This window comes from Cognatiluteimonas lumbrici, assembly GCF_006476065.1.
Lineage (GTDB): Bacteria > Pseudomonadota > Gammaproteobacteria > Xanthomonadales > Xanthomonadaceae > Cognatiluteimonas > Cognatiluteimonas lumbrici.
The window spans coordinates 2,131,776-2,342,113 of the sequence record NZ_ML636798.1 but is presented as its reverse complement, the minus strand read 5'-3'; the positions used below and the strand labels follow the sequence as shown (position 1 = coordinate 2,342,113).

General features: G+C 71.2%; 198 protein-coding genes, 4 tRNA genes and 4 pseudogenes (1 of these 206 only partly in view). 93 read left to right on the top strand and 113 right to left on the bottom strand.

Annotation, left to right across the window (positions count from 1 at the left end; genetic code table 11):
• The 12 genes from E4F25_RS11335 to E4F25_RS11280 all read right to left on the bottom strand — a co-directional run.
• Positions 1 to 637, bottom strand: a 637-nt coding sequence (locus E4F25_RS11335; RefSeq protein WP_140910230.1) for a GTP-binding protein, incomplete at its 3' end; no start/stop codon positions are given.
• Between the two features lie 27 nt (positions 638 to 664).
• Positions 665 to 740 (bottom strand) — tRNA-Thr (locus tag E4F25_RS11330).
• 52 nt (positions 741 to 792) lie between these two features.
• Positions 793 to 866, bottom strand: a tRNA-Gly gene (locus tag E4F25_RS11325).
• 39 nt (positions 867 to 905) lie between these two features.
• Positions 906 to 991: transfer RNA gene (locus E4F25_RS11320), tRNA-Tyr, on the bottom strand.
• Positions 992 to 1,083: 92 nt separating this feature from the next.
• Positions 1,084 to 2,175: a redox-regulated ATPase YchF gene (gene ychF, locus E4F25_RS11315; RefSeq protein WP_140910229.1), complete on the bottom strand. Its 1,092-nt coding sequence runs from the start codon at positions 2,173 to 2,175 to the stop codon at positions 1,084 to 1,086.
• Positions 2,175 to 2,756, bottom strand: a complete 582-nt coding sequence (gene pth, locus E4F25_RS11310) for an aminoacyl-tRNA hydrolase (protein WP_140910228.1) — start codon at positions 2,754 to 2,756, stop codon at positions 2,175 to 2,177. Before pth ends, ychF begins: the two co-directional genes overlap by 1 nt.
• Positions 2,757 to 2,804: 48 nt before the next feature.
• On the bottom strand, positions 2,805 to 3,494 hold the full coding sequence (locus E4F25_RS11305; RefSeq protein ID WP_140910227.1) for a 50S ribosomal protein L25/general stress protein Ctc: 690 nt from the start codon (positions 3,492 to 3,494) through the stop codon (positions 2,805 to 2,807).
• Between the two features lie 78 nt (positions 3,495 to 3,572).
• Entirely contained in the window at positions 3,573 to 4,532 is a 960-nt protein-coding gene (locus tag E4F25_RS11300; protein WP_140910436.1) for a ribose-phosphate diphosphokinase, read from the bottom strand.
• Between the two features lie 45 nt (positions 4,533 to 4,577).
• Positions 4,578 to 4,654: transfer RNA gene (locus E4F25_RS11295), tRNA-Gln, on the bottom strand.
• Positions 4,632 to 5,549 (bottom strand): 4-(cytidine 5'-diphospho)-2-C-methyl-D-erythritol kinase, encoded by a 918-nt coding sequence (gene ispE / locus E4F25_RS11290; protein ID WP_140910226.1) that lies wholly within the window; start codon positions 5,547 to 5,549, stop codon positions 4,632 to 4,634. The genes E4F25_RS11295 and ispE overlap by 23 nt, the downstream gene beginning before the upstream one ends.
• Positions 5,546 to 6,175 (bottom strand): lipoprotein insertase outer membrane protein LolB, encoded by a 630-nt coding sequence (gene lolB, locus E4F25_RS11285; RefSeq protein WP_140910225.1) that lies wholly within the window; start codon positions 6,173 to 6,175, stop codon positions 5,546 to 5,548. Before lolB ends, ispE begins: the two co-directional genes overlap by 4 nt.
• Positions 6,172 to 7,860, bottom strand: a complete 1,689-nt coding sequence (locus E4F25_RS11280) for a tetratricopeptide repeat protein (protein WP_140910224.1) — start codon at positions 7,858 to 7,860, stop codon at positions 6,172 to 6,174. Before E4F25_RS11280 ends, lolB begins: the two co-directional genes overlap by 4 nt.
• A gap of 137 nt (positions 7,861 to 7,997) precedes the next feature.
• Here E4F25_RS11280 and hemA point away from each other — a divergent pair, with 137 nt between their 5' ends.
• Positions 7,998 to 9,314, top strand: a complete 1,317-nt coding sequence (hemA, locus tag E4F25_RS11275) for a glutamyl-tRNA reductase (protein ID WP_140910223.1) — start codon at positions 7,998 to 8,000, stop codon at positions 9,312 to 9,314.
• Complete coding sequence (prfA, locus tag E4F25_RS11270; protein ID WP_140910222.1) at positions 9,304 to 10,386, top strand: peptide chain release factor 1; 1,083 nt, start codon at positions 9,304 to 9,306, stop codon at positions 10,384 to 10,386. The genes hemA and prfA overlap by 11 nt, the downstream gene beginning before the upstream one ends.
• A 4-nt stretch (positions 10,387 to 10,390) precedes the next feature.
• Here the strand turns inward: prfA and E4F25_RS11265 are convergent, their stop codons facing one another.
• Together E4F25_RS11265 and E4F25_RS11260 are read right to left on the bottom strand one after the other, a co-directional pair.
• Positions 10,391 to 10,951, bottom strand: coding sequence for a TlpA family protein disulfide reductase (locus tag E4F25_RS11265; protein ID WP_140910221.1), 561 nt, complete (start codon positions 10,949 to 10,951; stop codon positions 10,391 to 10,393).
• Positions 10,948 to 12,225 carry a YihY family inner membrane protein gene (locus E4F25_RS11260; RefSeq protein ID WP_140910435.1) on the bottom strand — a complete coding sequence of 426 codons (1,278 nt, stop codon included), beginning with the start codon at positions 12,223 to 12,225 and terminating at the stop codon, positions 10,948 to 10,950. Before E4F25_RS11260 ends, E4F25_RS11265 begins: the two co-directional genes overlap by 4 nt.
• Positions 12,226 to 12,289: 64 nt before the next feature.
• Between E4F25_RS11260 and wrbA the strand changes: the two genes are divergently transcribed.
• From wrbA to E4F25_RS11240, 4 genes are read left to right on the top strand one after another with little or no spacing between them, the layout of a single operon-like run.
• Positions 12,290 to 12,883 (top strand): NAD(P)H:quinone oxidoreductase, encoded by a 594-nt coding sequence (wrbA, locus tag E4F25_RS11255; protein WP_140910220.1) that lies wholly within the window; start codon positions 12,290 to 12,292, stop codon positions 12,881 to 12,883.
• Positions 12,880 to 13,227 carry a DUF2069 domain-containing protein gene (locus E4F25_RS11250; protein ID WP_140910219.1) on the top strand — a complete coding sequence of 116 codons (348 nt, stop codon included), beginning with the start codon at positions 12,880 to 12,882 and terminating at the stop codon, positions 13,225 to 13,227. The genes wrbA and E4F25_RS11250 overlap by 4 nt, the downstream gene beginning before the upstream one ends.
• 5 nt (positions 13,228 to 13,232) lie before the next feature.
• A complete protein-coding gene (locus E4F25_RS11245) occupies positions 13,233 to 13,721 on the top strand; it encodes an asparaginase domain-containing protein (protein WP_140910218.1) in 489 nt (162 codons plus the stop codon).
• Between the two features lies 1 nt (position 13,722).
• Entirely contained in the window at positions 13,723 to 14,061 is a 339-nt protein-coding gene (locus E4F25_RS11240; protein ID WP_140910217.1) for a DUF488 domain-containing protein, read from the top strand.
• A gap of 11 nt (positions 14,062 to 14,072) precedes the next feature.
• Here the strand turns inward: E4F25_RS11240 and sufT are convergent, their stop codons facing one another.
• Positions 14,073 to 14,624 carry a putative Fe-S cluster assembly protein SufT gene (gene sufT / locus E4F25_RS11235; protein ID WP_140910216.1) on the bottom strand — a complete coding sequence of 184 codons (552 nt, stop codon included), beginning with the start codon at positions 14,622 to 14,624 and terminating at the stop codon, positions 14,073 to 14,075.
• Positions 14,625 to 14,643: 19 nt separating this feature from the next.
• Here sufT and E4F25_RS11230 point away from each other — a divergent pair, with 19 nt between their 5' ends.
• Positions 14,644 to 15,066 carry a hypothetical protein gene (locus tag E4F25_RS11230; RefSeq protein WP_140910215.1) on the top strand — a complete coding sequence of 141 codons (423 nt, stop codon included), beginning with the start codon at positions 14,644 to 14,646 and terminating at the stop codon, positions 15,064 to 15,066.
• Here E4F25_RS11230 and pdxR read toward each other — a convergent pair.
• Complete coding sequence (pdxR, locus tag E4F25_RS11225) at positions 14,989 to 16,527, bottom strand: MocR-like pyridoxine biosynthesis transcription factor PdxR (protein ID WP_140910214.1); 1,539 nt, start codon at positions 16,525 to 16,527, stop codon at positions 14,989 to 14,991. The genes E4F25_RS11230 and pdxR overlap by 78 nt on opposite strands.
• A 219-nt stretch (positions 16,528 to 16,746) precedes the next feature.
• Here pdxR and E4F25_RS11220 point away from each other — a divergent pair, with 219 nt between their 5' ends.
• The 3 genes from E4F25_RS11220 to E4F25_RS11210 all read left to right on the top strand — a co-directional run bounded on the left by E4F25_RS11220 (position 16,747) and on the right by E4F25_RS11210 (position 21,020).
• Positions 16,747 to 17,172, top strand: coding sequence for a hypothetical protein (locus E4F25_RS11220; protein ID WP_140910213.1), 426 nt, complete (start codon positions 16,747 to 16,749; stop codon positions 17,170 to 17,172).
• Positions 17,173 to 17,374: 202 nt separating this feature from the next.
• Entirely contained in the window at positions 17,375 to 20,422 is a 3,048-nt protein-coding gene (locus E4F25_RS11215; RefSeq protein ID WP_140910212.1) for a TonB-dependent receptor, read from the top strand.
• Between the two features lie 91 nt (positions 20,423 to 20,513).
• Positions 20,514 to 21,020 (top strand): hypothetical protein, encoded by a 507-nt coding sequence (locus E4F25_RS11210; protein WP_140910211.1) that lies wholly within the window; start codon positions 20,514 to 20,516, stop codon positions 21,018 to 21,020.
• Here the strand turns inward: E4F25_RS11210 and E4F25_RS11205 are convergent.
• Both E4F25_RS11205 and E4F25_RS11200 read right to left on the bottom strand, forming a co-directional pair.
• Complete coding sequence (locus tag E4F25_RS11205) at positions 20,986 to 22,386, bottom strand: NAD(P)(+) transhydrogenase (Re/Si-specific) subunit beta (RefSeq protein ID WP_140910210.1); 1,401 nt, start codon at positions 22,384 to 22,386, stop codon at positions 20,986 to 20,988. The two genes, E4F25_RS11210 and E4F25_RS11205, sit on opposite strands and share 35 nt — an antisense overlap.
• Positions 22,383 to 22,697: an NAD(P) transhydrogenase subunit alpha part 2 gene (locus E4F25_RS11200; protein ID WP_246069867.1), complete on the bottom strand. Its 315-nt coding sequence runs from the start codon at positions 22,695 to 22,697 to the stop codon at positions 22,383 to 22,385. Before E4F25_RS11200 ends, E4F25_RS11205 begins: the two co-directional genes overlap by 4 nt.
• 97 nt (positions 22,698 to 22,794) lie before the next feature.
• Here E4F25_RS11200 and E4F25_RS11195 point away from each other — a divergent pair, with 97 nt between their 5' ends.
• From E4F25_RS11195 to E4F25_RS11185, 3 genes are read left to right on the top strand one after another with little or no spacing between them, the layout of a single operon-like run.
• Positions 22,795 to 23,367, top strand: a complete 573-nt coding sequence (locus E4F25_RS11195) for an RNA polymerase sigma factor (RefSeq protein ID WP_140910209.1) — start codon at positions 22,795 to 22,797, stop codon at positions 23,365 to 23,367.
• Positions 23,364 to 23,732: a hypothetical protein gene (locus tag E4F25_RS11190; RefSeq protein WP_140910208.1), complete on the top strand. Its 369-nt coding sequence runs from the start codon at positions 23,364 to 23,366 to the stop codon at positions 23,730 to 23,732. The genes E4F25_RS11195 and E4F25_RS11190 overlap by 4 nt, the downstream gene beginning before the upstream one ends.
• A gap of 14 nt (positions 23,733 to 23,746) precedes the next feature.
• Positions 23,747 to 24,190 (top strand): DUF3106 domain-containing protein, encoded by a 444-nt coding sequence (locus tag E4F25_RS11185; RefSeq protein WP_140910207.1) that lies wholly within the window; start codon positions 23,747 to 23,749, stop codon positions 24,188 to 24,190.
• Here the strand turns inward: E4F25_RS11185 and E4F25_RS11180 are convergent.
• Both E4F25_RS11180 and E4F25_RS11175 read right to left on the bottom strand, forming a co-directional pair.
• On the bottom strand, positions 24,187 to 25,269 hold the full coding sequence (locus tag E4F25_RS11180; RefSeq protein WP_140910206.1) for an NAD(P) transhydrogenase subunit alpha: 1,083 nt from the start codon (positions 25,267 to 25,269) through the stop codon (positions 24,187 to 24,189). The genes E4F25_RS11185 and E4F25_RS11180 overlap by 4 nt on opposite strands.
• Before the next feature lie 74 nt (positions 25,270 to 25,343).
• The gene (locus E4F25_RS11175) at positions 25,344 to 27,623 is read right to left on the bottom strand and encodes a DUF1631 family protein (RefSeq protein WP_181168270.1); all 2,280 of its coding nucleotides are present in this window, start codon (positions 27,621 to 27,623) and stop codon (positions 25,344 to 25,346) included.
• Between the two features lie 156 nt (positions 27,624 to 27,779).
• On the opposite strand from E4F25_RS11175, the gene E4F25_RS11170 reads away from it, so the two are divergent.
• From E4F25_RS11170 to E4F25_RS11160, 3 genes are read left to right on the top strand one after another with little or no spacing between them, the layout of a single operon-like run.
• Positions 27,780 to 28,349 (top strand): nitroreductase family protein, encoded by a 570-nt coding sequence (locus tag E4F25_RS11170; protein ID WP_140910204.1) that lies wholly within the window; start codon positions 27,780 to 27,782, stop codon positions 28,347 to 28,349.
• Complete coding sequence (locus E4F25_RS11165) at positions 28,346 to 29,266, top strand: 5'-3' exonuclease (RefSeq protein WP_140910203.1); 921 nt, start codon at positions 28,346 to 28,348, stop codon at positions 29,264 to 29,266. The genes E4F25_RS11170 and E4F25_RS11165 overlap by 4 nt, the downstream gene beginning before the upstream one ends.
• Positions 29,263 to 29,832, top strand: a complete 570-nt coding sequence (locus E4F25_RS11160; protein WP_140910202.1) for an NUDIX hydrolase — start codon at positions 29,263 to 29,265, stop codon at positions 29,830 to 29,832. Before E4F25_RS11165 ends, E4F25_RS11160 begins: the two co-directional genes overlap by 4 nt.
• A 9-nt stretch (positions 29,833 to 29,841) precedes the next feature.
• On the opposite strand, the gene pip is transcribed toward E4F25_RS11160, so the two are convergent.
• The 4 genes from pip to E4F25_RS11140 form a co-directional block, all read right to left on the bottom strand.
• Entirely contained in the window at positions 29,842 to 30,786 is a 945-nt protein-coding gene (pip, locus tag E4F25_RS11155; protein WP_140910201.1) for a prolyl aminopeptidase, read from the bottom strand.
• A 31-nt stretch (positions 30,787 to 30,817) separates the two neighbouring features.
• Positions 30,818 to 31,639, bottom strand: coding sequence for a peptide chain release factor N(5)-glutamine methyltransferase (prmC, locus tag E4F25_RS11150; protein WP_181168269.1), 822 nt, complete (start codon positions 31,637 to 31,639; stop codon positions 30,818 to 30,820).
• Positions 31,636 to 34,320 (bottom strand): M1 family metallopeptidase, encoded by a 2,685-nt coding sequence (locus tag E4F25_RS11145; protein WP_181168268.1) that lies wholly within the window; start codon positions 34,318 to 34,320, stop codon positions 31,636 to 31,638. Before E4F25_RS11145 ends, prmC begins: the two co-directional genes overlap by 4 nt.
• Positions 34,321 to 34,387: 67 nt before the next feature.
• A complete protein-coding gene (locus tag E4F25_RS11140) occupies positions 34,388 to 34,582 on the bottom strand; it encodes a hypothetical protein (protein WP_140910199.1) in 195 nt (64 codons plus the stop codon).
• A gap of 116 nt (positions 34,583 to 34,698) precedes the next feature.
• On the opposite strand from E4F25_RS11140, the gene E4F25_RS11135 reads away from it, so the two are divergent.
• Together E4F25_RS11135 and E4F25_RS11130 are read left to right on the top strand one after the other, a co-directional pair.
• Positions 34,699 to 39,114, top strand: coding sequence for a DEAD/DEAH box helicase (locus tag E4F25_RS11135; protein WP_140910198.1), 4,416 nt, complete (start codon positions 34,699 to 34,701; stop codon positions 39,112 to 39,114).
• A pseudogene (locus E4F25_RS11130) lies at positions 39,059 to 39,715 on the top strand (UdgX family uracil-DNA binding protein); the annotation flags it as partial. The gene E4F25_RS11135 and the pseudogene E4F25_RS11130, both read left to right, overlap by 56 nt.
• Before the next feature lie 38 nt (positions 39,716 to 39,753).
• On the opposite strand, the gene E4F25_RS11125 reads toward E4F25_RS11130, so the two are convergent.
• Positions 39,754 to 40,116 carry a hypothetical protein gene (locus E4F25_RS11125; protein WP_140910196.1) on the bottom strand — a complete coding sequence of 121 codons (363 nt, stop codon included), beginning with the start codon at positions 40,114 to 40,116 and terminating at the stop codon, positions 39,754 to 39,756.
• Between the two features lie 228 nt (positions 40,117 to 40,344).
• Between E4F25_RS11125 and ahpC the strand changes: the two genes are divergently transcribed.
• The 7 genes from ahpC to E4F25_RS11090 all read left to right on the top strand — a co-directional run bounded on the left by ahpC (position 40,345) and on the right by E4F25_RS11090 (position 47,267).
• Complete coding sequence (ahpC, locus tag E4F25_RS11120; protein WP_140910195.1) at positions 40,345 to 40,908, top strand: alkyl hydroperoxide reductase subunit C; 564 nt, start codon at positions 40,345 to 40,347, stop codon at positions 40,906 to 40,908.
• Between the two features lie 108 nt (positions 40,909 to 41,016).
• Positions 41,017 to 42,600 (top strand): alkyl hydroperoxide reductase subunit F, encoded by a 1,584-nt coding sequence (gene ahpF / locus E4F25_RS11115; RefSeq protein ID WP_140910194.1) that lies wholly within the window; start codon positions 41,017 to 41,019, stop codon positions 42,598 to 42,600.
• Between the two features lie 20 nt (positions 42,601 to 42,620).
• Positions 42,621 to 43,562, top strand: a complete 942-nt coding sequence (oxyR, locus tag E4F25_RS11110; RefSeq protein WP_140910193.1) for a DNA-binding transcriptional regulator OxyR — start codon at positions 42,621 to 42,623, stop codon at positions 43,560 to 43,562.
• Positions 43,563 to 43,647: 85 nt separating this feature from the next.
• Entirely contained in the window at positions 43,648 to 44,067 is a 420-nt protein-coding gene (rnk, locus tag E4F25_RS11105) for a nucleoside diphosphate kinase regulator (protein ID WP_140910192.1), read from the top strand.
• Positions 44,068 to 44,074: 7 nt separating this feature from the next.
• The gene (locus E4F25_RS11100; RefSeq protein WP_407062816.1) at positions 44,075 to 45,835 is read left to right on the top strand and encodes a glutamine--tRNA ligase/YqeY domain fusion protein; all 1,761 of its coding nucleotides are present in this window, start codon (positions 44,075 to 44,077) and stop codon (positions 45,833 to 45,835) included.
• A gap of 11 nt (positions 45,836 to 45,846) precedes the next feature.
• Complete coding sequence (locus E4F25_RS11095) at positions 45,847 to 46,407, top strand: nucleoside deaminase (RefSeq protein WP_140910431.1); 561 nt, start codon at positions 45,847 to 45,849, stop codon at positions 46,405 to 46,407.
• 86 nt (positions 46,408 to 46,493) lie between these two features.
• The gene (locus E4F25_RS11090) at positions 46,494 to 47,267 is read left to right on the top strand and encodes an EF-hand domain-containing protein (protein ID WP_140910191.1); all 774 of its coding nucleotides are present in this window, start codon (positions 46,494 to 46,496) and stop codon (positions 47,265 to 47,267) included.
• 4 nt (positions 47,268 to 47,271) lie between these two features.
• Here E4F25_RS11090 and E4F25_RS11085 read toward each other — a convergent pair whose 3' ends face one another.
• Positions 47,272 to 48,450: a UbiH/UbiF family hydroxylase gene (locus E4F25_RS11085; RefSeq protein WP_140910190.1), complete on the bottom strand. Its 1,179-nt coding sequence runs from the start codon at positions 48,448 to 48,450 to the stop codon at positions 47,272 to 47,274.
• Positions 48,447 to 49,715 carry a 2-octaprenyl-6-methoxyphenyl hydroxylase gene (gene ubiH / locus E4F25_RS11080; protein ID WP_140910189.1) on the bottom strand — a complete coding sequence of 423 codons (1,269 nt, stop codon included), beginning with the start codon at positions 49,713 to 49,715 and terminating at the stop codon, positions 48,447 to 48,449. The genes E4F25_RS11085 and ubiH overlap by 4 nt, the downstream gene beginning before the upstream one ends.
• Positions 49,716 to 49,763: 48 nt before the next feature.
• On the opposite strand from ubiH, the gene E4F25_RS11075 reads away from it, so the two are divergent.
• From E4F25_RS11075 to E4F25_RS11045, 7 genes and pseudogenes are all read left to right on the top strand, one after another.
• Positions 49,764 to 50,333, top strand: coding sequence for a DUF6580 family putative transport protein (locus tag E4F25_RS11075; protein WP_140910188.1), 570 nt, complete (start codon positions 49,764 to 49,766; stop codon positions 50,331 to 50,333).
• Positions 50,334 to 50,340: 7 nt separating this feature from the next.
• Positions 50,341 to 50,907 (top strand): cob(I)yrinic acid a,c-diamide adenosyltransferase, encoded by a 567-nt coding sequence (locus E4F25_RS11070; protein WP_140910187.1) that lies wholly within the window; start codon positions 50,341 to 50,343, stop codon positions 50,905 to 50,907.
• Between the two features lie 70 nt (positions 50,908 to 50,977).
• On the top strand, positions 50,978 to 53,341 hold the full coding sequence (gene lptD, locus E4F25_RS11065) for an LPS assembly protein LptD (RefSeq protein WP_140910186.1): 2,364 nt from the start codon (positions 50,978 to 50,980) through the stop codon (positions 53,339 to 53,341).
• Positions 53,338 to 54,645, top strand: a complete 1,308-nt coding sequence (locus E4F25_RS11060) for a peptidylprolyl isomerase (protein ID WP_140910185.1) — start codon at positions 53,338 to 53,340, stop codon at positions 54,643 to 54,645. The genes lptD and E4F25_RS11060 overlap by 4 nt, the downstream gene beginning before the upstream one ends.
• A gap of 1 nt (position 54,646) precedes the next feature.
• Positions 54,647 to 55,621, top strand: a complete 975-nt coding sequence (gene pdxA / locus E4F25_RS11055) for a 4-hydroxythreonine-4-phosphate dehydrogenase PdxA (protein ID WP_140910184.1) — start codon at positions 54,647 to 54,649, stop codon at positions 55,619 to 55,621.
• Entirely contained in the window at positions 55,618 to 56,457 is an 840-nt protein-coding gene (gene rsmA / locus E4F25_RS11050) for a 16S rRNA (adenine(1518)-N(6)/adenine(1519)-N(6))-dimethyltransferase RsmA (protein WP_140910183.1), read from the top strand. Before pdxA ends, rsmA begins: the two co-directional genes overlap by 4 nt.
• 50 nt (positions 56,458 to 56,507) lie before the next feature.
• Positions 56,508 to 57,332: pseudogene (locus tag E4F25_RS11045) on the top strand (symmetrical bis(5'-nucleosyl)-tetraphosphatase); the annotation flags it as partial.
• Positions 57,333 to 57,502: 170 nt separating this feature from the next.
• Here the strand turns inward: E4F25_RS11045 and E4F25_RS11040 are convergent.
• From E4F25_RS11040 to nudE, 17 genes and pseudogenes are all read right to left on the bottom strand, one after another.
• Entirely contained in the window at positions 57,503 to 57,985 is a 483-nt protein-coding gene (locus E4F25_RS11040) for a dihydrofolate reductase (RefSeq protein ID WP_140910430.1), read from the bottom strand.
• A 5-nt stretch (positions 57,986 to 57,990) separates the two neighbouring features.
• Complete coding sequence (locus E4F25_RS11035) at positions 57,991 to 58,785, bottom strand: thymidylate synthase (RefSeq protein WP_140910181.1); 795 nt, start codon at positions 58,783 to 58,785, stop codon at positions 57,991 to 57,993.
• Between the two features lies 1 nt (position 58,786).
• The gene (lgt, locus tag E4F25_RS11030; RefSeq protein WP_140910180.1) at positions 58,787 to 59,698 is read right to left on the bottom strand and encodes a prolipoprotein diacylglyceryl transferase; all 912 of its coding nucleotides are present in this window, start codon (positions 59,696 to 59,698) and stop codon (positions 58,787 to 58,789) included.
• 37 nt (positions 59,699 to 59,735) lie between these two features.
• Positions 59,736 to 60,230, bottom strand: coding sequence for a TPM domain-containing protein (locus tag E4F25_RS11025; protein WP_140910179.1), 495 nt, complete (start codon positions 60,228 to 60,230; stop codon positions 59,736 to 59,738).
• 10 nt (positions 60,231 to 60,240) lie between these two features.
• Complete coding sequence (locus E4F25_RS11020; protein ID WP_140910178.1) at positions 60,241 to 61,161, bottom strand: TPM domain-containing protein; 921 nt, start codon at positions 61,159 to 61,161, stop codon at positions 60,241 to 60,243.
• Entirely contained in the window at positions 61,158 to 61,751 is a 594-nt protein-coding gene (locus E4F25_RS11015; RefSeq protein WP_140910177.1) for a LemA family protein, read from the bottom strand. Before E4F25_RS11015 ends, E4F25_RS11020 begins: the two co-directional genes overlap by 4 nt.
• An 89-nt stretch (positions 61,752 to 61,840) precedes the next feature.
• On the bottom strand, positions 61,841 to 62,584 hold the full coding sequence (locus E4F25_RS11010; protein ID WP_140910176.1) for a TerC family protein: 744 nt from the start codon (positions 62,582 to 62,584) through the stop codon (positions 61,841 to 61,843).
• A gap of 49 nt (positions 62,585 to 62,633) precedes the next feature.
• Complete coding sequence (locus E4F25_RS11005; protein WP_140910175.1) at positions 62,634 to 63,017, bottom strand: diacylglycerol kinase; 384 nt, start codon at positions 63,015 to 63,017, stop codon at positions 62,634 to 62,636.
• Positions 63,018 to 63,075: 58 nt separating this feature from the next.
• On the bottom strand, positions 63,076 to 63,459 hold the full coding sequence (locus tag E4F25_RS11700) for an ABC transporter permease (RefSeq protein WP_407062833.1): 384 nt from the start codon (positions 63,457 to 63,459) through the stop codon (positions 63,076 to 63,078).
• 117 nt (positions 63,460 to 63,576) lie between these two features.
• Positions 63,577 to 64,257 (bottom strand): annotated as a pseudogene (locus E4F25_RS11695) (ABC transporter permease); the annotation flags it as partial.
• Positions 64,258 to 64,307: 50 nt separating this feature from the next.
• Positions 64,308 to 65,045, bottom strand: a complete 738-nt coding sequence (locus E4F25_RS10995) for an ABC transporter ATP-binding protein (protein ID WP_140910173.1) — start codon at positions 65,043 to 65,045, stop codon at positions 64,308 to 64,310.
• The gene (locus E4F25_RS10990) at positions 65,042 to 66,547 is read right to left on the bottom strand and encodes an efflux RND transporter periplasmic adaptor subunit (RefSeq protein WP_140910172.1); all 1,506 of its coding nucleotides are present in this window, start codon (positions 66,545 to 66,547) and stop codon (positions 65,042 to 65,044) included. The genes E4F25_RS10995 and E4F25_RS10990 overlap by 4 nt, the downstream gene beginning before the upstream one ends.
• Before the next feature lie 61 nt (positions 66,548 to 66,608).
• Positions 66,609 to 67,886 (bottom strand): sensor histidine kinase, encoded by a 1,278-nt coding sequence (locus E4F25_RS10985; protein WP_140910171.1) that lies wholly within the window; start codon positions 67,884 to 67,886, stop codon positions 66,609 to 66,611.
• A gap of 19 nt (positions 67,887 to 67,905) precedes the next feature.
• Positions 67,906 to 68,622, bottom strand: a complete 717-nt coding sequence (locus E4F25_RS10980) for a response regulator transcription factor (RefSeq protein ID WP_140910170.1) — start codon at positions 68,620 to 68,622, stop codon at positions 67,906 to 67,908.
• 103 nt (positions 68,623 to 68,725) lie between these two features.
• Positions 68,726 to 69,544: pseudogene (gene mazG / locus E4F25_RS10975) on the bottom strand (nucleoside triphosphate pyrophosphohydrolase); the annotation flags it as partial.
• Positions 69,545 to 69,557: 13 nt separating this feature from the next.
• A complete protein-coding gene (gene cysQ, locus E4F25_RS10970) occupies positions 69,558 to 70,379 on the bottom strand; it encodes a 3'(2'),5'-bisphosphate nucleotidase CysQ (RefSeq protein WP_140910168.1) in 822 nt (273 codons plus the stop codon).
• The gene (gene nudE, locus E4F25_RS10965; RefSeq protein WP_140910167.1) at positions 70,366 to 70,917 is read right to left on the bottom strand and encodes an ADP compounds hydrolase NudE; all 552 of its coding nucleotides are present in this window, start codon (positions 70,915 to 70,917) and stop codon (positions 70,366 to 70,368) included. The genes cysQ and nudE overlap by 14 nt, the downstream gene beginning before the upstream one ends.
• A gap of 47 nt (positions 70,918 to 70,964) precedes the next feature.
• On the opposite strand from nudE, the gene bioA reads away from it, so the two are divergent.
• Both bioA and E4F25_RS10955 read left to right on the top strand, forming a co-directional pair.
• On the top strand, positions 70,965 to 72,371 hold the full coding sequence (bioA, locus tag E4F25_RS10960; protein ID WP_246069864.1) for an adenosylmethionine--8-amino-7-oxononanoate transaminase: 1,407 nt from the start codon (positions 70,965 to 70,967) through the stop codon (positions 72,369 to 72,371).
• Positions 72,362 to 73,090, top strand: a complete 729-nt coding sequence (locus tag E4F25_RS10955; RefSeq protein WP_140910165.1) for a 16S rRNA (uracil(1498)-N(3))-methyltransferase — start codon at positions 72,362 to 72,364, stop codon at positions 73,088 to 73,090. The genes bioA and E4F25_RS10955 overlap by 10 nt, the downstream gene beginning before the upstream one ends.
• Positions 73,091 to 73,110: 20 nt before the next feature.
• Here the strand turns inward: E4F25_RS10955 and E4F25_RS10950 are convergent, their stop codons facing one another.
• From E4F25_RS10950 to pilG, 7 genes are read right to left on the bottom strand one after another with little or no spacing between them, the layout of a single operon-like run.
• A complete protein-coding gene (locus E4F25_RS10950; RefSeq protein WP_140910164.1) occupies positions 73,111 to 73,575 on the bottom strand; it encodes a chemotaxis protein CheW in 465 nt (154 codons plus the stop codon).
• Positions 73,576 to 73,585: 10 nt separating this feature from the next.
• Positions 73,586 to 74,866 (bottom strand): chemotaxis protein CheB, encoded by a 1,281-nt coding sequence (locus E4F25_RS10945; RefSeq protein ID WP_140910163.1) that lies wholly within the window; start codon positions 74,864 to 74,866, stop codon positions 73,586 to 73,588.
• Positions 74,859 to 80,795 (bottom strand): Hpt domain-containing protein, encoded by a 5,937-nt coding sequence (locus tag E4F25_RS10940; RefSeq protein ID WP_140910162.1) that lies wholly within the window; start codon positions 80,793 to 80,795, stop codon positions 74,859 to 74,861. Before E4F25_RS10940 ends, E4F25_RS10945 begins: the two co-directional genes overlap by 8 nt.
• Before the next feature lie 28 nt (positions 80,796 to 80,823).
• On the bottom strand, positions 80,824 to 82,839 hold the full coding sequence (locus E4F25_RS10935; protein WP_140910161.1) for a methyl-accepting chemotaxis protein: 2,016 nt from the start codon (positions 82,837 to 82,839) through the stop codon (positions 80,824 to 80,826).
• A 32-nt stretch (positions 82,840 to 82,871) separates the two neighbouring features.
• Positions 82,872 to 83,402, bottom strand: a complete 531-nt coding sequence (locus tag E4F25_RS10930) for a chemotaxis protein CheW (RefSeq protein ID WP_140910429.1) — start codon at positions 83,400 to 83,402, stop codon at positions 82,872 to 82,874.
• A gap of 8 nt (positions 83,403 to 83,410) precedes the next feature.
• The gene (locus E4F25_RS10925; protein WP_140910160.1) at positions 83,411 to 83,776 is read right to left on the bottom strand and encodes a response regulator; all 366 of its coding nucleotides are present in this window, start codon (positions 83,774 to 83,776) and stop codon (positions 83,411 to 83,413) included.
• A gap of 19 nt (positions 83,777 to 83,795) precedes the next feature.
• On the bottom strand, positions 83,796 to 84,197 hold the full coding sequence (pilG, locus tag E4F25_RS10920; RefSeq protein WP_140910159.1) for a twitching motility response regulator PilG: 402 nt from the start codon (positions 84,195 to 84,197) through the stop codon (positions 83,796 to 83,798).
• A 178-nt stretch (positions 84,198 to 84,375) separates the two neighbouring features.
• Here pilG and gshB point away from each other — a divergent pair, with 178 nt between their 5' ends.
• The 3 genes from gshB to tsaB are packed head-to-tail and all read left to right on the top strand — an operon-like array spanning position 84,376 to position 86,881.
• Entirely contained in the window at positions 84,376 to 85,326 is a 951-nt protein-coding gene (gshB, locus tag E4F25_RS10915; RefSeq protein ID WP_140910158.1) for a glutathione synthase, read from the top strand.
• A complete protein-coding gene (locus E4F25_RS10910) occupies positions 85,323 to 86,198 on the top strand; it encodes an energy transducer TonB (RefSeq protein ID WP_140910157.1) in 876 nt (291 codons plus the stop codon). The genes gshB and E4F25_RS10910 overlap by 4 nt, the downstream gene beginning before the upstream one ends.
• Positions 86,195 to 86,881, top strand: coding sequence for a tRNA (adenosine(37)-N6)-threonylcarbamoyltransferase complex dimerization subunit type 1 TsaB (gene tsaB / locus E4F25_RS10905; protein ID WP_140910156.1), 687 nt, complete (start codon positions 86,195 to 86,197; stop codon positions 86,879 to 86,881). The genes E4F25_RS10910 and tsaB overlap by 4 nt, the downstream gene beginning before the upstream one ends.
• Here the strand turns inward: tsaB and E4F25_RS10900 are convergent.
• Entirely contained in the window at positions 86,844 to 88,799 is a 1,956-nt protein-coding gene (locus E4F25_RS10900; protein WP_140910155.1) for a DNA repair helicase YoaA, read from the bottom strand. The genes tsaB and E4F25_RS10900 overlap by 38 nt on opposite strands.
• Before the next feature lie 28 nt (positions 88,800 to 88,827).
• Entirely contained in the window at positions 88,828 to 91,281 is a 2,454-nt protein-coding gene (gene mrcB / locus E4F25_RS10895) for a penicillin-binding protein 1B (RefSeq protein ID WP_140910154.1), read from the bottom strand.
• A gap of 139 nt (positions 91,282 to 91,420) precedes the next feature.
• Here mrcB and E4F25_RS10890 point away from each other — a divergent pair, with 139 nt between their 5' ends.
• On the top strand, positions 91,421 to 93,514 hold the full coding sequence (locus E4F25_RS10890; RefSeq protein WP_140910153.1) for a glycosyltransferase: 2,094 nt from the start codon (positions 91,421 to 91,423) through the stop codon (positions 93,512 to 93,514).
• Positions 93,515 to 93,525: 11 nt separating this feature from the next.
• Here E4F25_RS10890 and E4F25_RS10885 read toward each other — a convergent pair whose 3' ends face one another.
• From E4F25_RS10885 to E4F25_RS10870, 4 genes are read right to left on the bottom strand one after another with little or no spacing between them, the layout of a single operon-like run.
• Positions 93,526 to 94,170: a rhomboid family intramembrane serine protease gene (locus E4F25_RS10885; RefSeq protein WP_140910152.1), complete on the bottom strand. Its 645-nt coding sequence runs from the start codon at positions 94,168 to 94,170 to the stop codon at positions 93,526 to 93,528.
• Positions 94,171 to 94,204: 34 nt separating this feature from the next.
• Positions 94,205 to 94,543 (bottom strand): MGMT family protein, encoded by a 339-nt coding sequence (locus E4F25_RS10880; protein WP_140910151.1) that lies wholly within the window; start codon positions 94,541 to 94,543, stop codon positions 94,205 to 94,207.
• Between the two features lie 37 nt (positions 94,544 to 94,580).
• Positions 94,581 to 95,699: an inorganic phosphate transporter gene (locus tag E4F25_RS10875; protein WP_140910428.1), complete on the bottom strand. Its 1,119-nt coding sequence runs from the start codon at positions 95,697 to 95,699 to the stop codon at positions 94,581 to 94,583.
• A 19-nt stretch (positions 95,700 to 95,718) separates the two neighbouring features.
• Positions 95,719 to 96,345, bottom strand: a complete 627-nt coding sequence (locus E4F25_RS10870) for a DUF47 domain-containing protein (protein WP_140910150.1) — start codon at positions 96,343 to 96,345, stop codon at positions 95,719 to 95,721.
• A gap of 116 nt (positions 96,346 to 96,461) precedes the next feature.
• Here E4F25_RS10870 and E4F25_RS10865 point away from each other — a divergent pair, with 116 nt between their 5' ends.
• Together E4F25_RS10865 and E4F25_RS10860 are read left to right on the top strand one after the other, a co-directional pair.
• Complete coding sequence (locus tag E4F25_RS10865) at positions 96,462 to 97,784, top strand: hemolysin family protein (protein WP_140910149.1); 1,323 nt, start codon at positions 96,462 to 96,464, stop codon at positions 97,782 to 97,784.
• Complete coding sequence (locus tag E4F25_RS10860; protein WP_246069862.1) at positions 97,777 to 98,382, top strand: exopolysaccharide biosynthesis protein; 606 nt, start codon at positions 97,777 to 97,779, stop codon at positions 98,380 to 98,382. The genes E4F25_RS10865 and E4F25_RS10860 overlap by 8 nt, the downstream gene beginning before the upstream one ends.
• 278 nt (positions 98,383 to 98,660) lie before the next feature.
• On the opposite strand, the gene E4F25_RS10855 is transcribed toward E4F25_RS10860, so the two are convergent.
• The 11 genes from E4F25_RS10855 to grxD form a co-directional block, all read right to left on the bottom strand.
• Positions 98,661 to 99,092, bottom strand: a complete 432-nt coding sequence (locus tag E4F25_RS10855) for a type IV pilin protein (RefSeq protein WP_140910147.1) — start codon at positions 99,090 to 99,092, stop codon at positions 98,661 to 98,663.
• A 2-nt stretch (positions 99,093 to 99,094) separates the two neighbouring features.
• Positions 99,095 to 102,718 (bottom strand): pilus assembly protein, encoded by a 3,624-nt coding sequence (locus tag E4F25_RS10850; RefSeq protein WP_246069861.1) that lies wholly within the window; start codon positions 102,716 to 102,718, stop codon positions 99,095 to 99,097.
• Between the two features lie 12 nt (positions 102,719 to 102,730).
• Positions 102,731 to 103,294 carry a pilus assembly PilX family protein gene (locus E4F25_RS10845; protein ID WP_140910146.1) on the bottom strand — a complete coding sequence of 188 codons (564 nt, stop codon included), beginning with the start codon at positions 103,292 to 103,294 and terminating at the stop codon, positions 102,731 to 102,733.
• A complete protein-coding gene (locus E4F25_RS10840; protein WP_140910145.1) occupies positions 103,291 to 104,355 on the bottom strand; it encodes a prepilin-type N-terminal cleavage/methylation domain-containing protein in 1,065 nt (354 codons plus the stop codon). Before E4F25_RS10840 ends, E4F25_RS10845 begins: the two co-directional genes overlap by 4 nt.
• A gap of 8 nt (positions 104,356 to 104,363) precedes the next feature.
• A complete protein-coding gene (gene pilV, locus E4F25_RS10835) occupies positions 104,364 to 104,849 on the bottom strand; it encodes a type IV pilus modification protein PilV (RefSeq protein ID WP_140910144.1) in 486 nt (161 codons plus the stop codon).
• Positions 104,849 to 105,460, bottom strand: a complete 612-nt coding sequence (locus tag E4F25_RS10830; protein WP_140910426.1) for a GspH/FimT family pseudopilin — start codon at positions 105,458 to 105,460, stop codon at positions 104,849 to 104,851. The genes pilV and E4F25_RS10830 overlap by 1 nt, the downstream gene beginning before the upstream one ends.
• Before the next feature lie 156 nt (positions 105,461 to 105,616).
• Entirely contained in the window at positions 105,617 to 107,002 is a 1,386-nt protein-coding gene (gene ppnN, locus E4F25_RS10825; protein WP_140910143.1) for a nucleotide 5'-monophosphate nucleosidase PpnN, read from the bottom strand.
• 83 nt (positions 107,003 to 107,085) lie between these two features.
• Positions 107,086 to 110,283: a TonB-dependent receptor gene (locus E4F25_RS10820; protein ID WP_140910142.1), complete on the bottom strand. Its 3,198-nt coding sequence runs from the start codon at positions 110,281 to 110,283 to the stop codon at positions 107,086 to 107,088.
• Between the two features lie 126 nt (positions 110,284 to 110,409).
• Positions 110,410 to 111,006, bottom strand: coding sequence for a YhgN family NAAT transporter (locus E4F25_RS10815; RefSeq protein ID WP_140910141.1), 597 nt, complete (start codon positions 111,004 to 111,006; stop codon positions 110,410 to 110,412).
• Positions 111,003 to 111,752, bottom strand: coding sequence for an SDR family NAD(P)-dependent oxidoreductase (locus E4F25_RS10810; RefSeq protein ID WP_246069859.1), 750 nt, complete (start codon positions 111,750 to 111,752; stop codon positions 111,003 to 111,005). The genes E4F25_RS10815 and E4F25_RS10810 overlap by 4 nt, the downstream gene beginning before the upstream one ends.
• Positions 111,749 to 112,069 carry a Grx4 family monothiol glutaredoxin gene (gene grxD, locus E4F25_RS10805; protein ID WP_140910140.1) on the bottom strand — a complete coding sequence of 107 codons (321 nt, stop codon included), beginning with the start codon at positions 112,067 to 112,069 and terminating at the stop codon, positions 111,749 to 111,751. The genes E4F25_RS10810 and grxD overlap by 4 nt, the downstream gene beginning before the upstream one ends.
• A gap of 109 nt (positions 112,070 to 112,178) precedes the next feature.
• On the opposite strand from grxD, the gene E4F25_RS10800 reads away from it, so the two are divergent.
• Positions 112,179 to 112,757 carry a superoxide dismutase gene (locus E4F25_RS10800; RefSeq protein ID WP_140910139.1) on the top strand — a complete coding sequence of 193 codons (579 nt, stop codon included), beginning with the start codon at positions 112,179 to 112,181 and terminating at the stop codon, positions 112,755 to 112,757.
• Positions 112,758 to 112,815: 58 nt separating this feature from the next.
• On the opposite strand, the gene E4F25_RS10795 is transcribed toward E4F25_RS10800, so the two are convergent.
• Together E4F25_RS10795 and purE are read right to left on the bottom strand one after the other, a co-directional pair.
• On the bottom strand, positions 112,816 to 113,970 hold the full coding sequence (locus E4F25_RS10795) for a 5-(carboxyamino)imidazole ribonucleotide synthase (protein WP_140910138.1): 1,155 nt from the start codon (positions 113,968 to 113,970) through the stop codon (positions 112,816 to 112,818).
• Positions 113,970 to 114,461: a 5-(carboxyamino)imidazole ribonucleotide mutase gene (gene purE, locus E4F25_RS10790; protein ID WP_140910137.1), complete on the bottom strand. Its 492-nt coding sequence runs from the start codon at positions 114,459 to 114,461 to the stop codon at positions 113,970 to 113,972. The genes E4F25_RS10795 and purE overlap by 1 nt, the downstream gene beginning before the upstream one ends.
• A 64-nt stretch (positions 114,462 to 114,525) precedes the next feature.
• On the opposite strand from purE, the gene E4F25_RS10785 reads away from it, so the two are divergent.
• Genes E4F25_RS10785 through E4F25_RS10775 form a run of 3 tightly spaced genes read left to right on the top strand, consistent with a single transcriptional unit; the run spans position 114,526 to position 115,977 of the window.
• A complete protein-coding gene (locus tag E4F25_RS10785) occupies positions 114,526 to 114,795 on the top strand; it encodes a Trm112 family protein (protein ID WP_140910136.1) in 270 nt (89 codons plus the stop codon).
• Entirely contained in the window at positions 114,792 to 115,661 is an 870-nt protein-coding gene (gene nadC / locus E4F25_RS10780; protein ID WP_140910135.1) for a carboxylating nicotinate-nucleotide diphosphorylase, read from the top strand. Before E4F25_RS10785 ends, nadC begins: the two co-directional genes overlap by 4 nt.
• 1 nt (position 115,662) lies before the next feature.
• Entirely contained in the window at positions 115,663 to 115,977 is a 315-nt protein-coding gene (locus E4F25_RS10775; RefSeq protein ID WP_140910134.1) for a DUF3301 domain-containing protein, read from the top strand.
• On the opposite strand, the gene E4F25_RS10770 is transcribed toward E4F25_RS10775, so the two are convergent.
• The 6 genes from E4F25_RS10770 to E4F25_RS10745 form a co-directional block, all read right to left on the bottom strand.
• Positions 115,970 to 116,425 carry a ClpXP protease specificity-enhancing factor gene (locus tag E4F25_RS10770; protein WP_140910133.1) on the bottom strand — a complete coding sequence of 152 codons (456 nt, stop codon included), beginning with the start codon at positions 116,423 to 116,425 and terminating at the stop codon, positions 115,970 to 115,972. The two genes, E4F25_RS10775 and E4F25_RS10770, sit on opposite strands and share 8 nt — an antisense overlap.
• Positions 116,426 to 116,435: 10 nt before the next feature.
• Positions 116,436 to 117,071 carry a glutathione S-transferase N-terminal domain-containing protein gene (locus E4F25_RS10765; protein WP_140910424.1) on the bottom strand — a complete coding sequence of 212 codons (636 nt, stop codon included), beginning with the start codon at positions 117,069 to 117,071 and terminating at the stop codon, positions 116,436 to 116,438.
• 107 nt (positions 117,072 to 117,178) lie between these two features.
• Positions 117,179 to 117,919 carry a cytochrome c1 gene (locus E4F25_RS10760; protein WP_140910132.1) on the bottom strand — a complete coding sequence of 247 codons (741 nt, stop codon included), beginning with the start codon at positions 117,917 to 117,919 and terminating at the stop codon, positions 117,179 to 117,181.
• Positions 117,912 to 119,183: a cytochrome b gene (locus E4F25_RS10755; protein WP_140910131.1), complete on the bottom strand. Its 1,272-nt coding sequence runs from the start codon at positions 119,181 to 119,183 to the stop codon at positions 117,912 to 117,914. The genes E4F25_RS10760 and E4F25_RS10755 overlap by 8 nt, the downstream gene beginning before the upstream one ends.
• Before the next feature lie 3 nt (positions 119,184 to 119,186).
• Positions 119,187 to 119,801 carry a ubiquinol-cytochrome c reductase iron-sulfur subunit gene (petA, locus tag E4F25_RS10750; RefSeq protein ID WP_140910130.1) on the bottom strand — a complete coding sequence of 205 codons (615 nt, stop codon included), beginning with the start codon at positions 119,799 to 119,801 and terminating at the stop codon, positions 119,187 to 119,189.
• A 101-nt stretch (positions 119,802 to 119,902) separates the two neighbouring features.
• Positions 119,903 to 120,691: a lytic transglycosylase domain-containing protein gene (locus E4F25_RS10745; protein WP_140910129.1), complete on the bottom strand. Its 789-nt coding sequence runs from the start codon at positions 120,689 to 120,691 to the stop codon at positions 119,903 to 119,905.
• Positions 120,692 to 120,870: 179 nt separating this feature from the next.
• Between E4F25_RS10745 and miaB the strand changes: the two genes are divergently transcribed.
• Together miaB and E4F25_RS11490 are read left to right on the top strand one after the other, a co-directional pair.
• The gene (gene miaB / locus E4F25_RS10740; RefSeq protein WP_140910128.1) at positions 120,871 to 122,286 is read left to right on the top strand and encodes a tRNA (N6-isopentenyl adenosine(37)-C2)-methylthiotransferase MiaB; all 1,416 of its coding nucleotides are present in this window, start codon (positions 120,871 to 120,873) and stop codon (positions 122,284 to 122,286) included.
• Between the two features lie 17 nt (positions 122,287 to 122,303).
• Complete coding sequence (locus E4F25_RS11490) at positions 122,304 to 122,444, top strand: hypothetical protein (RefSeq protein WP_181168267.1); 141 nt, start codon at positions 122,304 to 122,306, stop codon at positions 122,442 to 122,444.
• An 18-nt stretch (positions 122,445 to 122,462) separates the two neighbouring features.
• Here E4F25_RS11490 and E4F25_RS10735 read toward each other — a convergent pair whose 3' ends face one another.
• The 4 genes from E4F25_RS10735 to E4F25_RS10720 are packed head-to-tail and all read right to left on the bottom strand — an operon-like array spanning position 122,463 to position 127,128.
• Positions 122,463 to 123,572: an ABC transporter permease gene (locus E4F25_RS10735; RefSeq protein ID WP_140910127.1), complete on the bottom strand. Its 1,110-nt coding sequence runs from the start codon at positions 123,570 to 123,572 to the stop codon at positions 122,463 to 122,465.
• Entirely contained in the window at positions 123,569 to 124,483 is a 915-nt protein-coding gene (locus tag E4F25_RS10730) for an ABC transporter ATP-binding protein (RefSeq protein WP_140910423.1), read from the bottom strand. Before E4F25_RS10730 ends, E4F25_RS10735 begins: the two co-directional genes overlap by 4 nt.
• Positions 124,484 to 124,497: 14 nt before the next feature.
• Complete coding sequence (locus E4F25_RS10725; RefSeq protein WP_140910126.1) at positions 124,498 to 125,454, bottom strand: HlyD family secretion protein; 957 nt, start codon at positions 125,452 to 125,454, stop codon at positions 124,498 to 124,500.
• Complete coding sequence (locus E4F25_RS10720; RefSeq protein ID WP_140910125.1) at positions 125,455 to 127,128, bottom strand: amidohydrolase; 1,674 nt, start codon at positions 127,126 to 127,128, stop codon at positions 125,455 to 125,457.
• A gap of 101 nt (positions 127,129 to 127,229) precedes the next feature.
• On the opposite strand from E4F25_RS10720, the gene E4F25_RS10715 reads away from it, so the two are divergent.
• Both E4F25_RS10715 and ybeY read left to right on the top strand, forming a co-directional pair.
• Positions 127,230 to 128,210 (top strand): PhoH family protein, encoded by a 981-nt coding sequence (locus E4F25_RS10715; RefSeq protein ID WP_140910124.1) that lies wholly within the window; start codon positions 127,230 to 127,232, stop codon positions 128,208 to 128,210.
• A complete protein-coding gene (ybeY, locus tag E4F25_RS10710; RefSeq protein WP_140910123.1) occupies positions 128,207 to 128,689 on the top strand; it encodes an rRNA maturation RNase YbeY in 483 nt (160 codons plus the stop codon). The genes E4F25_RS10715 and ybeY overlap by 4 nt, the downstream gene beginning before the upstream one ends.
• A 68-nt stretch (positions 128,690 to 128,757) precedes the next feature.
• Here ybeY and E4F25_RS10705 read toward each other — a convergent pair whose 3' ends face one another.
• The 5 genes from E4F25_RS10705 to E4F25_RS10685 all read right to left on the bottom strand — a co-directional run bounded on the left by E4F25_RS10705 (position 128,758) and on the right by E4F25_RS10685 (position 133,871).
• Positions 128,758 to 129,993, bottom strand: a complete 1,236-nt coding sequence (locus E4F25_RS10705) for an HlyD family secretion protein (RefSeq protein ID WP_140910122.1) — start codon at positions 129,991 to 129,993, stop codon at positions 128,758 to 128,760.
• Positions 129,994 to 129,995: 2 nt separating this feature from the next.
• Entirely contained in the window at positions 129,996 to 132,122 is a 2,127-nt protein-coding gene (locus E4F25_RS10700; protein WP_140910121.1) for a peptidase domain-containing ABC transporter, read from the bottom strand.
• 193 nt (positions 132,123 to 132,315) lie between these two features.
• Complete coding sequence (locus E4F25_RS10695; RefSeq protein ID WP_140910120.1) at positions 132,316 to 132,633, bottom strand: hypothetical protein; 318 nt, start codon at positions 132,631 to 132,633, stop codon at positions 132,316 to 132,318.
• Between the two features lie 63 nt (positions 132,634 to 132,696).
• Complete coding sequence (locus E4F25_RS10690; protein ID WP_140910119.1) at positions 132,697 to 133,599, bottom strand: M23 family metallopeptidase; 903 nt, start codon at positions 133,597 to 133,599, stop codon at positions 132,697 to 132,699.
• 59 nt (positions 133,600 to 133,658) lie between these two features.
• Positions 133,659 to 133,871 carry a class IIb bacteriocin, lactobin A/cerein 7B family gene (locus E4F25_RS10685; RefSeq protein ID WP_140910118.1) on the bottom strand — a complete coding sequence of 71 codons (213 nt, stop codon included), beginning with the start codon at positions 133,869 to 133,871 and terminating at the stop codon, positions 133,659 to 133,661.
• Between the two features lie 267 nt (positions 133,872 to 134,138).
• Here E4F25_RS10685 and E4F25_RS10680 point away from each other — a divergent pair, with 267 nt between their 5' ends.
• Positions 134,139 to 134,996: an HlyC/CorC family transporter gene (locus tag E4F25_RS10680; RefSeq protein WP_140910117.1), complete on the top strand. Its 858-nt coding sequence runs from the start codon at positions 134,139 to 134,141 to the stop codon at positions 134,994 to 134,996.
• 19 nt (positions 134,997 to 135,015) lie between these two features.
• Entirely contained in the window at positions 135,016 to 136,161 is a 1,146-nt protein-coding gene (locus tag E4F25_RS10675) for a lipoprotein N-acyltransferase Lnb domain-containing protein (protein WP_246069858.1), read from the top strand.
• On the opposite strand, the gene E4F25_RS10670 is transcribed toward E4F25_RS10675, so the two are convergent.
• The 4 genes from E4F25_RS10670 to E4F25_RS10655 form a co-directional block, all read right to left on the bottom strand.
• The gene (locus E4F25_RS10670) at positions 136,162 to 137,331 is read right to left on the bottom strand and encodes a hypothetical protein (protein WP_140910115.1); all 1,170 of its coding nucleotides are present in this window, start codon (positions 137,329 to 137,331) and stop codon (positions 136,162 to 136,164) included. It abuts the gene before it with no gap.
• A 92-nt stretch (positions 137,332 to 137,423) separates the two neighbouring features.
• Complete coding sequence (locus E4F25_RS10665) at positions 137,424 to 138,668, bottom strand: DUF819 family protein (protein ID WP_140910114.1); 1,245 nt, start codon at positions 138,666 to 138,668, stop codon at positions 137,424 to 137,426.
• Between the two features lie 3 nt (positions 138,669 to 138,671).
• On the bottom strand, positions 138,672 to 140,729 hold the full coding sequence (locus E4F25_RS10660; protein WP_140910113.1) for a S9 family peptidase: 2,058 nt from the start codon (positions 140,727 to 140,729) through the stop codon (positions 138,672 to 138,674).
• Between the two features lie 11 nt (positions 140,730 to 140,740).
• Positions 140,741 to 142,717 (bottom strand): OPT family oligopeptide transporter, encoded by a 1,977-nt coding sequence (locus E4F25_RS10655; protein WP_140910112.1) that lies wholly within the window; start codon positions 142,715 to 142,717, stop codon positions 140,741 to 140,743.
• Positions 142,718 to 142,775: 58 nt separating this feature from the next.
• Here E4F25_RS10655 and E4F25_RS10650 point away from each other — a divergent pair, with 58 nt between their 5' ends.
• On the top strand, positions 142,776 to 144,473 hold the full coding sequence (locus tag E4F25_RS10650) for a peptide MFS transporter (RefSeq protein WP_140910111.1): 1,698 nt from the start codon (positions 142,776 to 142,778) through the stop codon (positions 144,471 to 144,473).
• Here the strand turns inward: E4F25_RS10650 and rfbD are convergent.
• From rfbD to ssb, 5 genes are read right to left on the bottom strand one after another with little or no spacing between them, the layout of a single operon-like run.
• The gene (gene rfbD / locus E4F25_RS10645; protein ID WP_140910110.1) at positions 144,466 to 145,368 is read right to left on the bottom strand and encodes a dTDP-4-dehydrorhamnose reductase; all 903 of its coding nucleotides are present in this window, start codon (positions 145,366 to 145,368) and stop codon (positions 144,466 to 144,468) included. The two genes, E4F25_RS10650 and rfbD, sit on opposite strands and share 8 nt — an antisense overlap.
• An 8-nt stretch (positions 145,369 to 145,376) precedes the next feature.
• Entirely contained in the window at positions 145,377 to 145,934 is a 558-nt protein-coding gene (gene rfbC / locus E4F25_RS10640; protein ID WP_140910109.1) for a dTDP-4-dehydrorhamnose 3,5-epimerase, read from the bottom strand.
• On the bottom strand, positions 145,931 to 146,821 hold the full coding sequence (gene rfbA, locus E4F25_RS10635) for a glucose-1-phosphate thymidylyltransferase RfbA (protein ID WP_140910108.1): 891 nt from the start codon (positions 146,819 to 146,821) through the stop codon (positions 145,931 to 145,933). The genes rfbC and rfbA overlap by 4 nt, the downstream gene beginning before the upstream one ends.
• Positions 146,818 to 147,873 (bottom strand): dTDP-glucose 4,6-dehydratase, encoded by a 1,056-nt coding sequence (gene rfbB / locus E4F25_RS10630; RefSeq protein WP_140910107.1) that lies wholly within the window; start codon positions 147,871 to 147,873, stop codon positions 146,818 to 146,820. The genes rfbA and rfbB overlap by 4 nt, the downstream gene beginning before the upstream one ends.
• Positions 147,874 to 147,887: 14 nt before the next feature.
• Entirely contained in the window at positions 147,888 to 148,358 is a 471-nt protein-coding gene (gene ssb / locus E4F25_RS10625) for a single-stranded DNA-binding protein (protein ID WP_140910106.1), read from the bottom strand.
• A gap of 158 nt (positions 148,359 to 148,516) precedes the next feature.
• On the opposite strand from ssb, the gene E4F25_RS10620 reads away from it, so the two are divergent.
• Positions 148,517 to 149,566 carry a polyprenyl synthetase family protein gene (locus tag E4F25_RS10620; RefSeq protein ID WP_140910105.1) on the top strand — a complete coding sequence of 350 codons (1,050 nt, stop codon included), beginning with the start codon at positions 148,517 to 148,519 and terminating at the stop codon, positions 149,564 to 149,566.
• On the opposite strand, the gene E4F25_RS10615 is transcribed toward E4F25_RS10620, so the two are convergent.
• Genes E4F25_RS10615 through E4F25_RS10600 form a run of 4 tightly spaced genes read right to left on the bottom strand, consistent with a single transcriptional unit; the run spans position 149,550 to position 155,717 of the window.
• Positions 149,550 to 150,344 (bottom strand): dienelactone hydrolase family protein, encoded by a 795-nt coding sequence (locus tag E4F25_RS10615; protein WP_140910104.1) that lies wholly within the window; start codon positions 150,342 to 150,344, stop codon positions 149,550 to 149,552. The two genes, E4F25_RS10620 and E4F25_RS10615, sit on opposite strands and share 17 nt — an antisense overlap.
• 37 nt (positions 150,345 to 150,381) lie before the next feature.
• Positions 150,382 to 151,788, bottom strand: a complete 1,407-nt coding sequence (murD, locus tag E4F25_RS10610; RefSeq protein ID WP_140910103.1) for a UDP-N-acetylmuramoyl-L-alanine--D-glutamate ligase — start codon at positions 151,786 to 151,788, stop codon at positions 150,382 to 150,384.
• Complete coding sequence (gene murL, locus E4F25_RS10605) at positions 151,769 to 153,142, bottom strand: UDP-N-acetyl-alpha-D-muramoyl-L-alanyl-L-glutamate epimerase (RefSeq protein WP_140910102.1); 1,374 nt, start codon at positions 153,140 to 153,142, stop codon at positions 151,769 to 151,771. The genes murD and murL overlap by 20 nt, the downstream gene beginning before the upstream one ends.
• Positions 153,135 to 155,717 (bottom strand): bifunctional aspartate kinase/diaminopimelate decarboxylase, encoded by a 2,583-nt coding sequence (locus tag E4F25_RS10600; RefSeq protein ID WP_140910101.1) that lies wholly within the window; start codon positions 155,715 to 155,717, stop codon positions 153,135 to 153,137. Before E4F25_RS10600 ends, murL begins: the two co-directional genes overlap by 8 nt.
• A gap of 77 nt (positions 155,718 to 155,794) precedes the next feature.
• On the opposite strand from E4F25_RS10600, the gene E4F25_RS10595 reads away from it, so the two are divergent.
• Positions 155,795 to 156,679: a PhzF family phenazine biosynthesis protein gene (locus E4F25_RS10595; protein WP_140910100.1), complete on the top strand. Its 885-nt coding sequence runs from the start codon at positions 155,795 to 155,797 to the stop codon at positions 156,677 to 156,679.
• 3 nt (positions 156,680 to 156,682) lie between these two features.
• Here the strand turns inward: E4F25_RS10595 and E4F25_RS10590 are convergent, their stop codons facing one another.
• Together E4F25_RS10590 and E4F25_RS10585 are read right to left on the bottom strand one after the other, a co-directional pair.
• Complete coding sequence (locus tag E4F25_RS10590; protein WP_140910099.1) at positions 156,683 to 157,372, bottom strand: glycine zipper 2TM domain-containing protein; 690 nt, start codon at positions 157,370 to 157,372, stop codon at positions 156,683 to 156,685.
• Between the two features lie 76 nt (positions 157,373 to 157,448).
• Complete coding sequence (locus tag E4F25_RS10585; protein ID WP_140910098.1) at positions 157,449 to 157,886, bottom strand: OsmC family protein; 438 nt, start codon at positions 157,884 to 157,886, stop codon at positions 157,449 to 157,451.
• 131 nt (positions 157,887 to 158,017) lie between these two features.
• Here E4F25_RS10585 and fusA point away from each other — a divergent pair, with 131 nt between their 5' ends.
• From fusA to E4F25_RS10565, 4 genes are all read left to right on the top strand, one after another.
• Positions 158,018 to 160,072, top strand: a complete 2,055-nt coding sequence (gene fusA, locus E4F25_RS10580) for an elongation factor G (protein WP_140910097.1) — start codon at positions 158,018 to 158,020, stop codon at positions 160,070 to 160,072.
• Positions 160,073 to 160,241: 169 nt separating this feature from the next.
• Complete coding sequence (locus E4F25_RS10575; protein ID WP_140910096.1) at positions 160,242 to 160,622, top strand: HU family DNA-binding protein; 381 nt, start codon at positions 160,242 to 160,244, stop codon at positions 160,620 to 160,622.
• 121 nt (positions 160,623 to 160,743) lie between these two features.
• A complete protein-coding gene (locus tag E4F25_RS10570) occupies positions 160,744 to 161,310 on the top strand; it encodes a YceB family lipoprotein (protein ID WP_140910095.1) in 567 nt (188 codons plus the stop codon).
• A 14-nt stretch (positions 161,311 to 161,324) separates the two neighbouring features.
• Entirely contained in the window at positions 161,325 to 162,062 is a 738-nt protein-coding gene (locus E4F25_RS10565) for a hypothetical protein (RefSeq protein WP_140910094.1), read from the top strand.
• Between the two features lie 16 nt (positions 162,063 to 162,078).
• Here the strand turns inward: E4F25_RS10565 and E4F25_RS10560 are convergent, their stop codons facing one another.
• On the bottom strand, positions 162,079 to 165,975 hold the full coding sequence (locus tag E4F25_RS10560) for an autotransporter domain-containing protein (protein ID WP_220433210.1): 3,897 nt from the start codon (positions 165,973 to 165,975) through the stop codon (positions 162,079 to 162,081).
• Positions 165,976 to 166,164: 189 nt separating this feature from the next.
• Between E4F25_RS10560 and E4F25_RS10555 the strand changes: the two genes are divergently transcribed.
• Positions 166,165 to 168,801, top strand: a complete 2,637-nt coding sequence (locus tag E4F25_RS10555; RefSeq protein ID WP_140910092.1) for a helix-turn-helix transcriptional regulator — start codon at positions 166,165 to 166,167, stop codon at positions 168,799 to 168,801.
• Positions 168,802 to 168,805: 4 nt separating this feature from the next.
• Here E4F25_RS10555 and E4F25_RS10550 read toward each other — a convergent pair whose 3' ends face one another.
• Both E4F25_RS10550 and E4F25_RS10545 read right to left on the bottom strand, forming a co-directional pair.
• Positions 168,806 to 171,031 carry a DUF5916 domain-containing protein gene (locus E4F25_RS10550; protein ID WP_140910091.1) on the bottom strand — a complete coding sequence of 742 codons (2,226 nt, stop codon included), beginning with the start codon at positions 171,029 to 171,031 and terminating at the stop codon, positions 168,806 to 168,808.
• A gap of 81 nt (positions 171,032 to 171,112) precedes the next feature.
• Entirely contained in the window at positions 171,113 to 171,577 is a 465-nt protein-coding gene (locus tag E4F25_RS10545; protein WP_140910090.1) for an SET domain-containing protein, read from the bottom strand.
• Between the two features lie 139 nt (positions 171,578 to 171,716).
• On the opposite strand from E4F25_RS10545, the gene E4F25_RS10540 reads away from it, so the two are divergent.
• Genes E4F25_RS10540 through E4F25_RS10510 form a run of 7 tightly spaced genes read left to right on the top strand, consistent with a single transcriptional unit; the run spans position 171,717 to position 177,797 of the window.
• Positions 171,717 to 172,169 carry an SUF system Fe-S cluster assembly regulator gene (locus tag E4F25_RS10540; RefSeq protein WP_140910089.1) on the top strand — a complete coding sequence of 151 codons (453 nt, stop codon included), beginning with the start codon at positions 171,717 to 171,719 and terminating at the stop codon, positions 172,167 to 172,169.
• A 14-nt stretch (positions 172,170 to 172,183) separates the two neighbouring features.
• Positions 172,184 to 173,632: a Fe-S cluster assembly protein SufB gene (gene sufB, locus E4F25_RS10535; protein WP_140910088.1), complete on the top strand. Its 1,449-nt coding sequence runs from the start codon at positions 172,184 to 172,186 to the stop codon at positions 173,630 to 173,632.
• 9 nt (positions 173,633 to 173,641) lie between these two features.
• A complete protein-coding gene (sufC, locus tag E4F25_RS10530; protein ID WP_140910087.1) occupies positions 173,642 to 174,406 on the top strand; it encodes a Fe-S cluster assembly ATPase SufC in 765 nt (254 codons plus the stop codon).
• Complete coding sequence (sufD, locus tag E4F25_RS10525; RefSeq protein WP_140910086.1) at positions 174,406 to 175,677, top strand: Fe-S cluster assembly protein SufD; 1,272 nt, start codon at positions 174,406 to 174,408, stop codon at positions 175,675 to 175,677. The genes sufC and sufD overlap by 1 nt, the downstream gene beginning before the upstream one ends.
• Positions 175,674 to 176,915 carry a cysteine desulfurase gene (locus tag E4F25_RS10520; RefSeq protein WP_140910085.1) on the top strand — a complete coding sequence of 414 codons (1,242 nt, stop codon included), beginning with the start codon at positions 175,674 to 175,676 and terminating at the stop codon, positions 176,913 to 176,915. Before sufD ends, E4F25_RS10520 begins: the two co-directional genes overlap by 4 nt.
• Before the next feature lie 28 nt (positions 176,916 to 176,943).
• Positions 176,944 to 177,471, top strand: coding sequence for a GNAT family N-acetyltransferase (locus tag E4F25_RS10515; RefSeq protein ID WP_407062815.1), 528 nt, complete (start codon positions 176,944 to 176,946; stop codon positions 177,469 to 177,471).
• 2 nt (positions 177,472 to 177,473) lie between these two features.
• Complete coding sequence (locus E4F25_RS10510) at positions 177,474 to 177,797, top strand: non-heme iron oxygenase ferredoxin subunit (protein ID WP_140910083.1); 324 nt, start codon at positions 177,474 to 177,476, stop codon at positions 177,795 to 177,797.
• On the opposite strand, the gene E4F25_RS10505 is transcribed toward E4F25_RS10510, so the two are convergent.
• The gene (locus tag E4F25_RS10505; RefSeq protein WP_140910082.1) at positions 177,794 to 178,384 is read right to left on the bottom strand and encodes a HutD/Ves family protein; all 591 of its coding nucleotides are present in this window, start codon (positions 178,382 to 178,384) and stop codon (positions 177,794 to 177,796) included. The two genes, E4F25_RS10510 and E4F25_RS10505, sit on opposite strands and share 4 nt — an antisense overlap.
• A 165-nt stretch (positions 178,385 to 178,549) precedes the next feature.
• Positions 178,550 to 178,879 (bottom strand): ComEA family DNA-binding protein, encoded by a 330-nt coding sequence (locus E4F25_RS10500; RefSeq protein ID WP_140910081.1) that lies wholly within the window; start codon positions 178,877 to 178,879, stop codon positions 178,550 to 178,552.
• A gap of 222 nt (positions 178,880 to 179,101) precedes the next feature.
• On the opposite strand from E4F25_RS10500, the gene E4F25_RS10495 reads away from it, so the two are divergent.
• From E4F25_RS10495 to E4F25_RS10470, 6 genes are read left to right on the top strand one after another with little or no spacing between them, the layout of a single operon-like run.
• Positions 179,102 to 180,544 carry a M20 family metallopeptidase gene (locus E4F25_RS10495; RefSeq protein WP_140910422.1) on the top strand — a complete coding sequence of 481 codons (1,443 nt, stop codon included), beginning with the start codon at positions 179,102 to 179,104 and terminating at the stop codon, positions 180,542 to 180,544.
• 20 nt (positions 180,545 to 180,564) lie between these two features.
• The gene (locus E4F25_RS10490) at positions 180,565 to 181,578 is read left to right on the top strand and encodes an aminoglycoside phosphotransferase family protein (protein WP_140910080.1); all 1,014 of its coding nucleotides are present in this window, start codon (positions 180,565 to 180,567) and stop codon (positions 181,576 to 181,578) included.
• Positions 181,575 to 182,279, top strand: coding sequence for an N-acetylmuramate alpha-1-phosphate uridylyltransferase MurU (gene murU / locus E4F25_RS10485; RefSeq protein ID WP_140910079.1), 705 nt, complete (start codon positions 181,575 to 181,577; stop codon positions 182,277 to 182,279). Before E4F25_RS10490 ends, murU begins: the two co-directional genes overlap by 4 nt.
• Positions 182,280 to 182,323: 44 nt before the next feature.
• Positions 182,324 to 182,860 (top strand): RNA polymerase sigma factor, encoded by a 537-nt coding sequence (locus E4F25_RS10480; RefSeq protein WP_140910078.1) that lies wholly within the window; start codon positions 182,324 to 182,326, stop codon positions 182,858 to 182,860.
• Positions 182,857 to 183,204, top strand: coding sequence for a hypothetical protein (locus E4F25_RS10475; protein ID WP_140910077.1), 348 nt, complete (start codon positions 182,857 to 182,859; stop codon positions 183,202 to 183,204). Before E4F25_RS10480 ends, E4F25_RS10475 begins: the two co-directional genes overlap by 4 nt.
• Positions 183,201 to 183,956: a PDZ domain-containing protein gene (locus tag E4F25_RS10470; protein WP_140910076.1), complete on the top strand. Its 756-nt coding sequence runs from the start codon at positions 183,201 to 183,203 to the stop codon at positions 183,954 to 183,956. Before E4F25_RS10475 ends, E4F25_RS10470 begins: the two co-directional genes overlap by 4 nt.
• Positions 183,957 to 183,965: 9 nt before the next feature.
• Here E4F25_RS10470 and hda read toward each other — a convergent pair whose 3' ends face one another.
• From hda to E4F25_RS10455, 3 genes are read right to left on the bottom strand one after another with little or no spacing between them, the layout of a single operon-like run.
• Positions 183,966 to 184,664 carry a DnaA regulatory inactivator Hda gene (gene hda, locus E4F25_RS10465; protein ID WP_140910075.1) on the bottom strand — a complete coding sequence of 233 codons (699 nt, stop codon included), beginning with the start codon at positions 184,662 to 184,664 and terminating at the stop codon, positions 183,966 to 183,968.
• On the bottom strand, positions 184,661 to 185,821 hold the full coding sequence (locus E4F25_RS10460) for an AI-2E family transporter (protein ID WP_140910074.1): 1,161 nt from the start codon (positions 185,819 to 185,821) through the stop codon (positions 184,661 to 184,663). Before E4F25_RS10460 ends, hda begins: the two co-directional genes overlap by 4 nt.
• Positions 185,822 to 185,824: 3 nt before the next feature.
• Complete coding sequence (locus E4F25_RS10455; protein ID WP_140910073.1) at positions 185,825 to 186,904, bottom strand: DUF2066 domain-containing protein; 1,080 nt, start codon at positions 186,902 to 186,904, stop codon at positions 185,825 to 185,827.
• Between the two features lie 87 nt (positions 186,905 to 186,991).
• On the opposite strand from E4F25_RS10455, the gene purM reads away from it, so the two are divergent.
• Genes purM through E4F25_RS10430 form a run of 5 tightly spaced genes read left to right on the top strand, consistent with a single transcriptional unit; the run spans position 186,992 to position 190,910 of the window.
• Complete coding sequence (gene purM, locus E4F25_RS10450; RefSeq protein WP_140910072.1) at positions 186,992 to 188,038, top strand: phosphoribosylformylglycinamidine cyclo-ligase; 1,047 nt, start codon at positions 186,992 to 186,994, stop codon at positions 188,036 to 188,038.
• A 7-nt stretch (positions 188,039 to 188,045) separates the two neighbouring features.
• Positions 188,046 to 188,741 carry a phosphoribosylglycinamide formyltransferase gene (purN, locus tag E4F25_RS10445; protein WP_140910071.1) on the top strand — a complete coding sequence of 232 codons (696 nt, stop codon included), beginning with the start codon at positions 188,046 to 188,048 and terminating at the stop codon, positions 188,739 to 188,741.
• A complete protein-coding gene (locus E4F25_RS10440; RefSeq protein WP_181168264.1) occupies positions 188,738 to 189,514 on the top strand; it encodes a DUF3108 domain-containing protein in 777 nt (258 codons plus the stop codon). The genes purN and E4F25_RS10440 overlap by 4 nt, the downstream gene beginning before the upstream one ends.
• Positions 189,511 to 190,224, top strand: coding sequence for a DUF3108 domain-containing protein (locus tag E4F25_RS10435; protein WP_140910069.1), 714 nt, complete (start codon positions 189,511 to 189,513; stop codon positions 190,222 to 190,224). Before E4F25_RS10440 ends, E4F25_RS10435 begins: the two co-directional genes overlap by 4 nt.
• 14 nt (positions 190,225 to 190,238) lie before the next feature.
• Entirely contained in the window at positions 190,239 to 190,910 is a 672-nt protein-coding gene (locus E4F25_RS10430; RefSeq protein WP_140910068.1) for a DUF3108 domain-containing protein, read from the top strand.
• A 12-nt stretch (positions 190,911 to 190,922) separates the two neighbouring features.
• Here the strand turns inward: E4F25_RS10430 and murA are convergent, their stop codons facing one another.
• Together murA and E4F25_RS10420 are read right to left on the bottom strand one after the other, a co-directional pair.
• Positions 190,923 to 192,176, bottom strand: a complete 1,254-nt coding sequence (gene murA, locus E4F25_RS10425) for a UDP-N-acetylglucosamine 1-carboxyvinyltransferase (protein ID WP_140910067.1) — start codon at positions 192,174 to 192,176, stop codon at positions 190,923 to 190,925.
• Between the two features lie 2 nt (positions 192,177 to 192,178).
• The gene (locus E4F25_RS10420; RefSeq protein WP_140910066.1) at positions 192,179 to 192,412 is read right to left on the bottom strand and encodes a BolA family protein; all 234 of its coding nucleotides are present in this window, start codon (positions 192,410 to 192,412) and stop codon (positions 192,179 to 192,181) included.
• A 65-nt stretch (positions 192,413 to 192,477) separates the two neighbouring features.
• On the opposite strand from E4F25_RS10420, the gene E4F25_RS10415 reads away from it, so the two are divergent.
• The 15 genes from E4F25_RS10415 (at position 192,478) to mgtE (ending at position 205,868) form a co-directional block, all read left to right on the top strand.
• Complete coding sequence (locus E4F25_RS10415; RefSeq protein WP_140910065.1) at positions 192,478 to 193,470, top strand: KpsF/GutQ family sugar-phosphate isomerase; 993 nt, start codon at positions 192,478 to 192,480, stop codon at positions 193,468 to 193,470.
• A gap of 4 nt (positions 193,471 to 193,474) precedes the next feature.
• Positions 193,475 to 194,011 (top strand): KdsC family phosphatase, encoded by a 537-nt coding sequence (locus E4F25_RS10410; RefSeq protein WP_140910064.1) that lies wholly within the window; start codon positions 193,475 to 193,477, stop codon positions 194,009 to 194,011.
• Positions 194,008 to 194,556 (top strand): LPS export ABC transporter periplasmic protein LptC, encoded by a 549-nt coding sequence (gene lptC, locus E4F25_RS10405; protein WP_181168263.1) that lies wholly within the window; start codon positions 194,008 to 194,010, stop codon positions 194,554 to 194,556. The genes E4F25_RS10410 and lptC overlap by 4 nt, the downstream gene beginning before the upstream one ends.
• Positions 194,557 to 194,605: 49 nt before the next feature.
• The gene (gene lptA, locus E4F25_RS10400; protein WP_246069857.1) at positions 194,606 to 195,112 is read left to right on the top strand and encodes a lipopolysaccharide transport periplasmic protein LptA; all 507 of its coding nucleotides are present in this window, start codon (positions 194,606 to 194,608) and stop codon (positions 195,110 to 195,112) included.
• Complete coding sequence (gene lptB / locus E4F25_RS10395; RefSeq protein ID WP_140910061.1) at positions 195,113 to 195,832, top strand: LPS export ABC transporter ATP-binding protein; 720 nt, start codon at positions 195,113 to 195,115, stop codon at positions 195,830 to 195,832.
• Positions 195,833 to 197,230: an RNA polymerase factor sigma-54 gene (locus E4F25_RS10390; RefSeq protein WP_140910060.1), complete on the top strand. Its 1,398-nt coding sequence runs from the start codon at positions 195,833 to 195,835 to the stop codon at positions 197,228 to 197,230.
• Positions 197,231 to 197,329: 99 nt separating this feature from the next.
• A complete protein-coding gene (gene hpf, locus E4F25_RS10385) occupies positions 197,330 to 197,659 on the top strand; it encodes a ribosome hibernation-promoting factor, HPF/YfiA family (RefSeq protein ID WP_140910059.1) in 330 nt (109 codons plus the stop codon).
• 43 nt (positions 197,660 to 197,702) lie between these two features.
• The gene (locus E4F25_RS10380) at positions 197,703 to 198,152 is read left to right on the top strand and encodes a PTS sugar transporter subunit IIA (protein ID WP_140910058.1); all 450 of its coding nucleotides are present in this window, start codon (positions 197,703 to 197,705) and stop codon (positions 198,150 to 198,152) included.
• Between the two features lie 9 nt (positions 198,153 to 198,161).
• Positions 198,162 to 199,109: an HPr(Ser) kinase/phosphatase gene (hprK, locus tag E4F25_RS10375; RefSeq protein WP_140910057.1), complete on the top strand. Its 948-nt coding sequence runs from the start codon at positions 198,162 to 198,164 to the stop codon at positions 199,107 to 199,109.
• A complete protein-coding gene (gene rapZ, locus E4F25_RS10370) occupies positions 199,106 to 199,978 on the top strand; it encodes an RNase adapter RapZ (protein ID WP_140910056.1) in 873 nt (290 codons plus the stop codon). Before hprK ends, rapZ begins: the two co-directional genes overlap by 4 nt.
• A 55-nt stretch (positions 199,979 to 200,033) precedes the next feature.
• On the top strand, positions 200,034 to 202,028 hold the full coding sequence (locus E4F25_RS10365) for a S1 family peptidase (protein WP_246069856.1): 1,995 nt from the start codon (positions 200,034 to 200,036) through the stop codon (positions 202,026 to 202,028).
• 2 nt (positions 202,029 to 202,030) lie between these two features.
• The gene (locus E4F25_RS10360) at positions 202,031 to 202,420 is read left to right on the top strand and encodes a PTS sugar transporter subunit IIA (RefSeq protein WP_140910055.1); all 390 of its coding nucleotides are present in this window, start codon (positions 202,031 to 202,033) and stop codon (positions 202,418 to 202,420) included.
• Positions 202,421 to 202,432: 12 nt separating this feature from the next.
• On the top strand, positions 202,433 to 202,702 hold the full coding sequence (locus E4F25_RS10355) for an HPr family phosphocarrier protein (protein ID WP_140910054.1): 270 nt from the start codon (positions 202,433 to 202,435) through the stop codon (positions 202,700 to 202,702).
• Positions 202,702 to 204,444, top strand: coding sequence for a phosphoenolpyruvate--protein phosphotransferase (gene ptsP / locus E4F25_RS10350; protein WP_140910053.1), 1,743 nt, complete (start codon positions 202,702 to 202,704; stop codon positions 204,442 to 204,444). Before E4F25_RS10355 ends, ptsP begins: the two co-directional genes overlap by 1 nt.
• Positions 204,445 to 204,506: 62 nt before the next feature.
• Positions 204,507 to 205,868 carry a magnesium transporter gene (mgtE, locus tag E4F25_RS10345; RefSeq protein ID WP_140910052.1) on the top strand — a complete coding sequence of 454 codons (1,362 nt, stop codon included), beginning with the start codon at positions 204,507 to 204,509 and terminating at the stop codon, positions 205,866 to 205,868.
• On the opposite strand, the gene E4F25_RS10340 is transcribed toward mgtE, so the two are convergent.
• Genes E4F25_RS10340 through E4F25_RS10330 form a run of 3 tightly spaced genes read right to left on the bottom strand, consistent with a single transcriptional unit; the run spans position 205,865 to position 207,874 of the window.
• The gene (locus tag E4F25_RS10340) at positions 205,865 to 206,818 is read right to left on the bottom strand and encodes an aspartate carbamoyltransferase catalytic subunit (protein WP_140910051.1); all 954 of its coding nucleotides are present in this window, start codon (positions 206,816 to 206,818) and stop codon (positions 205,865 to 205,867) included. The genes mgtE and E4F25_RS10340 overlap by 4 nt on opposite strands.
• On the bottom strand, positions 206,815 to 207,318 hold the full coding sequence (gene ruvX, locus E4F25_RS10335) for a Holliday junction resolvase RuvX (RefSeq protein ID WP_140910050.1): 504 nt from the start codon (positions 207,316 to 207,318) through the stop codon (positions 206,815 to 206,817). The genes E4F25_RS10340 and ruvX overlap by 4 nt, the downstream gene beginning before the upstream one ends.
• Positions 207,311 to 207,874, bottom strand: a complete 564-nt coding sequence (locus tag E4F25_RS10330) for a YqgE/AlgH family protein (protein ID WP_140910049.1) — start codon at positions 207,872 to 207,874, stop codon at positions 207,311 to 207,313. The genes ruvX and E4F25_RS10330 overlap by 8 nt, the downstream gene beginning before the upstream one ends.
• Positions 207,875 to 207,927: 53 nt before the next feature.
• On the opposite strand from E4F25_RS10330, the gene E4F25_RS10325 reads away from it, so the two are divergent.
• Entirely contained in the window at positions 207,928 to 209,646 is a 1,719-nt protein-coding gene (locus tag E4F25_RS10325) for a dipeptidyl-peptidase 3 family protein (RefSeq protein WP_140910048.1), read from the top strand.
• A gap of 88 nt (positions 209,647 to 209,734) precedes the next feature.
• Positions 209,735 to 210,338 carry the 5' portion of a DUF72 domain-containing protein gene (locus E4F25_RS10320; protein WP_140910047.1) on the top strand. Its footprint extends 293 nt past the window's final position, so only the first 604 of its 897 coding nucleotides appear in the window; it begins with the start codon at positions 209,735 to 209,737; its stop codon lies off the right edge, out of view.

Genomic DNA, 210,338 nt, shown 5'->3' with positions numbered 1-210,338 from the left:
AGGTCTTGTCCACGTCGCGCTCCGGCTCCGGGATCCAGGTGTCCAGCGCCTCCACCAGCTGCAGGATCGACGGCACGCCGATCTCCGACTGGTCGCCTTCCAGCGCCTTGAGCGCCGAACCCTTCACAACCGGGGTGTCGTCGCCCGGGAACTCGTACTTGGAGAGCAGCTCGCGCACCTCCATCTCCACCAGCTCCATCAGCTCGGCGTCGTCCACCATGTCCGCCTTGTTCAGGTAGACCACGATGTACGGCACGCCCACCTGGCGGGCCAGCAGGATGTGCTCGCGCGTCTGCGGCATCGGGCCGTCCGCCGCCGAGCACACCAGGATCGCACCGTCCATCTGCGCCGCACCCGTGATCATGTTCTTCACGTAGTCGGCGTGGCCCGGGCAGTCCACGTGCGCGTAATGGCGGGTCGGGGACTCGTACTCCACGTGCGAGGTCGAGATCGTGATCCCGCGCGCCTTCTCCTCCGGCGCCATGTCGATCTGGTCGTAGGCCTTGAACTCGCCGCCGAAACGCTCCGCGCCGATCTTCGTCAGCGCCGCCGTCAGCGTCGTCTTGCCGTGGTCAACGTGACCGATCGTGCCCACGTTCACGTGGGGCTTGGTGCGCTCGAACTTACCCTTTGCCATGGCTGCTGTCTCGCTGGACGTTGTGTGTGGTGCTCACGAATGGAATCGAACCATCGACCTCCTCCTTACCAAGGAGGTGCTCTACCGACTGAGCTACGTGAGCGTGGAACCTGGTTGTCTTGTCACTGGGTGGTGGCCGACCGCGTGGAGCGCAATGGAGCGGGAGACGGGAATCGAACCCGCACCATCAGCTTGGAAGGCTGAGGTTCTACCATTGAACTACTCCCGCGACGGGCACCGCTGAAGCTTGCTGGACACTGCTCGAACTTGGTGGAGGGAGGTGGATTCGAACCACCGAAGGCGTAAGCCAGCAGATTTACAGTCTGCCCCCGTTGGCCGCTTGGGTATCCCTCCGGTCGTCCGTGCCGTGATCCGGTGAAAACAGCCCGCGATTTTGACCCGTACAGCGCGTGCTGTCAACGCATCCGGCGTCCCGGGACGCCCGTTCAGACGTTGAAGCGGAAGTGCAGCACGTCGCCCTCGCGGACCCGGTACTCCTTGCCCTCCAGGCGCAGGCGGCCGGCCTCTCGGGCCCCGGCCTCGCCGCGGTACTTCACGAAGTCCTCGTAGCCGATGGTCTCGGCGCGGATGAAGCCCTTCTCGAAATCCGTATGGATGACGGCGGCGGCCTGCGGGGCGGTCGCGCCGGCCTTCACGGTCCAGGCCCGGACCTCCTTCACGCCGGCGGTGAAGTAGGTCTGCAGGCCCAGCAGGGCGTAGGCGGCGCGGATCACCCGGTTCAGGCCGGGCTCGTCCAGGCCCAGGTCGGCCAGGAACTCGTCGCGGTCGGCCTCCTCGAGCTGGCTGAGCTCCTCCTCGATCGCGGCCGAGACCGGCACCACCTCGGCGCCTTCGGTCTCGGCCCGGGCGCGCACCGCATCCAGGTGCGGATTGCCCTCGAAGCCGTCCTCGAGCACGTTGGCCACGTACATCACCGGCTTCAGGGTCAGCAGGAACAGCTCGCGGACCAGCGCCTGCTCCTCCTCGTCCAGGGCCACGGTGCGCGCGGCCCGGCCCTCGTCCAGCGCCGCGCGCAACCGCTGCAGGACCTCGATCCGGGCCTTCGCGTCCTTGTCGCCGCTCTTGGCCACCCGCTCGTAGCGGGCGATGGCCTTGTCCACCGATTCCAGGTCGGCAAGCGCCAGCTCGGTGTCGATGGTCTCGATGTCGGCGATCGGATCCACCCGGTTGGACACGTGGATCACGTCCGGGTGCTCGAAGCAGCGGACCACGTGGCAGATCGCGTCCACCTCGCGGATGTGGGCCAGGAACTTGTTGCCCAGGCCCTCGCCGCTGGCGGCGCCCGCGACCAGCCCGGCGATGTCCACGAACTCGACCGCGGTCGGCACCACCCGCTCCGGCTTCACGATGTCCGCCAGCGCGTTCAGGCGCGGATCCGGCACCGGCACCACGCCCACGTTGGGCTCGATGGTGCAGAACGGGAAGTTGGCCGCGGCGATGCCCGCCTTGGTCAGCGCGTTGAACAGGGTCGACTTGCCGACGTTCGGCAGGCCGACGATGCCGCATTTGATGCCCATTACTGTCTGTCCGTGTGGAGGCGCTTCATGGCCTCGTTGAAGTCGCCGGCGACGGCCAGCGGCAGGACGTCGAGCGCGTCGTCGACGGCGCGCAGGATCGCGGCCTCGTCGTCGCGGTTCGGGCGCCCCAGCACCCAGGGGGTGACCCGGTCCTTGTGGCCCGGGTGGCCGATGCCGATGCGCAGGCGGTGGAAGCGGCCGTGGCCGAGCAGGCGTATGGTGTCGCGCAGGCCGTTCTGGCCGCCGTGGCCGCCATCGAACTTGAGCCGCGCGGTGCCGGGCGGCAGGTCGAGCTCGTCGTGCGCCAGCAGCGCCTCCTCCGGCTCGATCTTCCAGAAGCGCAGCGCCGCCAGCACCGACTTGCCCGACAGGTTCATGTAGGTGGCCGGCTTCAGCAGCCGCACCTGCTGTCCGCCGAGCTGCACCTGGCAGGCCTCGCCGAACAGTTTCGATTCCACGCCGAAGCGCGCGCCCTCGCGCTGCGCCAGGGCGTCAACAAACCAGAACCCGGCGTTGTGCCGGGTCCCGAGGTGTTCCGGACCGGGATTGCCCAGCCCGACGATGAGTCGCAGTCCTGCCATCTCGAAGGCATGCCGGCCCGCCGCCATGGGCGGGCCGGCACGCGGCGATCACTCGCCCTTGGCCTCGCCTTCGGCCTCGCCCTCGCCGGCGGCGGGAGCAGCGGCGGCGGCATCGGTCGCGCCCTCGGCGGCCTCGTCGGTGGTCTCCTCGGCCTCGACCCGCGCCATGCGGGCGGCGACCACGGCGACGTCGTGGTCCGGGCCCAGCTTCAGCTGCGGCAGTTCCACGCCCTGGGGCAGCTTCAGCTGCGACAGGTGGATGGTGTCGCCCGGCTTCAGGTCGGCCAGGTCCACCTCGATGTTGCCCGGCAGGTCCTTCGGCAGGCAGCTCACTTCGACCTGGGTCAGCTCGTGCATGATCACCACGCCCGCGGTCTTGCCCGCCGGCGAGGTCTCGCCGTTGACGAAGCGCAGCGGCACCGAGGTGCGCAGCTGCTCGTTGGCGTCCACGCGCTGGAAGTCGATGTGCATGATCAGCTGCTTGCACGGGTGGCGCTGGAGGTCGCGCAGCAGCACGTTCTCGACCTTGCCGTCGATGTCCAGGCCGAGGATCGACGAGTAGAACCACTCGTTCTGGCTCGCGACCCAGGTCTTCTCGTGGTCGAGCTGGATGTTCACGGGGGCGGACTTGCCGCCGTAGACGACGGCAGGCACCTGGCCCGCACGACGCAGGCGGCGGCTCGCACCTTTCCCCTCGTCCTTGCGGCCGGTGGCCTGGATGGTGTTCTGGTTTGCCATTTCAATTGCTCACTTTGCTTGCGTTGGCCGCCTTGCGGCGGTGATGCGGCCCACCCGCGACCAGGCGGGCCATGTGTGTCAGTCCACGTACAGCGAACTGACGGATTCCCCGAAGGCGATCCTGCGGATCGTCTCGGCCAGCAGTTCCGCCACGCTGAGCTGGCGGATCTTGCCGCAGGCCTCGGCGGCGGACGACAGCGGGATGGTGTCGGTCACCACCAGCTCGTCCAGCGCGGCCTTCGATACGTTGTCGATCGCGGCGCCCGAGAGCACCGGATGCGTGCAGTACGCCACCACCCGGGTGGCGCCCTGCCCCTTCAGCGCGGCCGCCGCGGCGCACAGGGTGCCGGCGGTGTCCACGATGTCGTCCACCAGCACGCAGGTCTTGCCGGCGACGTCGCCGATGATGTTCATCACCGTGGCGACGTTGGCCTTGGGACGGCGCTTGTCGATGATCGCCAGGTCGGCGTCGTCGAGGCGCTTGGCGATGGCGCGGGCGCGGACCACGCCGCCCACGTCCGGCGACACCACCACCATGTCCCTGGTGCCGTAGTGCCGCCAGATGTCGGCCAGCAGCAGCGGCGAGGAGTACACGTTGTCGACCGGGATGTCGAAGAAGCCCTGGATCTGCTCGGCGTGCAGGTCCACCGTCAGCACCCGGTCGGTGTGCACGGTCGAGAACATCTGCGCCGCCACCTTGGCCGTGATCGGCACCCGCGCCGAGCGCGGGCGGCGGTCCTGCCTGGCGTAGCCGAAGTACGGCACCACAGCGGTGACGCTGGCCACCGATGCGCGCTTGAGCGCGTCGATCAGCACCAGCAGCTCGACCAGGTTCTCCGCGCTCGGCGCGCAGGTCGGCTGGATCACGAACACGTCCTGGCCGCGGACGTTCTCCTCGATCTCGACCTGCACCTCGCCGTCGGAGAAGCGCCCGACCAGCGCCTTGCCGGGACGCACGCCGAGCTCCCTGCACACCGCCTGTGCCAGCGGACGGTTGGCGTTGCCAGCGAAAACCAGCAAGTTCCTGTCGTCCTGCACCGTCATCTCGTCCCGCGCTCCGAATTCGTGTTGCAGGGTCGTGGTTGGCAGGGGCGGCAGGATTCGAACCTGCGAATGCCAGGATCAAAACCTGGTGCCTTAGGCCTCTTGGCGACGCCCCTGCAGGCGGTACGCATCCAGCGCAACGTGCAACGGCGACCGCGTCGCTCCCTCCGCGATCCACGCCTGCAATCCCGCCGGCGCGCGCCCCTGCAACGATTCCCGTTGCACCTGGGACAGCGCAGCCTGCGCGGAAGCGCGATCGCCGAACTCGACGAAGCAGCCGCTGCCGGTCCCGGTCAACCGTGGCGTGCCGACCCGCGCCAGCACCTCGAACACGGCCTCCACGGCCGGTTCGCGGCGGCGCAGCACCGGCTCGAACGCATTGCCGAGCGGAGCACCAGAAGCGAAGTCGGCTATTGTCGCGGGCGCGGCATCCCGCGTCAATTCAGGCGCTTGGAACAATTCCGCGGTGGAAACGTGGATCGCGGGGGCGGCCAGCAGGTACCACGCCGGCGGCAGCGTCACGGGGGTGAGCCGCTCACCGACCCCCTCCGCCCAGGCATTGTCGCCGCGCACGAACACCGGCACGTCCGCGCCCAGGCCCAGCCCGAGGGCCGCCAGCCGCTCGATGCCCAGGCCGGTGCCCCAGAGGGCGTCGAGCGCGACCAGGGTGGTCGCAGCGTCGGACGAGCCGCCACCGAAGCCGCCCCCGGCGGGAATGCGCTTTTCGACGAAGATGTCGGCGCCCAAGCGCAAATTGGTCTCTTTTCTCAGCAGATCGGCGGCGCGTACCGCGAGATCCGCGGTCGCATCGATGCCTGCCGGCAGGTCGCCATGGCGCACGATCCTGCCGTCGCCGCGCACCCGCAGCCGCAGCTCGTCGCCCCAGTCCAGGATCCGGAACACCGTCTGCAGCAGGTGGTAGCCGTCCTCGCGCCGGCCCGGGATGCGCAGGAACAGGTTCAGCTTGGCCGGCGCCGGCCAGTGGGACCACGCCTCGCCGCCGGCGCTCATGGCGCCGGCAGCGTCCAGGCGTCCACCACCAGGCGGACGCGGGCCTCGCCGCGCTCGGCCTCGATCCGCCCCGGGAGTTCGGTGCCCAGGCCAGGTTGCGGGGTCCAGTTCCCGAATTCCAGGCGCCAGCCATCCTGCTGCATGCGGGCCAGCCGGCCGTCGGCCCCGAATTCCAGGGTGGCCGGCCCCGCGGCCGGATCGCGCGCGCCGCGCACCCAGGACGCCAGCGAGCCGACCGGAATCTCCCAGCCGGTGGCCGCGCGCAGCAGCAGGGAAGCGTCGGGCCCGACCCGGGTGCCGCCTTCCAGCCCCTCCAGCCGCGCCCCCCCGGGCCCGGTTTCCAGGCGCCAGCTCTGGCGAGTGATCGGCGCCGCCAGCGCGACCTCGCTCCAGACGTCGCGCTGGCGCCAGTCGATGCGGCCGCTGCCGCCGCGGCCGTCGTTGGTCAGCGCGATGCGACCGGACAGCGCCCAGTCCGCCACGCCCGCCAGCACCCGCTCGCGCGCGGCCTGGTGCTGCAGCGCGGCCGCGTGTTGTTCCGGCGGCAACTCGGCCACGGGAAGCGTGGTGGCGCAACCGGCCAGCAACGACAGGCAGGCGACGATGCCGGCGAGGCGCAGGGTCATGGCGTGTCCTCCACCGGAAGCGCGCCGGTGCGTTCGAGCGCGCGCCGAAGCGCGCGGTTGTCGGGATCCAGCTCCAGGGCTTCGCGGAAATAGCGCCGGGCCTCCTCGCGCTCGCCCCCGGTCCACAGCACCTCGGCCACGTGCGCGGCGATCTCCGCGTCCTTTTGCAGCGAGTACGCGCGCCGCAATTGCACCAAAGCCTCGTCGTGGCGCCCCAGCCGGTACAGGACCCAGCCGTAGCTGTCGATGATCGCCGGGTTGTCCGGCTCGGCCACGCGCGCGCGGTCGATCAGCTCCAGCGCCTCCCGGTAACGCGTGGTGCGGTCCGCCAGGGTGTAGCCGAGGGCGTTCAGGGTGGCGACGTTGTCCGGCTCGGCCACCAGGATGCGGCGGAAGTCGGCTTCCGCGCGCGCGATGTCGTCGCGGCGCTCCCAGGCCAGCGCGCGCGCGTACAGCAGCGCCGGATCGTCCGGGAACGCGGCCAGGCCCCGGGCAAGGGCATCGAGTTCGCCGGTGCCGTCGCCGCTTGCCTGCCGCAGCTCCGCCTCCAGCAGCCAGGCGTCGCGGCGCACGCCGTCGGGCGCATCCGGGTCCGACTGCAGCGCCCGCAGCGCCGCGAAGGCCTCGTCCGGGCGACCGAGTTCCTGCAGCACGCTGGCGGTGCGCAGGCGCGCCGGCCACCGCTCCGTGCCGCCCGGGACGCTGCGGTACCAGCGCAACGCATCCTCGTGGCGCTCCAGGAATTCGGCGACCTGGCCCAACAGCAGGCGCCGGTCCGGGTCGGGGTGCGACGCCGGGCCCTGCTGCAGTTCCTGGTACAGCGCGGTGAGGCCATCGCGGTCACCGGCCTGGGCGAGCAGCGACGCGCGCAGGCGATGGGTGCGCTCGTCCTGCGGGCCGCGCGCGAGCACTGCCGCCGCCCTGGTGAAGTCGCCGAGCGCCTCGTAGCCGGCGGCGATCGCCAGGCGCAGTTCTTCGTCGGTACCGGCACGCGGCTCCAGCCGCGCCAGGATTTCGCGCGCGCCGGCCGCGTCGCCGCTCTCGCGCAGCTGGCTCGCGTGCAGCAGCGCCACGCGCGGCTCGTCGGGGAAGCGGGCGATGACCGCCTCGACGATGCGTTCCGCCAGGGCCTGCCGGTCCAGGCGCTGCGCGAGGCCGCCGAACGCCAGCCACGCCTGCAGGCGGTCCGGGATCCATCCGCCCTCGACGGCTTCGCCCAGCAGGCGCGAGGCCAGGTCCGGATCCTTGCCGCCCCCGCCGAGGGCCGCCAGCGCGTACCGCCAGGCGCCGGGGTCGGGATCGCGCAGCAGCGACTGCAGGCCGCGCCGCGCCGCCGCCAGGTCCTGGTCGCGCAACGCCAGGGTGAGTTCCGCGCCCCGCAGCGCGAGCGCCCCCGGGTCGCCCGCGCGCCACAGCCGCAATGCCTGGCGCGCGGTCTCGTCTTCGTCCGCGAGCAGTGCGATGCGCGCGGCCCGTTCGGCCAGGGCGGCATCCCCGCCCACGGCGCGCGCGGCCTCGAGGTACCAGCGCGCGGCATCGTCGAGCTTGCCCGACTGCAACGCGAACTCGCCCGCCAGCGTGGCTTCGATCGCGCCGGCCGGGGCGTTGTCGCGCGCCGCGACCGGCGCGGCGACGCAGGCCGCCACGCAGAACAACGCGCCGGCGAGGCGCGCGCGGGTGCGCATGCTGGAGGGAGGCTGGCTAGCTGGGCCGGTGGTCGCGGGCATCGAAAGCGGCCGGGCCGTAAAATGGCGGCCCTCGGTGCATCGGAAGCTTAACGCACGCCTTCGCACCGGCCGTCCACGCCGCCTGCATCCCAGCCATGACCCTCCTCGCCATCGGCATCAACCACCAGACCGCGCCCGTCGAGCTGCGCGAGCGGGTGGCGTTCGCCGAACACGCGCTCCCCAACGCGCTGGCCGCCCTGCGCGGGCAGCCTGGCGTGCGCGAGGTGGTGCTGCTGTCCACCTGCAACCGGACCGAGCTGTACGCCGCCACCGAAGGCGACGGCAAGGCACTCGACGCCTGGCTGGCCTCGCACCCGGCCGACGATCCGGCGGTACGCCACGACCTGGGCGCCTACCTGTACCGGCACGAAGGCCCCGCCGCCGTCCGGCACCTGTTCCGGGTCGCGACCGGGCTCGACTCGCTGGTGCTCGGCGAGCCGCAGATCCTGGGCCAGGTGAAGCAGGCCTGGGCCACCGCGCGCGGCGCCGGCACCCTCGGCGGGCAGCTCGACCGGCTGTTCCAGCAGGCCTTCGTGACCGCCAAGCGCGCGCGCACGGACACCCGGATCGGCGCCAACCCGGTCTCGGTCGCCTCCACCGCGGTGCACCTGGCTCAATCCTCGTTCGCGCGCCTCCAGGACTCGGTGGTGCTGCTGGTAGGCGCAGGCGAGACCATCGAACTGGTCGCCCGGCACCTGGCACAGGCCAAGGTGAAGCGGCTGCTGGTCGCCAATCGCACGCTCGCGCACGCACAGGCACTGGCCAGCCGGCACGGCGGCGTCGCGCTGCCGCTGGACGAACTAGAGCGCCACCTGGCCGAGGCCGACATCGTGTTCTCCGCGACCGCGAGCCGCGAGCCCGTGATCGTGCGCGCGCAGGTCGAGGCCGCGCTGGCACGGCGCCGGCGCCGTCCGATGCTGCTGATGGACCTGGCGGTGCCGCGCGACATCGAGCCCGGCGTCGCCGGCCTGCCCGATGCCTTCCTCTATACGATCGACGACCTCGAGCGCGTGGTCGAGGAGAACCGCGCCAGCCGGCGCGAGGCCGCAGAGGCCGCCGAAGCGATCGTCGAACTGCACGTCTCGCGCTACGTCGAACAGTCCGCGGCCAGCACCCGGGTGGCGCCGGTGAAACGCCTGCGCGCGCACGGCGAGCAGGCCCGCGACGCGGCGCTGGCCAAGGCGCGCCAGCAGCTCGCCGCCGGGCACGACCCCGACGAAGTGCTGGAACTGCTCGCGCACACCCTGACCAACCGCCTGCTGCACGCGCCCACCGTGGCCCTGCGCCAGGCGGCGCTCGACGGCGACCACGCGCTGGCACTGGCGAGCGAGAAGCTGTTCCCCGCGGAACCCACCGCCGAACCGGCGACGGACGACGACGCATCGGGCACACTGCCGTCCGATGCAACCTAGCCTGCGCCGCAAACTGGAAGCGCTCGCCGAGCGCCGCGAGGAACTCGAGCGCCTGCTCGCCGACCCCGGCGTGATCGGCGACGCCGACCGCTTCCGCGCGCTGTCGCGCGAATTCGCGCAGCTCGAGCCAGTCGCGGTGGCGTTGGCCGCCGAGGCGCGCGCGCGCAGCGACCTCGCCGCGGCCGAGGCGATGCGCAAGGATCCCGAGCTGGCCGAACTCGCCGAGGAAGAGATCGCCACCGCGAGCGAGCGCCTCGCCGAGCTCGAGACCGAACTCATGGCGCAGCTCGTGCCGAAGGACCCGCGCGACGAAGGCAACCTCTACCTCGAAGTGCGCGCCGGCACCGGCGGCGACGAGGCCGCGATCTTCGCCGGCGACCTGTTCCGCATGTACAGCCGCTATGCCGAGCGCCAGGGCTGGCGGGTCGAGGTCGAGTCGGCCAACCCGGGCGAGCACGGCGGCTACAAGGAGATCGTCGCGCGCATCGAGGGGCGCGGTGCCTATTCCCGGCTGAAGTTCGAGTCGGGCACCCACCGCGTGCAGCGCGTGCCGGCAACCGAATCGCAGGGTCGCATCCACACCTCGGCGGCCACCGTCGCGATCATTGCCGAGGACACCAGCGACGTCGCGATCGAGCTCAACCCCGCCGACCTGCGCGTGGACACCTTCCGTTCCTCGGGCGCCGGCGGCCAGCACGTCAACAAGACCGACTCCGCGATCCGCATCACCCACCTGCCCTCCGGCGTGGTGGTCGAATCGCAGACCGAGCGCAGCCAGCACGCCAACCGCGACAAGGCGATGAAGCGGCTCAAGGCGATGCTGGTCGAGGCCGAGATCGAGAAGCGCGCCGCGGCCCAGGCCGCCGACCGCAAGCTGCAGGTGGGCAGCGGCGACCGCAGCCAGCGCATCCGCACCTACAACTACCCGCAGGGCCGGATCACCGACCACCGCGTCGAGGGGCTGACCCTCTACGACCTGCCGGCGGTGCTGGAGGGCAACCTGGACGCGCTGGTCGAACGGCTAGCGCGCGAGCACCAGGCCGACGAACTCGCGCGGCTCGGCCGCGAGTGACTGTTCAGGCGGCGACTTCCGGGCCGCCCGCCTCCGCGATGGCCGCGTCGATCTCGGCGGCGGTGACCGGGCCGAGGAACTGCTTCGCGAGCTTGCCGTCCGGACCGATCAGGTAGGTCACCGGCAGCCCGCGCGGCGCCGGGAAGTCGGCCGGCGGGTCGTACACGTCCACGATCGCGACCGGGTACACCACCGGCCGCTTCTCGAGGAACGCGCGCAGCGCCTCCGGCTCGATCTCCTCGTAGGCCAGGCCGACCACCTCCACGTGCTCGCGCATCGCGTCCAGCGCCGACAGCTCCGGCATCTCCTCCAGGCAGGGGCGGCACCAGGTGGCCCAGTAGTTGACCACCACCCACTTGCCGCGGTGCCCGGCAAGGTCGTAGGTCGTTCCGTCGAGCGTCCGTACCCGCAGCTCGGGTTCGTCCTTCGGCGTGTCCCTGGCAGGCGCGGCCTGCACCGGCTCGGGCGCCGGGGCCGGCTCCGGCGACGGCACCTCCGCCTCGCGCTGGCAGGCGGCCAGCAGCAACAGCAGGCAGGCGGGAAGCAGGATGCGGAACGCGGTCATGTCGGATCCTTTGGCAAGTCGTCGTAGACGTTGGACACGCGGCGACGGAGTAGGTCGCGCAGCGGCAGGCGCAGTTCGTCCAGCTCGGCGATCACCTGCTGGCCGAGCAGGTCGTCGCGGCACGGCAGGTGCGCCTCGGCCACCGGGATGCGCAGTTGGCAGGCCTCGTACAGGTCGGCCATGGTGAGGTCGTCGAGGTCGCGCGAGAGCAGCCACTCGCCGGACTCGGCCCGGGTCACCAGCCCGATCTCGCCGAGCTGGCCGAGGAAGCCCTGGATCAGCTCGTCGGTGAGCGGCGGCTCGAGCCGCTGGATGTCGTCGCTGTGCAGGCCCTTGCCCTGGCGCCTGTATTCGAGGAAGCGCCCGAGCAGCCGCAGCAGGCCGTAGATCTCGAAGCCCTCCGGCAGCCGCATCGCAGCCGGCTGGTAGCGGAACGCGGACATGGAGGCCGCCAGCGACGCGCCGAGCAGGATGGAGACCCAGCCCAGGTAGATCCAGAGCAGGAAGATCGGCACGAACGCGAGCGGCCCGTAGATCTTCTGGTAGGCGCCGAAGCTGCCGATGTAGGCGCCGATGCCCCACTTCACCAGCTCGAACAGCAGCACCGAGAGAACTGCGCCGGCGACCGCGTGGCGCCACTTGATGGTCCGGTGCGGTACCACCCGGAAGATGGTGGCGAAGGCCAGCAGCTCGATCGCCATCGGCGCGATGCGCAGGATCGCGTCCTCCAGCAGCCGCCCCGGCACGGTGCTGAACACCGACAGCGCGAAGAACCGGGTGGACAGCGCCAGGCTGGCCGCCGCGACCAGCGTGCCCAGGGTGAGCACGGTCCAGTAAACCAGGATGCGGCCCAGCTTCGGGCGCGCGGTCCTGACCCGCCAGATGCGGTTGAAGGCGCCCTCGATGCCGTTCAGCGTGATCATCAGCGACAGCACCAGCGCGATCACGCCGGCGGTGGTCAGCTTGCCGATGTTGGCCGTGAACACGTCGACGTACTGGCTGATCTGGCGCGCCGCGCTGGGCACGAAGTGGGTGAACACGTAGCCGGTGAGGGTGTCGCTCCAGTCCTCGAACGCCGGGAACGCGGACAGGATCCCGAACACCACCATGGACAGCGGCACCAGCGCGAACACGGTGGTGTAGGCGAGCGCGCCGGCGGCCTCGAACAGGCGGTCGTCGAGGAACCGCCGCCACAGGAACAGGAAGAACGACCGCACGCGGGCACGATCGCGCACGTGCTCGCTCCAGCGGTAGATCGAGTCGAGCGGCTCCATCGGCCGAAGGGTACCCGATGCCCGGTCCACGGTAAGCTTGCGTGCCTCCAGCAACGCGACCGCCATGCCCGAGATCCTGGTCCTCTACTACAGCCGCGGCGGCTCGGTCGCCCGGCTCGCGCGCCACGTCGCGCGCGGCGTCGGCGAAGTGGACGGCATGGCCGCGCGCCTGCGCACCGTGCCGCCGGTGGCCGCCGCCACCACCGAGGCCGCGCCGCCCGTCCCCGACGAGGGAGCGCCCTACGTCGCGCGCGAGGACCTGGCCGAGTGCGCCGGGCTGCTGCTCGGCAGCCCGACCCGCTTCGGCAACATGGCCGCGCCGCTCAAGCACTTCATCGACGGGCTCGGCGCCGAATGGGCCAGCGGCACCCTGGTCGGCAAGCCCGCGGCCGTGTTCACCTCCACCAGCACCATGCACGGCGGCCAGGAGTCGACCCTGCTGACGATGATGCTGCCCTTGCTGCACCACGGCTGCGTGATCGCCGGCATCCCGTTCACGGAACCGGGGCTCAACACCACGCGTAGCGGCGGCACCCCCTACGGCGCGAGCCATGTCGCCGGCCTGCGCGACGACCCGGAGACCACCGACGAGGAGGCGAAGCTGGCACGCGCGCTCGGGCGCCGGGTCGCGGAACTGGCGGCGAGGCTGGGCTCGTGACACCGGCACGCCGGATCGTGCGGCTCGCGCTGATCGCCCTGGTGGTGCTGTTCGCGAGCTGGTTCGGCATCGAAGGCGACCGGGTGGCGCTGCTGGTGTTCGCGCTGCCGCCCCTGCTGCTGGCGTGGTGGCTGCCGCGCGCGCCGGCGCTGGCTGGCTTCTGGGCCGGCGTGCTGGCGCTGGCCTGGTTCTCGCACGGGATCATGGTGGCCTGGTCGCGGCCGCCGGAACGCTGGCCCGCGCTGGCCGAGGTCGCGCTGGCGCTGGTGGTGGTGCTCGCCGCCAGCGTGCCGGGGCTCCGCGCCCGTTTCGCCCGCGGCGGGAAGCCCGGGCGCGTACCATAGGCGGCATGCAGGAACTGCTCATCGTCACCACCGGCGGCACCATCGACAAGGTCTACTTCGACGACAAGTCGGACTACCAGGTCGGGGAACCGCAGATCGGCCGGATCCTCGAGGAGCTCGGGGTCGCGTTCCGCTTCCGGGTGATCCCGGTGCTGCGCAAGGACTCGCTGCACATCGACGACGCCGACCGCGAGCTGGTGCGCGCCACCATCGCCGCGCAGGACGCGCGCCACGTGCTGGTGACCCACGGCACCGACAGCATGGTCGAGACCGCGAAGGTGCTGTCCAGCCTTCCCGACCGCACCATCGTGCTGACCGGTGCACTCAACCCCGCGCGCTTCCGCGGCTCCGACGCCGAGTTCAACATCGGCACCGCGGTCGGCGCGGTGCAATCGCTGCCCGCGGGCGTGTACATCGCCATGAACGGTCGCATCTGGGACCCGGCGAAGGTGCGCAAGAACGTGGAGGCGAACCGGTTCGAGGCGGCCGGCTGAGATGCCCACGCCACGGCTGAAGCGGGTCTACGACGCGCCGGCCGAGGACGACGGGCTGCGCGTGCTGGTGGACCGGCTGTGGCCGCGCGGGCTGTCGAAGGACAAGGCGAAGGTGGACCTGTGGCTCAAGGACGTCGCCCCGAGCGACGCGCTGCGCCGCGAATTCCATGCGCGCCCGGAGCGCTGGGAGGCCTTCCGCGCGGCCTATCGCGACGAGCTCGAGGGCAACCCGGCGCTCGACGAACTGCGCGAACTGGCGGCGAAGCAGCGGGTGACGCTGCTGTTCGGCGCCCGCGACGAAGCCCACAACAACGCGGTGGTGCTCAAGGACCTGCTCTAGCGCGGGGGCGCTCAGAACATCCCCGTCTCCAGGCGCGCGGCGTCGGACATCATCGACTGGTTCCACGGCGGATCGAACACCAGCTCGACGTCGGTCTCGGCCACGGTCGGGATCATCTCCAGCTTGCTGCGCACGTCGTCCACCAGGATGTCGCCCATGCCGCAACCCGGCGCGGTCAGGGTCATGCGCACGGTGACCACGCGCTGGCCGTCGTCGCGGTGGTCGACGCTGGCCTCGTAGACCAGGCCGAGGTCGACGATGTTGATCGGGATTTCAGGGTCGAAGCAGGTACGCAACTGCTTCCAGACCAGCTGCTCCACGTCCTCGTCGCCGGCGTCCTCGGGCAGCTCGAGCGGTTCCGCGGGCTCCTTGCCGATCGCGTCCGCGTCCTGGCCCGCGATCCGGAACAAGTTGCCCTCCACGAACACCGTGAAGCTGCCGCCGAGCGCCTGGGTGATGTAGCCGACCGAGCCCGCGGGCAGGGTCACCTTCTCGCCCTGCGGCACCAGCACGGCGGGGCAATCGCGCTCGAAGCGCACCGGTTCGCTGCTGCGTGAGTACATGTCGCCTATTCTACGCGCCATGGACTCCCCCGCCGCGCGCCATGCGCGCCCTTCGCGCTGGCTCGCGCCGGCCCTGCTCGCCCTCGGCTGCGCCGGTTGCGCCGCCGCGTGGATCCTCCTCGGCGTGGCCAGCGGCCGCCAGTGCAGCTGGATGGCGGTCGTGGCGGGGATCGACGCCGCGCTGCTGTTGCGACTCGCCGCCATGCCGCGCGGGCCTGCGCGCATGGTGGTCGCGATGCTCGGCACCGCCGCCACCATCGTGCTCGCGAACTGGGGCATCGCCGCGACCGAGCTCGGCCGCTCGATCGGCGTGCTCCCCTGGGCCTCCGCGATAAAACTCGGACCGGACCACGCCTGGACGGTGCTATCGCTGGCGAATACGTCCGCGGACCTGGCGTGGCTGGCGGCGGGCGTGGTGCTCGCCGCGGTGCTGTCGCGCTAGCGCCGCGACCGGGGCGGGCCCCTCGCGCTCGAACTCCTCCAGGCAGCGACCGAACAACGGCAGGGCTTCGCGCAACTCGGCCACGGACAGGCTGGCGAATCCGAACAGCAACCCGCAGCGGTCCGGCGGCGCGTGGTAGTGCGGCAGGATGGAATGCAGGCCCAGGCCGTGCCGCAGGCCGATGGCCAGCAGGCGCTCGACGTCGGCCGCGCCGTGCCCTTCCACCCATGCCGCGACGTGCATGCCTGCCCGGGAATCGGCAATCCGCACGCGCCCCCTCCCGTAGTGGCGCAGCCCTTGCATCAGCACCTCGCGTCGCTCCGCCAGGATGCGCGTGCTGCGGCGCAGGTGGCGTTCGAACCCGCCACTGGCGATGAAGCTGGCCATCGCTGCCTGCTCGATCGCGCTGCTGCCGAAGTCGAGCGACCACTTGGCCGTCACGAAGTCCTCGCGCAAGGCGCGGGGCACGACCATGTATCCCAGTCGCAGCGATGGAAAGACCGTCTTCGAGAAGCTGCCGATGTAGATCACCCGGTCTCCCCGGTCGAGCGAGCGCAGGGCCGCCAGCGGCCGGCCGTCGTAGCGGAATTCCCCGTCGTAGTCGTCCTCCACCACCCACGCATCGTGCCTGCGGGCGTAGGCGAACAGCTCCATCCTGCGCGCCAGCGACAGCACGGAGCCCCCCGGGAACTGGTGGGACGGAGTGACGAAGACCAGGCGCGGCGAACGCTCCGGCAGCAGGTCGCAACGCAGGCCCTCGACGTCGGTCGGGACCGGCGAGATCCGCGCGCCGTGGAGCTGCAGCAACTCGCGCACCGCGAAATACTGGGGCTCCTCGACCACGGCATGGTCGCCCTCGTCGGCCAGCACCCGCAGGCACAGCGAGATCGCCTGCTGCGTGCCGGAAACGACCACCACGTCGGCCGGGTCCACCACCAGGCCGCGGCGCCGCGCGAGGTAGTCGCCGATCGCCTCGCGCAATGCCGGCAATCCCTGCGTGGGTGGATAGTTCGGGGACGTGTACGCGGCCGCGCGTGCCAGCTCCCTCGCCCACATGCTCGCCACCGCCGGATTCACGATGGGCAAGCCGTACTGGAAGCAGTAGCGCGCCCCTTCCGGGGCCCGCCCCGGCAGGTTGCCATGGTCGTGGACCAGGCGCCCGCGCCGCGCGAATGCGGACTGCGGCGGCAGCGTCGTCGAAGTCGGGCGCTGCACCTGCGTGGCGTGCAGGGGCGGGGTGACATAGCTGCCCGATCCGATCCGTGCGGAGACGAAGCCCTCCGCGCGGAGCTGCTCGTAGGCCGTCAGCACCGTGTTGCGCGACACGCCCAACTCGGCGGCGAGCGCCCTGGACGGCGGCAGGCGCGCGCCCTCTCCGTAGCGGCCGTCCAGGATGGCGCCCTTGAGCGCCCGGGTCAGTTGCGCGTGGAGCGGACCGTTGCCGTCCAATGCCAGGTACATGGTGGCCCCCGCCTTGAATTGGCCCCATTCCAGCCCAGGGAATTGGGCCTTGCGAGGACCAAATCATCGCGCTTCGATGGGGCCAATGACAATGCCGTCTTAACGCGGGCCAGGACGAACAGAATGCACGGCTTTCCCCTCGCGATGCTCCGGTCCACTCCCGCCAGGCGCCGGCAGGCCCTTCCCTTCCCCTGGGCCATTGCCACTGCCGGCGTCCTGGTGGGAGGCCTCGACTTCACCGCCTGCAGCCTGTTCTGGGCGGCACGGGGCGTCCCGCCGGAGCGCATCGCCCGGAGCCTGGCGGAGTTGCTGGTGGGCATGGAGGCGTACTCGCCCGGCGCCGGCATGGTCGTCCTCGGCCTGGCGGTACAGGCACTTGTCGGCGTGTGCCTGGTGCTCGGGTACATGCTCGCGGCCAAGAAGATCCCGCGGCTGCTGGAACGGCCCCTGCGCTACGGGATGGCCTACGGCGCCGTCGCGCTGGCGGTCTTCGAACTCGCGGTGGTGCCGCTCAGTGCCGCCGCCTCCCGCACGATGGACGGCGAGTGGCAACTCGTGCTCCTCGCGGTCTACATGATCGTGCTGGGCATGCCCGCCGCGGTGCTGGCGAAGCGGCTGCTGGCAGCGCGGGCGCGCCGACGTTAGCCGCGCCGCGGGGCGGGGCGCCCCTCTTTGGCTCCGTCCTGCCGCGACCGATTGGCTCTCGCGGCCCGCGACCGACGCCCCTAGCGTGGACCAGGCGGGCAGGCTCTGTCCTGCAGTCGTCGCCTTCCATCACTAGGGGAACCACACCGTGCCAACACAGTCGCGCCAACTTCGCCGTAACGCCATCTTCCTTGCCCTGGCGATGGGCCTCGCCCCCGCGGCCCACGCCCAGTCGAACACCGCCGGCGCCGTCACCGGCGCGGCCGATCCGGGCGACGTCATCACCATCAGCAACCCGGCAACGGGCTTCAGCCGCACGGTCACCGTGGGCGCGGACGGCAACTTCCGCTTCCCGGCGCTGCCGACCGGCGAGTACCAGATCAGCGAGAACGGCGGAACGCCGCGCGCGGTCCGCGTCAACGTGGGCATCGCGGCGAACGTCGACTTCAGCAGCGCGGCGACCACGCTGAGCACGGTGACGGTCGTCGGCTCGAACGTGGTCAACCCGATCGACGTGTCGTCGGTCGAGTCCACCACGATCCTGACCGCCGAGCAGATCAACCGGATCCCGGTGGCGCGCAACACCACCGCGGTGGCACTGCTGGCCCCGGGCACCGTGCGCGGTGATGCCGCGTTCGGCAACCTGGCGTCGTTCGGCGGCGCGTCGGTGGCCGAGAACCAGTACTACATCAACGGCTTCAACGTCACCAACACTTTCCGCAACCTCAATTTCGGCGCGATCCCGTTCGAGGGCGTGGCCGAGCAGCAGGTCAAGACCGGTGGCTACGGCGCCGAGTTCGGCCGTTCGCTGGGCGGCGTGGTCAACCAGATCACCAAGCGCGGTACCAACGAGTTCACGGCCGGCGGCAACATCTACTGGGAGCCCAAGTCGCTGCGCGAGGACGTCAAGAACACGTACTACTCGAACCCGCTCACGCCCGATGACTTCGGCAACCTGCGCCAGGACAACTCGGCCGATACGCAGGACAGCTGGACCGCGAACGTGTGGGCCGGCGGCGCCCTGGTCAAGGACCGCCTGTTCTACTACGGCCTGATCTCCTACAGCCGCACGGACAACGAGACCTGGGGCAGCGTCCAGTCCACGATCAACACCTCGGCGCGCAACACGGCCCCGAACTGGCTGCTGAAACTCGACTGGAACATCAACGACAACAACATCCTCGAGTTCACCACGTTCTCGGACGAGAGCGAGACGGTGACCCGGAACTACCGCAACACCCCGGGCGAGCTCGACCGCTTCGACTACTCGGGTGACAACGTCGCCAAGTCGGGCGGCGAGAACTACATCCTCAAGTACACCGGCTACCTGACCGACAGCTTCACCCTGTCGGCGCTGGCCGGCCGCAGCGAATTCTCGCGCTCCACCTACGTGACCGACGCGCAGGGCAACGTCGGCTTCTACGACGGTACCTTCACCGTGCCGACCCCGGGCGTCGCCCCGAGCGACAACTGCTCGGTGGTGATCGACTCGCGTCCTGCCTACCGCACCGACGCCAGCGGCATCTACAGCGGCTGCTCGATCAGCAACGGCATCCTGCAGGACATCAACTCGTCCGACGAGCGCCAGCAGTTCCGCCTGGACGGCGAGTGGCTGCTGGGCAACCACCTGCTGCGCTTCGGCTACGACGCGGACGAGTACGAGTCGCGTGCCGGCGGCGCGCGCGAGGGCGGCTACCAGTGGACCTACCTGACCAGCAACGGGCCGGACGCCACGCCCAACACCGGCGACGAGTTCGACGTGGCCCGCCTGCAGTACACCAGCCAGGGCGCGACGGTGAAGGTCAAGCAGCACGCCTACTACATCGAGGACAGCTGGAACGTCACCGACAACTTCGTCGCCTACCTGGGCGCGCGCTGGGATACGTTCGAGAACATCAACGGCCAGGGCGAGACCTACGTCAAGATCAACGACCAGTTCGGCCCGCGCCTGGGCTTCAGCTGGGACGTGAACGGTGATTCGAGCTTCAAGGTGTTCGGTAACGCCGGCCGCTACGCCCTGCCGCTGACCCCGTCGGTGGCCGTGCGCGGTGCCTCGGCCTCGCTGTTCACCCGCGAGGACTTCCGCCCGGCCGACGGCGAGAGCTTCTTCATCATCGACCCGGAAACAGGTGCGCCGCTGAACGCGGTGTCGCGCGGCAACTTCCGCTTCATCAACGCCGAGACCGGCGAGCCGAAGGTCGCCGCCACCATCGCGTCGAAGAACCTCAAGCCGATGTACCAGGACGAGTACATCCTGGGCTTCCAGAAGCAGATCAACGAGCACCTGTCGGTCGGTACCCGCGGCATCTTCCGCGACCTGAAGGCCGCGATCGACGACAACTGCGACTACGGCCCGGTGCTCAACTCGCCCGATTCGCCGTTCACCTTCGATCCGGACATCGGCTTCTGGGTGGACGAGAACGGTGAGTACCCGGCGCTGCCGTTCGTGGACCCGCTGAACACCGGCTTCCCGTACTGCCGCATGTTCAACCCGGGTGAGGACGCGATCTTCGTCACCGACTTCTACGGCGACGGCAACCTGACCGAGGTGCACGTGGACGGCAGCCTGCTGTCGCCCAAGGCCAAGCGCACCTACAGCGCGCTCGAGTTCTTCTTCGACGGCCGCTGGGATCGCATGTTCATGCAGGGCTCCTACACCTACGCCAAGTCCAAGGGCAACACCGAGGGCGGCGTGAAGTCGGACATCGGCCAGAACGACACCAACGTCACCCAGGACTTCGACTACTACGAGCTCACGGTCGATACCTACGGCTACCTGCCCAACGACCGCCGCCACAGCCTCAAGCTGTTCGGCGCGTACGAGGTCACCGACGAGTGGACCCTCGGCGGCAACCTGCTGGTGCAGTCGGGCCGTCCGCTGAACTGCCTGGGCGTGCTGGACACCGATCCGGGCGAGGACTACGCGCCGCATCCGTACGGCTCCTCGTTCATGCGCTGCAGCCCGAGCGGCGACGCCACCACGGACGACTCGGTGGCGGTGCCCCGCGGCACCAAGGGCCGGCTGCCGTGGACCACGCAGATCGACCTGAGCGCGTCCTACCGGCCGATGTGGATGGAAGGCCTGCAGTTCAAGGTGGATGTGTTCAACATCCTGAACTCGCAGAAGGTCACCTCCGTCGTCGAGACCGCGGAAGTCGCGGCGACCGGTGCCGCCTCCAACACCTACCTGCTGCCGGCGTCCTTCCAGCAGCCGCGGTCGGTGCGCTTCATGGTCCAGTACGACTTCTGAGGACACGCGCAACAAGAGTGCAAACCGTTAACCCCGGATGCCCGCGGCGGGTCGCGCAAGCCCGTCGCGGGCCTTTTTTACCGACGCCACCATGCAGACTTCCTCCACCACGCATCGGACATGGATCGCAATTGCCGGCGGCGGGCTGGCCATCGGCACCCTCGACCTCGCCTTCGCGACGCTGTACTGGATGCGCCACGACATCGCCCCGGTACGGATCCTGCAGAGCATCGCCACGGGTTGGCTCGGCGATGCCGCGTACGCGGGTGGAAGCGCCAGCGCCTGGCTCGGAGCCGTGTCCCACTACCTCATCGCCACGACCTTCGTCGCCGCGTACCACGCGGCGGCCCGCCACCTCCCCCGCCTGCTCGACCACCCTTTGCGCTACGGGATCGCGTACGGCGCCTGGCTGTACATCGCCATGAACTTCATCGTGCTGCCCTTGTCCGCCGCGGGATCTCCCGGCTTCGGAAACAGGGCCTGGGTCGCCTCCAGCATCCTCGCCCACCTGGTGTTCGGGGTGATGAGCGCACTGTCCGCGCGCCTTGCGGCCGGCCGCGGGATCAGTGGCCGCCGTCGAGCGCCTTCAGCTCGCTGACCAGCGCACCGGCCATCTCCGCCCCGTCGCCGTACAGCATGCGGGTGTTGTCGGCGTAGAACAGCGCGTTCTCGATCCCGGCGAAGCCGGTGCCCTTGCCGCGCTTGATCACCACGGTGTTCCTGGATGCGGCCACGTCCAGGATCGGCATGCCGAAGATCGGCGAGGACGGATCGGTCTTCGCCACCGGGTTGACCACGTCGTTGGCGCCGATCACCAGCGACACGTCGGTGTTCGGGAACTCGGGGTTGATGTCGTCCATGTCGGCGATCAGGTCGTAGGGAACCCCGGCCTCGGCCAGCAGCACGTTCATGTGCCCGGGCATGCGCCCGGCGACCGGGTGGATCGCGAACCGGACCTTGACCCCGCGCTCGATCAGCCGCTGCGCGAGCTCCCAGATCTTGTGCTGGGCCTGGGCGACCGCCATGCCGTAGCCGGGGACGATCACCACCCGGTCGGCGTAGGCCATCATCGCCGCCACGTCGGCCGCCTCGATCGGCTTCTGGCTGCCGGCGATGCCCTCGCCCGCGGCGGCGCCGCCACCGCCGAAGTTCGAGAACAGCACGTTGCGCAGCGGCCGGTTCATGGCCCTGGCCATCAGCCGGGTCAGCAGCATGCCGGCGGCGCCCACCATCATGCCGGCGACCACCAGCGCCTCGTTGCCGAGCACGTAGCCCTCGAAGGCCACCGCCAGGCCGGTGAGGGCGTTGTACAGCGAGATCACCACCGGCATGTCGGCGCCGCCGATCGGCAGCGTCATCAGCACGCCCAGCAGCAGCGCCGCGAGGAAGAAGGCGATGATCGCCGGCACGCCGAGCTGCCAGGCCACCACCGCGCCGAGCACGACGGTTCCCGCGAACAGCAGCGCGTTGAGGGCCTGCTGCCCCGGGAACACGTAGCGCTTGTCCATGCGTCCGTCGAGCTTGGCCCAGGCGACCACGGACCCGGACAGCGACACCGCGCCGATCAGCGCTCCGACCACGCCGAGCACCAGCGTCAGCCGCGGCGGCGACGCGCCCGCAAGCGAGAAGCGCAACAGCTCGACCGCGCCGATCGCGGCCGCGGAGCCGCCACCCATGCCGTTGAACAGCGCCACCATCTGCGGCATGTCGGTGATCGCCACCTTCCTGCCCCAGGCCCAGGTGGAAGCGACGCCCAGCACCAGCGCCAGCAGGATCAGGCCAAGGTTCTGCAGTCCCGGCAGCAGCAGGGTGGCCAGCGTCGCCAGCACCATGCCGGCACCGGCCCACTGGATGCCCGAGCGCGCGGTGCGCGGCGAGGCCATGCGTTGCAGGCCGAGCAGGAACAGGGTGGCGGCGATGAAATAGCTGGCGCTGGCCAGCCACTGCAGTTGCGCCGCGGTCACGCGCCGTCCCCGGGCTTGCGGCTGGACTTGAACATCTCGAGCATGCGCTCGGTGACCACGTAGCCGCCGGCGGCGTTGCCCGCGCCAAGCAGCACCGCGACGAAGCCGATGGCCTTCTCGAGCGTGGTGTCGGCGTGGCCGAGCACGACCATGGCGCCGACCAGCACGATGCCGTGGATGAAGTTGGAGCCGGACATCAGCGGCGTGTGCAGGATCACCGGCACCCGCGAGATGATCACGTGCCCGGCGATCGCCGCGAGCATGAATACGTACAGGGCGACGAAGCCCTGCGCCACCACCGCATCGCCCATTCGCAGCCTCCCCGGCATCGGTTCGACGCCCCGATCATACGTGGTGCCGGCGGCAGGCGGCTGTCAACCGACGCCGGGCCCGTGCGTTTCCGGTCGTATGCTGCAGGCCGTGACCAGCGACGCCGCCAAGGCCCTGCCCGCGATTCCGCAGGGCGCGGCACCGGGTACCCGGGACCTCGAGGCCTTCCTGGACGCGGTCGGTCCGCGCGCGTTCCGGTTCGCCGAGGCCTCGCTGCGCCACCGCGAGGACGCGCTCGACGCGGTCCAGGACGCCATGTTGCGGATGCTCCGCTACGAGGATCGCCCTGCGGAGGAATGGTCGCCTCTGTTCTGGCGGGTGCTGCGCAGCCGGATCGTGGACACGCAGCGGCGGCGCGGCTTCCGCCTGCGCTGGCTGGCGCCCGCCGACGCCGACGGCCGCGAGCCGGACTGGGCGGACGACGGTCCCGACCCGGCACGCCGGCACGAGGGCCGCGAGGCCTGGACCCGGCTGGCCGCGGCGCTCGAACGCCTGCCGCGACGACAGCGCGAGGCCTTCACGTTGCGGGTGCTGGAGGAACTGGATGTCGCCGACACCGCCCTGGCCATGGGCTGCAGCGAGGGCTCCGTGAAGACGCACCTGTCGCGCGCCCGCCAGGCGCTGCAGCGGGAACTGGAGGATTGGACATGACACACCGGGAAGACGCTTTCGACGCCCGTGTCCGCGAGGCGCACCGCGCTGCATTGCACGCGCTGTCGCCGGCCGTGCGGGCGCAGCTGCGGCGGCGCACGCGCCTGGCGCTAGCCGGGGAGGCCGCCGCAAGCGGCGCCCCCGCGACCGCCCCGCGCTGGGGCTGGATCGCCGCGCCGGCGATGGCGCTGGCGCTCGCATTCGCCCTGCCCTGGCCCGGCGCCGAGGACACCGCGCCATCCGCCCCGGTGGCGGTCGCGCCGGCACCGGAAATGGAATTGGCCGCACCGCTGGAGCAGGACCCCGATTTCTACCTGTGGCTGGCCTCCGCCGACGCCGTGGCGCTGGCAGCCGATCGCCCCTGACCGAGGACACCCCCATGAAGCACGCCACCCTTGCCCTTTCCCTGCTCCTGCTCGCCGGCGGCGCCCTCCCGCTCGCCAGCGCCCAGGACAAGCCCGCCACCACGGCCGCGACCGAACTGCCGGCCTGGGAGCAGCTCACCGACGCGCAACGCACGCTGTTGGTGGCGCCGCTGCGCGAGCGCTGGAACAGCCGCCCGGCCGACCGCGCGCGCATGCTGGCGCATGCCCAGCGCTGGCAGGAGATGACCCCGGAACAGCGGCAGCGCGCCCGCCACGGCATGCACCGCTGGGAGAAGATGGACCCGGAGCACCGCGAGCAGATGCGCGCGCTGTTCTCGAAGATGCGCGACATGGACCGCGAGGAGCGCAAGGCATTGCGCGCGCAGTGGCGCGCGATGTCCCCGGAACAGCGCAAGGCCTGGGTCGAGCAGAACGCGCCGGGGTCCGACGAGGACTAGGCCCAGCGGGTCGCGGCGACGAGCTCGTCGTCGCCGTCGACCACCAGCGCGCCGTCCTGCAGCAGCAGGGCGGCGAAGTTGTACAGGTTGCGCGCGTACATCTCGCTGGCGTGGACGGCACCCGTGGATGCCAACCCGAGCGGGCCGGCGACCGTGACCCCGTCCAGCTCCACGGTCTCGCCGGGACGCGTCGCCTCGCAGTTGCCGCCGGACTCGGCCGCCAGGTCCACGACCACGCTGCCCGGGCGCATACCCTGCAGCATCGCGCCGGTGAGGATCCTCGGCGCCGGGCGTCCCGGCACCGCGGCCGTGCAGACCACCACGTCCACGCCGCGCAGGTGCTCGCCGAGGCGCCGTTGCTGCTCCGCCCGTTCCTCGTCGCTGAGCGCGCGCGCGTAGCCGCCCTCGCCGGCGGCGGTCACCCCCAGGTCCAGGAAGCGCCCGCCGAGCGACTCGATCTGCTCCCGTGTCTCCGGGCGCACGTCGAAGCCCTCGACCTGCGCGCCCAGCCGCTTCGCGGTGGCGATCGCCTGCAAGCCGGCCACGCCGGCGCCGACCACCAGCACCTTCGATGGCCGGATCGTGCCGGCGGCCGTGGTCAGCATCGGGAAGAAGCGCGGCGCCAGCCATGCGGCCAGCAGCACTGCCTTGTAGCCGGCCATGCCCGCCTGCGAGCTGAGCACGTCCATCGCCTGAGCCCGCGTCGTGCGCGGCAGGCGCTCCAGCGGGAAGGCCGCGATGCCGCGCGCGCGCAGTGCCTCGGCGCGCGCCGGGTCCGCGTCTGGGTGCAGCACGCCGACCAGCGCCGCGCCCTCGGCCATGGCCAGGATCGTCGCCGGGGCCGGAGGCTGCACGCACAGCACGATGTCCGCCTGCGACAGCGCCGCCGCCGGATCGCCCACCAGTTCCGCCCCGGCTTCGGCATAGGCCGCGTCGGCGAACGACGCGCCCTCGCCCAGCCCGCGCTGCACGCGCACGGCTGCGCCCATGGCGATGAACTTCCTGCAGGTTTCCGGCGTCAGCGCGACGCGGCGCTCGCCCGGTGCGGTTTCCCGCGCGACTCCGATCACTGCTGCCATGCAACGCTCCCGCCGGCCGATGCCCGCATCCTAGCGAATGCGGGCCGGCGGCGTGGGCAGGCGAAGGCGCGGGCTCAGGCCGCGCGCGCGGCGGCGCGGCCGAGCTTCTGCCGCACCAGGCGCATGGCTTCGTCGAACGGCAGCTCGTCGGCTTCCGCGAACAGGTGCCCGCTGCGCACCAGCGCCGCGAGCTGCTCGGGCGAGGCCACCAGCTGGCGCACGCCCCGCCGGTTGACCAGCAACAGGCGCGAGGTCAGCGGGCTGATCCAGGCGACCTTCACCGAGCCCTCGACGCCGCGGTCGTCCGACAGCCGCATCCAGTCCCCCGGCCGCAGCGCGCGCATGCGCTCCGCGACCGCCGGGTCGTAGTCGAGCTGGTCGGTGCCGCCGACGATGCGCAGCAGCGGCGAGTCGTCCTGGTCCCGGGGCGGGGCCTTGGGCAGTTGCGGGGCCTCGCGCGGCACGTCCGGGAACGCCAGCGTGCGCGCCAGTCCGGCCATCCATTCGCCCGCGACCTGCTCGTCGAGGCCGGAGCTCGAAAGGCACTCGACCAGCCCGTCGTGAAGGGCCAGCACGCGATCGGCGATGTCGGAACCGCCGCCGCGGGCCGCGAGCTCGTCCACCGCGACCAGTTCGCTGGCCAGGTCGAGCACGCGCTGGTGGCGTTCGGACTCCTCGCCGTCGCGCAGCAACACCTGCACGAGGTGGTGCTGCCAGTGGCGCTCGAGGAAGTGCGCCACCGTCGGCGTCAGCACGCGGCCTTCCAGATGCCCGGCCAGCGCGGACGCCGCGCGGGTGCGCGCATCCACCAGCCGCTCGCGCCCATGCACGGTCTCGGCGGCGCGACGCTCGACCACCTCCGCACGCCGCTGCTGCTGCTGCAACAGGTCCTGCAGTTCGTTGGCGGCGACCTCGAAGATCGCCAGGTCCTCGTTGAACTCCGACACGATGCGCTCGACCACCGCGCGCGAACGCTGCAGCAGCTCGCGCTCCTGCGGGGACGCGCCGTCGTTGCCCTCGCAGCCCTGCGCCAGGGTGTCGAGCAACTTGCGCGCCGGGTGGTCCGGACGCACGAACAGGTTCTCGTCGGTGAGCGCGACCTTGACGTAGGACATCACCAGCCGGGTGAACATGCGCCGTGCCTCCTGCAGCAGGGCGTGGCTGTTGATGAGCGACTCGAACAGCAGGCCGGTCATGTCCACGGCGTCTTCCTGCTGCGGGTCCAGGCAGGTCTGGTCCGGGTCCAGGCCCAGGCGCCGGGCGCCTTCGCGCAGTTCCTCGCGGATCGCCTCGTGCAGGCCGCACTTGCCGGCCAGCGCTGCCTCGAAGTTGCGCGTGCCGTCGCCCTGCAGCAGCGACGCCACGCTGACCAGTTCCTCCACCCGCAGCGGGCGGCGGCCGTCGAGGCGGCGCTCGGGCGCCAGCCCGGAAGGCACGGTCTGCTCGCCGAGCATGCCCTCGCGCCACAGGCGCAGCATGTCGCGCAGCTGCTGGTGCTGCACGCGGGCGCTGGCGGCGACGCGGAACACGTCCGGGTTGGCGGGGCCGCCCGTGCCGGAGGATGCCGGGGCCGGTTCCGGCGTCGCCGGGAACGCCCCGGTGGGCGAGAGCAGCGACTGCGCCGGCTGGCGCGGCTCGACCTGCGACAGGATGCGTTCCAGCGGATCGGTGGCAGGGGCCGCCGCCGGCTGGCGCGGCACCGTCGGCACCGGCGCCGCGGCCGGCTGCTCGCGGCGCGGATCGGCGTGGAAGCCATTGGCGGCCAGCTGGGTGTTGAGGCGGCCGTACAGCTCGCCCAGGACCTTGGCCAGTTCCTGCTCGTACTGGCGGAACAGCAGCGGCTGCAGGGTCGGCGAGATCTCGGCGTCGCCGAAGGTCTGGACGAAGGCGTCGGCGAGCAGGTTGGCGCCGACCGGATTGCCGCCGCGCGGCTTGCCCAGGCACGCCGCAAGCGAATCGAAGCGCAGGCCGAGCATCTCCAGCGGTCGCTGGTAGCGGCGCGAGATGGATTCGGCCAGGCGCTGGCCGGCGAGGTGGAAGTCGAGTTCGTTCTCGCGCACCAGCCCAAGCGGCGCCGCCGGCTTGCCCGGGCTCGCGCGTCCGCAGAAATCGTCGAAGCTGCGTCCGATCAGCTCGCGGTAGCGCATGACGTAGCCGGACCCGCGCTGGCGCAGCGCCAGCACCGTCATCAGGTCCTTGCGGTGCGCGGCGTCGCCGCCGACGCGGAGGCTGTCGTGCAGTTGCTCTTCGATCGGCCGGTACAGGCCGGACGGAACCGCGCCGAGTTGCTCGACGCAGATGCGCTTGAGCTCCTCGAGCAGGCGTGCCGGGTCGGCCGTTCCGTGTGCCGCCATTTCGGGATGCTGGACTGACATTGCTGTGCCCCACCGTGGCTCCATGCCACGGCAAAAAGAAAGTCGGCCCCTGTAAAGCCGAGCATAATGAGGGGAATGCGCGAGTCCATTCATATCACGCGGATGTGTGACGTGCATCGCATTCGGAGTGCCCCCATGAACGCCTTCTTCACATCGCTGAACTCGCGCAGCTCCATCCCGGCGCGCCTGCTCGGCGAACCCGGGCCCGACGAGGCCACCCTGCAACGCATGCTCGAGGCCGCGGTCCGCGTCCCCGACCACGGCCGCCGCGTGCCGTGGCGCTTCATCCGCATCGCGGGAGATGCCCGCGACGCACTCGGCGAAACGCTGGTACGACGAGCGCTCGAACGCGACCCGCAGGCCTCGCAGGCGACGCTCGACAAGGACCGCGGGCGCTTCGGCTCGCCGCTGGTGATCGCGGTCGTCGCCCGCCTCGGCGAGGACCCGAAGATTCCCGAGGCCGAACGCTTCGCTTCGGCGGCTTGCGTCTGCTTCGCGCTGCTGCAGGCGGCCCAGGGCAGCGGCTTCGGCGCGCAATGGCTGACCGGCTGGCCGGCCTACGACGAACACGTGCTGCGGCTGCTCGGACTCGGCGCGGACGAGCGCATTGCCGGCTTCATCCATGTCGGCACTCCGCAGGCCGAGGCACCGCAGCGCGAACGGCCGGACCCGCGGCAACTGCTCACCGACTGGAGACCGGCATGAACGCGGCCACCGGGCACCGCCCCACGCTCTACCTGGTGGACGCGAGCATGTACGTGTTCCGCGCCTGGCATTCGATGCCGGACGAGTTCCACGATGCCGAGGGTTGGCCGACCAACGCGGTGCACGGCTTCGCGCGGTTCCTGCTGGAGCTCCTCGACCGCGCCCGCCCGCAGCACATCGCGGTGGCCTTCGACGAGGCCCTGGACAGCTGCTTCCGCAACACCCTCTACCCGGCCTACAAGGCCAACCGCGAGCCGGCGCCGGAAGCGCTCAAGCGGCAGTTCGTGCACTGCAGGGACCTGTGCGTCGCGCTGGGCCTGGTGGTGCTGTCCCACCGCCAGTACGAGGCCGACGACCTGATCGGCAGCGCCCTGCGCCACGCACGCCGGCACGGGCACCGCGGCGTGATCGTGTCCGCGGACAAGGACCTGTCGCAGCTGCTCGAGGACGGCGACGAGCAATGGGACTTCGCGCGGGGCCAGCGCTGGGGCGCCGACGGCGTCCGCGAGCGCCAGGGCGTGCACGCGCACCAGGTCGCCGACTACCTCGCCCTGTGCGGCGATGCCGTCGACAACATCCCCGGCGTGCCCGGCATCGGTGCCAAGACCGCGGCGGCCCTGCTCGCGCACTTCGAAAGCCTGGATGCACTGCTCGAGCGGGTCGAGGAGATACCGTTCCTGCGCTTCCGGGGCGCTGCATCGGTCGCGGCCAAGCTGCGCGCCAACGGCGAGCAGGCGCGGCTCTTCCGCCAGCTGACCACGATCGCCTGCGACGCGCCCCTGGACCACGACCGCGACTTCGCCCGCGGCGACGCCGATGCCGCCGGATTGCAGGCGCTCTGCGACGCGCTCCGTTTCGGGCCGATGACCCGACGCCGCCTGCACGAGGCCGCCGGCCTCGAATTCGTGCCCGCATGAGCCACCGCCTCGACCTCGACCGGCTGCCGCCGGCGGAAACCATCCACGAAGGCGAGTGGCTGCGGCTGGTGCGCCGCGGCCATTGGGAATATGCCGAGCGCACCCATGGCGACGGCATGGCGGTGATCATCGCCGCGCTCACTCCGGACGACCGGGTGCTGTTCGTGGAGCAGCCGCGGATCCCGATCGCCGCGCGCAGCATCGAGATGCCGGCAGGACTGGTGGGCGACCAGGACGGCGAGGACACGCTCGAGGAAGCGGCGCGCCGCGAACTGGTCGAGGAAACCGGCTGGGAACCGGCACGGGTCGAGGTGCTGACCATCGGCCCGACCTCGTCGGGCATGAGCAACGAGCGGGTCGCCTTCGTGCGCGCCAGCGGGTTGACGAAAGTCGGCCCGGGAGGGGGCGACGACAGCGAGGACATCGTCGTCCACGAAGTGCCGCGCGCGGAAGCCGCGGCCTGGCTGGTCGCCAGGCAGGCCGAAGGCTATGAACTGGACCCGAAACTGTGGGCGGGGCTGTGGATGCTTGAGCGCAATCCGGATGGCAGCCCCTACCACGGCTGAGCGGGTGGATCAGGCGGCGAAGCGGTCGGTCGCCTCCACCAGCGCGTGCACGTGCTCTTCCTCGAACGCCGAGTGCCCTGATCCCGGGTTGATCACCAGCTCGGCCTTCGGCCAGGCCTTGTGCAGGTCCCAGGCGTTCTGCACCGGGCAGACGACGTCGTAGCGGCCGTGCACGATGATGCCGGGGATGTCGGCGATGCGGTGCGCGTCGCGCAGCAGCTGGTCCTCGACCTCGAAGAAGCCGCCGTTGACGAAGTAGTGGTTCTCGATCCGCGCGAAGGCGAGCGCGAACGCCGCGTCCTCGTGCCCGCTGACGAAGTCCTGGTCCACGTGCAGGAAGCTGGTGGCGCCTTCCCACACGCTCCACGCGCGCGCGGCGGACAGGCGCACCGCCTCGTCCGGCGAGGTGAGCCTGCGATGGAACGCGCTGATCAGGTCGGCGCGCTCGACCTCCGGGATCGCGCCGACGTACTGCTCCCAGGCTTCCGGGAACAACCGCGACGCACCTTCCTGGTAGAACCATTCCAGTTCCCAGCGGCGCAGCATGAAGATCCCGCGCAGCACCAGTTCCGTCACCCGTTCCGGATGCTTCTCGGCATAGGCGAGCGAAAGGGTCGAGCCCCAGCTGCCGCCGAAGACCTGCCAGCGCTCGATGCCGAGCTTGCGACGCAGCTTCTCGATGTCCTCGACCAGGTGCCAGGTGGTGTTGTCCACGAGGTCGGCGTGCGGGGTGGAGCGCCCGGCACCGCGCTGGTCGAACAGCACGATACGGTACTTCGCCGGGTCGTGGAAACGGCGCATCTTTGCGCTGCAGCCGCCGCCGGGGCCGCCGTGCAGCAGCACCACCGGCTTGCCGTCCGGATTGCCGCACTGCTCGTAGTAGAGCTTGTGGCGGCCATCGACCTCGAGGGTGCCGGTCTCGTAGGGCTCGATCTCGGGGTACAGGGTGCGCATGCGTGGCTCCGTGGCGTGGGAGCCGCCCATTCTAGTCGCGCCTGCCGAGCGTGACCCGCTCGCGCTGTTCGAGGTCGCGATGCGTGGCCACGTCGGCCAGCCCCGCCTCGCGCAGCAGCGCGCGCACGGCCGCGCCCTGGTCGTGGCCGTGTTCGAGCAGCAGCCAGCCGCCCGCGGCCAGGTACGCGGGCGCGGCCGCGGCGATCGCGCGGATGTCGTCGAGGCCGTCGCCACCGCTGGCCAGCGCCGTCGCCGGTTCGAAACGCAGGTCGCCCTCGCCGAGGTGCGGGTCGCCCGCGGCGACGTAGGGCGGGTTGCTGGCGACCAGGTCGAAACGTTCCCCCGCCAGCGGCGCGAACCAGCTGCCCTCGCGGAAGGCGACGTTGCCGATGCCCAGCGCGGCCGCGTTGCCGCGCGCGACCGCGAGCGCCGCGGGGCTGGCGTCGGTGGCCACGACCTCTGCCCGGGGCCGCTCGCCGGCCAGCGCCAGCGCGATCGCGCCGCTGCCGGTGCCGAGGTCGGCCACGCGCAGCACGCGATCGGCCGGCAGGCGCTCGAGTGCCAGCTCCACCAGCAATTCGGTTTCCGGACGCGGGATCAGCGTGTCCGGCGTGACCCGCAGTTCGAAGCGCCAGAAGCCGCGGCTGCCGGTCAGGTAGGCGACCGGCTCGCCGGCGACGCGGCGCGCGAGCAGGCTTTCGAAGCGCGCCGCCGCGGCGGCGTCCACCGCCTCGTCGCCATGCGCGTACAGCCAGGCGCGCGGCCGCTGCAACGCATGCGCGAGCAGCAGCGCGGCATCCGGCGGGTCGACCCGGGCGGATGCCGCGCGCAGCAACGCGTCGAGCCGGGTCACCGCGCCGGGAAGTCCAGCGGCTGCCCCTTGCGCGCCGCGACCTGCGCGGCGCACAAGCGGATCGCCTCGACCGACTGCTTCAGCTGCCGCGGGCCGCCTTCCACAGCTTCCATCCGTGGCGCGAACTTCGCCTGCAAGGCATCGGCCTCCGCGTTGCTGCACATGCCGGCAGCGTACAGGTTGACGATCGCGGCCCCGGCGGGCGACAACCGAGCTTCCAGCTCCCCGAAGTGTGCGTCGACCCACTGGCGCAGCGCCGGCGCGCTCGCCTCCTCGCCGGCCTGGCCGCCGACCACCGGGAAGATCTCGTTGCGGCGCAGCAGCCCGGGCTCGAACACCAGCGCGCGTGCGCGCTCGTCCAGCGCAGGGTTCCCGGTCGCGCCGATCGCCGACAGCAGCTGGCTGCGCAGCACCGCGTCCTGGCTGGCGCGGAAGTGCGCGAGCGCCGCGTCGAACGCCGCTTCACCGCCCTCCTCCACCGCCACCGAGATGGCAACGCCGCGCAGATCCTCGGCAACCGCGTCCAGGTCGAGCGCGCCGTCGCCGTCCAGCCCCAGCACCGCGCGCCCGGCCGCGTCCATCGCCTTGCGCACGGCTGGATCCTCGAGCGTCTCCGCGAAGAACCCGACCAGGCTGGCGCGCAGCAGCTTGTCGTCGTCGCTGTCGCCGGCTTTCGGCGACAGCCCCAGCTGCTCCAGGCGTGGACGGTAGATGTCGGCGACGCGGGCGTGGAAGGCATCGCGCGCGGCTTCGTCGCGCAGCAGGTAAGTGGCCATCCACTCGGTGTTGTACATGCCGGCGGTCGCGGTCTGGCGGACCGGTGCCGAGGCGAATTTCGGCAGCGCGGCCAGCAGCTGCGACGGCGACAGCCGCCCGGCACCGTAGGCCGCGGTCACCGAATCGGCGTACACGCGCTGCTCGCGCTCGTCGAGCAGCGGGAACGCATCGGCCAGCGCCTGCTGCCAGCGCGGCTCCAGCGCGAAGCGGTAGTAACCGTTGCCGTGCGCGTTGGGCATCACCCACGCCGGGCACGCGCCGGCATCGTCCAGTTCCACCCGCTGCTGCTTGCCGGTGAACAGCAGCTTCTGCGTGCGGATCGTCCCGCCGTCGCCGTAGCGCACGGTCATCGGGATGTCCCACTGGCCGGCGTCCGGCGCGACCGAGCCGATCGGCAGGTAGCGCTGCTGCGAGAGCACCAGCGCCGGGGTGGCGCCCGCGCAATCCAGGGCGACGAGCACGAATGGCACCCCTGGCTGGTCGATGAAGCTGGAGAACGCCCGGGCGATGGCTTCGGGCCGGTCGCCATGCGCTGCCACCGCCGCGATCAGGTCGGCGCTGGTCGCGTTGCCGCGCGCGTGCGCCTGCAGGTAGTCGCGGACGCCGGCGCGGAACGCCTCCGGGCCGATGTACTGCTCGAACATGTTCAGCACCGCACCGCCCTTCTGGTAGGTGATGCCGTCGAAGGCGGACTGGATGTCGGTGAAGTCGTGGATCGGCTCGTGCACGCGGCGGGTGCTGGCGAGGCTGTCGGCGCCCATCGCATACAGCGCGCCCTCGAGCAGCCCGCGGTCGGCGTGCGCCTCCGGTTGCAGCCGGGCGTGGATCTTGTTGCCCATCCAGGTGGCGAAGCCCTCGTTGAGCCACAGGTCGTCCCACCACTCCATGGTCACCAGGTCGCCGAACCACTGGTGCGCGAGCTCGTGCGCGCTCACGCCCCAGAACGCCTGGCGGCGACTGACCGCGGACGCCTCGTCGGGGAACATCAGGCTGTCGCGGTAGACGATCAGGCCGGCGTTCTCCATCGCGCCGGCCCAGAAGTCGGGCGCGGCCAGGTTATCGAGCTTGGCGAACGGATACGGGATGCCGAAGTAGTCCTCCAGCGCGATCACGATCTCCGGCGTGTGCGCGAGCGAGTAGCGCATGCGCCCGCCCTGCCCCGCGGCGGCGACGCCTCGCAGCCGGATCGGTTCCGCGCGGTCGCCGTTGGCCGGGATGTCCGGTCCGTCGACCACGTCCCAGGGTCCGACGCCGAACGCGATCAGGTAGCTGGGCAACGCCTCGGTCCTCTCGAACACCACCCGCTTCATCGGCCCGTCGAGGTCGACGGTCTCGGCCTCGGGCGCGTTGGCCACCGCGACGTCGCCGTCCGGAACCACCAGCGTCATCCGCCACGGCTGCTTGAAGCTCGGCTCGTCGAAGCCGGGGAAGGTCGCGCGCGCGCCCAGCGGCTCCATCTGCGTCATCACGTAGTCGCGGCCGTCGGGGCTCACCTTGTAGGCGCCCTGCAGCTCGCCGAACGGCGCGTCGTACTCGATCGCGATCACGCCCTTGCCCGGCGCGATTTCCTGCGAAGCGGTCAGCTTGAGCACGCCGGAGACGTGCACCTCCTCGGCGGCGAGCTCCTGGTTGCGCCCGTCCTGCGGCATGTACACCGCGCGGCGGATCTCCAGGCCCTTGCCGTGCATCCAGATCGTGTCGGTGGCCTCGGCCACGTCCACGGAGATCTCGACGCGACCGCTGAAGCGCGGCTGCGCGGGGTCGATGGTCAGCGTCAGGCCGACCTCGCTGGGCACCACGGTGCGCGGCAGCGGACCGGTGGGGACGTCGTCGCCGGATGCGGCGGCGACGGCGCCGCTGGCGAAAAGCAGGGCGGTGGCAAGCAGGGTGCGGCGCAGGCGCATCGGGGATCCTCCCATGGAATCCGCCGAGACTACGGCAGCGGGCGGCGCCGCGACCCTGACAGAAGTCCTAGCGGTCGACCGAGCCCTGCAGGGCGGCGGCCAGGGCGGCATCGCCGTTCACCAGGTCGCGCCAGGCCAGCTCGACGCCGTTGCGGCGCCCCTTCTCGACCAGTTTCAGGCCGGCCGGGTCGATGGTCAGGGTGTAGGGCTTGTCTTCGATCTGGATCTCGCGGCGCAGCGACTTGTCGAGGGCGGTGGTCATGCGGGCTCCGGAAGGATGGGGTCGCGGGACAGCATGGCGGTGGCGGATCACGGGCAGGTGAACGTCCGCCGGCGCTGGTCTCATGGGCTGCGACGCAGGTCCCGGATAATGCCGCCATGCAGTCGCCATCGCCGCCGAACGACAGCGTCCTCGCCGGGTTCCACCCGGCCGTCGCCGGCTGGTTCGCGCGCGCCTTCGCGGCGCCCACCGCCGCCCAGGTGGCCGCCTGGCCGGCGATCCGCGCCGGCCGCGACACCCTGGTCGCCGCCCCCACCGGTTCCGGCAAGACGCTGACCGCCTTCCTGTCCGCGATCGACGCGCTGGTCCGGCAGGGCCTCTCGCGCGAGGGCCTGCCCGAAGCGACGCAGGTGGTCTACGTGTCGCCGCTGAAGGCCCTGTCCAACGACATCCACCTCAACCTCGAGGCGCCGCTGGCTGGCATCCGCGAGGAACTCGCGCGGCTGGGGCTGCCGGACGTGGACATCCGCACCGCGGTGCGCACCGGCGACACCCCGCAGTCCGAACGCGCGGCGATGCGCCGCCAGCCGCCGCACATCCTGGTCACCACGCCGGAGTCGCTGTACGTGCTGCTCGGCTCGGAGTCCGGCCGCGCCATGCTCGGCGGCACGCGCACGGTGATCGTCGACGAGATCCACGCGGTCGCGCAGAGCAAGCGCGGCAGCCACCTGGCGCTGTCGCTGGAGCGGCTGGAGGCGCTGTGCGGCCGGCGCCTGGGGCGGATCGGGCTCTCGGCGACCCAGAAACCGATCGAGGAGGTGGCGCGCTTCCTGGTCGGCACCGCCGCGGTGGCCGCGGACGGCAGCCCGGACTGCGCGATCGTGGACATCGGCTACACCCGCGAGCGCGACCTCGCGCTGGAACTGCCGCCGGTGCCGCTGCAGCCGGTGATGTCGAACGAGCAGTGGGAGCTGGTCTACGCACGCATCGCGGAACTGGTGGAGGCCCACCGGACGACGCTGGTCTTCGTCAACACCCGACGCATGGCCGAACGCGCCGCGCGCCACCTGGCCGAGCGCCTGGACAAGGAAGCGGTGGCCGCGCACCACGGCTCGCTGTCGAAGGAACTGCGGCTCGACGCCGAGCAGCGGCTCAAGGCGGGCCGGCTCAAGGTGCTGGTGGCGACCGCCTCGCTGGAGCTGGGCATCGACATCGGCGACGTGGACCTGGTGGTCCAGCTCGGCTCGCCGCGCGCGATCGCGGCCTTCCTGCAGCGCGTCGGCCGTTCCGGGCACTTCGTCGGCGGCACCCCGAAGGGGCGGCTGTTCCCGACCTCGCGCGAGGACCTGGTCGAGTGCGCGGCGCTGCTCGACTGCGTGCGCCGCGGCGAACTCGATGCGCTGGTGATGCCGGTGGCGCCGCTGGACGTGCTTGCGCAGCAGATCGTGGCCGAGGTCGCCGCGCGCGAATGGGACGAGGACGCGCTGTACGACTGGATGCGCCGCGCCTGGCCCTACCGCGGGCTGTCGCGCAAGGACTACGACGCGGTGGTGCGGATGCTGGCCGACGGCTACGCCACCCGCCGCGGCAACCGCGGCGCCTACATCCATCGCGATGCCGTGCACGGGAGGCTGCGCGGCCGCGCCGGCGGGCGCATGACCGCGGTGATGTCGGGCGGCACCATCCCCGACACCGGCGACTACAACGTGGTGCTCGAGCCGGAATCGATCATCATCGGCAGCGTCAACGAGGACTTCGCGATCGAGTCCATCGCCGGCGACATCTTCCAGCTCGGCAACGCCAGCTACCGGATCATCCGGGTCGAGGCCGGCCGGGTGCGGGTGGAGGATGCGCAGGGCCAGCCGCCGACGATCCCGTTCTGGCTCGGCGAGGCGCCCGGGCGCACCGACGAGCTGTCGGTCGGCGTGTCCCGCCTGCGCGGGGAGATCGCCGCACGCCTGGACGCGGACAACGCGCCGCTGGTCGCCTGGCTGGTGGACGAACTCGGCTTGCCGCCCGAGGCCGCGCACCAGCTCGCCGAGTACTGCGCCAACCAGCAGGCCGCGATCGGCGCCATGCCCACGCGCGACACACTGGTGCTGGAACGCTTCTTCGACGAATCCGGCGGCACCCAGCTGGTGATCCACTCTCCCTACGGCAGCCGCCTCAACCGCGCCTGGGGCCTGGCGCTGCGCAAGCGCTTCTGCCGCAAGTTCAACTTCGAGCTGCAGGCGGCCGCGACCGAGAACGCGATCGTGCTGTCGCTGTCCACCAGCCACTCGTTCCCGCTGATCGAGGTTGCCGGCTACCTGCATTCCTACTCCGCCGAGCACATCCTGGTGCAGGCGCTGCTGGACGCACCGCTGTTCGGGGCGCGCTGGCGCTGGAACGCGACCACCGCGCTGGCGCTACCGCGCTTCGTCGGCGGCAAGAAGGTCACGCCGCAGCTGCAGCGGATGCGCTCGGAGGACCTGCTGGCAAGCGTGTTCCCGGACCAGGTCGCGTGCCTGGAGAACATCGTCGGCGAGCGCGAGATCCCCGACCACCCGCTGGTGGCGCAGACCCTGGACGACTGCCTGCACGAGGCGATGGACACCGAGGGCTGGCTGGCCCTGCTGCGGCGCATGGAGTCCGGCGAGGTGGAGGTGCTGGCGCGCGACGTCACCGCGCCCTCGCCGTTCGCGGCCGAGGCGCTGAACGCGCGCCCGTACGCGTTCCTCGACGACGCGCCGCTGGAGGAGCGCCGCACCCAGGCGGTGGCCACGCGCGGCTACGCCGATCGCGGCGACGCCGGCGACCTGTCGCGCCTCGATCCCGAAGCGATCAGGGAGGTCGGCGAGCAGGCCTGGCCGCGCGCGCGCAACGCCGACGAGATGCACGAGGCGCTGATGGGGGTGGGCTGCGTCACCGCGCGCGAGGCCCTGGCCAACCCCGGTTGGAGCGAGCACCTGCAGGCGCTCGCCGATGCCGGCCGCGCCACCCGCGCCAGCGTCGGCGGCAGCCTGTGGTTCGCGGCCGAGCGCCTGCCGCTGGCGCGTGCGCTGTATCCGGGAGCCCGTTGCGTGCCCGAGGTCGCGCCGCCACGCGAGTACGCGACCGAGCAGTGGACCCGCGAGCAGGCGCTGGTGGAAGTGCTGCGCGGCCGGCTGTCGGCACTGGGCGTGGTCTCCGCCGGCGCGCTCGCCGACCAGCTCGCGCTGCCGCAACTCGACGTGGACATGGCGCTGGCCGCGCTCGAGTCGGAGGGCTACGCCATGCGCGGGCACTTCACCGCCACGCCGGCGCTGGAGTGGTGCGAGCGCGGCCTGCTCGCGCGCGTGCACCGCAAGACCATCGGCCGCCTGCGCAAGGAGATCCAGCCGGTCGCGCCGCACGAATTCATGCGCTTCCTGTTCGCCTGGCAGCGGGTGGCGAAGGCCACCCGGGCCAGCGGCCCGGAGGCGCTGGCGGGAGTGCTCGGCCAACTCGAGGGTTTCGAGGCGCCTGCCGGCGCGTGGGAGGCGGAACTGCTACCGGCACGCGTGTCCGACTATTCGCCGGCCTGGCTGGACGACCTGTGCACCGCCGGCCGCGTTGCCTGGGCACGGCTGCGGCCGGCCGCCAGCGACGGCCACGGCGGCAGCGCGCCGGTCAAGGGGACTCCGATCGCGTTGCTGCCGCGCCGACAGCTCGCCTTGTGGACGCAGGCCTTGGCCCAGCGCGCAGGCGAGGAGCCGGAGCTGTCGAGCCGGGCGCAGAAGGTCGCCGACTGCCTGCGTGCCCACGGCGCCTCCTTCTTCGACGAACTGCTCGCGGATGCCGGCCTGCTGCGCCCGGAACTCGAGGACGCGCTGGCGGAACTGGTGGTGCGCGGACGCGTGCACTGCGACAGCTACGCCGGGCTGCGCGCGCTGATGGTCCCGCCGTCGCGGCGCGGTGCCACCCACCGCCGCGCCGGCCGGCTGTCGCTGACCGGCATTTCCGACGCCGGCCGCTGGACGCTCGCCCGCCGCCACCAGGGCGAAGCGCCGGCGAAGCTTTCGCCGGAGGCGGTCGAGCACGTTGCACGCACGCTGCTGCGCCGCTACGGCGTGGTCGGCTGGCGGCTGCTCGAGCGCGAAGCGGCGTGGCTGCCGCCGTGGCGCGAACTGCTGCGCGTGTACCACCGCCTGGAAGCCCGCGGCGAAGTGCGCGGCGGCCGTTTCGTCGCCGGCCTGAGCGGCGAGCAGTTCGCGCTGCCGGAAGCGGTGGCGTCGTTGCGGCAGGTCCGGCGCAGCGAGCCGGACGGCGAGTTGCTGGTGGTGTCCGCCAGCGATCCGCTCAACCTCGCCGGCACGGTGCTGCCGGGCAGCAAGGTGCCGCGCCTGGCCGGGGCGCGCGTCCTGTACCGCGACGGCATCGCGCTCGCGGCGCTGGTCGCCGGCAAGGTGGAGCACCTGGTGGAGCCGTTGCCGATCGACGCCCACGAAGCGAAGCGGCTGCTGCTGCGCGAGCCGGAGTCGCCCTTCGCCACGTCGCTTGCACGCGCGGCCGTCGAGCATGCGGCGGATGGCGACCCGGAAGCGGCCAGCGCGGAGGTCGGTCCCCGAAGGTAGCGCGCCGGAGCCGCGCGACGAGAGCCTCGACGCGCTCCGCGATGCCGCGCGCGACTGCAAGCGCTGCCCGCTGTGGAAGCCGGCGACGCAGACGGTGTTCGGCGAGGGTCCCGACGACGCGCGCGTGCTGGTGGTGGGCGAACAGCCCGGCGACCGGGAGGACCTGAGCGGGCATCCGTTCGTCGGGCCGGCGGGCAAGCTGTTCGACAGGGCGCTGGCCGAACTCGGGATCGACCGCGCCGGCCTTTACGTGACCAACGCGGTCAAGCACTTCAAGTTCGAGCGCCGCGGCAAAGCGCGGCTGCACAAGAGCCCGAATGCATCGGAGCAGCGTGCGTGCCGGCTGTGGCTGGAAGGCGAGTTGGCGCGGATCCGCCCGGCGGTGGTGGTCTGCCTCGGTGCGATCGCGGCGCGCAATGTGCTGGGGCCGGCGTTCCGGGTGACGCGGCAGCGTGGCACGTGGCAGGAACTCGCCGACGGCACGCGGGTGTTCGCGACGGTGCATCCGTCGGCGGTGCTGCGGGCGCGCGGCGGGGACGAGGCACGACGCCTCGCCTACCGCGACTTCGTCGCCGACCTCGCCCTGCTGCTCGACCTGTAGTCCGGACTTCGAGCTCGGGAGGGGCGCTCTCGCGGACGCTATTGCAGGATGGCGACGACCAGGAGGAGGAAGCCGGCGACGGCGACCACGGCGTGGACCAGTACCAGCCAGACGGGGAGCAGCTCGCGCTTCCACTCGTAACCGAGGAACAGCACCGTGCCGCCGGCGGCGGCGACCAGCAGCAGCACCAGCGACCACAGCGCCGCGGCCGGGGCGGCGGTGGCCAGCACGGCGTAGGCCAGCAGCGCGACGCCGGCGACCGCGAGCCCGCCGTGGCCCATGGCCAGCCACACCGGCGGGTTGCGGTTGCCTGAGAAGCGGATCCCGGCCATCGCCAGGCCGCCCAGGGCGGCCAGCAGGAACAGGACGCAGGAGGTCTGCAGGAGCGGTTGGGCTTCCATGGCGCGATTCCTCTGATGGACTGGCCCGATGTGATACCCGAGCCGGTCCGCGCACGGTGAAACGCATGTGGAAAGGCGCGGCTCCGCCCCCATAGAGGATATGCGCCGGTGCCGTATTGATTCACCGCGCCTATCGTATAGATGAGATCAATCAATTTGATCTTTTCTATTCGGATTCCTAAGATCGTCCCGTTGAACTTCCCACCCACCCCCGGAGGACCCAAGGAAATGTCCCTGATCAACACCCCCATCAAGCCGTTCAAGGCCCAGGCCTACAAGGACGGCAAGTTCATCGAAGTCTCCGACGCGGACCTCAAGGGCAAGTGGTCGGTGTTCTTCTTCTACCCGGCCGACTTCACCTTCGTCTGCCCGACCGAGCTCGAGGACCTGGCCGACCATTACGACGAGTTCCAGAAGCTCGGCGTCGAGATCTACAGCGTGTCCACCGACACCCACTTCTCGCACAAGGCCTGGCACGACACCTCCGAGGCGATCGGCAAGATCAAGTACACGATGATCGGCGACCCGGCCGGCGTGATCACCAACAACTTCGAGAACATGCGCGAGGGCCAGGGCCTGGCCGACCGCGCGACCTTCGTGGTCGACCCGGACGGCATCATCCAGGCGATGGAAGTGACCGCCGAGGGCATCGGCCGCGACGCCGGCGACCTGCTGCGCAAGGTCAAGGCGGCGCAGTACGTGGCCGCGCATCCGGGCGAAGTGTGCCCGGCGAAGTGGAAGGAAGGCGAGAAGACGCTGAAGCCGTCGCTCGACCTGGTCGGCAAGATCTGACCCGACCCGACCCTCCCCCCAGCGGCCGGTTCCCATTGGCCGGCCGCACCGTCCCGGGCGCGACGCCCGGGACACCCTCCCCCCATTCCGGACCACGGAGCCACAGCCATGCTCGACGCAGACCTCAAGGCCCAGCTGGCGGCCTACATGGAGAAGCTGCAGCAGCCGATCGAACTCGTCGCGTCGCTGGACGACAGCGACAAGTCGCGCGAGCTCGGCGAACTGCTGCGCGACATCGCTTCGACTTCCGACAGGATCTCCATCCGCGACGGCGACGACCCGCGCAAGCCTTCGTTCGCGATCGTGCGCGCCGGCACCGACGTGCAGGTGCGCTTCGCCGGCATCCCGATGGGACACGAATTCACTTCGCTGGTGCTGGCGCTGCTGCAGGTCGGCGGCCACCCGGTGAAGATCGACGAGGAACTCGCCGACCAGGTCCGCGACCTGGAGGGTGAGTTCGTGTTCGAGACCTACATGTCGCTCTCGTGCCAGAGCTGCCCGGACACGGTCCAGGCGCTGAACGCGATGAGCGTGCTCAATTCCAACATCCGCCACGTCGCCATCGACGGCGCCCTGTACCAGGACGAGGTCGAGGCGCGCGAGGTGATGAGCGTGCCGACCGTGTTCCTCAACGGCGAGCCGTTCGACCAGGGCCGGATGACGATCGAGCAGATCGTCGCGAAGCTCGATACCGGCGCGGCGGCGAAGGCGGCCGCGAAGATCGCGCAGAAGGACCCCTTCGACGTGCTCGTGGTCGGTGGCGGCCCGGCCGGCGCCGCCGCGGCGATCTATGCCGCGCGCAAGGGCATCCGCACCGGCGTCGCCGCCGAGCGCTTCGGCGGCCAGGTGCTGGACACGCTGGCGATCGAGAACTTCATCTCGGTGCAGTACACCGAGGGTCCGCAGCTGGGCGTGGCGCTGGAACAGCACGTGCGCGAATACGACGTTGACGTGATGAACCTCCAGCGCGCGGCGAAGCTGGTACCGGCGAGTGCGCCGGGCGGCCTGCTGGAAGTCCAGCTCGAGAGCGGCGCCTCGCTGCAGGCGAAGACCGTCGTGCTGGCCACCGGCGCCCGCTGGCGCCAGGTCGGCGTGCCCGGCGAGGACCAGTACCGCAACAAGGGCGTGGCCTACTGCCCGCACTGCGACGGCCCGCTGTACAAGGGCAAGCGCGTGGCGGTGATCGGCGGCGGCAACTCCGGCGTCGAGGCCGCGATCGACCTGGCCGGCATCGTCGAGCACGTGACCCTGCTCGAGTTCGACGCGAAGCTGCGCGCCGACGAGGTGCTGCAGCGCAAGCTGCGCAGCCTGCCGAACGTGGACGTGCTGGTGAACGCGCAGACCACCGAGATCCTGGGCGACGGCAGCAAGGTCACCGCGCTGGTCTACAAGGACCGCGAGAGCGGCGAATCGAGCACCGTCGAGCTGGCCGGCGTGTTCGTGCAGATCGGCCTGCTGCCCAACACCGAGTGGCTGAAGGGCACGGTGGAGCTGAGCCCGCGCGGCGAGATCGTGATCGACGAGCGCGGCGCCACCAGCGTGCCGGGCGTGTTCGCCGCCGGCGACGCGACCACGGTGCCGTACAAGCAGATCGTGATCGCGATGGGTGCCGGCTGCACCGCTGCGCTGAGCGCGTTCGACCACCTGATCCGCACCTCGGCGCCGGCCGGCGACGTGGCCAGGGCCGCGTAGCCGCGCGCCGCCCGACCGGCATGAACCTGCGCGATCTCCAGTACCTGGTGGCGCTGGCCGAGCACAGGCATTTCGGCCGCGCCGCCGCGGCCAGCTTCGTGAGCCAGCCGACGCTGTCCACGCAGATCCGCAAGCTGGAGGAGGAGCTCGGGGTGGTGCTGGTCGAGCGCGCGCCGCGCAAGGTGATGCTGACGCCGGCCGGCGAGGAGATGGTGGCGCGCGCGCGCCGGGTGCTGGCCGAGGTCGAGCAGATGAAGGAGGCCGCGCGCCGCACCCAGGACCCGGAGGCCGGCAGCATCCGCCTCGGCATCTTCCCGACCCTCGGCCCCTACCTGCTGCCGCACGTGATGCCGCGCCTGCGCCGGCGCTTCCCGCGGCTGGAGCTCCTGCTGGTCGAAGAGAAGACCCCGGTACTGCTGGAACGCCTGCAGCAGGGTCGCCTGGACGCGGCGCTGCTGGCGCTGCCGCTGCACGACGAGCAATTGCACGTGGAGCCGGTATTCGAGGAACCCTTCGTGCTCGCGGTCCCGGCCGGGCACCGCCTCGCGGATGCGTCGTCCATCACCATGGACGGACTGGCCGACGAGCGCCTGCTGCTGCTCGAGGACGGCCATTGCCTGCGCGACCAGGCCCTCGACGTCTGCCGTCTCTCCGGGGCCAGCGAGAAGAGCGAATTCCGCGCCACCAGCCTGGAGACCCTGCGCCAGATGGTGGCCGCGGGCGTGGGCGTCACCCTGCTGCCGACGCTGGCGGTGAAACCGCCGGTCGCGCGCTCCCGGGACATCCGCCTGCTGCCCTTCGAGGACGCCGACCCGCCGAGCCGCCGGATCGGCATGGCCTGGCGGCGGAGCTCGGCGCGCGCTGGTATCCTGCAGGAGCTGGCCGGCGTGTTCCGCTCGCTGCCTCCGGAGCTGCTGGCCCCGCCCGCCGCGGCAGTTGAACAAGACGCCGCCACCGGCTAACTTTGAGCCATTCGAACGACCTGCGGGCGGGGCGCACGACGCCCCGCCCGCGTTCGCTTTGGCAACGCCACATGGAGCAAGACCGATGCCTGCCACTCCCGCCAACCCGCCCCTGGTCCTCTCGCGACTGGATTGCGAGCGCCTCGAGGCGCTGCTCGACCAGCCGGCGCAGGCGGGCCCGCAGTTCGACGGCCTGCGCGACGAACTCGCGCGCGCCGAGGTCTGCGAGCCGAAGGACGTGCCGGCCGACGCGATCACCATGAATTCCACCGCCCGCTTCGTGGACGAGGCGACCGGCGCCGAGCGCGAACTGACCCTCGTCTACCCGCGCGATGCCGACGGCAGCCCGGACAAGGTCTCGATCCTGGCCCCGGTCGGCAGCGCGCTGCTCGGCCTTCGCGCCGGGCAGAGCATCGAGTGGCAGCTCCCGGGCGGGCGCAGCACGCGCCTGCGCGTGCTCGAGATCCGCTACCAGCCGGAGGCGGCGGGCGAATTCCACCGCTGAGCACGACGTGACCGACCGACCCGCCCCCGCCACGGAGGTCGTGCCCGGCCGCCAGGACGTTCCCCGGCAGGATTTCATCCGCCAGATCGTCCGCGAGGACCTGGCCAGCGGCAAGCACGCCGCGATCCGCACCCGCTTCCCGCCCGAGCCCAACGGCTACCTGCACATCGGCCACGCCAAGGCGATCTGCCTGGACTTCGGCATCGCCGCCGAGTTCGGCGGGCGCTGCAACCTGCGCTTCGACGACACCAACCCGGCGAAGGAAGACCCGGAGTACGTGGCCGCGATCCAGGAGGACGTGCGCTGGCTGGGCTTCGACTGGGCCTCGCTACGCCACGCCTCGGACTACTTCGAGGTGTTCTACCTGGGCGCCGAGAAGCTGATCCGCCAAGGCGACGCCTTCGTCTGCGACCTCTCCGCCGAGGAAGTGCGCGAGTACCGCGGCACCCTGACCGAACCGGGGCGCAATTCGCCGTACCGCGAGCGCAGCATCGAGGAGAACCTTGACCTGTTCCGGCGCATGCGCGCCGGCGAGTTCGCCGACGGCAGCCGCACCCTGCGCGCGAAGATCGACATGGCCTCGGGCAACATCGCCATGCGCGACCCGGCGATCTACCGGATCAAGAAGGTGCCGCACCAGAACACCGGCGACGCCTGGCCGATCTACCCGATGTACGACTACGCGCACTCGCTGTCGGACGCGATCGAAGGCATCACCCACTCGCTGTGCACGCTGGAGTTCGAGGACCGGCGCCCGCTGTACGACTGGTGCGTGGACAAGGTGGACCTAGCCGGCCACCCGGAGTTGCTGCAGCCGCTGCTCGACCGCGGTTTCCCGCTGGAGGCGGCCAAGCCGCGCCAGATCGAGTTCTCGCGGCTCAACTTCAACTACCTGGTGATGAGCAAGCGCAAGCTGCTCGCGCTGGTCGAGGACGGCCTGGTGGATGGGTGGGACGACCCGCGCATGCCCACCCTGCAGGGCATCCGCCGCCGCGGCTACACGCCCTCGGCGCTGCGCCTGATGGTCGACCGGGTCGGCGTCAGCAAGCAGAACTCGCTGCTCGACATCGGCGTGCTCGAGGGCGCGCTGCGCGACGACCTCGACGCGCGCGCGCCGCGGCGCATGGCGGTGCTCGATCCGCTGAAGGTGGTGCTGGCCAACCTGGCGGAAGGCCACGAGGAATCGCTGGTGTTCCCCAACCATCCCAAGGACGAGTCGCAGGGCACGCGCGAGATCCCGTTCTCGCGCGAACTCTGGATCGAGCGCGAGGATTTCGCCGAGGTCCCGCCCAAGGGCTTCAAGCGGCTGGTCCCCGGCGGCGACGTGCGCCTGCGCGGCGCCGGCATCATCCGTTGCGACGAGGTGGTCAAGGACGCCGACGGCAACGTGGTCGAGCTGCGCTGCACGCTCGACCCGGAATCGCGCCCCGGCATGGAAGGCGCCAACCGCAAGGTCAAGGGCACCATCCACTGGGTCAGCGCGCGGCACGCGGTGGCGGCCGAGATCCGCCTGTACGACCGGCTGTTCACCGTGCCCGACCCCGACGTGGACGAAGGCGGCAAGAGCTATCGCGACTACCTCAATCCGGAGTCGCGCCGCGTCGTTACCGGCTATGTCGAGCCGGCGGCGGCCACGGCGGAACCGGAGCAGTCGTTCCAGTTCGAGCGCAACGGCTACTTCGTCGCCGACCGCCGCGACCACCGCGGCGACGCGCCGGTGTTCAACCGCAGCGTCACCCTGCGCGACACCTGGGCACGGAAGCCCTGACCGCCATGGGCATGCTGCCGCTGCAACTGCACCTCACGCTGCCGCCCTGGGTGCACGAACTCGACCTGTCGGGCCGCGACTTCGCCGGCGACGAGGCCAAGGTCGCGCTGGCGATCGAGCTGGCGCGCCGCAACGTCGAGGCGCGCAGCGGCGGGCCGTTCGGGGCCGCGATCTTCGACGATCGCGACCGGGTCGTCGCGGTCGGCGTCAACCGCGTGCTGCCGCAGAACTGCTCGGTGGCGCACGCCGAGATCATGGCCTTCGCCATGGCCCAGCAGCGCCTGCAGCGCTCGCGCCTGAACGAGGACGGGCGCAAGGTCGTGCTCGCGACCTCCGCGCAGCCGTGCTGCCAGTGCTACGGCGCCAGCGTGTGGGCCGGCATCGACCGCCTGCTGATCGGCGCGCGCAGCGAGGACACCGAATCGCTCACCGAGTTCGACGAAGGCCCCTTGCCGGAGGACTGGATCGGAGAGCTGGAGCGGCGCGGGATCGAAGTCGTCCGCGACCTGCGTCGTGACGAAGCCTGCACGGTGCTGAAGGCCTACGGCGAACTGGGCGGCGCGTTCTACTGAGCTTCAGCCAATCCGGCCCGGGTTGACGGGTGGTTGATGGTGCGCGCGCAAGCATGGCCCGCGATCCCATCAGCGAGGCACCCCCAATGACCCGCAAGCACGCCTGTCTTTCCATCGCCCTGCTCGCCGCCATGGGCGCCACCGCGCCTGCGCTGGCGCAGACCCAGGAGCAGCAGGAAGCCCTGCGCGAAGCCGAGGCCGCTCGCGAAGCCGCGGCCGCCGCGCGCGCGAACGCCTCCGCCGCGATCGACGCCGCCGCCGACGCCGATGCCACGGCGGACGTCGCCGCGGACAGCCCGACCGCCGAACTCGCGGCCGGCGTGGCCGCGGCCAACGCCAGCCAGGCGGCCGTCGCCGCGGGCCTGGCCACCGGCGCGGCCCAGGCCGCGGATTCCGCCGCCAACGACGCTGCCATCGGCCACATGGTGAGCAAGGACGCCTCCAGGGTGGCGGACGAGGCCGAGGACGTCGCCCGCGCGGCCAACGCGGCCGCGCTCGACGCCGCCATCGACGCCGAGGTCGCCCACCAGGTCGCCACCGACGCCGCGCTGGCACCGCCGGCGCAGGTGCAGGTGCCGACGCCGCCGGTGGACGTGGACGTGCGCGCCGGCGCGGGGGCGGACGTCACCGTCACCGACCAGCCCGGCAACTCGATCTCGTCGAACTACAGCGTCGACTTCGCCGCCATGGATGCCAACGGCGACGGCGCCATCGTGCGCGCGGAGGCGCGCGGCAACGCCGACCTCATGCGCGAGTTCCACGTCGTCGACCTGGACGACAACGGGCGCTTGAGCCGCGCGGAGATGAAGGACTGGATCGACCCGCTCGAAGTCCCGTCGGGCGGCCAGCCGGTGCGCTGACCGCTTACAGGCCCGAGGCGCGCCGCCAGAGGCCGTGGGTGACCGGCGGCAGCCGGCCCGCCAACCCCAGCAGCGGCCCTCGCAGCAGGGCCGCTGCCACGTTGTCCGAGGTGTAGACGTCGTGGATCGCCTCGAACGCGTGCGCGGCCACCGCCGCTTCGCTGCGCCGCGTCCGCGCCCATCGCCGCAGGCGCGCCGGGCTCGCCCAGTCTCCGCCACGGCTGCGGGCGTCACCAACCAGGGCGGCGAGCGCCGCGACGTCGCGCAGCCCCAGGTTCACGCCCTGCCCCGCCAGCGGATGCACGACGTGCGCGGCGTCGCCGAGCACCAGCACGCGTCCGTGCGCGTAATCTGATGCCAGCTGCCGCCGCAGGGGGAACGCCGCACGCGGCGACACCGGCGTCATCGCGCCCAGCCGGCGGTCGAACGCGCGCGTCAGCTCATGGCCGAACGCAGCGTCGTCCAGCGCGAGCACGCGCGCAGCCTCGTCCGCGGGCAGGCTCCACACGATCGAGCAGCTGCCGTCCGCGAACGGCAGCACCGCGAGCGGGCCGCCGGGCAGGAAGCGCTGCCAGGCGGTGTCTTCGTGCGGGCGCTCGCCGGCGACGTAACCGACCACGCCGCGCTGCCCGTAGTCGCGCGACGCGGTGCCGATGCCGGCGAGTTCGCGCAGCGTCGAGCGCGCGCCGTCGGCGGCCACCGCGATCCGCGCCTGCAGCCAGCCGCCGTCGTCCAGGCGCAGGCGCACGCCGGCCTCGTCCTGTTCCAGCGCCTCCACCCTGGCGGGGCAGTGCAGGCGCACGCCGGCGCGCGGCAGCGCCGCCCACAGGCGGTCCTGCAGCAGCGTGTTCTCCACGATCCAGCCGAGTTCGCGGCGGCCGTAGGCATCGGCGTCGAAGGCCAGCTCGCCGCCGCCGGCGGCGTCCCACACGCGCATGCGCCGGTAGGGCTGCGCCCGCGCGGAAACGATGTCCTGCCAGACGCCCAGGCCCTCGAACAGCCGTGCATTGTCCGCAGCGAACGCGAACACCCGCAGGTCCGGGGGCGTCGGCGTCCAGCTCGGCGCCAGCGCCGCCTCCACGAGCGCGACCTCCAAGCCCTCGCCCGCCAGCGCCAGCGCGCACGCAGCGCCGACCACGCCGCCGCCGGCGACCACGGCATCCAGGACCATGCGCCGGCTCACGCGTTGCCCCGCGACAGCCGCGGCACGTCGCCGCGATAGCCCATGGCGCCGCCCACCAGCCAGCCCTGCAGGGTCGGCGAGCGGTCCACCGCCGCCATCCCGGCGGCACGCAGCAATCGCGGCACGGTGCCGGGGGAGGCGCTCAGGCGCGCCAGTCCGTCGGAGAACGCGAGCGTGCGCGCGCGGTCTTCCTCGCGCCGCGCCGCATACGCGGCCAGCAGGGCGTCGCTGCCCGGGTCGGCGGTGCCCTCCAGCAGCTCCGCCAGGGTCAGCGCGTCGCGCAGGCCGAGGTTGAATCCCTGCGCGCCGAGCGGATGCACCGACTGCGCAGCGTTGCCGACCAGCACCGCGCGCGGCGCGACCAGCCGTTCGGCACACACGCGCACGGCCAAGTGGCGGGAACGCTCGCCGATCCCGAGGAAACGCCCGGCGCGCCAGCCGAACTCGCGCTGCAGCCGCGCCAGCCATCCGGCGTCGTCGAGCGCGGCGACCGCGTCGGCCTCGGCTGCATCCACGCCGTGCACCAGGCCATGGCAGCCGTCGCCGCGCGGCAGCAGCGCGGTCGGGCCGTGCGGACCGAGGCGCTCCCAGGCGGTGCCGTCGGGCGCGCGCGAGGTGCGCACCCGGGCCACGAACAACGCCTGCCCGTAGTCGTGCTGCGCAACGCCGATGCCGAGCGCGTCGCGGACGCTGCTGCGCGCGCCGTCGGCCGCCACCAGCAGCCGCGTCGCGATCGTGGATTCCCCGGCGCTGCCGGCCAGGCGCAGCCGGCGCAGGCCATCGTCCCCGGCCTCCAGGCCGAGGAAGCGCGCGGGACGGTAGCGGGCGATGCGCGGCAGCGCCGCGAGCCGCGCCTCCAGCGCGTCGCCGAAGTCGCGCGCGACCACGATCTCTCCGAAGCAGTCGCGGCCGTAGGCAGGCGCGTCCAGCAGCACGCGCCCGAAATCGCCACGGCGGCTGACGTGGATGCGCCGGATCGGCGCGCGCGGCATGCGCAGCAGCGCCATCACCCCGAGCGCGTCCAGCGCGTTGACGGTGGCCTCGGCGAAACTCAGGTTGCGCTGGTCGAACACCGCCGGCAACGCGCCCGGCGGCGTGGCCTCGACCAGCGCCACGTCCACGCCGATGCGTTCCAGCGCGATCGCCAGGCTGGCGCCGACCAGGCCGCCGCCGACCACCACCACGTCGTGCCTGGCGGTGGGCGCGGCGCGGCGCTGCCCTTGGGGGTCCTGCTTTTCCGGGCGTGCGTGCGCGGGGGTCTCCATGGCTGCGCTATGCTACCGGTTCCGGCTCCATCGACTGCACGACACGACATGAATCGAACCGCCACTGCCTTCGCCCCCGGCCCGCTGGTGCTGACCGGCCTGATCGCCGCCGCCGCGCTGTCGCGGCTGCTGCCGCATCCGCCGAACTTCTCGCCGGTGGAGGCGATCGCGCTGTTCGGTGGCGCGTACTTCGCTTCGCGCCAGCTCGCGCTGCTGGTTCCGCTGGTGGCGCTGCTGCTGTCCGACCTGGTGCTCGGGGCGGTGCTGGGCGCCAGCTACGCCGGCTACATCGGCGGCATCAGCTTCTGGTCCGTGTATGCGTGCATCGCGCTGTCCACGGTGCTCGGCTTCGGCCTGCGGGGCCGCGTCACCGGCCCCCGCCTGCTCGGCTTCTCGCTCGCCGGCTCGGTGCTGTTCTTCGTGGTGACCAATTTCGCTGCGTGGCTGGCCTCGCCGTTCTATCCGCAGACCGGCGCCGGGCTGATGGCGGCGTTCGTCGCCGGCATCCCGTTCTTCAAGTGGACCCTGCTCGGCACGCTCGCCTACGCCGCGCTGCTGTTCGGCGGGTTCGCCCTGCTCCGCCGCCGGCTCCCGGTGCTCGCCGCGCAGACGGTCTGACGCCCGCATGGGCAACCGCCTGTCGAAGATCTACACGCGCACCGGCGACGACGGCAGCACCGGCCTGGGCGACGGCACCCGCGTCGCCAAGGACTCGGCCCGGGTCGCCGCCTACGGCACCGTTGACGAGGCCAACTCCGCGATCGGCGTGGTCCTCGCCAGCCCGGTGCCGCAGGACGTGGCCGACCTGCTGACCACCGTGCAGCACCAGCTGTTCGACCTAGGCGGCGAGCTCTGCATCCCCGGGCACGCCGCCATCGGCGACGCCGACATCGAGGCCCTGGAGCGCGCGCTCGACGGCTACAACGCCGACCTGCCGCCACTGAAGGAATTCATCCTGCCGGGCGGCGGCGAGGCGGCGGCGCGCTGCCACCTCGCGCGCACGATCGTGCGCCGCGCCGAGCGCGCCACGGTGACCCTCGCCAGCGCCGAGGACGTCCGTCCGCAGGCGATCCGCTACCTCAACCGGCTCTCCGACCTGCTGTTCGTGCTGGCCCGCGTCTTGGCCCGCCGCGACGGCCACGGCGAGGTGGTCTGGAAGCACGAGCGGCGGCGTCCGGCGACCGGCACCTGAGCGTGGCGTGAATTGCCGGTACACCGGCAATGCGGCAAGCTGTCCGCCGTTTCCGATCCCGGTCCCCCGCGTGCGCAAAGCCCTCAGACTGCTGCCGCTCCCCGCGCTGGTCGCCCTGTCGCTGTCGGCCCACGCCGCCGACGAACGCCCGGAAGACTGGCGCCTGTGCCCGGTCGTGGATGCCATCCCGGCGTTCCCGGATGCGCAGAACCCGACCGGCATCACCAGCACGCGCGTCGACCAGCCGACCGACATCTACGGCGACACCCTGGGCGGGACCGAGGAAAAGCCCGTGTTCGAGGGCAACGTGTCGCTCCGTCGTGGCGACCAGTTCCTCGGCACGGACAAGCTCACCTACGAGAGCGAGACCGGCACCTACGTCGCCACCGGCAGCGTGCGCTACCAGGATTCGGGCATGCGCCTGGTCGCGGAAACCGCCGAGGGCAACCAGAACAGCGACACCCACCAGCTCAACGACGTCAGCTACCAGCTGGTTTCGCGGCGCGGCAACGGCGGCGCCGACCACATCACCATGCACGGGCCGCTCGGCTCGCTGTACGGCGCCACCTATTCGACCTGCCCGCCCGGCGAACGCAGCTGGGAGCTGCGCGCCCGCCGCATCGACGTGGACACCGAGGAAGGCATGGGCGTCGCGCGCGGCGCGGTGCTGCGCGTGGGCAAGGTGCCGGTGCTGTACGTGCCCTGGTTCCCGTTCCCGGTTGACGACCGCCGCCGCACCGGCCTGCTCTACCCGGCGGTGGGCTCGTCGAGCCGCAACGGCTTCGACTACCGCCAGCCGATCTACCTCAACCTGGCGCCGAACTACGACGCCACCCTGACCCCGCGGCTGATGACCGAGCGCGGCGTGCAGCTCGGCACCCAGTTCCGCTACCTGGTGGAGGGCGGCGCCGGCACCCTGGAGTTCGACTACCTGCCGTCCGACCGCCTCGCCAGCCGCGAGCGCGACGAGGAGACCGCGGAGTTCATCGAGAAGGGCTATCCGCTGGAGAACCGGCGCGACGACGACCGCGGCCAGTTCAGTTTCCGCGGCCACCAGCGGCTGTCCGGCAGCTGGATCGCGCGCGGCAACCTCAACTGGATCAGCGACCCGCGCTACCTCGAGGACTTCAGCAACAACATCGACGGGCTGGCGCCGTATGCCCTGACCAGCAATGTCGGCGTGTACGGCCAGGGCCGCTACTGGAGCGCCGGCCTGATGGCCGACCACTACCAGCTCGCCGACTACACCCTGTCGGACCTGGTGCTGCCGCACGACCGGCTCCCGCGCGCCTTCGCCTCCTGGGAACAGCCCTTCGCCGAGTGGCTTACCCTGGGCATGGATGCCGAGGCCGTGCGCTTCCACCACCCGGACAAGCCCGGCGGCAGCCGCTTCGACGCCAGGCCCTTCGTCAGCATGCCGCTGCAGGGCGCGAGCTGGTTCATGACCCCGAAGCTGGCCTGGCGCCACACCAGCTACCGCCTGGACGAACCGCTGGCCGCGGCCGCGGGCAGCGATTCGCCGCGCCGCAGCCTGCCGATCGCGTCGCTGGACGCCGGCCTGTTCTTCGAGCGCGACGCCGACATCCGCGGCGAGGACTACCTGCAGACGCTGGAACCGCGCCTGTTCTACCTGCGCGTGCCCTACCGCGACCAGTCCGGGCTGCCGTTGTTCGACACCCGGCCGATGACCTTCAGCTGGGGCCAGCTGTTCCGCGACAACCGCTACACCGGCGCCGACCGGCAGACCGACGCCAACCAGCTGACGCTCGCGGTCTCCACCCGCCTGCTGCGCCAGTCCGACGGGCGCGAGAAGCTGTCGGCGAGCCTGGGGCAGATCCGCTACTTCGACGACTCGCGGGTCACCGCGCCGGGCGAGGAGCCGGTGGAGCGCGGCAAGTCGGCCTGGGTCGGCGACATCAGCTACGCGGTCAACGACCGCTGGAGCCTCGGCGGCTCCTACCAGTGGGATCCCAAGTTCCGGCGCAAGGACCTCGCCAGCCTGCGCACCCGGTACCTGGTCGGCGACACCGGCGTGGTCAACTTCTCCTACCGCTACCGGCGCGACCTGCTCGAGCAGGTGGACCTCAACTTCCTGTACCCGCTGAATCCGTCCTGGAGCCTGGTCGGGCGCTATTACTACTCGCTGGACGACCGCCAGCTGCTCGAGGGCATCGCCGGCGTGCAGTGGGACAGCTGCTGCATGGCGGTGCGCCTGGTGGGCCGGCGGCACGTGCACAACCGCGAAGGCGACCTCGGCACCTCGCTGCAGTTCGAGATCGAACTGAAGGGCCTGGGCTCGGCCGGCCCGGACACGGAGAGCCGCTTGCGCCGTGCTATCCTCGGCTACTATCGCGAGGACCTGTACCTGGTCCCGCCCTCCGAGGTCGCCCCTGATCCGGACGGTGACGCCCACTCCCCCGACCCGACGCCATGACCCGACTGCTTGCCTGCCTCCTTGCCCTTGCCGGGCTCTTCCCGCTGGCGCAGGCCACGGCCCAGCAACTCCAGCCGCTCGACCGCATCGTCGCCGTCGTGGACGAGGACGTCATCCTGCGCAGCGAGCTCGACCGCGCGCTGCGCAACATCTACGGCCAGTTCGCCGGACGCGAGGACCAGCTCCCGCCGCGCGAATACCTCGAGCGCCAGGTGCTCGAGCGCATGGTCCTGACCCAGCTGCAGGTCGCCCGCGCGCGCGCCTCCGGCATGGAGGTCAGCGAGCAGGAGCTGGACGCGGCCATCGCCGGCATCGCGCAGCAGAACAACACCAGCCTCGAGGGCCTGGTGGGCGAGCTCGCGCGCAGCGGCATGACCCTGGCCGACCTGCGCGAGTCGGTTCGCGACGAGATCCTGATCCAGCGCATGCGCCAGAGCTTCGCCCAGGGGCGCGTGAGCGTCAGCGAGGGCGAAGTGGATGCCGCGCTCGCCAACCAGCAGGGCGGCGGCGCGCAGTACCGCCTCGCCCACATCCTGGTCGGGGTGCCCGAGGGCGCCTCCGCCGACCAGATCGCCACGGCGCAGGAGAAGGCCAACCGCATCCTCGCCGAGCTCCGCCAGGGCGGCATCGACTTCGCCGCCGCCGCGGTGCGCTACTCCGACAGCCCCAACGCGCTGGAAGGCGGCGACTTGGGCTGGCGCAACATCGACGAGATCCCGCCGTCGTTCACCCAGGTGATCATGCAGATGCAGCCCGGCGGAGTGATCGGCCCGATCCGCGGCCCCAGCGGCTTCCAGCTGCTGCAGCTCACCGACATCCGCCAGGCCCAGGCCGGGGCCGGCACCATCACCCAGTTCCGCGCGCGCCACATCCTGGTCACCGGCGACGACGCCGCGGCCGTGGCGAAGCTGGAAACGCTGCGCGCGCGCGTGGCCGGCGGCGCCGACTTCGGCGAACTGGCGCGCGAGAACTCCGAGGACGAGGACACCGCCTCGCGCGGTGGCGAGCTCGGCTGGTTCGCGCGCGACGCCTACGGCGTGGACTTCGGGCAGCAACTCGCGGCGCTGCAGGACGGCGAGGTGTCGGCGCCCTTCAAGACCCAGGCCGGCTGGCACATCGTCCAGCGCGAGGGCGAGCGGCAGACCGTCGCCGCCGACGAGAACCGCCGCCAGCAGGTGCGCGAGAGCATCGGCCAGCGCAAGCTCGAAGAGCAGTGGGAGCGCTTCCTGCGCGAACTGCGCGGCGAAGCCTTCGTGGACATCCGCCTCGGCACGCCGGATCCGGCCGCCGGCAACGCCGGCTGAGATGCCGCGACCGCGGCTGGCGCTGGTTCCGGGCGAGCCGGCCGGCGTCGGCCCGGAACTCTGCGTCCGCGCGGCACAGCGTGCCTGGGATGCGGACCTGCTCGCCTTCGGGGACCCCACCGCGCTGGCGCGCGCCGCCGGCGCCCTCGGATTGCCGCTCGTGCTCGCTACCCCTGGCACCCCTTCCGCACCCGGGGTGCTACCGCTCGTCGAGGTCGCGACCCCGGTCGCCGTCCAGGCCGGCGTCCCGGACCCCGCCAACGCCGCCGCCACCATCGCCGCGCTCGAGCAGGCCGGCGCCGCCTGCCTCGCCGGCAGTCTCGACGGGCTCGTGACCGGGCCGGTGCACAAGGCCGCCATCAACGACGGCGGCATCGCCTACACGGGCACCACCGGGCTGCTCGCGGCCCAGGCCGGGCGCGAGGTGGTGATGATGCTGGCCAACGACATCGTGCGCGTGGCGCTGGCGACCACCCACCTGCCGCTGCGCGCGGTCGCCGACGCGATCACCCCGGCGGCGCTGGAACGCACGCTGCGGATCCTGCACGCGGCGCTGCGGGACGACTTCGGCATCCCCGCGCCGCGCGTGCTGGTGCTCGGCCTGAACCCGCACGCGGGCGAGGACGGGCACCTGGGGCGCGAGGAGATCGATGTGATCGCGCCGGTGCTGGATCGCCTGCGCGCCGAAGGGATGTCGCTGGCGGGCCCGCTGCCTGCCGACACCGCGTTCCTGCCCGCGAAGCTGCGCGACTGCGACGCGGTGCTGGCGATGTACCACGACCAGGGCTTGCCGGTGCTCAAGTACAGCGGCTTCGAGCAGGCCGTGAACCTGACCCTGGGCCTGCCCTACCCGCGGGTCGCCGTGGACCACGGCACCGCGCTCGACATCGCCGGCACCGGCACCGCGGATCCGTCGAGCCTGTTCGCCGCGATCGACGCCTGCAGCCGGCTGGCGCTGCGGCGGGCGCGCGCGTGAGCCGGCAGCGCCCCGCCCCGCGCGCCCGCGATGCGCGCGACGCCGACGGCTTCCGCCGCGACGCCAAGAAGCACCTCGGCCAGAACTTCCTGCACGACCGCGGCGTGATCGATCGCATCGTGCTGGCGATCGATCCCCGACCCGGCGACCGCATCGTCGAGATCGGGCCCGGCCAGGGTGCGCTGACGCTGCCGCTGCTCGACCGCCACGGCGCGCTCACCGCGATCGAGTTCGACCGCGACCTGCTCGAGCCGCTGTCCGCGGCGGCCGCGCCACGCGGCGAACTCACGCTGCTCAACGCCGACGTGCTCGAGGTGGACTTCACCGCGCTGGCGGCCGGCGGACAGCTGCGCCTGGCCGGCAACCTGCCCTACAACCTGTCGTCGCCGATCCTGTTCCATGCGCTGGAGCACGCCGGCGCGATCCGCGACATGCACTTCATGCTGCAAAAGGAAGTGGTCGAGCGCATGGGCGCGGCCCCGGGCAGCAAGGTCTACGGACGCCTGAGCGTGATGCTGCAGGCGTACTGCACGGTGACGCCGCTGTTCACCGTGGGCCCGGGCGCGTTCCGCCCCGCGCCGAAGGTGGACTCCGCGGTCGTGCGGCTGGTACCACGTGCGCCCGGCACCGTCGGCATCGGGGATCCGTCGCGATTCGCCGCCATCGTGCGCGCCGCGTTCGGCCAGCGCCGCAAGACGCTGCGCAATGCGCTCGCGGCCGTGGCCACTCCCGCACTGATCGAGGCCGCGGGCCTGCGTCCCGACATGCGCGCCGAACAGGTCCCGGTCGAGGGTTTCGTGCGACTGGCCAACCTGGCGCCGCCGGAAGCGCACTGAGCGCGGCGGCGGGTGCCGCCGCACCCGCGATTCCCGCTTACACTGGCGCCATGGCTATCTGGGCGATCGGCGACCTGCAGGGATGTCATGCGCCGACGCAGCGGCTGCTGGAGCGCATCCGCTTCGACCCTGCGCGCGACACGCTGTGGTTCTGCGGCGACCTTGTCAACCGTGGCGGCGAGTCGCTGGAGACCTTGCGGCTCGTGCATTCGCTGCGCGACAACTGTGTCGTCGTGCTCGGCAACCACGACCTGTCCCTGCTGGCCATCGCCGAGCGCAGGCCGGAGGAACAGCGCAAGGTCAATCCCGACCTGCAGCGGGTGCTGTTCGCGCCCGATGCCCGCGAGATGCTGGACTGGCTGCGCGGGCGCCCGTTGCTGCATGCCGATCGCGAGCTGGGCTGGATGATGGTGCACGCCGGACTGGCGCCGAAGTGGACCACGCAGCTGGCGCAGAAGCACGCCGCCGAGGTCGAGCGTGCGCTCCATGGCGAGGGCTATCGCAAGCTCCTGCGCAACATGTACGGCGACCGCCCGGCGTGGTCGCCGGGGCTCTCGGGCCACGACCGGCAGCGCGCGATCATCAACGTGTTCACGCGCCTGCGCTACTGCACCCCGCGCGGGCGCATCGCGTTCGACGAGAAGGGGCCGCCGGGGACGCAGCAGCCGGGCCTGTATCCGTGGTACGCGGTGCCCGGGCGCGCGGAGCGCGACCTCAGGATCGTCTGCGGGCACTGGTCGGCGCTGGGGCTGTTCATCGGCCACGGGGTGCACGCGATCGACACCGGGGCGGTCTGGGGCGGCAGGCTCACGGCGCTGCAGCTGGACAGCGAGGAGTTGCGGATCGTGCAGGTGCCGGGGCGGGACGTGCCGGCTAATCCGGCGCGGCGCTGATCCGGGTTTCGAGCTCCGGAGGGACGCTCCACGGAGAAGGCGGTGCCCCTGGCCTCCTCCAGAGCGTTTTGAGTCGTCGGCCAGGGGCACCGCCTTCTCCGCTGCGCTTCGCTGGTACTCGAAGCCTGCGGCTTCTTGTTTCCGGGGGCACGTTACTGGCGGTGGTAGTCGACGAATTCGAAGGGGTGGGCGTGGCGGTCGTCGGCGGGGTGCGGTTCGCGGGAGACGGGTTGCCACTGTGTTGCATCGAAGCGGGGGAAGAAGGCGTCGGCGCCCTCGACTACGGTGTCCACCCAGGTCAGGTGCATGCGGGTGGCCAGCGGCAGGGTCGCGGCGAACACTTCGCCGCCGCCGATGACCCAGAGTTCGCCGGCGTCGCGCACCGCTTGCAGTGCCGCGTCCAGCGACCCGAACGGTTCCATGCCCTCGAACGGGACCTTGCCGCTGCGCGTCAGCACGAGGTTGCGGCGGCCCGGCAGCGCGCGGCGGAGCGACTCGGCGGTCCGGCGGCCCATCAGCACCGGCTTGCCGAGGGTCAGCGCCTTGAACCGCTTGAGGTCGTCCGGCAAATGCCAGGGCAGGTCGCCGTCCTTGCCGATCGCGAATTCGCGGTCGAGCGCCGCCAGCAGGGTCAGCGTGGTCACACCGCCACCGGTGCCTTGATCGCGGGCAGCGGGTCGTAGCCCTCGATCGCGATGTGCTCGTAGCGGAAGGCGAACAGGTCGTCGACCGCGGGATCGAGCACCAGCGTGGGCAACCGCCGCGGCTCGCGCGAAAGCTGCTCGCGCGCCTGCTCGAAGTGGTTCGAGTACAGGTGCGCGTCGCCCAGGGTGTGCACGAAGTCGCCGACGCCCAGGCCGCAGACCTGCGCCACCATGTGGGTGAGCAGCGCGTAGCTGGCGATGTTGAAGGGCACGCCGAGGAAGATGTCGCCGCTGCGCTGGTAGAGCTGGCAGCTCAGGCGCCCGTCGGCGACGTAGAACTGGAACAGCGTGTGGCAGGGCATCAACGCCATCGCCGGCAGGTCGGCAACGTTCCATGCGGACACGATCAGGCGCCGCGAATCGGGGTTGCGCCGGATCTCGTCCACCACCCAGCGCACCTGGTCGATTTCGCGGCCGTCGCTGCCGGTCCAGCGCCGCCATTGCTTGCCGTACACCGGCCCGAGTTCGCCCTGTTCGTCCGCCCACTCGTCCCAGATCGAGACCTTGTTCTCGCGCAGGTAGGCGATGTTGGTCTCGCCCTTCAGGAACCACAGCAACTCGTGCACGATCGAGCGCAGGTGCAGCTTCTTCGTGGTCACCAGCGGGAAGCCCTCGCGCAGGTCGAAGCGCATCTGCCAGCCGAACACGCTGCGCGTGCCGGTGCCGGTGCGGTCGTCCTTGTCGGTGCCCTGCTCGAGCACGTGGCGCAGCAGGTCGAGGTACTGGCGCATCTCAGTTCGCCGTGTCCGGGGCCGGAACCGGCTGCAGGGTCGGCGCGCTGCGCGACTTCCACAGCCAGAACAGGCCCAGCGCCACCAGCGGCAGGCTCAGCAACTGGCCCATGGTCAGCCAGCCGAACGCCAGGTAGCCGAGTTGCGCATCGGGGACGCGCACGAACTCGACCAGGAAGCGGAAGCTGCCGTAGAGCAGCGCGAACAGCCCCGCCACCGCGTAGCGCGGGCGCGGGCGGCTGGAGAACCACCACAGGGCCACGAACATCACCAGGCCCTCGAGCAGCGCCTGGTACAGCGGCGAGGGATGCCGCGCGTAACGGTCGAGCGCGCCGCTGGCGTGCAGCGCCTGCAGCTGCTCCGGGGCGAGCCGCAGCAGCGGCGCCTCGGCGTGCGGGAAGATCACGCCCCAGTCGCCGCCGGTGTACTTGCCCCACAGCTCGCCGTTGATGAAGTTGCCGAGCCTGCCGAAGCCCAGGCCGGGCGGCACCAGCGGCGCCACGAAGTCGGCCACGTCCATGAAGTGCAGGCGGTGCTTGCGCGCCCACCACCAAGCCGCGATGCAGACGCCGACGAGGCCGCCGTGGAAGCTCATGCCGCCGTTCCAGATCTCGAACACCTGCAACGGGTCGGCCAGGTAGGCGGACAGGTCGTAGAACAGGATGTAGCCGAGCCGGCCACCGAGGATGACGCCGAGCATGCCGTAGAACACGAGGTCGCCGAACGCCTGTGCGTCGACGCCGGGCAGGCGGCCCTGAAGGACGCGTCGGCGGCCGAGCCACCACGCCAGGCCGAAGCCGAGCAGGTACATCACCCCGTACCAGTGCACGGCCGGGTGCAGGGTCATGCCGAAGAGGGAGAATTCCGGGAACTGCAGTGCGATCGGATCGATCCGGTGCAACCAGGGCGACATCGACGGCTCCGTGGCGGGACCGGCCTATTGTGCCTGCTCAGGACAGGTGCGGCAGGTCGGGAAGTTCGTTCTCGTCCGGGACGTCGTCCACGCGCGGGAAATGCGCGGCCACCAGCCGCGACGCGGCCTCGATCCCCTGCACCGCCGCGGCCTCCGGGTCGCCGGCGCGCAGGCGCTCCTCCATCAGCTGGCAGATTCCGCGCCACTGCGCGTCGCTGACGCGCCCGCGGAAGCCGCGGTCGGCCACGATCTCGATCCGGTGGTCGGCCAGCAGCAGGTACACCAGCACCCCGTTGTTGGCCGCGGTGTCCCAAACGCGCAGGCGCGAGAAAGCCTCCTCGGCGCGCTGGCGCGCGTCCACGCCCGCGAACACTGCGCGCAGGGGCAGCGCGGATTCGACCGCGAAACAGGTTTCGCCGGTATGCGTGGCCTCGCCCCGCGCGACCGCCTCGGCGATCCGCTGCAGGCTCTCCTCGCGGAACAGGCGCGCCGCCGAGGGCGCGAACAGGTGCCGGAACAGGCGACCGATCATGGCCCCGGCCTCACCAGCTGCCGGAGGCGCCGCCGCCCCCGCTCATGCCGCCGCCGCCGGACCAGCCGCCCCCGCCGAAGCCGCCGCCGCTGCGACCGCCGCCGCCCCAGCCGCCGCCGCCCCAGCCTCCGCCGAAGGGCGGGCCGCCGAAACCGCCCCAGCCGCCATGGCGCACCACGCGCCCCGACGGCGCCTGCGCGAGCCCGAACAGCAATCCGATGAAGGCGCCAACTCCGCCCAGGAGCAGCGCCTGCCCGATCATCCAGGCGACCCCGCCCGCGGCGCCGGCCCCAAGCACGCCGCGCACGCCCCTCGGGGTTCGCGCGAAGATTCCGCGCGCGACCTGGGCGACGATGAAAGCCGCGAACAGCGCGATCATCCAGTTGCCGCCGATGCCTCGCGGGCGGGGACGACTGTCGGCCATCGGTTCCGGCAGCGGCTCGCCCTCGACCAGCCTGGCCAGCACGGCCGTGGCCTCGTCGAGGCCGCCGCCGAAGTCCCCGTCGCGGAACCTCGGCACCATGTACTCCTGGATCACGCGCGCCGCGGTGGCGTCCGGGATCGCGCCCTCGAGGCCGTAGCCGGGCTGGATGCGCACGCGCCGGTCGTCCCTGGCGACCAGCACCAGCACGCCGTCGTCCACCGATTCGCGGCCCAGCTTCCACTGGTCGTACACGCGCTGCGCGTAGGCGGCGATGTCCTCCGGTTCGGTGGTCGGCACCATCAGCACCTGCAACTGGCTGCCCTTCGATGCCTGCAGGGCTCGCGCCCGTGCCTCGATCCGCTGCACGGTGGCCGCGTCGAGGGTGCCGGTCGTGTCGACCACCGGCGCGTCCAGCGGCGGGATCGGCTGCAGTCCCTGCGCCGCCGCCCATGCCGGCAGCAGCAGGCACGGCAGCAACAACCATCCGGCGAGCCGGCGCAGGCTCATCCCGCGTCGGGCTGGCCGAAGTCCACCGCCGGCGCGTCCTCGATCGCCTCGACGTCGTCCACGGTGAAGTTCGGCCTGGTGTCGTAGCCGAACAGCTTCGCGGTGAGGTTGACCGGGAAGCGGCGGATGTAGGTGTTGTAGTCCTGCACCGCCTGGATGTAGCGCTGGCGCTCGACGGTGATCCGGTTCTCGGTGCCCTCGAGCTGCGCCTGCAGCTGCAGGAAGTTCTGGTCGGCCTTGAGCTGCGGGTAGTTCTCGCTCACCAGCAGCAGTCGCCCAATGGCGCCCTGCAGCTGGCCCTGCGCCTGCTGGAACCGTTCCAGCGACTCGGGATCGCCGGCGTCCACGTTGATGCTGCCGACCCGCGCGCGCGCCTCGGTGACCTCGGTGAACACCCGCTCTTCGTGGGCAGCGTAGCCCTTGACGGTCGCGACCAGGTTCGGCACCAGGTCGGCACGGCGCTTGTAGACGTTGAGGACCTGCGACCAGGCGGCATCCACCGCCTCGTCCCTGGACTGGATCTCGTTGTAGCCGCAGCCGCTGAGCAGCGCGGAAAGCAGCAGGAGCACGACGACCTGGAGCGCACGCATCGGAAACCCCACGACGGAAACGACCGCTGCATTCCAGCACTCCGGGCGTGAAGGCGCAACGAGCGCCCTCGCCCGGCACCGGGGCGCCGCTAGGGCCGGCGTCCCTCGCGCAGCCGCGCGCGGCGCTTGGCCCACAGGTTCAGGGCTTCCACCGCCGCCGAGAAGCCCATCGCGCCGTAGATGTAGCCCTTGGGCACGTGGATCTCCAGCCCCTCGACCACCAGGTAGCCGCCGATCAGCACGATGAATGCCAGCGCCAGCATCTTGATGGTCGGGTTGTTGTCGATGAAGTGGCCCAGCGGGCGCGCGGCCAGCAGCATCACCGCCACCGCCAGCAGGATCGCGGCCACCATCACCGGCACGTACTCCTCGGCCATGCCGACCGCGGCGATCACCGAGTCCAGCGAGAACACGATGTCGATCACCGCGATCTGCGCGATCACCGCGCCGAAGGAGGCGGCCGGCCGGGTGTGGATGTCCTCGGCTTCCGGTTCGCCGGCGACCTGGTCGCGGATCTCGGCGATGCCCTTGAACACCAGGAAGATGCCGCCGAGCAGCAGCACCAGGTCGCGCACCGAGAAGCCGTGCCCGAACACGCTGAAGATGTCCTGCTTCATGTGCGCCAGGAACGCGAGCGTCAGCAGCAGCGCGATGCGGGTGATGCAGGCGGCGGCGATGCCGAACTTGCGCGCGCGCTCGCGGGTCGTGGGCGGCAGGCGGCTGACCGCGATCGAGATGAAGACGAGGTTGTCGATGCCGAGGACGATCTCGATCGAACTGAGCGTGACCAGCAGGATCCAGGTCTGCGGGTCGGCAAGCATTTCAAGACTCATCGAGCGGTCGTTCCGTCGGCTTCAGGGGGGAGGACAGCAGTCGGCCGGGTCAGGCCAGCACGCGTGGACCGAGTATCAGGGCCCACGTAAAGAGCACGTTCATCATCAGCACGAACACGGCGGCCGAGCCCATGTCCTTGGCGCGCCCCGACAGTTCGTGGTGCTCGGCGCCGTAACGCTCGATCACCGCCTCGATCGCCGAGTTCAGCAGCTCGGCGGCCAGCACCAGCACGCAGCTGCCGACCAGCAGCACCCGCTCCACCGGCGTCTGCCCGGCCCACAGCGCCAACGGCGCCAGGACCACGAACAGGTACACCTCCAGCCGGAACGAGGACTCGTACAGCCACGCCGCGCGCAGGCCCTGGAGGGACCACTTGGCCGCGAGCAGGACGCGCGCGGGATGTCTTGGCAGGTGGCCGACCTGGTCCGCCATGGGTTCCGGTACCGGGGTTGCCGCGGCGGGGCCGCGCTGGGCTTATTTTGCCACAGCGCTACTGCTGCCGCAGGGCTTCGATCGGATCCAGCTGCGAGGCCTTGCGCGCCGGGTAGTAGCCGAAGAACAGCCCGGTGCCGATCGAGAACGCCGCCGCCAGCCCCACCACCCGGGCGTCGAGCGCCACCGGCAGGTCGCTGAAGCGGCCCACCAGCAGGGCGCCGACGATCCCGACCAGGATGCCGATCGCGCCACCCACCAGCGAGATCAGCATCGCCTCGGCCAGGAACTGCCGGCGCACGTCGCCCGGGCCCGCGCCCACCGCCATGCGCAGCCCGATCTCGCGGATCCGCTCGGTGACCGAGACCAGCATGATGTTCATGATGCCGATGCCGCCGATCACCAGGCAGATGGTCGCCACAGCGCCGAGCAGCTTGCTCATCAGGTTGGTGGTGGCGGTGCGGGTGGCGACGATCTCGCTGATGTTGCGCACGCGGAAGTCGTCCTCCTGGCCCGGGCGGATGTCGTGGCGCTGCCGCAGCAGCCCTTCCACCGCCGTCTGCGCGTAGCCGAGGTCGCGCGCGTCGGCGACCGTCAGCGCGACCTGCATCACCGCGCCCGGAGGCAGGCCCATGGTGCCCAGCAGCCGTCGCCTGGCGGTGGACAGCGGCACCATCACCACGTCGTCCTGGTCCTGGCCGAAGCTGCCCTGGCCCTTGGGCGCAAGGGTCCCGACCACGGTGAACGGGACGCGCCCGAGGCGGATGGTCTCGCCGATGCCGCTGTCCTCGCCGAACAGCACCCGCCGCACGCTGTCGCCCAGGACCACCTGCTTGGCCGCGCCGGTGTAGGCCTGCGGCTCGAACAGGCTGCCCTCGGCCAGCTTCCAGTCGTTGATCGCGAACCAGTCCGGTTGCACGCCCTGCCAGCTGGTGGCGGCGTTGTTCTCGGCGTACACCACCTGGGTGCCGCCGCGCAGCGCGCCGGCGACGTACTGCACTTCCGGGATCTCCTCGCGGATCGCCTCCACGTCGCCCTCGGTGAGCGTGTAGAAGCTGCCGGCGCTCTGGCGCGCGCCGCCCGGTCCGCGCTGCGCGCCGGGGGAGATGTCCAGCCGCTGCGAGCCCAGCCCGGAGACCAGCTTGTCGATCTCCTGCTGGGTGCCCTGCCCGACCGAGACCATCACGATCACCGCGGCGATGCCGATGATCACGCCGAGCGAGGTCAGCGCGCTGCGCATCCAGTTGCCGCGCAGGGCGAAGGCGGCGGTGCGCAGGATGTCGAGCAGGCTCATGCCAGCGCCTCCCGCGGGCGCTGCCCGCCTTCGTGGAGCTCCCCGTCGTGCATCACGTAGGTGCGGTCGGCGTGGGCCGCGACCTCGGCGTCGTGGGTGATGATGACCACGGTGTGGTCGGCGTCGCGCAGGCGCTTGAACAGCGCCAGGATCTCCTCGCCGGTGCGCGAGTCGAGGGCACCGGTGGGTTCGTCGGCGAGCAGGATCGGCGGCTGGTTGACCAGCGCCCGCGCGATCGCCACGCGCTGCTGCTGGCCGCCCGACATCTCGCTCGGCCGGTGCCCGACGCGGTCGCCGAGGCCGACGGATTCCAGCACCTCGCGCGCCCGCTCGAGGCGCTCCGCGTGCGGGACCCCCGAGTAGCCCAGCGGCATCGCGACGTTGTGCAGCGCGTCCATCCGCGGCAGCAGGTGGAAGCCCTGGAACACGAAGCCGATCTTGTCGCGGCGCAGGTCGGCCAGCGCCTCGGCGTCGAGCGTGGCGACGTCGATGCCGTCGCAGGCGTAGCGGCCGCTGCTGGGCGTGTCCAGGCAGCCGAGCAGGTTCATCAGCGTGGACTTGCCCGAGCCCGACGGCCCCATGATGGCGACGAAGTCGCCGCGCGCGATGTCGAGGTCCACGTTGCGCAACGCCACCACTTCGGCCGGCGTCCCCGGCGCGTAGACCTTGCCCAGCCCGCGGGCATGGATCACCGGCGCGCGGGCGGCCCTCGGGGAGTCCGCCGGACGGCTCATTGCGCGGCGCGCTCGCCGGTGATCGCCACGTCGCCGGCCTCCACCGGCCCCGAGATCTCGGTGTCGCTGCCGTCGCTGGCGCCGACCCGGACCATCACCTGCCGCGGCTGCCCGTCCACCAGCAGGTACAGCGGTGCGCGGGTGGCGCCGACGAGGTCGGCCACGATCCGCTCCCACTGCGCCTTCTGCGCGTCGTCGAGGGTGTCGCGGAACCCGGCGAAGTCCTGGCGGAAGCGGTCGAGCATGCGCTGCCGGAACTGCCCCTGCATCGCGGCACCCCCGCCGCCCGCGCCGCCACGGCGCGCCCCGCCGCCGCCGAACAGGCTGCTGCCGTTGCCGGTGGCCGGCGCCGCCTGGCGCGCGGCCTGGCGTTCGCGGATCGCTTCCAGGGCCGCATCGAGCGCGGCCCGTTGGCGATCGTCGAGCTGCAGCGCCTCGGCGGCACGCGCAAGGTCCTCGCCGACGCCGCTCCCGCGCGGGGACCCGGCGGCGGGCGCGCCTTCCACGGGCTGCGCGGGCTTGTAGCGCAGCGCCGCGTTGGCGACCTTGAGCACGCCTTCGCGCTTGCTGACCTCGATCTCGGCATTGACGGTGAGCCCGGGCAGCAGCGTGCCGTCGCTGTTGTCCACCGTGACCACCACCGGGTAGGTCACCACGTTGGCGGTGGTGGTCGCGGCCAGGCGCACCTGGTCGACCACGCCGCGGAAGCGGCGGTCCGGGAACGCGTCGGCCGTGAACGACACCTGTTGGCCCTCGCGGACCTGGCCGATGTCGGCCTCGTCCACCGCCAGCTCGATCTTCATCTTCGACAGGTCCTCGGCGATGACGAACAGCTCCGGCGCCTGCAAGCTCGCGGCCACCGTCTGCCCCGGCTCCACCGAACGCGTGATCACCACCCCGTCCACCGGCGAGCGGATCACGGTCCGGCCGAGGTTGACGCGGGTGGTCTGCGTGGACGCGGACTGCTGCCGGATCTGCGCCTGCGCCGAGGCCACCTGCGCCTGTGCCTGGTCGCGCGCGGCGCGGGCGAGGTCGACGTCGCTGCGCGCGACCAGCTGGCTGTCCGCGAGCGCGGCCTTGCGCCGGTAGTCGGCCTCGGCGTTGGCCAGCGCGGCCTGCGCCTGGCGCAGCTGCGCGCGCGCACTGGCCACCTGCGCGTTGCCCTGTTCGATCTGCGCCTCGTAGGTGCTCGGGTCGATGCGCGCGATGACCTGGCCCTGGCGCACCTTGTCGTTGAAGTCCACCAGGACTTCGGTGACCTGGCCCGAGACCTGGCTGCCCACCGTCACCGTGGAAATCGCGCTGAGCGTTCCGGTGGCCGAGATCGCCACGCGGATGTCGCCACGCTCCACGACGGTGGTGCGATAGCCCTGGTCGGCCGGCGCCCAATCCGCGCGCCACCACCAGAACGCGGCGAGCGCGAGCAGCGCCGCCAGGGCGATGGCACCGGCGCGGCGGATGCCGCCCGAACGGGTCCTGCGGGGCTTGGTCGTGGTCTGCATGGTGCTCGCGGCAAAGGGTCCCGGGCAGGCTAACGCCCGGGGCGTGACTCCGTTGACACGCTCAGGCGCGGGCGTCGCCGAAGCGGATGGTCGCGACCGTGCCGCGGCCGGGAACGCTGTCCAGCCCGATCGGCCAGCCGAAGCGCTCACCGAGGCGACGCACGATGGACAGGCCCATGCCCTTGCCGGACAGCTTGTCCGGGTCGGCCCGGTAGAACGGGTCGAACACACGCTGCAGCACTTCCGGCGACATCCCGATGCCGGTGTCCGACACCACCACCGCGTCCGGCTCGATGCGCACCTCGACCCGGCCCTCCTCGGTGAACACGCAGGCGTTGGACAACAGGTTGCGCAGCATCACCCCGAACACGCGCGGCGATGCGTGCAGCACCGGCCGCGCGTTCTCGACCACGTCCAGGCGCACCGGCTTGTTGGCCAGCAGCGGGCGCACGGTGGCCACTTCCTCGTCGACGATGTCGCGCACCGCGAAGGTTTCGCGCTGCGGTTCGATCCCGCCCTCGCGGGCCAGGATCAGGAACGACTCGATCACCGCCTCCATGTCGCGGCCGGCGCGCTGGATGCGGCCGAGCGAACGCTGTGCGCGCTCGGGGATGTCGGGGTCGTTGTGCAGCAGGTCGCTGGCGACCCGGATCACGGTCAGCGGGGTGCGCAGCTCGTGGCTGGCGTCGCGGGTGAAGTCGCGCTCGCGGCGCACGAACGCATGCATGCGCTCGGCCATGCGCTGCAGCGCGCCGGCGAGCTGGCGCGCCTCCACGCCGGCGTCCTCCGGCAGGCGGTCCGGGGACAACGCGCCCGCGTCGGGTGCCAGCGGGTCCCAGCGCGCGACCTCCGAGGCCAGCCAGTCCAGCGGCGCCACCATGCGCCGCGCGTTGCGGTAGGTGAACCAGGCGCTGGCGGCCAGCGCCAGCAACGCCAGCAGCACGGGCGCGAACACCATCTGCAGCGCGCGCGTCTCGGCGACGGCGCGCGGGTAGGTCAGGTACAGCTGGCCGTCGCCGCGGCGGTCCACGAGCACCAGCGAGTCGGGCAGCTGGTGCAGCCCGGGCTCGAGGTCGCGCAGGGCCGGGGGCAGCTGCGCCGCCGAGCCGCCGTCGCTGACGTAGTGGCCGCGCAGCCGGGCCTCGTCCGGCGGCGGGTGCCCGGTGTCGGCATCGCGCTGCGCCCAGAAGTACGCCGCTTCCTCGTGCAGGGCCTGGCTCGCGATCGCCTGGCGCGCGAAGTGCATCGCCACCCAGGTGCCGGCGACGATGACGATGCTCGCCATCGCCACCTGCATCACGAAGGCATAGCGAAGCTTGCGGGGCAGGCCCTGCGGCATGGACGGCTTGCCGGACGGCCTACGCGGGCGGTTGTTCGATGTCCGCGATGCGGTAGCCGGCGCTCTGCACCGTGTGCAGCAACGGCTTGTCGTACGGCTTGTCGATGGTCTTGCGCAGGTTGTACAGGTGGCTGCGCAGGGTATCGGAATCGGGCAGGCCGTTGCCCCAGATCTCGCGCTCGATCTCCTGGCGGCTGACCACGCGCGGCGATTCGCGCATCAGGATGGTGAGCAGCTTGAGGCCGATCGGCGACAGCTGCAGTTCGACCCCGCCGCGGGTGGCGCGCAGGCTGGCCGGGTCGAGCACCAGGTCGGCGACCTTCAGCACTTCCGAACCCACCTGGCGGCGCTCGCGCCGGATCAGCGCGCGCAGCCGGGCCTCGAGCTCCTGGATCGCGAACGGCTTGGTCAGGTAGTCGTCGGCGCCCACCGACAGGCCGGTCAGCTTCTCGTCGAGCGTGTCGCGCGCGGTGAGCATCAGCACCGGGGTGGACTTGCGCGCTTCCTCGCGCAGCCGCTTGCAGACCTCGACGCCGTCCAGTCGCGGCAGCATCAGGTCGAGCACGACCACGTCGTAGCTGTTCTCGCTCGCCAGCCGGTAGCCGTCGAGGCCGTCGCTGGCGTAATCCACTTCGAATCCCCGCCCTTCGAGGTATTCGCCCACCATTTCCGAGATGTTGCGGTTGTCCTCGACGATGAGGACCAGGCCCGCGGGTTCCTGGGAAGCACGCGTCATGGGGAAAGGCTCCTTGTCTTCAGCTTTGTGAAAGGTGCCGGGAACGGGGTAGAAATGGCGTGAAGGGCTCCGGGGGGCGTGCGGCTGGCGTTCAGCTCTCGCCGCGTTCCGCGGCCTTGGCGCGTATCCAGTAGCGGTCCTGGGCCTCGAGCGGGAGCTGCTCGAGGGGGGTGCCGTCGGCGCGCGCCATGGCTTCCATCGCGCGGAAGCGGCGCTCGAACTTGGCATTGGCGCGCCGCAACGCAGTGCCGGGGTCCACCCGCGCATGGCGCGCAAGGTTGGCGCAGACGAACAGCAGGTCGCCCAGCTCGTCCTCCAGGCGCGCGTGCGCCGCCGCGTCCTCGGGGCTGGCGGCGACCGCGGCGAATTCGGCGCGCGCTTCCTCGATCTCTTCGTGCAGCTTGGCGATCACCGGTCCAGGCCCCGGCCAGTCGAAGCCGACGCGCGCGGCGCGTGCCTGCAGTTTCGTCGCACGCTGCCACTCGGGCATGCCGCGCGCGATCCCGGCCAGCGCCGAGTCGTCGGCGTCGCCCGCGGCCTCGCGCTCGCGGCGCTTGATCGCCTCCCACTCGCGCGACTGCGCTTCCTCGCCGGCGACGCTGGCTCCGGCGAACACGTGCGGATGCCGGCGCACCAGCTTGTCGGCGATCGCCGCGACCACGTCGGCGAAGGCGAACGCGCCCTGCTCCTCCGCCATGCGCGCATGGAACACGACCTGCAGCAGCAGGTCGCCGAGCTCCTCGCGCAGGTCGCCCATGTCGCCGCGGTCGATCGCGTCGGCGACTTCGTAGGCTTCCTCGATCGTGTACGGGGCGATCGTCGCGAACGTCTGCCGCACGTCCCACGGGCAGCCGGTCGCGGGGTCGCGGAGGCGCGCCATGATCTCCAGCAGCCGCGCGATGTCGCCCGCGTCGCGCTTCATGGAGTCGTACCCATCACGCGCCAAGCCAGTCGCGCCAGGGGAGCGACGTGTCGCCGAGGGCGATGAAGTCGCCGTTGAGGATGGTGTCGCGCTGGTTGTAGCGCAGCGCTCGCCCGCGCCCGCCATCGGCATGCGGGTCGAGCACCGCGCCGCCCGCGGCTTCCAGCACCGCCTGGCCGGCGGCCGTGTCCCATTCGCTGGTCGGGCCGAAGCGCGGATAGACGTCCATCTGCCCCTCCGCGAGCCGGCAGAACTTCAGCGAGGAGCCGACGCCGACCGGCTCGATCCCGCCCATGCGCTGCAAGAAGCCCTCGGTGCGCGCATCGCGGTGCGAGCGACTGGCCGCGACCCGCAGCGGCGCGGTGGCCGGCGCGCGCACGGCGATCGCGCGTTCCTCGTCGCCGTCGCGCCGGAACGCGCCCCGGCCGCGCTGGCCGTGCCAGAGCGCGCCGGTCACCGGTGCCTGGACCACGCCCAGCACCGGCTCGCCGTCGTCGATCAGGGCGATGTTGACGGTGAACTCGCCGTTGCGCTTCACGAACTCGCGGGTCCCGTCGAGCGGGTCCACCAGCCACATCAGCGGCCACTGCCTGCGCACCGCGGCCTCCACCTCGTCGGCGGATTCCTCGGACAGCACCGGGATCTGCGGGGCCAGTCGCCGCAGCCCGTCGACGATGCAGTGGTGCGACGCGAGGTCGGCCGCGGTCAGCGGCGAGCGGTCGTCCTTGTGCTCGACCGCGAACTCGCTGTCGTAGACCTCGAGGATGCGGCCGGCGGCCTCACGCGCGATCGCGATGATGCCCTCGCGCAGGCGGTCCAGTTCATTTGCCTCCATGCCGCAGCCACTCCCGTGCCATGAACAGCGCCGCGACCGCACGCCCTTCGGAAAATTCCTCGCGCAGCACGAGTTCGTGCAGCGCGTCCAGCTTCCAGGGCACCCGCTCCAGTTCCTCGGGCTCATCGCCCGGCAGCTTGCTCGGGTACAGGTCGCGCGCGACCACCACGTGGGCCTGGTGGGTCATGTAGCGCGGCGACAGGCTGACCATGCGCAGCAGGTGCAGGGAACGCGCGGCGTAGCCGGCCTCCTCCTGCAGTTCCCGGTTGGCGGCCTCGAGCGCGCTCTCGCCGGCATCGATCCGCCCCGACACCAGCCCGAGCTCGTAGCGGTGCATGCCCGCGGCGTACTCGCGCACCAGCAGCACGGTGTCGTCGTCGAGCAGCGGCACCACGTAGACCGCGCCGTGGCCCTTGCCGCGCAGGCGGTGGTACTGCCGGCGCTCGCCGTTGCCAAACTCCAGGTCCAGCCGCTCCATGCGGTACGGGCCCGCGTCCTGCTCGCTGACGCCATGGATCGTGGGCAAGCGCCGGCTCATGCCACGGCCCGTTCGGCCAAAGGGGGGATAATGCGCGGATGGGCGGAATGGATGACGTGGGACCGGCACATGACCCGGCGATGATAGCGGAGGCCGATGCATGGCGTTCGCGCGACCTGGCGGTCCTGTGGCATCCCTGCACGCAGATGCGCGAGCACCCGCACGAACTGCCGCTGGTGCCGATCGCCAGCGGCGAGGGCGCCTGGCTGGTGGGCCGCGACGGCCGCCGCTACCTGGACGCGGTGTCGAGCTGGTGGACCAACCTGTTCGGCCACGCCGAACCCAGGATCGCCGCCGCGATCGGTGCGCAGGCGTGCTCGCTGGAGCAGGTCATCCTCGCCGGCTTCTCGCACGCGCCGGCGGTCGAGCTGGCCGAGAAGCTGCTGGCGATCGCGCCGCGCGAGCCCGGGCGCGAGCCGCTGGCCAAGGTGTTCTACGCCGACAACGGCTCGGCCGGGGTCGAGGTCGCGCTGAAGATGGCCTTCCACTGGTTCCGCAACCGCGGCGAGGACCGGCGAACGAAGTTCGTCGCGCTGGAGAACGGCTACCACGGCGAAACCCTGGGCGCGCTCGCGGTCGGCGACGTACCCCTGTACCGCCGCGTCTATGCCCCGTTGCTCGCCGAATGCCTGTTCACGCCGTCGCCGGATGCCTACCTGGCGGCGCCGGGCGAGTCCGCCGAGGAGTGCGCCAGGCGCGCGGCTGGAGCGCTGGAGGCGCTGCTGGATGCGCATGGCGGCGAGGTCTGCGCGATGATCCTCGAGCCGCTCGTGCAGTGCGCCGGCGGCATGCGCATGCACCATCCGCTGTACCTGCAGCTCGCCCGCAAGCTGTGCGACGCGCACGGGGTCTTCCTGATCGCGGACGAGATCGCGGTCGGCTTCGGACGCACCGGGACCCTGTTCGCGTGCGAACAGGCCGGGATCCAGCCGGACCTGCTGTGCCTGTCGAAGGGTCTCACCGGGGGCTTCCTGCCGCTGGCCGCGGTGCTCGCCACCCAGGCCCTGTACGACGGCTTCCTCGACGAATCCCGCGAGCGCGCGTTCCTGCACTCGCACAGCTATACCGGCAACCCGATCGCCTGCGCGGCGGCGCTGGCCTCGCTGCGGGTCTTCGAGGAGGACCAGGTCGTCGCGCGCAACCGCGGCACCGCCGCGCGCATGGCCGCGCTGGCGGCGCCGATCGGCGAACTGCCGCAGGTGGCCGACCTGCGCCAGGCCGGCATGATCGTGGCCTTCGAACTGGCCCGCGACGGCGACCGGCGCACGCCCTTCGAGCCGGGGCTGCGCGTCGGCCTGCGCGCGTACCGCGCGGCGCTGGAGCGCGGGGTGGTGCTGCGGCCGCTCGGCGACATCCTCTACTGGATGCCGCCCTACTGCGTGGACGAGGAACAGCTCGCGCTGCTGGCGCGCACCACCCGCGAAGCCATCCTGGAAGCGACCGCATGCGCGTGACCCGGGTGTACGTGGAGCTGCCGCTGTCGGCTGGCGCGGTGGTGGCGCTGCCGCCCGACGCGAGTGCCTACCTGGCGCGCGTGCTGCGCCTGCGCAGCGGCGATCCGTTCGTGCTGTTCAACGGCGACGGCCACGACTACGAAGCGCGCCTGCTGGCGATCGGCAAGCGCGGCGCCGAGGCCGAGGTGGTGGGCGTGCGCCCGGTGGACAACGAGTCGCCGCTGCGCATCGTGCTGCTGCAGGGCATCGCCCGCGGCGAGAAGATGGACCTGGTGCTGCAGAAAGCCACCGAACTCGGCGTCGCGGAGGTGCTGCCGGTGGACAGCGAGCGCAGCGAGGTGCGCCTGCAGGGCGAGCGCCTCGACAAGCGCCTCGCGCACTGGCGCGGCGTGGTCGCGTCGGCCTGCGGCCAGTGCGGCCGCGCGCGCGTCCCCGCGGTGGCGGCGCCGCGGGCGCTGGAGGCCGCGCTGGCGGAGCTGCCGGCGCTGCCGCGCTTCCTGCTCGATCCGGTGGCACCGCGCTCGATCGGGACGCTCGAAGGCCTCGTGTCCGGCTGCGTGCTGGCGGTCGGCCCGGAGGGCGGCTGGTCGCCGCGCGACCGCGAGCTGCTGCAGGCCGCGGGCTTCGAGGGCTTGCGCCTGGGGCCTCGCGTGCTGCGCACGGAGACCGCGGGCATCGCCGCGATCGCCGCCTTGCAGGCGCGTTTCGGGGACCTGTAGGAGCGGCGCTGGCGCCGCTCCTACATGTGTTCGGCGACCAGCTGCTCGAGCTGTTCGAGGTCGGGCACCAGCGCCTGCTCGTCGTTGAGCGACACCCGCGCCTGCACGCCGTCGGGCAACGCGGCCGGATCGGTCTCCTCGGCCACCAGCGCGGCGGCCGACACCGTGACCAGCCGCGGGAAGCCCTGGGTCAGCACCGCGAAGTACGGGGTGCGCGGAGTCTCGCCAAGCGCCTTCAGCACGATCACGCGGCTGCCGAGGCTGCCCTCTTCGCGGGCGATACCGGCCAGGCGCGAGAACGCGACCAGCGGCAGTTGCCAGCCGCGCCAGCGGATGTGCCCGAGCAGCCACTCCGGCGCGTTCTCGATCGGCGCCGGGTCTGCGAACGAGAGCACCTCGGCGATGGTCGCGTTGGGCAGCAGCAGGCGCGCGCCCGTGACCTGGATCAGCACGCCGCGGATGTCGGGCCTGGCTTCGGTGTTCATGCTCGCTTCCTCACTTGTTCCAGCGGTCAGCGACGCGCCCGGCGAGCTGCACGGGCGAGCCGGCGTCCGCGCCGCGCGCGATCACCGCGCCGGGGGCCGCGTTGTCGAAGCATTCCTCGGGCGACTGCCCGGCCACCAGGGCCCCGGCGACCGACAGTTCCATGATCTCGTCCACCTGCGCCGCGTCGGCGCCGCTGAGCAGCAGCAGCGCGCTGTCGTCGGCGGGCAGTCCCAGCAACGGGCCCATGGGCCCGGTCTCAGCGAACCGCTGGGTCGCGCCATCGTCCGTCGTGCTCATGCCGTCCGGCACGATGTAGACGTGGCCCGCCGTCACCGGCGAGCCGGCCACGGCGAGTTCCACCGGCAGCGGGGTGGCGCGCTGCAGCTGCCGCACCAGTCGGTCGTGGCGACCGCCGTCCAGCCGCTGGCGCACGAGCACCGGGCGCGGGAAGGTTTCCGGAAGCGCGCCGAGGAACTGGCGCACTGCGTCCGGGCCGCCGATCCCTGCGAGCACCACGACCGCACCGGTGCCGTGCGGCTCCAGCGTCAGCGTGGTCCCGAAGGCCGGGGCAGCCGGTGACGGGTCGTCGCCGGAAGCCGGGGCCAGCGCTGCCTCTTCGATCGCTCCGCCGCCCTTGTACTCGAGGGTGACCGCACGCGTCTCCGCGGCGGCCGGGGCGCCGTCCAGCGCCGGCGCGTCGTCGAGTTCCAGCGTGATCCCGGGCGACGGCGCCGGGGGCTCGGGCTCGACCTGCGGTTCCGCGGCGGGTTCCGCGGCCGGTTCCACGAACGACTCCACTTCCAGCGCCGCTTCCGGCCCGGACGGCTGCACCATGTCGAGTACCGTTTCCGGCTCCGCCGGCGGCAGCACGTCGAGCACCATCTCCGGCTCCCCGGGCGGCACGACCCCGGGCGCCGGCGCGGGATCGGTTCCGTCCTCCCGGCCGGGCGGCAGCACGTCGCCATGGCCCGCGAGCTTGGCGGCCAGGTGGCGCGCCCAGCGCGCGGCATCCCATCCCTCGCGCGCCGCGGCGACCTCGGCCTCGTCGTAGATCACGATCCGCGCCGGGTCCTGCAGCACGGCATCGAAGCCGTCGAGCGCGGACTCGACCGCAGGCTCGAGCGCGACCAGCACCGCGGCCGGGTCGGCCGCGGACAGCGCAGCCACGTCGCCGGCCGTCGGGTCGGCCACGTGCACGATCTCGGCACCGGCCTGCTGCAACGCGGCCTGCAGCTTCTCGCAGGCGCCGCCGGGCCGCGCGAGCAGCGCAACCCGCGTGGCCTCAGCCATTGCCCTGCTCCGGCGCCGGCATGCCGCCCGCGGCCAGCAGTTCGAACACGTTGCGCAGCAGCTCGTGCTCCTGGTAGGGCTTGCCGAGGTAGCGCTGCACGCCGAGCTCCAGCGCGCGCTGGCGGTGCTTCTCGCCGGTGCGCGAGGTGATCATGATGATCGGCACGTCGCGCAGGCGCGGATCGGCCTTCATCTGCGTCGCCAGCTCGTAGCCGTCCATGCGCGGCATCTCGATGTCGAGCAGCATCAGGTCCGGCACGCGCTCGGCCATGCGCTCCAGCGCGTCCACGCCGTCCTTGGCCGTGCCGACCTCGAAGTTGTGGCGTTCGAGCACGCGGCCGGTGACCTTGCGCATGGTGACCGAGTCGTCGACCACCATCACCAGCGGCACCTTGCGCGCCTCCACCGCCGGCATCGGCTCCACTTCGCGCGGGCCGGCGGACTGGCGGCGCACCAGCGGCGCGATGTCGAGGATCACCACCACGCTGCCGTCGCCCATGATGGTCGCGCCGAAGATGCCCGGCAGCGAGGCCACTTGCGGGCCCACCGGCTTCACAACGATCTCGCGGTTGCCCATGACCTGGTCGATGGCGACCGCCGCGCGCAGGTCGCCGGCGCGGATCAGCAGCAGCGGCATCTGCAGCTGGCCCTCCGCCTTCGACGCACCCTGGCCGAGCAGCATCCCGAGGTCGTGCAGGGCGTAGTCCTCGCCGCCGTACTCGTAGGTGGCGCCTTCCTTCTCGAACTCCTCGCGGGTGATGCGGCCGACGCCGCGCACCGACGCGATCGGGACCGCGAAGCTGGTTTCGCCCACGCGCACGAACACGGCCTGGGTGACCGCGAGGGTCTGCGGCAGGTGCAGCAGGAAGGTGGTGCCCTGCCCCTTGCGGGTGCGGATGTCGAAGCTGCCGCCGAGCTGGCGGACCTCGCTCGCGACCACGTCCATGCCGACGCCGCGGCCGGCCAGCCGGCTGACCTCGTCGGCGGTGGAGAAGCCGGGCTCGAAGATCAGCGCATCCAGCGCACTGTCGGACAGGACCGCGCCGGGTTGGACCAGGCCGCGCTGCTCGGCGCGCGCGCGGATCGCGCGGCGGTCGAGGCCGGCGCCGTCGTCGGACACCTCGAGCACCACTTCCGAGCCTTCGCGGCGGACCGCGATGCGAACGGTGCCCTGCTCGGGCTTGCCCGCCTTGCGCCGTGCCTGCGGCGATTCCAGGCCGTGCGCAATGGCGTTGCGGAGCATGTGCTCCAGCGGAGCGGTCATGTGCTCGAGCACGTTGCGGTCGAGCTCGCCCTGGGCGCCCTCGAGCTTGAGCTGGGCCTGCTTGCCGGTTTCGCTCGCGGCCTGGCGCACCACGCGTCGCAGGCGCGGCACCAGCGCGTCGAACGGCACCATGCGCGTGCGCATGAGGCCTTCCTGCAGTTCCGAGCTCACCCGCGACTGCTGCAGCAGCAGGGTTTCGTACTGGCGGGTCAGGTCGTCCAGCGACTGCTGCAGGCTGCTCAGGTCGGCGGCCGATTCGGCCAGGCCGCGCGAAAGCTGCTGCAGGGTCGAGAAGCGGTCCAGTTCGAGCGGATCGAAGGTCTCGTCGTCGTTCTCGTGCTCGCGCTGGTAGCGCGCGATGATCTGCGCCTCGGTCTCGCTGTCGAGGCGGCGCAGCTGGTCGCGCAGGCGCGCGTTGGTCTGCTCCATCTCGCCCATGGCCGAGCGGAACGCACCGAGCTGCTGCTCGAGGCGTGCGCGGTAGATGGCGACCTCGCCGGCGTAGTTGACCAGGCGGTCGAGCAGGTCGGCGCGGACGCGGACCTGTTCCTGCGGGGCGCGCACCGCGACGTCGTCGTCGTCGCCGGCCGGCTGGTCGCTGATCGGCGCCGACAGCGGCTTGAGCGTCTCTGCCTTCGGCTGTTGCGCGGGCGCGGCGGCGTCGGCCTGCGTCGGGACGTAGGCCTCGCCACGGGCGCGGGCATCGAATTCCGCGATCATCGCGGCCGGCATCGCGATGGCGCGGCGCGCGCCGACGCGGCTGACCATGGCGTGCAGCCGGTCGATGCCGCGCTCCATCAACGGGATGCCGTCGCGTCCGAGTTCGACGCGCTGTTCCACCACCGCCTCGAGCAGCGACTCCATGGCATGGCCGAGCTCGCCGACCGCCATGATGCCGGCCATGCGCGCGCCGCCCTTCAGCGTATGCAGGTCGCGCTGCAGGCCGACCAGCGCGTCGCCCTCGCCGGGCTCCGCCTGCAGCCTGGCGACCAGGCCGTCGGCGTGGTCGAGCAGGTCCATGCCCTCCTCGACGAAGATGTCCACCAGGTCCGGATCCAGGCCGGTGAGGTCGAGGGCTTCGTCCGGGTCGTCCGGGAACGCCGGAATCCGTTCGGCCTGGCCGCGGGCCTGCGCGCGTGCCGCCTCGGCGGCGCGCTCGGCTTCGGCGCGCTCCGCGGCCTGGCGCTCGGCTTCGAGGCGTTGGGCTTCTGCGGCCACCCGCTCGGCCTCGAGACGCTCGGCTTCGGCGGCTTCGGCGGCCACGCGCTCGGCTTCGAGGCGTTCGGCCTCGGCGCGCTCCGCTGCGGCGGCTTCGGCCGCCACCCGCTCGGCTTCCAGGCGTTCGGCCTCGGCACGCTCCGCGGCCTGGCGCTCGGCTTCGGCACGCTCCGCAGCTTGCCGTTCGGCCTCCGCACGCTCTGCGGCGAGGCGTTCGGCTTCGAGGCGTTCGGCTTCGAGGCGTTCGGCTTCGATCCGTTCCGCCTCGGCGCGCTCCGCCTCGGCGCGTTCCGCCGCGGCGCGCTCGGCTGCGAGCCGCTCGCCCTCGAGCTGCGCGGCCGCCTCGGCCTCGCGCTCGAGGCGCTCGGCTTCCAGGCGCGCGATCTCGAGCTGGGCGGCGTCGATGCCGCTGCTCACGTCGGGTTCGCTGGCGTGCGCGCCCGGGGTGTCGTCGCGGCCCGCCAGCCCCTGCTCCAGCGCCGTCGTGTCGACGAAGTCGCTGAGGTCGGGCCCGCCGAAGGGGGCGGCGCCGTGGGCGTCCTCGTCGTGCAGCGGCGGCACCTGGACGTCCGGCAGGCTGTCGCGCAGCGCCGACAGACGCGCGCCGAGCGCGTCGCAGGGCTGCACGCGCGGGGCCCTGGTGTGCAGCGCCGAGATCGTGGCGCGCACCGCGTCGCCCAGCGCCGAGAGCGCGGCGACGCCCTCCGCGGTGACCGTGGTGCCAGCGGCGAGCATGCGCTTGATGTAGCCCTCGGCCGGCGTCAGCGCGTGCGTGATCGCAGGCACCTCGGTCATCGCGAAGGCGCCGTTCATGGTGTGGATCGCGCGCAGCAATGCATCGCTGGCGGGGGCCGGTGTTTCGCGCACCGCGGCGAGCCAGCGGTCGAGGGTCACCAGGTGCCCGCCGACCTCGGCGTCCAGGATCTCCAGCAGCACGGCGTCCACGCTGGCCGGAATGCCCTCGGCTTCGGCCGCCGCCGGCGCCTGGGGTGCTTCGTCTGCCGCGGGCCCGACGTCGGCCTCGGTGGGCGCAGCGTCGGATGCGGTGTCGGATTCGGCGGCGGGCTCGGGCGCGGCGGCGGGCGCCGGCGCGAGGAAAGCCTCCTCGCCGGCCGCGATGCGATCGGCCAGCGCCTGGATGCCGGCCAGGTCGGCGACCAGGCCGCCGTCACCGCGCAGCGCCGACAGCAGTTGCGGCAGCGTGTCGTGGGCGGCGCCGACCAGGGCCACCACGGCGGGGCTGGCCGGGCGCGAGCCGTCGAGCACGCGGTTGAGCATGTTCTCGACCTTCCACGCGAACTCGCCCAGCACCTTGGCGCCGACCAGGCGTCCGCTGCCCTTGAGGGTATGGAACACGCGGCGGATCGGGCGCAACTGTTCGAGCGACTCGGGATCGGCACGCCACTCGGGGAGCAGCGTCGACAGGTTCGCGATCTCCTCCTCGAACTCCTCGAGGAAGATCTCGCGGATCTCGTCGTCGATCTCGTCGCCGGTGGTCTCGAAGCCGCCGGCGTCGCCGGTGCCGACCGGGGCCGGGGCGTGCGCCGGCGGTGCCGGAGGCACTGGCGTCGGCGTCGGCGCGGGCGCGGGCGGCGCGGCCTGCGCAGGCGCTGCCGGGGCGGCGCCCGTGTTGTCCTCGAAGCCGGCCAGGAAACGCGCGGTGGCGTCCACGTCGCCGGCGGGAGGCACTGCCGTCCGGTCCGCGGCATCGCGGGTGGGCGGGAGTGCCGGCGCGAGTGCCTGCGGTGGCGGCTGCGGTGCCGCCGGCGCCTCGGGGATCGGCCAGTAGTTCAGGGCCTCGAGGCTGTTGCGGGCGACATCGAGGATGTCGTCGCGGTTCGGGCGCTGCTCGCGCAGCGCCTCGAGGTAGTACTCCAGGCTGGCGAGCGCATCGGCCAGGGTGTCCAGCTGGCGGCCGCTGGGCACGCGCGCCTTGCCGATCAGTTCGCGTTCGGTATAGGCGCGCACGCCGGCCAGGTAGTGCGCCGGCTGCGGCAGGTCGAGCATCTGCAGCGCGCCGGACACCTCGCCCAGCAGGCGCGGCACCTCGGCCAGTTCGGCATGGTCCCAGTTGGTTTCCACGAAGGCCACGAAGGCCTGGCGGGCATCGGCGAAGTTGGCGATCGCTTCGCGTGCGAGCGCTTCGGTGACCTTGCGCGATTCGTTGGCGAGCAGGTCGTCGGAGCCCGCGGGCGCGCCGAGCCGCTCGACCTGTTCCTCGAGCGACGCGTCCACGAACAGCAGCGCCGCGGCGATGTCCAGCAGGGTGCCTTCGTCCACGCCGCCGGCGCCGTGGAGCATGCCGTCCAGGGTGTCGCGCTGGCGCTGCACGAGTTCGCGCGCGCCCTCCAGCCCGAGCATGCCCAGGGTGTCGGCGATGGTGGCCAGTGCCTGGACCTGCGGCTGCAGCCCGGAGACATCGGACTGGCCGCTGCGCAGGTGCAGGTCGAGCGCGTCCTTGACCCGGAGCAGGTCTTCCTTGATCGCGCCGGACACGGTGTCGAGCAGCGCGCGGTTGTGGCCGCTGAGGCTGCCCTGTGCGTGCGCGAGCTCGGATTCGCTGGGCGCCTGCACCTGGCGCTCGAGCTCGAAGGTGTCGCGCAGCGCGCGCAGCGCGGGGTGGTCGCCGCCGCCGTGCGCCACCTGGTAGAGCAGTTCGCGGGTCGGCTCCAGCACCGCCTCGGCGCGCCCGGTGGGCGGCGCGCCGGCGACGGCGCGGCGCACTTCGCGCGCGACCCCGGCAAAGGCGTCGTGCAGCGCGGGCACCGTCTGCAGGGCACCGTCGCGCAGTGCCGCGGCCACGGACGAGGCCACCCACAGCATGCGCTGCACGGCCTCGCCGGAGACCTTGCCGACCAGCCCGTCGACCGCCTCGGAGAGCGGGACGTAGGACAACGGCCTGCCGTCCCGCGGCCAGTCGGCGAGCGCCTGGTCGAGGCCCGCCAACAGGGATTCGGTGGACGCGCCGGCGTCGCCGGCGGGCAACGTCTCCGGCAGCGGCCGCTGCAGGTCGGGGGCGAACAGCACGCTTTCCCCGAGCTCCGACGCACCGCGCGCGGCGCGCAGCTCGTTGAGCAGCGGCAACAGCACCACCGGGATGTCCTTGTGGCCGCCCTGCAGGCGCTCGAGGTAGTCGGGCAGCAGCACCACGCCGCGCATCAGCGTCGCGCAGGCCTCCTCGCGCGCCTCGACCTTGCCTTCCTGCAAGGCCTGCGCAAGCTGCTCCATCTCCTCGGCCACGCGGGCCGGGGCGTACAGCTCGACCATGCGCAGCGTGCCCTGCACCTGGTGCAGGCGCCCGGCGCAGGCGTCCATCCGCGCGACGTCGGACAAGTCCTCGGCGAACGCCTCGATCTCGGTCCGCGCCTGGCGCAGGGTCTCGTCCAGCTCCGGCTTGACCCAGCCCAGCGTGGTGTAGTCGATCGCGTCGCGCAGCGCTGTGCTCATCTTGCGGTTCTTCCCCTGCCTCGCGCGATCAGGCCGGCAGCTTGAAGTCGGCGACCGAGCGACGCAGGTCCGCGGCCAGCTGCGCGAGGTTTCCGATCGACTGTGCGGTCTGGCTCGCGCCCTGCGAGGTCTGCGCGGTGATCGACTGGATCGTGTTCATCGCCTGGGTGATGTTGGTCGCCGCCGCGGTCTGCTGCTGCGCGGCGTTGGAGATGCCCTGGATGAGGTCGGCGAGGTTGGTCGACACGTTTTCGATCTCGCCCAGCGCGGTACCGGCGTCCTCGGCCAGTCGCGCGCCCGCCACCACTTCCGAGGTCGTCTGTTCCATCGAGCTGACCGCTTCGTTGGTGTCGGCCTGAATCGTCTGCACCAGCGACTCGATCCGCTTGGTCGCGTTCGAGGAGCGTTCGGCGAGGCGCTGCACTTCGTCCGCCACCACCGCGAAGCCGCGGCCCGCCTCGCCCGCCGATGCCGCCTGGATGGCCGCGTTCAGCGCGAGGATGTTGGTCTGTTCCGAGATGTCGTTGATCAGTTCCACGATCGAGCCGATTTCCTGCGAGGACTCGCCGAGGCGCTTGATGCGCTTCGAGGTCTCCTGGATCTGGTCGCGGATGTTGTCCATGCCCTGGATCGTCTGGCGCACGACGCCGGCGCCGTTGGTCGCGATCTGCACCGAGCGCTGCGCCACTTCCGCGGACTCGGCGGAGTTGCGCGACACCTGGTTGATGCTCGCCGCGATCTCGTTGATCCGGTCCGAGGCCGAGTTGATCTCGGTGGCCTGGTGCTCCGCGGCCTCGGCCAGGTGCATGGCGGTGGCCTGCGTTTCCTGCGCGCTGGACGCCACCTGCACCGAAGTGTCGGTGATCGTCTGCACCAGGCTGCGGAGCTGCTCGACCGCGAAGTTGATCGAGTCCGCGATCGCGCCGGTCATGTCCTCGGTCACCGTCGCCTTCACCGTCAGGTCGCCTTCCGCGAGCGAGCCCATCTCGTCCAGCAGGCGCATGATCGCCTCCTGGTTGCGGTTGTTGAGCTCCATCGTGGTCTCGTAACGCTTGCGGTTCGCGCGGTTGATGCTGACCACCACCATCAGCAGCGAGAACAGCGCCAGCGCGCCGGATACGATCGACACCCACACGCCGCCGATGATCGAGGTGTCCTTCAGCGAACCGAACGCGGTCAGCGCGCCGAACAGGGTCTCGCTGTCGGACAGCAGCTTGTCCGAGCCGGCGGCGATGGAGTCCGCCGCGGCCTGTGCGCGGAACAGGTTCTCGGAGCTGCCGAGGATCGCGTCCAGGTCCTCGCGCATCTCGTTCCACAGCGCGCTGGCCTGGTTGAGCGAGGCCACCGCGGCCGGCGCATTGACCTTCTGCGCCTCGCCGGTGCCGCCTTCGCGGAAGCCGTCCAGCACCTGGCTGAACACGCCGGCGTCGCGCGCCAGCGCGTCGCCCGCGATCTGCGCGCCGGGACCACCGGCCTGGATCTCGGCGACGCGGCGCGCCATGGTCGCCGCGAGGATGCCCTCGCGCACCGCCAGGTAGACCTGCGAGGAGGCCGACCCGCTGGCCAGCATCGCGCGCACCACCTCGTCCATCTGCGCCTGCAGCTGCGGCACCTTCTGCACGAAGCTGTTGGCGTTGCCGGCCAGGCCGGTCACCGCCTCTTCCGACGCGATCACCGCCTCGGCGCTCTTCGACAGCGGCAGCCAGGTGGTGGTCACGGTCTCGATCGGGCCGGAGACGCCCGGCTGGTCGCCGAAGCGCTCGTTGAGCAGGCGCACGTCGTCGACGATCTGCTGGCGCGTCTCGCGGAACTGGGCGAACGCCTGCGCGTCGCCGCCGACCGCGTCGCGACCCTGGTTGGCGAGCCGCTGCGAGTTCACCTGCAGGTTCGAGGCCGCGGAACTGGCACCGCCCAGGCGCTGCGCCTTGGTGATCGAGTACGCGGTGTTGGCGCCGAACACCAGCAGCGACAGGACCAGCAGTCCCAGCCAGATGTTGGTGCCGACGTTGCGGCCCTTGCCGGAGGTGTCGATTACAGTGCTCATGGTGCGGCCTCGGTCGTCGTTGCGTGCGCGGCTCAGGCCGCGGCTTGTCGGAATTCGGGGGTACGGGCCAGCTTCTGCAGGCTGAAGACGCTCCACACGTCCTCGCCCAACCGGTACATGGCCTCAATGAAATGGGCGTAGCGTCCCTGCGCGGCTTCGGCCTCCTGCAGCCGGTGCTCCTCGTGGAAGCTGCGCTGGCCGTACAGCTCGTCGATGGTGATCGCGACGTCGCCGCCGGGCTGGCGCACGATCAGCACGCGCTGGCCCTCATGCAGCACGGTGCGCTCGCCCTCGAGGAACTGCTTGAGGTCCACGATCGGCAGCAGGTTGCCGCGGATGTTGGCCACGCCGAGCATCCACGGCTGCGCGCCGGGAACCGGCGTCACCTGCGGCATCGGCAGGATCTCGGCCACCTCGTCGAAGCCGGCCGCCAGGCGCTTGCCGCCGATGCGGAAGCCGACGCCGCGCCACAGGCCGGGCGCGTCGAGCTGCTCGGGCAGGCCAGCCACGTGCACGAGGCTGCGCCGCTCGTAGTCGGCGAGGATCTCGTAGGGGCTGCGCACCCTGGCCATCACGCGCCGACGAGCTCGTTGATCCGGGCCACCAGCGCGCCTTCGTCCGGCGGCTTCACGATGTAGTCGCGCGCGCCCTGGCGCAGGCCCCAGGCGCGGTCCGTTTCCATGCTCTTGGTGCTCACGATCAGCACCGGGATGTCGCGGGTCAGGCCGTCGCGCGACAGCGCGCGGGTGGCCTGGAAGCCGTTCATGCCCGGCAGCACCACGTCCATCAGCACCAGGTCCGGCAGCTCGCGCTTGCAGACCTCGATGCCGTCCTCGGCGCTGCCCGAGGTCAGCACCTGGTGTCCGTTGCGTTCCAGCAGTTGGGTGAGCACCGCCGTGTCGGTCGGCGAGTCCTCGATCAGGAGAATGCGTGCCATGGTTGCCCTACCCCCCCGGTCAGGCGTTGACGTGCTTGCGGATCGCGTCGAGGAGTTCCTCGCGCGTGAAAGGCTTGGTGACGTACTGCTCGGAGCCCACGATGCGGCCGCGCGCCTTGTCGAACAGGCCGTCCCTGGACGACAGCATGATCACCGGCGTGGACTTGAACAGCTGGTTGTTCTTGATCAGCGCACAGGTCTGGTACCCGTCCAGGCGCGGCATCATGATGTCCACGAAGATGATCTGCGGCTGCTGGTCGGCGATCTTGGCCAGCGCCTCGAACCCGTCCGTCGCCGTGACCACGTCCGCGCCCTCCCGCTTGAGCAGCGTCTCGGCGGTGCGCCGGATCGTCTTGGAATCATCGATCACCATCACACGGAGGCCATCGAGGCTCCCGGCGCGGTTGTCGTCTGGCGTCATCTGTACTCCCCATGCGCGGCGCTCGTGAAAGCCGGCGCCACTGCGAAGCACCTATATCCCAGCCCTCGCCGGAAGTGTCAAGTTTTCGTTGTCCGGAGTGCGCCCGGCGACACGTTGCCGGGCCGGTCCGGGCGCGGGCCGCCTGCTACCATGCCAGAACCCCGTCCGGACCCGCCGCATGGTGCTCGACATCGTCGTCGTGATGGACCCGATCGGGTCCATCCACATCGCCAAGGATTCCACGTTCGCGATGCTGCTGGAGGGCGCCCGTCGCGGCCACCGGCTGCACTACGTGCGCCCGGGCGGGCTGTGCGTGCGCGACGGCGTGGCGATGGCCGGCATGGCCCCGCTGCAGGTCCGCGACGATCCGGCCGGGTGGTTCGAGCTCGGCGCCTTCACGCAGCGCGCGTTCGGCCCCGGGCAGGTGGTGCTGATGCGCAGCGACCCGCCCGTGGACAGCGAGTACATCCACGACACCCAGGTGCTGGGGATGGCCCAGGCCGCCGGCGCCCTCGTGGTCAACGATCCGCAGGGGCTGCGCGACTACAACGAGAAGCTGGCGGCGCTGCTGTTCCCGGAGTGCTGCCCGCCGACGCTGGTCAGCCGCGACCCGGCCGCGCTCAAGGCCTTCGTCGCCGAGCACGGCGAGGCGGTGCTCAAGCCGCTCGACGGCATGGGCGGGCGCTCGATCTTCCGCGCCGCCGCCGGCGACGCCAACCTCAACGTCATCCTGGAAACCCTGGTCGGCGGTGGCCGCATGGCCATGGCGCAGCGCTGGCTGCCCGAAATCTCGGAAGGCGACAAGCGCATCCTGCTGGTGGACGGCGTGCCCGTGGACTACTGCCTGGCACGGATCCCGCAGGGCGACGAGTTCCGCGGCAACCTCGCCGCCGGGGGCCGCGGCGAGGGACGGCCGCTGAGCGAGCGCGACCGCTGGATCGCCGCCCGGGTGGCGCCGGAGATGAAGGCCCGCGGCATGCTGTTCGTCGGGCTGGACGTGATCGGCGACTGGCTCACCGAGGTCAACGTCACCAGCCCCACCTGCATTCGCGAACTCGACGCGCAGTTCGGCCTCAATATCGCCGGCATGCTGTTCGACGCGATCGAGGCGCGCGCGGCGGCGCGATGAACGCTCGGGTCGTGGCTGCCCCGCGGGTCGGCGAGCGCGAGCGGCTCGGCGCGACGCTGGTGCTGTCGCTGCTGGTGCACGGGCTGCTGATCCTCGGGGTCGGCTTCGCGATCGAGTCGGCGGCGCCGGTGATGCCGACGCTGGACGTGATCCTGACCCAGTCGCGCACCGAGCTGAGCCCGGAACAGGCCGACTTCCTGGCCCAGGCCGCCAACCGCGGCGGCGGCGAGGACGAGATCGCCCGCCGGCCGCGCGAGGACCAGGTCGGCGACGCCGCCAAGGCCGAGCGCGGACTGGCACCGCGCGAGCTGCGGGCACAGGCGCCCGAGGCGCAGCCCCGGCCGCGACCGCGCGTGGTGACCAGCACCGCCGGCCGGGAGCCGGTCGCGGACGCCCGCCGCACGCAGGAGGCGCAGCCCCTGCCCCGCCCCCACGGCGAACTGCCGGTGCCGCGGGACATCGCCATGGCCCGCCTGGCCGCGGAGATCGACCGCAGCTCGCGCCTGTACGCCCGCCGGCCGACGCGCAAGTTCGTGTCCGCCAGCACCCGCGAGTACGCCTGGGCCGGCTACCTGCGCGACTGGGTGGACCGGGTCGAGCGGGTCGGCAACCTGAACTACCCGAGCGAGGCGCGGGCGCGCAGGATGGAGGGCATCGTGGTCATCAACGTCGGCGTGCGCCGCGACGGCAGCATGGAATCGGCGACCATCGTGCATTCCAGCGGCGTCCCGCTGCTGGACTCCGCCGCGCTCCGGATCGCGCGCCTGGCCGAACCGTATCCGCCGCTGCCGCGCACCGAGGAGGACCCGGACATCCTCAACATCGTCCGCACGTGGCACTTCATGCCCGGCGGGCAACTGGAAGACCGATGAAACTGCTTGCATTCGAAACCTCCACCGAAGCCTGTTCGGTGGCGCTGTGGCTGGACGGCGAGGTCCGCGAGCGGCACGAACTCGCGCCGCGACGCCACGCCGAGCTCGCCCTGCCCTGGGCCGAGGCGCTGCTCGCCGAGGCCGGGATGGCCAAGTCCGCGCTCGACGCGATCGCCGTCGGCCGCGGCCCCGGCGCCTTCACCGGCGTGCGCCTGGGCATCGCCCTGGCCCAGGGCATAGCGCTGGCGCTCGACCGGCCGGTGGTCCCGGTCTCCACCCTGCTGGCGCTGGCGGCGCCGGTCGCCGGCGACCGCGTGATCGCGGCGATCGATGCGCGCATGGGCGAGGTCTACCTCGGCGCGTTCCTGCGCGACGACGGGATGCTGGTCGGACTGCAACCGGAGGCCGTCGGCGACCCGGGCACGATCACGCTGCCCGAGGGCGACGGCTGGCACGGCGCCGGAACCGGCTTTGCCGCCGGCGACGGCGCCCTGCGCACGCGCCTGGGCGAGCGCCTGGTCGCCGCCGACGCGACCGCGCTGCCGCGGGCAGCCGACGTCGCCAGGCTCGGCGTGTCCCTGTTCGAGCGCGAAGCCGTGCCGCCGGAACGGCTGGAGCCGGCCTACCTGCGCGACAACGTCGCGCTCACCCTGGCAGAGCAGCAGGCGCGAAGAACGCCGTGATCTCGTCGAGGTCGCGGGTACGCGGGAACGGCGGCAGCGACTCGAGGAAGGTGCGGCCGTAGCTGCGGCCGGTGAGGCGCGGATCGCACAGCACCAGCACGCCGCGGTCGCGCTCGCTGCGGATCAGCCGGCCGACCCCCTGCTTGAGCGCGATCACCGCCTGCGGCAGTTGCTCGTCGCGGAACGGATTGCCGCCGGCGCGCCGCACCGCCTGCAGCCTCGCCTCGAACACGGGATCGTCCGGCGCCGCGAACGGCAGCTTGTCCACCACCACCACGCTTAGCGCCTCGCCGACCACGTCCACGCCCTCGCGGAAGCTGGCCGCGCCCAGCAGCACGCCGTTGCCGGACGCGCGGAACTGCTGCAGCAGTTGCACGCGCGGGGCGTCGCCCTGCACGAACAACGGCCACGGTCCGCCGCGCAGCAGCGCGGCCGCCTCGCGCAGCGCGCGGTGCGAGGCGAACAGCACGAATGCGCGCCCGCCCGAGGCCTCCAGCACCGGCCGCACGGCGGCGACCACGGCCGCGGTGTAGTCGCGCGACATCGGCTCCGGCAAGCGCGGCGGCAGGTAGCACAGCGCCTGCGCGTTCCAGTCGAAGGGGCTCGGTTCGAGCAGCGTCTCCGGCGCGTCCAGCCCGAGGCGCTGCGCGTAGTGCTCGAAGCGGCCCTCGACCGCCAGCGTCGCCGAGGTGAACACCCAGGCGGCGCGCGACTCCTCGCGATGCCGGCGCAAGGGTCCGGACACGTCCAGCGGCGTGCGCTGCAGGCGGAAGCCGCGGCGGGTGAGCTCGTACCAGCGCACGCTGTCGCGCTCGCCTTCGTGCGGGCCGGTGTCCGGCTCGCCTGCCACCCACCGCTCGAGCCGCCCCGCCGCGTCCACCGCCCGCGCGTGGCAGGCATCCAGCCCCGGCGAGGATTCGCGCAACGGCTGCAGCGCCGTCGCCAGCCCGGCGAGCGCCGCGGACAGCGCGTCGAAGGCCTCGGCGACGCCGGGCGCTTCCAGCGCGCGCTCGCCGGTCCCGCGCACCGGCAGCACGTCCATCGCGGCGCGCAGCGCGCGCACCGCGTGTTCCAGCGCCTGCGCCGGCGCCTGCAGCAGCGCCAGCGCCGAAGCCACGTCGCCGGCCTCGCGCAGGGTGTCGCGCGCCAGCTCGACCAGCGCGCGCGCGCCGCTGCCCTCGCCGAAGAACTGCGCCGCCAGCTCCGGCAGCTGGTGCGCCTCGTCGACCACGAAGGCCTGCGCGCCCGGCAGGATTTCGCCGAAGCCTTCCTGCCTGAGCGCCAGGTCGGCGAGCAACAGGTGGTGGTTGACCACCACCAGGTCCGCCGCCTGCGCGCGCTGTCGCGCCTGCACCACGAAGCAGTCGTCCCAGAACGGGCAGTCGCTGCCGAGGCAGTTGTCGGCGGTGCTGGTCACCAGCGGCAGCAGCGGAGAGTCCTCGGCCAGGCCTTCGACCTCGGCCATGTCGCCCATGCGCGTACGCCCCGACCAGGCCACGATGCGCTCGAACTGCGCCGCGAGCGCACGGCTGGCGAACGCGGCCTCGCCGCGCGCCTGCTCGGTGCGGTAGCGGCACAGGTAGTTGGCGCGTCCCTTGAGCAGCGCGGTCTTCAGGCCGACGCCGAGTGCGTCGCGGACGCGCGGCAGGTCGCGATGGTAGAGCTGGTCCTGGAGCGCACGCGTGCCGGTGGAGACGATCGTCTTCAGGCCCGAGAGCAGCGCCGGCACGAGGTAGGCGTAGGTCTTGCCGGTGCCGGTGCCGGCCTCGGCGAGCAGCACGCCGCGGCCTTCGAACGCCGCGGCCACCGCACCGGCGAAGCGTTGCTGCGACGGTCGCGGCACGAACGCCGGGATCGCCTCCGCCAGCGCCCCGCCCGCGCCGAGCGCGGCGACGCTGCGGTCCTGCAGTGCCGTCATCGGTTGCGCACGCCGCCGCCCGCGGCGGTCATCGCGGCGAGGGCGGCGGCGGTTCCGCCGGCGGCGGGGGCGGCACCCGCCGCGCGGGGTCGAGCTCGCGTCCGCGCCCGCCGCCGAAGAGACGCTCCCAGAACCCCGGTTCGTCGGCCTCGTCCGCGGGCGCACCCTGGTCGTAGTAGGGATCGGACTCGTAGCGATAGCAGGGCTGGTACGGCAGCGTGAATCCGGCCACGAAGGCGAAGCGGCGCGCGCCCGGGCAGTCCGGATCGGTGCCGTGCGAGCCTTCGACCCACTCCCAGTCGAGGCCGTCGTCGCTCACCTGCAGCGGGGCGCTCGGCAGCCGCGCGAAGATGGACGACCACACGCGCATGGCGCCGGTGGCGCCGTACAGGCCGGTCGGCTCGTTCTGGTCGTTGCCGACCCAGACCACCGCCAGGTGGTCCCCGGTCCAGCCGGCGAACCAGCTGTCGCGGCTGTCGTTGCTGGTGCCGGTCTTGCCGGCGGCATTGAGGTGGCCGAGGCCATCGGCGACCAGCCGGCGCCCGGTGCCGTTGGTGACCGCGTGCTGCAACGCGATCGTGACCAGCCGCGCGGCGATCGCGTCGCCCTCCTGGGCGGGCGCCGGCGTGGTGTCGTAGCGCTTGACCACCTTGCCGTCCTGGTCGATCACCCCGCGCACTGCATGCAGCGGCTGGACCTCGCCGCCCGAGGCGAGGAACTGGTAGAGCTGGGCCATGGCGTAGGGGCTCTGGTCCAGCGCGCCCAGGATCAGCGACGGGTTCGCCTTCGCATCGACCCCGGACAGCGTGCGCAGCAGGTCGGCCACGCGCTCGGGCCCGACCTCCATGCCCAGCCGCACCGTGGCCTGGTTGTAGGAATGGGCCAGCGCGTCCATCAGGCGCACGCTGCCGTGGCTCCTGCCGTCGGAGTTGCCGGGCGTCCAGCGCTTGCCGGTGTCCAGGGTCACGGTGACCGGGCTGTCGTCGAGCCAGCTCGCCAGCGACCAGCGGCCCGGCTGCGCCAGCGCCAGCAGGTAGACGAAGGGCTTGATCACCGAACCCACCGGGCGCCGCGCCTCGATCGCGCGGTTGAAGCCGTGGCGCGCGAACTCGCGGCTGCCCACCACCGCCCGCACGGCACCGTCGTGGACGTCGGTCACCACCAGCCCGGCCTGCAGCGGCGGTCTTTTCTCGGTGTCCAGGGCTTTGAGGGTGCCGGCGACCGCGCCTTCGGCGTAGGCCTGCGCCGAGGGCGACATCGCCGTCATCACGCTCAGGCCGGCGCCCTGCAGGGCACCGGCGGGATAGTCGCGCGCGAGCTGGCGCCGGACCAGGTCGACGTAGGCCGGGAAACGGTTGGCCGAGGTACTGCCCGGGGCATCGGTGATGCCGAGCGGGGCCGCCTTGGCCTGTTCCAGTTCCTCGGCCGAGATCAGCCCGGTCTCGTGGAACTTCTCCAGCGCGAAGTTGCGGCGGCCGGTGGCGGCCTCCGGGTTGCGCCGCGGGTCGTAGGCCGACGGCCCCTTCACCATGCCGATCAGCAGCGCGATCTGCGCCGTGTTGAGGTCGCGCAGGTCGCGGCCGAACCAGTACTCGGCGCCCGCGGCCATGCCGCGGATCTCCTGGTTGCCGCGCTGGCCCAGGTAGACCTGGTTCATGTAGGTCTCGAGGATCGTGCGCTTGTCGTAGTGCGACTCGATCAGCAGCGCGTACAGGATCTCGTTGAACTTGCGGGTCGCGGTCTGTTCCTGGCCGATCCCGAGCAGGCCGCTGCGCGCCAGCTGCTGGGTCAGCGTGCTGCCGCCCTGCAGCGTCTCGCCGCCCGACTTCACGGTGACGAACAGCGCGCGCGCCATGCCGCTGAGGTCGATGCCGTGGTGGTCCGCGAAGTCGCGGTCCTCGACCGCCTGCAGGCCGGTGACGAGCAGTTCCGGGACGTCGTCGATCTGCACCAGGCGGCGCTCTTCCTGCTTCTGCCCGTACAGGGTCGCGATGCGCGCGGGATCGAGCACCGCCGAACGGATCGCCTGGTCGCGGGCGAGGTCGCGCAGCTCGGCGACCTTGCCGCCGGCGATGACCACCTGGATGCGGCTGGGCCCCACCTTGCCGCCGACGTCCTGGAACCCGCGGCTGGCGATGCGCCAGCGCCGGCCCTCGTGCTGGTAGGTGCCGGGGCGGACGCCGGCGCCGTCGTCGCGGTAGGAGGCGGCGTCCAGCTCGGTCTTGAGCGTGGCCGCGTCCAGGGCCATGCCCGGGACCAGGGTCAGCGGCCGCGCGTAGACGCGGGTCGGCAGTTGCCACTGCAATTGGCCGAAACGCTCCACCACCTGGTGGTTCAGGTAGATCGTGTAGGGGATCAGGAAGCCCAGTACCAGCGCCGCCGCCACCAGGCCCCAGGTCAACAGGCGCCTGCGCCAGTCGCCGCGCCGTTCGCCTGTGTTCTGCCTGCGGGGCCTGCGGGTGTCGTCTTCGATGCGCGGCATGTTCTTGTGGGGGTCCTGCCTGCGCGGCAGGCGTGCGGATGCGACAATGGCACGGCGTGCCGGAAGCGCCGAGTCTAGCGCAGCCGACTCCGGACGCCGGGCAGGCGCCCGCCCTCAGTCAGCCGGAGTTGCGTTGCGAATGTCGTGGTGGTCACTGGCCGATGCGCGGTTCCTGCTAGAGCGCGCGCTCGGCCTCGCCCGTCGCGGCGCGATGAGCCTGCGCAGCCGTGGCCTGGGCGCGAGCCTGCAACGCGCGCGCCAGGCCCTGCGCCCGCCGCCGCGGGAGTTCACGCCGGCGCTGCGCTTCCCCGGGGGCGACGCCGCGCCCGCCGCCGTGCCCGCCTCGGGCGCGCCCCGCGCCAGCCTGGTCATCCCGGTGCACGGCCAGCTCGCGCACACCCTCGGTTGCCTGCGCGCGCTCGCGGCCTGGCCGCCGGCGATCCCGGTCGAGGTGATCGTCGTGGACGACGCATCCACCGACGACACCCCGCGCGTGCTGCCGGGGATCGCCGGCCTGCGCTACCACCGCCGCGCCGCCAACGGCGGCTTCATCGCCGCCTGCAACGACGGTGCCGCGCTCGCCACCGGCGACTTCCTGGTCTTCCTCAACAACGACACCGTGCCGCAGCCGGGTTGGCTGGAGGCGCTGCTGGACACCTTCGACCGGGAACCGGGCACCGGCCTGGCCGGCGCGCAGCTGCTGTACCCGGACGGGCGCCTGCAGGAAGCCGGCGGCGTGGTGTTCGCCGACGGCAGCGCGTGGAACTACGGTCGCTTCGCCTCGCCCGCGGATCCGCGCCACGCGTACCTGCGCGACGCGGACTATGTGTCCGCCGCGGCGGTCGCGATCCCGCGCGTGCTGTTCCGGGAACTCGGCGGCTTCGACCCGCGCTACGCCCCCGCCTACTACGAGGACACCGACCTCGCCTTCCAGGTGCGCGCCGCCGGCAGGCGCGTCGTGTACCAGCCGGCCGCGCGCGTGGTCCACGACGAGGGCACGACCGCGGGCACCGATACCGGCAGCGGCACCAAGGCCTTCCAGGTGCGCAACAAGGCGACGTTCGCGGCGCGATGGCAGGACGCGCTCGCGACCGCGCTGCCCGCCGGCACCGTGCCGACGCCCGCGCTGGTCAACCGCGACCGCCGGCAGGTGCTGGTCATCGACGCGCTCACCCCGCAGCCGGACCACGATTCCGGCTCGCTGCGGCTGGTGAACCTGATGCGCCTGCTGCGCGAGGAAGGCGCGCACGTGGTGTTCCTGCCCGCGAACCGCGAGCACGCGGGGCAGTACACGGAGGCCCTGCAGCGGGCCGGGGTGGAAGCGTGGTACGCGCCGTTCGCGCAGCGCGCACCGGGGTGGCTGCGCGAGCACGGCCGCCGCTTCCACAGCGTGCTCGCCTGCCGCCATTACGTCGCGCGCGAGTTCATCCCGCTGCTGCGTCGGCACGCGCCGCAGGCGCGGGTCGTGTTCGACACCATCGACCTGCACTACCTGCGCGAACGGCGCGCGGCCGAGCTCGCCGGCGACCCCGCGCGCCTGCGCAGCGCGACGCGCACGCGCGCGCTGGAACTGGACGCGATCGCGCGCGCCGACACCACGCTAGTGGTGAGCGAGGCCGAGCGGGAACTGCTTTCACGCGACGCGCCGCGCGCGAACGTCGAGGTGCTCACCAACCTGCACGAGGTCGCCGGACCCGGCCTGCCCTACGAGGCGCGCCGGGACCTGGTGTTCGTCGGCGGGTTCCGCCATCCCCCGAACGTGGACGCGGTGACCTGGTTCGTGGAGGAGGTGTTCCCCCGGGTGCGCGAACGCCTGCCGACGGTGCGCTTCCACTGCATCGGCAGCAACGTGGTCGCCGCGGTGCAGGCGCTGGCGGCGGTGCCGGGCGTGGTGGTGCACGGCCACGTGCCCGACATCACCCCGTTCATGGACGGCTGCAGGATCGCGCTCGCGCCGCTGCGCTACGGCGCCGGGGTCAAGGGCAAGGTCAACCTGAGCATGGCCCACGGGCAGCCGGTGGTCGCGACCCATGCCGCCGTGGAAGGCATGCACCTGCGCGACGGCGAGGACGTGCTGGTGGCCGCCGACGCCACCGCCTTCGCCGACGCGGTCGTGCGCCTGTACGAGGACCGTGAGCTGTGGCAGCGCCTGGCGCAGGGCGGCATGGACAACGTCGCCCGCCACTTCTCGCTCGATGCCGCGCGCGACACCGTGCGCCGCGTCCTCCTGTAGGAGCGCCGCTCCTACAGGCGCCGCGGTCCCCGTCGCCCGAACGGTGGCTGCCCGCGCCAGTGGCGGATCAGCAGCCAGCCGAACAGCATGCCGCCCAGGTGCGCGAAGTGCGCCACGCCCGGCTGCCAGCCGGTGAATCCCAGCAGCAGTTCGATCGCGCCGTACACGATCACCAGCGTGCGCGCCGTCATCGGGATCGGCGGGAACAGCAGCATGACCCGGTGGTGCGGGAACAGCATGCCGTAGGCCAGCAACAGCCCGAACACGCCGCCGGAGGCGCCGACGGTCGGATACGGCAGGCCGCCCTGGTGCGCCGCCCACGAGGCCACCACCAGCTGGCACAGGCCGGCGCCGGCCACGCACGCGAAGTAGTAGGTCAGGAAGCGGCGGTTGCCCCAGGTGTATTCCAGCGGCGCGCCGAACATCAGCAGCGCCAGCATGTTGAAACCGACATGCGGGAAGCTGCCGTGCAGGAACGAATAGGTGACCAGCTGCCACGGCATGAACTGCGGGATCTGGGAGAACGGCCCGGCGTCCACCAGCGGCCACAGCATGAAGCCGTAGAACGCCGGGTTGCCGAGCAGCAGCTGCAGCACGAACACGACGCCGTTGGCGACCAGCAGCGCCTTGGTGACCGGGGGGAGGTTCGAGAACATGCGGCCATGATACCGGCCGCGCCGCAATGTCCCGTCAGCGCAGGCCCCAGAGCTCGGCATCGAGGTCGAGTTCGCGCCGCGGCATGCGGACCCGGCCCTTCTCGACCCGCACGCCCTCGGCCCGCAGCCGCCGGGACTGTTCCAGGTGTCCTTCCGAGCCTTCCGGGAAGGCGATGCGGCCATCCGAGCGCAGCACGCGGTGCCAGGGCAGGTCGGGGTCCGTGTTCGAGCCCAGCACCCGGGCAGCGAGCCGCGCCCGGCCCGGGAGCCCCGCGCGCCGCGCGACCTCGCCATAACCGGCGACCTGCCCGCGCGGGATCGCGCGCACGGCGGCAAGGATGCGTTCGGCCGATGTCCGCGTGTCGCGCGCCATGGCCACAGGATACGGCGGACGCGCGCGCCGGGCCGGCTCAGGCCCAGCCGGCGAACTCGAACAGCCGATAGATCCCGTAGGCGGCGCCGCCGGCCGCGGGGATGGTGAGGATCCAGGCCCAGATGATGCGTTCGATCACCGTCATCTTCAGCGCGCGCGGGTTCTTGGCGAAGCCCACGCCCATGATCGCGGTGGAGATGCTGTGCGTGGTCGAGACCGGCATGCCGAAGTGCGCCGCGGTCACCAGGATGGTGGCCGAGGCCGATTCCGCGGCGAAGCCGTCGATCGGGTGCAGCTTCACCATCTTGTGGCCGAGCGTCTTGATGATGCGCCAGCCGCCGGCCGCGGTGCCGGCCGCCATCACCAGCGCGCAGGTGGCGATGATCCAGCTGTCGATGTCGCTCTCGCCGCCGTCCGGGTGCAGGAAATCGAGCCACGCGGGCACGTTGTCGAGCGCGCCGTTGGCCTGCGCGGCGAAGATCGTGAGCGCGATGATGCCCATCGTCTTCTGCGCGTCGTTTGTGCCGTGCGCGTAACCCATGTAGGCGGCCGAGACGAGCTGTGCCTTGCCGAAGAAGGCGTTGACCCAACGCGGGCGCGCGAGCCGCGACAGCACGGTCCCGGACCGCGACACCAGCGCGATCAGGCCGTAGAGCACCGCCAGCAGGACCACGCCCAGGGTGAAGCCGGCGATCGGCGAGCTGATCATGGGCACCAGCACCTTCCACAGCAGGCCGCCGTTCTTGGTCCAGCCGCCCAGGTCCTGCGACCAGATCAGCGAGTTCCAGTCGTTGTGCGCGGCCGAGAGCGCGGCGCCGCACAGGCCGCCGATCAGCGCGTGCGAGGACGAGGACGGCAGGCCCAGCCACCAGGTGATCAGGTTCCAGGTGATGCCGCCCGCCAGCGCGCACAGCAGCACCTGCGCGGTGACGTTCACCACCTCGGTGTCCACCAGCCCGGAGGCGATGGTCTTGGCCACCGCGGTGCCCATGAAGGCCCCGATGAGGTTCATGGTCGCGGCCAGCATCACCGCGTGCCCCGGCGACAGCACCTTGGTCGCCACCACCGTGGCGATCGAGTTCGCGGTGTCGTGGAAACCGTTGATGAACTCGAACACCAGGGCGGCGAACACCACCACCAGGGTCAGGGCCAGCATCGCATCCATACGGCGCGGCCTAGCTGTTCTTCAGCGCGATTTCGTAGGCGACCACGCCGGCCTCGCGGCAGCGGTCGATCGCCTTCTCGAGGATCTCGAAGAACTCCTTGAGCAGGAACATCTCCTTGGCGTCGAGGTCCCCGGAATAGATGTCGCGGTACAGCTCCAGGATCAGGCGGTCGGCTTCGTTCTCGATGACCCGCAGCTTGTCGTTGAGCGGCTTCATCGTGTCCATGCGCAGGCGCGGCAGCTCGCGGATCATCTCCACCACCACGCCGGCTGCCTTCTCCAGCATGGCCGCGCGCGGCGCGAAGTCCACGCCCTCCAGGTGGTGCTGGGCCAGCACGTAGCGGTCGGCGAAGCGCTCGATCTGCTTGGGGATCTTGTACAGGGCCGAGCCCAGTGCCTCGATGTCCTCGCGCTCGATCGGGGTGATGAAGCTGTCCACCAGGGCCTGGCTGATCTGGTTGGAGGCGACCCGCTCGCGCTCGCGCGCCAGCTTGAAGGCGTCCAGGGCGTGGACCTGGTCGCTCTTGCGCATCATTTCGTGCAGGGCCCTGGCGGCGTCGAGGGCGGCCTCGGCCTGTTCGTTCAGGAGGCCGTAGAACTGCTTGCCCTGGCCGAAAATCGTCTGCAGCGAGAACATGGGGCGCGCTTCCGTGTCGTAAACGTGGCGATGATATGACCGGTTTGTGACGGTTTCGTGTCAGCGGCGGCTGCTATCATCCGGCCGCGGGTCCGGCCCGCCCTGGACCCCCAAGCGTGCTGCAGCTCCTCATCGTCTTCGCCCTCATCGTCCTCAACGCCTTCTTCGCGCTGTCGGAGATGGCGGTGATGACCTCGCGCAAGAGCCGCCTGAGGCAGATGGCCGAGCACAGCGCCGGCGCGCGCAAGGCGCTGCAGCTGGCCGAACAGCCCGATAACCTGCTGTCCACGGTGCAGATCGGCATCACCCTGATCGGCGTGCTGACCGGCCTGGTCGGCGGCGAGGCCATCGGCCAGGCCATCGGCGCCTGGCTGGAGGGGGTCTGGCCCAACGCCCGCGACTACGCCGCCGGCATCGGCATCGGCACCGCGGTCGGGCTGATCACCGCGGCGCAGGTGATCTTCGGCGAACTGATCCCCAAGCGCCTGGCCCTGACCGACGCCGAGCGGATCGCCTGCAAGGTGGCGCTGCCGCTGGACTGGCTGTCGCGGATGGCGAAGCCGGCGGTGCTGGGGCTGGGCGCGATCAACCGCGCGGTGCTGCGCCTGCTCGGGATCCGCGACGACGCCCGCAACGCCATCACCGAGGAGGAGATCCGGCTGCTGGTGAGCGAGAGCCACGAACAGGGCGTGATCGACGCCGACGAGCGCAACATGATGCAGCGGGTCATGCGCCTGGGCGACCGCACCGTGGACAGCCTGATGACGCCGCGCACGCGCATCGCCTGGCTGGACGCGGCCGCCGACTTCGAGGAGAACCTGGCGGTGATGCGCGAGACGCCCTACTCGCGCTACCCGGTGTACCGCAACGACGACTCCGAGGTGCTCGGCGTGCTCGAGGTGAAGTCGCTGCTCGAGCGCCTGGACCAGCGCGAGCCGGAACTGTTCCGGGAGCTGCGGCCGGCGGTGTTCGTGTCCGAATCCACGCACGCGCTCAAGCTGCTGGAGATCTTCCGCGAGGAGCAGCAGTCGCTGGCGCTGGTGGTGGACGAGTACGGCGACGTCAGCGGCATGGTCACGCTCAACGACCTGATGGGCGCGGTGATCGGCCGGGTGCAGTCCGGCGAAGGCCACGATGCCGAAGCGCTGGTGGTGGAGCGCGAGGACGGGTCGCTGCTGGTGGACGGCTCGCTGCCGGTGGACGACCTGCGCGAGCTGCTGGGCGGCGGCCTGCTGCCCGGCGAGGACGAGCACGACTACCACACCGCCGCGGGCATGACGATCGCCTGGTTCGGGCGCATCCCGCACCCGGCCGAGCACTTCGAATGGAACGGCTGGTGCGTCGAGGTGGTGGACCTCGACGGGCCGCGCATCGACAAGCTGCTGCTGCGCCGCGCGGCCGCCATCGCGGCGCCCGGCGATGCCGGCGGCCATGCCTGAGCGCGGCCTGCGCCGGCTGCTGGACGGATTCCGCCCAGGGGACCCGGCCGAGCTGCTGACCCTCGAGCTCCTGGTCGGCGGGCTGGGCCGGCGCGCGTTCGGGATGCTGCTGTTCGTCGCGATCCTGCCGGCCTTCATCCCGATCCCGGTCGGCGGCGCGGTCAGCGGCCCGCTGGTGATCCTGATCGGACTGCAGCTGTTGGCCGGCCGGCGCCGCCCGTGGCTGCCGCGGTTCATTGCGCGGCGCGGCCCGCACCGGCGCACCCTGGTGCGCTTCGACGACCGCATCTCGCCCTGGCTGGCACGGCTCGAGCGTGTGGTGCGTCCGCGCATGGGCCGGGTGCTGCTGCACCCGCTGGCCACCGTGTTCACCGGGCTGCTGCTGATCTTCCTGGGCCTGCTGCTGTCGCTGCCGATCCCGCTGACCAACTACCTGTTCGGCGCGCTGCTGCTGCTGTTCGCGCTGGCGATGCTCGAGCGCGACGGCGCGTTGATGCTGGTGGCGTGGGCCTTCGGGGGAATCACGGTCGCCGTGTTCGGCGTCCTGAGCGGCGAGTTCGCGGCCATCGCGGCCCGCGGCATCGACCTGGTGGTGTGACAAGAAAAACCCGGCCACGGGGGCCGGGTGTTTCCAAAGGCGAAGTGCCAAGAACAGGTCTACCCAACTGCCCGCCGTAGCGGCGCGCTTCCATGCTTCTTGTTGTCCAGGCGCTTCATTCCATGGCGCCTGTGGGTACCTTCGGCGAGACCCCCGCACCGACGGCGCGCCGCCCGTGCGATTGGGCACAACATGACGACACCTGCACCTTACTTCGCGGTTTTTCGCGGTGTCAAACGGAAGTTCGCGTGTAAACGATTACCCGGAACCGGCCCGGATCACCAGCACTCCTCGACGCTGGCCGTGCCGCTCTCGGTCTTGACTCCCAGGTTGTCCAGGGTGAGCGTGCCGCAGCGGGTGTCCGCGGAGAGCTGCGCGTTGATCGGCGTGGCCTGCAGCGTGTAGCTGTCCGCGTCGGGGGCGCCGCTGAAGCCGAAGTTGTAATACTCCGACTGTTCGGCGGCGCAGCCGAGCGCGGGGAAGGCGCCGACTGCGTAGGTCATGTTGATCGTGTAGGAGCGCTCCATGAACTGCGCCGCTTCCATCAGGCAGGCCGCGGCGGAGCCGCGACGCGTCTTGACCGCCGAGGAGCGGTAGCTGGTGACCGCAATGGCGGTAACGATGGCCAGGGTCGCGATCACGATCATCAGTTCGATGAGGGTGAACCCCGACTGCCGGCCCGTGCTGCGCGGCTGGATGGTCCTTGCCATGGTCAGTCCTCCACGATCTCGCGCCAGGACACTCGGCGAGCGCCGACGCCCTGCGGGTTGATGGTCACCGAGGCGATCTGGCCGGTCGAACCGCCCACCACCAGCAGCTTGTCGATGATCGTCGGCCGGGTCGGCATGCCCACGCCCGGGTCGTAGGAACCAGCCGCGACCTGGACTTCCTTGCCGTCGACGATCACGGTGACCAGGTCCTTGGTGTCCACCTTGCCGTCGCCGTTGGTGTCGAAGAACGGTTCCTTGGCGCTGGTGCCGGTGAATGCATCCAGTGCGTTGATGTAGCCCGTGCCGCCGGCGTCGCAGGTGCTCTGGCCCTGCGGCGGGATGATGCTGGACGCGATCAACACCGTTCCCAGCACCCGCAGGCCGCTGACGATGCGCTCGCCCTTGGTCGGATCGTCGAAGTCGACGAACCAGCCCTTCTTGCCGTCCTCCAGCGGGCTCTTGTTGGGCGTGAAGGCCCGGACCTTCTTGTCCGTGCTGACATAGATGATGTCGCGCCGGGCGAGGTCGCCGTTCTGGGTCGGGGAAGTCCGCCCCTTCACTTCGCCGTCGTCGATGATGCCGTACAGGCTCTGCACCTCGACGGTGGTCAGGTCGCCCTCGCTGATGAAGCGGCCGGTGCCGGCGAATACCCACACGTCGCGGGTGTCCGGATTGCGGGCCAGCGCGAGGCCGGCGGTGATCGGCTGCGGCGTGTTGGCGTCGTCGCGCGCCTGGAACATGGGCTTGCCCGAGTTGGCCACCTTCCAGTCGCCGCTGCTCGAACCGGACAGGTCGAACTTCCACAGGTTGCCCTTCAGGTCGCCGGCGTAGATGTAGTCCACGCGCCCGTCGCCGTTGTCGTCCCAGCCGCGCGGCGCGAACAGGCCGTTGGCCCCGGCCGCCCCGGCCTCGATCTCGGCGATCTCGGCGCCGGTCGCCAGGTTCAGGATGAACAGCGTGGCGCTTCCGTCGGGGCTGTTGATGCCATTGCCGACCACCACCGCCTTGGTCTTGGCGGCGTCGTTCAGCGTGACGATCAGCGGCTCGCCCAGGACCATGCCCATGTCGTTGTCGTTGCGGAACTCCCACAGCACCTTGCTGGCATCGAAGTTCTTGGGGTCCGTCACGTCCAGGCCGAACACGCCGCGGCCGCCGCGGCCGAGCGAGCCCACCAGGTAGTTCTTGCCCGGGGTCTGCGACTTGGCCGACACCGTGATCGGGCCGTCCACGAAGTACTTGTGGGTGTAGTACGGGTCGCTGAGCGTCGCGAGGTCGGACAGGCTGATCCCGCCGGGCACGTAGGCGAACAGTTCGGCACCGCTGGCCGCGTCGAAGGCGTGCAGCATGCCGTCGTTGGCGCCGACGAAGATCGTCCCGCTGTCGGTCACGTAGATCGGGGACGAGTTGACGATGTCCCCCAGGACCGTGCTGCGGTTGCGCAGCACGCCGTCCTTCTTGGCCAGCTCCTTCGACTGGTCGCCGGCGATGTAGGCCGCGTTGGCCGCGCCCGAAACACCCGAGAAGGGGCGTTCGCTCACGTCCAGCGCGCTCACCTGCGCGCTGGTCGGGAAGCTGGCGCCGCCGGTGCCGTTCCAGGTCAGGACCTTGCGCTTGCCGTAGGCGGGGATGCCGGTCGAGGCGATCCAGGCCGGGGTCGTCTCGACGCCGGCGCTGGTGGCCCTGTAGGACGCGAGTTCGCCGATCCAGCTGCCGGAGGTGTACTTGGCCTGGTAGACGCGGGTGTCGGTATTGAACGAGGTGCTGTTGGCGGTGACGTTGGAGGCCGAGCCGGGGCGCTTGGCGATCGTCGTCAACGCCTCGAGCAGGCCGCGCACGAACTTCTCGGGGTTGGTCGCCGCCACGAACGTGCCGCGGCTGTTGACGGCCGCGTGCAACAGGTCGTCGATGCGGTCCGAATCCTCCTTGTCGGTCGGATCCGGCCACTTGACGGTGCCGTCCTCGAAATCCTTCAGCGGCGTGTCCGGGTCGATGCTGCCCTGCAGGCCGATGGAGATGCCGAACGTGACCATGTGTTGCCAGAACGCCGGGTCCTCGGCCGAGGTCGGGACGTCGTTCTCCAGGTCGGTGCGCAGGTCCCGCTTCCAGTAGTGCATCGCGATGTCGGCGAGGGTGCTGGAATGGCTGTCCTTGTACGGCAGCTTGGGTTCGTAGCGGTAACGATCGCGGTTGCCCGCCGCATCGGCTGGCGTGTAGATCCAGCTCCCGTACTCGTTGTCGACGTTGCCGAGGTTGTCCGACGTCGACTTGTTGTTCCAGTAGCCGTCGGTGGTCAGGATCGAGAAGTTCAGCCGGCAGCTCACCACGGAATCGCCCTCCGACTTCCACGGCGCGTCCGACTCGAAGTAGTTGCCGGCGCGCCGCAACGCGCTGTGCAGCGGCGTGCCGTTGTAGCCCTGCGCCGCGTGCAGGAAGTCGAACCAGACCTGCCGGTTCTGGCTGCCCTTCTCGAACAGGCCGCCGTTGACGTTGGTCGGGATCGGGTGCACCGGCCCGCCCGACAGGTCGGGGCCATTGGTCTTGACCCCGCGGTCGCGGTTCCAGATGGTGTCGAAGCCGATCCGGTAGTTGTCGCCGAGCTGGCTGAAGGCCTCGCTCGCCGCCGCCTTGGCGGTCTTCATGCGGGTCCGGTGGTAGGAGTACCAGATGGCGTAGTTCTTGCGCTCGGCGGCCGCGTCGCGCCCGGTCGGGGTGGCGGCGGTCGTCTTTTGCTGGATGCCCTGCACCAGCAGGGTCACGTTGCGGTAGTCGCTGCGACGGTAGACCGTGACCTGGTACGTGCCGGACGGGTTGTTGATCTGGCAGCGGGTGTTGTTGCTGCAGATCTCGACCCATTGCCCCCGCCAGTTGCGCTCGTAGACCTCGATGTCGGGGTTGCCGGTGCCGTCCATGACCTCCGCCACGAGGGTCTGGGTGCCCGAAGGCACGGTCACCTCGTACTCGTGGATGCGCCGGCTGTTGCCGGTGTTGGTCAGGCCGGTCTTCTTCAGCAACTCGGTGACGGAGGTTTCCAGCCGCACCACGGACAGGTCGGTCCGGATCTCGTAGCGGTCGAACTGGTTGGGATCGTCGAGGTCGGTGGCGCCGGCCTTCGGAACGAAGAACAGCTGGGTGCCGCCACAGACACGGATGTTGCTGCCGTTCTCGTCCACGTACTCGCAGCTGTTGCCCTTCGACAGGTCGATGGTGTCGCCGGCGGCGTGGTTCAGGCTCGGGTAGACGGCGGTGTAGCTGTCGCCGCCGGTCATCCGGGTTCCGTCGGCCTTCCTCCAGGTCTCGTAGTCGGTGTTCGGGTTGTAGTAGAGCGTGTTGTGGACGTACGAACGGTCGTAGATCGTGTCGTTCATGTCCCGGTCGTACTTGTCGCGGGGCATGGTCTGGAACACCATGGACCCGGAGTCGTCCAGGATGAACATGATGTTGGGCGCCGGGTAAGGCGTACCCGACTGCAGCGGCACGGCGGGAATCAGCACGTCGTTCGTGGCTGCCCCGGCAGGGCCCGCCGCCAGCGTGGCCAGGCAGGCGAGCAGCATCACGCGGAAGCGGGAACCGCCCGCTGCCCAACGCGCCGCACGCCGATCGAGCTTCCGCTTGTTCCGGGTATCCATCACAGGCTCCAATCAGGGGACCGCATAGATCGATTGCAGCGTCACCGATGCACGGCCTGCCTGGTCCGGCGTGCGTACCGTGATCCGGTAGCGGCTGCTGAGGATGGTGCAGTTGGCTTCCAGCGACACGTCGCCGCCGGTGGTGCAGGTCTTGTCGTCCTGCACCGCGTCGTCGAGCAACTCGATGATGTAGCGTGGCTTGGCCGCGAGGTCGCCGACCTCGACATCGGCCTCCGCCCAGTTGCCGGAGCCATCGTCCCAGAACCCGGGATTGTTCCAGCGCTGGCGCTCGTCGGCGTCGGTCGGGTCGGGGCGCGCGCAGATTCCGTCGTCGCAGCCACTGCCGGGAAGCGGCGGCTTGGCCCGCGCCGCTTCCTCGGCTTCGCGCATGGCCGCTTCGGCGGCCTGGAACGCCAGGCTGCGATCGTACTGGGCGTTGCTCATGCGCTCTTCCATCAGCGTGCCGCTGAGGCTGGCGATGGCGAGGACCGTCATGACCAGGAGCAGGATCAGCACCACCGCCAGCACGACGCCGCGCTGCCCGGCCGGTGCCTGGAAAGAGCCTTGCCGTTTCATCCCGAGCGCCCCCTCAATGCAACGGTGTGGACCAGGGTGCGGGCCAGCGTCTCGCCGCTGGGCCCGATCCGGTCGTCTCCCTCGAGCGTCAGTTCGACGCGCACCGCCATCACCGGATTCCCTTCGTCGGCCCAGTTGGCGATCGTCGAGGCGTCCACGTAGTCGGCGGCCCCTGCCACCAGGTACCCGACCTGCATGTCGGTGACGCCGGGCGCGACCTCGTCGATGGAGGTTTGCAGCGTTCCGGCGTTGTTGACGAGCGACGCGCGGAACAGGGACCGGCCGTCGGCGACGCCGTCGCCATCGGTGTCGCGCCCGTTGGCCCCGATGTACCAGCGGCTGGCGCCGACGCGGGACACCACCGCACCCGCATCGTAGGCGATCGCGGTGTTGTTGCGGGCCAGGAACGGGTTGTTGTTGTCGGTGGCGCCGGCACCCTGGCTGAGGTCGATCTTGGTGGGCGCCACGCCCGTGACCCGGAAGATCGTGGCGTTGTTGAAGTTGCAGATCACCAGCAGGTCGCCGTCGGCGACGCCGGTGGAGGAACTGACGGTGATCTCGTCGGTCCCCGGCGAGCCCAGGCCCAGGGTGAGGATTGCGTTGTCCGCGGTGATCGGCACCGCCCCCTTGAGCTCGATCGCGTCGGTCCCCGCGATGCGATCGCCGGCCGTGGTTCCGAACGCCGCGTCGGCGAAGGCCGTGGCGCCACCGTAGCCGAGCAGCCCGGGGCTTGCGTCGGTTGCCGTGGGCGTCGCCTCCGTCCCGTGCAGGTCGCCCCAGTTGCTCCACCAGTTGTCGTCCATGTCCACGAGGTTGTTGAACACCGGGATACTGCTGTCGCAGGGATTGCTTCCCGCCGCGCGCAGCTCGCGGTTCATGAGCTCGAATGCGATGCGGGCGCTTTCCTGCACGCGACTGAGGTCCTCTGTCGCGTTGAAGGTCTGGCGGTTGGTGAGCACCAGGGTCAGCGCGCTGCCGGTGACGATGAGCCCCAGCACCAGGGCCACCATCAGTTCGATCAGGCTCAGGCCGAGCGCTTGCCGCCTGGCCGGTGCACGCATGGCCCGCCTCATAGCCGCGTCCTCGTGACCAGCTCCTGCTCGGCGTCCCCGCCGGTGCCGCGTGCATCGTTCCACCGCAGCGCGACGATGCATTCGTCGTCGCCGCAGCGGATCGCCGTGCAGGCGGACTCGCCCAACATGGCCTTGACCGAGCCGTCCTCGCCGGGCGCGCCGACCCACTGGCGGCGGTCGTTCGCCGACAGGTCGCCCGGGTCCGGCCGGCCGCAGGCCCAGGCCGTGACGTTGCCGGCGGCGTCGATGTTGCCCATGTTGTAGCCGCCGATCATCGCCACGTCGCGATTGGCGCGCATGGCATCCAAGATGGCGTAGGTCTTCATCACCGCCTGGCTGCGCTCCAGCGAACTCTGGCTGTTGCGCAGCGCCGTGGCCTGCAACGCGGCGATGGCCAGCATGCCGAAGGCAAGCAGCGCGACCGCGACCATGACCTCGACCAGGCCGATGCCGCGCGCATGACGGGGTGCATGAACTCTCATCACGGGTTCCCCGGCGCCGCGCAGGCACCGCCTCCATCGAAGTTGGTGATCGCGACGCGGCTGCCGGAGGCGATGCCGACGTCGCGCGCGTTCGCGGCCGGCCGCGTGGTGGCGATGCACAGCCGCACCACCGCGTCGAGCAGGCCGGTGCCGGGGCCGCCGCCGCCGGGTTCGTCGCGGGCGAGTCCGTCCGGCCTGAAGATGATCGGCTTGCCGGGCACCAGCCCGCCCAGCGCCGGGTTGGCCGACACGACGACGCCCGCGCCGAGCGTGGACACCCGGATCAGGGTATCCCCCGCCTTGTCGAAGTCGCCGTCGCCGTTGGCGTCCACGAACGCGATCCAGCCGTCCACGTTGGCGTTCGAGCAGGTCGCGTCGACGCCCGAGTTGGTCTTGGTGCTGAAACACACGCCGGCGCGCTGGCCCCGGCGGATGGCCTCCATCCGCGCCGCCTGCAGGCTCGCCATCAGTTCGTTGGCGCCAGCGGCCAGCTTGTTGCCGTTGACCACCGACTGGAAGCTGGGCACGGCCATCGAGATGACGATGGCGGCGACCGCCAGGGTCACCATCAGTTCGATCACCGTGAAGCCGCGCGCGCGTGCCTTGGACATGGTCCTTCCCACGATTCCCCGCCGCCACTCTCGGCGGGGGAAAGGCGGCTTGCAAGGGGCTGGCGGACGAGCGGCTGGTTTCCGCGGATGGGCGTTACCGGATTGTGAGCGGCGTCACGCGACCGTCGCGGCGCGAGCGCCGCTCCTACAGCCGGGTCACGCGACGATCTCGTAGCAGGGCTTGTACTGCCCCGCGATCTTCATCCGGTGCTGGTCCACGAAGGCCCGGAGCAGCGCGTCCAGCGAGGCCATCAGGTCCCGGTCGCCATGGATCTGGTACGGCCCGAACTCCTCGACCCGGCGCATGCCCTCTTCCTTGACGTTGCCGGCGACGATGCCGGAGAAGGCCCTGCGCAGGTCGGCGGCCAGCTCGTGGGGCTTGCGGCCGCGGTGCAGGTCGAGCGCCGCCATCGCCTCGTGGGTGGGCACGAACGGCCTCTGGAACTCCAGCGGCACGTCCAGCGACCAGTTGAAGAAGAACGAGTCCTTCTGCTCGATGCGGTACTGGCGCACGTGGTGGATGCCGCGGGCCATCATCCTGGCCACTTCCGGCGGGTCGCCGACCACGATCTGGTAGCGCGAGGTCGCGGCCTCGCCAAGGGTCAGGCGCAGGAACTGGTCGATCTGCTCGAAGTACGGCGCGGACGCGGTCGGGCCGGTGAGGATCAGCGGGAACGGGAGTCCTGCGTTCTCCTCGCGCAGCAGGATGCCGAGCAGGTACAGGATCTCCTCGGCGGTGCCGACGCCGCCGGGGAACACAATGATGCCGTGCCCGAGGCGCACGAACGACTCGAGCCGCTTCTCGATGTCCGGCATGATCACCAGGTGGTTGACGATCGGGTTCGGCGACTCGGCGGCGATGATCCCGGGCTCGGTGATGCCGATGTAGCGGCTGTTGCGCAGGCGCTGCTTGGCGTGGGCGATGGTGGCGCCCTTCATCGGCCCCTTCATCGCGCCGGGGCCGCAGCCGGTGCAGATGTCCAGGCCGCGCAGGCCGAGCTGGTAGCCGACCTCCTTGGTGTACATGTACTCGTCGCGGCTGATCGAGTGGCCGCCCCAGCACACCACCAGGTTCGGCGTCTCCGACGGGTTCAGCACGTCGGCATTGCGCAGCAGGCGGAACACCGCGTCTGTGATGCCTGGCGAGCTGTCGAGCTCGTCGGCGAACTCGGGCGCGAGCTCGATCGAGGTGTAGACCAGGTCGCGCACCACCGCCGCGAGCAGCTCGGCGACGCCGTGGATGATCTGGCCGTCCACGAACGCCATCGCCGGGGCATTGAGCAGGTCCAGGCGCAGACCGCGGTCGAGCTGGTGCACCTGGATGTCGAAGTCGGGGTAGAGCTCACGCGCGGCGCGCGGGTCGTCGGAGGTGCTGCCGGTGGTCAGCACTGCCAGCGCGCAGCGGCGCAGCAACTCGTGCATGCCGCCGACGGAGGCGTCGCGCAGGCGCGCGACTTCCTCGCGGGAGAGCACGTCCAGCCCGCCGCGCGGGAAGATGCGCGCGTCCACGGTGGGCAGCTTGTGGGTGGTGGGTTCGTCCATGGTCGGAGTATAGGGGCCTTGCTCGGGTGGAAAAAAAGACGGCCGGGTCGCCCCGGCCGTCCTCGTAGCGATGGAGCAATGGATCAGAACTCGTACTTCAGGGTCAGCATCACCGACCAGCGCGACACCAGGCGCGACGGGAAGGCGGCGCTGGAGTCGTACATCTCGAGGTCCTGGTAGCTCGGGTTGGACGCGCTGCCCAGGTCGTAGACGTAGGTGCCGTCCGGGTTGATGCCTCCCAGGCGCGCCAGCTGGCGGGTGTTGTCCGAGAAGGTATCGCCCCAGGTCACGCCCCAGTCCTTGTTGAGCATGTTCAGGAAGTTGTAGATGTCCAGGCGGATGATCGCCTTGTTGTCCGGGAAGAAGCCCGGGATTTCCTGCTGGATGCCCAGGTCGAGCTGGTTGACCCACGGGTAGTGGGCCTCGTTGCGCTCGGCCACCTGGCCGCGACGGCTGCTCAGGTACTTGTCGTTGTCGATGAAGGCGTGGAACGCAGCGATCTGCTCCGGCGTGGCGCTGCCGTAGCTGACGATCGCATCGTCCACCAGCGGGATGTACACCGGATCCTGGAAGATGCCATCGCCGTTCGGGTCGCCGTTGAAGGTCCAGGTGTACGGCAGGCCGTCATGGCCGTTGTAGAACGCGGTGATGCTGGTCTTGTAGTCGCCGAAGAAGGCGTGCTCCCAGCCCAGCGACAGCTTGATCGAGTTCTCGATCGAACGGCCGGCGGTGGTGGCGATCTCCTGGTTCGGGTTGAGGCGCGACACGAACTGGTAGCTGGAGAAGGCCTGCGAGCTGCCGTCCGAGGCCACTTCGTCGGCATCGGTGTAGGTGTAGCTCAGGTTGCCGTACCAGCCGTTCGACATCGGCTTGTCGAGCGAGAAGGTGATCGAGTTCGACTTGCCCTTGTCGGTGTTGCCCAGCATCGTCGAGTTGAACGCGAAGGCCGCGTGGCGGTCGCAGTTCTTGTTGCTGGTGGAGAGCGAGCCCAGGGTGCAGTAGTAGTAGTCGCGGCCGTCGGCCAGCTGGCCCTGCACCTCGCCCAGGTTGATCGCCTGGTAGAACACGGCGTCGCGGGCGCGGATCGACTGCAGCTCGACGCTGCCGATCAGGCCCCACCACGGCAGCTCGGCGTCGTAGCCGAGGCTGATCTTCCACACCGACGGCAGCTTGAAGTCCGGGTCGAGCGAGTCGACCTGGCAGGTCACGCCGTCCTCGCCGCAGATCAGCTCGCCCGGGGTGACGCCCGCCGGCAGCGGCTGGTTGTACGGATCCGGGCTGAACGGGGCCAGCGACGGGTCGGTGACCTGGTAGCGGACCGCGGTCACGCCGTTGTTCTGGTACGGGTTGGCCAGCCACACGAACGGCGGGATGCTCTGGAACGAGCCGATGCCGCCGCGCAGCTGCGACATGCGCTCGGTGTCGAACTGGTAGTTGAAGGCCAGGCGCGGCAGCCAGATCTTGTTGCTGGAGCCGAGCTTGTACGCGTTCGGGAAGCCGAAGGTCTCCTCGAAGCCCGGGGCCACTTCAGGCGCCTTCTCGGCCTTCGGGATGTTCACGCGCAGGCCGTACATCAGCGACAGGTTGTCGTTGACCTGCCAGGTGTCCTGCAGGAACGGGCTGAGCTGCTCGTACACCAGCGCCGCGGCGGTGTCGGCCTCGGTGTAGCCGGCGGCCGGGCGACGGATCACGTAGCGGTCGTAGTTGCCCGCCTCGAAGTCGGCCAGGCTGTCGAAGATGTACTCGCCGTGCAGGGTCTTGCCGTACAGGTTGAACACGTCGTGGCGCAGGTAGTCGAAGCCGCCCTTGATGGTGTGGTCGCCGGCGTAGTAGGTACCGGAGACGGTGGCGGTGATGCGGTCGGTGTTGATCTGGTTCTCGTGGCGGTTGTCGTCCTCGCCGATGAAGATCGAGCCGCCCGGCACGCGCACCTGGACCTCGGTGTTCTTGACGAACGCGCCGTTGACCTGGTCGAAGGTCTGCTTGCTCACCTTGACCTCGGTGGAGAAGTTCAGCGACCAGTCGCTGAACAGCTGCACGCTGGTGTTGCGGGTCAGGTTGTTGGTGAAGTACCAGTGGTTGGTCAGGATCACCGAGTCCGAGCGCAGGTCGTACGGCTGCGGACGGGCCTCCTCGGTCTGCTGGTAGGTCAGGCTGAGGCGGTGGTTGTCGCTGATGTTCCAGTCGAACTTGCCCAGGTAGCGGATGTTGCGCAGCATCGAGTTCAGCGCGCCGTACTCGTTCTGCTGCATGCCCATCTGGTTCGCGATGCGGATCGCCTCGTTCACCTCGTCCATCGAGATGACGCCGCTGGCGACGCCGTCGGCCGGGGTCGCGCCGCCGAAGTCGGAGATCTTCTGCTCCTCGTACGAGGCGAAGAAGAACAGCTTGTCCTTGACCAGCGGGCCGCTGAAGGTGACGCCCTTGGTCTCGTCCAGGCCGAACAGCTCGTAGTCCTCGCCGTCGCGGCCGGCGACCCAGTCGCTGTCCTTGACCACGTAGTAGGCCGAGCCGTGGTACTCGTTGGTGCCCGACTTGGTCACCGCGTTGACGGTGGCGCCGACGGTGTCGGTGGACACGTCGAAGTCGGAGACCTTGATGTCGTAGGCCTCGATGGTGTCGATCGAGATCGGGCTGCCGGTGTACGGCATGCCGTTCGAGTTCAGGCCGAACGGGTCGCCCTGGGACATGCCGTCCACGGAGATGTCGTTGAAGCGGTTGTTGATGCCGGCCACGGAAATCGAACCGCCGGCCTGGTCGATCACGGTGATGCGCGGGTCGAGGCGCGCCACGTCGTCGATCGAGCGGCTGGCCTGCGGCATGATCTCGAGCTCGCGGCCGCTCACCGAGGTACCGACGCCCTTGGTGTCGGCGGTGAACAGGTCCTGCGCGGCGCTGGCCACGACGGTGACCGCGCCCAGGTCGGTGACCGCCGGGTTCAGCACGGCGTCGATGTCGGCGACCTGGTTGAGCTGCAGGTAGACGTTCTCGCGCGTGGTCGCGCCTTCGCCGGCCTTGTTGATGGTGATGGTGTACGGACCGCCGACGCGCAGGCCGCGCGCGGCATAGTTGCCGCTGGCGTCGGTCTGGGCGCGGCTGGTGGTGCCCGACTCCACGTGGACGATCGTCACTTCAGCGCCGGCGACAGGCTGGCCGTCCGCTCCGACCACCGTACCGCCGAGGCCGGCGGAGGTGCTCTGCGCGAACACGGGAGCGGCTGCAAGGGCCGCGACGAGGGCGAGCGACAGCTTCGACAGCCGAACGCTGGTGCGATGGGTCATTTCCTGGTTCCTCGGAGGACTGGTGGCATAACGGGTTGCGGGGGTCCCTGGCCCCCGGAACACCGCACGGGGGTTAACGTGAGTTTAACACCCTAACCGGCCATCATGACAGGATCTTGACGCCGGTCACGCCCCGCCGAGGCCGAGGTAGGCCGAGATCCCGTCCAGGAACATCTGGACAGAGAGCGCCACGATCACCATGCCCATCAGGCGCTCCATGGCCGAGAGCACCCGGCCGCCCAGGAGCTTGTACAGGTAGGTGGCCGAGAACAGGATTGCCGCGGTCGCCGCCCAGGCGATCAGCAGGGCCAGGCTCCAGGCCCCCATGCGGCCCGGGTCCTGGCTGCCCATCAGCATCACCGCGGCCATGCCGGAGGGGCCGGCGACCAGCGGGATCGCCATCGGCACGATGAAGGGCTCGCCCCCCGGCAACTCGCCCAGCAGGCCCTCGGGCGGCGGGAAGATCATGCGCACGCCGATCAGGAACAGCACGATGCCGCCGGCGATGGACACCGATTCCTGGCGCAGGTGCATCAGTTCCAGCGCGTACTTGCCGCCCCACAGGAACGCCATCAGCACGCCCAGGGCGATCAGCATCTCCCGGACCAGCACCACGCGCTGGCGGTGCGGCGGCATGCCCCGGAGCAGGCTCAGGAACACCGGGATGTTGCCCAGCGGGTCCAGGATCAGGAACAGCAGGATGGCGGCGGAGGTGATGGTCACGCGGGGCGCGGCTCGGGGCTTGCGACCATGGTACGGCCGCGCCAGGCGGCGCCGGCCGGGGACAGCAGTTCGACGCACGCGGGCGCGTACACGGCCGGGTCGCGGGCGTCACGGTCCTGGTCGGCCATGAAGGCGCGGCCGCGCAGGGCGGTGCGCATCGGGCCGGGCTGGAAGCCGCTGATGCGGGGGCCGGCGTCGCCGAGCTCGGCCTGCAGCATCGGGACCAGCGCGGCCATGGCCTGCTGGGCCAGGCCGTAGGCGCCCCAGAAGGCCTGCCCGGTGAGCGCCAGGTCGTCGATCGCGAACACCACGCTGGCAGCGTCGGATTCCGCCAGCAGCGGCAGGCAGGCCTGGGTCAGCCACCAGCGCGCGGTGACGCCGACGTGCAGCACCCGCGCGAAATCCGCAGGGTCGGTGTGCAGCAGCGGGGTCAGGCCCTTGAACTCGGCCGCGCAGTGGAGCACGCCGTCGAGCCGGCCCAGCTCGTCGCCGATGCGCTGGGCCATCTCGGCGTAGTCGTCGGCGCCGGCGCCCTCGAGGTCGAGCGGATACAGCAGCGCCCGGCCGCCGCCGGCGGCGATGGCGTCATGGATCCGGTTGAGCCTGGGCACCTTGCGCCCGAGCAGGACGACGGTGGCGCCGGCCCTGGCGCAGGCCTTGGCGGCTTCGCTGCCGAGGCCGCCGTGGGCGCCGGCCACCAGCACGACCCGGCCGGCCAGCAGCGTGCCCGCGCCGGCCCCGCTCACGCCTGCTGGATCTCCGCCAGCATCCGCGCCAGTTCGCCGGACTCGAACAGCTCGAGGGTGATGTCGCAGCCGCCGATCAGCTCGCCGTTGATGAACAACTGCGGGAAGGTCGGCCAGTTGGAATAGCGCGGCAGGTTGGCGCGGATCTCCGGCTCCTCGAGCACGTTGACGGTGTGGAAGCCGGAGGCGCCGGCCTGCTTGAGCGCCTGCACCGTGCGGCTGGAGAAGCCGCACATCGGGAACTGCGGCGTGCCCTTCATGAAAAGCACGACCGGGTGGGATTCGATTTCCTGCTGGATCCGCTCGGACACCTGCATGACCACGCTCCTGCAACGCTCCGTGCCGGGCAGCTTGACGGCTGCCTGCACCGGGTGGGGGGTAGAATCAGGGCATTGTAAGCCGCTCTTCATCGCCAAGGAGTCCATGATGGCCATCGAACTGCCTCCCCTGCCCTACGACCGCACCGCCCTGGAGCCGCACATCTCCGGCGAGACCCTCGACTTCCACCACGGCAAGCACCACAAGGCCTACGTGGACAACCTCAACAAGATGATCGCGGGCACCGAGTTCGAGTCGATGCCGCTGGAGGAGATCATCCGCAAGTCCGAGGGCGCGATGTACAACAACGCCGCCCAGGTCTGGAACCACACCTTCTACTGGAACTGCATGTCGCCCAACGGCGGCGGCGAGCCGACCGGCAAGGTCGCCGACGCGATCGACAAGGCCTTCGGCGACTTCGCCACCTTCAAGGAGAAGTTCAGCGAGCTCGCGGTCAAGACCTTCGGCTCCGGCTGGGCCTGGCTGGTGCAGCGCGGCGACGGCTCGGTGGCGCTGCTGAGCACGCCGAACGCGGTCAACCCGATGGCCAGCGACGACACCGCGCTGCTGACCTGCGACGTCTGGGAGCACGCGTACTACATCGACTACCGCAACGCGCGGCCGAAGTACGTCGAGCAGTTCTGGAACGTGGTGAACTGGGACTTCGTCAACAGCAACATGCGCTGACGAACCTGCCTGTGGGAGCCGCCATGGCGGCGAACTTGTCGCGGCGCTAGCGCCGCTCCTACAGAAGGCGCTCGAGCACCGGCGCCACCTGGGTTTCGCGGCCCAGGGCGGCGCCGACGCGTTCCAGGGCCCCTGCCAGCGCCGGACGGTCGTCCGCGCGCAGCGTGGCGTGGCCTACCTTGCGGCCTTCGCGGGGCGCCTTGCCGTAGTCGTGCCAGTGGCCGCCCGCTTCGCGCAGCACCGGCGCCCCGTCCGGCATCTCGCCGATCCAGTTGAGCATGCAGGCGTGGCCGAGCATGCGGGTATCGCCGAGCGGCAGGCCTGCCACCGCACGCAGGTGGTTCTGGAACTGGCTGGTCTCGCTGCCCTCGATGGTCCAGTGCCCGGAGTTGTGCACCCGCGGCGCCAGTTCGTTGGCCAGCAGCACGCCGTCGCGCAGGAACAGTTCGAGCGCGAACACCCCGACGTAGTCCAGCGCCTCGGCCAGGCGGCGGGCATGGTCCACGGCCTGGCGCACGAGCCCGCCGTCCGCGGGTGCCGGCGCGAGGCTCGCCGACAGCACGCCGTCCACGTGCCAGTTCTCGGTCAGCGGCCAGGTCCGGAACCCGCCGTCGCGGCCGCGCACCGCGACCACCGAGAGTTCGCGCTCGAACGGCACGAAGGCCTCCAGGATCAACCCGACCGTCGCGGCCTGCGCGCCCAGGGCGTTCCACGCGTCATCCACGCCCGCGCCGTCGCCCACCGTTCCCCGCTTGATCCGGAACTGTCCCTTGCCGTCGTAGCCGAGCCGCCGGGTCTTCAGGATGCAGGGCGTGCCGATCCTGGCCACCGCGGCCTCGAGTTCCTCGCGGGTGGCGACCGGGACGAAGTCCGGCACCGGGATGCCGAGCTCGCGGAACAGCGTCTTCTCGACCAGCCGGTCCTGCGCGGTTGCCAGCGCGCGCGGGCTGGGGAACACCGGCACGCGTTCGGCCAGCCAGCGTGCCGAGTCGGCGGGCACGTTCTCGAAATCGAAGGTGGCGATGTCGATGCGTGAGGCGAACTCCGCCAGCGCGTCCTGGTCTCGGTAGTCGCCCACCACCATCGGCGCGCACTGCCCGGCGCAGGCGTCGGCCGACGTGTCCATGACCAGGAAGCGCAGCCCCAGAGGCGCGCCGGAAAGCGCGAGCATGCGGGCCAGTTGCCCACCTCCGAGGATGCCGACGGTGGTCACTACCTGGGGTCGTCGGCGGCGAGCACGTCGGCGGTCTGCCGCGCGCGGAAGTCGGACAGGGCGCTGGCGATGGCCGGTTCTTCGCGGGCCAGCATGGCCGCGGCGAACAGCGCGGCGTTCGCGGCGCCGGCCTCCCCGATCGCGAACGTGGCCACCGGGATCCCGGCGGGCATCTGCACGATGGACAGCAGCGAATCCAGGCCGTTGAGCGCCTTGCTGCGCACCGGCACCCCGAGGACCGGCAGTTCGGTCTTGGCGGCGAGCATGCCCGGCAGGTGCGCGGCGCCGCCCGCACCGGCGATGATCGCGCGCAGGCCGCGGGCGCGCGCGGTGGCGGCGTAGTCGAAGAGCACGTCGGGGGTGCGGTGCGCCGACACCACGCGCACCTCGTGCGCGATGCCGAGCTGCTCCAGCCGCGCGGCTGCATGCTGCATGGTGTCCCAGTCCGAGCGCGAGCCCATGACGATGCCGACCAGCGGGTTTGCGACCATGGCTGCTCCGAAGGCTGCCCTGCAAACCGGTATTCTAGCCGCATCCCCCGCATGGGCATCCGCCATGGACCGCAAGCTGCTCGACATCCTCGCCTGCCCCGCCACCCGGCAACCGCTGTCGCTGCTGGAGCGCGCCGGGCTCGACGCGCTCAACCAGGCGATCGCCGCCGGCGGCGTGCGCCGCGCCGACGACACCCCCCAGTCCGAACCGTTGCGCGAGGCCCTGGTGACCCGCGACCACCGCCTCGTCTATCGCGTCGAGGACGGGATCCCGGTGCTGCTCGCCGACGAGGCCATCGCCACCGGCCAGGTCGCGGACTTCCCGCGCCCGTGAGCAGTCTCGTCCCGCCGCCGGCCGAACAGGTCGACGCCGACGTCGCCCGCGCCCTGATCGAGGACATCGGCAGCGGCGACGTCACCGCGTCGCTGCTGCCCGACACCCCGGACACCGCCTACCTGCTGTGCAAGGAAGATGCGGTGGTCTGCGGGCGCCCCTGGTTCGACACCTGCCACCGCGCGCTCGATCCGGAGGTACGCATCGACTGGCGCGTGGAGGAAGGCGAGCGCGTCGCGGCCGGCACCGTGCTGGCCACGCTCGCCGGCAACCGGCGCGCGCTGGTCACCGCCGAGCGCACCTCGCTCAATTTCCTGCAGACCCTGTCCGGCACCGCCACCGCCACCGCCGCTCACGTCGCCGCGGTAGCCGGCACGCGCGCGCGCATCCTGGACACCCGCAAGACCCTGCCCGGCCTGCGGGTGGCGCAGAAGTACGCGGTCCGCGCGGGCGGCGGCGACAACCACCGCATGGGCCTGTACGACACGGTCATGCTGAAGGAGAACCACGTGCGCGCGTTCGGCTCGGTCGCGGCCGCCATCGCTGCAGCCCGCACCAAGCATCCGGCGCTGCCGCTGGTGGTCGAGGTGGAGACCCTGGCGCAACTGCGCGAGGCGCTGGAAGCCGGCTGCGACCGGGTGCTGGTCGACGATTTCGACGCCGCGACCCGGCGCGAGGCGGTGCGGATCGCGCACGCCGCGCCGTTCGACGGACGCATCCCCCTGGAGGTGTCCGGGGGCGTGGACCTCGAGCAGCTGCGCGGGATCGCGGAGGACGGCGTGGACTGCATCTCCATCGGCGGCCTGACCAAGCACGTGCGCGCCGTGGACCTGTCGCTCAAGCTCGGCACGCCACCGGGGGAATGAGATGGCGACCCTGTTCTGGCTGATGGTGGCGGGCGTGCTCGGGTTCGCCTGGTTCAGCGCCTCGCGCGCCGCGGCCGAGCGCGCCGAGGAAGTCGGCCGCAACGCGTGCCGGGCGAGCGGGGTGCAGTGGCTGGACCAGTCGGTGCACGCCACCGGGCTGCGCCTGGGCCGCGGCGACGACGGACGCTTCGGGCTGGAGCGCACGTTCCGGTTCGAGTATTCCGAGGACGGCGAGGACCGGCACGTGGGCCGGCTGGTGCTGCGCGGCGGCAAGCTGGTGGGCTTCGTCGGCCCGACGCGCAGGACCGCTATTTGACCACGCGTAGGTGGCCGCGCTTCGGCGGCGTAGGCGTGTCCCCGCCGTCGTCGCCGCCGCCGTCGTCAGGGCCGTCCTGGCCGGGCGGTTCGTCGTGCGGACCGGGCGGTTCCGCCCTGCCCTCTTCGGGCAAGGCCATGCCCTGGCCGGTTTCGCGCGCGTAGATCGCCAGCACCGCGTCCATCGGCACGATCACCGCGTGGCTGACGCCGCCGAAGCGTGCGGTGAACGCCACCGCGTCGTTGTCCATGTCCAGGTGGCCGACCGCGCGCGCGGCGATGTTGAGCACCACCTTGCCGTCGTTGACCACGTGCGCCGGCACCCGCACGCCCGGACGGGTGGCGTCCACCAGCAGGTGCGGGGTCATGTCGTTGTCGGCGATCCACTCGTACAACGCCCGCAGCAGGTACGGGCGGTGGCTGGTCATCCTCGGCGTGTCTTCGCTCATCCGCGGGCAGTCATTCCGGCAGCGGACGCAGGTTGCGTTCCTGCGCGGTGAGGCTGCGCGCGAATCCGGGGTTGCGGAAGATGCGGTTGCCGTAGTCCTCGATCACCTTGCCGTCCTTCGGCAGGCCGACGCCGAGCGCGTCCAGGCGCCAGATGATCGGCGCCATCGCGCAGTCGGCCAGGCTCATTTCCGGGTTGAGGAAGAACTTGCTGGCCTTAAACAGCGGGATCGAGGCCGTCAGCAGTTCCTTCAGGCGCTTGCGCCCGGCGTCGGCCTGCTGCTTGTTGCCCAGCTGGATCGCCTGCACCTGCGGCACCCAGTCGTGCTCGATGCGCAGCATGGCCAGGCGCAGGCGCGCGCGCGACAGCGGGTCCACCGGCATCAGCGGCGGATGCGGATAGCGCTCGTCCAGGTACTCGCTGACCACCGAGGCCGCGTACAGCACCAGCTCGCGCTCGACCAGGGTCGGCACCGAGTGGTACGGGTTGAGGTCGATGAGGTCTTCCGGAGGGTTCTGCGGATCGACCGGGATCAGGTCGTAGGTCACGCCCTTGGCGGCCAGCACCAGGCGCACCCGGTGGCAGAGGACATCGTCGACGGAAGAAAACAGGGTCAGTGCATTACGCATGCGCAGGCTCGTCGCCATCATTGGCAATCTCCGGTCGACCGGTGACCGCCGGTCGCTCTGGCGCCGCCTGCCCCGTGCAGGCGGTCGCCCGGTTTCCCCCGGCCACGCTTTTCCGTGGACGTTTCTCAGTGCACGTCGCGCCAGTATTCCTTCTTCAACAGCCAGGCGAGGAACGTGAAGAACGCCAGGAACAGCACCACCCACACGCCCACCTTCTGGCGCTTCAGGGCGGCCGGCTCGCCGGCGTACTCGAGGAAAGCAGTGATGTCGCGCACGGTCTGGTCGAACTGCTCCGGCGTCTGCGTGCCGGCCTGCGCCAGCACCAGCTTCTCGACCGGGCGTTCGCCACCGGCGTCCGCGGCCCCGTACTCGGCGTGCTGCAGGCCCTGCATCTCCCACAGCACGTTGGGCATGGAGGCGTTCGGGAACACGGTGTTGTTCCAGCCGACCGGGCGGGTCTCGTCCAGGTAGAAGGACTTCAGGTAGGCCGCGATCCAGTTGCTGCCGCGCACGCGCGAGATGACGCTCAGGTCCGGCGGCATCTTGCCGAAGAACCGTTCGCCGTCCTCGACCGCCATCGCGACGTTGACCTGCTCGCCCGGCTTGGCGCCGATGAAGTTGAGGTTGGCCTGCACCTGGTCCTCGGTCAGGCCGAGGTCCTCGGCCATGCGCGAGTAGCGCAGGTACTTGAGCGAATGGCAGCCCGAGCAGTAGTTCATGTACAGCTTGGCGCCACGCTGCAGCGAGGCCTGGTCGTCGAGGTCGACGCCGGCGTGCGGCAGTTCGCCGGGCCCGGCGGCGAGCGCGGGCGCGGCGGCGAAGCCGGCCAGCAGCGCGACCGGCAGGAAGAGCTTGAACTTAGTCATGCATGGTCACCCGTTCCGGCACCTGCTTCGTCCGGTCCATCCTGGTCCACAGCGGCATGGTGATGAAGAAGGCGTAGTAGAGGAAGGTCAGGATGCGGCCGATGATCGTCTCCACCGGATCCGTGCCCGGGCCCGCGCCGATCTTCATCAGCCACAGGAACGAGACCACGAACACCGCCATCATCACCCACGACAGCCAGCCGCGGTAGCGGTAGGACTTGACCGGGCTCTTGTCCAGCCAGGGCACCAGGAACAGCAGCACGATGGCGCCGAACATCACCAGCACGCCCCAGATCTGGCTGCCGAGGAACGACGGCACCACCCGCAGCATCGCGTAGTACGGGGTGAAGTACCACACCGGCTTGATGTGCTCGGGCGTGACCAGCGGGTTGGCCTCGGTGAAGTTGTCGTGCTCGAGGAACCAGCCGCCGAAGGTCGGCGCGAAGAAGATGATGAAGGCCGCCAGCATCAGGAAGAAGCCGACGCCGACCAGGTCCTTGACCGTGTAGTACGGGTGGAACGGAATGCCGTCGGCCGGCGCGGTCGGCGACCAGCGGTTGCCCTTCGGGCCCTTCTTGATGTCCACGCCGTCGGGGTTGTTGGACCCAACCTCGTGCAGCGCGCCCAGGTGCAGGACCACCAGCAGCAGCAGCACCAGCGGCAGCGCGATCACGTGCAGCGCGAAGAAGCGGTTGAGGGTGGCGTCGGACGGGATGAAGTCGCCCATGATCCACTCGGTCAGGCCGGTGCCGATGACCGGGATCGCGCCGAACAGGTTGATGATCACCTTGGCGCCCCAGAACGACATCTGGCCCCACGGCAGCACGTAGCCCATGAAGGCCTCGGCCATCAGCACCAGGTAGAGCAGCATGCCGATCAGCCACACCAGCTCGCGCGGCTTGCGGTAGGAGCCGTACATCAGCCCGCGGAACATGTGCAGGTAGACGACCACGAAGAACAGCGAGGCGCCGGTGCTGTGCATGTAGCGGATCAGCCAGCCCCACTCGACGTCGCGCATGATGTACTCGACCGAGCTGAAGGCTTCCGCCGCGCTCGGCTTGAAGTGCATCGTCAGGAAGATGCCGGTCAGGATCTGGTTGACCAGCACCAGCAGCGCCAGCGAGCCGAAGTAGTACCAGACGTTGAAGTTCTTCGGCGCGTAGTACTCGGTCATGTGCTTCCGGTACACCGGCATCATGCCGGGTGCCCGGGCGTTGACCCAGTCCATGACGTTGTTGGTGGTGCGCGTGAGGATGTTGGCCATGGCTTACGCTGCCCCCTGCGGATCGACGCCGATCACGACCGTGGTGTCGTTCTCGAAGTGGTACGGCGGCACCGGCAGGTTGGCCGGGGCCGGCTGGGCCGAGTACACGCGGCCGGCAAGGTCGTAGCGCGACTTGTGGCAGGGGCAGAAGTAGCCGCCCTTCCAGTCCGGGTCGAACGGCTGCGGCTTGAGCTCGGGGATGAACTCCGGGGCGCAGCCCAGGTGGGTGCAGACCGCGACCAGCACCAGGTACTCCGGCTTGATCGAGCGCCACTCGTTGCGCGCGTACTCGGGCTGCTGGTCGGTGTTGTCCGAGTTCGGGTCGGCCAGCAGCGGCTGCATCTTCGGCAGCTGCTCGAGCATCGCCGGGGTCCGGTGCGCCACGTAGATCGGCTGCCCGCGCCACTTGAGCGTGAGCTGCTGCCCCGGGGGCAGCGCGCCGATGTCCTGGATCACGGGGGCGCCAGCCAGCTTGGCCCGCGCGCTCGGATTCCACGACTTGATGAACGGCACGGCAGCGAAGCCCGCGCCGACCGCGCCGACCACGGCCGTGGTCGCGGTCAGGAACCGGCGCCTGCCAAGGCTCTCCGGACGTTCGTCGACCCCATCATTGCCCATCAGGCACTCCGCTATGACTCGATCGCAAAGACCGGGAATTGTAACGGAACGTGAATCGAGCCGACAATCCGCCCCAGCCCTCCGGGGCGTGCGGGCGCGGCTCAGCGCGCGGCGAGCAGCCCGCGGTAACGATCGGCCAGCACCCCGACGCGCTCGACGTAGCGCCGGGTCTCGGCGTACGGCGGAACGCCCTTGTACTTGGCCACCGCGCCCTCGCCGGCGTTGTAGCCGGCCGCGGCCAGGGTCAGGTCGCCGTCGAAGCGCTTGAGCAGCCACGCCAGGTACTGCACGCCGCCGCGGATGTTCTGCTCCGGCTCGTAGGCGTCCTCGACCCCGAAGCGTTGCGCGGTGGCAGGCATCAGCTGCATCAGCCCCTGCGCACCCACCCGCGAGCGGGCCTTCGGGTTGAACGAGGACTCGGCGTGGATGATCGCCCGCACGATGGCTTCGTCGACCCCGTAGCGGCTGGCGGCCGAGGCGATCTCCTTGTCGAACGCGGTGGTGTTCAGGCGCACCCGCGCGAAATCCACGCCGGGCCGGGCGGCGCAGGCGTAGCAGGTTTCCATGTAGCTGTAGCGGATGGTCTCCAGCGCCGAGGCGGACCCACCCCGCGGGCGGGTGCTGCTGTAGTGGCGGACCCCGTTCTCGACGTAGGCGTAGACCTGGCCGGAGACCCGGCGCGGGCCGGAGGCGGCAGCCGACGAGGTACTGCCGCCTCCGCCGCTGGAGGCCCCGGCATCCATCGCCGAGCAGCTGGCGCCGGGGACCTTGGTGCTCGAATAGCTGCGGGTGCCGTCCGGCGCGTCGCAACGGAACAGGCTCCCCGCCGCGGCGGGCGCGGCCAGGCCCAGGCAGGCGATGGCGACGAGCGTGAGGATCCCCCTGTTCATGAGGTTCAGTGTGGGCCCGTCACATCCCGATGACAAGTCCCTGATTTTGCTGAACAAGGCGAGGTTCAGCCCTGCGTGTGACGGGGTGCAAGGAATTGCAAATTGGTGCCCGGGGGAGGCCCGCGCGTACACTTCCGCCCCCGGCGCGGAGTCACCGCCGCCCACCCGGACCCAGCCCGATGACCACCGATACCGCCGCGCCCCGCGCCGGCAAGCTCTACATCCAGACCCACGGCTGCCAGATGAACGAGTACGACTCGTCGCGGATGGCCGACGTGCTCGCCGCCTCCGACGGGCTGGAACTGACCGACGACCCGGCCGAGGCCGACGTCATCCTGGTCAACACCTGCTCGATCCGCGAGAAGGCCCAGGAGAAGGTCTTCAGCCAGCTCGGGCGCTGGCGGGCGCTGAAGCAGGGCGACCGCCCGGTGCTGATCGGCGTGGGCGGCTGCGTGGCCTCCCAGGAGGGCGCGGCGATCGTCAAGCGGGCGCCGTTCGTGGACCTGGTGTTCGGCCCGCAGACCCTGCACCGCCTGCCCGAGCTGATCCGCGAGCGCCGCGCCTCCGGCCAGCCGCAGGTGGACATCAGCTTCCCCGAGATCGAGAAGTTCGACCGCCTGCCCGAGCCGCGCGCCGAGGGCCCGGTGGCCTTCGTGTCGATCATGGAGGGCTGTTCCAAGTACTGCTCGTTCTGCGTCGTGCCCTACACCCGCGGCGAGGAAATCAGCCGCCCGTTCGAGGACGTGCTGGTGGAAGTGGCGCAGCTCGCCGCGCAGGGCGTGCGCGAGGTCAACCTGCTGGGCCAGAACGTCAACGCCTACCGCGGCCCGATGCTGGACGCCGACGGCAGCGACGCCGGCACCGCCGACCTCGCGCTGCTGATCCGCGCGATCGCGGAGATCGACGGCATCGACCGCATCCGCTTCACGACCTCGCACCCGCTTGAGTTCTCCGACTCGCTGGTCGAGGCCTACCGCGACGTGCCCAAGCTCGCCAACTACCTGCACCTGCCGGTGCAGTCGGGCAGCGACCGGGTGCTGGCGGCGATGAAGCGCGGCTACACCGCGCTCGAGTTCAAGCAGAAGATCCGCAAGCTGCGCGCGGTGCGACCCGGGATCTCGATCAGCTCGGATTTCATCGTCGGCTTCCCCGGCGAGACCGACGCCGATTTCGAGAAGACCATGAAGCTGATCGAGGACGTCGGCTTCGACCAGTCGTTCTCCTTCATCTACTCGCGCCGCCCGGGCACGCCCGCGGCCGACCTCGAGGACGACACCCCGATGGCGGTCAAGCACCAGCGCCTGGAACGCCTGCAGGCGCGGATCAACGCCCAGGCGGCGGCGATCTCCGGGGCCATGGTCGGCAGCGTCCAGCGCGTGCTGGTGGAAGGTCCGTCGCGCAAGGACCCCCGGGAACTCACCGGAAAAACCGAAAACATGAAGCAGGTCAACTTTCCGGGGTCGACCAGTTGGATCGGCGGTTTCGTGGATGTGGTAATTACTGCAGCACTCTCCAACTCGCTGCGCGGACGGGCGACATGCTCTCCTCAGGAAAACATCCGAACCGACACCTCCACGCTGCCTGTTTCGACCTGATCCTGGCAGCCGGGGCGATGTGCGCCCACGCCGGGCTCATCCGGGTCGACAACCCCAACTGGAACCTGCTGCCGCAGTGGCTGTGGCCCGGCCTGGCGACGCTGTTCCTGCTGAGCGCGCTGTACTCCTACGGCAAGCACCGGCGCGGGCGGCGCTGAGGCGTCAGTCCAGGCGCGTCAATCCAGCCGCTTCCGGAACTGCGAGATCGCCAGCAGCATCATCACCACGGTGAAGGCCAGCAGCGCCAGCACCTCCGGCCACATCTCGGCCAGCCCCGCACCCCGCAGCATCACGCCGCGGATCAGGCGCAGGAAGTGGGTCAGCGGCAGCAGCTCCGCGATCCACTGCGCGAGCTTCGGCATGCCCGCGAACGGGAACATGAAGCCGGACAGCAGCAGCGACGGCAGGAACACGAACATCGTGAGCTGGGTGGACTGGAACTGGGTGCGCGCGCGTGTCGAGATCAGCAGGCCCAGGGTGAGGCTGGCCAGGATCAGCAGTCCCGACGCCAGGTAGACGTCGAGCACGCTGCCGCGGATCGGCACCTGGAACAACCACAGGCCGAGCAGCAGCACCACCGTCACCTGCAGCAGGCCGATGCCGATGTAAGGCAGCACCTTGCCGACCATCAACTCGGTGCGGCTGATCGGAGTCGCGATCAGCAGCTCGATGTTGCCGCGCTCGCGCTCGCGCACGATCGCCACCGCGGTGAACATCACCATCGTCATGGTCAGGATCACGCCGATCAGGCCCGGCACGATGTTGACCGCGGAGCGCCGCTCCGGGTTGTACAGCGCGACCACGCTGACCTGGCCGGGGCCGCTGCGGATCTCGCCACTGCCGGGCGGCCGCGGCGGCACCGGCGCCACCGGTACCTGCGCCAGCTGCACCGCGGCGTCCTGGACCACGGTGTCGCTGCCGTCCACCAGCACCTGCGCGAGCTCGCGGCCCTCGACGCGGCGGCGTTCGAAGTCGGGCGGGATCACGATGCCGACGCTGATCCGCCCGCCGCGCAGCAGCGCCATCAGCTCGGCCGGGGTCTTCGCCTCGGCCACCGGGGTGACCACGCCGGTGGCGAGCATGTCCATCACCAGCGCGCGCGAGCCGGCGGTGTTGGCCTGGTCGGCCACCGCGGCGTCGAGCCCGCGCAGGTTGAGGTTGATGGCGTAGCCGAACAGCACAAGCTGCAGCATCGGGATGCCCAGGATCATGCCCAGGGTCATGCGGTCCCGGCGCAGCTGCCGCACCTCCTTCAGCACCAGGGCCCACAGCCGGCGCAGGCTCACGCCGGCTCCTTGCGCGTGGCGGCGACGAACACGTCCTCGAGGTTCGGCGCCACCGGCTCGACCGTGTCGGCCTCGCCCGGCAGCGCCTGGCGCAGCCGCTGCAGCGCGGCGTCGCCGTCGAGGCCCGGATCGGTGAGCACGCGCAGCCGGGTACCGACCTGGGCGACGCCGAGCACGCCGTCCAGCCCGTGCAGCGCTTCCTGCGCGCGTCGCGGCCGCGGCGTGTCCACCTCGAAGCTGCGGCCGGCCAGCGCGCCGGTCAGGGCGCCCGGCGTGCCGTGGGCGACCAGCGCGCCCTGGTCGAGGATCGCCAGCTCGTGGCAGCGCTCGGCTTCGTCCATCAGGTGGGTGGAGACCAGCACCGTGGTGCCGGCGTCGGCGAGCGCGAACAGCTTGTCCCAGAACCCGCGCCGCGACTCCGGATCGACCGCGCTGGTGGGCTCGTCGAGGAACAGCAGTTCCGGTTCGTGCACCACCGCGCCGGCCAGCGCGAGCCGCTGCTTCTGCCCGCCGCTGAGGGTGCCGGCGAGCTGCCGCTGGTTGGCGCCGAACTCGTACTGTTCGACCAGCGCGTCCACCCGCGCCGCGGCCCGCGCCTTGGGCACGCCCTGGACCGCCACGAGGAACTCCAGGTTCTCGCGCACCGTGAGGTCCTCGAACAGCGAGAAGCGCTGGGTCATGTAGCCGGTGCGGCTGCGCAACGCCTCGGCCTGCTCCGGGATGCGCAGGCCGAGCACCTCGATGTCGCCGGCCGTCGGCGTGAGCAGGCCGCACAGCATGCGGATGGTGGTGGACTTGCCGGAGCCGTTCGGGCCGAGGAAGCCGAACACGCTGGCCTGCGGCACGTCCAGGTCCACGTGGTCCACCGCGACTAGGTCGCCGAAGCGCCGGGTGAGTCCCCGCGCGCGGATCGCGGGGGCCGCGCTCATTCGCCGAACTCGACCCGCACCGGCAGGCCCGCGGGCAGCCCCGCCGCTTCCGCCGCCGGGAGCGCGATCTCCGCCAGGTAGCTCAGGCGCGCGGCGTCCTCTCCCGCGAGCGCGTAGTACGGGGTGAAGCCGGGCTCGCTGCGGATCATCCGCACGGTGCCCTGCAGCACCTCCTCGTGGCCGTCCACGTGCACGCGCGCGGTGGTGCCGACGCGGACCCCGGCACGGATCGGCTCGGGCACGTACACCCGCGCGTACGGCGCATCGCCGACCAGCAGGATCGCCAGCGGCGCACCGACCGGCGCCTGGTCGCCCAGCTCGTACGGCAGGCTGTCGACCACGCCGGCGCGCGGTGCCTGCACGCCGAGCTTGTCCAGCGCGGCTGCCTGGACCTCGGCCTGCGCCTGCGAGGCGCGCAGCGCGGACTCGCCCTGCTCTATCCGCTCCTGGCGCGTGCCCGCCTCCAGTTCGTCGAGTGCAGCGCGCGCGGCCACCACCTCGGCGCGCGCCTGCGCCGCGGCCGCCGCGGCACGCTCGACGTCGTCCGCGGCGACGAGCTGGCGCTCGCCGAGCGGGCGCAGGCGTGCGTAGTGGCTGCGCGCGTCGGCGCTGCGCGACTGCGCCGCGGCCAGTTGCGCGCGCGCCTGCCGGATCTGTTCGCCCCGCGGCCCGGCGCGCAGTTCCTCCAGCGCCGCGCCCTGCCGGCTGGCCTCGGCGCGGGCCGCGGCGGCGCCGGCCGCGACGCTCCTGTCCTCGAGCCGCAGCAGCGGCTGCCCGGCCTCGACCCGCTCGCCCTCGCGCACCTGCACCTCCACGATGCGCTCTGAAACCGGCGCCGGGACCACGACGCGGTCGTACTCGAGCGTGCCCACCGCGTCGTGCGGCGGCCCGCCGCACCCCGCCGCCAGGAGCGACAGCAGGAGAACGGCGATGGCGGGTCTGCGTGCTTCCATCTACGGGGCTTTGTACACCTGCTTGCCGTCGACCCAGGTGGACAGCACCTGGAGCCGGCGCAATTCGTTCGCGGGAATCGCCAGCGGATCCTGCGCCAGCACCACGAAGTCGGCGCGCTTGCCGGGGGCCAGGCTGCCGACCTCGTCCTCGGCGAAGCCGGCGTAGGCCGCGTCCAGGGTGAAGCCGCGCAGCGCCTCCCAGGCGGTCAGCTTCTCCTCCGGCTGCCAGCCCCCGGCCGGCAGGCCATCGGCGTCGGTACGGGTGGCGGCCGCATACAGGCCCAGGCGCGGGTCCACCAGCTCGACCGGGAAGTCCGAGCCGAGCGCGAGGCGGGCGCCGCTGTCGCGCAGCTTGCGCCAGGCGTAGGCGCCGTTGATCCGGTCGGGGCCGAGCCGGTCCTCCGCCCACGGCATGTCGCTGGTGGCGTGGGTCGGCTGCATGGACGCGATCACGTGCATCGCCGCGAGCCGCGGCAGGTCCGCCGGCGACAGCACCTGGGCATGTTCGATACGCCAGCGGTGGTCGCTGGCGGTGGCGTCGCCGCCGAGCGCCGCCTGGTAGGTGTCGAGCACCAGCCGGTTGCCGCGGTCGCCGATGGCGTGGGTCGCCACCTGCACGCCGCAGCCGTCGGCCTTGCGCACCGCCTCCCGCAACTGCTCCGGCGTCATCACCAGCAGGCCGGTGTTGCCGTGGTCGTCGCTGTATTCCTCGAGCAGCGCGGCGCCGCGGCTGCCGAGCGCGCCGTCCACGTACAGCTTGACCGTGCGCATTTGCAGGCGGTGCGAGGGATGCTGGTAGAGCCCGTTGCTGCAGAGCCAGTCGAGCGCGGCGTCGTTGCCGTCGGCCATGGCGGTGATGCGGATCGGCAGCTTGCCAGCGTCGGCCAGCGACTGCATCACGCGCAGGGTGCCGAGCGACACCCCGGCGTCGTGCACGCCGGTGAGGCCGTTCGCCACCGCGTCCTGCATCGCCAGTTGCAGCGCGTGCTCGATGTCGGCGGCGTCCATACCCGGCATGGCGCCGGCGACCAGGGACATGGCGGCGTCCACGAAGATGCCGGTCGGCGCGCCGTCCGCATCGCGCACGATGCGGCCGCCGTCGGGCTGCCAGTCGCCGGACAGGTCGCGTTCCACCGCGCGCATCGCGGCGCTGTTGGCCCAGCCGGCGTGGCCGTCGATGCGGTCCAGCCAGACCGGGCGGTCCGGGAACGCGGCGTCGAGGTCGGCGGCGGTCGGGAAGGCCTTGTCGTCCCAGTCGTTCTGGTCCCAGCCGCTGCCCACCAGCCATTCCCCGGCCGGGAGTTCGGCGGCGAACGCCTGCAGGCGCTCGATCACCTCGCCCTTGCTGCTCGTTCCGACGAGGTTGGCGGTGAGGTGGGTCAGCCCCTGCCCGAGCAGGTGGCCGTGCGCGTCGATCAGGCCGGGAACGACGGTGGCGGTGCCGACGTCCAGGCGGGTGGCGCCGGGATACGCCGCGAGCACGGCCTCGGCGCTGCCCAACCGCAGGATCGTGCCGTCGGCGTCGTAGGCCATCGCCTGCGCGCGCGGCCGCGCCGCGTCCATGGTGTCGATGCGCTTGGCGGTGAGCACCGTTACCTGCGCGCTCGCCGGCAACACCGCCAGCGCACACAGGCCCGTCACCACTGCGGCGGCCACACTTCGCATCACGCGCATCGCCTTTCCCCGTTCGACCGATGATCGCGGCACTTTGCGAAAATCCCCGCGCCGGCGCAAGCTTGGCCGCCCGGGCCGACACGACGCCACCGCCTGAGCCGATGCCAAACCGCACCTCCTCGGAATTCGCACTCGATCCCGCCGATGCCGAGCGCCTGGCCAACCTGGCCGGCCCGTTCGACGCCCACCTGCGCCAGCTCGAACTGCGCCTGGGCGTGGAGATCGGCAACCGCGGCAACATCTTCCGCATCGCCGGGCCCGAGGCCGCGGTGCCGCGCGCCGAACGCATCCTGCGCGCGCTCTGGCACGACACCGCCAGCGAGACCCTGACCGATGCCACCGTGCACCTGCGCCTGGGCGAGGCCGCGGTGGACCGCGCGGTCGAGGACGACATCGAGCCGCAGGAGGTCGCGGTGCGGGTCAAGCGCGGCACCATCCGCGGGCGCGGCCGCAACCAGGCGAAGTACCTGCACGCGATCGCCACCCACGACATCAACTTCGGCATCGGCCCGGCCGGCACCGGCAAGACCTACCTCGCGGTGGCGATGGCGGTGGAGGCGCTCAACGAATCCAAGGTGCAGCGGGTGATCCTGGTGCGCCCGGCGGTGGAGGCCGGCGAGAAGCTCGGCTTCCTGCCCGGCGACCTGACCCAGAAGGTGGATCCCTACCTGCGCCCGCTCTACGACGCGCTGTACGAGATGCTCGGCGTCGAAAAGGTGGTCAAGCTGCTGGAGAAGAGCGTGATCGAGGTGGCGCCGCTGGCCTACATGCGCGGCCGCACCCTCAACGACGCCTTCGTGATCCTGGACGAGGCGCAGAACACCTCGATCGAGCAGATGAAGATGTTCCTGACCCGGATCGGCTTCGGCTCGACCGCGGTGGTCACCGGCGACCTCACCCAGATCGACCTGCCCCGCCACCAGAAGTCCGGCCTGAAGGACGCGCTGGAAGTGCTGCGGGGCGTGGACGGCATCGGCTTCACCTTCTTCGAATCGAAGGACGTGGTGCGGCATCCGCTGGTGGCGCGCATCGTCAACGCCTACGACGCGCGCGACCAGACCGACAAGGAGACCGGGACGTGACCCGGGGGCCGACCCGGCTGGACGTGAGCGTCGGCTACGCGCTGCCGCGCGCCGGGATCCCGTCGGCGACCAGCTTCCGCAAGTGGGTGGCGGCCGCGCTGGCCGGCCGCATCCGCGAGGCCGACCTCGCGATCCGGATCGTGGACGCGCGCGAAGGCCGCGCGCTCAACCGCCACTACCGCGGCAAGGACTACGCCACCAACGTGCTCAGCTTCCCGGCGGATGTCGCCGAGGGCGTCAAACTGCCCAAGGGCGTGACCATGCCGCTGCTCGGCGACCTGGTGATCTGCGCCCCCGTGGTCGCGCGCGAGGCAAAGGAACAGGGCAAGCGGCTCAACGACCACTACGCGCACCTGACGGTGCACGGCGCGCTGCACCTGCTCGGCTGGGACCACGAGGACGAGCGCGACGCGGAGTGCATGGAGCAGCTGGAGCGGGAGATCCTGGCGGGGCTCGGCATCGACGACCCGTACCTGTAGGAGCGGCGCTCGCGCCGCGACCACACGTGGACCGCGCCTTGCGCGTGATCGCGGCGCGAGCGCCGCTCCTACAACCGCCCGGTCACGGAATACAGTGGCTCGAGGACCCACTCGTAGAGCTTGCGGTGCTCTCCCATGATGTCGGCCTCGAGCAGCATCCCGGGACGGAGCGGCTCCTCCCGCCCGTAGGCGGTGATGCTCTTGCGATGGATGTCTACCAGCACGCGGTAGAACGGCTCGGCGCCCTGCCCGCCTGCGCCCGGCACCGCACTGCGGGAAACGCGCCTGACAACGCCCTCGTGATGTCCGAACTTCTGATAGGGAAAGGCCTGGTACCGCAGCAGGACCCTGTCGCCGGGCTCGATGAATCCGACCGCGCGGCTGGGAACGAACAGCGTCGCCTGCAGGTGCGAACCCGCCGGCAGCAGGGTCAGCAATGGTTGCCCCGCCTGCACGGCCTGCCCCGGCTCGACCAGGCGGTTGGCGACCAGGCCAGCGACCGGCGCTTCCACCAGCAGCTTTCCGTTGGCATCGTTCTGCACCTGCTCGCGGTCGAGCAAGGCCAGCTCCCGCGCGGTTTCGGCCGTGCGCGCCGCTCGCTCTGCCGGGACGCCGCGCAATGCTTCATCCACCTGCGCCAGGTCCCGTTGGAGTGCCGCCTGCTGCCGTTCCAGCGCCTGCCGGCCGGAGACGAGGTCGAGGACTGCCTGCTCCTGCTGGTTGACCTGAAGTTCGCTGAGGTATTGCTCGCGGCGCAACGCGCGGTAACGCTGCAGCGTCTCCCGGGCCAACGCCTCCTGCCGCTTGCGGATCGCGAGCTGGCCGCGCAGCCGGTCGAGCTCGCGACCGAGTGCTGCATGCTGCTTTCGAAGGCTTGCCTCGCGCGCGTCCAACAGTTCACCATGCGATCCGGCGGCGGCCAATACGCTCGCGCGCCGGCGCTCTATGCCTTCGGCGATGCTTTCGCGCGTGTCGCTGCCGCCCTGGGTGGTGCGCGGAGCGGCGACCAACGCCAGCGGCGCGCCCGCCAGCACCCGTTCGCCCTCGCGCGGGAGGATGCGATCCACGATGCCCGGCCCAGGGGCCACCACCGTGGCCACGCCCAGGTCCGGCACCAGCTGGCCCTGTACGCGCGAGCGACGGGTGTATTCGCCCATGGCCAGGAAGATGCCGATCGCGACCGCTGCTGTCGTGACGCTCACTGCAAGGACCCACAGTCGCAACGGCTGGGCAAGCGAGATCCCACCCAGCCAGCCTTTGCGCCTGGCCTCGACCACCTCGGGGCGGAACAGCGGTTCGCCCATGATCAGGCTGGCACCGCTTGCGGCTCGGCGGCGCCCTCGACACTGGGCCGGGCCGCCGCCCGCGGCTTGATCTCACGCACGATCCGGCCGGCGTCCATCAGCAGGACGCGGTCGGCGCTGGCGATCGTTTCCGGGCGGTGGGCGATGATCACCTTGGTGATGCGCAGCGCGCGCACGGCGTCGTTGACCAGCTTCTCGCAGGCGACATCTAGATGGCTTGTGGCCTCGTCCAGGAACAGGATTCGCGGCTGGCGGTAGAGCGCGCGCGCCAGGATCACGCGCTGCTTTTGTCCGCCGGACAGCGTCGTTCCCATGTCGCCGATGAGGCTGTGATAGCCCATCGGCATCGCGGCGATCTCGGCATGGATCGCCGCAAGCCGCGCAGCCGCTTCGGTCCGTGCCGGATCGAAGCCGTCGTCCCCGAAGGCGATGTTGTCGTGGATCGAGCCGGCGAACAGCTGGTCGTCCTGCATGACCGCGCCGACGCAGCGGCGGTAGTTGCGCAGGCCAAGCTGGCGGATGTCGCGGCCGCCGGCTTCCACGCTGCCCTCGACGGGCTGCAGCAAGCCGAGCATCAGTTTGACCAGCGTGGTCTTGCCGCAGCCGGACGCGCCGACGATGGCGACGGATTCGCCCGGCTCCACCCGGAAGCTGCAGTCGCGCAGCACCCAGGGTTCGCCGTCGGCGTAGCGGAAGGACAATCCCCGCACCTCCAATGCGGCATCGCCAGCCACGGCCGTTTCCACTTGATGTTGCGGGTCCGATTCGGGTTCGGCAAGCACGATGTCCGCGAGCCGTTCCCCGTGCAGCCGCAGCATGCGGAACTGGATCCACTTGTCGATCAGGCTGCCGATGCGCCCGGAGAACTGGTCCTTGTAGGCCAGGTAGGCCATCAGCATGCCGACGGAGAAGACGTTCTGCATCGCGAACAGCGCGCCGATCCAGATCACCGCAATGCGCTCGATGCCGAAGATGAGCTGGTTCGCGGCGCCGAAGCCCAATCCCAGCTTGGCCAGCCAGACCTCGCGGTTGACGGTGTCGTTCATCAGGTTGCCGTAGCTGGCCTCGCGGCGCTGCTCGACCCCGGCGAGCTTGACCGACTGGATGCCCCGGATGGACTCGAGCAGATGGGTCTGCTGTTTGGCCGCGGCGACCAGCTTGCGCTCGGTGCCGTCGCGCATGGGCCGGAACGCGAGCGCCCTGAGCACCAGGTAGAGGAGCATCGCCTGCAAGGTGACCAGCGCGAGCTTCCAGCTGTAGAGCAACATCATGCCGAGGGTCACGACGGCCATCAGCCCATCGATCAGGCCCTCGACGAAGCTTGTGGTCAGCGTGGTCTGGATCGCCTGCACGCTGCCCATTCGCGAGGTGATGTCACCCAGGTGCCGCTTCTCGAAGAAGTCGAGCGGCAGCTTGAGCAGGTGAGAGAACACGTTGCCCATCCACTGCAGTCCCAGGTGGGTGGACAGGTGCAGGATCGCCCAGCCGCGCAACAGCCCCGTCGACGCCCGCAGCAGCAGCACGAGGCCGAATCCCATCGCGATCACCGCCAGCAGATCCCGGTCCGCCGACACCAGCACCTGGTCCACGACCCACTGCAGGAAGAACGGCCCGATCACCACGAAGGCCTGCAGCGCCAGCGACAGCAATAGCAGCAAGCCGAGCGAGCGCCAGAGTCCGGCTACCTTGCCGGTGAGCTGGCGGATGGACACCGACGGCTCGGCCTTGCGCGGCTCGAATTCCACCCCAGGGGTGAGCTCCAACGCGACGCCGGTGAAATGGTCCGAGACCTCGCCTGAGTCGAGGCGGCGCTTGCCATGGGCCGGATCCAGCACGGTGAGCTTGCGTCGCCCAACCTTCGCCAGCACCACGAAGTGGTTCAGGTCCCAATGCAGGATGCAGGGCAGCTTGAGCTTGCCCAGCTCGTCGACGTCCAGCCGCAACGGCCGCGACTGGAGACCGAGATTGCCGGCCGCCTCCATCAGCCGGGGCAGCGTCGCGCCTTTCAGCGACAGGCTGAACCGGCGGCGCAACTCCGGTAGCGAGATGGCCATCCCATGGTGGTCTGCGACCATGGCCAAGCTGGCGAGGCCGCACTCGCTAGCTTCGGCCTGCAGGTGAACTTTCATCGAAACAGCATCCTTGCTGGGCCAGGAACCAGCCAGCTGCGGCACCTGGCGATAGAGTGCGGCCCGGCGCGTAGACGGGGCCGCGAGCCGTCAGTTAATAGACATCACCGCGAGATACGCAGCCCCACTCGGCAACAGACAGATCCCTCATTGCAGGTCTCCTTCCATGTTGCAGCACGACCATCCGTGCCGACTATTGCCCGGAAGCCATGAGCATCCTCATGGCTCCCCACCGATAACGCTTTCCCGCCTGTGGCTCACAGACCATGGGGATCCCCGAGTCGGATTCCTTGATCTCGACGACGATGCCGGCGCCCGCCAAGGTGCTCGCGATGTGTTCGGCGATCGATTGTTCGATCCCGGCCACCAGCGTCGTCCGCACCTGCCCTTGGGTGAACTCGTACACGCGCTGCGCGCGTGGCAGCGACATCTTCCCGACGGTGCGCAGCGCGCGCAGTACCTGCGCCCTGTTGCTGCCCTCGATGGATACGACTTCGATCTCGAACTTCATGCCCTCTCCTTGCTGGTAGCACTCCTGAGCGTGTGAGCGACGATCAGCTTCTTGGCCAGACCCTCACCTTGGTGGGCACACGATATTCCCCAGTGACGGTGCAATTGCTCGATCCCCGCCTTCGCAATCAAAGAATTGGACGGGAATGGTTCGGTAACCACCCAGCGTCAGGCCCCCGGCATGGAGATGCAGGTGTGGAAGGACCGATTTCCCGGAGTTCCCGACTGCTGCCAAGGGCTGTCCGGCATCGACCCGATCGCCCTCCGAGACAAGGGCGGAGTTCTGCTGCAGGTGGCCGTAAACGACTTCGAATCCAGCGTCGTCCACAACGATGATCTTGTTGCCAGCACGCAACAGCGCAGGAGAGTCGCAGCCGGCGTCGGGGTAGCGCTGCTCCACATACGCCACCAGCCCCGGCCGAATGGCACGCACAACGGCTCCTAGTGGCGCCTTGATGTCGATTGCATTCTCGATGCCATCTTCCGCCCGATGCGAAACGCGGCCGATGGAGTTTCCCGGGACCTGGATGATCTCGGATTTGCCCAGGACAGGAAAAACACCATCGGCAAAGGGCGGCGTTGAATCGTCCAGGACTGCAAACGCATCGCTGGAATCAATCGTAATTGACGGCTGGGTGATCGAGGCGGTTCGAAACTCCACGGCCTTGTCAGTGGCAGCCACCAACAGTGGTGTCTTCACACCATCAATGGCCGGCTCGATCCGCTCGAGCAGGAAGTAGCCCGGCACCTTGTTGATAGCAGCAACCAGCAGATTCCAGTGATATGCCGGCGCGGCACCCGTAAGAATTGCCGTTCCGAAGGAGCGGGGTTGAAGGTGCGGCACGGCTTCGCAGTTCCCGCCGTCACCCAGTGACAGCCGCTTCCACCGCCCACCCAGGAAGAACACGACTATCGCGGAAAGGAGCAACAGGACAAACAGGGCAAGGATCAGTCTGGCTGTGCGCATGCGAACTCGATCTGGAATGGAAAGGAATGGCCCCTCCTGAACTCGAAGGGGCCATGACCTCAACTACAGGTGGCGGAATCGCCGTCGATTTCGAGGTCCTGCCCGGGCTCGCACTGGATCGTCGAGCCGTTGGCCAAGGTGGCGCTCGCCCCCTCGCTCGAAGTTGCGCTGTTCGCGATCGCACCCGCAACGGCACCGACCACCGCAACCACAAGTTGTCCCCAGAAGCCGCCTGAGACGCTTTCCAGCTCATTGATCGTGAGATCACGCATGACATGTCCTCCTTGACTGGATGACGAACCGGCGCCGAACGCCAGTCCGACGCCACCTCTGATGGCGGCGCATCATCACGGTGGCGCACCCACATGACGAGTGCGCTAGGAACCCACCCCATACTAGTGTCGGAAAAGGACCAACCGGCCAAATCCGCTACCTGCGGTCTCCTGCGGCCGTTCCCGGCGTCCATGGGTCCTTCCCCCATTTCCCGCTAAACTCCCCCCACGGCCCCTCCCGGCCGGATCCAGGACCCACACCGAGACATGCCAGAGGACGACAGTAGCAACCCCCCGGAACGGCCGGAACGACGGTCATGGCTGGACCGCATCGGCGCGATGCTGTCCGGCGAGCCCAGCACCCGCGAGGACCTGGTCGAGCTGCTGCGCGACACCGAGCAGGACGGGCTGATCGCGGCGGACACGCTGCGGATGATGGAAGGCGCGATCGCGGTCTCCGACCTCAGCGTCGGCGACGTGATGGTGCCGCGCTCGCAGATGGTCGCGCTGTCGGCCGAGCTGCCGTTCATGGAGCTGCTGCGGCAGGTGGTCGAGTCCGGCCACTCGCGCTTCCCGGTGCACGGTGAGGACCGCGACGAGATCCTCGGCATCCTGCTGGCCAAGGACCTGCTGCGCGGGGTCGTCTCCGAGCACGGCCACCCGCGCATCCGTGAGCTGCTGCGGCCGGCGGTGCTGATCCCCGAGTCCAAGAAGCTCAACGTGCTGCTGCGCGAGTTCCGCCAGTCGCGCAACCACATGGCGATCGTGATCGACGAGTACGGCGGGGTCGCCGGCCTGGTCACGATCGAGGACGTGCTGGAGCAGATCGTCGGCGAGATCGACGACGAGCACGACGAGGCCGAGGACGTGACCACGCTGATCGCGGCCCAGGCCGACGGCCAGTACGTGGTGGACGCGCTGACCCCGATCGAGGATTTCAACGAGCGCTTCGGCGCCGACTTCGACGACGACGAGTACGACACCATCGGCGGCCTGGTCACCGCCGCCATCGGCCACCTGCCCGACGCCGGCGAGGAGCTGACCCTGGGGCGGTTCGGGTTCCGGGTGGCGCGGGCGGATGCGCGAAGGCTGCATGCGTTGCATGTGAGCGTGCATGGCGAGTAGGGCCTTGTGGCTGCTACTGATGCTCCTGTTCGCGGGCATCGCGCAGGCGGCACCGCGGATCGGGGTGATGACGATGCAGCCGGGGGAGATCTTCTTCGAGCGCTTCGGGCACGATGCGATCGTGGTCGCGGACCCGGCCACCGGCGCGGCCACGTCCTACAACTTCGGGTTCTTCGACCCGACCGAGCCCGGCTTCATCGGCAACTTCGTCCGCGGGCGGATGGAATACATGCTGGTGGCGCTGCCGCTGGCGCAGGACCTGGAGATCTACCGGCGCGAGGGGCGCGGGGTCACGCTGCAGTGGCTGGACCTCACCGATGAGCAGGCGACCCGGCTGGCGGCCTCGCTCGAGGAGGCCGCGCGGCCGGAGAACGCGCGCTACCGCTACGACTACTTCACCGAGAACTGCTCGACCAAGGTTCGCGACGCCATCGACGCGGCGCTCGACGGCCAGCTCCACCACCTGATCTCGGGCCGTTCGCGCGGCAACACCTTCCGCAGCGAGGCGGTGCGGCTGGCCTCGCCGGCGCCGTGGATGTGGATCGGCTTCGACATCGGCCTGTCCGGCAATGCCGACCAGCAGCTTTCGCGCTGGGGCGAGGCCTTCGTGCCAATGCGGCTGGCCGACAGCCTTGCGGAGGTCACCCTGGCCGACGGCCGCCCGCTGGTGGCCGCGACCGAGGAGCTGCTGCCGCACCGCCTGCCGCCTGCCCCGCCGGAGGCGCCGCGCCCGTGGTGGCCGTGGCTGCTGGCCGGGCTGGCGATCGGTGGCGCGCTCCTGTTGCTGGCCCGCAAGCCGCGCGTGCTGGCCGCGGTGTCGGGCGTGTTCTGGCTGCTGTGCGGCCTGCTCGGCGCGCTCATGCTGTTCCTGTGGTTCGGCACCGAGCACCGGTTTGCCTGGGCCAACGAGAACCTGCTGCTGTTCGACCCGCTGTGCCTGCTGTTGCTGCCGGCCGCGTGGCGGATGCTGCGCGGGCGCCCGCCGGGGCGCTGGTTCCGGGGGCTGCTGCTGGCGGTGGCCATCGCCGCGGCCTGCGCGCTGCTGCTGAAGTGGGTGATGCTGTACTCGCAGGTCAACCAGCCGTGGATCGCGCTGCTGCTGCCGATCCACCTGGCCCTGTACCGCGCGTGGCGCCGGCCGGAGCCGACGCCAGCGCGGGCCTGATCAGGAACCGCAGGCCTTCTTCCACTCCTGCGCCTTCTCGATCATGTCGCCGTACTTGCCCATGGTCGAGGCGAGGCGGCCGACGAGCTTCTCCTTCAGGTCCTCCATCTTCTTGTCCTTCATGTTGGACACGTCCTGGAGGTAGCCGAACGGCGCGGGAATCTTGTGCTCGCCCAGGCTGACCGCGCTCGAGTCGCTGTTGTACCAGTACTTGCCGCGCACCTTCAGCTTGATCGAGCTCGAGGTGATCTCGGAGATGCGCACGCAGGTCGCGACCTTGACGCTGCTGCTCAGCTTGATCTTCGGGAAGCACACCTCGTCCTTCTCGTCGCTCTCGCTGACCAGATACTGGTAGATGTTGAGCGGCTCCCAGTTGTTGTCGCTCCACTTGAAATAGGAGTTGTAGGACAGGCGCAGGCCGCGGATGTCGCCGAACTTGACCGGGTTGTCCTCGGCCCCCGGGTACTCCGGATACAGGCGCAGGTCGGCGCGCAGCTGGATGGTGCGCTCCTTGCCGTTGAAGCCCTTCTTCTCCTTGGCCTTCAGGTGGAACAGCGGGTAGCCCTCGGTGCGGATCTTGTCCAGCTGCCGCTTCTTGTCCTGCAGGTCGGCCGCGAAGTGCACCAGCTTGCAGGCGGTCTTCTTGGCCTTCCTGAACTTGTCCACGGTGCTGCCGTCGAGCTGGTCAAGCGCCGCGGACAGGGCCGCGTCCTCGGTGTTCGGGTTGCAACGCAGCTCGGCGAGGTCGAGCTTGGTGTTGTCCTCGTCGGCCGCGGCCTCGGCCAGTTCCATGGCGTTGGACATGGAAATGGAAACGCTCGGCGGCATCGCCTTCTGGATCTGGCCTTCCGGCAGCGCGCCGGTGAACTTGGTCAGGTCGTAGGCCTTGGTGATGAACTTGGTGGTGTCGTCGCCGCTGCCGTTGACCTTGATGAAGTGGTCGAAATAGAACTTGGTGTAGTCGGAGCCGGTGGCCGACTTGAAGTCCTTCTCGACGTTGGACTCCTCGCTCGACGCCTTGCTGGCGAAGGCCTCGATCGCCGCCTTGACGTCGTCGACGGGAATCGGGCAGCTGTCGGCAGCGACGGCCATGGTCGGCGCGAGGCCGATGGCCAGGGCAATGGCGGCGGGAAGGCCCTTGCGGGCCAGGCGTGTTGCGCGGATGGACATGATTCCCCCTCGGTGGGCTGACAGTGGCGATGGGCGCCATGCTGTCAGCCACCGAAGGCGATCAACATCCCATGATCATGGTGCCCTGCGTCTCACCCTGCCATGGCCTGCAGCAGCAGGCCGGTGATGTAGGCGCAGTAGGTGCCGAGCGCGTAGCCCAGCACCGCAAGCAGCACGCCCACCGGGGCCAGCGACGGATGGAACGCGGACGCCACGATGGGCGCCGACGCGGCTCCGCCGATGTTCGCCTGCGAGCCGACGGCCATGAAGAACAGCGGCGCGCGGATCAGCTTGGCCACGCCCAGCATCAGCACCGCGTGCACGGTGATCCAGATGAGGCCGAGCAGGAACAGCCACGGACGGTCGAGCAGCGCGCCCAGGTCCATGTGCATGCCGATGGTCGCGACCAGCACGTACAGCATCGCCGAACCGATGCGCGAGGCACCGGCGCCTTCGAGCTGGCGCGCGCGGGTGAAGCTGAGCACCAGCCCGATGGTGGTCGCGAACACGACCAGCCAGAAGAAGCGCGAGTCCAGGCTGTAGTCCTGCAGGCGCCATTCCGCGGGCAGCGTGCCGATCCAGGCCACCAGCGGGTCGGCCAGGAAGTGCGACAGGCCGGTGGCGCCGAGGCCCACGGCGAGGATCACCATGAGGTCGGCCAGCGTCGGGATGCGCGAATGCTGTGCGTGGTAGGCCTCGATCCGCTGCTTGAGGTCGTCGATGGCGCTGGTGTCGGCACGCGTCCAGCGGTCGAAGGCGTTGGCGCGCGCGGCCAGGAACAGCAGGATCGCCATCCACAGGTTGGCCACCAGCACGTCCACCGCCACGAACTGCCCGAACAGCGTGGTCTCGACGTCGAACACTTCCTTCATCGCCGCCTGGTTGGCGCCGCCGCCGATCCAGCTGCCCGCCACCGTGGTCATGCCGCGCCAGGTGTCGCCGGCCACGGCCTCGGGATGGATGATGCCCATGGCCAGGAACGCCACTACGGCGCCGAGCATCACGCCGGCCGTGCCGACCAGGAACATGATCACCGCCTTGGGCCCGAGCCGGAGCACGGCGCCCATGTCGATGGCGATGCACAGCAGCACCAGCGAACTGGGCAGCAGGTAGTCGCGCGCCATCGGGTACAGGCCCGAGGCGTTGCCGTCCACCAGCCCGATGCTGTTGTAGATGGACGGCACCAGGTAGCACATCAGCAACGCCGGAACGTAGCTGTAGAACTTCTGCCAGAACCCGGTGGGTCGCGATGCGGTCCAGAAGATCAGGCCGAGCGTGGCGGCCAGCAGGCCGAGGACGACGGCGTCGTTGGTGATCAGGGCGGTCGTGGGCGCCATCGCTTACTGCCCCAGGTGCTGGCGCAGCCAGCCGTTGACCGTGCGGTGCCAGAGCAGGCTGTTGGCCGGCTGCAGCACCCAGTGGTTCTCGTCCGGGAAGTACAGGAACTTCGACTCGATGCCCTGCCGCTGCAGCGCGGTGAACGCGGCGATGCCCTGCGACACCGGGATGCGGTAGTCGAGCTCGCCGTGGATCACCAGCATCGGCACGCGCCAGTCCTTGACGTGGTTGATCGGGTTGAAACGCTCGTAGGCCTCCGGGTTGTCGTACGGCGTGCCGCCGTTCTCCCACTCGGTGAACCACAGTTCCTCGGTGGCGTAGCCCATCATCCGGGTGTCGAACACGCCGTCGTGGTTGACCAGGCACTTCCAGGGTTCGTTCCAGTTGCCGGCGATCCAGTTGACCATGTAGCCGCCGTAGGAGGCGCCGAGGGCGCAGGCGTTGTCGCCGTCGAGGAACCGGTACTGCTGCTGCGCCGCGGCCCAACCCTTCTTCAGATCCTCCAGCGGGCGGTCGCCCCAGTGCTGGCTGATCGCATCGGTGAAGGCCTGGCCGTAGCCGGTCGAACCGTGGAAGTCGATCATCACGACCGCGTAGCCCTGCCCCGCGTAGGTCTGCGGGTTCCAGCGATAGCTCCAACTGTTGCCGAAACTGCCCTGCGGGCCGCCGTGGATCAGGAACGCGACCGGGTAGCGCTTGCCTTCCTGGTAGTTCCACGGCTTGACCACGTAGCCGTGCACGGTCTCGTCGTTCCAGCCGGTGAAAGTGAACTGCTCGTAGTCGCCGAAATCGACGTCCGGAAGCATCTCCGAGGCGCTCGGGGTGATGGCCCGCTCGGGCGCGCCGCCGATGCCGCCGGTGAACACCTGGTTGCCGCTCTTCAGCGAGGCGCGGGTGAACGCGTTGCTCGGGCCGGCGATCGAGAACGAGCCGATGCTGCCGTCGCCGATTACCTCGGTCACCTCGCCGCTCTGGATGTCCACGGCGAACAGCGGGTGCTCGCCGACGTCCTGCGCGCCGGTGTACAGCGTGGCGCCGTCGGCCGACAGCACGATGCCGTCGGCGGAGCGGTCCCAGTCGGGCGCGATCTCGCGCACCGCGCCGGTGGCGAGGTCCATCGCCATCAGGCCGAAGCGGTCGGCCTCGAAGCCGGGACGCTTCATCGCGCGGTAGTACAGGGTGTTGCCGTCGGCGCTGAACACCGGGCCGGCGTCCCAGGCCTCGTTGGCGTCGGTCAGGTTGACGGCGGTGCCGCTGCCGTCGGCCTGCACGCGGTAGAGGTCGAAGTTGGTGGACCACGGCTCCTGCGCGTTGGACAGGCGCGCGCTGACGACCAGCGACTTGCCGTCCGGCGCCCAGGCCAGGTCGGACAGGTCGCCGAACGGCTTGGACGGGACGTCGGCGAGCAGGTCCTTGCCGACCAGCGTGGCGCTGGTGACGGGCGCGCTGCCGTCGATGGGGGCGACGAAGATGCGGTTCAGGCGCCCGTCGCCCCAGGTATCCCAGTGACGGATGAACATGCGGTCGTACACGACGCCGCTGGCATCCGACTTGGCCTCGAGCTTGGCCTTGGTGCAGGCAAGGTCGCCGCCGCAGTCCGGGAACGCGCCGGCCGCGAACGCGATGCGCTTGCCGTCCGGCGACAGCACGAAGCCGTCCACGCCGACCGGGAAGTCGGTCACCTGCACGGGCTCGCCGCCGGCGGCGGGGATCGCGTACAGCTGCGAGCTGCCGCCCTTGCCGCTGAGGAAGTACACGGTGCCGCCGTCGCTGGAGAACGCCGGCGAGTTGACGCTCCAGCCTTCCGGGGTCAGGCGCACCGGCGGCGCGGCGTCGCGCGCGAACAGGTCCTCGATCCAGAGCGAGGTCGCGGCCTTGTTCGACTGCGTGTCCATGACGCGTCTGGCGAACACCAGCTTGCGCCCGTCCGGCGACAACACCGGCGAGGAGTAGCGGTCCATCGAGACCAGGTCTTCGGGCTGGAAACCGCGGTCGGCCAGCGCCAGCGAAGGCAGCGCGAGCAGCAGCGCCGCGCCCAGTGCGAGGTGGGGGAACTTCATCGTCGTCTCCTTCAGAGCGGGCCCGGCTCGACGTCGCCGAGCGAGCGTTTGGTGCCGCTGCGGTACAGCAGCCACGCGACCACGGCCAGCACGGCCAGTCCGACCCACTTGCCGAACTGCCAGCCTTCCGGCAGCGCCAGCACGTCGGCCCGGCCGCTGGCCACGATCGGGATCGCGATGAAGATGCCCATCAGCGCCTCGCCGGTGATCAGGCCGGCGGCGAACAGCGTGCCGGGGCGGTGGATGCGGTCGCGCAGCGACTCGTCGGCGGTCCCGACGGCGCCATGGCGGCGCTCGACGAAGTACGCCAGCAGGCCGCCGAGGAAGATCGGCACCATCAGTTCCAGCGGCAGGTAGATGCCGATGGCCGCGGCCAGCACCGGCACGCGGAAGCTGGAGTTGCGCGACTTCAGCCAGCCGTCGATCGCGATGATCACCGCGCCGACCACGCCGCCGATCGCGATCATGGTCCACGGCAGCTCGCCACCGAACATGCCCTTCGCGACCGAGGCCATCAGGGTCGCCTGCGGCGCCGACAGCGGGTTCGGGTGCTCGGCGGTGGGCGCGCCGATGCCATAGGCCTCGGCCAGCAGGTCGAGCACCGGCGCCATGATCAGCGCGCACGAGAACGCGCCGATCATCAGCATCAGCTGCTGCTTCCACGGCGTGGCACCGACGATGTAGCCGGCCTTGAGGTCCTGCAGGTTGTCTCCGCCGACCGCCGCCGCGCAGCAGACCACGGCGCCGATCATGATCGCGGCCACCGCGCCGATCTGCGAGTCGCGGCCGAGCAGCAGCATCAGCACCACGGCGGCGAACAGGATCGTGGCGATGGTGATGCCGGACACCGGGTTGTTCGAGGAGCCGACCAGGCCGGCGAGGTAGGCCGACACCGACACGAACAGGAAGCCTGCGACGATCATGATGATGGTCATCGGGATGCTGACCGTCCACTGGCCGACGATGGCCTGGTACAGAAGCGCCAGCGGCACCACGAACGCGACCAGCGCCACCAGCATCCACTTCATCGGCAGGTCGCGCTCGGTCTCGGCGATGACCGTGCCGGTGTTCTTGCGCGCGGCGGCGATGCCGCTGCGGATGCCGGAGACCAGCGACTTGCGCAGCGAGAACAGGGTCCAGATGCCGCCGACCAGCATTGCGCCGACGCCCAGGTAGCGGATCTTGGCGCTCCACACCGCGAACGCGGCGTCCTCGGCCGAGGCGCCGGCGATCGAGGCCGCGAGCGCGGGGTCGGCCCCCTGGAAGAACGCGTGGTAGATCGGGATCGCGATGTGCCAGGACAGGATGCTGCCGGACAGCACCACGATGCCGATGTTGAGGCCGACGATGTAGCCGACGCCGAGCAGCGCCGGCGACAGGTTGGTGCCCATGTAGCCGAGGTAGCGGCCGAAGAAGCCGGCGCCGGCGGCGGTATCGGGCAGCATGCGCAGGCCGCTGGCGGCGGCGAGCTTGAACAGGCCGCCGATCACCGCGGAGAAGCCGAGCAGCTTGAGCCCGGGACCGGGGTTCTCGCCGGCCTTCAGCACTTCGGCCGCGGCCTTGCCCTCGGGGAACGGCAGCGGGTCCTCGACGATCATCGTGCGCCGCAGCGGCACCGAGAACAGCACGCCGAGCAGGCCGCCGAGGCCGGCGATCGCCAGCACCCAGGAATAGCGGAAGTCGTCCCAGTAGCCGAGGATGATCAGCGCGGGGATGGTGAAGATCACGCCCGCGGCGATCGAGCTGCCGGCCGAGGCGCCGGTCTGCACGATGTTGTTCTCGAGGATGGTGCCGCCCCCCAGCAGCCGCAGCACGCCCATGGACACGACCGCCGCCGGGATCGCGGTGGCGATCGTCAGGCCGGCGAACAGGCCGAGGTAGGCATTGGCCGCGGCCAGGATCACCGCGAGGATGATCGCCAGCACGATGGCACGGAAGGTCAGCTGCGGCACCCGCGTCGGGGCCGTGTTCGGATTGGTGGCGCTCATCGGATGGGACTCCCCGCCGGTTGGGCAACCCCGTGATGATGGCATCTATACTCGGCCGATGCACGACGACTTCCTGGGCCACCCGAAAGGCGTCTTCGTCTGCTTCTTCACGGAAATGTGGGAGCGCTTTTCCTTCTACGGGATGAAGGCGCTGCTGCTGCTGTACCTGCTGAAGCACCACGGATTCAGCGACGACATGGGCTACGGGCTGATCGGCGCCTACGGCGGCCTGGTCTACGCCGTGCCGGTGGTCGGCGGGCTGGTCGCGGACCGCTGGCTGGGCATGCGCAAGGCGGTGGTGCTGGGCGGGGTGCTGCTGTGCCTCGGCCACCTGGGCATGGCGGTCGAGGGGACCGACGCCCGGATCGTGGACGGGGTGGTGGTCCGCGACGAGGGCGCCCTGCAGGTGTTCTACCTGTCGCTGGCGCTGATCATCATGGGCGTGGGCTTCCTCAAGCCGAACATCTCCACCATCGTCGGCAAGCTGTACGCGGAGGACGATCCGCGCCGGGATTCCGGCTTCACCCTGTTCTACGCCGGGATCAACGTCGGCGGCCTGTTCGCCGGCCTGATCTGCGCCTTCCTGGGCGAAACCTACGGCTGGAAGTACGGCTTCGGGGCGGCCGGCATCGGCATGGTCGCGGGGCTGGCGATGTTCCTGTGGGGTCAGCGCTACCTGCACGGCCACGCCGAGCCGCGCGACCCGTCGCTGCTGGTCGAGCGGATCGGCCCGCTGGCACGCGAGTGGTGGATCTACCTCGGCTCCGCGGGCGGCGTGCTGCTGGTGTGGCAGCTCATCCAGCGCACCTGGACCGTGCAGGGCGCGATGCACCTGGTGGCGCTGGCGTTCGGCCTGTGGTTCGTGTGGTTCCTGGTCCGCCACTGCAGCCGGGTGGAGCGCGAGCAGATGCTGTCGCTGCTGGTGATGATCCTGGGCGTGCTGGTGTTCTTCACCCTGTACGAGCAGACCTACGGCTCGTGGCTCACCTTCACCGACCGGCTGATGACCAAGGACCTGTTCCCGTCGCTGGTGAGCGACGCCAGCGGCACCCTGCCCTGGTCGCTGTACACGATGGCGGCGGCGCCGGTGCTGATGATCGTGGCCCTGAAGGCCAGCGACCGCGGCGCGCGCGGACCGGCGCGCGCGATGGTCGGGTTGCTGGTCGCGGCGATGGCCGTCGCCTGCTTCCGCGACGTGGTGCTGGTCCCGCAGACCGCCGGCTCGCTGACCTTCCTCGGCTCGTTCTTCATCGTCCTGCTGTCGCCGCTGTTCGCCTGGCTGTGGCCGTGGCTGGAGAAGCGCGGCCGGAACCCGTCCAAGCCGATGAAGAGCGCGATCGGGCTGCTGTTCGCGGCGCTCGCCTTCCTGCCTTTGATGGCCGCGGCCAAGGTCGCCGGCGACGGGGTGATGGCGAGCGTGTGGTGGCTGGTGCTGGCCTATTTCGTGCTGGAGATCGGCGAGATGTGCCTGTCGCCGATCGGGCTGTCGGCGGTCACCCAGCTGTCGGTCGCGCGGGTGGTGGGCCTGATGATGGGCGGGTTCTGGCTGGCCACGGCGTATTCGGAAATGCTCGCCGCCGAGTTCGGCAAGCTGGCCTCGCTCGACGTGCCCGAGTCCGGCGACATCGACCTGGTCTCGGCGGCCGCCACCTACGGCAACCTGTTCGAGTTGCTGCTGTGGATCGGCCTGGGCAGCGCACTCGTGTTCCTGGTCCTCGCGCCGCTGCTGCGGCGCTGGATGCACGGGGTCAGGTAGCGGAAACGCTTCCGGACAAGGTGCTTTCGAGGCCCTGGTGCCAGTCCGGAAGCTCGATGCCGAAGTCCTGCTGCAGCCTGGCGCAATCGAGGACCGAGTACCCGGGACGTGCCGCGGGCGTCGGGTAGTCGGACGTGGCGATCGCAGTGACGACCGGCTTGCGGTCGATCATTCCGAGGGCGTGGGCGCGCTCGACGATGGCCGTGGCGAAACCGTGCCAGCTGGTCTCGCCGGTCGGCGTCAGGTGCCACAGCCCGGATCGCGCGGGCGCAGCCGAGAGTACCCGTGCGGTGACGTCGGCGATCAGGCCTGCAGGCGTGGGTGTTCCGCGCTGGTCGGCGACCACGCGAAGCTCGTCGCGCTCGCCCGCAAGCCGCAGCATCGTGCGCAGGAAGTTGCGGCCGTGCGCCGCGTACACCCACGCGGTGCGGAACACCAGGTGGCGCGCGCCGCTGGCGCGGATCGCCTGCTCGCCCGCCAGCTTGCTCGCGCCGTACACGCCGAGCGGCGCCACCGGGTCGTCCTCGCGGTAGGGCCGCGTGCCACGGCCGTCGAAGACGTAGTCGGTGGAGTAATGCACCAGCAGGGCGTCGCGCTTGCGGCAGGCTTCGGCCAGGACCCCCGGCGCTTCCGCGTTGGCGCGGAACGCTGCCTCGGGTTCGGTCTCGGCCTTGTCCACCTGGGTGTGGGCGGCAGCGTTGACCACGACGTCGGGCGCCATGCGGGCGACCAGGCCGGCGAGCGTGCCGGGCTGGTCCAGGTCGGCGACCTCGCAGGCCATGCCGTCGCCCAGGCGGCCGTCACGGGTACCGACCACCACCTCGCCGAGCGGCGCCAGGCTGCGCCGCAGCTCGGTGCCGACCTGGCCGTTGCCGCCGAGCAGGAGCAAGCGCATGCGCGCCTTCAGCCCACGAATTCCGGAAGTCGCTCGCGCGGCAGGTCCGCCAGCAGCGGCAGCTTCGCGTCCTTGTCGGACAGCAGCGGGCGCGAGATTGGCCAGTCGATCGCCAGTTCCGGGTCGTCCCAGCGGATGCCCGCGTCGGCTTCCGGCGCGTAGGTGTCGGTGCACAGGTAGGTGAACAGCGCCTGCGCGCTCAACACGACGAAGCCGTGCGCGAAGCCTTCCGGGATCCAGAAGTGGCGCTTGTTCTCGGCACTGAGCAGCACGGCTTCCCACTGGCCGAAGGTCGGCGAACCGCGGCGGATGTCCACCGCGACGTCCCAGACTTCGCCTTCGAGCACGCTCACCAGCTTGCCCTGCGCCTTCGGGTTCTGGAAATGCAGCCCGCGCAGCACGCCCTCGCTGGAACGGGAGACGTTGCCCTGCACGAACTGCATGGACAGGCCGGCCGCGGCCAGCTTGTCGCGGTTGAACGACTCGTAGAAGAAGCCGCGCGCATCGCCGAACACCTTCGGTTCCAGCACCAGGCAGCCCGGCAGTCCGGTCTCGATCACCTTCATTCGACGATGGTCCCGCGCTCCAGCAGGTCGAGGAGATAGCGGCCGTAGCCGCTCTTCTCCAGCGGTTGGGCCAGCGCGCGCAGCTGCGCATCGTCGATCCAGCGGTTGCTCCAGGCGATCTCCTCGGGACAGCACACGCGCAGGCCCTGGCGCTTCTCGATGGTCTCCACGTAGCTCGAGGCTTCGACCAGTGATTCGTGGGTGCCGGTATCCAGCCAAGCGTAGCCGCGGCCGAGGCGTTCGAGCTGCAGGCTGCCCTCCTCGAGGTAGCAGCGGTTGAGGTCGGTGATCTCCAGCTCGCCGCGCGCGGACGGTTGCAGGCCGGCGGCGAAGTCGCTGGCGCGGCCGTCGTAGAAGTAGAGGCCGGTGACGGCGTAGTTCGAGCGCGGCTTCGCCGGCTTCTCCTCCAGCCCGACCACCTTGCCGCTGGCGTCGAACTCGGCGACGCCATAGCGTTCCGGGTCGCGCACGTAGTAGCCGAACACGGTTGCGCCGTGCTCCTGCGCGCTCGCGCGGCGGAGGACCTCGGTCAGCCCGTGGCCGTAGAAGATGTTGTCGCCGAGCACCAGGCAGCTGGGCGCGCCATCCAGGAACTCGCGGCCGATCAGGAAGGCCTGGGCGAGGCCATCGGGATTGGGCTGCACCGCGTATTCGATCTTCATGCCCCACTGCGAGCCGTCGCCGAGCAGCTGCTGGAACAAGGCCTGCTCGTGGGGCGTGTTGATGACCAGCACCTCGCGGATGCCGGCCAGCATCAGCACGCTCAGCGGGTAGTAGATCATCGGCTTGTCGAACACCGGCAGCAGCTGCTTGCTGATCGCGCGGGTGATCGGATACAGCCGGGTACCGGAGCCGCCGGCCAGGATGATGCCCTTGCGTTGCGTCATGCCGCCGCCCCGATGCGCTCGAGCCGGTAGCTGCCGTCGAGCACCCGCTGGACCCACGGCTGGTTGGCCAGGTACCAGTCCACGGTGTCGGCAATGCCTTGGGCGAAGCTGTGCGCGGGCGACCAGCCGAGTTCCGACTTCAGCTTGCCCGCGTCGATCGCGTAGCGGCGGTCATGCCCCGGGCGGTCCTTGACGTATGTGATCTGCGACTTGCGCGGCTTGCCGTCCTCGCGCGGACGGCGCTCGTCCAGCAGCGCGCAGATCGTCTCGACCACCTGGATGTTCTGCATCTCGGCGTCGCCGCCCACGTTGTAGGTCTCGCCGACGCGGCCCCGCTCAAGCACGGCGCGGATTGCGCTGCAATGGTCACCGACGTACAGCCAGTCGCGCACGTTCCTGCCGTCGCCGTAGATCGGCAGCGGCTCGCCGGCGATCGCCTTGGCGATGACCAGCGGGATCAGCTTCTCGGGGAACTGGTACGGACCGTAGTTGTTGGAGCAGTTGGTGGTCAGCACCGGCAGCCCGTAGGTGTGGTGGAAGGCGCGGACCAGGTGGTCGGACGCGGCCTTCGAGGCGGAGTACGGCGAATTCGGGGCGTAGGGGGTGGTCTCGGTGAACCTGCCGGTCTCGCCCAGCGACCCGTAGACCTCGTCGGTCGACACGTGCAGGAAACGGAAGGCCTCGCGCGCCGTCCCCTCCAGCGACCTCCAGTAGTCGCGCGCGGCCTCGAGCAGCGCCAGGGTGCCGACCACGTTGGTCTGCACGAACGCGCCCGGCCCGTCGATGGACCGGTCGACGTGGCTCTCGGCGGCGAAGTTCAGGATCGCGTCCGGGCGATGCTCGCGCAGCAGGGCGTCCACCAGCGCGCGATCGCCGATGTCGCCATGGACGAAGACATGGTTGTCGTTCCCCTTCAACGACGACAGGGTGTCGAGGTTGCCGGCGTAGGTGAGCGCGTCGAGGTTGACCACGCGCTGCCTGGCGGCCACCGCCTCGAGCACGAAGTTCCCGCCGATGAAACCGGCACCGCCGGTGACAAGCCAGGTCTGCACGGCGCCCGCCGTGCTCAGAACGGGATGTCGTCGTCGGCGAAGTCCTCGCCGAAATCGGCCTTCGACGCAGGCGGGGCCTCGCGCCGCTGGGCCGGGGCGCTGCGCTGCTGCGGGCGATCCTGGCGCTCGCCGCGCTGGCCGCCGCCCTCGCCTCCACCGCCGAGCATCTGCATCTCGTCGGCGATGATGTCGGTGAAGTACTTCTCGACCCCGTCCTGGCCGGTGAACTTGTCGTAGCGGATCGAGCCTTCGATGTAGACCTGGCGGCCCTTGCGCAGGTACTCGCCGGCGATCTCGCCCAGCTTCCCGAACAGCTTCACCCGGTGCCACTCGGTGCGCTCCTGGGTGTTGCCGTCCTTGTCCTTGCGCACCGAGGTCGTGGCCAGCGACAGGGTGCAGATGGCCATGCCGCCCTGGGTGTACTTCATGTCGGGGTCGTTGCCGAGGTTTCCGACCAGGATCACTTTGTTCACGCCGCGGGCCATTGGCTGTCCTTCCGGTGTCGCCCGGGATCGGGCAGGGGACATTGGATTATAGCGGCCGGCCGTGCGCCGTCAGCCGGCGCCCCGGCGCCACGTAGGAGATGCCCGGACGAGCGCCTGCGACGCCATATAATCCGGGGTCGCCCCACGACGGACCCCGCATGGACAACGCCACCGCCCCGCGGCCGCCGGAAGCCGGGCCGACCCGGGATCGCGCCGCGCTCGACCTGTCCGCCATCCAGGCCCTGGCGGCCGGGGACATGGCGCGGGTGGACGCGCTGGTCCGCCGGCGGCTGGCCTCCGACGTGGTGCTCATCAACCAGGTGGCCGAGCACATCGTCGCCGCCGGCGGCAAGCGCCTGCGCCCGATGCTGCTGCTGCTCGCGGCCGCCGCCTGCGGCAAGCGCGATGCCGGTGGCGACGGCGTCGGCGCCGACGCGCACCAGCTGGCCGCGGTCATCGAATTCATCCACACGTCCACCCTGCTGCACGACGACGTTGTGGACGAGTCCGACCTGCGCCGCGGCCGCAGCACCGCCAACGCGGTGTGGGGCAACGCGGCCAGCGTGCTGGTCGGCGACTTCCTGTATTCGCGCAGCTTCCAGCTCATGGTCGAGCTGGACTCGATGGAGGTCCAGCGGATCCTCGCCGACACCACCAACCGCATCGCCGAAGGCGAAGTGCTGCAGTTGCTGCACGTGCGCAACCCGGACACCGACGAGGACGCCTACCTGCGGGTGATCGAGCGCAAGACCGCGGTGCTGTTCGCCGCCGCGACCCGGCTGGGCGGGGTGCTCGCGGGGGCCGACGCCGCCACCTGCGACGCCCTGCACGACTATGGCCTCAACCTCGGCTACGCCTTCCAGATCGCCGACGACGTGCTCGACTACTCGGCCGACGAGGCGACGCTCGGCAAGCACCTGGGCGACGACCTCGCCGAGGGCAAGGCGACGCTGCCGCTGATCCACGCGATGGCGCATGCGGACGAGGCCGTCCGCGCACTGCTGCGCAGGGCGATCGAGGAAGGCGACGCCAGCGCGATGCCGACCGTGCTCGAGGCGATCGCCGCGGCGCGCAGCCTCGACTACAGCCTCGCCCGCGCCCACGACTACGCCGAGGCGGCCGAGGCCGCGCTCGACGGCCTCGAGGACGGCCCGCACGTGGCCGCCCTGCGCGGGCTGGCGCGCTACGCCATCAGCCGCGACCGCTGAAGCGTTCCGCGAGGAACCCCCGCATCATCCGCTCCGCGCGCTCGGCCGACAGCGGGTTGTAGACGCAACCGGGCGGGCTGTCGGCTTCCGGCAGCGCGAAGCAATGCACGGTGCTGCTGAAGTCGACGAACTGCCAGTCCACGCCGGCCGCGTCCATCTCCTGCTTGAAACCGGCGACGTCGCCGGCGGTTCCGCGGTCGTCGGCGCCGTTGAGCACCAGCACGCTGGCCTTCACCGCGCCCGCCTTCGCCGGAAGGCTGGTTCCGAGTCCGCCATGGAAGGTGACCACGCCGGCGATGTCGGCGCCGTCGCGCGCCAACTCGAGCACGGTGGTGCCGCCGAAGCAGTAGCCGAAGGCCGCGATCCGCGAGGCATCCAGCGGCGCGCCCGCGGCGTTGGCGCGCAGCACCTCTAGGGCCTTGCCGATGCGCGCGCGCAGCGTGGGAAGGTCATCGCGCAGCGCGCCGGTGAGCGTGCGCGCGGCGGCGCTGTCCGCGGGCTGCGCGTCCTTGCCGTAGACGTCCGCGACCAGCACCACGTAGTCGCTGCCGGCGATGTGCCTGGCCTTGTCGATCGCGCCCTCGGTCATGCCCATCCAGTCGGGCACCATCAGCAGGCCCGGGCGCGCGATCGTGTTGGCGTCGTCGTAGACGAGCACGCCGCGGAAGGTCCGGTCGCCGAGGGTCCACTCGACCGGGTCGGCGCGCATCGCCGCGAACGCGGGCAGCGCGCACAGCGCGAGCAGCAGGAACAGCAGGGGTTGGCGGAGGTGTCGCATGGCCGTGCTCCGTTCCGGGGGCGGCCAGCGTACCGCTTCAGGCGATGCCGAGTCCCGGAATGGCGCTGATCGCCTCCGGGTCGAACCCGGCCAGGCGGGCGAAGTGGCGCCCGCGCTCGGTGTAGTCGCGGTAGGCGCCGAAGCTGGGCGCGCCGGGCGACAGCAGCACCACGCCGTCGCCGTCCAGGGCCGCGCGCGCCTGGGCGACGGCTTCGGCGAGGTCGTCCGCGGCCGACAGCATGAACCCCGCCTCCGCCGCGACCGGCGCCAGCAGGGCGTGGATGCGGGGCCCGTTCGCGCCCATGGTGACGATGGCCGTCGGCGGCGCCGCGCGCATGGCCGCGGCGAAGCCGCTCCAGTCCACGCCGCGGTCGTGGCCGCCGGCGAGCAGCGCGATCCGCCGACCGCGGTGCACGTCCAGCGCCGCCAGCGAGGCATGCGGCGTGGTGCTGATCGAGTCGTTGACCCAGGTGAGGCCGTCCCGCGTGCCGAGCACCTGCAGGCGGTGTGGCAGCGGCGTGAACGCGGCGGCATGCGGGGCCAGCGCCGCCGCATCCAGCCCCAGCGCCTCGATCGCGGCCAGAACCGCGCACAGGTTGCCCCGGTTGTGGCGCCCGGGCAGCGGCAGCGCGGCGGTGTCCATCACCGGGGTGTCGCTGCGGTGGAGGATGTCGCCGCGCAGGTGCCAGCCGTCCTCGCGGTTGAACCAGCGCACCTCGCTGTCGGGGAGCGCCAGCCGGGCCAGGATCGGGTCCGCCGCGTTGAGCACCGCGATCCGCGGGCGGGCGTCGGTCAGCAGACGCAGCTTGTCGGCGACGTAGCGCTCGTGCGAGCCGTGCCAGTCGAGATGCTCCGGGAACACGTTGAGCGCGACCGCCACCTGCGGCCGCGCGCCGCTGTCGGCGACGTCCCCGGTCTGGTAGCTGGACAGCTCGATCGCCCAGTACGCCGCCTCGCCGTGCAGCAGTTCCAGCAAGGGCATGCCGATGTTGCCGGCCAGCGCAGTGCGGTGCCCGCCGGCACGCAGCAGTTGCGCGAGCAGCGCCGTGGTCGTGCTCTTGCCCTTGGTGCCGGTCACGCAGATGCTGCCGGGGACTATTCCGTCCGCGCCCGCGCGCTCGCCGAACCACAATGCGGTGCCGCCGATGAAACGAGTGCCACGCGAGGCCGCCGCTACGGCCTCCGGCCCGTACGGGCTGATGCCGGGCGACTTGACCACGACATCGTAGGCCGAGAGGCGCCCGGCGCTGGCCTCGGGCTCGATCACCAGCCCCGGGTCGAGCGCCAGGGCCTCGGCCGCCTCCGCCGCGTTGCAGAACAGCGCGAGGTCGGTCGCGGCGTCGAAGCCGTTGGCCGGATCGCGCAGCGCGCGCCAGGCCGCGCGCCCTTCGCGGCCCCACCCCCAGAGCGCGACCCGCCGTCCCTCAAGCCGTGAAATGCGCACGCAGCTGCTCCCACACGGCGGCCGGAATGCGGTGCTCCCCCATCGGCTCGAGCAAGGGCGCGATCGCCAGTCCAGACGCGTCGAGCTGCGGCAGGATCTCGCGCTCGAAGCGGCGCACCAGCGCGTCCTCGCGCCACTCCGGGCGCTTCACCAGCGCGAACATCACCGCACGCGACTCGCGGCCCTCGCCCACGCATTCGAAGGGCTTGTGGTCGCGGAACTCGAGCAGCGCATCGTAGCCCGCGGCCTGCTCCGGGTCGTCGAGCAGGTTGCGGCCGAAGATCGACACCAGCCGCGGCTTCGACATGAACGGCGCCAGCGCCAGGAACACGAAATGGCACTTCGGGCAGACCCCGCACCAGCGGTTGGTCGGCCGTTCGCCGAGCAGGTGGAAGTTGCGGTTGCAGCTGGAGAACCACGCATCGTAGCGGTCGCTCTTCGCGAACTGCCGCGCCACCGCGAGTTCCGACAACGGCCGCAGCAGCGAGTAGTAGTGCACGCCGCCGACCTGGCGTTCCACGTGTTCGCCGAACAGGCGCTCGAACTCCCAGCCCTTCGACCACTGGTGGTTCACTTCGCCGGCCCCGGGAATGAGCGAGCCGTAGCTGGCGGAGCGTTCGTTGGAGAACACGACCTGGGCATCGCCGCGCAGCACCGCCGCCAGCACCAGGATCGCGGAGTTCACCGCGGTCACAGGGATGTGCCCGTTCCACGCGCCCTGCCGGTTGAAGTCGAACAGCTGCGGCGCGAGCTGGCGGCCGATGTTGAGCGTCGGCAGTCCGGTCCGCGCGGCACAGGCCGCGATCAGCTGCGAGCCGCCGATCCAGGTCACGGTCTGCGCCGCGCCAGCCTTTCGCAGGGCCTCGATCGTGACCAGCGAGTCCTTGCCGCCGCCGATCGCCACGAGGGCGGAGCGAGATTCCTCCAGGACCTCGGGCGGTGTCGGCGACGAATCGCCCGCAAGCCGCGCTCCCACGGGGAATTCGAGCCTGCCGTCGAGGTCGATGCCGTTGCGATAGGCGAACTCGCCCAGGCCGTTGCGGTACACCGCCTGCAGCAGGTCGGCGGTCGCGCGGTCGATCGCGTAGCCGTCGATGCGGATCTCGGCGGGCACCGCGGCCTTGTAGTAGCTGACGCCGGCGATCAGGTGCAGCAGCCGGAGCGCGGCCTCCACTCGAGCGGCGCGTGCATCGTCGAGCGCGAACGGCGCGCCCGGGATCGTCACGGTCTCGACCAGCTCGGGGCCGTCGTCGAACGCGTACACGAGCCGCGCCACGCCGCTGCCCGCGTCGAAGTCGCAGCGGACGAAGCGGAATGCCCGGATCGCGTCGCGATCGAAGGTCCAGTCAGTCATCAATCACGTCCTCCGCAGGAAGCGCCCGCAGGTTGTAGGTGTTGGCCATGGCCATGCCGTAGGCGCCGGCGTCGGCCACCAGCAGGACATCGCCCTCGGCGGTCGCCGCCGGCAGCAGCCGCTGCCGCGCGAGCACGTCCCCGGTCTCGCAGACCGGACCGACGATGTCCACTTCGGTGTCCGCCGCGGCATCGAGCCGGGTCAGGTTGGCGACCGCATGGTAGGCGTCGTACAGCGCCGGCCGCAGCAGTGCGTTCATGCCGGCATCCGCGCCGACCCGCAGCACGCCGTCCTTCTCCACCACCTGGGTGGCGGACAGCAGCAGCACGCCGGCCTCGGCCACCAGGAAGCGGCCCGGTTCGACGGCGAGCCGGTACTGCGGGTAGGCCGCCTTGACCACCGCGAGGTCGCGGCCCCAGGCCCCCAGGTCGAGGGGCGCATCGTCGGGGTAGTACGGCACCGGCAGGCCGCCGCCGATGTCGAGCACTTCGACGCTGGGGATGCCCTCGGCCAGCATCGCCAGCTCGGCGTGCACGTCGCGCCAGTGGCCGAGCGACTGGATGCCGCTGCCAAGGTGCGCATGCAGGCCGGCGATCCGCAGGTCCAGCGCGGCCGCGGCCTCGAGGAATTCCGGCAGGCGCTGCACCGGCAACCCGAACTTGGCCTCGCTGCCGCCGGTCCTCACCTTGCGGTGGTGGCCGTCGCCGCGACCCAGGTCGAGCCGCAGCCACGCGGTGCGGCCGCGGAACACGCCGGGCCAGCGTTGCAGCGCCTCGACGTTGTCCACGGTGACGGTGCAGCCGCGCGCGAACGCGTCCTCGTACTCGGCGCGCGGGGCGAAGCTGGGGGTGAACAGCACGCGTTCGGGCGACAGCTCCGGGACTGCTTCCACCACCCGCGCGACTTCCGCGGCCGATACGCATTCGAAGCCGAAGCCTTCCGCCGCCAGCGCGCGCAACAGGGCCGGATGCGGATTCGCCTTCACCGCGTAGTAGCGCTGGTCGATCGCCTCCACCGTGGAAATTGCACGCGCGCGTTCCCGCAGCGTGCCCAGGTGGTAGGCGTAGCGCGGCGTTCCGCGCGCGGCGAGCGCCAACAACCGGTCGCCGTGCCGCGCCCACCAGGGCTCGGCGCGCTCGCGGCGCCCGTGCGCGATCTCGTGCCAGCTCGGCCCGAACACGCGCGCGTCGTGCATCGGCATCGCGCCGCTGCGCACGAGCTCCTCGTGCAGCAGCGGGACCAGGCCATCGGCGTCCGCTTCGTCGACCACGAACGTGAGGTTGAGGTCGTTCGACGACTGCGAGATCAGGTGCACGCGCTCCTGGCCGAACGTCGCCCACACGTCCGACAGCCGGTGCAGCAGCGAGCGCATGCCGCGGCCGACCAGGGTGATCGCCGCGCACGGCACGATCACCTTGACCCGGCAGACCTCGGCCAGGTCCGCGCTCAACGCCTCCAGCACGTTGCCGCTGACGAGGTTGTCGCTCGGGTCGAGCGAGACGGTGACGTTGGTCTCCGAGGAACCGATCAGGTCCACCGACAGGCCATGGCGGCGGAAACGCTCGAACACGTCGGCGAGGAAGCCGACCTGCTGCCACATGCCCACCGTTTCCATGGACACGAGCACGATGCCGTTGCGGCGCGAGATCGCCTTCACCCCGGGCACCGGCTCGGCCGCTGCGGCGATCGTGGTGCCGGGCAGTTCCGGCCGCGCGGTGTCGAGGATCGCCATCGGCACCCGCGCTTCGCGGCACGGGCCGATCGCGCGCGGGTGCAGCACCTTGGCGCCGGTGGTCGCGATCTCCTGCGCCTCGGCGTAGTCCAGCCGCGTCAGCAGGCGTGCCTCGGGCACCTCGCGCGGGTTGGCGCTGAACATGCCCGGCACGTCGGTCCAGATCTCCACCCGTTCGGCACCGAGCAGCGCGCCGAAGCACGCGGCCGAGGTGTCCGAACCGCCGCGGCCCAGGATCGCGGTGCCGCCGTCGCGGTGGCGCGCGATGAAGCCCTGGGTGAGCAGCATCCGCGGCGCCTGCGCGGAGAACCGCTCGCGCCAGTCGCCTTCCGGGAGATGCCCGCAGCTCACGCACAGGCGGTCGGACCAGGCGCTGCGATCGGGCAGCGGCAGTGCCTGCAGCCAGTCGCGCGCGTCGCACCAGCCGAAATCGAGGCCCTGCGCCTGCAGGTAGGCCGCGCCCAGGGCCGAGGACAGCAGCTCCCCGTGCGACAGCAGGTCCGCCTGCCAGTCCAGGCTGCGGGTGGCCGCGCGCGGATCGGTGGCCAGCGCCTGCAGGCTGGCGAGGTGCGAGCCGGCCACGGCGTCCGGGTCGAGACCGAGTTCGGCGGCGAACCCCAGGTGGCGATCGACGATCCCGGCGATGCGCGCGGCGCTGTCGTCGCCCTGGCAAGCCGCCTGCAATGCGTTGGTCACGCCCGACAGCGCCGACACCACCACGAGCACGCGTGCGCCTTCCGCGGAACGCTCGTGCGCGAGCCCGCCGATGGTGTCCCATCGCTCGCGCCGCGACACCGACGTCCCGCCGAACTTGAGCACGATCCAGCGGTCGCGTGGTGTCATCGCTGCCGTTACCAGGAACCTCGTAGAATGCGCCGCCTGCCCGCGACGACGGGCATTCCCGGCATTCTAGTCGAACGATGTCCAATCCCGCGCGGCGCTACCTGCAGCTCGACGTGTTCGCCGACCGCCCCGGGGCCGGCAATCCCCTGGGCGTGGTCCTCGACGGCGCCGGCCTCGACGACGACGCCATGCAGGCGATCGCGCGCTGGACGCGGCTGCCGGAAACCACGTTCGTATTCCCGGCTAGCCACGGGGACGCCAGTTACGGCCTGCGCATCTTCAGCCCGCGGCACGAGGTGCCGTTCGCCGGCCACCCCAGTATCGGCACCGCGCACGCGGTGCTGGAGGCGGGCCTTGCGGTCCCGCGCGACGGACTGCTGGTGCAGGAGGGCGCCGCCGGCCTGCTGCCGCTGCGGATCCGGGGCAGCGGCCGCGAGCGCACGATCGCCGTGCGCACGCCGCGCGCCCGGGTGGTCGAGGTCGTCGACCCCGGCGATCCGCGGCTGCAGGCCGCCCTGCCCGGACTGCCGCGCGGCGTGCTTCCGCCGGCGTTGATGGAGGGCGGGCGCCGCTGGTGGTTGGTGGAGATCGCCTCCGAGGCCGCGCTGCGGTCGGCCGAACCCGACTGGGACGCCGTAGCGAGGCTCGCTGCCGACACCGGCAGCATGGGCGTGTGCGTGTTCGCGCGCAGCGACGACCCGGTGTACTACCTGGCGGTGCGCGCGTTCGTCGGCGCGCCGGCGCGTTTCGAGGATGCGGCCTCGGGGGCCGCCAATGCGACCCTCGCGGCCTGGCTCGCGCACAGCGATGCACTGCCCGGGGACGGCGGCTTCTACCGCGTGAGCCAGGGCCGCGAGGTCGGTTACGACGCGATCATCGAGCTCGAGGTGGACGCGGCCGGCGACGTCTGGTCGGGCGGCCGCGCCTGCACCGTCGTCCGCGGCGCGATGGCCTGGGCGTGACTACTACTCCGCGATGACGCGGACGCGGATCCGGTCGCCGGGGTGGTAGTTGGTGCGGGTGGTGTGCCTGCGCCCGCCGTACTCGTAGGTCACGTCGTACTGGCCGCTGCCGCCGGTGCGGTAGCTGCCGTAGTCGCCAGGCAGCGGGTCGCACACGGTGACCCGGCCGACGTTGCGCTGGCGCTGGGCGTTCTCGTAGACCTGCTGGCCGGCGATCGCACCGACTGCCGAGCCGATCGCGGAGGTCGCGATGCGGCCGGAGCCGTCGCCGATCTGGCTGCCGACCAGTGCGCCGAGCACGCTGCCCACCACCGACGCCACCGCGCGCCCGTTGCTGCTGCCCCGGCGGTCGCCATAACGGTCGCCGTAGTAGTCGTCGCGGCCGTAGCGGTCGCCGCCGTAGTAGCCGCCGCTGCCGTAGTAGCCGTCGTCGGCGTAGTCGCGGCTGCGGCACTCGCGGGAATAGCCGGAGTAGCCATGGCCGCCACCGACCGGGACCACCCGGACCACGCGGGCGTAGTCGTAGTAGCCGTCCCCGTAACGGGTGTCTCCGTAGCGCCCGTCGTCGTAGCGGCCGTCGTACTGGCCGCCGGCGCGGGTGTCGAACGGCGCGGGCACCACCGTCTGTGCGGTGGCGACCCCGCTGGCGGTCGCCAGCGCGAGGGCGAGGAAGGAAGCGGTCAGGATTTTCATGCGGGCGGTCCGGGAAAGGCTCGCCTGCATCCTCTCCTCACGCCGGTTAAACCATCCTGAACCCCGCGGGCGCCGTTCAGCCGCCGGCGAGTTCCGCTTCCACCGTGATCGGGACCGCGCTCAGCGCACGCGACACCGGGCAGTGGCTGCCGACCTCGTCGGCGATGGCCCGGAACGCCTTCGCGTCCATGCCGGGCACGCGTGCCGTGGTCTTCAGCCGGATCGCCGACAGCGACGGCCCGCCTTCGGTGGACAGGTCCACTTCGGCGCGGGTGTCGATCGCTTCCGGCGCATGCCCGGCCTCGCCCAGCTTCGCGGCCAGCGCCATGGTGAAGCAGCCGGCGTGGGCGGCGGCGATCAGTTCCTCCGGGTTGGTGCCTTTGCGGTCGCCGAAGCGGGTATTGAAGCCATACGGAACCGCGTCCATCAGGCCGCTTTCGGGCGTGTCCAGCCGGCCGTTGCCCTGCTTCAGGTCGCCTTCCCAGTGCGCGGTGGCGTAGCGCGAAATGCCCATTCCAGGTCTCCTCGTGTGGGGTGGAGGTGGCCACCACGGTACTCCCCCGCCCGTCATCGCTCCATTGCGGCGCGGCTTGACCCTCGCCTGGTGCTGCGGGAGGCTGTGCCCCCGGCCATGGGGAATCGCTCATGCCCTACACGACGGAACAGATCCGCAACGTGGCCCTCGCCGGGCATCCCGGCGCCGGCAAGACCCTCCTGTTCGAAGCGCTGCTGCATGCCGGCGGCGCGATCGGCTCGCCCGGCAGCATCGAGCGCGGCAACACCGTGTCCGACTTCGACCCGGTGGAACGCGAGCGCGGCCATTCGCTGGATGCCGCGATCGCCTCGATCGACCACGGCGGCATCCACCTGAACCTGGTGGACACCCCCGGCTACCCGGACTTCCGCGGGCCGGCGCTCTCGGGCCTGGCCGCGGTCGAGACCGTGGCCATCGTGGTCGACCCCGACACCGGCGTGGCGCACGGCACGCGCCGGATGATGGAGCACGCGCGGGCGCGCGGCCTGTGCCGGGTGCTGGTGGTCAACAAGCTGGACCACCCCGGCGCGGGGGCCCTGCTGGAGTCGCTGCGCGCCAGCTTCGGCCCCGAGGTACTGCCGCTGAACCTGCCCGCGGACGGCGGCTCGCGCGTGGTCGACTGCTTCGGCGCGGCCGCCGCGGACTCCGGGGAGGACAGCGACGTGGGTCCGGTGGCCGAGTGGCACCGCAAGATCATCGACCAGGTGGTCGAGGTCAACGAGACGGTGATGGATCGTTATCTCGACCTCGGCGAGGGCGGCCTGCGCGGCGAGGAACTGCACGACGCGTTCGAGCAGTGCCTGCGCGAAGGCCACCTGGTCCCGGTGTGCTTCGTCTCGGCACGCGAGGGCACCGGCGTGCCGGAACTGCTGGCGATCGCCGAGCGTCTGTTCCCGCACCCGGGCGAGGCCAACCCGGCGCCGTTCCTGAAGGGCAGCGGCGACAAGGCCACCCCGATTACTGCCACGCCCGACCCCGGCGCCCACGTGATCGCGCACGTGTTCAAGGTCGCGAACGATCCGTTCGTGGGCAAGCTCGGCGTGTTCCGCGTGCACCAGGGCACGATCCGCCGCGACGCGCAGCTGTTCGTCGGCGACGGCCGCAAGCCGTTCAAGGTCGCGCACCTGTTCCGGGTCCAGGGCAAGGAGCACGTCGAGGTGCCGCAGGCGATCCCGGGCGACATCGCCGCCGTGGCCAAGGTCGAGGACCTGCACTTCGACGCGGTGCTGCACGACAGCCATGACGAGGACCACATCCACCTGGCGCCGATGGCGTTCCCGCGGCCGATGTTCGGGCTCGCGGTGGAGGCCGCCAGCAAGGGCCAGGAGCAGAAGCTCGCGGGCGCGCTGCACAAGCTGGCCGAAGAGGATCCGGCCTTCGTGGTCGAGCACAACGCCGAGCTCAACGAGCTGGTGCTGCGCGGCCTGTCCGACCTGCACCTCCGGATCATGCTGCAGCGGCTGCGCGACCGGTTCGGGGTCGAGGTCGCGACGCGCCCGCCGCGGATCGCCTACCGCGAGACCATCGGCGGCAAGGCCGAGGGCCACCACCGCCACAAGAAGCAGACCGGTGGCGCGGGGCAGTTCGGCGAAGTGTTCCTGCGGGTGGAGCCGCTGCCGCGCGGCAGCGGCTTCGAGTTCGCCGACGAGGTCAAGGGCGGCGTCATCCCCGGGCAGTTCATTCCCGCGGTCGAGAAGGGCGTGCGCCAGGTGCTCGCCGGCGGCGCGATCGCCGGCTACCCGCTGCAGGACGTGCGCGTGACCGTGTACGACGGCAAGTACCACAGCGTGGACAGCAAGGAAGTCGCGTTCGTGGCGGCCGGACGCAAGGCGTTCCTGGATGCGGTCCTGAAGGCGGGCCCGCAGGTGCTGGAACCGATCGTCGAGCTCGAGGTGTCGGCGCCGGAGCAGCACATGGGCGACATCAGCGGCGGCCTCGCGGCCAAGCGCGCGCGCATCAACGGCACCGATTCGGCCGGCGGCGGCGAGATCGTGGTCCGGGCGCAGGTGCCGCTGTCGGAACTCGAAGGCTATGCCGCGGAGCTCAAGTCGGTGACCGCCGGGCGCGGCAGATACTCCCTTGATTTCAGCCACTACGAGCCGGTTCCTGCACAAGTGCAGCAGAAGCTGGTCGCCGCCTGGCAGCCCCGGCACGAAGAAGACTGACCCCGCGCCTGCCGCGGTGCAGCGCGAAAAAACCCGAAGAAAACGGCGCTTCGGCTCTTGGCGACGGCGCGGACTTGTCCTACATTCCGCTTGCCGGGGGGAATTTCCAGGCACATCAGATCACTCCCGATCCATTGCGATCGACTCAACCGAGCAACACAGGACACCTATGGCGAAGAAGAAGGCGACAAAGAAGGCTGCCCCGAAGAAGGCCGCTGCCAAGCCGGCAGCCCCGAAGCCGATCAAGGAAGCGCTGAGCAAGTCCGGCCTGGTGGCGCACATCGCCGACCAGACCGGCCTGGCCTCGCGCGACGTGCGCGCGGTGCTGGCCTCGCTGGAAGGCGCGGTGCACGGCTCCATCAGCAAGAAGGGCGCGGGCTCGTTCACCCTCCCCGGCCTGCTGAAGATCACCGCCGTCAACGTCCCGGCCAAGCCGCGGCGCAAGGGCATCAACCCGTTCACCAAGGAAGAGCAGTGGTTCGCCGCCAAGCCCGCCTCGGTGAAGGTCAAGGTGCGTCCGCTGAAGAAGCTCAAGGACGCCGCCGCCTGAGGCATCGCCATTGCCGCGGCATCGCCGCGGTGAACGAGGCCGGGACCCTTGGTTCCGGCCTTTTTCTTTGCCGGCGTTTTCTTTGCCGCGCGTTCACCGCCCCTGCGGCAAGCTGCCGCCCATGGCACGCCGCATCCTCCCCTGGCTGGTCGCGCTCTCCGCCACCGCGCTGCTGTCCGCCTGCGCTGCGCTCACGGCCGTCTCCGGGCTGCTCGGCAACGAAGTGGTGTTCACGCCCGCCCAGCTGCAGGGCTTCCTCGACCGGCGCTTCCCGCGCGACTACGACAAGCTCGGCGGCCTGGTGTCGTTGCGCGTGCTCAACCCGCGCCTGAGCATCCCTCCCGGCAGCAGCCGCCTGCGCCTGGACTTCGACGTCGGCATCGGCGCCCCCGGCCGCGACAGCGGAACCGTCGCCGGGCACCTGGCGCTGGCCAGCGGCCTGCGCTACGACCCGGGCACGCGCGGGCTGCACCTGGACTCCCCGACCATCGAGTCGCTGCAGCTGCCCGAGGCCAGGTTCGCGCTCGGCACCACCGGGCGGGAACTGGTGGACCGCTGGCTCGCCGATTACGCCGACCGCGAGCCGGTGTACCGTTTCGACGACAGCCTGCTTCAGCGGCTGCAGTCGCGGCGCATCGGCGCCACCACGATCGACAACGGGCTCGTGGTGGTGCACCTGGACCAGTGAGGAACGCACCTCCCATGTCGCGTCCTCCCCTGCTCCCGCTCACGCTCGCGGCATGCCTGTTGTTGCTCCCCGCCTGCGATCGCGATGCGTCGGACCGGGCACCGGACGACACCGCCGCCGGCGTCGCCACGCTGCCGCGGCCGGAGGCCAACGGGGGTTCGGTCACCGGGTTCGACGGCGACGCACCGCCACCTCCGCCCCCGCCGGCCTCGGCGGACGCGGGCGATGCCGTGGTCGCCGATCCAGAGGCGCCGGTCGCGAACCTGCCCGGGGACGACCCGGACTTCGCGCTCGAGGTACCGCCCGTGGCCGGCAGCGAGCCGGAAGGCATGCCGCCCCCATCGACCGCGGCGACGAATCCGGCACCGGCCGCGCCAGCGGAACCCGGCGCAGCGGAAGCCGCTGCCGTCGTGCGCAACTACTACGGCGCGATCAACGCCGGGCAGCATGCCCGCGCCTATGGCATGTGGAGCGACGGCGGCCGCGCCAGCGGCCAGACCGCGGACCAGTTCGCGCGCGGCTTCGGGGATACCACGCGCGTCAGCGTGAGCACCGGCGAGCCGGGGCGCGTGGAGGGCGCGGCCGGCTCGCGCTACGTGACCATCCCGGTGGCCGTGGAGGCGGTGCACGCCGACGGCAGCGTCCACCACTACGACGGCAGCTACACGCTGCGCCGCGCCGTGGTGGACGGCGCCAGCGCGGAACAGCGGCAGTGGCGCATCAGCGACGCCGACCTGCGCGAGGTCGAATAGACGAAGCGATTCGCTGTCAGAAGCGCACGGAGAGCAATGCGTTGGCGCCGTGCTCCTCCATCCCGCCACCGATCCATCCGTTGTAGGACAGCGTGAGCACCGCACTGCGCGACAGCGCGAACGCGAGCCCGGCCTCCAGCAGCGCAACGTTTTCGGCAACCGGCACCCCTTCCACGATGAAGGCATCGCCGCCGGCTGCGAACCGATGCCGCGACGCAATCGTCCCGAAGTCGAAGGCATGCCTCCAGCCGATGGAGCCGTACAGGCTTGCACGGGAATCCCGCATCGCGATGTCCTTCGCCGCCCGCAGCCCGAGGGTGGCGAACAGTCCCTCGATGTCTTCGCCGGCCGCTTCCAGCCCCGCGCTGCCGCCCTCGCCGGCTGCATCGGCATCGAGCTTGACGTACGCCAGCCCGGCGAAAGGCTCGACGGCCGCCGCACCGGTCTCGATCCGGTAACCGGCCTCTCCGAACAGCTGCGTCGTACGCGCCTCGTACGTCGCCTCCGCCGTGGTGGCGAACCCAGGGAAGGCGACCGCGCGCCGCGTGTCGACGTCGTGCCAGTGGGAGACCGCGCCGAAACGCAGGCCCCAGTTCGCGAACCGCGCCCCGGCATACGCCGCAAGCAGGTTGCTGTCCACGTCCGCCGACGACATCCGGTCGTCGATGTCGTACGAAGCCTTGCCCCGGCCGATGGCAATGCCGCCCCGCCAGGCCTCGCCCAGTGCGATATCGGCGCCGACGAAGAATCCGCGGGCCGAGCGATCCAGCCGGGCAGCGTTGCCGTCGCCGTCGATGTGGCCCCGGGAACCGTAGCCCATGCCCCAGGCGGCGGTTCCGTCCGGAGTGCCCGCAACCTGGACCGAGCGCAGGCGTCCGTTCACCGCGTCGCGCATGAAACGGCTGTCCTCGACCAGCCCGGCCTTCAGGCTCGCATGCACCTCGCCCGACAGCGCGTCGAAAGCGACGTGCGCATCCGCCTCGTCGGTGAGCTGCGCGATCGCGTCCCACAGGACGTTGCCAGGTCCGAGGCTGTCCGCGGCCGATGCCGCCGCCACCTGGTTCGGCGTCAGTGCCGCATCGGCGAACGCCATGCCCTGCGCGACCAGGAAATAGACGTTGTTGCTGTCGTAGTCGAGCGTCGGCGCCAGGAACAACGTCGAACCGATCGAAGTCTCCAGTGCATCGAACGTCCCCGCCAGCCCGCCAGCGGCCGTCAGGATCGTGTACGGCGCATCCATCGGGGCAACGCCGTCCAGGAGCAGCACCTGCACGGTGCCGCCATCGAGCTGCGCGGTGCCGGCGACATCGATGAGGTCGCTGTTGCCCGCGGCATCCATCTCCAGCTGGTAGGTCGAGCCGTCCCCCTGCACGTAGTTTCCGTCGACCACCAGCGTGCCGATGGAGTTGCCCGGCGCGATCGTGCCACCCGGGCCGACCGTCGTCGTCCCGACCGTGCCCGAACCGCCGAGCAGGGCACCATCGTGCACGGCTACGGATCCGCCCAGGATGCCGTCGACGAGCAGACTCCCGCCGTGCACGTGGACCGCGCCGGAAAAGCCGCTGGAGTCCGCGGACAGCAGCGTCGTTCCCGCGTAGTGGGCGATCGTCCCCAGGCCGTGGAACGACGGTGCGAAGACGAAGCCGTCGGCGGTGTGGTTGAACACCACGGTGCCGTCGCCGCTGCCGAAGGCAAGCGTGCCGCTGCCCAGGGTGCCGGGTGCCGCGGCGGCGTCGCCGGCGGCGGCGCCGATGTTGAGCGTGCCCGTGGAGCCGGCCAGCGCGGCGACCTGCGTGGCGCCGCCGCCGGTGGCCACGGTGGCGCCGTCGGCGATCGTCAGCTCGCCGACGCCGGCAACGCCGACGAAGAGGTTGCCGGCATTGCTCCAGGTCGACCCCGCTCCCGCGACGGTGACCTCGCCTTGCGACCCGGCGTTGATGCCGATGAAGCCGTTGTCGCTCGAGACCGCGCCCCCGTCCGCAACCGCCAGTTCGCCGACGCCACCGAAACCGACATGGAGATCGCCTGTGTTGTCCCAGCTCGACTCCTCTCCGTCGACGGTCACGACGCCGGTGGAGCCCGCGTTGTTCGCGATCGAGCCGACCCCGCTGCTGACCTTGCCGCCCTCGGCGATCGCCAGCGAGCCGGCGCCCGATCCGCCGACACCCAGCGAGCCAGTGCTGGTCCAGGCCGACCCCGCTCCCGTCACCGTGACGGAGCCGCTCGACCCCGCGCCAGTGGCGATGGAGGCCGTCGCGTTGGATACCGTGCCACCATCCGAGACCACCAGGTCCGCCTCCCCGTCGTGTCCGACGAACAGCTGGCCGGTCATCGTCCACGACGAGCCGGTCCCGCCCACCGACGCAGCGCCCTGAGAGCCGGCTTCGGCGCCGATGAGCCCCTGGGCACTGTTCACGGCCCCGCCATCCAGGATCCGCAGGCGCCCCTCGCCGAAATGACCCACGTGCAGATCGCCGGTCATGTCCCAGCTCGAGCCGTCGCCGATCGTCGCCAGGCCGACGCCCGTCGCCTCGGTGCCGACATAGCCGTTGCTGCTTTGCACCTGGCTGCCACCATCGAGCGTGAGCTCGCCGGCGCCTTCATGGCCAACGTTCAGCGTACTCGTCACCTGCCAGGACGATGCGTCTGCAAGGACCGCCGATCCCGTGCCGTCCGGGGCGTGCCCGAGCGATGCGAAACCGCTCGTTACCGCACCGCCGTCCACCGCGAGGGTGCCGTCGCCTTCACCCCCCACGAGCAGGGCGCCGGTGACCGCCAGCGTGCCCTGCGCAATCTCCACCGAACCCGTTCCGCCGGGGGCGAACGCGATCTGCATCTGCGCTCCCCCCACCGTGACGGTACCGCCATCCTCGATCGCGAGCGATCCTTTTCCATGGCCGCCGACCTGCAGCAGGCCGGTGTTGGTCCAGGTGGACCCCGCTCCCGAGACCGTCACATCGCCGGTCGAGCCCGCCTCCTGGGCGACGAAACCCAGGCCGCTGGCGAGGAGCGCGCCATCCGTGATCGAAAGCGTGCCCGATCCCTCGTAGCCGACGACGATTCCGTTCCCGCTCGACCAGGTGGTTCCGGCACCGCTCAACGCCGCCTTGCCGGTGGAGCCGGCCTCGAAGCCGACGACGCCGGCGCTACTCGACACCGTTCCGCCGGCCGAGACGTCCAGCGTTCCGAAGCCCCGGAAGCCGACATACAGGCCCTGGGCGACGTTCCACTGCGATCCGGAGTGGTACACGTTGACCGCGCCGGCGCCGCCTGCCTCCGCACCGATGTAGCCCTCGTCGCTGGTGAGCTGGCCCTGCGAGGACAGGTCGACCAATCCCGACCCCTGCACCCCGACGACGAGGTTCCCGGTGTTCGTCCAGCTCGAGTCGACCCCACCGACGATCGCAACCCCCTCGCTGCCAGGCAGCAACCCGAGCAGGGAGTGGCCATTGTTGGCCAGGTGTCCCTGGGCGTTGATGGCCAGCACACCCGAACCCTCGTAGCCCAGGATGATGGTGTCGTTGCTGTTCCATTGGGCATGGAGTCCGGCGATCGAGATCAATCCTTCGCTTCCGGGTGCCCAACCGGCAATGCTTGGCGCCGTCGTCGTCAGTGTGCCGCCGTTGAGGATGTGGAGGAGCGCGTCGCCGAGCTCCCCGACCAGGATCGAGTCGGCCTGGGCGACGACCCCGCTGCCGATCCACGCCTCGTTGTTCGAGATGTCGTCGACGACGACATCGTCGCCCGCGGCGGGAACGGCATTCGTGTCCCAGTTCGACCCGGTGTCCCAATCGGAATCGGTGGACCCGGTCCAGTCCACCGTCTGGGCGCCCGCAGGAGCCGCAGGAACCAGCGCGATCACCGATGCCGCCGCCAGCAGCGACGCGAGCGCGAGCAATCGGTGGTTCTCCATGACGTTCATTCCGTGGCACTCCCGGTCGTTGTCGCAGTGACCCTAGTCCCGGGCAGGCGCCGCCATATGGGCGACGGTGCCCATCTTTCGCCGCGGAGGCATGCCCATTTTTCGGCTTCACCGTGCGCATCGGGGGAACAAGCAGCGTTTCGTGGCAGCATGCTGTCGACGTAGCGGGACGCAGGAGCCATGCTGGTCGAACGCGAGGAACCGATGGAGCAACTGCTGGCGCTGGCCGAGGCGGCCGCCGCCGGGCATGGCGCGATCGCCCTCGTCAGCGGAGAGGCAGGCATCGGCAAGAGTGCGCTGCTGGAAGAACTCCGCGAGCGCCTCCGGGGGCAGGCATCCGTGGCCTGGGGCGGATGCGAAGCCTTGTTCACGGCCAGGCCGTTGGGGCCGCTGCACGACATGGCGGCCGACCTCCCGGACCGGGTGCGGGGGCTCATCGAGGAATACGCCCGTCCCGCGCTGATCTTCGACGCCTTGTGGCGCGAGATCTCGGACGGGCCGTGCGGCAGCGTGCTGATCTTCGAGGACGTGCACTGGGCCGACCACGCCACCCTGGACCTGCTGAAGTTCCTGGGTCGCCGCATTTCCACGATGGGCGCGCTGATCGTCATGAGCTTCCGCAACGACGAGATCGCGCCGGACCACCCGCTGATCCAGGTCATCGCCGACTTTCCCCCGTCGCACACTTCCCGGATCGCGCTGTCGCCACTCACGCTCGACGGCGTCGCCCGGATCGATACGGGCGGCCTGTTCGCGCCGGAGGAATTGCTGCAGATCACCGGGGGCAATCCGTTCTTCGTGACCGAGCTGCTGGCCGCCTGGCAAACCGGCGGGGAGGAGGTGCCCGAATCGGTCCGCGATTCGGTCAATGCCCGGCTGAACCGGCTGGGTGAGCGCGAGTGCGCCTTCCTCGAAACGGTCAGCGTCATTCCCGCGGCCTTCGACGCGGCATTGGTAAACGCGCTGTTCGGTTCCGACGGCGAAATGCTGGCGATGGCCTGCACCGGGCGCAAGCTGCTCGTCGAGGACCAGGACGGACACCTGCGCTTCCGGCACGAGCTGGCGCGACTGGCGACGATGCGACGATTGCCGGTGATGCGGCTCCAGGCGACCCATGCGCGCGTGCTCGAGGCGCTGACCGGCGACGGCCGGGATCATCCGCTGGACCTGCTGGTCCACCACGCCGCGGGTGCGCTCGATGGGAAACGCGTGCTGGAACTCGCGCCCCGCGCCGCCAAGGTCGCCGCCGCGGCCGGCGCGCATCGCGAGGCAGCGGCCCACTTCGCCACCGCGCTGCGCTTCGTGGACGAAGCCGAACCGGAAACGGCCGCCGAACTGTACGAGAACTGGGCCTACGAGGCCGGGCTCGCGCTCGGGATCGACGACGACGTGCTCGAGGCGCGCCGCCACGCGATGACGCTATGGCGCGCGCTGGGCCGCACCGAAAAGGTGGGCGACAACCTGCGCTGCCTGGCCTACCTGCACTGGTACCGCGGCGAAGCGGCCACGGCATTCCGTTTCGCCCGCGAGGCGGTCCGCGTGCTCGACAGCACGGCGCCGTCGCCGGAACGGGCGATGGCCTACAGCTACCTGTCGCAACTGCACATGCTGAGCGACCGCGCCTCCGAGGCGATCGCCTGGGGACGCCGGGCGCTGGAGCTGGCCGAGGGCCTTGGCGACATGGAGGTGAAGATCCATGCGCTCAACAACATCGGGACCGCGGGGGCCTACGACGGGGACGAGGCCAGCATCCGCCTGCTCCAGGAGAGCCTGGCGTTGGCTCTGGAGCACGGGTTCCACGAACACGCCGCGCGGGCCTACACCAACCTGTCGTGCTACGCGGTCGACTTCCGTGATTTCGCTTTCGCGGACCGGATCATCGGCGAGGCCATCGCGTTCGATGCACAGCACGACCTCGATTCCTGGACGCACCACCTGTCAGGCGTCTTCGCGCAACTGCGGATGGAGCAGGGCCGCCTGCGGGACGCCGAGGCCATTGCCGGTGGCGTCCTCGAACTCGCGCACCCGACCCTCGCCATGCGGTTGCCGGCCGCGTCGGTCCTGGCGCGGGTGCGCATGCGGCGGAAGGCGGCCAAGGCCCGCGAGGAACTCACCGAGGTGCTGGCGCAGGCGATCGCCACCGACGAGGCACAACACATCGTCCCGGCGCGCCTTGCGCTGATCGAACACTACTGGCTGCACGATGCACCGGAGAGCGCGCGGCGGCACCTGGAGGCGCTGGCCGCCATGGACCCGCCCAACCTCAATCCCTGGATGGAGGGCGAGCTGCGCCTCTGGGCCAGGCGCGTGGCCCACCCGCTCGAACGCGATCGCGCACGGAAACTGCCTGCCCCCATCGTCGCGGAACTCGACGGCGATGCCCGCAAGGCCTGCAGCCTGTGGCTGGACCTGCAGTCTCCGTACGCGGCGGCCCTCGCCCACGTTGCCGCGGCGGAACAGGATCCCGCACACCACCTTGCCGCCGCGCTGGAACTACTCGTTCCCATGGAAGCGGGCGCCGCAGTGGACAAGGCGCGCAGGCTGGCGGGTATTTTCGGCGTGGAGAAAGCCATGCCGAAGGAGCGGCGCGGCCCCTACCGGACCGCGCGCACCCACCCGCTCGGCCTGACCAAGCGGGAACAGGAGGTCCTCGCGCTCATGCTTGACGGAGCGACGAACAACGAGATCTCCCAGCAGCTCTGCCGTTCGCGGCGCACCGTGGACCACCATGTCTCGTCGATCCTCGGCAAGCTCAACGTCAAGAGCCGCATCGAGGCGGTCCTGCGCGTCCAGAACGAACCGTGGATCAGGAAATAGCCGGCTACAGCTCGAAGCGGTACGACAGCTTCACCAGCAGCTGCTCGCTGTCGCGCAACGAGAAGGCGTCCTGCAGCTGCGACGCCTCGTCGCGGCCGAACTCGTCGAGCATGTAGCCACCGCGGCCGTAGACCACGTACAGGTCGGACAGCGGCGCCAGCTCGTAACGGTAACGCACCTGGAAACCGAGATTGCGCAGGCTGAAGTCCTGCACCGGCTCGTCGACCGCCACCGGCGTACCGTCCGCATCCACGCGCCAGGCCTGGCGCAGGCGCGCGTCCAGGCCGATGGCCTGCAGCTTCATCCGCAACTCCTGCCGCTCGCCGATGGTCCAGTTCATGCCGGCATTCAGCACCACCGAACGTTCATCGAAGCTGCCCAGCAGGTTGTCGTGTTGCCACACGAGCCACTGCGGACTGCTCTCCACGTGCGCGACCAGAAATACGTTGAAGGCGTCGCTCACGAAGTAGGTCGGACGGAATTGCAGGGTGTAGCCGACCTCGCGGTCCTCGCCGAGACCGCTGCGCTGCAGGTTGACGTTTCCGTAGAGTTCCCAGTCGCCCTTGCGCGGCCTCGAGCGCTCGTAGAACGCGTTCCAGTTCGGCGGCAGGCGCAGGATGCCGTGGCCGCGCAGGATGCGGTCGTCATGGCCGGCGCTGTTGATGTTGACCTGCGCGTACTCGTTGCCGCCGTCGCGGCGCTGGCTCTGCAGCATGATGCGCAGCTGCCGCTGCAAGGCCAGTCCGTGGTCGTTGTCGCTGCCGCCGATGCGCCAGCGCCACTCGCGCGACGCGTAGGCGGAGTCCCCTGGCAGGTCGGTGAAGCGCCGCGAGACCTGCCAGTGCGCGTAGTTGAGGTTCGGCCGCGACAGGTAGCCGAAGTCGTTGAGCTCGAGGCTGTCGCCGAAGTGCATCAGGATCCACTGCGAGCGCCAGCCATTGCCGGCGTTGTAGTCGGCCCAGACCGTGACGCCGCTGCCGCGCAGCGTGCCGCCGGGACGGTCGATCTCGCTGCCGATCAGCCGGGTCTGCACGTTCCACTGCTCGGTCGGGCGCCAGTTGTGGTCCACGCCGAGCACGGTGGCCTCGCGCTCGAGCCAGGGGTGGTCGACGTAGGTGAGCATCATGCCCACGTTCTGGCGGTCGTAGTCGCGGACCAGGCGCAGCGCCCGGAACGAGCGGCCGACCGCGTCCGCCTCCTCGGCGGCGAACAGCCCGTACTTGTAGCGTCCGAGGCTGCCGTTGAGCTTGACCGCGGCGGTGATGTCGCCGGGGCCGTTGCCGTCGTCCGCGGGGCCGCCGACGCGGCGGGTGTACAGCAGCTGGCTGTTGTCCGAGGGCGTGCCGAACTCGAAGATGCCCTGGTTCTCGGTGAAGAACGGGCGCTTGTCGCTGAAGAAGGTCTCGTTGGCGCCGAAGTTCACCACCAGGTCGTCGCTCTCCACCTGGCCGAAGTCCGGGTTGATGGTCGCGGTGAGCTGGGTCTGGCCGTTCGGCTTCCAGAAGATGTCCACGCCGCCGTCGGTGTGGCCGTCTCCGTGCACGTTGTCGTAGCCGGCGACCGCGTAGGGCGTGATCGCCAGCAGCGACTGGCTGTACGCCGGAACCGTCACCTTGCGGAAGTCGGAGAGGAAGCGCGGCAGGGTGAAGCTGGCGTCCGGCCAGGCCAGGCGCTCGCCGGTGGAGCCGACCACGCGGTCCAGGTAGATGCCGAGCGTGCGCTGGCCGTCGCTGCCCTTGCGCATCGGCGCGACGTGCCAGGGGATCAGCATCTCCACCGACCAGGTGTCGCCGTCCTCGCCCACGGCGTGCTGCCAGGTCCCGTCCCAGTCCTTGCTGAAGCGCGACTCGTTGGTGATGGTCGCGTCCTGGATGCCGTCGGTCAGGTTGACGGTGAAGTTGTAGCCGGTGCGCCCGTCGCCGTCGAAGTCCACCATCAGGTTGACCCGGTCCACCTGCGCGTCCTGGTCGCGCTGGGTGCGCTGGTAGGTGCGCGGCACGCTCGCCGGCTGGGTGTTGCGGAAGCCGATCGCCAGGCCCTCGGGGGTGGCCTTGATCCAGGCTTCGGTCGGGTACGGCGACGGGGCGCGGGTCAGCGGCTCGACCACGCGGAAGTCGGTGACGTGCTCGGCGCCCTCCCACTCGGCCGGGTCGATGCGCCCGTCCACGTCGATCGCCCAAGCGGGCGCGCACAGGAGGAACAGGGTGGCCAGGGCTGGCAGGCGGCGCATGGAACCGACTCCGGAGGGGTGCGCGCAGCCTAGCCGGCGCCGGCCCCGGCGCCGCCTGTCATAGGTCATTGCAACCTTCCGCTACCGCTTCGGCGACAGCATCGTTCCCCGGCACTTCGGCGAACCGCAGTGGCAGGCCCAGATCTTCTTCAGCCGGGCGGTGTGCGGTTCGTCCAGGGTGATGCCGTAGTCGTAGGTGAGCTCCTCGCCGGGCCGGATGTCCCGGATCGCCTCGATCCAGACCTTCGAGCGGCGCGGGTCTTCCTCGTCCTCCTCAAGCACCGCCTCGCAGTTCGGCTCGCAGCTGGTGTTGATCCAGCGCGCGGAGTTGCCGCCGTGGTTGGCGTCGATGACCCAGTTCTCGTCCAGCGTGAACAGGAAGGTGTGGCCGCTCTCGACGTCGCCGCTCTCCTCGGCGTCCACCTCCTCGTGGGTGCGGCGCTTGCCCTTGTATTCGATGATCCGCTCGCCCTTGGCGATCGGGCGCAGGGCGAACACGCCGTTGCCGTGGATGTCGGACTTGCGGGCGGAGATCTTGCGGGCCATTCAGCTTTCCTGTGGGACGACGACGGGTCGAAACCGGGGATTGTCGCCCGAAGCGGCGTGAAGTGGCCATGTGCGGGCACGCAAAAACAGACGATTTTGGTATGATATCGGGACCGAAACGGACCTCCCGGATGCCAGCGTGCTCCGCGTCACCCGCCTCACCGACTACGCCACCGTCGTCCTGACCGTGCTCGCCGCGCGGCACGACGACGTGCTGAGCGCGGCCGACCTCGCCACCGCCGCGGGCCTGGAACTGCCGACGGTGGCCAAGGTGCTGCGTCCGCTGGCGCAGGCCGGGCTGGTGGAAGGATTCCGCGGCGCCGCCGGCGGCTATCGGCTGGCGCGCGATCCCGCGGAGATCAGCCTGGTCGAGGTGGTCGAGGCGATGGAAGGCCCGCTCGGCATGACCGAATGCAGCCTGCACGACGGCACCTGCGGCATCGAGGCGTCGTGCGGCGTGCGCGCCAACTGGCTGCGCATCAACGACGTGGTCGCCGACGCCCTGCGCGCCGTCAGCCTCGCCGAGATGCTCGCGCCGCCGGCCCCGCGCCGCGCGCGCAAGGCCATCCCCGCGCGCCTGGCCGGCGCCTGAAGGATTCCCCAGACATGAACACCGCAGTGGAAAACGCAGAGATCCTGCAGCAGCTCGGCCGTCGCTACGACGCCGGCTTCGTCACCGACATCGAGTCGGATTCGCTCCCGCCGGGCTTGTCGGAGGACATCATCCGCGCGCTGTCGGCGAAGAAGGAAGAGCCGGAGTGGATGACCGAGTGGCGGCTGGCGGCCTACCGGCACTGGCTGACGATGCCGGTGCCGCAGTGGGCCAAGCTGAAGATCGGACCGATCGACTTCCAGGCCATCAGCTACTACTCGGCGCCCAAGGGGCCGAAGTACAAGTCGCTGGATGAAGTGCCGCAGGAGCTGCTCGACACCTACGACAAGCTCGGCGTGCCGCTGCATGAGCGCGCCAAGCTGGCCGGCGTGGCGGTGGACGCGGTGTTCGACTCGGTCTCGGTCGGCACCACCTTCCGCAAGGAACTGGCCGACAAGGGCATCGTCTTCTGCTCGATGTCGGAGGCCATCAAGGACCACCCGGAGCTTGTGAAGCAGTACCTCGGCACCGTGGTCCCGGTCGGCGACAACTACTTCGCCGCGCTCAACTCGGCGGTGTTCTCCGACGGTTCGTTCGTGTTCATCCCGGCCGGCGTGCGCTGCCCGATGGAACTGAGCACCTACTTCCGCATCAACGCCGGCCACACCGGCCAGTTCGAGCGCACCCTGATCATCTGCGAGGACCGCGCCGAGGTCTCCTACCTCGAGGGCTGCACCGCGCCGATGCGCGACGAGAACCAGCTCCACGCCGCGGTGGTCGAGCTGGTCGCGCTCGAGGACGCGAAGATCAAGTACTCGACGGTGCAGAACTGGTACCCGGGCGACGAGAACGGCGTCGGCGGCATCTACAACTTCGTGACCAAGCGCGCGCAGTGCCGCGGCGCGCGCAGCAAGGTGGTGTGGACCCAGGTGGAGACCGGTTCGGCGATCACCTGGAAGTACCCGTCCTGCGTGCTGCTGGGGGACGACTCGGTCGGCGAGTTCCACTCGGTGGCGCTGACCCACCACCGCCAGCAGGCCGACACCGGCACCAAGATGATCCACGTCGGCAAGCGCACCAAGAGCAAGATCGTCAGCAAGGGCATCAGCGCCGGCCGCGGCCAGAACAGCTACCGCGGCCTGGTGCGGGTCGAGCGCAGCGCCGAGGGCGCGCGCAACCACACCCAGTGCGATTCGCTGCTGATCGGCAAGCAGTGCGGCGCGCACACCTTCCCGTACATCGAGGTCAAGCATCCCTCGGCCACGGTCGAGCACGAGGCCACCACCTCCAAGATCAGCGACGACCAGCTGTTCTACTGCCGCAGCCGCGGCATCGGCGAGGAGGACGCGGTCTCGATGATCGTGGACGGCTTCTGCAAGCAGGTGTTCCGCGAGCTGCCGATGGAATTCGCGGTCGAAGCCAAGAAACTCCTCGAGGTCAGCCTCGAGGGTGCGGTCGGATAAGGAACCAGCATGCTCAAGATCGACAACCTCCACGCCTCCATCAACGGCCGCGAGATCCTCAAGGGACTCAGCCTCGACGTAAAGCCCGGCGAGGTGCACGCCATCATGGGTCCCAACGGCGCCGGCAAGTCCACCCTGGGCAACGTGCTGTCGGGGCGCGAGGGCTACGAGGTCACCGCCGGCGAAGTGGCCTTCGAGGGTGGCGACCTGCTGTCGCTGGCGCCCGAGGAGCGGGCCGCGGCCGGCCTGTTCCTCGCCTTCCAGTACCCGGTCGAGATCCCGGGCGTGAACAACACCTATTTCCTGCGCGCCGCGCTCAACGCCCAGCGCCGCGCGCGCGGTGAGGAGGAACTGGACTCGATGCAGTTCCTCAAGCGCGTGCGCGAGAAGATGGCGGTGCTGCACCTGGACGACCGGCTGCTGCAGCGCGGCGTCAACGAAGGCTTCTCCGGCGGCGAGAAGAAGCGCAACGAGATCTTCCAGCTCGCGGTGCTGGAACCGAAGCTCGCGATCCTCGACGAGACCGACTCGGGCCTGGACATCGATGCCCTGCGCACGGTCGCCGAGGGCGTCAACGCCCTGCGCTCCCCGGACCGCGCCTTCGTGGTGATCACCCACTACCAGCGCCTGCTCGAGTACATCCGCCCGGACCGCGTGCACGTGCTCGCCGACGGCCGCATCGTCGAGAGCGGCGGACCGGAGCTCGCGCTGCAGCTCGAGGAGCACGGTTACGCCTGGATCCGCGACCGCGTCGCGCCGGAGGCCGCCGCCTGATGGCTGCCCTGCTCGAGTCGCTGGCGGCGGGTTTCGGGGACGACGCCGGCTGGCGCCGTGAGGCGCTGGACGCGGCCTTGCGCGACGGCCTGCCGCTGTCGCGCAGCGAGGCCTGGAAGTACACCTCGCTGCGGGCGCTGGAGCGTCGCAGCTTCACCCCGGTACCGGCAGCCGTGCCGGTGGTCGATGCCGCGCTGTTCGAAGGCATCCCGGCCCCGCGGATGGTGTTCGTCAACGGCCGCTTCGACCCGCTGCACTCCGACCTCGCCGCGCTGCCGGCGACGGTACGGCTGCAGACCCTGGCCGAGGCACTGGCCGATCCGGATCCGCGCTCCGGCAACTTCATGCAACGCCGCTACCCGGCGAAGGACGAGGTGTTCGCGCGCCTCAACACGGCGCTGGCCCGGGAGGGCGTGGTGCTGCGGCTGGAGGAGAACGCGCGCCTGGACCGGCCGCTGCACCTGGTGTTCGTAGGTGCCGCCGACGACGGCGACCTCGCCGTCCACGCCCGCCACCTGGTGGAGCTGCGCCGCGGCGCCGAGGCGACGATCGTCGAACACCACCTGGGCGCCGGCGAACACGCCAACCTCGGCAACGTGCTGACCCACGTGCACCTGGCGCAGGGCGCCGTGCTCCACCACTACCGGGTACAGGACGAATCCGCGCGCGCCACCGTGATCGCCCGCACCGACGCGGTGCTCGCGCGCGATGCCCGCTACCAGCGCCTGGACCTGGAACTCGGCGGCGCGCTGTCGCGGCACGAACTCAACGTCCGCCTCGAGGGCGAAGGCGCGATGCTGCTGGCCAACGGCGTCGAACTCGCCACCGGGAGGCGCCACCTCGACACCCGGCTGGGCATCGACCACATCGCCGGGAACACGGCCTGCGAGCTCGGCTGGCGCGGCATCGGCGCCGGCCGCGGCCGCGCCGTTTTCCATGGCGGCATCACCATCCGCGCCGGCGCCGACGGCACCGACGCCAACCTCTCGAACCGCAACCTGCTGCTGTCCGAGCAGGCCGAGATCGACAGCCAGCCGGTGCTGGAGATCCACGCCGACGAGGTCAAGGCCGCGCACGGCACCACCGTCGGCCAGCTGGACCCGACGGCGGTCTTCTACCTGCGCTCGCGCGGGATCCCCGAGGCCGAGGCGCGCACCCTGCTGACCCGTGCCTTCTGCCGCGAGGTGCTGGCGATGGTCGACGACCCGGCGCTGCGCGAGGCGCTCACGGCGTCGCTCGACGCCGCCCTGGCCGCGATGGAGGCGGCGTGAACGCCCCCGCGCCTGCGGTCCCCGCCATCGACTGGGCGCGCGTCCGGGAGGACTTCCCGCTGCTGCGGCGAACGGTCCACGGCAAGCCGCTGGTCTATTTCGATTCCGCCAACACCGGGCAGAAGCCGGCGGCGGTGATCGAGGCCACGGACGCCTTCTACCGCGAGCACAATGCGAACGTCAGCCGCGCCGTGCACGCGCTCGGCAGCGAGGCCACCGAGGCCTACGAAGGCGCGCGCCGCAAGCTCGCGGCGCACGTCAACGTGCGCGCCGACGAGCTGGTGCTGACCAGCGGCACCACCTTCGCCATCAACCTGGTGGCCTACTCCTGGGCGTTGCCGCGGCTGGGGCCGGGCGACGCGATCCTGCTCACGCGCATGGAGCACCACGCCAACATCGTGCCGTGGCAGCTCGTCGCCGCGCGCACCGGCGCCGAGGTCAGGGTCGTGGACATCACCCCGGAGGGCGCGCTCGACCTGGACGCGCTGCAGGCGGCGATGACCCCGGACGTGAAGCTGCTCGGGGTGGTGCACGTGTCCAACGTGCTCGGCACCGTCAACCCGGTGCGCGAAATCTGCCGCATGGCGCGCAAGCGCGGCATCGCCACCCTGGTCGACGGTTCGCAGGCGCTGCCACACATGCCCGTGGACGTGGCCGCGATCGGCTGCGACTTCTACGCGCTGACCGGCCACAAGATGTGCGGGCCGACGGGGACCGGCGCGCTGTGGGCGCGCCGCGAGCACCTGGAGGCGATGCCGCCGTTCCTGGGCGGCGGCGAGATGATCCGCGAGGTCAGCTTCGAGGGCACCGTGTTCAACGATCCGCCGCACCGGTTCGAGGCGGGCACGCCGAACATCGCCGGCCACGTCGGCCTGGGCACCGCGGTGGACTACCTCGACGGCATCGGCATGGCTGCGATCGCCGCGCGCGAGGCCGAGCTGCTCGCGCACCTGCAGGAAGAGATGCGCCGGGTCGACGGCCTGCGCATCATCGGCACCGCGCCGGACAAGGCGGCGGTCGTCTCTTTCCTGGTCGAGGGCGCGCACGCGCACGACCTCGCCACCCTGCTCGACCTGGAAGGCGTGGCGGTGCGTTCCGGGCACCATTGCGCGCACCCGCTGATGGACTTCTTCGGCGTGCCGGCGACCTGCCGCGCCTCGCTCGCGTTCTACAACACGCACGCGGAGATCGAAGCCTTCATCGCCGCGCTGCAGAAGGTGCGCAAACTGCTTGCGTGACATGGGGCCCGCTGCCATGGGGACGATCGTGACCGCTCCAATCGCCTTCCGCGCCGCCACCGCCGCCGACGTGCCCGCGCTGGTGGAACTGGTGACGTCGGCGTACCGCGGCGAGGCCAGCCGCGCCGGCTGGACCACCGAGGCCGACATCCTCGACGGCAACCGCATCGTGCCCGAGGTCCTACTCGAGGACATCGCCCGCCCGCGCAGCCGCATCCTGCTGGCCGAACGCGACGGCGGGATCGTGGCCTGCGCGCACGTGGAAGCGCGCGGCGACGCCGGCTATTTCGGCATGTTCGCCGTCCGCCCGGCGCTGCAGGGCGCCGGCCTCGGCCGCGCGGTGCTGGCCGAGGCCGAGCGTGTCGCGCGCGCGGAGTGGGGCCTGCCGCGGATGCGCATGACGGTGATCGACCTGCGCGAGGAGCTCATCGCCTGGTACGAACGGCGCGGCTATCGGCGCACCGGCGAGACCCTGCCCTTCCCGGCCACCGACCCCCGCTTCGGCCTGCCGAAGCGCAACGACCTCCGCTTCGCGGTGCTCGAGAAGGAGTTGTAGCGATGCAGGACTGGATCCGCGTCTGCGCCACGTCGGAACTGCTGCCCGGCGAGTCCACCGTGGCCTGGGACGGCGACACGGCGATCGTGGTGGTCAACCACGACGGCGACTACTACGCGCTCGAGGACCGCTGCAGCCACGAGGACTTCGAGCTGTCGGCCGGCTGCTTCGACGGCGAGGAGGCCACCATCGAGTGCGTGCTGCACGGCTCGAAGTTCGACGTGCGCGACGGTCGCGCGCTCAACCCGCCGGCCTACGCGCCGGTGGTGAAGTTCCCGGTCAAGGTCGAGGACGGCGCCGTCTGGACCCGCGACGACCGCGGCTAGGCCAGCGGCGAGACGCGCACCAGCAACGCTTCCCCGGCGCCCTCGAGCAGGAAGCTGCGGCGCTCGGCGCAGGCCAGCAACGCGGTGTCGCCGGCAGAGAGCACCGGCTGGCCGTCCTCGCGCTCGAACGCCGCGCCGCCGGCCAGCACGTGCACGGCCCAGGTCTCCCCCGGGGCGACGAACACCGCCATCGAGCCCACCAGGGGCCGATGCCATAGCTGCGCGTCCACGCTCTCGCGCCGCCACATCAGGTTGAAGTCGCGGGTGGGGCCGTCCACCAGCTCCCCGACCAGCGCGCGTTCCCCCGCGAAACGCAGGCGCCCGTGCGGGGGCTGCAACTCATGCACCTCGCCGTCTTCGAAGCGCAGGCGCATGCCGTTGCCCTCGAGCAGCACCAGCTCGCGCTCGACGCCCGGAAACGCGGAAAACGGAGCGTCCTCTTCGATCTCGGCGATCGACAGCCGCCAGTCCCAACCCTCGCCGCCATCGGCGCGGGGCTCGGCATGGATCTGCCGGGTCCAGCCTGCCCCGTTCTTCCAGCGCTCGCGGCGGTACTCGGCGGCGGGAAGGATGCGTGGCGAAGGCATGCGGGCAGTCTAGCGTGCCACGCGCAAGTCGCCGCCAGCAGCGCGTCCTGCACTGCCGGCGGCTACATCCCTGTATCGGCTTCCTGCCGTTCCAGCCGGGGCTCCTGCCCCGCTGCGGACCATGCGTCCCTGCATGGCCACGGCTCGCGCCTATGCCGCGCGCATCTACTTCGATCGCGACTTGGTCGACGGCTTGCGCGCCGGCGCGCTGCCGAGCGAGATGCGGTCGCGGTTCTTCTCGACCGTGCGCAGCCCGATGCCCTTGACCAGCGCCAGCTGCTCGGCGCTCTCGAAGCGGCCGTGGGCCTTGCGGTAGGCGACGATGGCCTCGGCCTTCTCGCGGCCGACGTTGACGAGCGCGGCGTCGATCTCGGCGGCGTCGGCGCTGTTGATGTCCACCTTGTCGGTGGCCTGGGCCGCGGGCGCGGCACCCAGCCCGAGGGCCAGCAGCAGGCCGAGCGACAGCAGGCGGACGGCATTGGTGAAATGCTTCATGGCGAATCTCCCTGGATGATGTGTGGCTTCCGTTCCCTGGCGGTCGCTGCCGCCCGGTGGAGCCAGTCTCTCCATGGCCATGGAGGCAACGTATCGCCGGTCATGCCCGGGGGGAGCCGGGGAACTCCGCGACTGCGGGTGGGAAAAGTCCTACACCGCGGCCGCAGTAGAATGGGACGCCGACGCATACCGAGGTCCGCCATGCCCACCCCCTCCGCCGCGCTGGACAGCGCCGCCATCGACCGTTTCGTCTCGCGCATGTGGGACGAGGACATCGTCCCGCAGCTGGTCGAGTACATCCGCATCCCCAACAAGTCGCCGATGTTCGACGCCGACTGGGTTGCCAACGGCCACATGGAGCGGGCGGTGGAACTGATGGAGGCCTGGGCCCGGGCGCAGCCGATCGAAGGGCTGGTGGTCGAGGTCATCCGCCTCGAGGGCCGTACCCCGCTGATCTACCTGGAGGTGCCGGCGAGCGGCCCGGAGACTGGCGAGGACTGCGTGCTGCTGTATGGCCACCTCGACAAGCAGCCGGAGATGACCGGCTGGGACGCGGACCTCGGCCCCTGGAAGCCGGTGCTCAAGGGCGACCGGCTGTACGGCCGCGGCGGCGCCGACGACGGCTACGCGATCTTCGGTTCGCTGGCGGCGATCGAGGCGCTGCAGGCGCAGGGCGCGCCGCACGCGCGCTGCGTGATCCTGATCGAGGCCTGCGAGGAATCCGGCAGCTACGACCTGCCCGCCTACGTCGACCACCTCGCCCCGCGCATCGGCCAGCCCTCGCTGGTGGTGTGCCTGGACTCGGGCTGCGGCAACTACGAGCAGCTGTGGTGCACCACTTCGCTGCGCGGCCTGGCCGGCGGCAACCTCGCGGTGAAGGTGCTCGACGAGGGCGTGCACTCCGGCGACGCCTCCGGCATCGTGCCGTCCAGCTTCCGCCTGCTGCGCCAGCTGCTGTCCCGGATCGAGGACGAGGACACCGGCCGCATCCTGCTCGACGGCCTGCATGCGGACATCCCGCAGGAGCGGACCGCCCAGGCCGCGCGCGTGGCGGAAGTGCTCGGCACCGAGGTGTACGACAAGTTCCCGCTGGTGGACGGCCTGCGCCCGATGGACGACGACCTCGCCGAGCTGGTGCTCAACCGCACCTGGCGGCCGGCGCTGTCGCTCACCGGCATGGACGGGATCCCGCCGCTGGCGTCGGCCGGCAACGTGCTGCGCCCCGCCACCGCGGTCAAGCTGTCGCTGCGCCTGCCGCCGACCGTGGACGGCAGGCGCGCGGGCGAGCTGCTGAAGGAAGCGCTGCTGCGCGACCCGCCCAACGGCGCGCAGGTCACGCTGGAACTGGAGAAGGCCTCCAGCGGCTGGAACGCCCCGGCGCTGGCGCCGTGGCTGGAGCAGGCGATCGACACCGCCAGCAACGAGTTCTTCGGCAAGCCCGCGATGTACATGGGCGAAGGCGGCTCGATCCCGTTCATGGGCATGCTCGGCGAGAAGTTCCCGAAGGCGCAGTTCATGATCACCGGCGTGCTCGGCCCGCACTCCAACGCGCACGGCCCGAACGAGTTCCTGCACATCCCGATGGGCAAGAAGGTCACCGCGTCCGTCGCGCGGGTCGTCGCCGAGCACCACGCCGCGAGCGTGCGCGGCGAGACCGGCCGCTGATCCGCGCACGGCGGTCGCCCATGGCCAACGATCCCAGCCCCGCCGCCCGCGACGAGGACCGACTCCGCTGGGCGCGCGCGGCCCTCGGCGACCCGGGGGCGACGCTCGACCGCGCCTCCGTGGACGCCGGCTTCCGCAGCTACTGGCGCAGCACCGGCGCCGGGCCCTCGCGGATCGTGATGGACTCGCCGCCGGATCGCGAGGACGTGCGCCCGTGGCTGGCGATCCGCGACCTGCTCGAGGCGGGCGGCGTGCGCGTCCCGCGGGTGCTCGCCCGCGACGTCGAGGCCGGCTTCCTGCTGCTGGAGGACCTGGGCGCGCAAACCCTGCTGCAGGTCGTGGACGAGGCCAACGCCGACCGCTGGTTCGACGCCGCGGTCGACCAGCTGCTGCGCCTGCAGGCGATCGAACCCCCGGCCGGCCTGCCGGCATACGACGAAGCCCTGTTGGCCCGCGAACTGCGGCTGTTCGACGAGTGGTTCCTCGGGCGCCACCTCGGCCTGGCGCCGGCCTGCGGCATGCTGGACACGCTCGACCTGGTGTACCGGCGCCTGCTCGACGCCGCCTTGGCACAGCCGCGGGTGCTGGTGCACCGCGACTTCATGCCGCGCAACCTGATGCCCGCCGGCGACACGCTCGCGGTGCTCGATTTCCAGGACGCGGTGGTCGGGCCGATCGCCTACGACCCGCTGAGCCTGTTCAAGGATGCGTTCCTGTCGTGGCCCGGGGATCGCGTGCGCGGATGGCTGGCGCGCTACCACGCGCGCGCCGCCGACGCCGGGCTACCGGTCCCGGACCTGGAGCGCTTCCTGCGCGACGCCGACTGGATCGGCGTGCAGCGCCACCTCAAGGTGATCGGCATCTTCGCGCGCCTGCACCATCGCGACGGCAAGTCGAAGTACCTGGCGGACGTGCCGCGCTTCTTCGCCTACCTCGACGCCGTGGTGCCGCGCCACCCGGGACTCGCGCCGCTGCAGGAGCTGATCGAGCACACCGTGAAGCCGGCGATGGCGGCGCAGGCCGGGACTGCATGAAGGCGCTGGTCTTCGCCGCGGGCCTGGGCGAACGCATGCGCCCGCTGACCGACAGCACGCCCAAGCCGCTGCTGCGCGCGGGCGGCAAGCCGCTGGTGGAATGGCACCTCGAGCGGCTGGCCGCGATCGGCGTGCGCGAGGTGGTACTCAACACGAGCTGGCTCGCGGCGCAGTTCCCGCAGGCGCTGGGCGACGGCAGCCGCTGGGGCCTGAAGCTGCATTTCCTGCACGAGGGCGAGGTGCCGCTCGAGACCGGGGGCGGCATGCACAACGCGCTGCCGGTGCTGTGCGGCGACGACGACGTGCCGTTCCTGGCGATCAACGGCGACATCTGGTGCGACCACCCGCTCGGCACCCTGCCCGCGCCGCGGGGCGCCGCCCACCTGGTGCTGGTGGAGAACCCGGCGCACCACCCCGGCGGCGACTTCGTGCTGGCCGCGGACGGCAGCGTGTCCGCGGAAGGGACGCCGCGGCTGACCTTCTCCGGCATCGGGGTCTACCGCCGCGCGCTGTTCGACGGCTGGCGCGAAGTCATCGGCGCGCGCGCCGGCGCCGACGCGGTGCCGCCGCGCTTCCCGATCGCGCCGCTGCTGCGCGCGGCGATCGCACGCGGCGCGGTCAGCGGCGAGCACCATCGCGGACGCTGGACCGACGTCGGCACCCCGCAGCGCCTGGCCGAGCTCGACGCGCTGCTGGCGTGAGCCGTCGCCTGCGACGATTCGCGCGCCCCGGACGTATCCGGGACATGGACACTGTCGCCACCCACGCCACGGACGACGAACCGCAGCTGCTGCGGCGCGCTCGCTGGGGCGACGAACAGGCGTTCGCCCTGCTCTACCGACGCCATGCTCCCGCCGTCCACGGACTCGCGCTGCGCCTGACCGGCAACGCCGCGACCGCCGAGGACCTGACCCAGGAGGCGTTCCTGCGCATGGTCCGCTTCATCGGCGGGCTGCAGGCGGACCGCCCGCTGCGGCCATGGCTGAAGCGCGTGGTCGCGAACGCCGCGGTGGACCTGTTCCGGCGGCAGGGCCGGCTGGAGGACGCGGGCGACCGGGAATGGCCGGAGCCCGGCCCCGGCCCCGAGCAACACGCCGAGGCCGACGCGGTGTTGCGACGATTGCCGCCCCTGGTGCGTACCGTCCTGTGGCTGCACCAGGTCGAAGGCTGGACCCACGCCGAGCTGGGCCGGCGCTTCGGGCGCAGCGAGAGCTGGTCGAAGTCGCTGGTCGCGCGCGCCCTGGAGCGGATGCGCGAACACACCGGAGAAGCATCGCAATGACCCCCACCGATCCCGTCCCGTCCATCGATCCCGCGCCGGTCCCGCCCCCGCCCGCGCTGGAAGGCCGGGTGCGCCGCGCCTACCGACGGCGCCGCAACGGCCTGCGCGGCGCCGGCGCCGCCTGCGCGCTGGTGCTGGCGGCCGTGCTGCTGGCGCCAAGCCTCGGGCCGGACGACACACCGGCCCAGCCAGCGGTCCCGGTCGCCACCACCCCCGACCCCACGCTGCAGGCGCTCGACCGCGCCCTGCAGGCCGCCTACGCGCGCGGCGCCAGCGATGCCGAACTGGCACCGCTGTGGGCCGCGCGCAACCAAGCCCTCGCCACGAGGAGGAGCCGCTCATGAAACCGAACCGACTTTCCCTGCTGCTCGCGGGCTGCCTGCTGGCCGCCAGCTTCCAGCTCCATGCCGCGACCGCGTCGGAAGACGACGCAGGCTGGTCGCTGGGCGCGGTCGTGGACGTCCGCGATGCCGGCACCGATGGCGCCCGCGTCCTGGCGGTGACCCCGGGCGGTGCCGCCGAACGCCTCGGCCTCCGCCCCGGCGACCGCCTGCTCGCGGTCAACGGCCGCGCGCTGGACGCCAACGCCGCCGAAGCACTGGCCGCGGCGGTGCAGGCGGGCGACGGCTCGCTCCGGCTCGAGGTGGCCCGCGACGGTCGACGGCTCGCGCTGTCCGGCGCCGCCGACCGCGACGCACTGGCGACCGCGACCGACGCCTGCGGCCGCGTCTCCACGACCGGCGCGCCGCCGCGCGTCTCGGAGAACGTGTACCGGGCGCGCATCTACGACATCGACGGCACCGGCACGCCGCTGGGCAGGACGCACGAACTGCAGGCCGGGACGCACGTGCTGCTGGTCGAGGAAGGCATCGATCGCCATCGCTTCGACCCGATGCAGGCCGAGCGCCGCGACCGCACGCGGACCCGCCTCGGGCCGCGGGCGACCAAGGCGCTGGTGATCGAGGTCGCGGCGGATACCCGCTACCAGGTCGGCGCGCGGCTGCTGCCCGACCGCCTGGACGCCGCCGGCATCCACTCCAACAGCTACTGGGAGCCGGTGGTCTGGGAGGTCACGCCGGAGCCCTGCCGGCGCTGAGCGGCGCGGCTACAGGTCGCCGAGCACCTGGCGCAGGAACGGCACCGTGAGCCGACGCTGCGCCGCCAGCGAGGCCTGGTCCAGGCGGTCGAGCAAGGCGGTCAGCCCGGCGAGGTCGCGGCCGGCGCGGCGCAGCAGCCAGTCGAGCGCCGCCGGCTCCAGCACCAGTCCGCGCCGGCGGGCCCGCTCGCCGAGCACGGCCCGGCGGCGGGCTTCGTCGGGCGGGGAAAGCAGCACGCGGGCGCATTGCGCCAGCCGCGAACGCAGGTCGGGCAAGGACAGCGGCAGCGCATCCGGCGCCGCCTGCGCCACGTAGAGCAGCCCGGTCCCTGCGGCACGCGCACGGTTGTGGAAGTCGAACAGCGCGACCTCGTCGTCGCGCGCCCCGGCGATCGCCTCGAGCCCGTCGAGCGCCACCAGCGTCGCTTCGTCGAGCGCCTCGAGCGCATCGCGCAGGCGCCCGCGCGCCGACTTCAGCGGCAGGTAGGCCGCGCGCCGGCCGCCGGCCTCGGAGGCCGCGCAGGTGGCCAGCGCCAGGTGGGTCTTGCCGGCGCCCGCCGGGCCCGCGAGGTACAGCCCCTCGCCGGAGCCGGCGGCCAGCGCGCGCAGCTGGCCGAGCACGCCGGCGGGCGCGTCCACGTAGGTCTCCAGGCGCTGGTCCGGCGGATAGCGCAGCGCCAGCGGCAATTGCCGCGTGGCCTCGCTCATGCGTCTCCCGCGTCGGATGCGGGGCTGCCCGGCTCGGCGCCGGCCGCCGGTTCCGGCGGCAGCATGATGGGAGCGTGCCCGGCGTAGAGCCGGCTGTGGGTGTAGCGCTCGTACGCGTAGCGCAGCAGCACGTTGCCGATCGCGGCGACCGGCAGCGCGAGCAGCATGCCGGTGAAGCCGAACAGCGTGCCGCCGGCGAACACCGCGAAAATCACCACCACCGGATGCAGGCCGATGCGGTCGCCGACCAGTTTCGGCGTCAGCCAGTAGCTCTCGATCACCTGGCCGATGCCCCACACCGCGAGCACCCCGACCAGGTGCTGCCAGTCGCCGAACTGCACCACCGCGGCGATGCCGCCGAGCACCAGGATCGTCGCCGGGCCGAGGTAGGGCACGAAGGTCAGCAGGCCGGCGATGACGCCGATCAGGATGCCCAGGTCGAGGCCGAGCGCGCGCAGGCCGATCGCGTACAGCACGCCGAGGATCAGCATCACCAGCAGCTGCCCGCGCAGGAAGCCACCGAGCACCTCGCTGGATTCGCGCGCCAGGCGGGCCACGGTCGGGGCCTTGTCGCGCGGCACCAGCGCCGCGAAGCGGCTGACGAACAGGTCCCAGTCGCGCAGGAAGAAGAAGGTCAGCACCGGCAGCAGCACCACGTTCGCGACCCAGCCGAGCACGGCGAAGCCCGAGCGCGACAGGTAGCCGAGCATGGTCGCCGCGGCGCCGCCGGCCTGCTCCCAGTGCTCGCGCGCCAGCGTGAACAGGCGCGCCGGATCCAGGTAGGGCACGAGCTCGAGCCCGGTGCGCGACTCCAGCCACGGCAGCGCCGTGCCCACGAACCACTCGCGGTAGTTCGGCAGCGAGGTCACCAGGGTCACGACCTGGCGCTGCAGCATCGGCACCAGCAGCAGCACCGCCAGCAGCGTCACCGCGGCCATCACCGCGAACACCATGATCACCGCGCCGTTGCGCGGCACGCCGCGGGCCTGCATCCGGTCCACCAGCGGATCGCCGAGCCAGCCCAGCAGCGCCGCCAGCACGAACGGCGTCAGCACCGGCGCCAGCAGCCACAGTACCCACAGGGCCAGCAACGCCAGCAGGCCCCATTGCAGGCGGCCCAGGAAAGTCGCCAGTGCGTCGCGGTCGGTGTCTTCCATGGCTCAGCGGACGTCGAAAGTGAGCGGTTCGCCCTCGCCGGCGGGCGCGAGCAGTTCGGCATCGGCGACCCGGCGCAGGCCAGGCAAGCCGGTGGCGAGCTGCAGTTCGAACTCGACCATGCCGGCGGTGGCGCGCCTGGGCACGATGTCCTGCACCACCGCCTGCGACTGCAGCCAGGCCGACAGCCGCATGTAGTCGCCGGCGTCCTCGAGCCCGGTGAAACGGACCACGTAGCGGCCCGGCTCGCCGATCGGCTCGGATGCCTTCGCGTAGCGCGCCGCCAGCGCGTCGGCGGCACCGTCGGCACCGGCGGCCATGGCCTGCAGCGGCCTGCGGTCGTCGCTCGACCAGCGTTTCAGCACGCGGCCATGGTCCACGAAGATCCAGTCGGCCGCCCAGCCACCGCCCTCGCGGTAGAGCTTGCCGATCAGTTGCATCGGCGGGTTGTAGCGGGACGACAGGCGCGAGATCGCACCGACGTCGCCGCGCCAGATCGCGCCGACCGCGGCCTGTTCGGCCGCCGAGCCGGCCGGCAGGCCGAGCCGGAAGCCGCGCTCGATCGCGCGGTCGAGCACCGCCCGCGCCGCGTCCGCCTTCGACAGGCCGACCAGCCGCGGCCCGCTGCCGTCGTCGATCGCCAGCCACAGCACCGGCTTCGGGCGCGGCGTCGGCCACACCGGCAGGCCGAGCACGGTGGCGAGGTCTTCGACCCCGGCCGGGTCGAAGCGCACGATCAGGGTGGTGCCGTAGGTCGGTGCGCCGGTGGTCGAGGACACGCCCTCGTCCTGGCGGTAGTCGTAGCCGTCCACCAGGTCGGCGGCACGGCCCAACGCGCTGGCCACGCCCGGCTGCTCGGCGATGCGGCGATCGCCGGTCAGCTTGCCGAGCACCTCGGCCAGGGCGCGCGCGAAGCCGCGTGCGCGGTCGTCGGCACCCTGGCTGCGGACCGGGACTTCGGCCTGGTAGACGCCGCGCGCCTCCGGGCGGTCGCCCTCCACGCGCTGCGCGTGGGCCGTGCCGGCGGCGAGCAGCAGCGCGAGCGTCGCCATCCATGCCGCGGCCGTGATGCGGAAGGTGTCCATGCAGGAATGGTGCCGCACCGGCGCCATCGCGTCCATTGCCGGCCGTGCGCGCTGATAACATGGCCACTCCACGCCGCCGGATCCAGTGTGAACACGCCCACGCCCCCTGCCCCGCTGACCTACCGCGACGCCGGCGTCGACATCGATGCCGGCAATGCGCTGGTGGAACGGATCAAGCCGCTGGCGAAGCGCAGCTTCCGGCCCGAGGTGATGGGCGGGCTCGGCGGCTTCGGCGCGCTGTTCGACCTGTCCGGCAAGTACCGCGAGCCGGTACTGGTGTCGGGCACCGACGGCGTCGGCACCAAGCTCAAGCTGGCCCAGCAGCTCGGCCGCCACGACACCATCGGCATCGACCTGGTGGCGATGTGCGTCAACGACGTGCTGGTGCAGGGCGCCGAGCCGCTGTTCTTCCTCGACTATTTCGCCACCGGCAAGCTCGACATCGACACCGCGGCCGCGGTCGTGGGCGGCATCGCGCGCGGTTGCGAGGAAGCCGGCTGCGCGCTGATCGGCGGCGAGACCGCGGAGATGCCGGACATGTACCCGCCCGGCGAGTACGACCTCGCGGGATTCACGGTCGGCGCGGTCGAGAAATCCGAACTGCGCGACGGCGCGCGCGTGCGCGCGGGCGACGTGCTGCTCGGCATCGCCTCCAGCGGTCCGCATTCGAACGGCTACTCGCTGGTGCGGCGGATCTACGACCGCGCCGGTCGCCCCGCCGACGCCGACGTCGGCGGCGTGCGCCTGGTGGACGCGCTGATGGCGCCGACCGCGCTGTACGTCAAGCCGGTGCTGGCGCTGCTGCGCGGCGCCCAGGGCGAGGCGATCCACGGCATGGCCCACATCACCGGCGGCGGCCTGACCGAGAACATCATCCGCGTGGTCCCCGACGGCCTCGGCCTCGAGATCGAGGCGCCGGCGCTGCCGCCGGTGTTCGACTGGCTGCAGCGCGAGGGCGCGGTGCCGCGCGAGGAAATGTGGCGCACCTTCAACTGCGGCATCGGCTTCGTGCTGGTGGTGGCCGCCGACGCCACCGCCGCCGTCGCTGCCGAACTCGACCGCCTCGGCCTGGCGCACCGGGCCATCGGCCGCGTGGTGGCCGCGCCGGGCGGCGACCGCGTCCGCATCGGCTAGGCCCGCCTTGCGCGAACCCCCAGCCCCGGGTCCCGAGTCGCGGCCGAACCGGATCGCCGTCCTCGCCTCGGGTCGCGGCAGCAACCTGCAGGCCCTGCTCGATGCCATCGCCGGGGGGCGCCTGGACGCGGACGTCGTCGGCGTCTTCAGCGACCGCCCGACCGCACCGGCGCTGCAACGCGTGCACGCCTCGCTGCGCTGGAGCCGCGATGCCCGCGCCTACGCCCGGCGCAGCGACTTCGACGACGCGCTCGCGGCCGCGGTCGCCGGCGCAGGCCCGGACTGGGTGGTCTGCGCCGGCTACATGCGCATCCTCGGCGACGCCTTCCTCGAGCGCTTCGCGGGCAGGATCCTCAACATCCATCCCTCGCTGTTGCCGCTGTACCGGGGCCTGCGCACCCATGCGCGCGCGCTGGAGGCCGGCGATCGCGAGCACGGCGCCAGCGTGCATTTCGTGGTGCCGGAACTGGATGCCGGCGCGGTGGTCGCGCAGGCCCGCGTGCCGGTGCTGCCCGGCGACGACCCCGCCACGCTCGCGCGGCGGGTGCTGGCGGTGGAGCATCCGCTGTTGGTGGCGGCGGTGCAGCTCGCGGCCGCCGGGCGCATCGCTGAACGGGACGCAACGGTGCTGCTCGACGGTCATCCGCTGTTTACGCCGTTGCTACTAGATTCAAGCGGATGCCTTTCCCCGGAACCGCAATGAAGCGACTCCTGCCGCCAATGGCCGCGCTGTGCCTGTGCCTTGCCGCGGCACCGCTTGCGTTCGCCCAGGAGGCGTCCGGCGAGGCCGCCGCCGCGTCCGCGACGGCCGCCGAAGCACGCGTCCGCACGCTCTCGCCGTTCGCGGCCACCTACGAGGTCTACAGCGACGGCCGCAAGCTCGGCAACGCGGTGATGCGCCTGGAGCACCTCGACAACGGCAACTGGCGCATCGACCTCGACATGAAGGGCAGCGGCCTGATGCGCCTGGCCGGATTGAAGATGAAGCAGACCACGGTGTTCGCGAGCGACGGCCGGACCTACCGCCCGCTCCGCCAGGTCACCACCCGGCGCACGCTGTTCTCGGACCGCACCCGCACCGGCGTGTACGACTGGGACGCCGGCGTCGCGCGCTGGACCGGGGACGTCAAGGAGTCGCGCCGGGATCCGATTCCGTTGCGCGAGGGCGACCTCGATGCGCTGCTGATCGACCTGGCCGTGGTCCGCGATGCGGTCCCGGGCGAGACCCTGCACTACCGCTACGTGGACGGCGGGCGCGTGCGCGAGCACACCTACGTCGCCGCGGCCGAGCCGGTGGGCGTCGAGATCGACGGCCTCGGCTACAGCGCCACCAAGGTCGAGCGCGTCGAAGGCAACGACCGCACCGAGGTCTGGGTCGCCAGGGGCGTGCCCACGCCCGTGAGGATCCTCCAGGTGGAGGATGGAGAGGACAGCACCGACCTGCGACTGGTCGAGTACACCGGAGCCAGCCAATGAATCCGATCGCCCGATCCTGCCGCCGCGCGCTGCGCACCCTGCTGGCCGCCGCCGGCCTCGCGCTGGCGCTGGCCGCGCCCGTGGCCGCCGCCGACGGCGGCCTGCAGCCGTTCACCGCGACCTACGACGCCAGCTACATGGGCATGCACACCACCGGCACCATGACCCTGGCTGCGTCCGGCGGCGACCGCTGGACCTACAGCTTCCGCATCGACAGCCCGATCGCCAAGCTCGAGCAGGTCACCGTGTTCGAGGCCGACGACGGCACCTGGAAGCCGTTGTCGAACAGCGACTCGTCGACCTTCCTGATCAAGAAGAGCAGCAAGCGCGCCACCTACGACTGGGCCGCCGGCGAAGCCCGCTGGAGCGGTGACGTCAAGGACGACCGCCGGGGACCCGTGGCGCTGCGCCCGGGCGACCTCGACGCGATGCTGCTCAACCTCGCGATCGCGCGCGACGCCGCTGCCGGCAAGCCGCTCGACTACCGCATGGTGGACGACGGCAAGGCCACCCGCATGCGCTACCGGGTGGTCGGGACGGACACCGTCAGCGTCGGCGGCCAGCAGCGCGAGGCCACCAAGGTCTCGCGCAAGAGCGGCGACAAGGAACAGGTGCTGTGGGTGGTCGAGGGGCTGCCGGTCCCGACGCGCATCCTGCAGCGCAAGGGCGGCGCCGACGAGATGGACCTGCGCCTGAAATCCATCAACTGAGAACCGGGACCCCAATGCGCCCAGCCGCAAGCCTCGCCGCCACGCTCTTCATGCTGGCGGCGCTCCTCGTACCCGCATCCTCCGGCGCGCTCGAATCCGCCACCACCCAGTACCGCGTGGGCTACAACGGGCTCTCCGCCCGCGGCAGCATGAGCCTGCGCCCTTCCGGGAACCGCTGGGTGGTGACGCTGAAGATGGGCAACGCCGTCGCCAGCATCGACCAGTCCACGGTGTTCGACGTCAATGGCGGGCGCCTGCGTCCGCTCGGAAGCAGCCGCCGGGTGGACACGGCGATCTCCGGCAAGGCGATCACCACCACCTTCGACTGGCGCGCGGGCAGCGCGCGCTGGAAGGGAGACGTCAAGCCGAGCCGCGCCGGCCCGGTCGCGTTGCAGGCGGGCGACATCGACATGCTGCTGCTCAACGTCGCCCTCGCCCGCGACGTCGCCGCGGGCCGCGCCACCCGCTACCGGGTGGTGGACAACGGCCACGCGCGGGTGCTGGCGTTCAAGCGCCTGGGCACCGAGACGGTCACCGTGGACGGCCGCAAGCGCGAGGCCGTGAAGCTGTTCGCCGCCGCCGACGGCAGGCAGTACGTCGCGTGGATCGTCCCGGGCATGGCGCTGCCGGCGCGCTTCCTGCAGCACGAGCCCGATGGCGACACCATCGACATGCGCGCCGCCTGAGCGGCGCGGCGCTCAGTCGATCCGGCGGATTCGCGCGCCGAGCGCAGACAGCTTGGCCTCGATGTTCTCGTAGCCGCGGTCCAGGTGGTAGATGCGGTCGATGGTGGTGTCGCCTTCGGCCACCAGGCCCGCCAGCACCAGCGACGCCGAGGCCCGCAGGTCGGTCGCCATCACCGGCGCGCCGCTCAGCCGCGGCACGCCGCGCACGATCGCGGTGTTGCCCTCGACGCGGATGTCCGCGCCCAGCCGCAGCAGTTCCTGCACGTGCATGAAGCGGTTCTCGAAGATGTTCTCGTGCACCACCCCGGTGCCCTCGGCGATGCAGTCCAGCGCCATGAACTGCGCCTGCATGTCGGTCGGGAAGCCGGGATGCGGTGCGGTGGTCAAGTCGACCGCACGCGGCCGTCCGCGCATCTCCAGGTGGATGCGGTCGCCGTCGCACTCGAGCGCGGCGCCGGCGTCGCGCAGCTTGTCCAGCACCACCGACATGGTGTCGGGGCGGGCGTGGGTCGCGGTCACCGCGCCGCCGGTCATCGCCGCCGCCACCAGGAAGGTGCCGGCCTCGATGCGGTCGGCGACCACCGCGTGCTCGCCGCCGTCCAGGCGCTCGACGCCCTCGACCACGATCCGGTCGCTGCCGGCGCCCTCGATCCGCGCGCCCATCGCGACCAGGCATTCCGCCAGGTCCACGATCTCGGGCTCGCGCGCGGCGTTCTCGAGCACCGTACGGCCCTCGGCCAGGGTCGCCGCCATCAGCACGTTCTCGGTCGCGCCGACGCTCACCATGTCGAACACCACCCGCGCGCCGCGCAGCCGCCGCGCGCGCGCCTTGATGAAACCGTGCTCGACCGCGACCTCGGCGCCCAGCGCCTGCATGCCCTTGATGTGCTGGTCCACCGGGCGTGAGCCGATCGCGCAACCACCGGGCAGCGACACCTCGGCGGCGCCGTGGCGCGCCAGCAGCGGCCCGAGCACCAGCACCGAGGCGCGCATGGTCTTGACCAGCTCGTAGGGCGCGACGTGGTTGCGCACCCGCGTCGGGTCGATGCGGATGGTGAAGCTGTCGTCCAGGGTGATGCCGGCGCCCAGCTCCGCCAGCAGCCGCAGCGTGGTCTTGACGTCGTGCAGGTTGGGCACGTTGCGCACCACCAGCGGCGCGTCGCCGAGCAGGCCGGCGCACAGGATCGGCAGCACGGCGTTCTTGGCGCCGGAGATCCGCACCTCGCCGCGCAGCGGCACCCCGCCGCCGACCACGATCTTCTGCATGGTCAGGCGCCCGCTTCCTCGGGGGTCAGCGTGCGCAGGGCCAGCGCGTGGATCTCGCCGCCCATGCGCTCGCCCAGGGTGGCGTAGACCAGCCGGTGCCTGGCCAGCGGCAGCTTGCCGCGGAACGCCTCGCTGACCACGGTGGCCTCGAAATGCACGCCGTCCGCGCCCTCCACCCGTGCCGTTGCGCCGGGAAGGCCCTGTTCGATCAGCTGTTTGATGGTTTCGGCGTTCATCGGGGGGCCGGGGCAAACTCGCGTAAAATCCGGCATCCAGTCTATCCGAAGGCCGAGCCGTCCGAATGTCGACCGAGGCGCCCCCCGACGATTTCGACTTCGCCGCCACAGGGCGCCGGGTCATCGAGGTCGAGACCCGCGGCCTGGCCGAGATCGCCGGCCGCATCGACGGCGCCTTCAGCGAGGCCTGCCGGGCGCTGCTGGCCTGCCGCGGCCGCGTCGCCTGCAGCGGCATGGGCAAGTCCGGCCACATCGCGCGCAAGATCGCCGCGACCCTCGCCTCCACCGGCACCCCGGCGTTCTACGTCCACCCGGGCGAGGCCGGCCACGGCGACCTCGGGATGATCACGGATGCCGACGTGGTGCTGGCGCTGTCGAACTCTGGCGAGACCGACGAGTTGCTGATGCTGCTGCCGGTGCTCAAGCGCCAGGGCAACGTGCTCATCGCGATGACCGGCCGCCCGGCGTCCACGCTGGCCACTGCCGCCGACATACACCTCGACGTCAGCGTGCCGGAAGAAGCCTGCCCGCTGCACCTGGCCCCGACGACCAGCACCACCGCCGCGCTCGCGCTCGGCGACGCGCTCGCGGTCGCGCTGCTCGAGGCGCGCGGCTTCACCGCCGACGACTTCGCCCGTTCGCACCCGGCCGGCAGCCTCGGCCGCAGGCTGCTGCTGCACATCACCGACGTGATGCACGCCGGCGACGAGATCCCCCGCGTCGGCGAGGAGGCGACCCTGAGCGAGGCGCTGGTGGAGATGAGCCGCAAGCGCCTGGGCATGACCGCGATCGTGGACGCCGCCGGCTGCCTGGTCGGCATGTTCACCGACGGCGACCTGCGCCGCGCGCTCGACGACGAGGCGCGCGACCTGCGCACCACCCGCATCGCCGAGGTCATGACGCGCACGCCGAAATCCATCGGTTCCGACGCGCTGGCGGTCGAGGCCGCGCAGCTCATGGAGCGGCACAAGATCAACGCGCTGCTGGTGGTGGACGACGGCCGCAAGGTGGTCGGCGCGCTCAACATCCACGACCTGCTGCGCGCCCGGGTGGTGTGAGCCGATGACCTACGACCCGTCCGCGACCGCCCCCGCCGACGTGCGCGAGCGCGCCATGCGCATCCGCCTGCTGTGCCTGGACGTGGACGGCACGCTGACCGACGGACGCCTGTACCTGGACGACGCCGGGCGCGAGGCCAAGGCCTTCCACGTGCGCGACGGCCAGGGCATCGCGCTGTTGCGGCGCGTGGGGATCCCCGCGGTGTTCGTCACCGCGCGCCCGGGCGCGGTGGCGGCCCGGCGCGCGGCCGAGCTCGGTGCCGAATCGCACGCCGAGGTCGCGGACAAGCAGGCCTTCGTCGAAGGATTGGCGGCGCAGCGCGGCCTGGCCATGGACGCGGTGGCGTTCATGGGCGACGACCTCGCCGACCTGCACGTGATGCGCGCGGTCGGACTGTCCGCGGCCCCCGCCGACGCACACCCGTGGATCCTGCAGCACGCGCGCTGGCGCAGCAGCCGCGACGGCGGCCAGGGAGCGGTGCGCGAGCTGTGCGACCTGCTGCTGTCCGCGCAGGGCCACGTCGAGGGACTGCTGGCGTGAGCTGGCGGACCGCGCTCACGCTGTTCCTGCTGGTGGCCGCGGTGGTGTCCGCGTGGTCGGTGCTGCGCCACCGCGGGAACGGCGAAGCCGGCCCCGCCACCCCCGGGCGCTCGGACTACGTCCTGCACGACGTCGAGCTGGTCGCACTGGACGACGACGGTACGGAATCGTTCACCCTGCGCGCGCCGCGGATCGCCCGCGACCCCGCCGGGCAGGCGATGTCGCTCGCGACCCCGGTCTTCCTGCTGCCGGATTCGGACGGCGACTACTGGCGCGTCGAGGCCCGCGACGGCTGGGTGTCGCCCGAGGGCGACGAGCTGCGGCTGCGCGGCGACGTGCGCATCGACAGCCCGCCGGGCCAGCGCAAGGTCGCGCTGGAAACCACGCAACTGAACGTATTCCCAGAGCGCGACCTGGCGACCTCCCCGGCGCGCGTCACCATCACCCAGCCGGGTTCTATACTGCAGGGCGTCGGCCTGGAGACGAACCTCGCCACCAGGCATTACGAACTCAAGTCGCAGGTGCACACCCGCCATGTCCCCTAGCCATCGCCCCCGTCGACCCGCAGCCCGCGCCCTCGCCGCGGCCGTCGCCGTGTCGCTGCTCGCGGTGGCGACCGCCGTCGGCGCCCGCAGCTCCGACCGCAACAAGCCGATGGACATCTACGCGGGGCACCAGAGCGGCACGTTCAGCGGAGACAGCGTCAACACCCTGTCCGGCGGCGTGCGCATCACCCAGGGCACGCTCGAGATCACCTCGCAGGGCGCGAAGATCACCCTGTCCGACGGCGAGCCGGTGCGCGCGGTGTTCACCGGCTCGGTGGAGCTCAGGCAGCAGATGGACGACGGCACGCCGATGACCGCGAAGGCCGCGAACGTGGACTACAACCTGACCACCGAGGTGGTGGTGTTCACCGGCAACGTGAGCATCTCGCAGCCGCGCGGCACCATGAGCGGCGAGCGCGTCGTCTACAACCTGAAGACCGGCGGCGTGGAGAGCGGCGGCCAGGGCAGCGGCCGCGTGCACATGCGCATCCTGCCGAAGGCGGCGCGCGGCGGCTCGACGCAGGACGACACCGACCCGGCCGGGGACGGCAACTAGATGCTCGTCGCCGAAGGGCTGCGCAAGCGCTACCGCTCGCGCGAGGTGGTGCGCGACTTCGGCCTGAGCCTGGACGCCGGCGAAGTCGTCGGCCTGCTCGGCCCGAACGGCGCCGGCAAGACCACCTGCTTCTACATGATCGTCGGGCTGGTGCCGGCGGATGCCGGGCGCATCGTGCTCGACGGCACCGACATCACCGCCGAGCCCATGTACATCCGCGCCAAGCGCGGCGTCGGCTACCTGCCGCAGGAACCGTCGGTGTTCCGCAAGCTCAGCGTGGCCGACAACATCCGCCTGGTGCTGGAGCTGCGCCCGGACCTGGACAAGGCCGGCCGCGAGAAGGAACTCGCCGACCTGATGGACGAGCTCCAGGTCAACCACGTCGCCGCCCAGTCCGGCGCCAGCCTGTCCGGCGGCGAGCGCCGGCGCGTGGAGATCGCGCGCGCGCTCGCGGCGCGGCCGCGGCTGATGCTGCTCGACGAACCGTTCGCAGGCGTGGACCCGATCTCGGTCGGCGAGATCCAGCGCATCGTCCGCCACCTGAAGAACCGCGGCATCGGCGTGCTGATCACCGACCACAACGTGCGCGAGACGCTCGGCATCTGCGACCGCGCCTACATCCTCAACGAGGGCGGCGTGCTTGCCCAGGGCGCCCCCGACGCGTTGCTGTCCAACCCGGACGTGCGGCGCGTCTACCTGGGCGAGTCGTTCCGCCTATAGATGAAGCCCAGGCTGCAGACGTCGCTCGGCCAGCAACTGGTGCTCACGCCCCAGCTGCGGCAGGCGATCCGCCTGTTGCAGCTGTCCGGCCCCGAACTCGACGCCGAACTGGCGGCCGCGGTCGAGAGCAACCCGCTGCTGGACTGGGCCGAGCCGGGACGCGTCGAAGCCGGCTCCGACGCCACGGCCGCCTCCGCGGATCCCGGCCAGCCCGACGCCGGCACCCCGCCGGGCGAGCTCGAGGCCTGGAGCGGCGCCGGTGGCGGCTGGTCGGACGAGGATGGCGACCCCGCCGAGCGCGTCGCGGCCGTCGAGTCGCTGCACGAACACCTGTTGTGGCAGCTCCGGCTGGGGCCGCTGGGCCCGCGCGACCTGCGCATCGCCGAAGCCCTGGTGGACGCCATCGACGACGACGGCTACCTGCGCGAGCCGCTGGCAGGCATCGCCGAGGGCCTGGGCCCGGAGCTCGAGGTGGACGAGCAGGCGCTGCTGCCCGTGCTGCGCGAACTGCAGCGTTGCGATCCGCCCGGGGTCGGCGCGCGCGACCTCGGCGAATGCCTGGCATTTCAACTTGACCTGATGCCGGAGGACACGCCGGCGCGGGCGCTGGCGCTGCGCATCGCGCGCGAGATGCTCGAGCGCGTGCCGCGCGCGGGTGCCGACGGCCTGGCCACGGAGCTGCGTTGCACGCCGGACGAGGCCGCCGAGGCGCTGGCCCTGCTGCGCGGTCTCGACCCGCGCCCTGGCGCCGCCTTCGGCGGCCTGCCCGGGGACACCTACGTCACCCCGGACTGCGTGGTCTGGCGCGAACAGGGCACCTGGCGGGTGGCGCTGGCCGGCAACCACGCCGCCAGGCTGACCATCCACGCCGGCTACGCCGGCATGATCGGCCGCGCCAGCCCCGGGGACGCCGGCTACCTGCGCGGGCACCTGCAGGAGGCGCGCTGGCTGCTGAAGAACCTGGAGCAGCGCGGCGAAACGCTGATGCGCGTGGTCCAGTGCCTGGTGCACGAGCAGTCCGCGTTCCTCGAGTTCGGAGACCAGGCGCTGCGTCCGCTCACCCTGCGCGAGGTCGCGACCCGGCTCGGCCTGCACGAATCCACCGTCTCGCGCGCTGTGGCGCGCAAGCACGTGCGCACGCCTCGCGGCACCATGCCCTTGCGCGCGTTCTTCGCCTCGGGCATCGGCATCGCCGGCGGCGGCGAGGCCTCGAGCACCGCCATCCAGGCCATGATCCGGCGCCTGGTCGAGGCCGAGGACCCCCGCAAGCCGCTGTCCGACGCGCGCCTGGCCGCGGCGCTCGAGGCCAGCGGCATCCCGGTGGCCCGCCGCACCGTGGCGAAGTACCGCGAGGCCATGAACATCCCCTCCTCCCAGGATCGCGTCCGCCTGGCCTGAGCTACCGCGGTCGGGCCGGTTTTTTAACCGGATGTTCACCGCGCCGCTCCGTTTCCGGGCCATGCTGTAGCCGACCCAAGGCAGACGGAGGAGAGTGCGATGCGCATCGAGACCCGCGGGCAGGAAATCGAAGTCACCCCGGCCATGCACGAGTACGTCCAGACCCGGTTCGCCCGCCTGGGCCGCCACTTCGACCAGCCGATGGAAGTGCGCACCCTGCTGGTGGTGGACAAGCCCGAGCACCGCGCCGAAGCCACCGTCAGCTTCGCGGGCCGCACCCTGCACGCCGACGCCAGCGGCGTGGACATGTACGCCGCGATCGACCTGCTGTCGGACAAGCTCGACCGCCTGCTGGCCAAGCACAAGGGCAAGCAGGTGGACGCGCACCGCCGGGCCGAGAGCGCGGCACGCAGCGGCGACTTCGCCTAGCATTGGGGGTCCCGGCCCACGAGCGGCCCTTCGCCAGCCCGCGATGCCAGCGACCCACCTGCTCCATCCCGACCGCATTGCCGTGCTCGACGACCCGGTCGACCGCGACGGCGTGCTCGCGGAAGCGGCGCGGCTGCTGACGCTCGATTCGGCCGGCGACACCGCCGCGATCGCCGAATGCCTGCGCCAGCGCGAGCGCCTGGGGAGCACCGCGATCGGCCATGGCGTGGCCATCCCGCACGGCCGCTGCAACACCTTCGACGACGCCCGCGCCTCCTTCCTCCGGCTGCGCGAGCCCACCGACTTCGAAGCCGGCGACGGCACCCCGGTGGACCTGGTCTTCGCCATGACCGTGCCGCGGCACTTCACCCAGCAGCACCTGCAGCTGCTGTCGGAACTGGCGGAGACCTTCGCCGACCCCGGGTTCCGCGCGGCCCTGCGCGCCGCGCCCGACGCCGACGCGCTGCGCGGCGTGCTGCAGGTCCGGGGCTAGGGGGAACGCATGCACGCGAGCATCAGCGCCGGCCAACTGTTCGAGCAGCTGCGCGAGCGCCTGGACCTGCGCTGGATCGCCGGCGAGAGCGGGCGCTGCAACACCCTGGAAGCCGTGGACACCGTGGCCCGGCGGCCCTCGCTGGCCGGCTACCTCAACGCGATCTACCCGAACAAGGTGCAGATCCTCGGCACCGAGGAACTCAGCTGGCTGGACACCCTGGATTCGCGCCAGCGCTGGGAGACCATCCAGAAGATCGTGCACTTCGCCCCGCTGGCGCTGGTGATCAGCAAGGACCAGTCCTGCCCCGAGGACCTGCGGATCGCGGCCGAGGAAACCGACACCCCGCTGTGGTCCTCGCCCAAGCGCGGCCACGAGCTGCTCAACCACCTGCAGTACCACCTGGCGCGCACGCTGGCGCCGCGGGTCACGTTGCACGGGGTGTTCATGGAGGTCTATTCGATCGGCGTGCTGGTGACCGGCGAGCCGGGCCTGGGCAAGAGCGAGCTGGCGCTCGAGCTGATCACCCGCGGCCACCGCCTGGTCGCGGACGACGCCCCGGAGTTCACCCAGATCGCGCCGGACGTGCTCGACGGCACCTGCCCGGAACTGCTGCAGGACCTGCTCGAGGTGCGCGGCCTCGGCGTGCTCAACATCCGCGACATGTTCGGCGACACCGCGGTGAAGCGGAACAAGTACCTGCGCCTGATCGTCCACCTCGCGCAGCCCAGCGCGGCGCCGTCGCCCGACGGTCTGGAGCGGCTGACCGGCGACCTCGGCTCGCGCCGGGTGCTCGACCTCGACGTGCCGACCGTGACCCTGCCGGTGATGGCCGGCCGCAACCTGGCGGTGCTGACCGAGGCGGCGGCGCGCGTGCACATCCTGCGCGCGAAGGGCGTGGACCCCGCGGCGGCCTTCATGGCGCGCCACAGCCACTTCCTGGAGCGCGCGACATGAGCAACGACGCCCCCCGCCTGGTCATCGTCACCGGCATGTCCGGCTCGGGCAAGTCGGTGGCGCTGAAGACCTTCGAGGACCTCGGCTTCTATTGCGTGGACAACCTGCCGGCGGAGTTGCTGCCGCAATTCGTGCGCACGGTCACCGGCTCCGAGGAGACCCCGGACAAGCTCGCGGTCGGCATCGACATCCGCAACCGCAGCAGCGACCTGTCGCAGATCCCGGAGTGGCTGTCGGCGGTCGGCGCGCTCGGCCTGGACCCGCAGCTGGTGTTCTTCGACACCGACGACGCGATGCTGCTCCGGCGCTACGCCGACACCCGCCGCAGGCACCCGCTGAGCCACCTCGGCCTGGTGCTGGCGGACGCGATCTCGCTCGAGCGACAGGCGCTCAAGCCGTTGCAGCGGATCGCCGACGTGGTCATCGACACCAGTGGGCTCAACGTGCACCAGCTGCGCCGCCAGGTGATCACGGAGTTCGCGCTCGGGGGCGACCAGTCGCTGTCGCTGCTGTTCGAATCCTTCGCCTATCGCCGCGGCCTGCCGCCCGGGGCCGACTTCGTGTTCGACGCGCGGGTGCTGCCCAACCCGCACTGGAACCCCGAGCTGCGCCCCCTGTCCGGGCGCGACCAGCCGGTGCGCGAGCACCTGGACCAGGAGCCGGACGTGGTCGCCTATGCGAACCAGGTCGCGGGTTTCCTCGACGCCTGGCTGCCGCGGCTGGGCACCGACACCCGCAGCTACGCGACCATCGCCTTCGGCTGCACCGGCGGCCGCCACCGCTCGGTGTACCTCGCCGAGCGCCTGGCCGAGCACTGCCGCAGCAAGGGCTGGGCTGAAGTGGCGGTGCACCACCGCGAACTGGATTGACGCGAACCGCCCGTTGCGCTGATCCTGCCCGGGGTATCCCGGGGAGAAGCATCGAATGAAGAAGCGCGTTTCCATGGCTGCCGCGCGCGCGGCATGGTCCGCCGTTTTGCTGGCCGCGGGCCTGTGCCTGCTGGCGCCGGCGGCCGCCGCCACGCTCGATCCCGAGCGCCTGCCGGCGATCCAGGCGGCGACCTTCGAGGTGGTCTCGGCCAAGCCGGTGGACGACCCGCTCGAGTACGAGAAGCCGCTGCCGTACGAACAGCTCCCCTTCCAGCAGCGCAACGACAAGTACCACTCGATCGGGACCGCGTTCTCGATCGGCAACGGGCGCTACGTCACCGCGGCGCACGTACTGCTGTCCGGCGTCAACAGCCTCTGGGGCGAACCGGCGCTGCGCGACAATGCCGGCAAGGTCTACGCCATCGACAAGGTCCACAAGTTCTCGCTGGAGAAGGACTTCGTGGTGTTCTCGCTGAAGGAACGGCCGGCGGGGGCTCCGCTGGAGGTGGCCCCGAAACCGGCGCCCGGGCGCGCGGTGTACTCGGTGGGCAACGCCTACGGCACCGGCGTGGTGATCCGCGACGGCCTGTACACCTCCGACACGCCGGAGCAGCAGGACGGGCGCTGGGACTGGATGCGCTTCTCCGCCGCCGCCTCGCCCGGCAACAGCGGCGGCCCGCTGGTGGACGAGGCCGGCAAGGTCATCGGCGTGGTGCTGGCCAAGTCGCCCAACGAGAACCTCAACTACGCGCTGCCCATCGGGATGGTGATGGACGCGCCCGACGGGGTCGGCTCGATCGAGCAGCGCATCGGCTACCAGTTCGACGTGTTCGACAGCACCATCACCGACACGCTGCGCGCCAGCTTCGACCTCCCGCTCCCCCTCGCCCGCTTCTTCGCCGAGTACAAGCGCACCACCAACGCCTGGTACGACCAGCAGCTCGCCGCCCTGCTCGCGCAGGAGAAGGCGCGCCTGTTCCCCAACGGCAACGGCTCCGACGCGCTGCTGCACAGCATCGCGACCATGGGCAACTTCCCCAAGGTGGTGGTCCGCGGCGGCAACGACACCTGGGGCGTCGCCGGCGAGGAGCGCAACGACATCCGCCTGTCCGGCAACGGGCACGTGACCCCGGGCAGCTACGGCAACAACTTCCTGTTCCACCTGCGCCGTCCCGACGACATCCCGGCCGGCGACTTCTACTCCGACCCGCAGCTGCCGATGGGCCTGCTGCTGCAGGTCGGGTTCCTGAAGCGCCCGTTCGGCAACGAGCAGATCCTGGTCACCTCGCTTGGCAAGCCGAGCGGCAACGTGGCGCACCGCGACGCCTGGGGCCGCAACTGGCGCCTTTGGACTTGGGACCTCGCCTACGCCAACGCCAAGATCGCGGTGCTGGCGCTGCCGGTGCCCGACGGCTACGTCGGCGTCGCCCGCTCCACGATCGCGATGCAGGAGCACGACCAGGCCATCAACATGCTGGCGCTGGCCGACTTCATCTACGCCAACTACGACGGCACCCTGGCGCAGTGGAAGCAGTTCCTGGCGCAGCCCGGCGTGCTGCCGGAGGCGCTGCGCGACGTGGACATCGACTTCAGCTACGGCAAGCATTTCCGCTACGACTCCGGGCGCCTCGCGTTCGGCTACACCCCCGAGCTGCAGCGCATCGGCGAGGACAGCATGCTGACGCTGGGCTTCTCGTTCTTCCGCGACGGCGGCGACACCGTGTGGGACGTCGCCGAGGCCTGGGTCTCGGCCAAGGCGCTGGAGGACAACTACGTGATGATCGTGCGCAATCCCTCGCCGCCGTCGCACCTGGGCAACGACTACCTCAACGAGTGGAGCCGCCTGGTCGAGCGCAAGTTCCCCTACAACGAGGTGCCGCGCCGCGAGGACGATTCCAGCCGGATCACCACGGTGGTGGCCGCGGACGGGGTGGAATCGCCCTCGGTGCTGTACGCTGCGTACGTCTCCACCGAAGGCAGCCCGCCGGAGGACGAGATCAAGGGCAAGCTGGACCGCCTGCTCAAGGACATGAAGGTCAAGGAGCGCTGAGCGTGGTCGGCGTGCTGCTGGTCACGCACAAGGGCATCGGCAGCGCGCTGCTGTCGGTGGCCGAGAAGCTGCTGCGCAACCTGCCGCTGAAGGCGGAAGCCTTCGAGATCGCCTTCGACGACGATCCCGAGCGCCTGCTGCCGCAGGCCAGCGCGGCGCTGCGACGGGTGGATGGCGGCGACGGCGTGCTGGTGCTGACCGACCTGTACGGGGCGACGCCCAGCAACCTGGCGGCGAAGCTCGCGCACCTGGGAACGCCGGTGCGCCGGGTCTCGGCGCTGAGCCTGCCGATGCTGCTGCGGGTGATGAACTACGCCGAGCTCGGCCTGGAGGAACTGCCCGCGGTGGCCGCCGCGGGCGCACGCAACGGAGTGGTGCATGACGATGGCTGAGGTCTGGCGCACGTGATCGAACGCGAACTACTGGTCTCGAACCGGCTCGGGCTGCATGCGCGGGCCACCGCCAAGCTGGTGCAGCTGCTGTCCGGCTACCGCTGCAACGCGACGCTGTCGGCGCGCGGGCGGGACGTCAACGCCAAGAGCATCATGGGAGTCATGCTGCTGGCCGCGGGCAACGGCACCCCGGTGCTGCTGCGGGTGGAGGGGGAGGACGAGGCCGCGGCCGCCGAGGCAGTGGCGGCATTGTTCGAGCGGCGCTTCGACGAGGACGAGTGATGCGGCGCGAACTGCACGGGCAGGGCGCCGCGCGCGGCAGCGCGCTGGGACGCGCGCGGGTGCGCATGCCTCACGTGCTGGAGATCGTCGAGGAACGGGTCGAGGACGCCGAAGCCGAACTGGCCCGGCTGCACGAGGCGATCCGCATCGTGCGCCTGGAGATGCAGGCCCTGCGCGAGCGCCTGCAGGGCGCCCTCGCCCACGAGGCCGGCGAGTTCCTCGACCTGCACGCGCTGCTGCTCGACGATCCGGAGCTGCTGCAAGGCCTCGATGCCCTGATCCGCGAGGAGCGCTATTCCGCCGACTATGCCCTGCGCCTGCAGCGCGAGCGCATCGCCGGCGTGTTCGCGGACATGGACGACGACTACCTGCGCAGCCGCATCGACGATATCGACCAGGTCATCGGCCGCATCCACGCCGCGCTGCACCGCGACCCCACGGGCGTGGGCGGTGTCGCCGGCGAGATCCTGGTCACCGACAACGTCGCCCCGGCCGAGCTCGCGCAGCTCCAGGGCCAGGGCGTGATGGCGGTGGTCACCACCGGCGGCAGCCCGCTCTCGCACAGCGCGATCCTGGCGCGCAGCCTGCACCTGCCGCTGGTGGTCGGCGCCGCCATGGCGCTGCAGAAGGTGAACGACGGCGACGTGCTGGTGGTGGACGGCGCCACCGGCACCGTGGTGCTGGAACCGGACGCCGCCGACCTGCGCGCGCACCGCGCGCGCCTGCGCGACCAGGCCCGCGAGCGTAGGCAGCTGCGGCGGCTGCGGCGCGTGCCCTCGCGCACGCTCGATGGCGTCGACATCAGGCTGTGGGCCAACGCCGAATCCCGCGAGGACGTGGCCGAGGCGCACGCGCTGGGCGCCGCCGGCGTCGGCCTGTACCGCACCGAGTTCCTGTTCCTGGAGAACCGCGAACTGCCCGACGAGGAGCGCCAGTTCCGCGCCTACCGCGACCTCGTGCTCGGCATGACCGGCCGCACGGTCACCATCCGCACCCTGGACCTGGGCGCGGACAAGGCCGACCGCAGCGGCCTTGTGCTCGACAACGAACCCAACCCGGCCATGGGCGTGCGCGGCGTGCGCCTGTCGCTGCGCCGGCCCGGGCTGTTCGAGACCCAGCTGCGCGCGATCGCGCGCGCGTCCGGCTACGGGCCGGTCCGGCTGCTGCTGCCGATGGTGTCCGGGCGCGAGGAGGTGCTGGAGGCCCGCGCGCGCCTCGAACGCGTGCGCCGGGAGCTGCGCGACGCCGGGCAGCCGGTCGCCGACGAGATCCCGGTCGGCGCGATGATCGAGGTGCCGGCGGCGGCGCTGGCCCTGCCCGGCTTCATCGGCGAGCTCGACTTCCTCTCGGTCGGCACCAACGACCTGGTGCAGTACCTGCTGGCGGCGGACCGCAACAACGACGCGCTCGGCGAGTTGTATTCGCCGCTGCACCCGGCGGTGCTGCGCCTGCTGGCGATGGTCGCGCGCACCGCCCGCGAGCGCGGCAAGCCGGTGGCGGTGTGTGGCGAGATCGCGGGCGACGCCGCCTTCGTGCCGCTGTTGCTGGCGCTTGGCATGGAAGAACTGAGCATGCATCCGGGCACCCTGCTCGAGGTCCGGCGCGCCGTCCGCGGCTGCGACCTGGGCCGGCTGCGCGCACGCCTGCCGGGCCTGCTGCGCGCACGCGACCGCGCCGGCATCGAGGCATGGATGCACAAGGTGCTGCCCAATGACGATAAAGAGGCGATAATGGCGCGATGAACGCGTAACCCCTGTCGCGCCCCCGTGGCTGCGACGCGCCAACCCCCGCAAAGGGACGCCCCATGGCCGAAGCCGTCCGCCACGACAAGACCGCGCGCCAGCTGCGACTGCTGTCGGACGCGCTCGACAGCGGCCGGCTGGGCCCGGTCAAGCGCCTGGTCAACACGCTGTCGCCGGCGGAGATCGGCAACCTGCTCGAATCGCTCCCGCCCGGCCAGCGCACGGTGGTCTGGGGCCTGGTCGACACCGAGGACGACGGCGAGGTGCTGCTGCACGTCGGCGACGAGGTCCGCGAGGGCCTGATCGCGGACATGGACCCGGACGAGATCGTCGCCGCGGTCGAGGACCTCGACATCGACGACCTCGCCGACCTGGTCGAGGACCTGCCCGGCACCGTCATCGACGAAGTGCTCAAGTCGATGGACCGGGAGAACCGCGAGCGCCTCGAGCAGGTGCTGTCCTATCCCGAGGACACCGCCGGCCGCCTGATGAACCCGGACGTGGTGACGGTGCGCACCGACACCACCGTGGACGTGGTGCTGCGCTACCTGCGCCTGCGCGGCGAGCTCCCCGACCACACCGACCACCTGTACGTGGTCAGCCGTCGCCACCAGTACCTGGGCCGGATCGCGCTGCAGGCGCTGCTGACCCACGAGGCCAACACCCCGATCAACGCGCTGCTCGACGACGAGCAGCCGGCGATCGACGTCGGCGAGTCGGCCGAGGAAGTCGCGCGCCAGTTCTCCGACCACGACTGGATCTCGGCGCCGGTGGTGGACGACAACAACATCCTGCTCGGCCGCATCACCATCGACGACGTGGTCGACATCATCCGCGAGCAGGCCGAGCACCAGGCGCTGGGCGCCGCCGGCCTGGACGAGGACGAGGACCTGTTCAGCCCGGTGCGGCGCGCGGTGCGCGGACGCGTGGTGTGGCTGGCGGTGAACCTGGTCACCGCCTTCCTCGCCGCCAGCGTGGTCGGCCAGTTCGAGGCCTCGCTGGAACAGCTGGTCGCGCTGGCGGTGCTGATGCCGATCGTGGCCGGCATGGGCGGCAACGCCGGCACCCAGGTGCTGGCGCTGATGGTGCGCGGCCTCGCGCTGGGCCAGGTCGGCTCCAGCAACGCGCGCGTGCTGCTGTGGAAGGAGATCCGGGTCGCGCTGCTCAACGGCGCGATGCTCGGCACGGTGGTCGGGGTGGTCGCGCTGGCCTGGTTCCACAGCTGGGGCCTGGCGCTGGTCATCGGCGCCGCGCTGACCATCACCTTCTGCGCGGCCGCGCTGGCCGGGGTGCTGGTGCCGCTCGCGCTCAAGCGCATGGGCTACGACCCGGCCCTGGCCGGCGGCGTGATCCTCACCACGGTGACCGACGTGGTCGGCTTCCTGAGCTTCCTCGGGCTGGCGACGCTGGTGCTGCTGCGCTAGCCAGCCGCGCCGAGCACTTCCTCCAGCACCGCCATCCGCACCGCCACGCCGTTGGCGACCTGGCGCAGGACCAGCGACTGCGGACCGTCGGCGACCTCGGCATCGATTTCCACGCCGCGGTTCATCGGTCCCGGGTGCAGCACCACGGCACCGTCGGCGGCGGCGCGCAGGCGCCGTGTCGTCAGCCCGTAGTCGCGGTGGTACTGCTCCAGCGAGGGCACCAGCCCGCCGACCATGCGCTCGCGCTGCAGGCGCAGCATCATCACCGCGTCCACCCCGTCCAGCGCAGCGTCCAGGTCGGTGGTCACCACGCATCCCGCAGTGACCACCGGGTCCGGGAGCAACGATTGCGGTCCGCACACGCGGATCTCGCCGGCGCCCAGCGCGCGCAGCGCATGCAGGTCGGAGCGCGCCACGCGCGAGTGGCGGACGTCGCCGACGATCAGCACCTTCAGCCGCGAGAAGTCGTCGCCCTTGGCCTGGCGCAGGGCCAGCATGTCCAGCAGGCCCTGGGTCGGGTGCGCGTTGCGGCCGTCGCCGGCGTTGACCAGCGCGGTGCCGGGGCCGGCCGCGGCGGCCAGTTCGGCCACGGCGCCGTCCTCCGCGTGCCGGACCACGAACGCGTGCACGCCCATCGCCTCGAGCGTGCGCAGGGTGTCCACGTCCGACTCGCCCTTCCTGGCCGAAGAGCTCGCGGCGTTGAAGTCCACCACGTCCGCGCCGAGCCGGGTGGCGGCGAGCTGGAAGCTGGAGCGCGTGCGGGTGGACGGTTCGAAGAACAGCGTGCACACCGCCCTCCCGGCCAGGATGCCGCGCAACGCGGTGCCACCGTGGGCGTCGGGCAGCAGCGCCCGGGCGCGGTCGAGCAGGCGCGCGATGGTGGCGCGCGGCAGGCCTTCCAGGGTCAGCAGGTGGCGCAGGCGGCCGCTGTCGTCGGTCTGTTCGGTCATGGGGTGGCGGAAGTGACGGGAATGGCGTCCTGGGGCGCGGCCAGCCAGCGTTCGACGATCACGGCGGCGGCGACGGCGTCGAGCGCCGCGGCGTCGCGGCGGCGCTTGCGGCCCTGCGCGCGCTCGGCGGCGAAGCGCTGCGCGGCCTCGATCGAACTGGAGCGCTCGTCCACCAGCACCACCGGCAGCGCGTAGCGCGCGTGCAGCGCGGTCGCGAAGGCGCGTGCCTTGCGCCGGATCGGCTGGTCGCCGCCGTCCAGGGTCATCGGGTCGCCGACCACGAGTCCGTCAGGGCGCCACTCGCGCTGGAGCTGGTCGATCGCGGCCCAGTCCGGGCCTTGCGCGTGCACGTCCACCACCGCCAGCGCGCGCGCGCCGTGGCCGAACGCGCTGCCGACGGCGACGCCGATGCGACGCGCGCCGACGTCGAAACCGAGCACGGTGCCGTCGCGCCGGATGTCCGGCACCGTCCGTGCCTCCGGCGTGCCGGGCTCAGGCATGGCCGGCGTAATCGGCCATGCGCGACATGTCCACGCCGATCCGGCCCGCGGCACCCTGCCAACGCGCCTCCAGCGGCAGCCCGAACAGGAGTTCGGCATCGGCGGGCGCGGTCAGCCAGCTGTTCTCGCGCAGCTCGTGCTCGAGCTGGCCGGCGCCCCAGCCGGCGCAGCCCAGCGCGACCATCGCCGAGTCCGGGCCTTCGCCGCGCGCCAGCGCCTCGAGCACGTCGCGCGAGGTGGTGACGTAGAGGCCGTCGCCGATCGCCAGGCTGGAGTCCCAGCCGCGGTCGCCGTCGTGCAGCACGAAGCCGCGCTCCGGATGCACCGGCCCACCGGCCACCACCTGGCGCGCGTTCAGCGCCTCGTCCGCGCTCTCGATGCCCATCTGCCGGAACACCTCGCCCAGGGTGTACTCCGAAGGCCGGTTGACCACCACGCCCATGGCGCCGTCGGCGTCGTGCTGGCAGATGAGGGTCACGCTGCGCGCGAAGTTCGGATCGGACAGGGCCGGCAGCGCGATCAGCAACTGCCCGGCGAGGGTCTGCGGGGCTTCCATGGCGCCATTCTAGCCTGCGCTAGGATGGCAGCCCCGCCTTCGCCGGAGCCGCCATGCACGCCATCCGCCCGTCCCGCCCCCTGTTGCTGGCCGCGCTCGTCGCGCTGGCGCTGGCAGGCTGCCAGCGCGGCGGCGAACCGGCCGCCACCGGCACGCCCGCGGGCGACGCCGGCGCCCCGCCGAGCGAGGAGGCGCCCGCTCCCGCGGCGAGCTACGGCGTGCAGCACGCCGGCGACTACGCCACCGTGCCGCTCGAGGCCGACCTGTCGGCCTTCGACGACGACGGCAAGCGCATGATCGCCCTGCTCGTCCGCGCCAGCCAGGTGATGGACGAGATCTACTGGAAGCAGTCCTGGGACGGCGACCGCGAGGTGCTGCTGGCGCGCGCGCCGGATACCGCCACGCGCGACTGGATCGAGCTCAACTTCGGCCCCTGGGACCGGCTCAACGGCGACGCGCCGATGCTGCCGGGCATCGGCCCGCGCCCGCCGGGCGGGGTGTTCTACCCGGCCGACATGGACAAGGCCGAGTTCGAGGCCGCGGACCTGGCGGACAAGGCGTCGTGGTACACGCTGCTGCGCCGCGACGACGCCGGCAACCTGGTCACCGTGCCCTACCACGTGGCCTACAAGGCCGAGCTCGAGCGCGCAGCCGGCTACCTGCGCGAAGCCGCGGAGCTGAGCGAGGACGAGGATTTCGCCAACTACCTGGCGATGCGTGCCGACGCGCTGCTGGACGACGACTTCCGGCCCAGCGACATGGCGTGGATGGACATGAAGGGCAACGCCGTGGACGTGGTCATCGGCCCGATCGAGAGCTACGACGACCAGCTGTTCGGCTACAAGGCCGCCTACGAGGGCCTGGTGCTGATCAAGGACCAGGAGTGGAGCGCGCGGCTGGCGCGCTTCGCCCGCTTCCTGCCGGAACTGCAGCGCGGGCTCCCGGTGGACGCGAAGTACAAGGCAGAGATGCCCGGCTCCAACGCCGACCTGGGCGCGTACGAGGCGGTGTACTACGGCGGCAACGCCAACGTCGGGGCCAAGACCATCGCCATCAACCTGCCCAACGACGAGCAGGTGCAGCTGGCCAAGGGCACGCGCCGGCTGCAGCTCGAGAACGTGATGAAAGCGAAGTTCGACACCATCATGGTGCCGATCGCGCAGCAGCTCATCGTCGAGGAACAGCTCGACAACGTCACCTTCGACGCGTTCTTCCAGAACACCATGTTCCACGAGGTCGCGCACGGCCTCGGCATCAAGAACACCCTGGACGGCAAGGGCACCGTCTCCGAGGCGCTCAAGGACCAGGCCTCCAGCTTCGAGGAAGGCAAGGCCGACGTGCTCGGGCTGTACATGGTCGGCGCGCTGGCGGACAAGGGCGAGCTCGACGCATCGAAGCTGATGGACAACTACGTCACCTTCCTCGCCGGGATCCTGCGCTCGGTGCGCTTCGGCGCCGCCGACGCGCATGCGCGCGCGAACATGGTGCGCTTCAACTTCTTCGCCGAACAGGGCGCCTTCAGCCGCGACCCGGAAAGCGGCAAGTACCGGGTGGACTTCGAGAAGATGCAAGCCGCGATCGAAGCGCTCAGCCGCAAGCTGCTCACCATCCAGGGCGATGGCGACCATGCCGCGGCCAAGGCGCTGACGGACGAGCTGGGCGTGATCGGCGATGAACTCGCCGCGGACCTCGCCAAGCTCGAGGCCGCCGGCATCCCGATCGACGTGCGCTTCGAGCAGGGGCTGGACGTGCTGGGCCTCGAAGCGCCCTGAGCTTCATTGTGGGAGCGCGCCTTGCGCGCGATCGCGGCCAAGGGCCGCTCCCACAGCCCGTTTACAGGCATTGGTCCAGGATCGCCGCATGGCGATCCGCATCGGCATCTCCGGTTGGCGCTACGCGCCGTGGCGCGGGGTGTTCTACCCCGAGGGGCTGCCGCAACGCTGCGAGCTCGAGTACGCGGCCCGGCGCTTCGGCAGCGTCGAGATCAACGGCTCGTTCTACTCGCTGCAGTCGCCGAAGAGCTGGCAGTCCTGGCGCGACGCGACTCCGGATGGGTTCGTGTTCGCGGTCAAGGGGCCGCGCTACCTGACGCACATGCGGCGCCTGCGCGAGTTCGAGCGGCCGCTCGCCAACTTCCTCGCGTCCGGACTGCTGCGCCTGGGCGACCGGCTGGGGCCGGTCCTCTGGCAGTTGCCGCCGAACATGGCCTTCGACGCCGCACGCCTGGACGCGTTCCTCGCCGCCCTGCCCCGCGACACCGGCGAGGCGCTGGCGCTCGCACGCCGGCGCGACGTGGCGCTGATGCGCGGGCGCAGCGCGCTGGCGATCGATGCCGTGCGGCCGCTGCGGCACGCACTGGAGCCGCGCCACGAGAGCTTCGCAAGCCGCGAGGCGCTGGCCCTGCTGCGTCGCCACGGCATCGCGCTGGTGGTCGCCGACAGCGCCGGCAAGTTCCCGCGCTTCG

Excerpts from the sequence above, each read along its gene's own strand:
- ychF (WP_140910229.1), bottom strand. The coding sequence starts at position 2,175 with ATGGGCATCAAATGCGGCATCGTCGGCCTGCCGAACGTCGGCAAGTCG.
- pth (WP_140910228.1), bottom strand. The coding sequence starts at position 2,756 with ATGGCAGGACTGCGACTCATCGTCGGGCTGGGCAATCCCGGTCCGGAA.
- E4F25_RS11305 (WP_140910227.1), bottom strand. The coding sequence starts at position 3,494 with ATGGCAAACCAGAACACCATCCAGGCCACCGGCCGCAAGGACGAGGGG.
- ispE (WP_140910226.1), bottom strand. The coding sequence starts at position 5,549 with ATGAGCGCCGGCGGCGAGGCGTGGTCCCACTGGCCGGCGCCGGCCAAG.
- lolB (WP_140910225.1), bottom strand. The coding sequence starts at position 6,175 with ATGACCCTGCGCCTCGCCGGCATCGTCGCCTGCCTGTCGTTGCTGGCC.
- E4F25_RS11280 (WP_140910224.1), bottom strand. The coding sequence starts at position 7,860 with ATGCGCACCCGCGCGCGCCTCGCCGGCGCGTTGTTCTGCGTGGCGGCC.
- hemA (WP_140910223.1), top strand. The coding sequence starts at position 7,998 with ATGACCCTCCTCGCCATCGGCATCAACCACCAGACCGCGCCCGTCGAG.
- prfA (WP_140910222.1), top strand. The coding sequence starts at position 9,304 with ATGCAACCTAGCCTGCGCCGCAAACTGGAAGCGCTCGCCGAGCGCCGC.
- E4F25_RS11265 (WP_140910221.1), bottom strand. The coding sequence starts at position 10,951 with ATGACCGCGTTCCGCATCCTGCTTCCCGCCTGCCTGCTGTTGCTGCTG.
- E4F25_RS11260 (WP_140910435.1), bottom strand. The coding sequence starts at position 12,225 with ATGGAGCCGCTCGACTCGATCTACCGCTGGAGCGAGCACGTGCGCGAT.
- wrbA (WP_140910220.1), top strand. The coding sequence starts at position 12,290 with ATGCCCGAGATCCTGGTCCTCTACTACAGCCGCGGCGGCTCGGTCGCC.
- E4F25_RS11245 (WP_140910218.1), top strand. The coding sequence starts at position 13,233 with ATGCAGGAACTGCTCATCGTCACCACCGGCGGCACCATCGACAAGGTC.
- E4F25_RS11240 (WP_140910217.1), top strand. The coding sequence starts at position 13,723 with ATGCCCACGCCACGGCTGAAGCGGGTCTACGACGCGCCGGCCGAGGAC.
- sufT (WP_140910216.1), bottom strand. The coding sequence starts at position 14,624 with ATGTACTCACGCAGCAGCGAACCGGTGCGCTTCGAGCGCGATTGCCCC.
- E4F25_RS11230 (WP_140910215.1), top strand. The coding sequence starts at position 14,644 with ATGGACTCCCCCGCCGCGCGCCATGCGCGCCCTTCGCGCTGGCTCGCG.
- pdxR (WP_140910214.1), bottom strand. The coding sequence starts at position 16,527 with ATGTACCTGGCATTGGACGGCAACGGTCCGCTCCACGCGCAACTGACC.
- E4F25_RS11215 (WP_140910212.1), top strand. The coding sequence starts at position 17,375 with ATGGGCCTCGCCCCCGCGGCCCACGCCCAGTCGAACACCGCCGGCGCC.
- E4F25_RS11210 (WP_140910211.1), top strand. The coding sequence starts at position 20,514 with ATGCAGACTTCCTCCACCACGCATCGGACATGGATCGCAATTGCCGGC.
- E4F25_RS11200 (WP_246069867.1), bottom strand. The coding sequence starts at position 22,697 with ATGGGCGATGCGGTGGTGGCGCAGGGCTTCGTCGCCCTGTACGTATTC.
- E4F25_RS11195 (WP_140910209.1), top strand. The coding sequence starts at position 22,795 with ATGCTGCAGGCCGTGACCAGCGACGCCGCCAAGGCCCTGCCCGCGATT.
- E4F25_RS11190 (WP_140910208.1), top strand. The coding sequence starts at position 23,364 with ATGACACACCGGGAAGACGCTTTCGACGCCCGTGTCCGCGAGGCGCAC.
- E4F25_RS11185 (WP_140910207.1), top strand. The coding sequence starts at position 23,747 with ATGAAGCACGCCACCCTTGCCCTTTCCCTGCTCCTGCTCGCCGGCGGC.
- E4F25_RS11180 (WP_140910206.1), bottom strand. The coding sequence starts at position 25,269 with ATGGCAGCAGTGATCGGAGTCGCGCGGGAAACCGCACCGGGCGAGCGC.
- E4F25_RS11175 (WP_181168270.1), bottom strand. The coding sequence starts at position 27,623 with ATGGCGGCACACGGAACGGCCGACCCGGCACGCCTGCTCGAGGAGCTC.
- E4F25_RS11170 (WP_140910204.1), top strand. The coding sequence starts at position 27,780 with ATGAACGCCTTCTTCACATCGCTGAACTCGCGCAGCTCCATCCCGGCG.
- E4F25_RS11165 (WP_140910203.1), top strand. The coding sequence starts at position 28,346 with ATGAACGCGGCCACCGGGCACCGCCCCACGCTCTACCTGGTGGACGCG.
- E4F25_RS11160 (WP_140910202.1), top strand. The coding sequence starts at position 29,263 with ATGAGCCACCGCCTCGACCTCGACCGGCTGCCGCCGGCGGAAACCATC.
- pip (WP_140910201.1), bottom strand. The coding sequence starts at position 30,786 with ATGCGCACCCTGTACCCCGAGATCGAGCCCTACGAGACCGGCACCCTC.
- E4F25_RS11145 (WP_181168268.1), bottom strand. The coding sequence starts at position 34,320 with ATGCGCCTGCGCCGCACCCTGCTTGCCACCGCCCTGCTTTTCGCCAGC.
- E4F25_RS11140 (WP_140910199.1), bottom strand. The coding sequence starts at position 34,582 with ATGACCACCGCCCTCGACAAGTCGCTGCGCCGCGAGATCCAGATCGAA.
- E4F25_RS11135 (WP_140910198.1), top strand. The coding sequence starts at position 34,699 with ATGCAGTCGCCATCGCCGCCGAACGACAGCGTCCTCGCCGGGTTCCAC.
- E4F25_RS11125 (WP_140910196.1), bottom strand. The coding sequence starts at position 40,116 with ATGGAAGCCCAACCGCTCCTGCAGACCTCCTGCGTCCTGTTCCTGCTG.
- ahpC (WP_140910195.1), top strand. The coding sequence starts at position 40,345 with ATGTCCCTGATCAACACCCCCATCAAGCCGTTCAAGGCCCAGGCCTAC.
- ahpF (WP_140910194.1), top strand. The coding sequence starts at position 41,017 with ATGCTCGACGCAGACCTCAAGGCCCAGCTGGCGGCCTACATGGAGAAG.
- oxyR (WP_140910193.1), top strand. The coding sequence starts at position 42,621 with ATGAACCTGCGCGATCTCCAGTACCTGGTGGCGCTGGCCGAGCACAGG.
- rnk (WP_140910192.1), top strand. The coding sequence starts at position 43,648 with ATGCCTGCCACTCCCGCCAACCCGCCCCTGGTCCTCTCGCGACTGGAT.
- E4F25_RS11095 (WP_140910431.1), top strand. The coding sequence starts at position 45,847 with ATGCTGCCGCTGCAACTGCACCTCACGCTGCCGCCCTGGGTGCACGAA.
- E4F25_RS11090 (WP_140910191.1), top strand. The coding sequence starts at position 46,494 with ATGACCCGCAAGCACGCCTGTCTTTCCATCGCCCTGCTCGCCGCCATG.
- ubiH (WP_140910189.1), bottom strand. The coding sequence starts at position 49,715 with ATGGAGACCCCCGCGCACGCACGCCCGGAAAAGCAGGACCCCCAAGGG.
- E4F25_RS11075 (WP_140910188.1), top strand. The coding sequence starts at position 49,764 with ATGAATCGAACCGCCACTGCCTTCGCCCCCGGCCCGCTGGTGCTGACC.
- E4F25_RS11070 (WP_140910187.1), top strand. The coding sequence starts at position 50,341 with ATGGGCAACCGCCTGTCGAAGATCTACACGCGCACCGGCGACGACGGC.
- E4F25_RS11060 (WP_140910185.1), top strand. The coding sequence starts at position 53,338 with ATGACCCGACTGCTTGCCTGCCTCCTTGCCCTTGCCGGGCTCTTCCCG.
- pdxA (WP_140910184.1), top strand. The coding sequence starts at position 54,647 with ATGCCGCGACCGCGGCTGGCGCTGGTTCCGGGCGAGCCGGCCGGCGTC.
- E4F25_RS11035 (WP_140910181.1), bottom strand. The coding sequence starts at position 58,785 with ATGCGCCAGTACCTCGACCTGCTGCGCCACGTGCTCGAGCAGGGCACC.
- lgt (WP_140910180.1), bottom strand. The coding sequence starts at position 59,698 with ATGTCGCCCTGGTTGCACCGGATCGATCCGATCGCACTGCAGTTCCCG.
- E4F25_RS11025 (WP_140910179.1), bottom strand. The coding sequence starts at position 60,230 with ATGATCGGTCGCCTGTTCCGGCACCTGTTCGCGCCCTCGGCGGCGCGC.
- E4F25_RS11020 (WP_140910178.1), bottom strand. The coding sequence starts at position 61,161 with ATGAGCCTGCGCCGGCTCGCCGGATGGTTGTTGCTGCCGTGCCTGCTG.
- E4F25_RS11015 (WP_140910177.1), bottom strand. The coding sequence starts at position 61,751 with ATGCGTGCGCTCCAGGTCGTCGTGCTCCTGCTGCTTTCCGCGCTGCTC.
- E4F25_RS11010 (WP_140910176.1), bottom strand. The coding sequence starts at position 62,584 with ATGAGTCTTGAAATGCTTGCCGACCCGCAGACCTGGATCCTGCTGGTC.
- E4F25_RS11005 (WP_140910175.1), bottom strand. The coding sequence starts at position 63,017 with ATGGCGGACCAGGTCGGCCACCTGCCAAGACATCCCGCGCGCGTCCTG.
- E4F25_RS11700 (WP_407062833.1), bottom strand. The coding sequence starts at position 63,459 with ATGAGCAAGCTGCTCGGCGCTGTGGCGACCATCTGCCTGGTGATCGGC.
- E4F25_RS10995 (WP_140910173.1), bottom strand. The coding sequence starts at position 65,045 with ATGAGCCGTCCGGCGGACTCCCCGAGGGCCGCCCGCGCGCCGGTGATC.
- E4F25_RS10990 (WP_140910172.1), bottom strand. The coding sequence starts at position 66,547 with ATGCAGACCACGACCAAGCCCCGCAGGACCCGTTCGGGCGGCATCCGC.
- E4F25_RS10985 (WP_140910171.1), bottom strand. The coding sequence starts at position 67,886 with ATGCCGCAGGGCCTGCCCCGCAAGCTTCGCTATGCCTTCGTGATGCAG.
- E4F25_RS10980 (WP_140910170.1), bottom strand. The coding sequence starts at position 68,622 with ATGACGCGTGCTTCCCAGGAACCCGCGGGCCTGGTCCTCATCGTCGAG.
- cysQ (WP_140910168.1), bottom strand. The coding sequence starts at position 70,379 with ATGGAGGCAAATGAACTGGACCGCCTGCGCGAGGGCATCATCGCGATC.
- nudE (WP_140910167.1), bottom strand. The coding sequence starts at position 70,917 with ATGAGCCGGCGCTTGCCCACGATCCATGGCGTCAGCGAGCAGGACGCG.
- bioA (WP_246069864.1), top strand. The coding sequence starts at position 70,965 with ATGGATGACGTGGGACCGGCACATGACCCGGCGATGATAGCGGAGGCC.
- E4F25_RS10955 (WP_140910165.1), top strand. The coding sequence starts at position 72,362 with ATGCGCGTGACCCGGGTGTACGTGGAGCTGCCGCTGTCGGCTGGCGCG.
- E4F25_RS10950 (WP_140910164.1), bottom strand. The coding sequence starts at position 73,575 with ATGAACACCGAAGCCAGGCCCGACATCCGCGGCGTGCTGATCCAGGTC.
- E4F25_RS10945 (WP_140910163.1), bottom strand. The coding sequence starts at position 74,866 with ATGGCTGAGGCCACGCGGGTTGCGCTGCTCGCGCGGCCCGGCGGCGCC.
- E4F25_RS10940 (WP_140910162.1), bottom strand. The coding sequence starts at position 80,795 with ATGAGCACAGCGCTGCGCGACGCGATCGACTACACCACGCTGGGCTGG.
- E4F25_RS10935 (WP_140910161.1), bottom strand. The coding sequence starts at position 82,839 with ATGAGCACTGTAATCGACACCTCCGGCAAGGGCCGCAACGTCGGCACC.
- E4F25_RS10925 (WP_140910160.1), bottom strand. The coding sequence starts at position 83,776 with ATGGCACGCATTCTCCTGATCGAGGACTCGCCGACCGACACGGCGGTG.
- pilG (WP_140910159.1), bottom strand. The coding sequence starts at position 84,197 with ATGACGCCAGACGACAACCGCGCCGGGAGCCTCGATGGCCTCCGTGTG.
- gshB (WP_140910158.1), top strand. The coding sequence starts at position 84,376 with ATGGTGCTCGACATCGTCGTCGTGATGGACCCGATCGGGTCCATCCAC.
- E4F25_RS10910 (WP_140910157.1), top strand. The coding sequence starts at position 85,323 with ATGAACGCTCGGGTCGTGGCTGCCCCGCGGGTCGGCGAGCGCGAGCGG.
- tsaB (WP_140910156.1), top strand. The coding sequence starts at position 86,195 with ATGAAACTGCTTGCATTCGAAACCTCCACCGAAGCCTGTTCGGTGGCG.
- E4F25_RS10900 (WP_140910155.1), bottom strand. The coding sequence starts at position 88,799 with ATGACGGCACTGCAGGACCGCAGCGTCGCCGCGCTCGGCGCGGGCGGG.
- mrcB (WP_140910154.1), bottom strand. The coding sequence starts at position 91,281 with ATGCCGCGCATCGAAGACGACACCCGCAGGCCCCGCAGGCAGAACACA.
- E4F25_RS10890 (WP_140910153.1), top strand. The coding sequence starts at position 91,421 with ATGTCGTGGTGGTCACTGGCCGATGCGCGGTTCCTGCTAGAGCGCGCG.
- E4F25_RS10885 (WP_140910152.1), bottom strand. The coding sequence starts at position 94,170 with ATGTTCTCGAACCTCCCCCCGGTCACCAAGGCGCTGCTGGTCGCCAAC.
- E4F25_RS10880 (WP_140910151.1), bottom strand. The coding sequence starts at position 94,543 with ATGGCGCGCGACACGCGGACATCGGCCGAACGCATCCTTGCCGCCGTG.
- E4F25_RS10875 (WP_140910428.1), bottom strand. The coding sequence starts at position 95,699 with ATGCTGGCCCTGACCCTGGTGGTGGTGTTCGCCGCCCTGGTGTTCGAG.
- E4F25_RS10870 (WP_140910150.1), bottom strand. The coding sequence starts at position 96,345 with ATGTTCTCGCTGCAGACGATTTTCGGCCAGGGCAAGCAGTTCTACGGC.
- E4F25_RS10860 (WP_246069862.1), top strand. The coding sequence starts at position 97,777 with ATGCCTGAGCGCGGCCTGCGCCGGCTGCTGGACGGATTCCGCCCAGGG.
- E4F25_RS10855 (WP_140910147.1), bottom strand. The coding sequence starts at position 99,092 with ATGGCAAGGACCATCCAGCCGCGCAGCACGGGCCGGCAGTCGGGGTTC.
- E4F25_RS10850 (WP_246069861.1), bottom strand. The coding sequence starts at position 102,718 with ATGGATACCCGGAACAAGCGGAAGCTCGATCGGCGTGCGGCGCGTTGG.
- E4F25_RS10845 (WP_140910146.1), bottom strand. The coding sequence starts at position 103,294 with ATGAAACGGCAAGGCTCTTTCCAGGCACCGGCCGGGCAGCGCGGCGTC.
- E4F25_RS10840 (WP_140910145.1), bottom strand. The coding sequence starts at position 104,355 with ATGCGTGCACCGGCCAGGCGGCAAGCGCTCGGCCTGAGCCTGATCGAA.
- pilV (WP_140910144.1), bottom strand. The coding sequence starts at position 104,849 with ATGAGAGTTCATGCACCCCGTCATGCGCGCGGCATCGGCCTGGTCGAG.
- E4F25_RS10830 (WP_140910426.1), bottom strand. The coding sequence starts at position 105,460 with ATGTCCAAGGCACGCGCGCGCGGCTTCACGGTGATCGAACTGATGGTG.
- ppnN (WP_140910143.1), bottom strand. The coding sequence starts at position 107,002 with ATGGACGAACCCACCACCCACAAGCTGCCCACCGTGGACGCGCGCATC.
- E4F25_RS10820 (WP_140910142.1), bottom strand. The coding sequence starts at position 110,283 with ATGACCCATCGCACCAGCGTTCGGCTGTCGAAGCTGTCGCTCGCCCTC.
- grxD (WP_140910140.1), bottom strand. The coding sequence starts at position 112,069 with ATGCAGGTGTCCGAGCGGATCCAGCAGGAAATCGAATCCCACCCGGTC.
- E4F25_RS10800 (WP_140910139.1), top strand. The coding sequence starts at position 112,179 with ATGGCCATCGAACTGCCTCCCCTGCCCTACGACCGCACCGCCCTGGAG.
- purE (WP_140910137.1), bottom strand. The coding sequence starts at position 114,461 with ATGGTCGCAAACCCGCTGGTCGGCATCGTCATGGGCTCGCGCTCGGAC.
- E4F25_RS10785 (WP_140910136.1), top strand. The coding sequence starts at position 114,526 with ATGGACCGCAAGCTGCTCGACATCCTCGCCTGCCCCGCCACCCGGCAA.
- E4F25_RS10775 (WP_140910134.1), top strand. The coding sequence starts at position 115,663 with ATGGCGACCCTGTTCTGGCTGATGGTGGCGGGCGTGCTCGGGTTCGCC.
- E4F25_RS10770 (WP_140910133.1), bottom strand. The coding sequence starts at position 116,425 with ATGAGCGAAGACACGCCGAGGATGACCAGCCACCGCCCGTACCTGCTG.
- E4F25_RS10765 (WP_140910424.1), bottom strand. The coding sequence starts at position 117,071 with ATGGCGACGAGCCTGCGCATGCGTAATGCACTGACCCTGTTTTCTTCC.
- E4F25_RS10760 (WP_140910132.1), bottom strand. The coding sequence starts at position 117,919 with ATGACTAAGTTCAAGCTCTTCCTGCCGGTCGCGCTGCTGGCCGGCTTC.
- E4F25_RS10755 (WP_140910131.1), bottom strand. The coding sequence starts at position 119,183 with ATGGCCAACATCCTCACGCGCACCACCAACAACGTCATGGACTGGGTC.
- petA (WP_140910130.1), bottom strand. The coding sequence starts at position 119,801 with ATGGGCAATGATGGGGTCGACGAACGTCCGGAGAGCCTTGGCAGGCGC.
- E4F25_RS10745 (WP_140910129.1), bottom strand. The coding sequence starts at position 120,691 with ATGAACAGGGGGATCCTCACGCTCGTCGCCATCGCCTGCCTGGGCCTG.
- miaB (WP_140910128.1), top strand. The coding sequence starts at position 120,871 with ATGACCACCGATACCGCCGCGCCCCGCGCCGGCAAGCTCTACATCCAG.
- E4F25_RS11490 (WP_181168267.1), top strand. The coding sequence starts at position 122,304 with ATGTGCGCCCACGCCGGGCTCATCCGGGTCGACAACCCCAACTGGAAC.
- E4F25_RS10725 (WP_140910126.1), bottom strand. The coding sequence starts at position 125,454 with ATGGAAGCACGCAGACCCGCCATCGCCGTTCTCCTGCTGTCGCTCCTG.
- E4F25_RS10720 (WP_140910125.1), bottom strand. The coding sequence starts at position 127,128 with ATGCGCGTGATGCGAAGTGTGGCCGCCGCAGTGGTGACGGGCCTGTGT.
- E4F25_RS10715 (WP_140910124.1), top strand. The coding sequence starts at position 127,230 with ATGCCAAACCGCACCTCCTCGGAATTCGCACTCGATCCCGCCGATGCC.
- E4F25_RS10705 (WP_140910122.1), bottom strand. The coding sequence starts at position 129,993 with ATGGGCGAACCGCTGTTCCGCCCCGAGGTGGTCGAGGCCAGGCGCAAA.
- E4F25_RS10700 (WP_140910121.1), bottom strand. The coding sequence starts at position 132,122 with ATGAAAGTTCACCTGCAGGCCGAAGCTAGCGAGTGCGGCCTCGCCAGC.
- E4F25_RS10695 (WP_140910120.1), bottom strand. The coding sequence starts at position 132,633 with ATGAAGTTCGAGATCGAAGTCGTATCCATCGAGGGCAGCAACAGGGCG.
- E4F25_RS10690 (WP_140910119.1), bottom strand. The coding sequence starts at position 133,599 with ATGCGCACAGCCAGACTGATCCTTGCCCTGTTTGTCCTGTTGCTCCTT.
- E4F25_RS10685 (WP_140910118.1), bottom strand. The coding sequence starts at position 133,871 with ATGCGTGATCTCACGATCAATGAGCTGGAAAGCGTCTCAGGCGGCTTC.
- E4F25_RS10680 (WP_140910117.1), top strand. The coding sequence starts at position 134,139 with ATGCCAGAGGACGACAGTAGCAACCCCCCGGAACGGCCGGAACGACGG.
- E4F25_RS10675 (WP_246069858.1), top strand. The coding sequence starts at position 135,016 with ATGCTCCTGTTCGCGGGCATCGCGCAGGCGGCACCGCGGATCGGGGTG.
- E4F25_RS10670 (WP_140910115.1), bottom strand. The coding sequence starts at position 137,331 with ATGTCCATCCGCGCAACACGCCTGGCCCGCAAGGGCCTTCCCGCCGCC.
- E4F25_RS10665 (WP_140910114.1), bottom strand. The coding sequence starts at position 138,668 with ATGGCGCCCACGACCGCCCTGATCACCAACGACGCCGTCGTCCTCGGC.
- E4F25_RS10660 (WP_140910113.1), bottom strand. The coding sequence starts at position 140,729 with ATGAAGTTCCCCCACCTCGCACTGGGCGCGGCGCTGCTGCTCGCGCTG.
- E4F25_RS10655 (WP_140910112.1), bottom strand. The coding sequence starts at position 142,717 with ATGAGCGCCACCAATCCGAACACGGCCCCGACGCGGGTGCCGCAGCTG.
- E4F25_RS10650 (WP_140910111.1), top strand. The coding sequence starts at position 142,776 with ATGCACGACGACTTCCTGGGCCACCCGAAAGGCGTCTTCGTCTGCTTC.
- rfbD (WP_140910110.1), bottom strand. The coding sequence starts at position 145,368 with ATGCGCTTGCTCCTGCTCGGCGGCAACGGCCAGGTCGGCACCGAGCTG.
- rfbC (WP_140910109.1), bottom strand. The coding sequence starts at position 145,934 with ATGAAGGTGATCGAGACCGGACTGCCGGGCTGCCTGGTGCTGGAACCG.
- rfbA (WP_140910108.1), bottom strand. The coding sequence starts at position 146,821 with ATGACGCAACGCAAGGGCATCATCCTGGCCGGCGGCTCCGGTACCCGG.
- ssb (WP_140910106.1), bottom strand. The coding sequence starts at position 148,358 with ATGGCCCGCGGCGTGAACAAAGTGATCCTGGTCGGAAACCTCGGCAAC.
- E4F25_RS10620 (WP_140910105.1), top strand. The coding sequence starts at position 148,517 with ATGGACAACGCCACCGCCCCGCGGCCGCCGGAAGCCGGGCCGACCCGG.
- E4F25_RS10615 (WP_140910104.1), bottom strand. The coding sequence starts at position 150,344 with ATGCGACACCTCCGCCAACCCCTGCTGTTCCTGCTGCTCGCGCTGTGC.
- murL (WP_140910102.1), bottom strand. The coding sequence starts at position 153,142 with ATGACTGACTGGACCTTCGATCGCGACGCGATCCGGGCATTCCGCTTC.
- E4F25_RS10600 (WP_140910101.1), bottom strand. The coding sequence starts at position 155,717 with ATGACACCACGCGACCGCTGGATCGTGCTCAAGTTCGGCGGGACGTCG.
- E4F25_RS10595 (WP_140910100.1), top strand. The coding sequence starts at position 155,795 with ATGTCCAATCCCGCGCGGCGCTACCTGCAGCTCGACGTGTTCGCCGAC.
- E4F25_RS10590 (WP_140910099.1), bottom strand. The coding sequence starts at position 157,372 with ATGAAAATCCTGACCGCTTCCTTCCTCGCCCTCGCGCTGGCGACCGCC.
- E4F25_RS10585 (WP_140910098.1), bottom strand. The coding sequence starts at position 157,886 with ATGGGCATTTCGCGCTACGCCACCGCGCACTGGGAAGGCGACCTGAAG.
- fusA (WP_140910097.1), top strand. The coding sequence starts at position 158,018 with ATGCCCTACACGACGGAACAGATCCGCAACGTGGCCCTCGCCGGGCAT.
- E4F25_RS10575 (WP_140910096.1), top strand. The coding sequence starts at position 160,242 with ATGGCGAAGAAGAAGGCGACAAAGAAGGCTGCCCCGAAGAAGGCCGCT.
- E4F25_RS10570 (WP_140910095.1), top strand. The coding sequence starts at position 160,744 with ATGGCACGCCGCATCCTCCCCTGGCTGGTCGCGCTCTCCGCCACCGCG.
- E4F25_RS10565 (WP_140910094.1), top strand. The coding sequence starts at position 161,325 with ATGTCGCGTCCTCCCCTGCTCCCGCTCACGCTCGCGGCATGCCTGTTG.
- E4F25_RS10560 (WP_220433210.1), bottom strand. The coding sequence starts at position 165,975 with ATGGAGAACCACCGATTGCTCGCGCTCGCGTCGCTGCTGGCGGCGGCA.
- E4F25_RS10555 (WP_140910092.1), top strand. The coding sequence starts at position 166,165 with ATGCTGGTCGAACGCGAGGAACCGATGGAGCAACTGCTGGCGCTGGCC.
- E4F25_RS10550 (WP_140910091.1), bottom strand. The coding sequence starts at position 171,031 with ATGCGCCGCCTGCCAGCCCTGGCCACCCTGTTCCTCCTGTGCGCGCCC.
- E4F25_RS10545 (WP_140910090.1), bottom strand. The coding sequence starts at position 171,577 with ATGGCCCGCAAGATCTCCGCCCGCAAGTCCGACATCCACGGCAACGGC.
- sufB (WP_140910088.1), top strand. The coding sequence starts at position 172,184 with ATGAACACCGCAGTGGAAAACGCAGAGATCCTGCAGCAGCTCGGCCGT.
- sufC (WP_140910087.1), top strand. The coding sequence starts at position 173,642 with ATGCTCAAGATCGACAACCTCCACGCCTCCATCAACGGCCGCGAGATC.
- sufD (WP_140910086.1), top strand. The coding sequence starts at position 174,406 with ATGGCTGCCCTGCTCGAGTCGCTGGCGGCGGGTTTCGGGGACGACGCC.
- E4F25_RS10510 (WP_140910083.1), top strand. The coding sequence starts at position 177,474 with ATGCAGGACTGGATCCGCGTCTGCGCCACGTCGGAACTGCTGCCCGGC.
- E4F25_RS10505 (WP_140910082.1), bottom strand. The coding sequence starts at position 178,384 with ATGCCTTCGCCACGCATCCTTCCCGCCGCCGAGTACCGCCGCGAGCGC.
- E4F25_RS10500 (WP_140910081.1), bottom strand. The coding sequence starts at position 178,879 with ATGAAGCATTTCACCAATGCCGTCCGCCTGCTGTCGCTCGGCCTGCTG.
- E4F25_RS10490 (WP_140910080.1), top strand. The coding sequence starts at position 180,565 with ATGGCCAACGATCCCAGCCCCGCCGCCCGCGACGAGGACCGACTCCGC.
- murU (WP_140910079.1), top strand. The coding sequence starts at position 181,575 with ATGAAGGCGCTGGTCTTCGCCGCGGGCCTGGGCGAACGCATGCGCCCG.
- E4F25_RS10480 (WP_140910078.1), top strand. The coding sequence starts at position 182,324 with ATGGACACTGTCGCCACCCACGCCACGGACGACGAACCGCAGCTGCTG.
- E4F25_RS10475 (WP_140910077.1), top strand. The coding sequence starts at position 182,857 with ATGACCCCCACCGATCCCGTCCCGTCCATCGATCCCGCGCCGGTCCCG.
- E4F25_RS10470 (WP_140910076.1), top strand. The coding sequence starts at position 183,201 with ATGAAACCGAACCGACTTTCCCTGCTGCTCGCGGGCTGCCTGCTGGCC.
- hda (WP_140910075.1), bottom strand. The coding sequence starts at position 184,664 with ATGAGCGAGGCCACGCGGCAATTGCCGCTGGCGCTGCGCTATCCGCCG.
- E4F25_RS10460 (WP_140910074.1), bottom strand. The coding sequence starts at position 185,821 with ATGGAAGACACCGACCGCGACGCACTGGCGACTTTCCTGGGCCGCCTG.
- E4F25_RS10455 (WP_140910073.1), bottom strand. The coding sequence starts at position 186,904 with ATGGACACCTTCCGCATCACGGCCGCGGCATGGATGGCGACGCTCGCG.
- E4F25_RS10440 (WP_181168264.1), top strand. The coding sequence starts at position 188,738 with ATGAAGCGACTCCTGCCGCCAATGGCCGCGCTGTGCCTGTGCCTTGCC.
- E4F25_RS10435 (WP_140910069.1), top strand. The coding sequence starts at position 189,511 with ATGAATCCGATCGCCCGATCCTGCCGCCGCGCGCTGCGCACCCTGCTG.
- E4F25_RS10430 (WP_140910068.1), top strand. The coding sequence starts at position 190,239 with ATGCGCCCAGCCGCAAGCCTCGCCGCCACGCTCTTCATGCTGGCGGCG.
- murA (WP_140910067.1), bottom strand. The coding sequence starts at position 192,176 with ATGCAGAAGATCGTGGTCGGCGGCGGGGTGCCGCTGCGCGGCGAGGTG.
- E4F25_RS10420 (WP_140910066.1), bottom strand. The coding sequence starts at position 192,412 with ATGAACGCCGAAACCATCAAACAGCTGATCGAACAGGGCCTTCCCGGC.
- E4F25_RS10415 (WP_140910065.1), top strand. The coding sequence starts at position 192,478 with ATGTCGACCGAGGCGCCCCCCGACGATTTCGACTTCGCCGCCACAGGG.
- E4F25_RS10410 (WP_140910064.1), top strand. The coding sequence starts at position 193,475 with ATGACCTACGACCCGTCCGCGACCGCCCCCGCCGACGTGCGCGAGCGC.
- lptB (WP_140910061.1), top strand. The coding sequence starts at position 195,113 with ATGCTCGTCGCCGAAGGGCTGCGCAAGCGCTACCGCTCGCGCGAGGTG.
- E4F25_RS10390 (WP_140910060.1), top strand. The coding sequence starts at position 195,833 with ATGAAGCCCAGGCTGCAGACGTCGCTCGGCCAGCAACTGGTGCTCACG.
- hpf (WP_140910059.1), top strand. The coding sequence starts at position 197,330 with ATGCGCATCGAGACCCGCGGGCAGGAAATCGAAGTCACCCCGGCCATG.
- E4F25_RS10380 (WP_140910058.1), top strand. The coding sequence starts at position 197,703 with ATGCCAGCGACCCACCTGCTCCATCCCGACCGCATTGCCGTGCTCGAC.
- hprK (WP_140910057.1), top strand. The coding sequence starts at position 198,162 with ATGCACGCGAGCATCAGCGCCGGCCAACTGTTCGAGCAGCTGCGCGAG.
- rapZ (WP_140910056.1), top strand. The coding sequence starts at position 199,106 with ATGAGCAACGACGCCCCCCGCCTGGTCATCGTCACCGGCATGTCCGGC.
- E4F25_RS10365 (WP_246069856.1), top strand. The coding sequence starts at position 200,034 with ATGAAGAAGCGCGTTTCCATGGCTGCCGCGCGCGCGGCATGGTCCGCC.
- ptsP (WP_140910053.1), top strand. The coding sequence starts at position 202,702 with ATGCGGCGCGAACTGCACGGGCAGGGCGCCGCGCGCGGCAGCGCGCTG.
- mgtE (WP_140910052.1), top strand. The coding sequence starts at position 204,507 with ATGGCCGAAGCCGTCCGCCACGACAAGACCGCGCGCCAGCTGCGACTG.
- E4F25_RS10340 (WP_140910051.1), bottom strand. The coding sequence starts at position 206,818 with ATGACCGAACAGACCGACGACAGCGGCCGCCTGCGCCACCTGCTGACC.
- ruvX (WP_140910050.1), bottom strand. The coding sequence starts at position 207,318 with ATGCCTGAGCCCGGCACGCCGGAGGCACGGACGGTGCCGGACATCCGG.
- E4F25_RS10330 (WP_140910049.1), bottom strand. The coding sequence starts at position 207,874 with ATGGAAGCCCCGCAGACCCTCGCCGGGCAGTTGCTGATCGCGCTGCCG.
- E4F25_RS10325 (WP_140910048.1), top strand. The coding sequence starts at position 207,928 with ATGCACGCCATCCGCCCGTCCCGCCCCCTGTTGCTGGCCGCGCTCGTC.